At 38.3% G+C, this 230,686-nt stretch carries 185 protein-coding genes, 7 tRNA genes and 9 pseudogenes (2 of these 201 running past the window's edge); 74 read left to right on the top strand and 127 right to left on the bottom strand.

Going from position 1 to position 230,686, the window contains the following annotated elements; translation table 11 throughout:
* On the bottom strand, nucleotides 1–872 hold the 5' portion of the coding sequence (locus tag N824_RS07880) for a TonB-dependent receptor (protein WP_048904557.1). Its footprint begins 2,140 nt before the window's first position; only the first 872 of its 3,012 coding nucleotides appear in the window; it begins with the start codon at nucleotides 870–872; the stop codon falls past the left edge of the window.
* A 205-nt stretch (nucleotides 873–1,077) separates the two neighbouring features.
* Between N824_RS07880 and N824_RS07875 the strand changes: the two genes are divergently transcribed.
* On the top strand, nucleotides 1,078–5,070 hold the full coding sequence (locus N824_RS07875; protein ID WP_235207023.1) for a two-component regulator propeller domain-containing protein: 3,993 nt from the start codon (nucleotides 1,078–1,080) through the stop codon (nucleotides 5,068–5,070).
* A 37-nt stretch (nucleotides 5,071–5,107) separates the two neighbouring features.
* On the opposite strand, the gene N824_RS07870 is transcribed toward N824_RS07875, so the two are convergent.
* From N824_RS07870 to N824_RS07840, 7 genes are read right to left on the bottom strand one after another with little or no spacing between them, the layout of a single operon-like run.
* Nucleotides 5,108–6,364 (bottom strand): YeiH family protein, encoded by a 1,257-nt coding sequence (locus N824_RS07870; protein WP_048904555.1) that lies wholly within the window; start codon nucleotides 6,362–6,364, stop codon nucleotides 5,108–5,110.
* Nucleotides 6,365–6,403: 39 nt separating this feature from the next.
* Nucleotides 6,404–7,837, bottom strand: a complete 1,434-nt coding sequence (locus N824_RS07865) for an NAD(P)/FAD-dependent oxidoreductase (RefSeq protein ID WP_152542016.1) — start codon at nucleotides 7,835–7,837, stop codon at nucleotides 6,404–6,406.
* A gap of 6 nt (nucleotides 7,838–7,843) precedes the next feature.
* On the bottom strand, nucleotides 7,844–8,776 hold the full coding sequence (locus N824_RS07860; RefSeq protein ID WP_048904553.1) for a TIGR01777 family oxidoreductase: 933 nt from the start codon (nucleotides 8,774–8,776) through the stop codon (nucleotides 7,844–7,846).
* Nucleotides 8,777–8,781: 5 nt separating this feature from the next.
* Nucleotides 8,782–10,308: a DoxX family protein gene (locus N824_RS07855; RefSeq protein WP_048904552.1), complete on the bottom strand. Its 1,527-nt coding sequence runs from the start codon at nucleotides 10,306–10,308 to the stop codon at nucleotides 8,782–8,784.
* A gap of 22 nt (nucleotides 10,309–10,330) precedes the next feature.
* On the bottom strand, nucleotides 10,331–11,692 hold the full coding sequence (locus N824_RS07850; protein WP_048904551.1) for a hypothetical protein: 1,362 nt from the start codon (nucleotides 11,690–11,692) through the stop codon (nucleotides 10,331–10,333).
* A gap of 29 nt (nucleotides 11,693–11,721) precedes the next feature.
* Complete coding sequence (locus N824_RS07845; RefSeq protein WP_048904550.1) at nucleotides 11,722–13,047, bottom strand: RagB/SusD family nutrient uptake outer membrane protein; 1,326 nt, start codon at nucleotides 13,045–13,047, stop codon at nucleotides 11,722–11,724.
* A gap of 10 nt (nucleotides 13,048–13,057) precedes the next feature.
* Nucleotides 13,058–16,213 (bottom strand): TonB-dependent receptor, encoded by a 3,156-nt coding sequence (locus N824_RS07840; RefSeq protein ID WP_048904549.1) that lies wholly within the window; start codon nucleotides 16,211–16,213, stop codon nucleotides 13,058–13,060.
* A gap of 403 nt (nucleotides 16,214–16,616) precedes the next feature.
* Here N824_RS07840 and N824_RS07835 point away from each other — a divergent pair, with 403 nt between their 5' ends.
* On the top strand, nucleotides 16,617–17,594 hold the full coding sequence (locus tag N824_RS07835) for a glycoside hydrolase family 43 protein (protein WP_048904548.1): 978 nt from the start codon (nucleotides 16,617–16,619) through the stop codon (nucleotides 17,592–17,594).
* Here N824_RS07835 and N824_RS07830 read toward each other — a convergent pair.
* Nucleotides 17,581–17,937 (bottom strand): helix-turn-helix domain-containing protein, encoded by a 357-nt coding sequence (locus tag N824_RS07830; protein WP_048904547.1) that lies wholly within the window; start codon nucleotides 17,935–17,937, stop codon nucleotides 17,581–17,583. The two genes, N824_RS07835 and N824_RS07830, sit on opposite strands and share 14 nt — an antisense overlap.
* A 111-nt stretch (nucleotides 17,938–18,048) precedes the next feature.
* Between N824_RS07830 and N824_RS07825 the strand changes: the two genes are divergently transcribed.
* Nucleotides 18,049–18,789, top strand: a complete 741-nt coding sequence (locus N824_RS07825; protein ID WP_048904546.1) for an SDR family NAD(P)-dependent oxidoreductase — start codon at nucleotides 18,049–18,051, stop codon at nucleotides 18,787–18,789.
* Nucleotides 18,790–18,833: 44 nt separating this feature from the next.
* Here N824_RS07825 and map read toward each other — a convergent pair whose 3' ends face one another.
* Nucleotides 18,834–19,598, bottom strand: a complete 765-nt coding sequence (map, locus tag N824_RS07820; RefSeq protein WP_048904545.1) for a type I methionyl aminopeptidase — start codon at nucleotides 19,596–19,598, stop codon at nucleotides 18,834–18,836.
* A gap of 211 nt (nucleotides 19,599–19,809) precedes the next feature.
* Here map and N824_RS07815 point away from each other — a divergent pair, with 211 nt between their 5' ends.
* Nucleotides 19,810–20,121: a hypothetical protein gene (locus N824_RS07815; RefSeq protein ID WP_048904544.1), complete on the top strand. Its 312-nt coding sequence runs from the start codon at nucleotides 19,810–19,812 to the stop codon at nucleotides 20,119–20,121.
* 112 nt (nucleotides 20,122–20,233) lie between these two features.
* Entirely contained in the window at nucleotides 20,234–20,941 is a 708-nt protein-coding gene (locus N824_RS07810; protein ID WP_048904543.1) for a hypothetical protein, read from the top strand.
* A gap of 129 nt (nucleotides 20,942–21,070) precedes the next feature.
* On the opposite strand, the pseudogene guaB reads toward N824_RS07810, so the two are convergent.
* The 7 genes and pseudogenes from guaB to N824_RS07775 form a co-directional block, all read right to left on the bottom strand.
* A pseudogene (gene guaB, locus N824_RS07805) lies at nucleotides 21,071–22,540 on the bottom strand (IMP dehydrogenase).
* A gap of 160 nt (nucleotides 22,541–22,700) precedes the next feature.
* Nucleotides 22,701–24,317, bottom strand: a complete 1,617-nt coding sequence (locus N824_RS07800; protein ID WP_048904541.1) for a beta-N-acetylhexosaminidase — start codon at nucleotides 24,315–24,317, stop codon at nucleotides 22,701–22,703.
* A 21-nt stretch (nucleotides 24,318–24,338) separates the two neighbouring features.
* A complete protein-coding gene (locus N824_RS07795; RefSeq protein WP_048904540.1) occupies nucleotides 24,339–25,109 on the bottom strand; it encodes an SDR family oxidoreductase in 771 nt (256 codons plus the stop codon).
* Between the two features lie 12 nt (nucleotides 25,110–25,121).
* Entirely contained in the window at nucleotides 25,122–26,261 is a 1,140-nt protein-coding gene (locus N824_RS07790) for a DUF4861 family protein (RefSeq protein WP_048904738.1), read from the bottom strand.
* Nucleotides 26,262–26,271: 10 nt separating this feature from the next.
* Complete coding sequence (gene kduI / locus N824_RS07785; protein WP_048904539.1) at nucleotides 26,272–27,114, bottom strand: 5-dehydro-4-deoxy-D-glucuronate isomerase; 843 nt, start codon at nucleotides 27,112–27,114, stop codon at nucleotides 26,272–26,274.
* Nucleotides 27,115–27,138: 24 nt separating this feature from the next.
* The gene (locus tag N824_RS07780) at nucleotides 27,139–28,332 is read right to left on the bottom strand and encodes a glycoside hydrolase family 88 protein (RefSeq protein ID WP_048904538.1); all 1,194 of its coding nucleotides are present in this window, start codon (nucleotides 28,330–28,332) and stop codon (nucleotides 27,139–27,141) included.
* 23 nt (nucleotides 28,333–28,355) lie between these two features.
* Nucleotides 28,356–29,390 carry a LacI family DNA-binding transcriptional regulator gene (locus N824_RS07775; protein ID WP_048904537.1) on the bottom strand — a complete coding sequence of 345 codons (1,035 nt, stop codon included), beginning with the start codon at nucleotides 29,388–29,390 and terminating at the stop codon, nucleotides 28,356–28,358.
* 342 nt (nucleotides 29,391–29,732) lie between these two features.
* Here N824_RS07775 and N824_RS07770 point away from each other — a divergent pair, with 342 nt between their 5' ends.
* Genes N824_RS07770 through N824_RS07760 form a run of 3 tightly spaced genes read left to right on the top strand, consistent with a single transcriptional unit; the run spans nucleotide 29,733 to nucleotide 32,452 of the window.
* Nucleotides 29,733–30,473, top strand: a complete 741-nt coding sequence (locus N824_RS07770; protein ID WP_048904536.1) for a (Fe-S)-binding protein — start codon at nucleotides 29,733–29,735, stop codon at nucleotides 30,471–30,473.
* Between the two features lie 22 nt (nucleotides 30,474–30,495).
* Entirely contained in the window at nucleotides 30,496–31,875 is a 1,380-nt protein-coding gene (locus tag N824_RS07765; RefSeq protein WP_048904535.1) for a lactate utilization protein B, read from the top strand.
* Complete coding sequence (locus tag N824_RS07760) at nucleotides 31,868–32,452, top strand: LUD domain-containing protein (RefSeq protein ID WP_048904534.1); 585 nt, start codon at nucleotides 31,868–31,870, stop codon at nucleotides 32,450–32,452. Before N824_RS07765 ends, N824_RS07760 begins: the two co-directional genes overlap by 8 nt.
* 6 nt (nucleotides 32,453–32,458) lie before the next feature.
* Here N824_RS07760 and uxaC read toward each other — a convergent pair whose 3' ends face one another.
* The 4 genes and pseudogenes from uxaC to N824_RS07745 all read right to left on the bottom strand — a co-directional run bounded on the left by uxaC (nucleotide 32,459) and on the right by N824_RS07745 (nucleotide 35,742).
* Nucleotides 32,459–33,868 (bottom strand): glucuronate isomerase, encoded by a 1,410-nt coding sequence (gene uxaC, locus N824_RS07755; protein ID WP_048904533.1) that lies wholly within the window; start codon nucleotides 33,866–33,868, stop codon nucleotides 32,459–32,461.
* 1 nt (nucleotide 33,869) lies between these two features.
* The gene (locus N824_RS37225) at nucleotides 33,870–34,181 is read right to left on the bottom strand and encodes a mannonate dehydratase (RefSeq protein WP_306413882.1); all 312 of its coding nucleotides are present in this window, start codon (nucleotides 34,179–34,181) and stop codon (nucleotides 33,870–33,872) included.
* 16 nt (nucleotides 34,182–34,197) lie between these two features.
* Nucleotides 34,198–35,037, bottom strand: a pseudogene (gene uxuA, locus N824_RS07750) (mannonate dehydratase).
* 162 nt (nucleotides 35,038–35,199) lie between these two features.
* A pseudogene (locus tag N824_RS07745) lies at nucleotides 35,200–35,742 on the bottom strand (5'(3')-deoxyribonucleotidase).
* Nucleotides 35,743–35,846: 104 nt separating this feature from the next.
* On the opposite strand from N824_RS07745, the gene N824_RS07740 reads away from it, so the two are divergent.
* The gene (locus N824_RS07740; RefSeq protein ID WP_048904532.1) at nucleotides 35,847–36,596 is read left to right on the top strand and encodes a DeoR/GlpR family DNA-binding transcription regulator; all 750 of its coding nucleotides are present in this window, start codon (nucleotides 35,847–35,849) and stop codon (nucleotides 36,594–36,596) included.
* Here the strand turns inward: N824_RS07740 and N824_RS07735 are convergent.
* The 3 genes from N824_RS07735 to N824_RS07725 form a co-directional block, all read right to left on the bottom strand.
* Complete coding sequence (locus N824_RS07735) at nucleotides 36,589–39,339, bottom strand: carboxypeptidase-like regulatory domain-containing protein (protein WP_048904531.1); 2,751 nt, start codon at nucleotides 39,337–39,339, stop codon at nucleotides 36,589–36,591. The two genes, N824_RS07740 and N824_RS07735, sit on opposite strands and share 8 nt — an antisense overlap.
* A gap of 95 nt (nucleotides 39,340–39,434) precedes the next feature.
* Nucleotides 39,435–42,164 (bottom strand): hypothetical protein, encoded by a 2,730-nt coding sequence (locus N824_RS07730; RefSeq protein ID WP_048904530.1) that lies wholly within the window; start codon nucleotides 42,162–42,164, stop codon nucleotides 39,435–39,437.
* Nucleotides 42,165–42,255: 91 nt separating this feature from the next.
* The gene (locus tag N824_RS07725; protein WP_048904529.1) at nucleotides 42,256–47,832 is read right to left on the bottom strand and encodes a carboxypeptidase regulatory-like domain-containing protein; all 5,577 of its coding nucleotides are present in this window, start codon (nucleotides 47,830–47,832) and stop codon (nucleotides 42,256–42,258) included.
* Between the two features lie 151 nt (nucleotides 47,833–47,983).
* Between N824_RS07725 and N824_RS07720 the strand changes: the two genes are divergently transcribed.
* Nucleotides 47,984–49,513 (top strand): choice-of-anchor I family protein, encoded by a 1,530-nt coding sequence (locus N824_RS07720; RefSeq protein ID WP_200869833.1) that lies wholly within the window; start codon nucleotides 47,984–47,986, stop codon nucleotides 49,511–49,513.
* Between the two features lie 12 nt (nucleotides 49,514–49,525).
* Here N824_RS07720 and N824_RS07715 read toward each other — a convergent pair whose 3' ends face one another.
* The 3 genes from N824_RS07715 to N824_RS07705 all read right to left on the bottom strand — a co-directional run bounded on the left by N824_RS07715 (nucleotide 49,526) and on the right by N824_RS07705 (nucleotide 51,820).
* Nucleotides 49,526–50,056, bottom strand: coding sequence for a DUF1772 domain-containing protein (locus N824_RS07715; RefSeq protein WP_048904527.1), 531 nt, complete (start codon nucleotides 50,054–50,056; stop codon nucleotides 49,526–49,528).
* A 6-nt stretch (nucleotides 50,057–50,062) separates the two neighbouring features.
* On the bottom strand, nucleotides 50,063–50,914 hold the full coding sequence (locus tag N824_RS07710) for an SDR family oxidoreductase (protein ID WP_048904526.1): 852 nt from the start codon (nucleotides 50,912–50,914) through the stop codon (nucleotides 50,063–50,065).
* Nucleotides 50,915–51,001: 87 nt separating this feature from the next.
* On the bottom strand, nucleotides 51,002–51,820 hold the full coding sequence (locus N824_RS07705) for an AraC family transcriptional regulator (RefSeq protein WP_048904525.1): 819 nt from the start codon (nucleotides 51,818–51,820) through the stop codon (nucleotides 51,002–51,004).
* A gap of 171 nt (nucleotides 51,821–51,991) precedes the next feature.
* Between N824_RS07705 and sufB the strand changes: the two genes are divergently transcribed.
* From sufB to N824_RS07665, 8 genes are all read left to right on the top strand, one after another.
* A complete protein-coding gene (gene sufB / locus N824_RS07700) occupies nucleotides 51,992–53,437 on the top strand; it encodes a Fe-S cluster assembly protein SufB (RefSeq protein WP_048904524.1) in 1,446 nt (481 codons plus the stop codon).
* A gap of 17 nt (nucleotides 53,438–53,454) precedes the next feature.
* Nucleotides 53,455–54,219: a Fe-S cluster assembly ATPase SufC gene (gene sufC, locus N824_RS07695; protein ID WP_048904523.1), complete on the top strand. Its 765-nt coding sequence runs from the start codon at nucleotides 53,455–53,457 to the stop codon at nucleotides 54,217–54,219.
* Between the two features lie 23 nt (nucleotides 54,220–54,242).
* Nucleotides 54,243–55,544 (top strand): Fe-S cluster assembly protein SufD, encoded by a 1,302-nt coding sequence (gene sufD / locus N824_RS07690; RefSeq protein WP_048904522.1) that lies wholly within the window; start codon nucleotides 54,243–54,245, stop codon nucleotides 55,542–55,544.
* Nucleotide 55,545: 1 nt separating this feature from the next.
* Nucleotides 55,546–56,760 (top strand): cysteine desulfurase, encoded by a 1,215-nt coding sequence (locus N824_RS07685; RefSeq protein WP_048904521.1) that lies wholly within the window; start codon nucleotides 55,546–55,548, stop codon nucleotides 56,758–56,760.
* Nucleotides 56,760–57,209, top strand: coding sequence for a SufE family protein (locus N824_RS07680; protein ID WP_048904520.1), 450 nt, complete (start codon nucleotides 56,760–56,762; stop codon nucleotides 57,207–57,209). The genes N824_RS07685 and N824_RS07680 overlap by 1 nt, the downstream gene beginning before the upstream one ends.
* 11 nt (nucleotides 57,210–57,220) lie before the next feature.
* Entirely contained in the window at nucleotides 57,221–57,535 is a 315-nt protein-coding gene (locus tag N824_RS07675; protein WP_048904519.1) for an iron-sulfur cluster assembly protein, read from the top strand.
* Between the two features lie 11 nt (nucleotides 57,536–57,546).
* A complete protein-coding gene (locus tag N824_RS07670) occupies nucleotides 57,547–58,020 on the top strand; it encodes an Rrf2 family transcriptional regulator (protein ID WP_048904518.1) in 474 nt (157 codons plus the stop codon).
* A gap of 98 nt (nucleotides 58,021–58,118) precedes the next feature.
* On the top strand, nucleotides 58,119–58,553 hold the full coding sequence (locus tag N824_RS07665; protein ID WP_048904517.1) for a PepSY-like domain-containing protein: 435 nt from the start codon (nucleotides 58,119–58,121) through the stop codon (nucleotides 58,551–58,553).
* A 45-nt stretch (nucleotides 58,554–58,598) separates the two neighbouring features.
* Here the strand turns inward: N824_RS07665 and N824_RS07660 are convergent, their stop codons facing one another.
* The 3 genes from N824_RS07660 to rnhA form a co-directional block, all read right to left on the bottom strand.
* Complete coding sequence (locus N824_RS07660; RefSeq protein ID WP_048904516.1) at nucleotides 58,599–61,286, bottom strand: PQQ-dependent sugar dehydrogenase; 2,688 nt, start codon at nucleotides 61,284–61,286, stop codon at nucleotides 58,599–58,601.
* Between the two features lie 12 nt (nucleotides 61,287–61,298).
* Entirely contained in the window at nucleotides 61,299–62,180 is an 882-nt protein-coding gene (locus N824_RS07655) for a sugar phosphate isomerase/epimerase (RefSeq protein WP_084498228.1), read from the bottom strand.
* 207 nt (nucleotides 62,181–62,387) lie between these two features.
* On the bottom strand, nucleotides 62,388–62,855 hold the full coding sequence (rnhA, locus tag N824_RS07650; RefSeq protein WP_048904515.1) for a ribonuclease HI: 468 nt from the start codon (nucleotides 62,853–62,855) through the stop codon (nucleotides 62,388–62,390).
* Nucleotides 62,856–63,032: 177 nt separating this feature from the next.
* Here rnhA and N824_RS07645 point away from each other — a divergent pair.
* Nucleotides 63,033–63,109, top strand: a tRNA-His gene (locus N824_RS07645).
* A 159-nt stretch (nucleotides 63,110–63,268) separates the two neighbouring features.
* Here the strand turns inward: N824_RS07645 and N824_RS07640 are convergent.
* The gene (locus N824_RS07640; protein ID WP_048904514.1) at nucleotides 63,269–63,496 is read right to left on the bottom strand and encodes a Fic family protein; all 228 of its coding nucleotides are present in this window, start codon (nucleotides 63,494–63,496) and stop codon (nucleotides 63,269–63,271) included.
* Between N824_RS07640 and N824_RS38250 the strand changes: the two genes are divergently transcribed.
* From N824_RS38250 to N824_RS07630, 4 genes are all read left to right on the top strand, one after another.
* Complete coding sequence (locus N824_RS38250; protein ID WP_373419281.1) at nucleotides 63,465–63,536, top strand: hypothetical protein; 72 nt, start codon at nucleotides 63,465–63,467, stop codon at nucleotides 63,534–63,536. The genes N824_RS07640 and N824_RS38250 overlap by 32 nt on opposite strands.
* 504 nt (nucleotides 63,537–64,040) lie before the next feature.
* On the top strand, nucleotides 64,041–64,184 hold the full coding sequence (locus tag N824_RS31180; protein WP_161662273.1) for a hypothetical protein: 144 nt from the start codon (nucleotides 64,041–64,043) through the stop codon (nucleotides 64,182–64,184).
* 5 nt (nucleotides 64,185–64,189) lie between these two features.
* Nucleotides 64,190–64,834 carry an NAD-dependent epimerase/dehydratase family protein gene (locus N824_RS07635; protein ID WP_048904513.1) on the top strand — a complete coding sequence of 215 codons (645 nt, stop codon included), beginning with the start codon at nucleotides 64,190–64,192 and terminating at the stop codon, nucleotides 64,832–64,834.
* Between the two features lie 480 nt (nucleotides 64,835–65,314).
* Complete coding sequence (locus N824_RS07630) at nucleotides 65,315–66,898, top strand: Na+/H+ antiporter (protein ID WP_048904512.1); 1,584 nt, start codon at nucleotides 65,315–65,317, stop codon at nucleotides 66,896–66,898.
* Between the two features lie 19 nt (nucleotides 66,899–66,917).
* On the opposite strand, the gene N824_RS07625 is transcribed toward N824_RS07630, so the two are convergent.
* Nucleotides 66,918–67,994, bottom strand: a complete 1,077-nt coding sequence (locus N824_RS07625; RefSeq protein WP_084498226.1) for a family 43 glycosylhydrolase — start codon at nucleotides 67,992–67,994, stop codon at nucleotides 66,918–66,920.
* Nucleotides 67,995–68,200: 206 nt separating this feature from the next.
* Between N824_RS07625 and N824_RS07620 the strand changes: the two genes are divergently transcribed.
* On the top strand, nucleotides 68,201–70,603 hold the full coding sequence (locus N824_RS07620) for an ABC transporter permease (protein ID WP_048904511.1): 2,403 nt from the start codon (nucleotides 68,201–68,203) through the stop codon (nucleotides 70,601–70,603).
* Between the two features lie 8 nt (nucleotides 70,604–70,611).
* Here N824_RS07620 and N824_RS07615 read toward each other — a convergent pair whose 3' ends face one another.
* The 3 genes from N824_RS07615 to N824_RS07605 form a co-directional block, all read right to left on the bottom strand.
* Entirely contained in the window at nucleotides 70,612–71,811 is a 1,200-nt protein-coding gene (locus tag N824_RS07615) for a hypothetical protein (protein WP_048904510.1), read from the bottom strand.
* A 67-nt stretch (nucleotides 71,812–71,878) separates the two neighbouring features.
* A complete protein-coding gene (locus N824_RS07610) occupies nucleotides 71,879–72,802 on the bottom strand; it encodes a metallophosphoesterase (RefSeq protein ID WP_048904509.1) in 924 nt (307 codons plus the stop codon).
* A gap of 18 nt (nucleotides 72,803–72,820) precedes the next feature.
* The gene (locus N824_RS07605; RefSeq protein WP_048904508.1) at nucleotides 72,821–73,789 is read right to left on the bottom strand and encodes a metallophosphoesterase; all 969 of its coding nucleotides are present in this window, start codon (nucleotides 73,787–73,789) and stop codon (nucleotides 72,821–72,823) included.
* A gap of 880 nt (nucleotides 73,790–74,669) precedes the next feature.
* On the opposite strand from N824_RS07605, the gene N824_RS34070 reads away from it, so the two are divergent.
* Nucleotides 74,670–74,972: a hypothetical protein gene (locus N824_RS34070; protein ID WP_235207022.1), complete on the top strand. Its 303-nt coding sequence runs from the start codon at nucleotides 74,670–74,672 to the stop codon at nucleotides 74,970–74,972.
* Nucleotides 74,973–75,060: 88 nt separating this feature from the next.
* Nucleotides 75,061–75,651, top strand: coding sequence for a 2OG-Fe(II) oxygenase (locus N824_RS07595; protein WP_048904507.1), 591 nt, complete (start codon nucleotides 75,061–75,063; stop codon nucleotides 75,649–75,651).
* A gap of 2 nt (nucleotides 75,652–75,653) precedes the next feature.
* Here N824_RS07595 and N824_RS07590 read toward each other — a convergent pair whose 3' ends face one another.
* From N824_RS07590 to N824_RS07580, 3 genes are read right to left on the bottom strand one after another with little or no spacing between them, the layout of a single operon-like run.
* On the bottom strand, nucleotides 75,654–77,987 hold the full coding sequence (locus tag N824_RS07590) for a GH92 family glycosyl hydrolase (protein ID WP_235207036.1): 2,334 nt from the start codon (nucleotides 77,985–77,987) through the stop codon (nucleotides 75,654–75,656).
* Between the two features lie 10 nt (nucleotides 77,988–77,997).
* Nucleotides 77,998–79,377: a sugar porter family MFS transporter gene (locus tag N824_RS07585; RefSeq protein WP_048904505.1), complete on the bottom strand. Its 1,380-nt coding sequence runs from the start codon at nucleotides 79,375–79,377 to the stop codon at nucleotides 77,998–78,000.
* 45 nt (nucleotides 79,378–79,422) lie between these two features.
* Entirely contained in the window at nucleotides 79,423–81,213 is a 1,791-nt protein-coding gene (locus tag N824_RS07580) for a class I mannose-6-phosphate isomerase (protein ID WP_235207021.1), read from the bottom strand.
* Between the two features lie 284 nt (nucleotides 81,214–81,497).
* Between N824_RS07580 and N824_RS07575 the strand changes: the two genes are divergently transcribed.
* Nucleotides 81,498–82,229, top strand: a complete 732-nt coding sequence (locus N824_RS07575; RefSeq protein WP_048904503.1) for a GntR family transcriptional regulator — start codon at nucleotides 81,498–81,500, stop codon at nucleotides 82,227–82,229.
* A gap of 2 nt (nucleotides 82,230–82,231) precedes the next feature.
* On the opposite strand, the gene N824_RS07570 is transcribed toward N824_RS07575, so the two are convergent.
* The 6 genes from N824_RS07570 to N824_RS07545 form a co-directional block, all read right to left on the bottom strand.
* The gene (locus N824_RS07570) at nucleotides 82,232–85,375 is read right to left on the bottom strand and encodes a GH92 family glycosyl hydrolase (protein ID WP_052334076.1); all 3,144 of its coding nucleotides are present in this window, start codon (nucleotides 85,373–85,375) and stop codon (nucleotides 82,232–82,234) included.
* Nucleotides 85,376–85,387: 12 nt separating this feature from the next.
* On the bottom strand, nucleotides 85,388–86,692 hold the full coding sequence (locus tag N824_RS07565; protein ID WP_048904502.1) for a hypothetical protein: 1,305 nt from the start codon (nucleotides 86,690–86,692) through the stop codon (nucleotides 85,388–85,390).
* 190 nt (nucleotides 86,693–86,882) lie between these two features.
* Nucleotides 86,883–88,889, bottom strand: coding sequence for a sialate O-acetylesterase (locus N824_RS07560; RefSeq protein WP_048904501.1), 2,007 nt, complete (start codon nucleotides 88,887–88,889; stop codon nucleotides 86,883–86,885).
* 116 nt (nucleotides 88,890–89,005) lie between these two features.
* A complete protein-coding gene (gene fbp / locus N824_RS07555; protein ID WP_048904500.1) occupies nucleotides 89,006–90,091 on the bottom strand; it encodes a class 1 fructose-bisphosphatase in 1,086 nt (361 codons plus the stop codon).
* Between the two features lie 21 nt (nucleotides 90,092–90,112).
* Nucleotides 90,113–90,604 carry a metallophosphoesterase gene (locus tag N824_RS07550; protein ID WP_048904499.1) on the bottom strand — a complete coding sequence of 164 codons (492 nt, stop codon included), beginning with the start codon at nucleotides 90,602–90,604 and terminating at the stop codon, nucleotides 90,113–90,115.
* A 55-nt stretch (nucleotides 90,605–90,659) separates the two neighbouring features.
* Nucleotides 90,660–91,310 (bottom strand): tRNA1(Val) (adenine(37)-N6)-methyltransferase, encoded by a 651-nt coding sequence (locus tag N824_RS07545; protein WP_235207020.1) that lies wholly within the window; start codon nucleotides 91,308–91,310, stop codon nucleotides 90,660–90,662.
* A 132-nt stretch (nucleotides 91,311–91,442) separates the two neighbouring features.
* On the opposite strand from N824_RS07545, the gene purL reads away from it, so the two are divergent.
* The 8 genes from purL (at nucleotide 91,443) to N824_RS07505 (ending at nucleotide 105,148) form a co-directional block, all read left to right on the top strand.
* On the top strand, nucleotides 91,443–95,108 hold the full coding sequence (gene purL / locus N824_RS07540) for a phosphoribosylformylglycinamidine synthase (RefSeq protein WP_048904497.1): 3,666 nt from the start codon (nucleotides 91,443–91,445) through the stop codon (nucleotides 95,106–95,108).
* Nucleotides 95,109–95,225: 117 nt separating this feature from the next.
* Entirely contained in the window at nucleotides 95,226–95,816 is a 591-nt protein-coding gene (locus N824_RS07535) for an RNA polymerase sigma factor (RefSeq protein WP_048904496.1), read from the top strand.
* 90 nt (nucleotides 95,817–95,906) lie between these two features.
* Nucleotides 95,907–97,061 (top strand): FecR family protein, encoded by a 1,155-nt coding sequence (locus N824_RS07530; RefSeq protein WP_052334075.1) that lies wholly within the window; start codon nucleotides 95,907–95,909, stop codon nucleotides 97,059–97,061.
* Nucleotides 97,062–97,173: 112 nt separating this feature from the next.
* Nucleotides 97,174–100,650, top strand: a complete 3,477-nt coding sequence (locus N824_RS07525; RefSeq protein ID WP_084498225.1) for a TonB-dependent receptor — start codon at nucleotides 97,174–97,176, stop codon at nucleotides 100,648–100,650.
* A gap of 28 nt (nucleotides 100,651–100,678) precedes the next feature.
* Complete coding sequence (locus tag N824_RS07520) at nucleotides 100,679–102,247, top strand: RagB/SusD family nutrient uptake outer membrane protein (protein WP_048904495.1); 1,569 nt, start codon at nucleotides 100,679–100,681, stop codon at nucleotides 102,245–102,247.
* A 63-nt stretch (nucleotides 102,248–102,310) separates the two neighbouring features.
* Nucleotides 102,311–103,030 (top strand): DUF1080 domain-containing protein, encoded by a 720-nt coding sequence (locus N824_RS07515; RefSeq protein WP_052334074.1) that lies wholly within the window; start codon nucleotides 102,311–102,313, stop codon nucleotides 103,028–103,030.
* A 30-nt stretch (nucleotides 103,031–103,060) separates the two neighbouring features.
* Nucleotides 103,061–104,428, top strand: a complete 1,368-nt coding sequence (locus N824_RS07510) for a Gfo/Idh/MocA family protein (protein WP_048904494.1) — start codon at nucleotides 103,061–103,063, stop codon at nucleotides 104,426–104,428.
* Nucleotides 104,429–104,440: 12 nt separating this feature from the next.
* Complete coding sequence (locus tag N824_RS07505; protein WP_048904493.1) at nucleotides 104,441–105,148, top strand: DUF1080 domain-containing protein; 708 nt, start codon at nucleotides 104,441–104,443, stop codon at nucleotides 105,146–105,148.
* Between the two features lie 58 nt (nucleotides 105,149–105,206).
* Here N824_RS07505 and N824_RS07500 read toward each other — a convergent pair whose 3' ends face one another.
* A complete protein-coding gene (locus N824_RS07500) occupies nucleotides 105,207–105,764 on the bottom strand; it encodes an acyl-CoA thioesterase (RefSeq protein ID WP_048904492.1) in 558 nt (185 codons plus the stop codon).
* A 126-nt stretch (nucleotides 105,765–105,890) separates the two neighbouring features.
* Complete coding sequence (locus N824_RS07495; protein ID WP_048904491.1) at nucleotides 105,891–106,745, bottom strand: energy transducer TonB; 855 nt, start codon at nucleotides 106,743–106,745, stop codon at nucleotides 105,891–105,893.
* Between the two features lie 448 nt (nucleotides 106,746–107,193).
* Between N824_RS07495 and N824_RS07490 the strand changes: the two genes are divergently transcribed.
* The gene (locus N824_RS07490; protein WP_048904490.1) at nucleotides 107,194–109,380 is read left to right on the top strand and encodes a glutamine synthetase III; all 2,187 of its coding nucleotides are present in this window, start codon (nucleotides 107,194–107,196) and stop codon (nucleotides 109,378–109,380) included.
* Nucleotides 109,381–109,520: 140 nt separating this feature from the next.
* Nucleotides 109,521–110,702 (top strand): AIR synthase related protein, encoded by a 1,182-nt coding sequence (locus N824_RS07485; RefSeq protein ID WP_048904489.1) that lies wholly within the window; start codon nucleotides 109,521–109,523, stop codon nucleotides 110,700–110,702.
* Between the two features lie 81 nt (nucleotides 110,703–110,783).
* Here the strand turns inward: N824_RS07485 and N824_RS07480 are convergent, their stop codons facing one another.
* The 6 genes and pseudogenes from N824_RS07480 to N824_RS07455 all read right to left on the bottom strand — a co-directional run bounded on the left by N824_RS07480 (nucleotide 110,784) and on the right by N824_RS07455 (nucleotide 118,849).
* Nucleotides 110,784–111,479, bottom strand: coding sequence for an SGNH/GDSL hydrolase family protein (locus N824_RS07480; protein WP_200869832.1), 696 nt, complete (start codon nucleotides 111,477–111,479; stop codon nucleotides 110,784–110,786).
* A 26-nt stretch (nucleotides 111,480–111,505) separates the two neighbouring features.
* Nucleotides 111,506–112,744: pseudogene (fucP, locus tag N824_RS07475) on the bottom strand (L-fucose:H+ symporter permease).
* Nucleotides 112,745–112,789: 45 nt separating this feature from the next.
* Nucleotides 112,790–115,063: a GH92 family glycosyl hydrolase gene (locus N824_RS07470; RefSeq protein WP_084498224.1), complete on the bottom strand. Its 2,274-nt coding sequence runs from the start codon at nucleotides 115,061–115,063 to the stop codon at nucleotides 112,790–112,792.
* A gap of 256 nt (nucleotides 115,064–115,319) precedes the next feature.
* Entirely contained in the window at nucleotides 115,320–117,482 is a 2,163-nt protein-coding gene (locus tag N824_RS07465; protein ID WP_048904486.1) for a S46 family peptidase, read from the bottom strand.
* A gap of 47 nt (nucleotides 117,483–117,529) precedes the next feature.
* Entirely contained in the window at nucleotides 117,530–118,321 is a 792-nt protein-coding gene (locus N824_RS07460; RefSeq protein ID WP_048904485.1) for a PhzF family phenazine biosynthesis protein, read from the bottom strand.
* 21 nt (nucleotides 118,322–118,342) lie between these two features.
* Nucleotides 118,343–118,849 carry a GNAT family N-acetyltransferase gene (locus tag N824_RS07455; RefSeq protein ID WP_048904484.1) on the bottom strand — a complete coding sequence of 169 codons (507 nt, stop codon included), beginning with the start codon at nucleotides 118,847–118,849 and terminating at the stop codon, nucleotides 118,343–118,345.
* Between the two features lie 94 nt (nucleotides 118,850–118,943).
* Here N824_RS07455 and N824_RS07450 point away from each other — a divergent pair, with 94 nt between their 5' ends.
* On the top strand, nucleotides 118,944–120,380 hold the full coding sequence (locus N824_RS07450; protein ID WP_048904483.1) for a PLP-dependent aminotransferase family protein: 1,437 nt from the start codon (nucleotides 118,944–118,946) through the stop codon (nucleotides 120,378–120,380).
* 3 nt (nucleotides 120,381–120,383) lie between these two features.
* Here the strand turns inward: N824_RS07450 and N824_RS07445 are convergent, their stop codons facing one another.
* The 8 genes from N824_RS07445 to N824_RS07410 form a co-directional block, all read right to left on the bottom strand.
* Nucleotides 120,384–121,151 (bottom strand): LytTR family DNA-binding domain-containing protein, encoded by a 768-nt coding sequence (locus tag N824_RS07445; RefSeq protein ID WP_048904482.1) that lies wholly within the window; start codon nucleotides 121,149–121,151, stop codon nucleotides 120,384–120,386.
* Nucleotides 121,132–122,235 carry a sensor histidine kinase gene (locus N824_RS07440; protein ID WP_235207019.1) on the bottom strand — a complete coding sequence of 368 codons (1,104 nt, stop codon included), beginning with the start codon at nucleotides 122,233–122,235 and terminating at the stop codon, nucleotides 121,132–121,134. The genes N824_RS07445 and N824_RS07440 overlap by 20 nt, the downstream gene beginning before the upstream one ends.
* A gap of 31 nt (nucleotides 122,236–122,266) precedes the next feature.
* Nucleotides 122,267–123,250 carry an NAD-dependent epimerase/dehydratase family protein gene (locus N824_RS07435; RefSeq protein ID WP_084498222.1) on the bottom strand — a complete coding sequence of 328 codons (984 nt, stop codon included), beginning with the start codon at nucleotides 123,248–123,250 and terminating at the stop codon, nucleotides 122,267–122,269.
* A 14-nt stretch (nucleotides 123,251–123,264) separates the two neighbouring features.
* A complete protein-coding gene (locus tag N824_RS07430) occupies nucleotides 123,265–124,059 on the bottom strand; it encodes an SDR family oxidoreductase (protein WP_048904479.1) in 795 nt (264 codons plus the stop codon).
* Nucleotides 124,046–124,519, bottom strand: coding sequence for a hypothetical protein (locus N824_RS07425; protein WP_048904478.1), 474 nt, complete (start codon nucleotides 124,517–124,519; stop codon nucleotides 124,046–124,048). Before N824_RS07425 ends, N824_RS07430 begins: the two co-directional genes overlap by 14 nt.
* 101 nt (nucleotides 124,520–124,620) lie before the next feature.
* Nucleotides 124,621–125,466: a ThuA domain-containing protein gene (locus N824_RS07420; protein WP_200869831.1), complete on the bottom strand. Its 846-nt coding sequence runs from the start codon at nucleotides 125,464–125,466 to the stop codon at nucleotides 124,621–124,623.
* Nucleotides 125,467–125,564: 98 nt separating this feature from the next.
* Complete coding sequence (locus tag N824_RS07415) at nucleotides 125,565–125,747, bottom strand: hypothetical protein (RefSeq protein ID WP_152542009.1); 183 nt, start codon at nucleotides 125,745–125,747, stop codon at nucleotides 125,565–125,567.
* Between the two features lie 454 nt (nucleotides 125,748–126,201).
* Nucleotides 126,202–129,462 carry a TonB-dependent receptor gene (locus tag N824_RS07410; protein ID WP_161662272.1) on the bottom strand — a complete coding sequence of 1,087 codons (3,261 nt, stop codon included), beginning with the start codon at nucleotides 129,460–129,462 and terminating at the stop codon, nucleotides 126,202–126,204.
* 325 nt (nucleotides 129,463–129,787) lie between these two features.
* Between N824_RS07410 and lpdA the strand changes: the two genes are divergently transcribed.
* From lpdA to N824_RS07395, 3 genes are all read left to right on the top strand, one after another.
* Nucleotides 129,788–131,176 carry a dihydrolipoyl dehydrogenase gene (gene lpdA / locus N824_RS07405; protein ID WP_048904475.1) on the top strand — a complete coding sequence of 463 codons (1,389 nt, stop codon included), beginning with the start codon at nucleotides 129,788–129,790 and terminating at the stop codon, nucleotides 131,174–131,176.
* Nucleotides 131,177–131,243: 67 nt separating this feature from the next.
* Nucleotides 131,244–132,092: an MBL fold metallo-hydrolase gene (locus tag N824_RS07400; protein ID WP_048904474.1), complete on the top strand. Its 849-nt coding sequence runs from the start codon at nucleotides 131,244–131,246 to the stop codon at nucleotides 132,090–132,092.
* 91 nt (nucleotides 132,093–132,183) lie between these two features.
* Complete coding sequence (locus tag N824_RS07395; RefSeq protein WP_048904473.1) at nucleotides 132,184–132,513, top strand: YegP family protein; 330 nt, start codon at nucleotides 132,184–132,186, stop codon at nucleotides 132,511–132,513.
* A gap of 203 nt (nucleotides 132,514–132,716) precedes the next feature.
* Here the strand turns inward: N824_RS07395 and N824_RS07390 are convergent, their stop codons facing one another.
* Nucleotides 132,717–132,920, bottom strand: a complete 204-nt coding sequence (locus N824_RS07390) for a helix-turn-helix transcriptional regulator (RefSeq protein ID WP_048904472.1) — start codon at nucleotides 132,918–132,920, stop codon at nucleotides 132,717–132,719.
* Nucleotides 132,921–133,283: 363 nt separating this feature from the next.
* On the opposite strand from N824_RS07390, the gene N824_RS07385 reads away from it, so the two are divergent.
* A complete protein-coding gene (locus N824_RS07385) occupies nucleotides 133,284–134,144 on the top strand; it encodes an RNA polymerase sigma factor RpoD/SigA (protein ID WP_008242129.1) in 861 nt (286 codons plus the stop codon).
* An 87-nt stretch (nucleotides 134,145–134,231) separates the two neighbouring features.
* Nucleotides 134,232–135,674 (top strand): glyceraldehyde-3-phosphate dehydrogenase, encoded by a 1,443-nt coding sequence (locus N824_RS07380; protein WP_048904471.1) that lies wholly within the window; start codon nucleotides 134,232–134,234, stop codon nucleotides 135,672–135,674.
* Here N824_RS07380 and N824_RS07375 read toward each other — a convergent pair.
* Nucleotides 135,671–135,937 carry a hypothetical protein gene (locus N824_RS07375; protein WP_048904470.1) on the bottom strand — a complete coding sequence of 89 codons (267 nt, stop codon included), beginning with the start codon at nucleotides 135,935–135,937 and terminating at the stop codon, nucleotides 135,671–135,673. The two genes, N824_RS07380 and N824_RS07375, sit on opposite strands and share 4 nt — an antisense overlap.
* A gap of 123 nt (nucleotides 135,938–136,060) precedes the next feature.
* Between N824_RS07375 and N824_RS07370 the strand changes: the two genes are divergently transcribed.
* Nucleotides 136,061–136,993 (top strand): M20/M25/M40 family metallo-hydrolase, encoded by a 933-nt coding sequence (locus N824_RS07370; RefSeq protein ID WP_048904469.1) that lies wholly within the window; start codon nucleotides 136,061–136,063, stop codon nucleotides 136,991–136,993.
* Between the two features lie 7 nt (nucleotides 136,994–137,000).
* On the opposite strand, the gene N824_RS07365 is transcribed toward N824_RS07370, so the two are convergent.
* Genes N824_RS07365 through N824_RS07350 form a run of 4 tightly spaced genes read right to left on the bottom strand, consistent with a single transcriptional unit; the run spans nucleotide 137,001 to nucleotide 140,213 of the window.
* Nucleotides 137,001–138,569: a S41 family peptidase gene (locus N824_RS07365; RefSeq protein WP_048904468.1), complete on the bottom strand. Its 1,569-nt coding sequence runs from the start codon at nucleotides 138,567–138,569 to the stop codon at nucleotides 137,001–137,003.
* Between the two features lie 46 nt (nucleotides 138,570–138,615).
* Complete coding sequence (locus N824_RS07360) at nucleotides 138,616–139,230, bottom strand: HAD hydrolase-like protein (RefSeq protein ID WP_048904467.1); 615 nt, start codon at nucleotides 139,228–139,230, stop codon at nucleotides 138,616–138,618.
* Nucleotides 139,230–139,559, bottom strand: coding sequence for a hypothetical protein (locus tag N824_RS07355; protein WP_048904466.1), 330 nt, complete (start codon nucleotides 139,557–139,559; stop codon nucleotides 139,230–139,232). The genes N824_RS07360 and N824_RS07355 overlap by 1 nt, the downstream gene beginning before the upstream one ends.
* A gap of 3 nt (nucleotides 139,560–139,562) precedes the next feature.
* Nucleotides 139,563–140,213, bottom strand: a complete 651-nt coding sequence (locus N824_RS07350) for an ABC transporter ATP-binding protein (RefSeq protein ID WP_048904465.1) — start codon at nucleotides 140,211–140,213, stop codon at nucleotides 139,563–139,565.
* A 120-nt stretch (nucleotides 140,214–140,333) separates the two neighbouring features.
* Here N824_RS07350 and N824_RS07345 point away from each other — a divergent pair, with 120 nt between their 5' ends.
* The 7 genes from N824_RS07345 to asnS all read left to right on the top strand — a co-directional run bounded on the left by N824_RS07345 (nucleotide 140,334) and on the right by asnS (nucleotide 147,294).
* Nucleotides 140,334–140,963: a hypothetical protein gene (locus N824_RS07345; RefSeq protein ID WP_048904464.1), complete on the top strand. Its 630-nt coding sequence runs from the start codon at nucleotides 140,334–140,336 to the stop codon at nucleotides 140,961–140,963.
* A complete protein-coding gene (locus N824_RS07340; protein ID WP_048904463.1) occupies nucleotides 140,963–141,259 on the top strand; it encodes a transcriptional regulator in 297 nt (98 codons plus the stop codon). The genes N824_RS07345 and N824_RS07340 overlap by 1 nt, the downstream gene beginning before the upstream one ends.
* 52 nt (nucleotides 141,260–141,311) lie before the next feature.
* Nucleotides 141,312–141,614 (top strand): hypothetical protein, encoded by a 303-nt coding sequence (locus N824_RS07335; protein WP_152542007.1) that lies wholly within the window; start codon nucleotides 141,312–141,314, stop codon nucleotides 141,612–141,614.
* Nucleotides 141,615–141,634: 20 nt separating this feature from the next.
* On the top strand, nucleotides 141,635–143,254 hold the full coding sequence (locus N824_RS07330) for a DUF4173 domain-containing protein (protein WP_048904461.1): 1,620 nt from the start codon (nucleotides 141,635–141,637) through the stop codon (nucleotides 143,252–143,254).
* Nucleotides 143,255–143,270: 16 nt separating this feature from the next.
* On the top strand, nucleotides 143,271–144,026 hold the full coding sequence (locus tag N824_RS07325; RefSeq protein WP_048904460.1) for a ferritin-like domain-containing protein: 756 nt from the start codon (nucleotides 143,271–143,273) through the stop codon (nucleotides 144,024–144,026).
* Nucleotides 144,027–144,067: 41 nt separating this feature from the next.
* On the top strand, nucleotides 144,068–145,258 hold the full coding sequence (gene sucC, locus N824_RS07320; RefSeq protein ID WP_048904459.1) for an ADP-forming succinate--CoA ligase subunit beta: 1,191 nt from the start codon (nucleotides 144,068–144,070) through the stop codon (nucleotides 145,256–145,258).
* Between the two features lie 587 nt (nucleotides 145,259–145,845).
* Entirely contained in the window at nucleotides 145,846–147,294 is a 1,449-nt protein-coding gene (gene asnS, locus N824_RS07315; RefSeq protein WP_048904458.1) for an asparagine--tRNA ligase, read from the top strand.
* Nucleotides 147,295–147,346: 52 nt separating this feature from the next.
* Here asnS and N824_RS07310 read toward each other — a convergent pair whose 3' ends face one another.
* The gene (locus N824_RS07310) at nucleotides 147,347–149,011 is read right to left on the bottom strand and encodes an FMN-binding glutamate synthase family protein (RefSeq protein ID WP_048904457.1); all 1,665 of its coding nucleotides are present in this window, start codon (nucleotides 149,009–149,011) and stop codon (nucleotides 147,347–147,349) included.
* Between the two features lie 76 nt (nucleotides 149,012–149,087).
* On the opposite strand from N824_RS07310, the pseudogene N824_RS07305 reads away from it, so the two are divergent.
* Nucleotides 149,088–149,708: pseudogene (locus tag N824_RS07305) on the top strand (L-threonylcarbamoyladenylate synthase).
* Nucleotides 149,709–150,890, top strand: coding sequence for a Na+/H+ antiporter NhaA (gene nhaA, locus N824_RS07300; RefSeq protein ID WP_048904455.1), 1,182 nt, complete (start codon nucleotides 149,709–149,711; stop codon nucleotides 150,888–150,890). It abuts the pseudogene before it with no gap.
* Here the strand turns inward: nhaA and trpA are convergent.
* From trpA to recR, 6 genes and pseudogenes are all read right to left on the bottom strand, one after another.
* Nucleotides 150,880–151,650, bottom strand: a pseudogene (trpA, locus tag N824_RS07295) (tryptophan synthase subunit alpha). The gene nhaA and the pseudogene trpA overlap by 11 nt on opposite strands.
* Nucleotides 151,651–151,653: 3 nt before the next feature.
* A complete protein-coding gene (gene trpB, locus N824_RS07290) occupies nucleotides 151,654–152,835 on the bottom strand; it encodes a tryptophan synthase subunit beta (RefSeq protein ID WP_048904453.1) in 1,182 nt (393 codons plus the stop codon).
* A 32-nt stretch (nucleotides 152,836–152,867) separates the two neighbouring features.
* Nucleotides 152,868–153,497, bottom strand: coding sequence for a phosphoribosylanthranilate isomerase (locus N824_RS07285; RefSeq protein WP_048904452.1), 630 nt, complete (start codon nucleotides 153,495–153,497; stop codon nucleotides 152,868–152,870).
* Nucleotides 153,497–154,486, bottom strand: a complete 990-nt coding sequence (gene trpD / locus N824_RS07280; protein WP_048904451.1) for an anthranilate phosphoribosyltransferase — start codon at nucleotides 154,484–154,486, stop codon at nucleotides 153,497–153,499. Before trpD ends, N824_RS07285 begins: the two co-directional genes overlap by 1 nt.
* A gap of 249 nt (nucleotides 154,487–154,735) precedes the next feature.
* Nucleotides 154,736–155,551, bottom strand: coding sequence for an SDR family oxidoreductase (locus N824_RS07275; RefSeq protein WP_048904450.1), 816 nt, complete (start codon nucleotides 155,549–155,551; stop codon nucleotides 154,736–154,738).
* Between the two features lie 5 nt (nucleotides 155,552–155,556).
* Nucleotides 155,557–156,174: a recombination mediator RecR gene (gene recR / locus N824_RS07270; protein ID WP_048904449.1), complete on the bottom strand. Its 618-nt coding sequence runs from the start codon at nucleotides 156,172–156,174 to the stop codon at nucleotides 155,557–155,559.
* Nucleotides 156,175–156,291: 117 nt separating this feature from the next.
* Between recR and N824_RS07265 the strand changes: the two genes are divergently transcribed.
* Together N824_RS07265 and N824_RS07260 are read left to right on the top strand one after the other, a co-directional pair.
* On the top strand, nucleotides 156,292–157,770 hold the full coding sequence (locus N824_RS07265; protein ID WP_048904448.1) for a sodium:solute symporter: 1,479 nt from the start codon (nucleotides 156,292–156,294) through the stop codon (nucleotides 157,768–157,770).
* A 20-nt stretch (nucleotides 157,771–157,790) separates the two neighbouring features.
* On the top strand, nucleotides 157,791–158,498 hold the full coding sequence (locus N824_RS07260) for a TIGR00730 family Rossman fold protein (protein ID WP_048904447.1): 708 nt from the start codon (nucleotides 157,791–157,793) through the stop codon (nucleotides 158,496–158,498).
* 8 nt (nucleotides 158,499–158,506) lie between these two features.
* Here N824_RS07260 and arsC read toward each other — a convergent pair whose 3' ends face one another.
* The 4 genes from arsC to N824_RS07240 form a co-directional block, all read right to left on the bottom strand.
* A complete protein-coding gene (gene arsC, locus N824_RS07255) occupies nucleotides 158,507–158,848 on the bottom strand; it encodes an arsenate reductase (glutaredoxin) (RefSeq protein WP_048904446.1) in 342 nt (113 codons plus the stop codon).
* 7 nt (nucleotides 158,849–158,855) lie between these two features.
* Nucleotides 158,856–159,446, bottom strand: a complete 591-nt coding sequence (locus N824_RS07250) for a DUF502 domain-containing protein (protein ID WP_084498221.1) — start codon at nucleotides 159,444–159,446, stop codon at nucleotides 158,856–158,858.
* 19 nt (nucleotides 159,447–159,465) lie between these two features.
* Nucleotides 159,466–161,925 (bottom strand): bifunctional UDP-N-acetylmuramoyl-tripeptide:D-alanyl-D-alanine ligase/alanine racemase, encoded by a 2,460-nt coding sequence (locus N824_RS07245; RefSeq protein WP_048904444.1) that lies wholly within the window; start codon nucleotides 161,923–161,925, stop codon nucleotides 159,466–159,468.
* A gap of 73 nt (nucleotides 161,926–161,998) precedes the next feature.
* Nucleotides 161,999–162,685 (bottom strand): ABC transporter substrate-binding protein, encoded by a 687-nt coding sequence (locus tag N824_RS07240; RefSeq protein ID WP_048904443.1) that lies wholly within the window; start codon nucleotides 162,683–162,685, stop codon nucleotides 161,999–162,001.
* 238 nt (nucleotides 162,686–162,923) lie between these two features.
* Here N824_RS07240 and N824_RS07235 point away from each other — a divergent pair, with 238 nt between their 5' ends.
* The 5 genes from N824_RS07235 (at nucleotide 162,924) to N824_RS07215 (ending at nucleotide 163,997) form a co-directional block, all read left to right on the top strand.
* Entirely contained in the window at nucleotides 162,924–163,415 is a 492-nt protein-coding gene (locus tag N824_RS07235; protein ID WP_048904442.1) for a regulatory protein RecX, read from the top strand.
* A gap of 133 nt (nucleotides 163,416–163,548) precedes the next feature.
* Nucleotides 163,549–163,621 (top strand) — tRNA-Gly (locus N824_RS07230).
* Between the two features lie 64 nt (nucleotides 163,622–163,685).
* Nucleotides 163,686–163,770 (top strand) — tRNA-Leu (locus tag N824_RS07225).
* Between the two features lie 21 nt (nucleotides 163,771–163,791).
* Nucleotides 163,792–163,864, top strand: a tRNA-Gly gene (locus N824_RS07220).
* Between the two features lie 48 nt (nucleotides 163,865–163,912).
* Nucleotides 163,913–163,997, top strand: a tRNA-Leu gene (locus N824_RS07215).
* A gap of 52 nt (nucleotides 163,998–164,049) precedes the next feature.
* Here the strand turns inward: N824_RS07215 and gdhA are convergent.
* The 6 genes and pseudogenes from gdhA to N824_RS07190 form a co-directional block, all read right to left on the bottom strand.
* Nucleotides 164,050–165,390: an NADP-specific glutamate dehydrogenase gene (gene gdhA, locus N824_RS07210; RefSeq protein ID WP_048904441.1), complete on the bottom strand. Its 1,341-nt coding sequence runs from the start codon at nucleotides 165,388–165,390 to the stop codon at nucleotides 164,050–164,052.
* 332 nt (nucleotides 165,391–165,722) lie between these two features.
* Nucleotides 165,723–167,600, bottom strand: a complete 1,878-nt coding sequence (locus tag N824_RS07205; protein WP_048904440.1) for a RagB/SusD family nutrient uptake outer membrane protein — start codon at nucleotides 167,598–167,600, stop codon at nucleotides 165,723–165,725.
* Nucleotides 167,601–167,624: 24 nt separating this feature from the next.
* A complete protein-coding gene (locus N824_RS32975) occupies nucleotides 167,625–168,851 on the bottom strand; it encodes a hypothetical protein (RefSeq protein ID WP_200869830.1) in 1,227 nt (408 codons plus the stop codon).
* Nucleotides 168,832–171,135 (bottom strand): annotated as a pseudogene (locus N824_RS32970) (SusC/RagA family TonB-linked outer membrane protein). Before N824_RS32970 ends, N824_RS32975 begins: the two are co-directional and overlap by 20 nt.
* Before the next feature lie 103 nt (nucleotides 171,136–171,238).
* Nucleotides 171,239–172,306: a FecR family protein gene (locus N824_RS07195; protein WP_048904439.1), complete on the bottom strand. Its 1,068-nt coding sequence runs from the start codon at nucleotides 172,304–172,306 to the stop codon at nucleotides 171,239–171,241.
* Between the two features lie 96 nt (nucleotides 172,307–172,402).
* A complete protein-coding gene (locus tag N824_RS07190; protein WP_084498220.1) occupies nucleotides 172,403–172,969 on the bottom strand; it encodes an RNA polymerase sigma factor in 567 nt (188 codons plus the stop codon).
* A gap of 390 nt (nucleotides 172,970–173,359) precedes the next feature.
* Between N824_RS07190 and N824_RS07185 the strand changes: the two genes are divergently transcribed.
* Nucleotides 173,360–174,736, top strand: a complete 1,377-nt coding sequence (locus N824_RS07185; protein ID WP_048904438.1) for an aspartate kinase — start codon at nucleotides 173,360–173,362, stop codon at nucleotides 174,734–174,736.
* A 10-nt stretch (nucleotides 174,737–174,746) separates the two neighbouring features.
* On the opposite strand, the gene N824_RS07180 is transcribed toward N824_RS07185, so the two are convergent.
* The 11 genes from N824_RS07180 to N824_RS32965 all read right to left on the bottom strand — a co-directional run bounded on the left by N824_RS07180 (nucleotide 174,747) and on the right by N824_RS32965 (nucleotide 187,562).
* On the bottom strand, nucleotides 174,747–176,504 hold the full coding sequence (locus N824_RS07180; RefSeq protein WP_048904437.1) for an ATP-binding protein: 1,758 nt from the start codon (nucleotides 176,502–176,504) through the stop codon (nucleotides 174,747–174,749).
* A 25-nt stretch (nucleotides 176,505–176,529) separates the two neighbouring features.
* Nucleotides 176,530–177,660, bottom strand: coding sequence for a universal stress protein (locus N824_RS07175; RefSeq protein ID WP_048904436.1), 1,131 nt, complete (start codon nucleotides 177,658–177,660; stop codon nucleotides 176,530–176,532).
* A 12-nt stretch (nucleotides 177,661–177,672) separates the two neighbouring features.
* Entirely contained in the window at nucleotides 177,673–177,804 is a 132-nt protein-coding gene (locus N824_RS35405) for a hypothetical protein (protein ID WP_255327419.1), read from the bottom strand.
* A gap of 81 nt (nucleotides 177,805–177,885) precedes the next feature.
* On the bottom strand, nucleotides 177,886–178,956 hold the full coding sequence (locus tag N824_RS07170; RefSeq protein ID WP_048904435.1) for a porin: 1,071 nt from the start codon (nucleotides 178,954–178,956) through the stop codon (nucleotides 177,886–177,888).
* Nucleotides 178,957–179,163: 207 nt separating this feature from the next.
* The gene (locus tag N824_RS07165; protein ID WP_048904434.1) at nucleotides 179,164–179,730 is read right to left on the bottom strand and encodes a K(+)-transporting ATPase subunit C; all 567 of its coding nucleotides are present in this window, start codon (nucleotides 179,728–179,730) and stop codon (nucleotides 179,164–179,166) included.
* 75 nt (nucleotides 179,731–179,805) lie between these two features.
* The gene (gene kdpB, locus N824_RS07160; RefSeq protein WP_048904433.1) at nucleotides 179,806–181,836 is read right to left on the bottom strand and encodes a potassium-transporting ATPase subunit KdpB; all 2,031 of its coding nucleotides are present in this window, start codon (nucleotides 181,834–181,836) and stop codon (nucleotides 179,806–179,808) included.
* A gap of 6 nt (nucleotides 181,837–181,842) precedes the next feature.
* A complete protein-coding gene (kdpA, locus tag N824_RS07155; RefSeq protein ID WP_048904432.1) occupies nucleotides 181,843–183,561 on the bottom strand; it encodes a potassium-transporting ATPase subunit KdpA in 1,719 nt (572 codons plus the stop codon).
* 9 nt (nucleotides 183,562–183,570) lie between these two features.
* The gene (locus tag N824_RS28905) at nucleotides 183,571–183,648 is read right to left on the bottom strand and encodes a potassium-transporting ATPase subunit F (RefSeq protein ID WP_084498241.1); all 78 of its coding nucleotides are present in this window, start codon (nucleotides 183,646–183,648) and stop codon (nucleotides 183,571–183,573) included.
* Between the two features lie 291 nt (nucleotides 183,649–183,939).
* Nucleotides 183,940–185,046 (bottom strand): M20/M25/M40 family metallo-hydrolase, encoded by a 1,107-nt coding sequence (locus N824_RS07150; RefSeq protein WP_048904431.1) that lies wholly within the window; start codon nucleotides 185,044–185,046, stop codon nucleotides 183,940–183,942.
* A gap of 198 nt (nucleotides 185,047–185,244) precedes the next feature.
* On the bottom strand, nucleotides 185,245–186,582 hold the full coding sequence (locus tag N824_RS07145) for a sigma-54 dependent transcriptional regulator (protein WP_048904430.1): 1,338 nt from the start codon (nucleotides 186,580–186,582) through the stop codon (nucleotides 185,245–185,247).
* Between the two features lie 20 nt (nucleotides 186,583–186,602).
* A complete protein-coding gene (locus tag N824_RS32965) occupies nucleotides 186,603–187,562 on the bottom strand; it encodes a hypothetical protein (RefSeq protein WP_200869829.1) in 960 nt (319 codons plus the stop codon).
* Nucleotides 187,563–187,813: 251 nt separating this feature from the next.
* Here N824_RS32965 and N824_RS07135 point away from each other — a divergent pair.
* Nucleotides 187,814–187,887: transfer RNA gene (locus N824_RS07135), tRNA-Cys, on the top strand.
* 245 nt (nucleotides 187,888–188,132) lie between these two features.
* Here the strand turns inward: N824_RS07135 and N824_RS07130 are convergent.
* The 6 genes and pseudogenes from N824_RS07130 to N824_RS07105 all read right to left on the bottom strand — a co-directional run bounded on the left by N824_RS07130 (nucleotide 188,133) and on the right by N824_RS07105 (nucleotide 195,507).
* Entirely contained in the window at nucleotides 188,133–188,519 is a 387-nt protein-coding gene (locus tag N824_RS07130) for a VOC family protein (protein ID WP_373419280.1), read from the bottom strand.
* 11 nt (nucleotides 188,520–188,530) lie between these two features.
* Nucleotides 188,531–189,262, bottom strand: a pseudogene (locus N824_RS07125) (WD40/YVTN/BNR-like repeat-containing protein).
* Nucleotides 189,263–189,554: 292 nt separating this feature from the next.
* Complete coding sequence (locus N824_RS07120) at nucleotides 189,555–189,986, bottom strand: DUF2147 domain-containing protein (protein ID WP_048904429.1); 432 nt, start codon at nucleotides 189,984–189,986, stop codon at nucleotides 189,555–189,557.
* Between the two features lie 57 nt (nucleotides 189,987–190,043).
* Entirely contained in the window at nucleotides 190,044–191,474 is a 1,431-nt protein-coding gene (locus N824_RS07115) for an AcvB/VirJ family lysyl-phosphatidylglycerol hydrolase (RefSeq protein ID WP_048904428.1), read from the bottom strand.
* Nucleotides 191,475–191,487: 13 nt separating this feature from the next.
* The gene (locus N824_RS07110) at nucleotides 191,488–194,076 is read right to left on the bottom strand and encodes a phosphatidylglycerol lysyltransferase domain-containing protein (protein WP_048904427.1); all 2,589 of its coding nucleotides are present in this window, start codon (nucleotides 194,074–194,076) and stop codon (nucleotides 191,488–191,490) included.
* Between the two features lie 66 nt (nucleotides 194,077–194,142).
* Complete coding sequence (locus N824_RS07105; RefSeq protein WP_200869828.1) at nucleotides 194,143–195,507, bottom strand: hypothetical protein; 1,365 nt, start codon at nucleotides 195,505–195,507, stop codon at nucleotides 194,143–194,145.
* A 191-nt stretch (nucleotides 195,508–195,698) separates the two neighbouring features.
* Here N824_RS07105 and N824_RS07100 point away from each other — a divergent pair, with 191 nt between their 5' ends.
* The 6 genes from N824_RS07100 to N824_RS07080 all read left to right on the top strand — a co-directional run bounded on the left by N824_RS07100 (nucleotide 195,699) and on the right by N824_RS07080 (nucleotide 201,699).
* Nucleotides 195,699–196,769, top strand: coding sequence for a phosphotriesterase (locus tag N824_RS07100; protein ID WP_048904426.1), 1,071 nt, complete (start codon nucleotides 195,699–195,701; stop codon nucleotides 196,767–196,769).
* 161 nt (nucleotides 196,770–196,930) lie between these two features.
* Nucleotides 196,931–198,091, top strand: a complete 1,161-nt coding sequence (locus N824_RS07095) for a TolC family protein (RefSeq protein WP_235207017.1) — start codon at nucleotides 196,931–196,933, stop codon at nucleotides 198,089–198,091.
* 51 nt (nucleotides 198,092–198,142) lie between these two features.
* Entirely contained in the window at nucleotides 198,143–198,391 is a 249-nt protein-coding gene (locus N824_RS34065; protein ID WP_235207016.1) for a hypothetical protein, read from the top strand.
* Nucleotides 198,391–199,380 (top strand): HlyD family secretion protein, encoded by a 990-nt coding sequence (locus tag N824_RS07090; protein WP_048904425.1) that lies wholly within the window; start codon nucleotides 198,391–198,393, stop codon nucleotides 199,378–199,380. The genes N824_RS34065 and N824_RS07090 overlap by 1 nt, the downstream gene beginning before the upstream one ends.
* Nucleotides 199,380–200,564 (top strand): ABC transporter permease, encoded by a 1,185-nt coding sequence (locus N824_RS07085; RefSeq protein ID WP_048904424.1) that lies wholly within the window; start codon nucleotides 199,380–199,382, stop codon nucleotides 200,562–200,564. Before N824_RS07090 ends, N824_RS07085 begins: the two co-directional genes overlap by 1 nt.
* The gene (locus N824_RS07080) at nucleotides 200,533–201,699 is read left to right on the top strand and encodes an ABC transporter permease (RefSeq protein WP_048904423.1); all 1,167 of its coding nucleotides are present in this window, start codon (nucleotides 200,533–200,535) and stop codon (nucleotides 201,697–201,699) included. The genes N824_RS07085 and N824_RS07080 overlap by 32 nt, the downstream gene beginning before the upstream one ends.
* On the opposite strand, the gene N824_RS07075 is transcribed toward N824_RS07080, so the two are convergent.
* The 12 genes from N824_RS07075 to N824_RS07020 all read right to left on the bottom strand — a co-directional run bounded on the left by N824_RS07075 (nucleotide 201,691) and on the right by N824_RS07020 (nucleotide 212,552).
* The gene (locus N824_RS07075) at nucleotides 201,691–202,092 is read right to left on the bottom strand and encodes a DoxX family protein (RefSeq protein ID WP_048904422.1); all 402 of its coding nucleotides are present in this window, start codon (nucleotides 202,090–202,092) and stop codon (nucleotides 201,691–201,693) included. The genes N824_RS07080 and N824_RS07075 overlap by 9 nt on opposite strands.
* A 42-nt stretch (nucleotides 202,093–202,134) precedes the next feature.
* Complete coding sequence (locus N824_RS07070) at nucleotides 202,135–202,698, bottom strand: DUF3347 domain-containing protein (RefSeq protein WP_052334072.1); 564 nt, start codon at nucleotides 202,696–202,698, stop codon at nucleotides 202,135–202,137.
* Nucleotides 202,699–202,785: 87 nt separating this feature from the next.
* A complete protein-coding gene (locus N824_RS07065) occupies nucleotides 202,786–204,000 on the bottom strand; it encodes an efflux RND transporter periplasmic adaptor subunit (RefSeq protein WP_048904421.1) in 1,215 nt (404 codons plus the stop codon).
* A 3-nt stretch (nucleotides 204,001–204,003) separates the two neighbouring features.
* Nucleotides 204,004–205,239 carry an efflux RND transporter periplasmic adaptor subunit gene (locus N824_RS07060; protein ID WP_048904420.1) on the bottom strand — a complete coding sequence of 412 codons (1,236 nt, stop codon included), beginning with the start codon at nucleotides 205,237–205,239 and terminating at the stop codon, nucleotides 204,004–204,006.
* Nucleotides 205,217–206,488, bottom strand: coding sequence for a TolC family protein (locus N824_RS07055; protein ID WP_235207015.1), 1,272 nt, complete (start codon nucleotides 206,486–206,488; stop codon nucleotides 205,217–205,219). Before N824_RS07055 ends, N824_RS07060 begins: the two co-directional genes overlap by 23 nt.
* The gene (locus N824_RS35400) at nucleotides 206,454–208,391 is read right to left on the bottom strand and encodes an efflux RND transporter permease subunit (RefSeq protein WP_048904418.1); all 1,938 of its coding nucleotides are present in this window, start codon (nucleotides 208,389–208,391) and stop codon (nucleotides 206,454–206,456) included. The genes N824_RS07055 and N824_RS35400 overlap by 35 nt, the downstream gene beginning before the upstream one ends.
* Entirely contained in the window at nucleotides 208,388–209,686 is a 1,299-nt protein-coding gene (locus tag N824_RS35395; protein ID WP_048904417.1) for an efflux RND transporter permease subunit, read from the bottom strand. Before N824_RS35395 ends, N824_RS35400 begins: the two co-directional genes overlap by 4 nt.
* Before the next feature lie 24 nt (nucleotides 209,687–209,710).
* Nucleotides 209,711–210,055 (bottom strand): heavy-metal-associated domain-containing protein, encoded by a 345-nt coding sequence (locus N824_RS07040; protein ID WP_048904416.1) that lies wholly within the window; start codon nucleotides 210,053–210,055, stop codon nucleotides 209,711–209,713.
* A 98-nt stretch (nucleotides 210,056–210,153) separates the two neighbouring features.
* Complete coding sequence (locus N824_RS07035; RefSeq protein ID WP_048904415.1) at nucleotides 210,154–210,552, bottom strand: hypothetical protein; 399 nt, start codon at nucleotides 210,550–210,552, stop codon at nucleotides 210,154–210,156.
* An 84-nt stretch (nucleotides 210,553–210,636) separates the two neighbouring features.
* Nucleotides 210,637–211,503: a dTDP-4-dehydrorhamnose reductase gene (rfbD, locus tag N824_RS07030; protein WP_084498219.1), complete on the bottom strand. Its 867-nt coding sequence runs from the start codon at nucleotides 211,501–211,503 to the stop codon at nucleotides 210,637–210,639.
* A gap of 80 nt (nucleotides 211,504–211,583) precedes the next feature.
* On the bottom strand, nucleotides 211,584–212,129 hold the full coding sequence (locus tag N824_RS07025) for a GNAT family N-acetyltransferase (RefSeq protein ID WP_048904413.1): 546 nt from the start codon (nucleotides 212,127–212,129) through the stop codon (nucleotides 211,584–211,586).
* A gap of 12 nt (nucleotides 212,130–212,141) precedes the next feature.
* A complete protein-coding gene (locus tag N824_RS07020; protein ID WP_048904412.1) occupies nucleotides 212,142–212,552 on the bottom strand; it encodes a DUF1801 domain-containing protein in 411 nt (136 codons plus the stop codon).
* 93 nt (nucleotides 212,553–212,645) lie between these two features.
* Here N824_RS07020 and N824_RS07015 point away from each other — a divergent pair, with 93 nt between their 5' ends.
* The gene (locus tag N824_RS07015; protein ID WP_048904723.1) at nucleotides 212,646–213,125 is read left to right on the top strand and encodes a VOC family protein; all 480 of its coding nucleotides are present in this window, start codon (nucleotides 212,646–212,648) and stop codon (nucleotides 213,123–213,125) included.
* Nucleotides 213,126–213,193: 68 nt separating this feature from the next.
* On the opposite strand, the pseudogene N824_RS07010 reads toward N824_RS07015, so the two are convergent.
* The 4 genes and pseudogenes from N824_RS07010 to N824_RS07000 all read right to left on the bottom strand — a co-directional run bounded on the left by N824_RS07010 (nucleotide 213,194) and on the right by N824_RS07000 (nucleotide 215,190).
* A pseudogene (locus N824_RS07010) lies at nucleotides 213,194–213,652 on the bottom strand (hypothetical protein).
* An 85-nt stretch (nucleotides 213,653–213,737) separates the two neighbouring features.
* Complete coding sequence (locus tag N824_RS31175) at nucleotides 213,738–213,896, bottom strand: hypothetical protein (protein WP_161662271.1); 159 nt, start codon at nucleotides 213,894–213,896, stop codon at nucleotides 213,738–213,740.
* A gap of 122 nt (nucleotides 213,897–214,018) precedes the next feature.
* Nucleotides 214,019–214,381, bottom strand: a complete 363-nt coding sequence (locus tag N824_RS07005) for a VOC family protein (RefSeq protein ID WP_048904410.1) — start codon at nucleotides 214,379–214,381, stop codon at nucleotides 214,019–214,021.
* A gap of 71 nt (nucleotides 214,382–214,452) precedes the next feature.
* Nucleotides 214,453–215,190, bottom strand: a complete 738-nt coding sequence (locus tag N824_RS07000) for a helix-turn-helix transcriptional regulator (protein ID WP_048904409.1) — start codon at nucleotides 215,188–215,190, stop codon at nucleotides 214,453–214,455.
* A 187-nt stretch (nucleotides 215,191–215,377) separates the two neighbouring features.
* Here N824_RS07000 and N824_RS06995 point away from each other — a divergent pair, with 187 nt between their 5' ends.
* Nucleotides 215,378–216,034 carry a dihydrofolate reductase family protein gene (locus N824_RS06995; RefSeq protein WP_200869827.1) on the top strand — a complete coding sequence of 219 codons (657 nt, stop codon included), beginning with the start codon at nucleotides 215,378–215,380 and terminating at the stop codon, nucleotides 216,032–216,034.
* Nucleotides 216,035–216,089: 55 nt separating this feature from the next.
* On the opposite strand, the gene rsgA is transcribed toward N824_RS06995, so the two are convergent.
* Complete coding sequence (rsgA, locus tag N824_RS06990; protein WP_048904408.1) at nucleotides 216,090–217,142, bottom strand: ribosome small subunit-dependent GTPase A; 1,053 nt, start codon at nucleotides 217,140–217,142, stop codon at nucleotides 216,090–216,092.
* 351 nt (nucleotides 217,143–217,493) lie between these two features.
* Between rsgA and N824_RS06985 the strand changes: the two genes are divergently transcribed.
* On the top strand, nucleotides 217,494–218,693 hold the full coding sequence (locus N824_RS06985) for a PQQ-dependent sugar dehydrogenase (RefSeq protein ID WP_048904407.1): 1,200 nt from the start codon (nucleotides 217,494–217,496) through the stop codon (nucleotides 218,691–218,693).
* A 157-nt stretch (nucleotides 218,694–218,850) separates the two neighbouring features.
* Here the strand turns inward: N824_RS06985 and N824_RS06980 are convergent, their stop codons facing one another.
* The 6 genes from N824_RS06980 to N824_RS06960 form a co-directional block, all read right to left on the bottom strand.
* Nucleotides 218,851–220,077: an alpha/beta hydrolase-fold protein gene (locus N824_RS06980; protein ID WP_048904721.1), complete on the bottom strand. Its 1,227-nt coding sequence runs from the start codon at nucleotides 220,075–220,077 to the stop codon at nucleotides 218,851–218,853.
* A 295-nt stretch (nucleotides 220,078–220,372) separates the two neighbouring features.
* The gene (locus N824_RS31170) at nucleotides 220,373–220,537 is read right to left on the bottom strand and encodes a hypothetical protein (protein WP_161662270.1); all 165 of its coding nucleotides are present in this window, start codon (nucleotides 220,535–220,537) and stop codon (nucleotides 220,373–220,375) included.
* A gap of 139 nt (nucleotides 220,538–220,676) precedes the next feature.
* Nucleotides 220,677–220,760, bottom strand: a tRNA-Leu gene (locus N824_RS06975).
* A 20-nt stretch (nucleotides 220,761–220,780) separates the two neighbouring features.
* The gene (locus tag N824_RS06970; protein WP_048904406.1) at nucleotides 220,781–221,545 is read right to left on the bottom strand and encodes an MBL fold metallo-hydrolase; all 765 of its coding nucleotides are present in this window, start codon (nucleotides 221,543–221,545) and stop codon (nucleotides 220,781–220,783) included.
* 59 nt (nucleotides 221,546–221,604) lie between these two features.
* The gene (locus N824_RS06965) at nucleotides 221,605–222,255 is read right to left on the bottom strand and encodes an outer membrane lipoprotein carrier protein LolA (RefSeq protein WP_048904405.1); all 651 of its coding nucleotides are present in this window, start codon (nucleotides 222,253–222,255) and stop codon (nucleotides 221,605–221,607) included.
* Nucleotides 222,256–222,264: 9 nt separating this feature from the next.
* The gene (locus N824_RS06960; RefSeq protein WP_048904404.1) at nucleotides 222,265–224,820 is read right to left on the bottom strand and encodes a DNA translocase FtsK; all 2,556 of its coding nucleotides are present in this window, start codon (nucleotides 224,818–224,820) and stop codon (nucleotides 222,265–222,267) included.
* Nucleotides 224,821–225,179: 359 nt separating this feature from the next.
* On the opposite strand from N824_RS06960, the gene N824_RS06955 reads away from it, so the two are divergent.
* Nucleotides 225,180–225,830 carry an ankyrin repeat domain-containing protein gene (locus N824_RS06955; RefSeq protein WP_048904403.1) on the top strand — a complete coding sequence of 217 codons (651 nt, stop codon included), beginning with the start codon at nucleotides 225,180–225,182 and terminating at the stop codon, nucleotides 225,828–225,830.
* Between the two features lie 19 nt (nucleotides 225,831–225,849).
* Here the strand turns inward: N824_RS06955 and N824_RS06950 are convergent, their stop codons facing one another.
* The 3 genes from N824_RS06950 to pyrF form a co-directional block, all read right to left on the bottom strand.
* A complete protein-coding gene (locus N824_RS06950) occupies nucleotides 225,850–226,071 on the bottom strand; it encodes a PspC domain-containing protein (RefSeq protein ID WP_048904402.1) in 222 nt (73 codons plus the stop codon).
* A gap of 145 nt (nucleotides 226,072–226,216) precedes the next feature.
* Complete coding sequence (locus N824_RS06945; protein ID WP_048904401.1) at nucleotides 226,217–227,122, bottom strand: DMT family transporter; 906 nt, start codon at nucleotides 227,120–227,122, stop codon at nucleotides 226,217–226,219.
* On the bottom strand, nucleotides 227,119–227,949 hold the full coding sequence (pyrF, locus tag N824_RS06940) for an orotidine-5'-phosphate decarboxylase (protein ID WP_048904400.1): 831 nt from the start codon (nucleotides 227,947–227,949) through the stop codon (nucleotides 227,119–227,121). The genes N824_RS06945 and pyrF overlap by 4 nt, the downstream gene beginning before the upstream one ends.
* A 272-nt stretch (nucleotides 227,950–228,221) precedes the next feature.
* Between pyrF and rho the strand changes: the two genes are divergently transcribed.
* Both rho and pssA read left to right on the top strand, forming a co-directional pair.
* A complete protein-coding gene (gene rho, locus N824_RS06935) occupies nucleotides 228,222–229,919 on the top strand; it encodes a transcription termination factor Rho (RefSeq protein WP_048904399.1) in 1,698 nt (565 codons plus the stop codon).
* Nucleotides 229,920–229,922: 3 nt separating this feature from the next.
* A complete protein-coding gene (pssA, locus tag N824_RS06930; protein WP_048904398.1) occupies nucleotides 229,923–230,609 on the top strand; it encodes a CDP-diacylglycerol--serine O-phosphatidyltransferase in 687 nt (228 codons plus the stop codon).
* Here the strand turns inward: pssA and N824_RS06925 are convergent.
* Nucleotides 230,606–230,686 carry the 3' end of a histidine phosphotransferase gene (locus N824_RS06925; protein ID WP_048904397.1) on the bottom strand. The gene runs 297 nt beyond the window's last position, so 81 of the gene's 378 nt are visible here — the last part of the coding sequence; its start codon lies beyond the right edge, outside the window; the stop codon is at nucleotides 230,606–230,608. The two genes, pssA and N824_RS06925, sit on opposite strands and share 4 nt — an antisense overlap.

Genomic DNA, 230,686 nt, shown 5'->3' with positions numbered 1-230,686 from the left:
TGCCAATCTGTATTTGTATTCAGATCCAGCTGTTGGCGGTTTATTTTGGCATTATCATAAGCCATAAAATTTAATCTCGAAAACTCTTCTGTTTCGGCAAGATCATATCTAGGAATAGTTTGCAAACTACTTTTTCCTGAAAATTCTATTTTCATAGGACCATCAAGACCTCTTTTGGTAGTAATGATAATTACGCCATTCGCTGCTCTTGACCCGTAGATGGCTGCCGCAGATGCATCTTTAAGAATTTGTATGGATTCAATATCGGCTGGATTAAAATCGCGGTTGGCACTGGTAACCAAGCCATCAATTACATACAGCGGATTGTTAGCCCCGAAGTTCTTCAATCCTCTGATCTGGATCTGGGCTTCCGATCCCGGTTGTCCACCGCCCCTTACTCTGATACCGGTAGCTAAACCCTGTAATGATTCTGCAACAGTAGTTCCTTGTCTTTTCTGAACATCTGATGCCTTTACAATAGAGATAGCACCTGTGAGGTCCTTCTTTTTCTGCGTTCCATAACCAACAACTACTACCTCACTTAGATCAGAAGCTGATTCAACTAAAGATACATTAACGGTTGATCGGCCGTTAACCAGAACTTCCTGAGTAGTGTAACCAATATAAGAAAACACAAGAACTGCATTTCCGGCATTGGGCACTGAAATGGTATAAACACCATTCTGACTTGTTGTGGTAGATGCAGATGTACCCTTGACCTGCACCCCAACTCCTATTAATGGTCCCGATTTATCTGATACGGTTCCAGTTATGTTGCTCTGAGCAAATACTGCCTGGCAACAGAGGATAAATAATGAACTAAGAATAAAGCAGAGCTTTAACTCTTTGCTAAAGTGTAATTTTTTTTTCATGCTCATTTACAATTTATATTTGGTTGGTTCAATCCATTCCGTAACCGGGTGAATTGTTATGCTAATTGAGGAATTAACATTTGATCTTACTGATCAAACGTTGTTCATTTTGTCTCAATTCTTGGCATATTGGCAGAAATAAGGAATTCATGTTCCTTTTTGGGGGTTTTCGACCTATCTTTATAACAACCAATATAAAATAGCATTGAACAAGTTTTTATTGATATTATCCATACTCATTGGTGGGGTCGTTTCAACATTCGCACAGTCATATACCTTCAGACATTATCAGGTTGAAAACGGCTTGTCTTATAATTCTGTAATCTGCAGTTTACAGGACAGAAAAGGATTTTTATGGTTTGGAACTAAAGATGGTCTAAACAGGTTTGACGGTTATACCTTTAAAATTTTCAGGAATGACCCTGACAATCCTAAAAGCATAGGCAATAACTTTATACACAGCCTGTACGAAGATAAGAATGAGAACATTTGGGTGGGCACGCTGATCGGTCTATACAAATACAATCCACTAAATGAAAGCTTTGACCTTGTTGAAGCTACAAAAAACAGGGATATAAGAGATATTAAGCTAGACAGTAAAGGTAATATCTGGTATATAGCAGGCTTAACGCTTTGCAGGTATAATGAGAAATCTAAAAAGCTAAACATATTTGAGCCAAGGGTACACTCAGGAGCTACATCTTTAAGTATTACTGCAAATGATGAGGTTTGGGTTTCGACAACTGACGGGTTTATTCAGAAATACGACGATAAAAAAAATACGTTTGAAAATTATAATGTATTTATTAATTCTAAACCAACCATCTCGTCCTGGATAGAAAAACTGTATGACACGGGAAAAGGTTTCTTTTTTATTGGGACATCTAACCAGGGTATAAAAACATTTGATGTCAACACCCTTACTTACAAGGATATTTTAGTTACCAACCCTGATCAAACACCAATTTATGCAAGAGATTTTATTGCTAAAGATGACGGTGAATATTGGATAGCTACAGAATCTGGTCTGTTCCTTTACAACATAAAAACAGGCAAATACACCAACCTGCGCAATAAATTTAACGACCCATATTCAATTTCGGATAACGCGGTATATACATTAGCCCGGGATAAAGAAGGAGGAATATGGGCAGGAACATATTTTGGAGGGGTAAACTATTATCCAAATCAATACACGTCGTTCGACAAATTCTTCCCTCAGGGTGGAGGCAACAGTTTAAGCGGATATGCGGTCAGAGAGATTTGTAATGACAAAGAAGGTAATATCTGGATAGGTACTGAAGATGGGGGTCTAAATAAATTGAACCATCGAACAGGTGTTTTTGAGCATTTTAAGCCTACCGGAGATAAGTCAAGCATATCTCACACAAACATTCACGGGTTACTCGTTGTGGATGATGAGCTGTGGATTGGAACTTTTGAGCGCGGACTGGATGTAATGGATATAAAAACATCAAAAGTGATCAGGCATTATCGTGCCGGGCAAGCCCCAAATGAATTAAAAAGCAATTTTATTGAAAGCCTGCTTAAAACCCGGTCGGGTGAAATTCTTGTGGGCACATCATTTGGTTTGTACCGCTACAATAGAGCTGGCAATGATTTCACTTTGTTAAATGAGGTACCGGGCAACCTGCATTATTCAAATTTGATTGAAGATAACCATGGTACAATTTGGGCGAGTTCTTTACGAGATGGCTTATACTTTTATAATCCGACCAACAGAACATCTGGCTATTACAAATACGAAGAAAACAACAGAAAAAGCTTAAGTTCTAATGCCATAAACAGCACGTTTGTAGATGCAAAGGGAGGATTGTGGGTGGCAACCGAAAATGGCTTAAATCAGTTTAACGAGAAGGAAAGAGCCTTTAAGAGGTATAACAGCAAAAGCGGTTTTTTGAGTAATGTATTCTACAAAATTCTGGAAGACAAGAATAATAATCTGTGGATAAGTACCTCTAGAGGCCTGGTATGCTTTAACCCTGCAACCAATCGAATTAAATCATACACGAAGGCAAATGGGCTTCTTAGTGATCAATTTAATTACAGCTCTGCATTTAAAGATACGAATGGCAGGATGTATTTTGGCAGTGTAAAAGGATTGATTAGCTACTTGCCGGATCAGTTCAGGCAGAATAAATTTGTCTCGCCGGTTTATATTACCGGCTTTCAGGTTTATAATAAAGAGATAGAGATTAATAAGAAGAATTCTCCTTTAATCCGCTCCATCAATTTTACAAACGAGATTGAACTGGCTCATGACCAATCGACCTTTAGTATAGACTTTGCCGCTTTGGGGTATACAGCACCCGAAATGACTGAATATACCTTTAAAATGGAAGGGTTGGATAAAAGCTGGACTTATTTAAAAACCAACAGAAAGGTATATTTCACAAACTTGTTTCCGGGCACCTATGTATTCAAGTTAAAGGCAGCAAACAGTAGCGGTGTGTGGAGCAACAAAGTTACCGAGCTAAAGATCATTATAAAACCGCCGATATGGGCCAGTCCGTTTGCCTTTTTATTTTATGCCCTAGTAATTGCAGTGGCGATATATTATGCGATCCGTTATTACCATCAACGCATCAGCAACAAAAATAAACGCAAAATTGAATTGTGGGAATCGAAAAAAGAAAAAGAATTATACCACGCTAAGATTGAATTCTTCACTTATGTTACCCATGAGATTCGCACTCCGCTAACTTTGATTAAAGGACCATTAGAGGAGGTAATGAAAAAAGCCGAAGAGATACCTGCTATTACAGACAACCTGGTGATCATGAAGAAGAATACCAATCGGCTTATTGAGTTAACGGATCAATTACTCGACTTCAGAAAAACAGAGATTAAAGGGTTTAACCTCAATTTTGTAAACATTAATGTAAGTAAGTTATTGGAAGAAAATTGCCTAAGGTATAAGTCTGCGATGGAACAAAAAGGGCTTAGGTTGAGCGTTAACCTACCAGAGAAACCACTTTATGCATATGCAGACCCTGAAGCGTTAAATAAAATACTAAGTAATTTGATTGACAACGCAGTTAAATATGCTTCTGGGCAGATTGCTATTATTTTAAATTCCGATCTGGATAATTTTGATATCCAAGTAAAAAGCGATGGAGATCTTATTCCAATTAACATGCACAAAAAAATCTTTGAGCCATTCTATAGAATGGAAAGCAATAAAAATCAGAGGGGCACAGGAATAGGTTTACCATTAGCGCGCTCACTGGCAGAACTACATGAAGGAACATTGCAGCTCAGAACTGACGATGGTATTTGGAATGTATTTTCTCTTGTTTTACCTAAACATCATGAAAGGGAATTTAAAATAAATGACGACTTATCGGATGAATTACAAGTAGCTAGAGAGGTTCTCCATGAGAATAAAAACATAGAATCGCCGGTTATTTTACTGGTTGAAGACAATATTGAGATCAGGGAATTTATAACAGATAAATTGATTAAAGATTTTCAGGTAATCCAGACTGGCAACGGAGAGGAAGCGTTGGATGTTTTAAAACAAAAAAGTATTCATTTAATTATCAGTGACATTATGATGCCCGTAATGGATGGTTATGAATTGTGTAAGGCCGTTAAAGATAATCTTGAATACACACACATCCCGATTATCCTGTTAACAGCTAAAAACACACTGCAATCTAAAATAGAAGGTCTGGAAGTTGGTGCTGATGCTTATCTGGAAAAACCATTTTCTCCGGATCATTTGCTTACCCAGATTTCAAATCTGCTTGCAAGTCGTGATAAGATTAAGAATTACTTTGCCAGCTCTCCTTTGGTGCATATTAAAAGTATGGCTTACAATAAGGCAGACGAAGCATTTCTTGAAAAATTAAATGAAATTATAAATAAAAACATTGACAATAAATCTCTGGATGTAGATCTGCTGGCAGATGCCATGAACATGAGCAGACCAACACTATACAGAAAGATAAAGGCGATCTCTAATCTTTCGCCACATGAACTGATTAATATAACAAGGCTCAAAAAAGCAGCAGAATTGTTAGTTGAAGGAAACTACAAAATATTAAAAATTGCTTCTATGACAGGGTTTAGCTCGCAAGCGCAATTTGGAAGATGTTTTGTTAAACAGTTTGGAATGACCCCATCTGAATATGCAGGATCAAAACACCTGGTTAGTAGTGAAGGTGTATCATAAATTTATGATACACCTTCAGCAATAATATCCTTCTGTACTACCTAAAAAGTATAAATGCAATAATTAAAGTAATGATAATATTGAAACCTTGAGCAATTAAAAAGGCATAGAAAGGTTTTTTACTGTTTTTACCGAACAGATCTGCAAAGTTGGTTTCTAATCCGATACTGGTAAAGGCCAGTACAAACCAAAGCCCCTGTAAGTTCTTTAAGCTACCTTTAACCTCTGCATTTACCTCCGGTGTAATGAAGAAAGAAAATAATAATGAGGCTGCAATAAAGCCGATTACGAATTTAGGGAAACGCTCCCAAATCACCTTAAGCGTCGGTTTGCTTTCTTTATCTTTTCCGGCAGGATGTTGTGTGTAAGTCCAGTATACTGAAATTGCAAATGCTGCAATCCCTAACAATACGTTCTGCGAGAACTTAACAATAGTACTGATTTTTAGCGCTTCCTCTCCTACCAAAGACCCTGATGCAACTACTGCTCCGGTTGTGTCTATACTACCACCTAACCATGCTCCTGTAACTGCCTGTGGAAAATGAAAGTACGCCGCGATATATGGCATAAAGATCATCATTGGTATTGCTGTAATAAGCACCATAGATATCACATAAGATAGTTTTTTTGAATCCCCTTTAATGGCCCCTGATGTTGCTATTGCTGCTGATACGCCGCAAATAGAAACTGCACTTGAAATCATCATGGTTAGCTCGTCGTCTATCTTCATTTTTTTACACAGCCAAAATGCGAAATACCAAACAGAAAGCACTACGACCAAGGCTTGGATTAAGCCCAGAGAGCCCGCCTTTAATACATCTGAAAAGATTACACTTGTACCTAATAGCACTAATCCTATTTTAACAAATAGCTCAGTAGATAAAGCTGATTTAAACCATTCCGGTAGTTTAAAAAAGTTACTGATTGCTAAACCAATAGCCAGACTAAAAATTACCGCTTCCAGATTTAATGCTTTAACCTGGCTGTTACCTGCAAGCACAAGCGCTATCATGGTTAATACGTATACAGAGGGAAAAGTTAGCACGGCACTTTTAACAGATTTACCTGTTAAAAAAGAACCTAATGCTGCTATGATGATTACCAATATAAATTGCAATCCAATGTACCCCAGGTTTGAAGCAGTTAGTACTGATGAGGTAAGATCAGCAATGCTGGACCAGTTAAATACGGGAACGGGCAATAGCAGTCCGGAAAGTGTTAAAATAATTGTTAGGGCCCCAAGGATAACTACTACCCAATCTTCATGAATGTTTAGTTTTTTAGTTTCTGACATTTGAATTTAGTTTGATTTGTGTATTGTGTTTGTTTTGTTTTAAATTGAGATGGAAAAAATGTCTTTTAAAGCGCGTTTTGCAGCATGATAACCACACATTCCATGTACCCCTCCTCCTGGGGGAGTTGACGAGGAGCACAGATATAGACCCTTTGCAGAAGTTCGATAAGGTGAACTGCGTAAAGCCGGTCTTGTAAAAATCTGTCCAAGGTCAATTACGCCACCGTTAATATCTCCTCCTATATAATTTGGATTGTAAGCCTCCACTTGTGCAGTGTTCATGGTGTGTTTGGCTAATATTCTATCTCTGAAACCAGGGGCAAAGCGCTCTATTTGTTTTTCAATAGTTTCAGTCATATCTGTTAGCGATCCATTTGGCACATGACAGTAAGCCCATGCTGTATGTTTCCCTTCCGGAGCCCTCGATGTATCAAATAAACTTTGCTGCGCAAGTAATACAAAAGGTTTGTCGGCATGTTTGCCCTGCCAGCTAAGCTTTTCAGATAAGGCAATTTCTTCCAATGTATTACCAATATGCACTGTTCCTGCGCGGCGTGCCTCTTTTGCAGTAAAGGGAATAGCTTCATCTAAAGCCCAATCCACTTTAAAAACACCCATTCCATAGCGATATCTTTCTAATTGCCATTTATAAATGGAAGAAAACTTATGACCAGCTATTTGCAGCAATTGCTTAGGTGTTACATCAAATAATACTGTTCTGGAAGAAGGCAATTCGTCTAAAGATTTTATAAAACGTCCGGTTTCGATTTTACCCCCTAAAGCAACAAAATAAGACGACAATGCATTTGCGATTTCTTTAGATCCCCCTACGGGAATAGGCCATCCTTTTAGATGTGCCGCAGCCATTAATACTAGTCCTATTGCCGATGTGGTTAAGTTAGAGAGGGGTTGAAGGGAGTGTGCTGCCATTCCAGCCCATAATCCCCTTGCAGCTTTAGTTTTAAACCTTTTGGCCAGGAAAGTGGCTGATTTAAGTGCATTTAATCCAAATTTAGCCATAGCAATAGGGTGTTTAGGAAAATGCAAAGGCCCCAGAACATCAGCTGCTATATCCGGCCAGTCGTTAACTAGTGGCTTTAATAATTTAAGATAGGCTTGCTCATCATCGCCAAGCAATCTTGCGGTTTCTTCAATAGAACTACCCAGGACGGCCGCCGTACCGTCATCAAATGGATGAGCAGCAGCGAGATCTGGAAATGTATAAAACAATCCATAATCCTGTAGCGGGAGCGTATTAAAAAATGGCGAGCCAATTGCAAGAGGATGAATAGCGGAACAAACATCATGTACAAAGCCAGGCAAGGTAAACTCGGCAGACCTCAATCCGCCTCCTATCTCATTCTTTCCCTCTATAATCAATACCGACAGGCCTTCCTGTTGTAATGCTATGGCAGCTGCTAAACCATTTGGTCCTGAACCAACCACTACTGCATCAAAATCTGGTTTTCCCACTATAATTTATTTCTTACTTAATGATAATTTATTTTCGTTTAACAACCTTATTATTGCATCGTGAAGGTAGGGATATTTGAATTTAAATCCATTCTTTTCCAAAACTGACGATACCACTCTTCTTCCTGAAAGAACAAGTTCTGCCTCTGTGCCGATAAAAACAGCACCTATTTTTATAAATATAGCAGGGTTGGGTAACCCAAATGGAATGTTAATAGACTGTCTGATGGTTTTCATAAATTCTTTATTAGTTACCGGAAAAGGGCTGGCTGCATGAACAATTCCTTTAAAATCAGCGTCTAGGATTGTATATCTTATCAGATCCGTGAAATCCTGCTCGTGTATCCAGGTCATGTATTGGTTACCTTTACCTATTTTGCCGCCTAGTCCAAACTTAGCCATATTCAGGAATGGTTTTAAAATGCCACCATTTTGTTGCAAAACCATCCCTATTCTTAAAAATACTTTTCGTGTTTTTGGAGTATCATATTTAGTAAAAGCTTTCTCCCAGGCCTTGCAGACTTCAGGAGAAAAACCATTTCCTGTAACTGAATCTTCAACTTTCACTTCATCGCCAGAATTTCCAAAAATAGCTGCAGAACCCGCATTAATCCATACCTCAGGTGGTTTGTTCAATTCTCCTATTGCCTTTCCAATATTTAATGTTGCATCCACCCTCGAGTTAATGATTTCCTGTTTATTAACATTTGTGTAACGGCAGTTTACAGATCGCCCTACCAGATTAATTATTGCCTTGCAACCTTCCAGTTCCTGGGTCCAATTGCCTATGTTTTTGGCATCCCAAAGTACATATCTGATATTCTGTTCATCTTTCCTTATCGTTCTGGTCAGCACAACAATTTCATTATCAGGAAAAGCTTTTATTATTGCAGATCCTAAAAAACCTGTTCCACCAGCTATAATTATTTTATTATTCATTGAATTTAAGGTTTATACTCCCTTACCGAACTATATCGGCCTTCAACTAAGGGATACTTTTTATCAGATCTGTCTAAGACTACGTAAATAGAATCTCTAAATTCATTAATTCCATTAAGAATAATTCTATTTGCCGTAGGCCTGCTGTAGTGTAAAACTTGTGTTTCTTCTTTATGATTCTTGTTTTTATTCTGCAAATAAAGGATATGGTTTACTGTATCTGCCTTATAGAAAAAGTACCTGCGTTCACCGGCCATACCACCGACTTCCCATCTTGTTACTCCAAGGTCACGGTTTTTCTTTAGCTTGTCTAATTGATCAGAATCTTGAGTATTTACCTGATTAAGTCTGTTATTCTTTTTATCATTCTTTACTCGGAGTGGAGAATAACCGATCATGCGGTCGGCAATTGCACCACGATTGGTTTTATAGCTTAATGACGACCAACCTTCAAATGTTGCATCCTGCCAGCGTATGGAGTCTTGAGGAGTAAAAGGAACTACCTTGTTATTTAACCTGTATTCTGTTACGTTATAATAGCCTTTTGCTCCCGCTAATCCTGGAGTGCTGGGGATGTTATAATTGTTTCCGTTAAAAAAACCATATGCCCACAAACCAGCTGCAACCGGAACAAACAAGAAATTAAAAGTCCATTTTACACCTGCGGCGAGATTGCGCTGCCATTTTTCAGAGATAACTGGCTGATATCGATAAGGCAGAATATCTTTTTCATTTACCAGCAGGTTCCAGATTTTAGGTAAATCGTACCACACTATAAATATACCAATAATGGCAAAATAAGCCGCGGGAACTGCTACACCAGCGTCATAAGCATGGTTGGCAATACAGATGTTAAACGTTACCACAGCCGCTAGTGCCGCTCCCAAAGGAGAAGTTTTTCTATTTAACAACAACAGTCCGGGAAGGATTTCGGCAAATCCAAGAAATACAGTATACCAGAAAGAAACACCAACGTGCGACCAGTATAACTTCTTCTCTGCCATATCAATAAATGGCGTATTTAGCATCCCAACTGTAGGAAAAACCATTTGCATCGGAAAAGCTTTCTTTAATCCCCATCCAATCATACCATAAGCCAGGCGATAGCGAGCAAGTACCCTTATCCAATAATAAAGCTTACTATATTCTGTGGATTTTTGATCAAGAGCAGTCCAGATCAATCCTCCAACAACAGACCCTGCAAATAGCAGAATCAAGTTAATATAGTTTAGTAGCCCAAACACCCCTTCTTCTGATTCAATAGTTACAATCTGTGGAGGCCAGAATGCGACTATGGCTTGAAAATCATGATAGGTAATCTTTGAAAACTTTAAAGCGAAAAGCTCCTCATAAAACTTTGGATAAGTGGGAATACACAAGAAAAGCATATACAAAAAGCCTATCCGAAATGCTATTTTCTGATAGTTCTTCCATTTACCTGTTTTAGGCGATTCTTTAATTACTTCCTGTTCTTGTTTGTCTACTGCTGCTGTTTCTGCAGGAGCATCCAGGTTTATCTCTAATGTGGACATTTTAATTTCTTTTAAGTGATAACTAGATTTTTACAGGTTTACGGCGACCTTCGAACATCATATACTTCTTATTTATTTTGGCAAGAACCACATGTATCGAATCTCTGTTTTCGTTAATACCCGACAGTACTATTGTTGAATCATTTGGCCGCTCATACTTGAGCTGAAGCTTTTCATTCCGTTGATTTTTGTTCTTATTCTGCAATGAAAGCGTATGGTTTACAGTATCGGCATCATAGTAGAAATAGTGGCGACCTGCATATCCCGCCAGTTCATAGTTTCTATCAATATCTTTTTCATGAACTTCTTCGCCACTCGACAAGTCTATCTTAACCGGGCGATTCACTTTGATCGTTAAAGTCGACCATTTTTCGAAAACCACATCCTGCCATCTGTTAGGGTCAGTTTTAGAGTATGGTATAGTGTCTTTATTTAATACAAACTCCTTTACATTATAATACCCAAATGCTTTACTTAACCCTGGTGTATGAGGTATTTTATAAGGATCATTTGTGTAATTATCATAAGCCTTATATGCAAAGAGTACAACAAAGGCCACAAACGCTATTTTTAATCCTTTCCGTGCATTTCTTAAGCGACTGTCAGTAAATTTTGGGATAAATTTATTGGCATAAGCCGGTGTTTCTTTAATGAGCAGATCATATAGTCTGGGAATGTCGTATACAAATAAGAAAGTTGCTAAGAGCACAATAAAAGTACTTAGCGCCTGCTCACCTATATCATAAAATCCGTTTGCTACCGCCACATTCCCTAAAAAACCGAATATTAGTCCTACACCAAACGTGACAGTCCTCCTGTTAAAAAGCAAGAAGGCAGCAAGTATTTCAACAAAACCCAAAAAAGATTCATACTTAGGTGCTATACCTACCGTTTGGAAATAGATTTTCCAGGCAAAGTAATCTCCATAATTAGTCAGCAGATTACTTAACGAAGGATAAGGCATCTGCAACGGAAAAAATTTGATAAAGCCATAAGTAACCAGTACAAACGCAAGGCGATATCTCACCAATACCCTTAACCAGTAGTATAGCTTGGTATATTCCTTTCTGTTGGCATCTGTTTTACTCCAAATCACAGCGCCTATAGCGGCAATAATTATAAATACTACCCAGTTTGCAAAACCTCCTATACCCCATTCGGCAATTTGATTATCAGAAAAAAATTGAGCTTGATACTTAGTTAACTTAAACAGATCGTGGAAATGCAGGTGAAGCCAATTGATAGAGAATAGTTCTTTGTAAAATTTCCAATCGATCGGAATGATCTGGATCACCAGGAAGATAAAGAAGAACCTAAACAAATTCTTTTCCCAGGGCTTCCACTCCCGTGATTCCTTATTTGTGTTGGTTGTTATTTTGCTCATAACAAATATATTTTAATGATGTTAAAATTTTAATTTCTGCCGTAACCCGGATTCTGAACAAGTGATGGATCAGCAATGATCTCTCCTGCCGGTATTGGAAAAATGTACTTATTAGGATCGTTCAGGTTCAATACCGCAGAAGCTCTACCTGTTCTGACCAAATCAAACCACCTGAAAGGTTCCAGGGCAAACTCTACACGCCTTTCATTTTCTATAGCCAACAAGACTTCATCCTTATTAAGACTTGTGCTTATTTCAGGAACATTAGACCTAACCCTTACCGCATTTATATCTGCAATTGCTCCGCTTAAATCAGGTACTGTTTTAAGTACACGTGCTTCAGCCCTGTTAAGAAATAATTCTGCCGTTCTGATAATGTATCCAGCAGAAGTGTTAGTGGGATAAATACCACCTATAAATTGTCCTGCAGCATTTTTTACGGAAAGGATTTTACGATCGCCACCAACAGCAGGATCGTTCAAAAGATTGTGAATTACTGCTTTTGGTTCAAGTGCCCTGTTACTGGTATTCCATTGAGAATACCCCGCATTAACATCATTTACACTGTAAGAAAGCTCTAATACAGACTCTGAAGTTCCCGCAGCAAGATTAAAAGGTTTAATCAATTTATATCCGGGATTTGCCAAAACAGTATTGATATCAGCTTCGGCCTCAGTATATTTTTTCTGATATAGGTAAAGTCTGGCTCTCAATGCAATTGCTGCAAGCTTGGTTATCCTGTTCCTCACAACAGTAGCAGGCAACAAGGGCTCCGCCTTATTTAAATCTTCAAGCACCTGAGCAAACACTTCAGCCTGAATACTTTGCTTAACGCCAAGTTTATCAGCCACCACATTAGTTGGTGTTAAAAATATCTGCACATTTCCAAACACGCGCGCAAGATCAAAATAAGATAGGGCCCTAATGGTGTAAGCCTCACCCAACAGCTGATTTTTAAGATCATTACCAAGTTTATTATCTGTGACCAAGGGCACTTTTTCAATAATATGATTGGTGCGATTAATGGTATTGTAGAAGTTTCCCCAATAGGTTGATAAGAATGCAATATCTGACCGCAGATCATAATTGATTACATTCAAATCCGTTTGCGCATTGTTTAGTGATTTAATGTCTCCACCTGACTGAAGTATTGTATTCTGGAAAGCGCTTCCATAATTAAGACTTGCCAATCCGCGGTAAGCTCCTCTTACGGCAGCTTCTGCTGATGATCTATCATAGATCGTAGTTTCATCAGGTATGGTATCGTATGGTGAAACTTCTAAATATTTCTTGCAAGAGAGCAGCGATGAACTGATCAGCAATAAAAATAGGAGTGTTTTATTTTTAGTATTCATGATTCTAGTATTAAAATGAGATGTTAGCGCCAAACTGAATTCCTCTTGGTTGCGGTGGTGTAGCTGTATCCAAACCGTCGAGATTCTGACCCGCACTACCCGAACTTTCCGGATCGGCACCTGAATATTTTGTTTTAAGCCAGAGATTCGTTCCCAAAACATACAGCCTTACTTTGCCCAACCTTGCTTTTGAGGTTACTGATGCAGGTAAAGTATAACCTAAAGAAGCCGCTTTAAGTCTGATGAAGGATCCATCTTCCAGATACCTGCTGTTCTGTTCGATGTTATAATTATTACCCACACTGGTAACTCGAGGTGTATTGGTAATGTCTCCTTCTTTTTGCCACCTGTTCAGTTGGCTCTTTAAAATGGATCTGGAGGCATCTCTTGTACCCCCACCTTCCAAAATGTACTTGTTAAAATTGAATACTTTATTGCCATATTGGTAAGTAAACAATACGTTCAGATCAAATCCTTTATAGCTGATATTATTAGAAAAACCTCCAAAGAAATCAGGGATGAGATTACCCATTAGCTGACGATCTGCCGTAGTCACAGTAGTTCCTGTAGTTCCATCGGCGTGTTGAAATATAGCATCTCCGGTTGTAGGATCAACATATAGCTGTTTGTATAACCAGAAACTTCCCAGCGCAGCCCCTTCCTGTGTTCTTCTATACTCTCTGGCTTCAAAGGTGATAGGGCTAACCAGTTTTTCAGCTCGGTTTACATTTCTTGAAATGTTAAAATTTGCTGACCATTCAAAGTCCTTAGATTTTATAATTGTTCCGGTTATTGCCAGCTCAATTCCCTTATTACTTACTTCACCAGCATTAGCCAATGTGCTTGAATACCCTGTTGATTGTGGCACAGGCAAATAAAGCAAAGCATCTGTGGTGTACTTGTAGTAAGCATCAAAATTCAGGAACAGCCTATCCTTAAATAAACCCAGGTCTATTCCTGCGTTGTAGGTCGTGGTTTTCTCCCATTTCAAGTCAGGGTTTTTTAATTGAGCAGGTGCTACACCAGGTTTAGGTCCGCTTGTTAGGTTATCAGGATACGCCGCTGAGCCAGACCATAAACCCAATGCGGCATAGTCGTTAATGCCATTTTGATTTCCTGCGGAACCGGCACTTAGCCTAAGTTTGAATTCAGATATGGTTTCAGAATTTTGTAGAAAGGCCTCCTGTTTGATCCTCCATGAAGCGCCTATACCAGGAAAGAATCCCCAGCGGTTATTGGCACCAAATTTAGATGAACCATCAGCTCTGATTACACCTTCAAGAAAATATTTATTATCAAGACTGTAGTTCAGCCTACCAAAAAATGAAGCAAGTGTAGACTTCGATCTTCTCTGATCAGCTGTCCTCACAGAAGCGGCAGAGATTTGCTGAAAGAAATTATTTGGGAAACCTTGTCCAACTTCCTGAGCGACCTTAACATCGGTACTCTGAATACTATTTCCAATCAAAACAGTAATATTTTGCCTTGAATTAAGTGCTCTTACATAGGATAGGGTTTGTTCATTCTGAATAATCGTGCTGGTACTAAACACCTCTTTTCTATAGCCCAATGGATTAGGGCTGCCACCAATAATTGTTTGATCGTTAAAGAACTCACGTTCATTATAGTTATCATAATCTAAACCGATCGAAGATTTAAACTTAAGACCTGGTAAAATATTAACTTCTATGAACTGATTACCTATATACCGAATACTTGTGGTCGAGATATCGGTAATATCAGTATTTACAAGATTATCAATATTTTCGTAAATCGAACCCCTTGCTGGCGTTCCATCTGCGTTGTATAAAGGCAAATAAGTCGGATGATGCAGCGCAGCAAGTAAATGTCCGGCCTGCTGACCAGCGCCACCTCGAACTTGCTGTCTGAATGTTCTATAAACGCCATTACTTGAACTAAGGGTTACTTTATCATTCAGTTTACTATCAAGATTCAATTTAAAACTTCCCCGCTGGAAATCAGCTGGTTTTAATATTCCTTCCTGATCGGTATAACCGGCACCTATATTATAACGGATCTTCTCACTTCCACCTTGGATGCTAAGGTCATAATTCTTAACCTGTGCAGTTCTGAAGACTCTGCTTAATCGATCATAAGTTTGCTGATCTTCTGGATTACCTCTTCCGGGAACACCATTAATAACATCTGTTACTGGTCTGAATGGGCGATTCTCGTAGGTTTGATTTAGGCTAGGTTTGTCTTTACCCGAGTTTATCCATTGTTCATTAACCAGCATGGCATGCTCGGGACCAGTAGTGAGTTCCCATAATCTATCAGGATCAGCCTTTTGCCAGCCATGTGATATCTCTAAATTATATTTTGTTTTGCCTAAAAGGTACTCTCCCCTTTTAGTGGTTACCAAAATAACTCCGTTGGCTCCACGAGAACCATAAATTGCAATAGCACTTGCATCTTTCAGCACTTCAATACTCTCAATATCCGCGGGATTTATATCTGCCAGAGGCGATGTTTTTTTACCTCCAAGATCAAGGGTTGACAAAGAGTTGTTGTTCACAAATACACCATCAATAACATATAGTGGCTCGTTACTAGCGTTAATAGAAGCAGTTCCCCGTACCTGTACTTTTACACCTTCACCAGGGGAACCAGAGTAAGTTCCTACCTGCACACCTGCTGCCCTGCCTTGTAACTGGGCATCAAAACTGGCTACAGGAATCTGCTTGGTTTCGGCAGCATTTACCTTAACAATAGAACCCACAACACTTTTACGTGTTTGGGCACCGTACCCCACAACAACTACATCATTTAGCTGACTTGCACTCTCTTTTAATTCAACCAGAATTGGACTTCCATTGGCTACAACCTGTTTTTTTTCGTAACCTACATAAGTAATCTCTAAAGTATAAGGAAATTTCTGACCGGTAACAAAATCGAATTTCCCATTTTTATCTGTTTGTACAACGTGTGTAGTACCGGTAATGTGGATACTTACCCCAGGAATTCCAAGCTTTGTTACGGCGTCAATAATTTGGCCTTTAAGAGTAGAATTAATAAGTGGTTGAGTTTGGGAAAAGGAAATAAGTGGCAATAAGATCATTACCGCGATACTGCTCTTCAATAGCAGTGTTTTTTTTAACAAGGAATAAGCGCTATACAAATGCTTACCCTTTTTAAAATTTTGCATAACTTTAAAAAGTTTTAATTAATAAAATTCTATTGGTTGAAACGAGTTGGCATTTCAGTAAGTGATTGGCGTTGCGTACTGAATGCTTTGATAAAGGCAGGATGCTAATCCTGTCTTTATTATTTCTTTATAGCTTGAAATGCTATTGCATGGAACAGCAACAACAGTGAGAAGAAAATCTCAATCGATTTAGACTGCAGAGCGCAATTTCTTTTTTTAAGTGTAAAATTCTTTTCATTGTTTGGTTTTGTTTCTTATCAATTCAAGGCAAATGTAATTGCATTTTTGTTAAAAACAAATAAAATCTATGGATTTAATAGAGTATTAGTGAAAAAAGATATAAAACGATACCTTAGGCTTTAATTAAGTTTAAACAAATTATACTATCCAAACGCATTAAAAAATGAAGAAGTATCAACTTTTGCTTTGCCTTTCGTTCATAGCACTTTCCTTATCCGCACAAAAAAAATCAAAAGAGACTTCTGGAAATCCAATATTTCCAGGCTGGTATGCCGATCCTGAAGGAGCTATATTCGGTAAAGAATACTGGGTTTACCCAACCTTTTCTGCTAAATATGAAGAACAGACATTTATGGACGCCTATAGTTCCAAAGATCTTGTTACCTGGAAAAAACATCCGCACATTCTTGATACCAGCAATGTTAAATGGGCAAAAAAAGCTGTATGGGCACCATCAATAACTAAAAAAGGAAATAAATATTATCTCTTTTTTGGGGCTAATGACATTCAAAATGATAATGAATTAGGTGGTATAGGCGTTGCCGTTTCAGATAAACCGAACGGCCCATTTAAAGATCTTATCGGCAAACCCCTGATCGATAAATTTCATAATGGTGCGCAGCCAATTGATCAATATGTTTTTAAAGATAAAGACGGACAATACTATCTATTTTATGGGGGTTGGTCTCACTGCAACGTTGTAAAATTAAGTGATGACTTTAAAAGCATTGTGCCATTCCCTGATGGAACAACTTATAAAGAGGTAACCCCTAAGGGATATGTTGAGGGGCCTTTTATGTTTATCAAAGATGGAAAATACTATTTCATGTGGTCGGAAGGCGGATGGACCGGTCCAGATTATTCAGTAGCTTACGCCATAGCAGATTCACCTCTTGGTCCGTTTAAACGTATAGATAAAATCTTAAAACAAGATCCATCTATCGCTACAGGTGCGGGTCATCATTCAATAATCAAGAATCCAAAAACTGGCGATTACTACATTATATACCACCGTCGTCCATTAGGTGAAACCAATGGTAATCATAGGGTTACCTGCATAGACAAAATGGAATTTGATGAAAACGGATTGATCAAACCTATTAAAATCACTTTCGAAGGTGTAGGTGCTAATCCCCTGTAGGACGGTTAGCATCACCCCAGTCGGACAATAACCGGAGAACCGGCTCAAGCCTCAATCCTAATTCTGTAAGCTTATACTCTACCCTGGGCGGAACCTCAGGGTAGATCATTCTATTTACCAAACCATCGTTTTCCAGTTCCCTAAGCTGTAAAATCAATATCCGCTCAGAAACATTAGGCATTGATTTACGAAGTTTGCTATACCTTAAGCTTCCATAATTTAACAGACGCCACAATATAGTGGGCTTCCACCGGCCGCCAATTAAATCTAAAGTATAGGCCATACCACAACTAGCATTTATCTGCACCTCATTTTCAAGATTTGTAGAGCTTTCTTTTCTCATTACTTACATTTATGTTAGTACTATACAATTTTATCAGTACATACAATTGTAAAAGTACAAATATACCTTTGTAATAAGTATTAATATTAAAATTTATTACAGAAAACGGATATGGAACATTTGAAAAACAAAGTAGCAGTAGTAACCGGCGGAAGTCGTGGTATAGGAGCTGCGATTGTAAAAAGACTTGCAAAAGAAGGTGCAACTGTGGCTTTCACTTATGTAAATGGGAAAGAAAAGGCAGACGCATTAGTTAATGAGCTAACGGAAATAGGTTTAAAAGTTCTGGCAATTAAAGCAGATAACGCTATTGAAGGAGAAATTACTGCCGCAATACAAAAGGCTATAGCAACTTTTGGAAAACTGGATATACTGGTTAACAGCGCCGGTGTTTACATTGGGAAACCATTTGAAGAACATACCCTCGCTGATTATGATATCACTATGGCAGTAAACGTAAAAGCTGTAGTGGAGGCCTGTCTAATTGCTGCGAAAAAGATGGAAAATGCGGGCAGGATCATAACCATAGGAAGTAATATGGCTGATAAAGTACCTSCCRYTYWRGGCACATTATATGCAATGAGCAAATCTGCGCTAAGCGGACTTACAAAAGGCCTGTCACGCGACTTGGGGCACAGAGAAATTACGGTTAATCTGGTACAACCGGGCCCTATAAATACAGATATGAACCCTGAGACCTCAGAACATGCAGACTTTCAGCGAAGCCTAATGGCAATACAAAAATATGGCAAACCAGAGCATATCGCCGATGTGGTAGCTTATTTAGCAAACCCTAACAGTGGCTATACCACAGGTTCAATAATTACAATTGATGCAGGAACCACCAGCTAATTACTTCATACAGCGCCACCGCTTTGGTGTGCGCTGAATGTTAATTATTCCCAGATGTTATTTACGGCAGTAAGGATAACCGGCTTACCATCTGTAACCATTATGGTATGTTCATGTTGCGCTACATAGCCACCTTTATTACCAACCAATGTCCATCCATCCTTTTCCTGGTCAGCATAAGTTGAAGCAGTGGCAATAAATGTTTCAATAGCTACAATAGAATTCTTTCTGAAGCGCGTAGTATTAAATCTATCATAGCAGTTCAAGATCTCATGCGGTTCTTCGTGTAAACTTCTGCCTACCCCATGTCCGGCGAGGTTTTTAATCACCTTATATCCAGATTTACGAGCTTCTGTTTCAATCAATCTACCGATATCTGCAATCTTTACTCCCCCTTTTATCTGATTTATGGCTTTGCGCAATATTTGTTTTGAAGCATCTACAAGCGGCTGAAGCTCATTTATATCTTCGCCTAAAATAAATGAACCACCATTATCAGCCCAAAAACCATTTAACTCAGCAGATACATCAATATTAATAATGTCGCCTTCTTTAAAAACTTTATTTTCTGTAGGAATGCCATGAGCAATCTCATTATTCACGCTTATGCACGTCCATCCAGGGAAGTCATAAGTCAGCTTAGGTGCCGATTTTGCGCCTAAGCTACTTAAAATTGCTCCTCCAAAATCGTCCAATTCTTTAGCGGTCATACCTGGAGCAGCATGTTCCCTCATTTGTTTAAGGGTTTCTGCTACCGCATTACTGATCTGCTGCATTCCTGAAAGTTCTTCGTCTGATGTAATTGACATGGTCTTTTTTTATACAAAGATAGAAATATTTAAACTTACCTGCTTCCTTGCTCAACAATCTGTAGAGGAACTCCACAGCTTTCCGAAACCGCCAATAAAATAAACCACTGAAAATCAGACCGGTGCCAAAAAACATATACTTAGGCACTATTATGTAGCATAGTCTAAACATAATTAACAAGAATATTAATTGAAATTTAAAATAAGTATTATGAAAAAGATCATTTTATCAGCAGCATTTTTAGCAGTAGCAGGATTAACAACAGTAAAAGCAAGCGACATTAAAAACTCAGTAGAAGTTGCTGTAAGACAAGATAGTACTACAAAAACTCCAGTAGAATTAAAAGACCTGCCTGAGCCGGTTCAAAAAACGTTACAAGCTGAACCAGCAAAAGAATGGACTCCAACTGCAGCATTTCTTGTTGTTAACGCAGACAAATCTGAGTATTACTTGATCAATGTTAAAAAAGGAGAAGAAACAGGATCTCTTAAGATCGACAAAGACGGTAAAGTGGTTCAATAAATCACGATACATATATAGCTAATACATACAAAAGCCGGAGGATTCCGGCTTTTGTACTTTTATTAAACCTATATTTAGAATAAATCATTGTATTTAATCGTTGTATAGAAATATGAGAATAGGACTTATTACGCTTTTATTATTTTGCTGCGCTGCTACGTATGCTCAATCTTTTAAGTATCCGGTGCTTATCCCTCAAGGAAAAACCATAAAATCGCTCATTCCAGCTCAATGGAAGGTTATAGATTCTGTTTATGGAGATTTAAACAATGATAAAGTTGAAGATCTGGCCTTGATATATGAGTTTTATGCTGCTGTTAAAGAAAACAGGGCATATGGAGATAATACAACAGAACTTATCACCGAAATCCAAAGACCCAGAATGCTGGCAGTCTATTTTAAATCGGGCAGAAATTACAAACTAGTAACCCAAAACAACAATTTTATTTTAAGATCGGAAGAAGGTGGCTCGATGGGTGACCCATTACGACCATTGGTTATCGCAGATAATGTACTCAACCTCGCTTTTGAAGGGGGCGCAAATTGGAGATGGAAACTTAATTACAGCTTTAAATATCAGGATAAAGATTGGCAGCTTACCAAGGCAAGCAATTACTCTTATCATAGCGGATCTGGTGACATGAATAGTAAAAAGTATGATTTTGTAAACAAGAAACGCATTATTACTATTGGTAAAATCAATAATAAGGATTCAGGAAACGAGATCATTGAACAGAATTTAACATTTAAAACGTTGCGTACTTTTTCGAGCTTCAAAAAACCCTGGACCTGGGAATTGGGACCTGATGAGTTTTTATAAACTCCTATCACATGTCAGACTCGGTTCGGACTCTGTTAGACTATAGTCAAAGTTAAGTCTGTTTTAACACAAAAAAGGGCCTGAATCAGTGTTGATTCGGGCCCTTTTTTGTGTTATTTAATCAAATTATTAACGCGAATAATTTGGAGCTTCTTTAGTGATTGAAATATCATGAGGATGACTCTCTCTCATTCCCGCGGCTGTAATGCGTACAAATTTGGCTTTCTGTAAATCTTCAATAGTTGCAGCACCACAGTAGTGCATACCTGCTCTTAAGCCACCTACATATTGATAAATCACCTCGGCCAACGTTCCTTTATAAGGTACGCGACCAACAATACCTTCCGGTACCAATTTGGTAACTACATCTTCCTCATCCTGAAAATAACGGTCTTTTGATCCCTGTTGCATTGCTTCAACAGAGCCCATACCACGGTAAGATTTAAACTTACGTCCTTCGTAAATGATGGTTTCACCTGGCGACTCCTCTACCCCAGCGAATAAAGATCCTGCCATAATAGAGCTAGCTCCGGCTGCGATAGCTTTCACAATATCTCCTGTTTGTTTGATACCGCCATCAGCAATTACAGGAATCCCTGTGCCAATTAATGCCTGGGCACATTCAAAAACTGCATATAACTGTGGTACACCAACACCAGCAATGATTCTGGTAGTACAGATAGAACCTGGACCAATACCAACTTTTACTGCATCAGCTCCGGCAGCTGCCAAAGCTCTTGCAGCTTCTGCTGTAGCGATATTACCTGCAATAACCTGTAAGTCGGKKWWSKWAKSYKYMMWGGCMTTAAYYRKMWCRRKRAYRCCTKTANAKTGNCYGWKRGCAGTATCAACTGTAACTACGTCAACTCCTGCTTGGACCAATGCAGCAACACGATCAATGTTATCAGCAGCTACACCTACTGCAGCACCTACACGCAACCTGCCGCGTTCGTCTTTACAAGCTTTAGGATAGTTTTTATATTTTTGAATGTCCTTAAAAGTGATTAACCCCGCTAGTTTGCCTTCTTTATCAATTACAGGAAGTTTTTCAATTTTATAATCCTGTAAAATTTCCTCTGCCTGTAAAAGGGTGGTACCTTCTGCGGCAGTGATCAGATTTTCGCTGGTCATCACTTCAGAAACTTTACGTTGCATATCTTTTTGAAAGCGCAAATCTCTATTTGTAATTATACCAACCAATTTACCCTCTGAATCTATAACAGGAATTCCACCTATTTTAAATTCTTTCATGATCTGGAAAGCATCGGCAACTTTAGCATCTTTACTTAAAGTAACTGGATCCTGGATCATTCCGCTTTCTGAGCGTTTTACTTTTCTTACCTCCTCTGCCTGACGCTCGATGCTCATGTTTTTGTGAAGCATACCGATACCACCAGCCTGGGCAATGGCAATAGCCAATCCAGATTCAGTTACAGTATCCATTGCAGCAGAAACTACAGGAACATTAATACGTATTTTTTTTGTAAGGAAACTCCCTGTATCCACGTCACGTGGCAGAACTTCAGAGTAAGCTGGTACTAATAATACGTCATCGTATGTTAGACCTTCGGCGATAAATTTATTGGGATCGAGTTGCATAGCAAATAATTTATGAGTTACTATTTGCCGGGCAAAAATACGATTATTATTGATACTACGCAACAGTTTTGCAAATATTGGGCTTAGGCCCTAAAAGTTTACAATTAAATTAAATAGCGTCAGAAAATAATATTGAGCAAGTGTTTAAGGTCGGAACCACTTACAATCCAGTATCAAAGCGCTTAACCCCAGCCCCTATTCTAACGGGTTCAGGATTCTTTGCAGGATTAAATGGATCATAATAATAAATTGATGCTTGCTGAAACAGCGGCATATGCTTTTTTAAACGCTGCATAAATGCTTGGAAATCCTTTGCGTTTTTACTCCATGCAGCTTCTGCAAGTGCAGTTATTCGCGGAAACAACAGGTAATCTAATCGTTGATCGCTTTGAATCGTCTCCGTCCATAGATCAGCTTGTATACCCAAGATCTGTTTTTTACTTACTGAACCGTCTAAGTAATTATCCTGGGAAAAGGAGTAAACGCTTTCTAATGCATTGTATAATTTATTGCTCCATTTGCGACCGTAATTATGGGTACTATCTTGAACAAAGTCAAAATAAAACGGCAATCTCGGGCACAACACGGTTTCATAACCCTTTTTAAGAGATAGATTTAGCATATCAGGTTTATCATGTCTCCACCAGAAGATAATTGTCTTGTCTTTAGGAAGATCAACTTCCGCCATCTCATCCCACACAAGTAATTTCGCATTCATACTGTATACCGAATCTGCCATACGTTTCATGAAGTATTTTTCTACTTCTTTAACATTTGCCAGTCCTTTACTTTGCATTAGCGTTTTAATATCCGCATTTGTAGACCATTGCTGATTGCCATAGCTTACCTCATCGCCGCCAAGGTGAATCATCCCTGAAGGAAATAATGCATTGGTTTCGCGCAGGATATTTGAAAGGTATTGATAAGTAACTTCTTTACCAGGATTGAACGTGAATTCAGGATGTCCCTCAGATCCACCCCCGCTAAATTCAGGATATGCCCTATTCGCTGCAGAAGCATGTCCTGGCATATCTATCTCCGGAATAACAGTGATAAATCTCTGTGCTGCATAAGCTACTATCTCTTTCACCTGTTCTTGCGTGTAATACTGTGAGGGTAAAGTTCCATTCAAAAAATCACCAATACCACCAATCAAGGCGAGTCCCGGATATCTTTTAATTTCAATACGCCATGCAGGCTCGTCGGTAAGGTGCCAGTGGAAACGATTCAATTTATAGAAAGCCATCCAATCCAGAATAGATTTAACTTTTGCTACACCAAAGAAATGTCTTGATTCATCAAGCATCAAACCTCGCCATTCGTATAAAGGACTATCCTGTATCTTGCATCCTTCTAATGAAAGTGAACCTTTTAAATTTTTCGATTGTCTGGCAATCTGCAGCAACGACACAACGCCATAGAAAGCCCCTTCAGCATCGCTTGCAGATATTTCAACTCCTTTTGAACTGATTTCCAGAGTGTATAGGTCTGAGCTTTTTTTCGACGTAAGCAGTAATTTTACACCAGATTCTTTCGATGCTTTGTAAACACTTAAAGGTAGTCCCTGCTCTTTCAATAATTCCTGCTGAAGATAATGAGCGACTGGTATTAAAAGCTTAGATTCTGCGACTATAGGACTATGCTGAGTGAGCACAAAAGAGCCATCGGTTTTAGCAAACTTTACTGGTTGAGGAATAATCGGACATATTTCCTGAGCATTTGTGATTTGATAAGCAATCAGCAAACTACAAACCAGTATTAATTTTCTTAAATTCATTTACTCAATTATTTTATACCATTATCTGCCCATCCATCCGCCATCTACTGTCATCACGGTGCCGTGCATATAAGAAGAAGCCTCTGTAGCCAGAAAAACTATCGGACCTTTAAAATCTTCCGGTTCACCCCATCGCCCTGCAGGAATGCGTTCCATAATAGAGCGACTACGGTTCTCGTCGGCTCTCAGTGCAGTTGTATTATCAGTTGAAATATATCCCGGTGCTATTGCATTTACATTTACCCCTTTAGCTGCCCATTCATTAGCAAAAGCTTTTGTTAACTGGCCAATTGCCCCTTTACTGGCTGCATAACCAGGTACGGTAATGCCACCTTGAAACGTTAGCAGAGAAGCTGTAAAAATTACCTTTCCATGTCCACGCAAAACCATTTCTTTTCCAATTTCCCTGGTAAGGATAAAAGGAGCTGATTGATTTACAGCGATCACTTCATCCCAGTACTCATCAGGATGTTCAGATATAGGCTTTCTTAAAATTGTTCCTGCATTATTTACAAGAATATCTATTATCGGATGATCTCTTTTTACCTGATCAATAAATAGTTTAAGTGAATTACGGCTGCTAAAATCGCATTGATATGCATAAAATTTCCTACCAAGTAAGTTTATAGATTTTTCTATATCACTTCCAGATAGCTCTAAATTGGCGGATACGCCAATAATATCTGCTCCTGCTTCTGCAAGGGCCTCTGCCATAGCCTTACCTATGCCTCTTTTACAGCCTGTTACTAAAGCCGTTTTTCCTTTTAAATTAAATAAATCAAGTATCGCCATTTTATATATTTCTTATTGCACTTTTACAACTAATGGTTGGTTTAATTTCTGACTAAAAGTATCCAGATGTTTAAACCATTCATTTGCTGTTGTAATTTCATTCCCCTTACTCCATGCAGACCCATTATAGTAAACAACCGGCTCTTTGCCTTTAACTAAGGTATGGGTTAGCAAATGAACCTTATCAGTGTTCATTTTCACCTTTCCACCAGGGATAATCGTTGCTACCCCTGTAATTCCATCTGCACCATGCTCTGGCTCCCAATAACCCATTATGCCCTGTTTTTCATCCATTAGGATAACCCCCGGCTCGGCTCTTTTAACTATCCCTATTACTGCAGGAAGATCTGCTCCGTCTGAATAAGAGTAATTCGCTTGTATACGGTTAAAGTGAGAGCCAGCATCCAGAGATATTGTTTTCACTACTTTTACCAGTTTGCCTGCCACATCCCACTCATCATAACCTAACTGGAATGAGGTACGCAATGGGCCATTATCCAATACTTTCCAGTTATGATAATTTTTAGAATAGTAAACTGAGTCATTAACGTACGGAGCTATATCGCCTGCGCCTAAAGTTAATCCTACACTATAATAATCCATTCCATCACCATGATCTGTATGGTAATCACCAGTTTTGTACCAGTCATTAATTACCAGCTTACTTGATCTTTTAACCCAAATATCTATTCCAAAAGCATTGTCCTTTCTGGTCTCTAATGCTTTACCGTACATACGGTTGGCGACTTTATCGTTCTCCCATGCAAAGTCATCATAGCGTTCAGGGACATAGCGACCGTAGGTCTTTCTAGTTGCAGCAGCAGGTTTGCCTGCTACTATAAGGAGTTTAGCATTCCCTTTTGCCTTAACGTTAATTTGTACCAGTAAATTCTGTATAGCCACTTCTCCTTTGTGCTCCAACTGAAAAGGAATTTCTTTTTTGGTAGCCGCATCTAATACTTTGAAATTCGCAGTATCGATACCCGGATATTTTGTGATAATGGTAGCCCAGTTAATGGACAATACCTCACCTACCCGTTCTATATCAGATGAATTATTCACTATAATAATTGTTTTCACCACATTTGTTTGTGCCTGCACAAAGAACGATGCTCCGGGCAGTAGCAATAAGAAAGCTAATACTTTTTTCATAATCTCTTTATTATTTAAGCTCATTAATTGCACAATGATCCATATCTCCATAGTCAAGATTCTCACCTGCCATACCCCAGATAAACGTATAGTTGCTTGTACCCGCTCCTGAATGTATAGACCAGTTAGGCGAAATCACAGCCTGCTCATTTTGCATCCAGATGTGCCTGGTTTCCTGTGGTTCGCCCATAAAATGACAAACACTTTGGCCTTGTAGAACTTCAAAGTAGAAATAAACCTCCATCCTACGGTCATGAGTATGTGCCGGCATGGTGTTCCAAACGCTTCCACTCTTTAGCTCAGTCATGCCCATTTGTAGTTGACAAGTAGGCAAAACACTATTTACCAATAGTTTATTTATAATCCGGTGATTTGCCGTTTCAGGACTCCCAAGCTCAACAATTTCCGCCTCGGCTTTTGAAACCTTTTTACTTGGATATTTATGATGAGCAGGTGCAGAATTAACATAAAATTTTGCAGGCTTCTTTTTATCGGCGGATGCAAATGTTACATTTTTAGTCTCCTTACCAATATAAAGCGCTTCTTTAAAACCCAGATCATAATTAACTCCGTCGGCTACAACGGTACCATTGCCACCTACGTTAATAATGCCAAGTTCTCTTCTTTCTAAAAAGTATTCGGCTTTTAAACTATCAGGATTTGAAAGTTGTATAATTTCATTTACGGGCATTATTCCTCCGGCTATATAGCGGTCGTAATGAGACAAAGTAAGATGTATATGGTCCGCCTCGAATATCTCGGGGATTAAAAAATTTTTACGCAGATCCGCGGTAGCCATTTGCTTTGTTTCATTTGGACTTAGAGCGTATCGGCTTTCAAAATGTGTTTGCATGTTTTATCTTTTTTATTAATATTTTTATAAATACCAGTTTTTATAGCGATGTAAAGCCTCTAAAAAATAGTAGTCAGCATAGGTTAACGGAACATCAACCTCCGATTTATGAGGTATTGAGCCTACGCTGTGTTTTAACAAAAACCCACCATTCTCTCCCAATTTTGCACGATAGGTATCAGAAGCCAATGTTTTTAAAGCTGTTTCAGCGGCACTCACATATTGTTTAACTTCCTTTTTATCTGAATACTGGGCGAGCTCCAATAATGCGGAAGCCATAACCGCACCAGCAGAGGCATCACGAAGCGCATTAGGTATCCCAGGAGCATCATAATCCCAGTAAGGAATCATATCTGCAGGCATATTGCGATCATTTAACATGAATTTGGCAATATTTTTTGCCTGGTTTAAATACTGTTTGTTTTTAGTAAAACGATACATCATGGTGTATCCATATAAGCCCCACGCTTGTCCTCTACTCCATGCAGATGAGTCTGCAGCTCCCTGTGCGGTTATTTTTTGCAAAATCTTACCTGTTTTCATGTCATAATCAATAACATGATAGGAGCTAAAATCTGGCCTGAAATGATTTTTAATGGTGGAATTTGCATGCGTAACTGCAATCTCTTTGTATTTTTTATCACCTCCATGGTCACTTACCCAGCTTAGCAATTCAAGGTTCATCATGTTATCTATAATAACAGGACCAGCCATTTTTTTGCTGGAATTCCAGGATTGGATCACACCGGCTTCGGGATGGAAGCGTGTTGACAAAGATTCTGCGGCCGTATCTATTGTCTTCTTATACGAAGGATCTTTCAGGATTCGGTAAGCATTACCAAAACTGCAATACATCATGAAACCCAAATCATGATTACCGGTGTAATGCTTTTCTTTTTCTAAAATAGAAAGACGTTCTTTAGCTTCCTTCAGAATGTCGGCATCCTTTGTATACTCATAAATATAAAGTAGCGTACCAGGAAAAAACCCGCTACACCACCATTTGGTATCACTTGTTTCTACTTTACCTGTATTTTCGTAATAGGTTTTAGGCATTACATCTGCAGGCACATTTTTGGCAAGCACCTTATATTGCTGATCAGCAAATTTAAATTGCTCATCAATCAATTGGCTCATTTTTCCATCCTTACTCTGGGCGCTTAGCATGCCATTATTTATCAGTAAAAAACAGATTACAACAAATAGTTTTCTCATCATCAATGTTATTTAATATTTAGTTTTTAGGTTGTCATTCTTCTAATCAGCTGAACAGGTATCGTTATTGGTACTGTTCTTTCATCAATTATATTGGTATTATTCTTCAAAGAATTTATTAGCGTTTCAACTATCTTTCTACCCACTTCATCCGGAAACTGTTCTATAGTAGTGATTGCAGGAGTAATTATTGATGTTCTGGGATCATTTGAGTAACCTATAATTTTTAATTCACCGGGAACATCAATTCCCTTTTCTCTTGCAAATTCGAGCGCTGCTATTGCGCTCGTATCGTTATCCGTAAATAAGCCATCGGGCACAACATCTCCTTCAAACATTTTTCGCATAGCTTCTCTAGCATTTGCATGGGTCAATTCCTGATGAAACACCCAATTTTCATTCACAGGAAGCTTATGCTGTTCAATTGCTTTTAAAAACCCGGCCGATCGGTCCTGATATAAATTTGAAGTTAAAGGCCCCGAAATATGAGCAATCTTTTTACAGCCAGTTTCAATGAGGTGTGAAGTTGCGATGTATCCTCCCCTAAAATCATCACCTTTTATTATTGTTGCCTTTTGTTCATTTAAGGGTACTCGATCGTAAAAAACTACTGGTGTCCCATTTTGCAGAAACTTATCGAAATGGCTAAAATCTGTGGTACCCAGCGTACATGCTGCAATTAAAGCATCAACTCTTGAGGACAAAAGTATCTCTGTAAGTTCCTTTTCCATATCCAATGAGTCATTAGACTGGCATATGATCAGATTATATCCATACTTCTGTAAACCATTTTGAATAGTGGTAATGACCTCTGCATGAAAAAACATTGAAATCCTCGGCACAATAAGTCCAATCGTATGCGTTTTATTGCTGCGCAAGCCTGAAGCCATATTATTACGCCTGTAACCCAGCTGAGCAGCCATTTTTAGCACATCATTTTTTGTTTTTTCCTTTACGTGTGGATGATCATTTAGCGCACGGGAAATTGTTGCAGGCGAAAGCTTCAGCGCTTCCGCAATATCCAGAATTGTATTTTGCTGTACCTTTTTTGGGTTGGCCATTTTAATATTATATAAGGCTAGTGATTTAACCTAATCCATATACCAAGTTAATCAATATTACAATTATATGAAAACGTTTTCATAAATTCCAACAAATTAATCCGGCACAGTTTAAACATTATAAAAATACATAAGTAGTTCACGTAATTCAGGTTAAATTAAGGTATACCAACTTTTTTGTTACAAAAAACTGTTGAACGAATATCATTATATGAAATCGTTTCCGTTCTAAATAGCAAACTAATCTGCATAATATTCTTAATAACATTATATTTACCGCTGAGCACTGTATATTTGCTTGAACGCACAACCTAAACCAAATAAGATCAGATACTTTTAGCCATGACTGTTGGACTTTTTATTCCGTGTTATATTGACCAGTTCTACCCAAACGCCGCTATTGCAACCTTAACTTTACTGAAGAAACTAGGAGTTGACGTGGTTTATCCCACAAAGCAAACCTGTTGCGGTCAGCCTATGGCCAATTCGGGCTTTGAACATCTCACACAAGGATGCAATGATTTATTTATAGAAAACTTTTCTGAATTTGATTACGTGGTATCCCCTTCCGGGAGCTGTGTACTCCATATTAAGGATCATCTTCATGCCGATAAAGCCGAAGACAAGGCCCTTGGAATCAGAAAAAAGATCTATGAGTTAACTGAGTTCCTCACTGATGTACTTAAAGTTGAGAAATTAACTGCAAGCTTCCCTCATAAAGTTGGTGTACACCAAAGTTGTCACGGGCAGCGTGGATTAATGCTTGCACAAATGAGTGAACTCGTTGAGGCTCCTTTCTCTAAACCACTGCACCTGCTAAATATGGTTCAAGGTCTGGAACTGATTAACCTGAAGCGACCTGATGAGTGCTGTGGTTTTGGTGGTACTTTTTGTGTTGCCGAAGAAGCCGTATCTGTAAAAATGGGTAAAGACAGGGTTGCAGATCATCTTAACGGTGGTGCCGAATATATTACCGCAGCAGATATGTCTTGCCTGATGCATATGGAAGGCATCTTACGCAGACAGAACAGCAATGTGAAAGTAATACACATTGCCGAGATATTAAACGCACAGGAATTTTAAACCTACAACCAGCAATAATAAAATGAGTACAGGAGCAAAAGATCACGCTCAATTATCCGACATCTTTAATAAAGATGAAGCGCGTGTAGACTGGCATGATGAAACGCTTTGGTTTGTGAGGGCCAAGCGGGATAAGGCTGCGAATAGTCTACCCGAATGGGAAGCCTTGCGCGAAACCGCATCACAAATAAAAGACAATGTGCTATCAAACTTGCATGATTATCTTTTGCAGTTTGAGGCCAATGCTGAAAAGAATGGCATAAAAGTTCACTGGGCTGCCAATGGCGAAGAACACAATAAAATAGTGCATTCCATTTTAAAGGAAAGCGGCGTAAACCGCATTGTTAAAAGCAAATCAATGCTTACCGAGGAATGCCATCTAAATGATTATCTCCATAAAAACGACATAGAGGTTATAGATACTGACTTAGGAGAACGTATTGTACAATTGGCTGAAGAGCCACCCAGCCACATCGTGCTTCCTTGTATTCATAAGAAAAAGGAAGAAATAGGAGATTTGTTCCACAAGCACCTTGGCACGCCTGAAGGTGCCTCTGATCCGGTATTTTTGACTGCCGCAGCAAGGGATCATTTACGTGAAAAGTTTATTACCAGAAAGGCTGCTATCACCGGAGTAAATTTTGCAATAGCTGAAACGGGCGAGTTTGTTGTATGTACAAATGAAGGAAATGCCGATATGGGTGCACATCTTGCTGATGTACATATTGCTTGCATGGGAATTGAGAAAATAGTACCCTTACGCAAGCATCTTTCGGTATTTCTAAGGATACTTACCAGAAGTGCGACCGGACAACCCATCACCACCTACTCTAGTCATTTTAAAAAGCCAAGACCCGGGCAAACCATGCACATCGTTTTGGTAGACAATGGCAGGACTACACAACTTGGCAGAGAAGATTTCCGCAACTCACTTAAGTGTATCCGCTGTGCAGCATGTATGAATACCTGTCCGGTTTATCGCAGAAGCGGCGGACACAGTTATCACACTGCAATCGCAGGGCCTATTGGTTCCATATTGGCTCCAAACCTGGACATGAAAAACTATGCCGACCTTCCATTCGCTTCCACCCTTTGTGGCTCGTGCAGCAATGTGTGTCCGGTAAAAATAAATATTCATGAACAGCTTTATAAATGGCGTCAGGTAATTGTTAAAGAAGGTTATGCAGATCCAAAAAAGGCAATGGCCATGAAAGCAATGGATTTTACATTATCAAATCCATCAATATATAAATTCGCCGGAAAAGCAGGTCGCTGGGTTTTAAAACATGCTCCCTTCACCGTAAACAACAAACTTAATCTTTGGTATAAACACAGAGAAATGCCTGAGTCTCCAAAACAATCATTTGGAGAATGGTATAAACAAAATAATAAAAATGACTAGCAGAGAAGAAATACTGGCTAAAATAAAAACCAATCAGCCAGGTGCCAGGCCTTTACCGGCAGACCTTACTACCGTGCCAGGTGGGATGGAAAGCATAATGCAATTTAAAACGGTACTATCTGCCATAGGTGGGGCAATAGTTGAAGTTGCAAATTTTGAAGAAATCACAAAATACATTCAACAGGAATTTAAAGATAAAAAAAGACTCATATCTACTTTACCTGAACTTGGTTCAGTAACGGAATCAGGATGGGAAAATAAAGATCCGCATAGCTATGAAGACGTTGATCTGGCTGTAATTAAGGCTCATTTTGGTGTTGCCGAAAACGCAGCGCTATGGATTACTGAAGATTTGATGCAGCAAAGGGTTGTTCCTTTTATTTGTCAGCAATTAGCTGTTGTGGTAAACAAGGTTGACATTGTTGCTACCATGCATGATGCCTATAATAAAATAGGTGACGCCGAATATGGATTCGGATCCTTTATTGCTGGCCCATCAAAAACTGCAGATATTGAACAATCTTTAGTACTTGGAGCCCATGGCCCTAAAACTATGACTGTATTTTTATTAGGCTAGGATATCCTAGCCTAATTTAAAATATTCTTTGGCGTTGTAATAGCAGATATCGCTGATGATCTGCCCGATCCATTTCTCGTCATTAGGTAATATTCCATTCTCCATTTCTGCTCCAAACAGGTTACACAATATTCTTCTGAAGTATTCATGTCGTGAATACGAAAGGAAGCTACGCGAGTCAGTAAGCATACCTACGAAATTGCTCACCATCCCCATATTAGACAATGCATTTAATTGTTTTTCCATGCCATCTTTCTGATCCAGGAACCACCAGCCAGAACCAAATTGCATTTTACCTTTCATCCTTCCATCGGCAAAATTACCGGTCATAGCTGCAAAAACCTCGTTATCTGCAGGATTTAGATTATAAATAATGGTTTTAGTAAGCTGATCAGTTACACTCAGATTGCCTAAAAATCCCGATAGTCTTTCAGCATGTCTAAAGTCGCCAATAGAGTCATATCCCGTATCAGCGCCTAATTTATTGAACATTCCAAGGTTATTATTTCTAATTGCGCCCAGGTGAAACTGCTGTACCCAGTCCTTTTCATGATATAGTTTGCTCAATTCCGTTAAAACATAGCCGGCAAAAGCATCAGGATGAGAAAACACAGCGTCATCGGTTTTTAAGAAACTGATAAATTCTTTTTTCTCCCCATCAGTTAAGTTATATGTTGCAGGCAAAGTAGCTAATCCATGGTCAGAAACACTACAATTATGCGCAGCAAAATAATCAACACGCTGTCTTAAAGCCGCCAACAATCCCTCAACATCTGTTATAACAATTCCCGAAACAACTGAAAGCTGTTTTACGTAATCCTTAAATTGACCTGCCTTATCAATCAACAAAGCTTTATCTGGCCTGAATGAAGGTTTTACTTTTACTGAAAAATCACTCTCACCTAATTGTTTATGATATTTAAGATCATCGCAAGGATCATCTGTAGTACCAACCATTTCAACTTTAAAATGGTTTAACAATCCTTGTGTAGAAAACTCATCTTTTGTAAGCAACGCATTACAGTCTTCATAAATTCTTTTACCCGAATCAGCATTTAGAAAGGAATTGATGCCAAAAGGATTTTTAAGTTCCATATGCGTCCAATGAAACAAGGGATTTCTAACTGTTGCAGGCACTACCCTTGCCCAGGCCATAAATTTATCCTGATCTGCAGCACTTCCTGTAATCAGCTCTTCGCTAACACCCAATGCACGCATACCTCTCCATTTATAGTGGTCACCTTTCAGCCAGATCTCAGTCAGATTAGCAAATTTCTTATTCTCTGCTATTTCCTGCGGTGGCAGGTGATTATGATAATCAATTATAGGTAGGTTTTTTGCATAATCATTAAAAAGTATTTTCGCATTTTTGCTGCTCAACAAAAAATCTTCAGGTATTACTGCTCCTTCTATCATGTTATTTATCTAAAAACTGGTTTATTATTCCGAACTCTAATCCTCTCAATTCAGCCAGGCCTTTTAATCTGCCGATAGCTGAATAACCTGGGTTAGTTTTTTTCTTAAGGTCATCAAGCATCTGGTGACCGTGATCGGGTCGCATTGGAATGCTAACCTGTCTTTTCTGTTGTATTAAGATGATTTGTTTTACAACATTAAACATATCTACATCACCCTCCAAATGGTTGTCCTCGTAAAAATCACCCGCTTCATTTCTTTTTGTACTCCTTAAATGAATAAAATGAATTCTTTCTCCGAATGCAGCTAACATTTCAGGCAGGTTATTATCAGCTCTTACACCAAAAGAACCTGTACAGAAGCAAAGNTMMGWTMKKWARWGMGGGAACGGCATTAAATAATTTCTGAACCTGCTCGGCCGTACTAACAACTCTTGGCAAACCAAAAATAGGATAAGGTGGATCATCAGGATGAATAGCCAGTTTTATTCCTGCAGCATCAGCAACCGGAACAATTTCTGAAAGGAAATGAATAAGGTTTTGAGAAAGTCCGCCTTCATCAATTCCTTTATACTTATCTAAAGCGTCCTGAAACTGTTTTAAGGTAAAACTCTCTTCACTTCCAGGCAAGCCTGCAATAATATTTCTTTGCAACATTAACCGTTCCTCTGCAGACATTTGCTCGAAACGGAGTCTACCCTTTTCAAGTTCCTGATAGGTGTAATCATCAACTGCATTTGGCCTGTTCAGCATATATACATCAAATGCCACAAGTGCTGCTTTTTCGAATTTTAAAGCTTTGGCGCCATTTTCAAGTTCAAATGCAAGGTTGGTTCTTGTCCAATCCAGCACAGGCATAAAATTGTAGGTAACAACCGATATACCACAAGAAGCCAGATTCTTTAAGGAAGCTTTATAATTGGATATATAATTTTCAAAGCCTCTATTCTGAGTTTTTATAGATTCATGAACGGGTACACTTTCTACCACATCCCAGTCAAGACCAGCTGTTTCAATTAGATTTTTATGTTTTAAGATCTCTTCAACCGTCCAAATTTCGCCATTTGGAATATGATGAAGTGCACTAACAACTCCTGTGCAGCCAGCTTGCCTGATGTCTGATAAGCTTACCGGATCTTTAGGACCAAACCACCGCATGGTTTGTGTCATTCTGTGTATTTTACTGCCTTGGCTCATATTATATTTAGTTTCCTGATACCGTAATTTACTTTTGCAGTAATAGATGGTATAAAAACTAAATATATACGTTGTTTACAAGATTAAATGCATACTAAACTGCATTTATTATCGAAAACGTTTGCGACAGGTTTATTATSCCKRYACNWYSYTCNTTCNCGAWCNWKWSCWTNTRCNTCNKYCSAKWYAKMRACYCWTTNNTSATNWRWYTKGTANAACATTATGTGCAGCAGTAAACATAATCGTTTTGCCCTTAAAATAATCAAGGTTTTTGCAATGGTCATCTATCATGTAATCTGTATTAATAATACTTTTATCGCCACAAAAAACTATGTTTCTCCAACTAATAAACGGAAAGTATTCTTGCAACCATTCTTGCTTTTCAGATAAACATTGAGGAAATTCCATTGCTGCTGAAACAACGTATACCTCGTAAGTTTCCATGAGTTCTTTTACCGCCTCAATTGCGCCGGGCATTACAGGTATTGTACTGAAAAATCCAGGCGTATAAACAAACCTTTTTACCGCTGTCTTATCGGGAAACCCTTCCGATTCAAGTACTCCCAGCATGTCTTCACGATTAACTTTAACACCATAATCCCTCTCATACCAGTTTATGAAATGGGTCTCTGTATCGGCGAGCACACCATCCATATCAATTGCTATTGTTTTTTTCATATTTTATTTATTTTTATCTTGTAATAAGTTGCAACAAAAATACAATATTTTGCAACATATTGCAATTTAATTTTCTTATTATTGCACAATATTGCAAACAAACTATGATAAAGGCAGAAAGATTACAGCATATAATAGATCACATTACCAAAGAAGGCAAAGTTCTTTTAGGAGATTTAAGTAAACTATTAAATGTTTCTGAAGACACGGTAAGAAGAGATATTAAGGAATTATCTGATGAAGGTTTGCTTAAAGCAGTTCGTGGAGGAGCAATCTTACACTCTCCTATTCCAAGACATTATAGAGAAAGAGAGAATTACGACGTTGGCCATAAAGAGATAATTGCAGCCAAAGCCCTAAAATTCATTAAGGATGGCCAGGTAATTATATTCGATGCCGGAACATCAGCTTTAGCTGTTGCAACCAGTTTACCTAAGGAAATTAACATTACCGTAGTAACCAATAATTTCCCTGTAGCCAATATCTTGGAAGACCACCCAAATGCAGAGGTGATTTTTGTCGGCGGACGATTAAATAAATCCTCTTTCTCTACAATGGGGCATGATGCCATACAAGCCATTAAAAATGTTCGTGCTGATATTTGTTTTCTGGGTATCTGCAGTATCGACCTAAACATTGGGGTTACAGGGTTAAATTACGAAGATAGTCAGATGAAGAAAGCAATGGTTGAAACATCTAAACATATCATTGCACTTTCAACATTTGAGAAATTGGACACAGCTGAAAATTACTACATCTGCGCAACAAATGAGTTAGATACAATCATAACAGATATAGATCCAAAGGAAGGCAACCTACAGCGATATAAGGATGCTGGTATTGAAATTATTTAACCTGATAGCGATAAACCTGTCTTCCAAGTAAACCATCTGCGTTGATCCCTTCTACAGTTACTCGGTAAGCTCCTTTGTTATCTGAATTGAAATAACTAAGCCTGGCTTTACCTTCCTTATCAGTAACCGTTGCAGGGCTCCAATAGATAGTACTTCTTAAATCCGCAAGAGGACTATTAATTTCAGGATGATCATATTTAGGCACGTAGAACTCTTTTACAGAAGCAAACCCTTTTGGTGCATAATAAACCACCGACGGATCATATTTTTGACGAAAATTACCACTTTTAGTATAAATTGCCATTACTGGCGGAGGCTTTAATCCAAACCTCCCACCAAGTAACCTCGCCCTCATCGCATAACTATCATATACGAAATATACCTTACTGATATTTGATCCATCTCCTAATAGCAGCTCCTGAAAATCACAACTTTCAAGAATCCATCCATCAATAGTTACAGCATAAACTCCATCTCCCGATAAGGTACGGGCTACCCACATAGGCCCACAGTCTTCCGCCATGATCTGATCAAAACGCACACTTTTGTTGTTGTTCATTTTCTCCAAACAGTCTTTAAACGTTCCACAGTTTTGCCTGGAATCCGGTCTAAAAACCTGATCAGCCTGGTTTTCATGTATGGTATTACCAAATTTAGGCAACTTACTGGCCTCAATCCGAACTTCTTTCAAATGCTGACCACGTCCCATTCTCCCATGTTTTTGCATGTCTAAATCTTGCTTTACACTATTTTCAATAGAGGCCATAAGCGCCTTGGGAATATCGGAATTGATGTCACCAATATTTATATTAGGGGTGGCATCTTGTTCAACAAACTTATCAATTTGTATTTCTAATCTTTTACCATTATTTGCTGTCCTACCCTGGATTGTAAAATCAATTCCTTCGGTAATAAGAAGATTGCTAAACTTAAATTTCCCTTTGCCGTCAGAAATAGTGTCTAAGACCAAGCCCAGCTTGTTATTAATTAATGTAACCTTACCATCAGCAACCGGTTTATTGTTCAATGTCATTAACTTTCCCGTAATGTTTGTCACCAGCTTTTCAGCTTTATAAACTGGCGGCACTTGCTTATTAGAAATCAGGTCTTTCCAAACAAACCTTCTATACCCCTGAGTAAGCATTAAAATATCAAGATTAGCTCTTGTTTCATCTGTTGGGTTATGAAAATAATAATTAGGTTTCTCTATATAACCTTTTATATCAGAGCTCAACAACAATTGAGAGAATATAGAGTTCTCAGTCGTTTCATCTGAAGGAACTACATCTTCATTAATTACTGATACCGAAAAATTCCCTACTAAAGGATTCCCGGAAGCATCTTGAGCATTCAGTTCTATTTCTACTTTCTCTCTTAACGAGTATTCCTTCTTGGAACTGTTAACTTTTAAGTCCATATGATCATTCTTTTGTACAAAGACGATCCTTTCATTTAACGGATCCCCAGATTCAGAAAAGAGCGCAAATTGTACAATACCAGATGGGAATCCTTTTGAAGGAATTGGAACGGAAGTAAGAGCCTTGTTAATGTGAATATCAACAGCATATTGAAGATCACCTTCGGATTGCGCAACTAAACTAACAACCTGATCTCCTTTTTTCAAAATCGAACTGCCGGCCCCTATCCTTACTAAAATGGTATCTCCTCCTGTATTATGATACACAGAAAGCACATAACCTTCATTAGCAGCATTAGGCAATTTTAACGTATTTACTGATCCGTCAGGATAAGTTATTTTTGCCTGATAGGTTTTGCCCTGTTCCGATTTCAAATTAAAATAACCCATACCCAAATGTTTCGTTTCCAACCTAGAAACCTCTTTATTTTCATTATCAATTATCACCCCTTGAACAGATACGCCTAAACCATTAGCTCCAACCGCTTTAACTCCAACCTTTGTCCATATATCGTTTACAAGATTCCCCCCCTCGGGAAAAAATTGAACATCTGTTTGCTGAGAAGCTCTTTTAATAGGAAATGATTTAGGGACATTCTCTCCATCAGCGATGGTAATCCTCGTCAAAATATAAGCGCTACCGGCCTTTTCTGATTTAGAACTTGGCAGGCTTATGCTCAGTTCTCCCGACTCATTGGTTTTGCCTCCGCCGGTTGCTATTGATTTATAACCTTCTTTTAATTCGTATCTAACGGCCTTATCTGCATACGGACTCCCCTTTTGATCGGTATATTTTATCAATGCCGTTACTTTAGTTTGCGCTCCATCCTTAGCGTAGATATAATCTATTTTTGCAAAAACCGTATTTGCTGCAGAGTTACCCACACTAAAGGTTTTATCATAGAAATACTCCGGTCCGGCATTACGCATCCATTGGGTATAGGCTCTTAAGCGATAATTCCCTTCGCGGATAGCGGTATCCGAGAGCACGATACTACCTTTAGCCATCCCTGCCATAAGCGGCAGTTTAAGCGATTGTGCAATTGAATCACCTTCATTTATCAGCTCCACATAAACAGCTCCACTAAGTGCTGATAGCTGGTGTTTGCTACCAATAGTCACATACGTTTTAAACCATATCGTATCTCCAACAGTATAATAAGGCTTATCAGTATGCAGGTAAACCTTTTCCTGAGGATTATTCTCAGCCCAACTTTGGAGAGAGGCTAAAAGCTTCTCAATAGGATCCTCATCCCGGCCTGTAAAAGCCACAATGCCAATAAATGCTATTGAACAAAATAGAAAAATCGAGCGTTTCAATTTCATAGTTGTCTTAGTAAATGATTAAATACGTGTAATCAAATACAAAGACAACTATGACGTCTCCATTGAGGACACCCATTCAAGAAAAATAATACTTATTATTTAACTTCGTATCTATAAACCTGTCTACCTAGCAACCCATCTCCATTAATACCTTCAATAACTACACGGTAAACACCTTTTGTATCTGCATTAAAAAAGCTAATCTTTCCTTTACCATTTGATCCGACTAAGACACCAGGATTCCAATACACCGTACTTCTTAAATCTGTTATACGACTGTCACTATCATAAACCGGAGCATAAAATTCCTTTACAGGGTTAAAACCTCTTGGCGCATAACTTACGACTTCAGGAGTATATCCCGAACGCAATACTCCAATCCCTCTTTTCGTTGCTAAAAATAAGCTAGGTCCTCCGGTCATACTCATTATGGCAGCATTGGTACGAGCAACATCAACCCTATCAATATCCAATGGGTCCAAATAAAACAGATCCTGAACCTCGCAATCATTAATTTGTCTACCATCAAGGAATACTTTCATCCTTTCATTTCTTGAAAACGGCATCGTAACTGGTCCGCAATCGGCCTCGGCCGATCTAAATTCAACATTGGTGACCGTAGCTCTTAACCACTCCAAAAGTGTCCCAAATGCCTGCACATTACTCGGCCTGTAAGTAAAATCTGCGTGTCCATCTAATACAAGGTCATAGCCAAATTGCCTTTTACGCTTTTTCGCACTAATTATAACCTCATTAAGTTGTTGGGCCCGACCCATTTGGCCATTCCTCACCATTTCCGCATCTTGTTTTTTACTATTCTCAAGAGAGGCCATCAATGACTTGCCCAGGTCAGTATCCAGATCGGCAACATTCATATTTGGTGTTCTATCCTGATCACGAATTTTATCGACCTTTATTTCTACGTTTTTGCCACCTTTTGCATTTCTGCCTTGCACGGTGAAACTGATTTCATTAGTAATTAAGAGATCACTAAATTTATAATACCCCTCTGCGTTGGTCACTGTATCAATTACCACCCCTAATTTATTATTTATCAATGTTATCTTTCCGCCGGCAATGGGCTTCTCTCCCAAACTTAATAACCTTCCAGTAACATTAGTGGTTAATTTCTCCGCTTTAAAAGCAGGCTGAAATGGCTTCCCCGCGGTTATATCTTTCCATACAAACCTCCTGTAACCCTGTGTAAGCATTAAAAGGTCAAGATTTGATTTGGTCTCTTCAGTGGGGTTATTAAAATAATAACTTGGTTTCTCTATGTAGCCCTTAATATCTGAGCTCAACAATATTTGAGAAAATATAGTATTTTCTTTGGCCTCATCAACTGGAACAGCATCTTCACTAACTACAGATACCGAAAAATTGCCCGAAATTGGAGCCCCATTTGCACCGGCAGCACTTACGTCTATTTCAACCTTCTCCTTTGCTGCATAAACTTTTTTAGGTGTGGATAATTTAAGATCCATCTGATCATTGTTCTGGATAAAAATAATCCTCTCATTCATCGGATCTCCGGTCGAAGAAAACAACGTAAACTGAGTAATTCCAGATGGTAAATCTTTTGCTGGTATAGATAAAGATGTTTGTGCCTTACTTATCGGCATACTGCTCGCATAACTTACACTACCGCCCGATTGAGCAATCAAACTAACGGTTTGGCTACCCTTTTCAATTACAGAAGCATTAGCTATAATACGCACAAGAACAGTATCTGTTTCAGTATTGTTATAAACAGAAAGAACATATCCGCTTTCCAGAACGGAAGGCAACTTAACAGACTTTTCTGATCCATCGGGATACGTAACTTTTGCCTGATAAAGTTTACCCTTTTCAGGCATTAACCTAAACTGGCCCATTCCAAGATGTGTTGCTTCAAATGTTTCTACTTCTTTGCCGTCATTATCAATTATAACTCCTTTAACCGGAACACCTAATCCATCGGTTCCCGTTGCCTTAAATGCAACCCTTGTACGAACACCACTTACTAAAGGCCCACTTTCCGGAAAAAACTGAACATCAGTTTGTGTCGATATGCTTTTGATTGCAAACTCTTTTATCACAATTTCCTTTTCCCTGGTCTGAAGCTTGGCTGTTAGGTGCTTATCTTGTAATTTACCGGATTTACCACCTTGTAATTTTATCTTTAGCTGGCCAGAATTATCGGTTTCTTTATTGCCACTAAATACCTTTTCATAGCCATTTTCCAAAAGTGCATAATCAACCTTCCTGTTACTTAAGGCCTCTCCTTTATCATTCGAATAGGTTAACACAGCAGTCACGACGTCTTTCGATCCATCTTTGGTATATTCATAATTGATTTTACAGAAAACAGTATTTGCAACTGAATTACCAACTCTCAGTATCTTGTCATAAAAAAATGCGGGATCCGAATTACGCATCCATTGTGTGTAGGCTCTTATCCGATAATTGCCGTCATGTGAGCTGCTGTCAGGCAATACAAAACTACCTTTAGTCATTCCGGCAATAAGTGGTAGCTTTAATGATTTTGCAAGTGAATCTGCCTCGTTATAAAGATCAACATATACCGCACCACTAAGGGCCGAAAGCTGGTGTTTACTACCAATGGTAACATAGGCTTTAAACCAAATGGTGTCACCCACCATGTAATAAGGTTTATCGGTGTGAAGGTATACCTTTTCTTGTGGCTGAGTTTCTGTCCATTTTTGGAGTGAAGCAACTAGTTTCTCTACGGGATCGTTGTCCTTTTGCGTAAAAGAAAAAGCAGCGGCAACTAACAGCACTGAAAAAATAGGAATAGCAATTTTAAGAGCGTTTTTAAATTTCATACAGTTTAATTTGTTTGGTTGGTTGGAATTTCATAAATATAAAAAAATATCGTGAAGAGAATATTTATTAGGTGTAAAAATTATGAGATAATCATTTGCTAACTGGCTTGGGTAATAATAGTTTATATCGACTGCTCCCAATAATTCCGTTCATATTACTTCCTTCAATGGTAATTGTATAAGATCCAGGAATATCGGCGGTATAAAAAGAGACTTTTGCTTTTCCCTGGGCATCGGTCATAACATTTGGCTCCCAATGTATCGTAGCTCGAAGATCAGGATTCATCTGTGATGGATTAGCAGTAACATACTTTGGTCTGTAAAATTCCTGAGGATACATAATTGGCAGAGGTCGGTAATAAGCAACGTCAGGTTTATTAATTTTATGCCAGCCTACCCCACTGTAAGTTGTTAGTTCAATCAATGCGGATTCAAGAGTCCTTTGTGAGGTATATGGCTGTACTCCACCATTACGACCAAAATTCTCCGCAAACGATTTCATGTCCCTTCCTGCTCCAGGAACAACTTTCCCTATAAATCCATTTGCTTGAGGATAGCTAAAAGTATATTTCCTACTATACATTACTTCTAACCCACGAAAAGTTGCAATTTTCAATTCTTCTAAATCTTCTCTAATATCATCGACCGTCGGATTGGGCATATCTCCAGAAAACCATGGCAATTCTCTTCCATCCACCCAAATGTCTACATCATAATGATTCATCTTCATCTTCGCAAAACCATCTTCAACAACCAATCGAAATCCGGGAACCTTTTGCTTAAGTAACTGATACAAACTCATCACCGCTGATTCTTTGATATCTTTCTCATCAAAAATCAAATCAGCTTTACCCGGCCCATTCCGATTAAAGGATCCTTTAATTATCTTTCTATCAATAATTTTCACCTCATTTAATGGAATACCATTTACACTTAACCGTTCCTCCTTTAACAGAATAGCTTTATTTTTAACGTAGTTCAATTGCGTCGTATCCGTGTTTACATACCAGGGCATCATCTTATTTCGAAACATTTGATGTGTCGGTGGGAACTTTTGACGATCTAATTCTACTTCTCCAAAATTCATGGTCCTACCCTTTGGGGTTCTCGCCTGAATAAAAAATGATCCGGAATCAATTTGCGGTAAAGCCGAGAACATAAATTCACCTCTCTGATCAGTTATTGTGGTATTAATAAAGGCTGGTTTTTGTGAAGATATAAGTATTTGAGCTCCTGGAATAGCTTTCTTAGATATGCTTTTGACCCTGCCTGTTACTCTAAAATCCTTCTCAGCAGCAAATTTAGGCAACGATGATTCATTAAATACATCGTCCCATTTATATCCTGTCCATCCCTGGGTAAGCATAAGATTATCAAGTGCTGTCCAGGTTTGCTTATCCCTTTTATTTAAGTAATATCCTGGGGTTTCTACTGTACCTTTTAACCCTGCATTTAACAACAGGCTAACTTCAATATCATGATTACCTAAACTGTCTGCTCTAACCTGCGAATCATCGGTTACCGATAAAGAAAAACTTCCCACTACAGGATTCCCATTTACATCTTTCACCTCTATAGATAATCCAACACTATCTCTTTGCAAAAAGGACATTTTATTAGGTAATACATTAATCTTAGCCTGATCCTGATGATCAATAAATACCACACGTTCATTCAAAGGCTGCTTTTCTTTTAACAATGTAAACCGTGCAATACCTGTAGCAAATTTACCTTTATCTATAATCAGCTTTGGTTTCTTAAAATCTACCTGTTCCGCGTAACAAACTATTCCTCTGGAAGTCCCTACTAAATAATAAGTACTGTCAGGATTAATGGCACCTGGAGTAGCCATTAAATCGACTACCAGAGAGTCACTTTCCTTATCATTAATCACGTGTAAACCAGTTCCTGCAGGTTTCACCAAAGGTAGCGGATAGCTTTTATCCATTTCCATCGGTCTATTTAATCTTGCTGAATATATTTCACCCTCCTTAGGCACAAATTCAAAGGCCCCCATTCCATTAACCATACTCGCAATTGAGGCAATGGTATTCCCTTTACTATCATACACCTCACCTTCAAAGCTCACTCCTTTCCCATCTTCGGCAAGTGCTTTAAAGCCAACAAGTGATTTTAGCCCCGCTACAAGCGCTCCACCCTCAGGTAGAAATTGCAGATCAATATTTTGCTCTCGCTTAATATTCAACGGGACCATTAGAACCTGATTTCCGTCATTTTTAGTCAGGCTATTGATTTCTATCCTTATATTCTTGCCATCTGCCTTTTCCTTCAGGTTGAACATAAAAGCCAGATCACCTTCATTAGTAGTTCTTAATTGATCCTTAAAGAGCAGCTTATCCGCCTCCATCACTCTAATCCCTACATCATGCAACCCAACAGCAACTTTATCTGTACGCATCAGGTTAATATTTACTTTAACCTGATCCCTATCTGCAACTTTATTAACAGCTGCCTGGGATTTCACCAGCCAGGTATTTTGACTAGGCTTACCTAAATAGAAACGCTTATTGAATAAATACTCATCTCCAAAATTCTGCATCCAATTGGTATAAGCCCTTAAAGTATACCCCCCCTCATGAAAAATCTTTGCAGGTAGCGGAATCTGTCCCCAGCCCAAACCTTCCTTGATAGGGATACTTATTCTTCTAACCACCTCAGCACTGTCATCATTAAGCTCAACATATAGTAAGCCACTTTTTTCTGAACCCGACAAATAGGAAGGATCAAACAAATAAGCCTTAAACCAAATTGTGTCACCAAGATTATAATAAGGCTTATCTGTATGCAAGTAAGCCTTTTCCTCAGGTAGTTTCTGATGAAAATTCTGTAATGCAGAAACTATACCTTTTGTGCTCTGCGATGGTGGTTGCTGAGCCTGAAATTCATCACCCTCAACCTTATACCTGTAAACTTGTCTGCCCAACTCTCCCGCAGCATTAATCCCTTCAATAATCACTTTATAATTCCCTGGTCCATCAGCATTAAAAAAGTCAAAAGTGGCTTTCCCGGCATCAAAAGTTCTTACACTTGGATTCCAATAGATAGTTGAACGAAAATCTGGAACCTGATCGTTTATACCCGGGCGATCATACCTTGGTGAATAAAATTCGCGTGCTTTATTAAAACCTCTTGGTAAAAAATTAACCATGCTTGGATCATATTTGGTTTTCATTGATTTAAAGGTGGTAATTAACAAAGAAGCTCCATTCAGGTATGATTTTAAGGCAGCATTCTGCCTAACAACCTCAATTTTAGCAACATCTTTAGCGTCCAGGGAGTTCCCCTCAAATATATCCGCTGCTTCACTAAAACTAAGTTTTCGACCATTCAGGATAACCTGCATAGGCATCCAAACCGGAGGGATCAAATCTGTATTTAGATAGTGAGGGTAAAAAATATTCCTTTCGTACTCTGTTTTATACTCTCTAAATTGAATCCCGTTTAGTCTTCCTTCAATACAATCCCTAAAACTTGCACATATTTGTGGATTTTCGATGATATAGGTCTGATCTGCATGTCCTTCAGGAATTACCATCGCACCTTGGGGCGAATAACTTTCGACCCTGTTTTTTCTTGCATTGATTTTCACTTCCCGTAACCGCTGCACCCGGTCTAGCTTACCCATTTTAACCAATATCTCTTCCTGCTTTCTACCATTTTCCAAATAGGCTTTAGTAGTACCCGTAATGTCTGTATTTACATCCGGCAGGTTCTTGTTTTTACTTAATTTTTGCAAGGGAATACTGTCAAGAATAATTTCTACTTTATTTTTATTCTTTGCTGTTCGTCCCTGTATACTAAATTTCACACTATCGGTTAACACAACCTGATCAAATTTGAACCTTCCGGCCGTATCAGTGGTTGTGCTTTCCAATATGCCAGCCCTCATAGACATTAAGGTTACTTTCCCTTTACTTACAGGTTTATTGGCAAGGGACACCACCTTTCCGGAGATCACAGTTCCCAATTTCTCTGCAATAAACTTCGGTTTAACCGACAAGCCACTTGAAACTTCTTTCCAGGTAAACCGTCTGTAGCCTTGCGTTAACATTAAATTATCCAATGCCTTATTAACAGACTCATTTTCCGCAGAAAAATAATAATTGGGTTGCTCTACGTATCCTTTAATGTCTGAAGTAAGCAATGTTGAAGACAGTATTGTATGTTCATTACTTTCATCCAGAGGCACTTTATCTTCGTTAACCACTGTAACCGAGAAACTTCCTGCCACCGGCTTACCCTTTGAATTAAAAGATTGTAGCCCAACACTCACATTTTCTCTCGATTTATAGCTCCGCTTTGCCGTGCTTATTTCCAGCTTCATCTGGTCCTTGTTCTTTATAAAGGCAACTCGCTCGTTTAGCGGTTCTCCAGTTTCATTAAATAAAGTGAACTGAGCTATTCCTGTCGGAAAATCTTTTTTCAATAACCAAATGGAGGTCATGGGTTTGGTGATACTAAGTGGTGTAGCATAAATTGTCTCCCCCCCTGTCTGTGCAATAAGGCTAACATTTACTGGTGTGGCCGCTACGGGCGACAAGTTAACTCTCACCAGTATGCTATCCCTATTTGGTTGATAAACCGCAAGTACAAAACCAGTATTTTCTGCTTTAGGTAAAGCAATAGTGCTTTCTGAACCATCAGGATACTTTACTTTTGCAGTGTAGGTTTTTCCCTCTTCGGGTTTTAATTTAAAGGTCCCCATCCCGGCACGTTCACTTTCAAAATCAGCAACATCATTGCCTTGCTCATCTATTATGCTTCCCATAATAAGAATACCCTTTCCATCCATCCCCAAGGCTTTAAAACCTATTCTGGAAGCAACTCCGTTTATCAGCATCCCTCCTTCTGGAAAAAACTGAACATCACTTTGTAAAAAGCCGGCCTTTATAGCGAAGTTTTTTGTAATCTTTAATTTACTATCCGCCTCTATCGTAGTCTGTATATAAGCCCGTCGTAAGTTCTCAGGCTTATCATTCTTGATATCTATATAAATATTCCCATTAGCATCGGTCTTTGCATTTTTTGCTATTATAGCTTCGCCATTTGCTACAACCCTATAGCTAACCACTCTGGCCGAAATCGCTTTCCCGTCATCATCACTATAATTCAACTGAGCAGTTATTGCTGGTTTGTTATCAATAACCTTATACTTATAATCTATTTTAGAAGTAATCTCATTGCTATACGGACTGCCCACAATAAAAGTGCGGTCGTAGAAATAGTCTTCGCCTGCATTTCGCATCCATTGTGTATAAGCTCTTATCCGATAATTCCCTTCTTTAAGTTCTTCACTTAAATCAAAATTACCCATTGCCATGCCCGCTGTAACAGGTAGCTTTAAAGATTTTTCTATTGAATCTCTTTCATTTATCAGCTCCACATATACTGCTCCGCTTAAAGCGGATAGCTGGTGCCTGCTGCCCACTGTTACATAGGCTTTAAACCAAATGGTGTCGCCTAATGCATAATACGGCTTATCGGTATGTAAATACACTTTTTCTTGTGGATTAGTTTCTACCCATTTTTCTAATGTGGCTACTAATCTCTCAATAGGGTCCTGCCCTTTTGGTGCAAAAGCCAGGAAAGTTAGAACTGATAACAACAGTGCAATTCTAAGGAGTCTGATGAATCTTTGATTTTCCATTGTTTAATGTGATTGCGTAATTAAAAACAAAGACATTTCAGAACAATCAAATAGGGACAACACCTAAAATTATTTTAACAATAACATAATCTTATCCTTAGATAATAGTAATATTCCAACAATACATTCGCTGCTTAAACATATGCAATACATGAAAAGAACGCTACTATTTAGTTTCCTTGTAATTGGTTTACTCAGCTGTAAAAAAGAGAAGCCATCAATAGACCAGGAGGTTGTTTTAAATGAAGACCCGGCCACTTACGCTGAGATTGGATCTCTTGATATAGGAGAACTGGGTGCAGCTGAAATCTCTGCATTTGACCCTGCAACAAACAAACTCTTTGTTGTAAAAAATGAAAATGAAGGCGAGCCAAATCAGGTTAATCGAATTGAGGTTGTTGATTTTGCAAATCCATCAAGTATGAAATCCACTGGCTTTATAAGTGTTACCCCGTACGGAGGCGCAGTTAACAGTGTTGCAGTATACGACGGCAAATTAGCTGCAGCTATCCAGGCTACTAATAAGCAAGCAAACGGTAAGGTTGTTGTCTTTAAAACAAGCGACCACAGTAAAATCAGTGAAATAAATGTAGGTGCTTTGCCAGATATGGTTACTTTTTCTCCTGACGGGAAATACATTTTAACCGCTAATGAAGGAGAACCTAATACCGATTATACAAGTGATCCGGCAGGTACAATCTCAATAATATCTGTTAATGACAATTATGCGGTAACTACAATCGACTTCTCGTCTATGATAGGTCAACAAGCTGCATTAACAGCCAAAGGGTTCAGAATCTTTGGCCCTGGCAAAAACTTCGTAAATGATATTGAGCCCGAATATATTACAGTTTCTGACGATTCAAAAACTGCCTGGGTTACTTTACAAGAGAACAATGCAATAGCTAAAATCGATATCGCTTCAAAAACCATCACTAATATATTCCCGCTTGGTTTTAAAGATTACAATACTGACGGTAACGAGATAGATCCCAGCGACAAAGACAGTGGCTTTGCTCCGGCAAAATGGCCTGTAAAAGGCATCTATATGCCCGATGCTATTGCGGTACTTGAACAAAACGGAACTCCCTACTTATTTACTGCCAACGAAGGTGATGCAAGAGAATACGATGCCTTCTCAGAAATAAAAAGGGTAAAAGATATTGTGCTTGATCCTACAGCTTTCCCAAATGCTGCTGAACTAAGAAAAGATGGTAAACTTGGTCGTTTAAACATTACAACAACCCTGGGAGATGCTAATGGCGATGGAGTTTTCGATGCATTATATTCATTAGGATCCCGTTCGTTTAGTGTTTGGAATGGTAATAATGGAAGTCAGATTTTCGACAGTAAAAACGAGTTGGATGCTAAATGCGCCACTAACAACACTTATGATGATGGCAGAAGCGACGACAAAAGTGTTGAGCCCGAAGGAATAACCATTGGGACCGTTGGAACCAAAAAAGTTGCCTTTGTAGGTATGGAAAGAGCCGATGCGGTTGCGGTATATGATGTAACCAATCCGGTTAAACCAGTTTTCTTGCAAATTTTAAAATGTGGCGATGCTCCAGAAGGAGTACTATTTATCTCTGCAAAGAATAGCCCTACCAAAAAAAGCTTATTGGTGGTAAGTAGTGAAAACGACGGTGTAATTAAAGTATATACGCCAAAAACGATATAACCATTCTCATTATTAGTTGCTTGTTTGCGCCCCATCGGGGTACAAACAAGCAACTATTACCAATACAATGGCTGCAGTAGCGGCAACTGTCCTGATGGTATTCAAAGCGTTCCATGTGGCCTCGAAGCCACTCCTTTGCAACCTCATGGCTTCCGCACTTGCTGATTTCAGGTCAAAAGCATCCAATGCATTATTAAGTGGTACATTACCAAAAATAGTAACGCCAAAAGTGCCTATAATGTAACACAAAGCCGCAGCAACCAATAACCAGCATTTAAGCTGAACAGGCTGACCATAATGCAGGTATGCGCTTAATGGCAATAGCACCAACGCTCCAAAAAATCCGGCAAAGAATACCGGATTTAATATCGCTCTGTTAATTTCCTGCATTGCAGTTAAATACCCTTCATCCGAAAGTTTTGCCAAACCCAGATTCACTGAACAAGACCAGGCATAAAACAATCCGGCCATCAGCGCAGTTGCGGTGCCCGCAAGCACCAATACTATATTTGTTAACGAGATCATACGATTTAACTTTTCCATAAATTACTAAAGATTTCTTAAATATTCCTCAAGCTCAAATGGTTTGCGCTTCAATAGATCCTCTAGCGTACCGTCTACGTATGAAAACTCATCAGCTTTAATGCTATCCGCCAAACTCAACTGCCAGCCTATCTGATCATCAGGCATTTGAAATTTATCCAGTTCTTCGGCTAAAACTACGTTAGGGATATTCACATAAGAAACTTCTACTCCCTTTTCCGCTGTTAAAATTGTAGCAAGGTCTTTAAACGTATAAGCCTTTGAACCCGTTATTTCATAGCGCCTATTTTCATGGCCATTGCTTGCAAGCACATTACTTAGCGCCTCAGCAATATCCATACGCAATACAAAACTTACTGCTCCATTACCTGCCGGATAGTAAATATTGCCATGCTCCAGCGCCTCGCCAATAAATATTGGGATGGTTTCCATATACAGACTATTGCCAAAAAAGGTATGCGGTATTCCTGAATCCAAAATAGCCTTTTCTGTTGCCAAACATTGTTGCGTTGCCATAAAGTGCGCATCCAATTTTGGCTTTACAGCACCTGTATAAACAATATGCTGCACGCCCTGCTGTTTTGCGGCCGTAACCACATTAGCTTCCTCTTTAACACCCTGCTCGCCTATGCTTATTGCAGATATTTGCAATAGCTTATCTACTCCCTTTAATGCTTTATTTAACGATTCAAGATCACCATAATCGGCAATGCGAATTTGAATACCTGAATTTTTTAGATCCTCCATTTTCTTTGGATCTCTTACTATCGCCACAATTTGCTCTGGCTTAATCTTTTTCAATAAAAAACCTATAGTTGCTTTACCAAGGTTTCCGTTTGCTCCGGTTATTGCTATCATAATTTCTTTTTTTACCAAAATTATGAGCTATACAAAACCATGAATAGAACAAAACCGACACTAAATATTATTTAAATAAAAAATGGGTTATTTAATGAGCTCAGGAAAATTCTCAACCAGCTCGTTTGATTGTTTTTGATATTGCTCCGGACTAAATCCTGTAAATTCTTTAAAAGAACGGATAAAATGAGATTGATCGGCGTAGCCATTTTCAAAAGCTACATCTGTAAGAATATTATATTTATTATTTCTCAGCTGACTTAAAGATGCCTGAAAACGACATACTCTGGAAAATAATTTCGGACTAATACCAATATGCTGGTTAAACCTGCGTTCAAAACTTCTTTCAGATAATCTTAAATCCTGTTGTAATTCCTTTAAGGTAATATTACCATTTGAACTGATCATTTTAGATACGGCATGCTGTGTTAAATCATCAGGAACATTCCTGTTTTTAGTAATCAAATTAATCAGATAGCCTGAGATGAGTTCTATTTGATGAGCCTGAGAGGAGGAATTCAAAAGTCTTTCTGCTAAGTTGTAATCCGTCTTTTTTGATGTCAGATCTACATCTAAACAAGTATTTGTAATTTCAACGGCACTAAACCCAAATATAGATTTTACTGCATCCGGATAAAAGTAGACCCCAATAGTATTGAATTTTCCTGCCGTACGGATTTCCGTGTGTTTAGTCGTTTGTCCGTATAAAAACACTTCCGGCAATTTGTAATCATGAGATTCCGAAAAGGTACCCTCTTCTGCCTGTCCAAAAATCATTCCCGGACAACCGTCTGGAAGTGCAACAAATGTCGTAGGTGCACAGCCATTACTCCCGCCTTCTAAAATCCAGAAGTAGCGAACATATCTTTTAAGATAATCAGGCGGCTGTACCAGTTTGCAATTCATTCTATTGTTTGACTCAGCTGTTGGTATAAAATTACAAATAATTTGTAAAGTCATAATTCTAAATCTGTTTTTCAATTATTACATTACGCTGTTTATACTATTTTGTACAAATAGTAAATACCCCGTATCTTTGATATATATTAATATTTCAACAAATTAATATAGGCTATCATGAAAGAAAAACCAGATACTCTGGAACAGGCCGTATTAACCGAATACAAATACGGATTTGTAACAGACATAGATACAGACGTAATTGCCAAGGGCCTTAGCGAAAACACCATCCGACTGATCTCAAATAAAAAGAATGAACCGGAATGGATGCTGGACTGGCGACTTAAAGCTTATAACCACTGGTTAAAGCTAGAGGAACCAAAATGGTCAAATGTTAAGTACCCTATAATCAATTATCAGGATATAATATATTATGCGGCTCCTAAGCCTAAAAAGCAGCTAAACAGCCTTGATGAGGCCGATCCGGAATTGCTGGCTACATTTGAGAAGCTTGGCATTTCCCTGAACGAACAAAAACGACTTACAGGAGTTGCTGTAGATGTGGTAATGGATAGCGTTTCTATTGCTACCTCATTTAAAGAACAACTTTCGGAAATCGGGGTTATCTTTTGCTCAATCAGCGAAGCCATACAGCTACATCCCGAATTGGTGAAAAAATACCTTGGATCGGTAGTACCTATGACGGATAACTATTTCGCAGCGTTAAATTCTGCGGTATTTACCGATGGCTCGTTCTGTTATATCCCCAAAGGAGTCCGTTGCCCAATGGAACTTTCAACCTATTTCCGCATCAATACAGAAAATGCGGGTCAGTTTGAGCGTACCCTAATTGTTGCCGAAGATGAAAGCTATGTAAGTTATCTCGAGGGCTGCACCGCACCAATGCGTGATGAAAATCAGTTGCACGCAGCGGTAGTAGAACTGGTAGCTCATGCAAAGGCAGAAATCAAGTACTCAACCGTACAAAACTGGTATCCTGGCGACAAAAATGGCCTAGGCGGCATATACAACTTCGTAACTAAACGTGGCATGTGTAAGGGCGATCATTCTAAAATCTCCTGGACACAGGTCGAAACAGGCTCAGCAATTACCTGGAAATATCCTAGTGTAATCCTAAAAGGAGATCACTCTATAGGTGAGTTTTATTCGGTGGCATTTACAAACAACCATCAACAGGCCGACACGGGTACAAAAATGATTCACCTTGGTAAAAATACAAGGAGCAGGATCGTGTCTAAAGGAATCTCTGCCGGACATAGTCAAAACAGCTACAGAGGATTGGTTAGAGCCAGCAAACAAGCCACCAATGCACGTAATTATTCGCAGTGCGATTCTTTACTGCTGGGCGATAAATGTGGGGCACATACGTTCCCTTATATAGAAGTTAAAAATAAAACGGCAATTGTAGAGCATGAAGCAACTACTTCAAAAATTGGAGAAGATCAGCTCTTTTATTGCAAACAAAGAGGCATTGATGCAGAAACCGCAGTGGCTCTTATTGTAAATGGCTTTGCCAAAGAAGTAATGAATCAGCTGCCAATGGAATTTGCCGTTGAAGCACAGAAACTACTGGCCATCAGCATGGAAGGCAGTGTAGGTTAAAAAAAATTATAAGAATTATGCTATCAGTAAAGAATATACACGCAAACATCGACGGAAGAGAAATTTTAAAAGGAATTAACCTCGATATTAAACCAGGGGAAGTACATGCTATTATGGGCCCAAATGGCTCCGGAAAAAGCACCCTTGCCTCTGTACTTGCCGGCAGAGAAGAATATGAAGTTACAGAAGGTGCCGTTTCTTTTTTAGGCAAAGATTTGTTGGAACTATCAACCGAGGACAGGGCTCGCGAAGGTCTGTTCCTTGCCTTTCAATATCCGGTAGAAATACCAGGTGTAAGTACCACCAACTTTATAAAAGCTGCTGTAAATGAAAAGCGTAAATACCTTGGTCAGGAACCTCTTGATGCTGTTGCCTTTTTAAAGATGATGAAAGAAAAGATGGCTTTGGTTGAAATAGATCAGCGTTTATTGAGCCGTTCTATCAATGAAGGTTTCTCTGGTGGAGAGAAAAAACGTAACGAGGTATTCCAGATGGCTATGCTTGAACCCAAACTCGCAATCATGGACGAGACGGATTCAGGCCTGGACATTGATGCACTTCGTATAGTAGCAAATGGAATAAACAAACTCAGAAGTCCCGATCGTGCAATATTGCTAATCACCCACTATCAGCGTTTACTTGACTATATTCAGCCAGATTATGTACATGTACTGTACAATGGCCGCATTGTTAAATCGGGCACTAAAGAACTGGCGCTTGAACTGGAAGAAAAAGGATACGACTTCATTACCGATGAAGTTGATTTAGCTGCCAATCAATAGCAGTCCATTTAAAAGACTTTACAATGAACAATATAACTTATTTTAAAGATCAGTTTGAACAGCTGCAGGAAGCAAATCCTAAAGGCACAATTGCCGATTTGAGGCAGAATGGATTTGATGCATTCACTAAAGATGGCGTTCCAACATATCGTAATGAAGACTGGAAATATACAAACGTAAGTAGCCTGTTCGACAAAGAATATCAAATAGCAGAAAACTCCGCAATTACTTTAACGGATGTGAACGCTGTCAGACTACCAGGCTACAAACAAGCAAATGAGCTAGTGTTTGTAAACGGACACTTTATAGCTGACCTTTCTACCATCCGTTCCAGCACTACAGATCTTATCGTACTGCCACTTGAGGAAGCCGCTAAGGGCGAATATAAGGAAATAGTCGCTACACACTTAAACCAAAGCAGTAATTACTTAAACGATGGCATTCATGCCTTAAATACCTCTTTTATTAATGGTGCTGTTTTTGTTCATGTCCTAAAAGGCAAAGAACCAGAGCATCCTGTTTATTGCTATCATATTTTAGATGCCAGGCAACATCCGGCCCTTGCGCAACCGAGGAGTCTGGTCTTGGCTGACGAAAATAGCAGACTACAAATAACCGAAAGCTATACTACTCTTGGTGCGTCAGACAGTTTTAACAACCAGGTAATGGAAGTAGTGGTTAAAGAGAATGCTTATGTAGAGTATTATAAGATTCAAAATGATACCGCAAATGCCAGCCAGGTAAGCAGCACTCATATCAGACAGATTGGACGAAGCTATGTACACACGGTAACCGTTACGCTAAATGGAGGCATAGTACGTAACAATATGAATCTGGTGCTTGACGCCGCCGGTAATGAAACTCATCTTTATGGTTTGTACCTGTTAAAAGGCAAAAGCCATGCTGATAACCATACGCTGATAGACAATTTAAAACCAAATTGCTTTAGCAATCAACTATATAAAGGAATTGCCGATGATACCTCTACGGCCGTTTTTAATGGCCGGATTATGGTTCAACCAGATGCACAAAAAACCAATGCTTACCAGAGCAATAAGAACATCCTGCTATCAGAAAATGCAACCATAAATACTAAACCGCAACTTGAGATTTTTGCAGATGATGTTAAATGCTCACATGGCTGCACCATAGGTCAGCTAGATGAAGAAGCAATGTTTTATCTGAGGGCAAGAGGCATTCCAAAAGAAAGCGCTGAAGTGCTTTTACTACAAGCTTTTGCTGCTGATATCGTTGACCAGATCAAGCCGGAACTTTTACGTTCTTACGTATCTAAACTTATCTATGAACATTTAGCAATTCAATAACATGGCCATTTTAGATCTCAGAAAGCAGTTCCCAATACTTAACCGAATGGTTAAGGGCAAACCTTTGGTGTATTTTGACAATGCTGCCACTTCTCAAAAACCGCAAGTGGTTATTGATGCGCTTACGCATTATTACACGCATTACAATGCCAATATACACAGAGGTATCCACACCCTTGCAGAAGAAGCCACCGTGGCGTATGAGGCCACCCGTCGTACTGCACAGGAGTTTATAGGTGCAGCGTACGAAGAAGAAATCATCTTTACCAGAGGCACTACGGAAGGAATTAACCTGGTTGCATATGCCTGGGGCCGACAAAACATAAAAACGGGTGATGAGATCATTATTTCTGGCATGGAGCACCATTCTAACATCGTTCCATGGCAAATACTTTGCGAAGAAAAAGGTGCTGTTTTAAAAGTCATTCCTGTTGATGATCATGGCGAGCTTGTAATGGATGCCTACAAAACTTTGCTTAACATCAAAACTAAGTTGGTTTCTGTTGTTCATGTTTCGAACTCATTAGGTACAGTTAACCCGATTAAAGAGATCATTGACGCAGCACATCAGGTTGGGGCTAAAGTGTTGATAGATGGTGCACAGTCAGCTGTACATCTTGACATCAATGTACAGGAAATGGATTGCGATTTTTTCGCTTTCTCTGGTCATAAAGTATATGGACCGACAGGTGTTGGTGTGCTCTACGGCAAGAAAGAGTTGCTCGAAAGGATGCCTGTATTTCAAGGTGGCGGCGAGATGATCAAGGAAGTTACCTTCGAAAAAACTACCTATAATGATCTGCCTTATAAATATGAGGCAGGTACACCAAACATAGCCGATACCATTGCATTAAAAGCAGCACTCGATTTTATTAAAGAAACCGGAAAAGCTACTATAAGAGCCCATGAAGAAGAATTACTTACTTATGCTACAGCTCAACTCCAAGCCATTCCGGGTCTTACTATTATTGGCAATGCCAAAGAAAAGGTAAGCCTGATATCTTTTATCATTGAAGATGTACACCCTCAGGATGTTGGCGTTTTGCTCGACAATCAAGGAATTGCAGTTAGAACAGGGCATCATTGCACACAGCCGTTAATGGCGCGCTTTGGCATTCCGGGCACCATAAGAGCATCCTTTGCGCTTTACAACCAAAAAGAAGAAATAGATGTACTCGTTACAGGTTTACATAAAACCATAAAAATGCTTTCATAATGAATATTAAGCCGATACATGAAATAGAAAAAGAGATAATTGAGGACTTTGCATTGTTTGATTCATGGGAAGACAAGTACGAGTACATTATTGATATGGGCAAAAAGTTGCCTGTTCTTGAGGATGAGCATAAGCTTGATGAAAACAAAATAAAAGGATGTCAGAGTACCGTATGGCTGGTGGCTTCCTATAATGAAGGCCGTGTGTTTTTTAAGGCCGATAGTGATGCTGTAATTGTAAAAGGTTTGATCAGTATGCTTATAAAGGTGCTATCTGGCCATACTCCTACTGAAATTATTGACGCCCGATTGGATTTTATAAGAGAGATCGGCATGATGACCCATTTGGCACAGACCCGTTCTAACGGTTTGCTGTCAATGATAAAACAAATGAAAAATTACGCTATCGCCTTTCAGGCGATTGGCAGTGAAGAAACTGATCATAAATAAATTAGGAGATCATGGATAAAGAAGAATTAAAGCAGAAAGTGATCGATTGTTTACAAACCATTTACGATCCTGAAATTCCTGTAAGCATTTATGAACTGGGGCTTATCTATGAAACAGAGATATTGCCTCCGTTAAACAACGTACAGATTGTGATGACGCTTACCGCTCCCGGGTGTCCCGCTGCACAATCTATCCCTTTAGAGGTAGAGCAAAAGGTAAAGGAAATTGAAGGCGTAAATGAGGTTGCTGTAATTGTAACCTGGGAACCTGCCTGGAACAGAGACATGATGTCGGAAACAGCACGGTTCGAATTAGGAATGATGTAATATAAGACACAATGAAAATTACTGCTCAGGAAGAATATGGCCTAAGGATCCTACTCCACATAGCCCGACATGCTGATAAAGAAGGAGCAAGCATTCCTATGATTAGCGATGCAGAGGGACTTTCTGCAGCCTATGTTGCCAAGCTTACCCGCACACTTCGCCTTGCTGGTTACATAAACAGTACACCAGGTAATAAGGGGGGATATATTTTAGCTAAGCCTGCCGAAGATATAAATATTAACCAGGTTATGAAGGTACTTGGCGGTTCTCTATACAGCAATAAGTTTTGCGAAGACTACTCGGGATCATTAAAGCTATGCACCAACTCTGTAGATTGTTCTGTGCGTTCTTTATGGCAAATGATTCAGCTATCTGTTGATCAGTTGCTGGATCATATTTCCCTTAAGGAATTGATTAGTACAGAGCAGGAATCTAACCTTCAGATCATCAATAAAATAAATACCTTAAGAACGGCCAAACTATAACTAGCATCTTCCCATAGGATTTGAATAACTTTTTTTCATTTTTTCAGGAGATTTTCCTTTTTCCTTTGTTATAATTAAAAACACTAATTCAACTTATTATGAAAAAGATACTACTGTTTGCGGTTTGCATACTTATTTCTGGCTTCTCCTACGCTCAGGATATAACCGCTAGTGAGGTTCCTCCTGCTGTATTAAACGCTTTTAACAAGTCGTTTCCTAAAGCTACAAGAGTAGAATGGGAAAGAAAAGGTGACCTATATAACGTCGAATTTGACATAGCCAGAAGAGATCATGAACTCTGGTTAACTGGTAACGGAGGCATTATTAAACATAAAAAAGAACTTCGTTCCTCAGAATTACCGGCAGTGGTATTAAATACCCTTAAACAAAACTACAAAGGCTTCAGAATTGGGGATGTAGACCGTTATGAAGAGGGTAAAAAATTCTTTTATAAAGTTGAATTGAAGAAATTACTCGAGGAACAAAAAGTTGTTGTTGACCAGAGTGGTAAAATATCAAATAAGATATATTAGATGACGGCAGCTTTAAAAGCATGCCGTCATCTAATATATTAAGCTCTAAAGGTTCTTCATACTAATCGCCTTTAAGCGAGCAGAAGGTTCGGTAAATACAAAATAAACATTGTATTTACCTTTAAGCGCTTCAATATCTGCGATGGTATTTAAGCCACCGCTTTCTTTCGAAGATGATTGCCCGACAAGTTTTCCTTCCGGTGAATCGATACGAATCTCAATTTTACCTGCCGACACATTTTCTGCACCGACAAATTCAATCTTTTTAATGTCCGTTAAATCAACTTTATTGAGTTGCAGATAAGCTCCTTTGCTTTTAGCCGTTGCAACAGATTTGTTGTCGTTAAAGCTAATTTCACTAGCGTTATCCGTATTGTTAACAAGCACATAGGGATGGCGTAATACAACTATATCTTCTCCAAATTGCGCTGGAGCAAGTTTAGTTCCATGGTCTTTATAAGCTGCTCTAAAAATAAAGCTTCCTTTATTAGGCTGATCTGGTTGAACATTTGTAGTGTAAGATCCTGTTACCGGAAGTGATTTCTGCGTAGTTTTCTTTTCACTAAAGCTCAATACATATTTAATGATCGAGTTCACTTCACTAGTAGGCATAGATGAGTGCGCTGGCATCATTGCATCACCCCATACACCCGAGCCACCATCAATAACCTTTTTAGTAAGCTTTCCTTCTGCAGTTTTATCTCCTTTATACTTTAAAGCCACTTCCGTAAATGATGGACCTAAAGATTTAGTATCTACAGCGTGACAAGCATTACAATCACTTTTTTTGATTAAAGCTTTTGCTTTAGCGTATTGTGCAGAAACATCGAATTGATTCTGATTTTGCGCTACAACCGTTAAGTCATATCCCTCAGACAAGTAATTGATGGCTACAGAAACCTGCGAAGCCGGTATTCTTTTATCAGCAAGACTTCCATCCTCCTTATCTGTAACACTAACCGCATAATTGATTATGCTGGCAGGGAAATAGAAACTAGAATTTCCTTTTGTAAAGTTAAACTTAACTACAGGGGTTGCATTTCCGGCTACTAATTCAACCGATTTACTATTTTTTGCACCATGCGGATCTGTAACAGTAAGTGTAGCTTTGTAAGCACCAGCTGCTGCCAGTTGCACTTCGGGATTGGCCGTTTTAAATGTTTGTTTTAACACTCCGCCTTTGCTAATTTTCCATTCGTACTTTAAAACGTCACCATCACTATCAGTTGTACCTGCCGAAGACAATTTCACTTTTAAAGGTAAAGCACCGGCAGTTTTATTTGCAGTTACTTGTACCTGAGGTTTACGGTTACCACCATTGAACTCAATTTTGATTAACTCAGCTTCCGGATTATCTTTAAAGTATCCATTTCCATATTCAAGCACATATAAACTACCATCAGGGCCAAATTTCATATCAATTGGACCTCTTAAAGTAAGCTCAGGCAAGAAACGCTCCATAGATTTATACATGCCATTTTCGTCAAAAGTTACCGCTAATATCCAGCCACGTACCCAGTCGGTAATTAACCATTTACCTTCATAATATGCAGGAAACAAATATTTAGCATTGGCAAAATCAGACTTGTGAAATACCGGACCACCAACTGCACTTCTGCCACCACTACCCATCACCGGAAACTCTTCGCTAGCCGCATAAGGATACCAGATCATAGCTGATACTGTTGGAGGTAATTCTTTTAATCCCGTATTATTCGGGGAATTATTTATTGGCTTCTGCACATCATACAGCTCGCCGGATTTCTTAGTCGCAAAATCATAATAACGATATGCCTGGTTATTTCCTATAAAATAAGGCCAGCCATAGTTACCCGACTTTTTAGCCACATTAAATTCATCATAAGATCTTGGGCCTCTCGACTCTGAAGAGTTTGAACCATCCGGACCAACTTCACCCCAATATAACCAGCCAGTATGACTATCGATAGTTAATCTCCAGGGGTTTCTATTACCCATGGTATAAATTTCAGGGCGGGTATTTGCTGTTCCCTTAGGAAACAGGTTGCCTTCTGGAATGGTATATGTACCATTCGGTTCAGGATGGATACGTAAAATTTTACCCCTTAAATCGTTGGTATTACCAGACGATTTCTGAGCATCACGCGGAGCCTCTCCCGGACGTTCGTCAATTGGTGTAAAACCGTCCGAAGATCTTGAAAAAGTATTATCACCAGTACTTAAGTACAAGTTTTTATCCTTATCGAATAACATACCACCCCCTACGTGGCAGCATTCTTCACGTTGAACCACCACATCTAATACTTTCTTTTCTGTAGTCATGTTCAGTTTACCGCCAGCCCATGTAAATCTGGAAAGCCTGTTTACCGATACATCTTTTGGAGAATAGTAAATGTAAATCCATTTATTTTTAGCATAATCAGGATCAAGGATAACACCCTGCAATCCGTCTTCACCTTCAGAACGCTCGCCTTTTTTACTTACATACTCTCTGCTAACAGCAAAATCTGCTATTACATCCATTTTATTAGTTGCAGGATCATATATTTTTAATTTTCCTTTACGCTCTGCATACAAAACCTTTCCTCCATCCAGAATTTGGAATTGCATAGGTTCTTCTAATTTTTGTTGAAGCACAACTTTGGTAAACCTGTTATCATCAGGTTTTTCCGTCGATTGTGCTTTTACTATATATGAAGAAACCAATAACAGCGATAATGCTGTTATTGGTTTCAATAATGATAATTTTATCATGTTTGGGGTTAATTACAATTTAGATACAAGGTTACGGAAGTTAACTACACTAGCAGCAACATCAGCGCTGTTGCTTTCCCAGTTGTATTCATATTCAGCTGAGATAGCTCCTTTAAAGTTTTGTCTCTTTAACTCTGCGATAACTGCAGGGATGTTAGAAACACCTTCTCCCCAATGTACATCATGTCCACCTTTGCCTTTTTCATGAAGATCTTTCATATGCGAGTGCAATACGTGTCCGTCAAGTTTCTTCAAGCACTCAACAGGATCTAATCCTGAACGTACCCAGTGGCCTATATCAGCGCATGCGCCTAAGCGTTTGCTTTTTCCTTTAATAGCGTTTAACACGATATCAGGATTCCAGTAATGAGATGGGTTTGGGTGATTGTGGATAGCAACATTGATCTGATATTTATCGCATAGATCAGATACCAACTGCAAATCTTTCTCATTAGGTTCTGAAGTAATGGTATGAATGCCCATCGCTTTACAGAATTCGAATAATTTAACCCATTCAGCTTCACTGTTCGCACCTGTTACACCAAATGCAACAACTTTTACGTTGTTTTCTTTAAGCTTTGCTAAAACAGCTTGTCTTTTCGCGTCATCCATATCAGGTCCCATTGTTCCTTCTATACCGCCACCTATTTTCTGACCTGGGAAAGCCTCTACATATCTTAAGTTACAGCTATCGATCTTTTTAATTGCCTCAGCAAATGTGAATAATCTGAAAGTATAAGCTTGTGAACCAAGCTCCCAGCCCAATTTTACTTCCGGATTTTTAGCAGAAGCATTAGATGCTCCTGTCTTTACACTTTTACAGGCAGCAAGACAAGCCAATAAAACAACAGCAAATTGTAGTTTTAAAGCAAATCTATTTTTTAATAAATTCATGTTTGGTTAATTAAAGTTTGAAAATTATCTAGGTTACATTTGTTATTCTATCTCTCCAAAATCTTATTCTGTAAAAAGACGCCAACAATATAGTTATTCTTGAAGTTTTTCCTTTTACTAATGAATCGAAATATTTTGGTTACTAAAAATCGCTTTTTAAATAAGCGTTAAAAATGGACTTTATAAGTTAAATCATGGATAATATGATCAGGCAGACTTACTTTTCTCTATTTCAAACTCGGTATCAACGCCCAAAGCACTTCTGTTTTTAGAGGCGGCAACAGCAAGTTCATCACAGCGTTCATTTTCGGGATGGTTATTATGACCCTTTATCCAAACGAATTTAACATGGTGTAGCTTATAAACGTTAAGAAACCGCATCCAAAGGTCTTTATTCTTTTTGCCTTTAAATCCTGTTTTAACCCAACCAAATACCCACTTCTTTTCTACAGAATCTATCACGTATTTTGAATCGGAAAATATGGTGATTTCTTGCCCCGGATTTTTAAGTGCGTTTAAGCCAACTATAACCGCCAGCAATTCCATTCTGTTGTTCGTAGTTAAACGGAATCCCGCACTCAGTTCCTTATAGTGAGAACCTGAGCGTAAAATCACTCCGTATCCACCTGGCCCTGGGTTTCCGCTAGCTGCTCCGTCGGTATAAAGTTCAATCATATGTTAGGCAAATCTAGCTTTTTAAGCCATAAAAGCAATTTTTAGGATACTTTTTAAATTTCCACAAGAATTTAATCGACTGAGATTTAAACGATTAAAAAAAAGATCTATTCTAACTGAAAAAAGATTTGAATAAAATATTTTAAATCGTACTTTTGTAGCGTTGAAAAACACATGGTGGTTTTAGCTCAGTTGGTTAGAGCATCGGTTTGTGGTACCGAGGGTCGTGGGTTCGAGCCCCATATTCCACCCCAGTTTTGAAAGCAGCTCTGAAAAGAGCTGCTTTTTTTGTTTATGGGTTCGAGTCCCTTCTTCCGCACGCTATCTATTGGTTCAATCGGTGTCTTTTATAAAACTTCAAAACATCATGTATATAATCTTTGCATGATAAGAGTCTCATATATAAAAATTTTTTATGAAGAAATTGGCCAAATTGAGAAGTGTACAGGACTATCTAAAAGCCCATGCAGGCACAAATAAAGAACATTAATAATTCTTCCAGTCCTGCCGTTACCATCATAAAATGGGTGTATGCTTTCAAACTGGTAATGTTGAACTGCCAGCTTAACAGCTTCCAAATACCTTAATGGATTAGAAAAGATCGGAATATTGCATTCTAAAAAAGTATGGAAGGAAACCATATATATCAATATCGAGCTATTTGAACTTTTGAAAAAATAATTATTAGAGATGTTGTGACGTCCCTAGTAGTGATAAAATTTTGCTTCGAAAAAGTCATTTTCGTGGACTAAAATATAGGCTAGCTTTTTAACCGCTTTCCGAGCTCATCCATTTCGTCCATTTTTCTTTTCAAATCGGCTATCCTCTTTAAATCAGCTACAAAACGTGATGAAATTTGTACCATAAATGACCCATCTTTAAAAGCAGTTCTGAAAAGAGCTGCTTTTTTTATTTAGAGTGCTTATTTGTAATTAGTTACGAGATCGCTACTCAGGAGAAAAGCTTTTTGATGTCAAAAATATAAGTTTACGACCATCCGTTTAACAGAATATGTGTTTACTGCTCTAGTAATTTGGAATTTGAATCGGTAAAGAAGATATTTAAACTATTTTATAAGCATTTTTCAGACCATGTTGAAAGAATGAAGGAAATTCATGGTCGATTTGAAAAGAAATATTTTCAAATCAATCGTTCATTAAACTATAAAGAGTCTCATATTAAAAGATGTTGATAGTTCCGCATTTAGGCCTGATAAAAGAGGCCAGCAATGAAAAAGCAAAAGCATTGTTAGGCTGGCAGCCAAGAAGTAATGAAGAAGCTGTTGTAGCCACTACTAAAAGTTTAATAAATTTGAATGTAGTAAAATAAAAGAAATGAAAGTAATCATAACAGGTGCGACAGGAATGGTAGGCGAAGGCGTTTTATTTGAATGCCTAGACAATCCGGTGGTAAGCGAAGTGCTTATTATCGGACGAAAACATTATGATAAAAGTCACCCAAAGCTGAAAGAGCTGATTGTAAAAGATTTTTCTGAAATCAACAATTATTCCGATTTATTAAAACATTACGATGGATGCTTTTTTTGTGCTGGCGTAAGTTCTGTTGGAGAGAACGAGGAAAGTTTTACCAAAAAGACTTACGATTTTGCCGTGCCGTTTGCCACAAAGCTATCGCAGATTAATCCGGAAATAACCTTTGTTTATGTGTCTGGAAACCGCACTGATAGTACAGAAAAAGGCAAAGTAATGTGGGCAAGAGTAAAAGGAAGAACAGAAAATGCATTGATGAAACTGCCCTTTAAAGGTCAATACAATTTTCGCCCGGCAATAATGACGGCGACTAAAGGACAAAAAAATGTAAAGACCATATACAAAATATTAGGTCCCTTGATTGCACCATTTTTTTCCGCAAAAATATTAAAACTTACACAGGTCGGACGAGCAATGATCAAGGCGGTGTCAAAAGGCTATCCTACCCAAATTTTAGAAGTAGATGATATCATAAAATTAGCAGAGTGAAAATTTCTGAAATAAAATCCTGCTTTATTGGTCCTGCGCGCTCACCCGAGCAATTCATTGCAAAGCATTTCTTTTTGTTTTTAGCAAAAGGGACGATGAACGCGGCTATGATGGCAACAAACATTATATTGAAGACCGATGAAAGTTGTTTGGTAACAATTCCGAGTGAAATTAAGGGCTAAAAGAGAGCTCAGCCACTAAAAGTATTCATCGCATATTGCCATTTTTTTTGTTCTATTACAATTGGATCAAGGTGATCTAATCAAAAACCACCTTGATTTTTGATTAGTATTTAAATGTTTTCTCTTTAAAAGTCCTCGTTTATTTTTTGAGTTTAAAGAGGCTTGGGTGCGCATAGTAGACGCATATCTAGATGAATTTATAACTCAAATTCAGAAATTCAGTCAGAGTATATCTCAATTCCGAAGGAGAATTGATAACTTGATGCATTAAGAAACTGAACAACCTTAAACACCAGTCATGCATACCATCTTACCTTTCTTTTTAGCCATGATAGCCGCTATTGTGTTATTGAATATGTGGGCTAATAAACTAAAGATCGCATATCCTATACTATTGGTGGTAGCGGGGCTATTGATAAGCTTTATACCCGGATTGCCTGTAGTGAGAATTAATCCGGACCTTATCTTTTTCATATTTCTTCCACCACTACTTTGGGAGGCAGCCTGGTCCATTTCGTTCAAAGAGATGAAAAAATGGTGGCGCATTATTGGCAGCTTTGCGTTTCTGGTGGTGTTTTTTACAGCTCTTTCGGTAGCATTAATCACTAATCATCTTATCCCGGGCTTTACTATTGCGCTTGGTTTTTTATTAGGTGGCATTGTATCACCACCTGATGCAGTAAGTACAGGAGCGATTACAAAATTTGTAAAAATCCCTAAGTCTACTTCGGCTATTTTAGAAGGAGAAAGTCTGTTAAATGATGCCTCTTCGCTAATTATCTTCCGCTTTGCGCTGGTTGCGGTAGGTACTGGCCAATTCATCTGGCAAGAGGCGGCGCTAAGCTTTTTGTGGATGGTGATCGGCGGTATTGGAATTGGCCTGTCATTGGGCTGGTTATTCGTCCAGGCACATAAACGTCTACCTACTGATGCACCTTCTGACATAGTCTTTACACTTATTGAACCTTATTTTATATACTGGATTGCAGAACAAGTCCACAGCTCGGGTGTGATGGCTGTGGTAAGCGGGGGTCTGTTCATGTCAGCCAGAAGAATGATCTTTTTAAACAGTTCCAGCCGTATTAAGGGGTATAGCGTATGGGAGAGCTTTGTGTTCATCCTGAATGGTATTGTTTTTCTGGTCATTGGACTGGAACTTCCCGAAATCGTAGATGGTCTGCATTCAAAAGGCATTCCTTTACGCACTGCCATTGGCTACGGATTACTAGTAACCGCAATATTGATCGCTGCAAGAATATTAAGCTCCTATGCCGCATTGGTAGCCACAATTATTTTTCGTCCTAGCGTAAGGCCTCACGCAACTTCGGTAAGAAGACGTTGGCTGATGCCATTGTTGCTGGGCTGGACAGGAATGCGGGGTGTAGTTTCACTGGCTGCTGCTTTAGCTATTCCAGCAGCACAAGATAATGGTGCAGACTTTCCATATAGAAACCTGATCTTGTTCATCACTTTTGTAGTGATATTGCTTACGCTTCTGGTACAAGGGCTTACCCTCCCATATTTGATAAACCGCACCAATCTTTTCGGTTCAATATTTAACGAAGAAGGGGAAGAATTGGCCAGAAAAAAAATGAAACAGGGACTAAAACAACATGTATATCAGTTCCTTAAAAATAAATACGACAACGAGCTAATTGGCCACGCCGGTATGGAGAAATTCCTTAAGCAATGGGAAGAAAGAGCAAAGTCTGCAGATGATAGCTGGATGAACGAAAAGATGAAAGCAATTTTTGTAGAAGTACTCGAAAGCCAACGTCAGTACCTTGGCGAACTCAATAAAGACCCCAAGGTTGATGAAGAGATCATCCGCCAGCAATTGTATCAAATTGATTTGGAAGAAGAGCGATTAAAGATAATATAATAAGATCAGAAGATCAATCTCAAAATGCGCTCGACCTATCTGGTAATTGTTCAATCTTTACTTCCCCAGAAGGTCGCTTCACCTCCCCCCTGCCATTAGGAATGCCAAACACCGGATTTCCATCCTTTCCAAAAGTAAATCGCTGCAGATATACCTCTCTGTTATCCCAACCCCCATCCAAAGCGGCTTTAGAATGGTAGTAAATCCAATATTCACGGTCATCAGGCGAAGTGGTCATGCTTGCATGCCCTAGTCCATGAACGGTAGACGTACCTTGAAAAACAGGTTTTGAAGATTTTATCCATGATAAAGGGTTCAGCGGATCTTTGCCTCTCGTTAATCGAAGCTGTCCCAATTTATAGTGTTCAGTCCATGAGCCTCGGGTAGAGTATATAACAAACACATCATCATTGTGTTTCAATATTTGAGGCCCTTCCTGCAACACGATATTATCACCCCTTTCCCAGCTGAGTTCGGGCTTAGACAATAACACACGTTTCCCAAGCGTCCATGGATTTTTCATTTCTGCGATATAGAGATTCTGATCTACATCATGATGATCATGAAGTGTTTCCCAGCCAGACCAAACAGCGTACTTCTTACCTCTTAACTCCAAAACAGTCATGTCTATAGCCCAGCAATTATCTTTCTTTTGATTGGGATCATCACCTGTGTACAACCTTTCCTTATCTGTATAAGGTCCAAACGGGCTATCGCTTTCCAGCACACCGGCCCGTTGTGCATAGTAAGGAGCTCCCTTATGCACAGAGCCTGCATAATAAATGTACCATTTACCATCAATATGATGAATTTCCGGTGCCCAAAGGTTATAGCTGTTCCATTTGCCTTCAGGGGGAGTCCATACTAGCTCTTTCTTTTCGAATTTTGTCAGATATCTTGATTCTGTAACGGCAAACCCGCCCTTTTCATTGAAAATCGTATAGTATTTACCATCATGTTTTGTAATGTATGGATCAGCTCCCTTACGAAGCGGGTTCATAAACATTTCGGAGACCTTATCCTTCTCGGTCTGTTGCGCGTTTAGGTTCAAAGAAAATGCAGTTAGCAGAAAAATGATCGAAAAGACTTTGGTCATAGTGGAAATACTTTGGCTAAATATACAAAAAGATGCCTCCATCATTTCATCAACTAAAAGTAACAGTATTGTTCACTTAAGAACACGTCTGTTCGCTTATGAACAGGAAAGGCAAAAAAACATTACACAATCAACTAACAATCAACACATTAAATAAAAATAATAAATTGGCACATGCTTCGCTATTGACAGGAAAATGATTGAAGATGTTTTATATCAATATTAAAATTGCTTTACGAAATCTTTGGAAACACAGAGGTTATACCTTCATAAATACGGTTGGCCTGTCCATAGGTATGACTTGTGCACTGATCATATTCCTTTTTATACGGCAATATCTGAGTGCCGATAATTTCCATCCAAATGCCGACAGGATCTTTAGGGTCGTTTCCCTCGGTAACGGTACAGAAGGAAAAGTCCCTATGATGGGTGTTCCTGTACCAATGGCTGGCGCATTACGCACAGATTTCCCTCAATTAGAGAAAGTAGCAAACCTTGTTCAGGGTTATCATCTGGTCGAGGTTGTAGGAGAAGATAGATCGACAAAGCAATACTATAGAGAGTATGGAACCGCATTTTATACCGACCCAGCCATTTTTGATATCTTTAATTTCCCCTGGGCATTGGGTGAACCCGCTTCATTAAACGCGCCAAATCATATCGCACTTACACAAAGTACGGCAACACAATACTTTGGCAACTGGCAAAATGCTATGGGTAAAAAACTTAAGCTTAGCGGTGATGAGACTTTTTATGAGGTAACCGGAATTATAAAAGATCTGCCAAAAAATACTGATTTCCCTATCCATCTTGTCATCTCTTATCAGAACTTTGGAAATGCCACAAGTATGCGCTGGAACTCGGTAAACATGGGTCATAATTGCTATGTGATGGTAAAACCTAATACTGATATTAAACAATTGCAAGTTCAGCTGGATGGATATACCAAAAAATATTACGATGCAAAAGATCCGCTTTCGAACACACATCTGTTTCAACCTTTTTCTGATGTACATCTAGATAACAAGTTTGGTAATTTTTCGCCAAGGCGATACACCCCATTGCAGATTAATTCTTTGAGGATATTAGGATCACTAATCTTACTAATTGCCTGCATCAATTTCATTAACATGGCAACTGCACAGGCAATTGGCCGTTCAAAAGAGGTAGGAATCCGTAAAGTCCTAGGCAGCAATCGCAAACAACTTCTGTTTCGTTTTTTAGCTGAAACTTTTGTTATCACGTTTGTAGCCATCACAATAGCTTGTATTGTTACTGAGATTGCACTGCCAGTGGTAGGAAATTTTCTAGGTCAGCAGATTCCATTCAATATCGTTCAATACCCAGTTATCCTCGCCTTTATCCTTATCCTTTGGCTGGCAGTTAGTTTCCTGGCAGGTCTGTACCCTGCAGTTTTCGTATCCGGATACAACCCAATAAACGCACTAAAGAATAAAATCGCCCAGGGAAATAAGGGCATTTGGAGCCTAAGAAGTGTCCTCTTAATTTTTCAATTTACAGTAACACTGATTTTCATTATCGGAACTCTTGTAGTACTTAAGCAGATCGATTACTTTAAAAATAAATCACTTGGATTTAATAACAATGCCATTTTACAGGTCGATGTGCCGACAGATTCCGTTAGCAAAACCAGGTTTGATACTTTTAAACAAAAGTTACTGCAACGTAGTGGAGTAGAAATGGTAACCTATGCCTATACGCCTCCAAGCACCGCTTCCAATAACTTTACCAGTTTCTACTTCAATAATTCTTCTCAGAAAACAGATTTCCTGCTTTGCAATAAACCGGCTGACGAAGATTACTTCAAAATATTTGGTTTGAAAATGATTGCAGGAAAACCATTGTCTAAAAGCGATACGGTAAATGGCTATATATTAAACGAAACATTGCTGCACAAACTTCATCTTAAAGATCCCAAAGATGCATTAGGAAAATATATCCAGCTAAACAGAAGGCCGTTAGCCCAAATAATCGGAGTGGTAAAAGACTTTAACAATCTCAGTCTGCATGGAGATATCTCTCCAGTCATATTTTATACAAGCAAAGAAGAGTATGCAAGTGCATTTGTAAAGCTTAATCCCCTTCATATGCAGGAAACGGTTAAAGAAATAGGGGAAGATTTCAAATCAACATTTCCTGATCAGTTTTATGAGCCAAGCTATTATGATGAATATATCGCCAACTATTACATCGTTGAGGAAAAAACAGCCGTTTTATTGAGCTTTTTTACATCAGTGGCTATATTTATTTCTTGCTTTGGCTTGTTCGCCCTCATCTCATTTGTAGCTATTCAGCGCACCAAAGAGATGGCAATCAGAAAAGTATTGGGCGCTACTACAATTGAACTCATTAGCGTTCTCAATCAGTCCTTCATGAAAATGATCGTCATAGCCAATCTTATTGCCTGGCCTTTAGCCTATATCTTGTTAAATCGCTGGCTACAGGGATTTGCCTATAAAATAGACCTGCCGATGTTACCGTTTATACTTGCGGCACTGGGTTCAATTGGAATCATAGTACTCACTGTTGCACTAAGGACCTATAAAATGACTACTGCTAACCCTGTAGAAGCGCTAAAATATGACTAGGATAGATTTCACCACTTTATCTTCCTTTTATTTATGTTTATTAACTTTTGAGTTTTATTAAATGACAGGGTAAAATCTGGGTTATTTATGCTTACAGAAGAAATTGCTTTGTCAGAATTAACCAGCAATGAAAGGTCATACCATGATATATTCTTATTAAGAATCGTAGCGTAATCCATGGTTATGGTAAGGGTTTTGCCTGCAATCGTTTCCTTTTTTGTTATGTGATCCTTAATATACTGGTATTCTAAAAACTCTCTCAAGCTACAAAATATAGCCACATCCTTAGCTTTTAAAACGATATTATCAATCCACTGATTAAAATTCTGCACGGCTTTAGGGTCTTTGATTCCGTGAGTACCTATCTCAAAAAAATCAAAAGCATTGCTTGCAAACAATGAATTAGCCAACTCCCACTGAGCACCATTATTTGACCAATCATCACTAAATGCTCTTCTTATAGCTAAATAATTAAATGGTTTTATATCACTTAACTTGTTCTTAGGGTTATACTTTCCGATTTGCACGAAATCATCAAATGTCCCTTGCGATGTACCACCAATATAACCATAAGCAGACGCCGCTTTATGAAACCCCACATAGTTACTTGGCACAACAAGTGTGTTCATTTTATACCTCTCATTTAACAATATCATTTCATCCAGGTCACGGACATTTTTCACACGATCCTTACCATTATTAAAGTTTCCATCTTCGTTGTGGTAATAAGAATGGTTCATTATGTCCATACCCTTTTGTATCAATGGTAATCGTTGTGCATATGTAGCCGCAAAATCAGTGTATAGCCCAATTTCCTTATTATTATACTGATTTTTGCCATTCACGGCTAAGCCTAAACTATAATTCTTTTTGTTGCCGCAACCATCAGTGTAAAAGGTATTTGATAGTTTTTCATAAGCATTTGTAACGGTTAAGGCAGCATCATCAAACTCCATAAGTATTGCCTTACTTTTATTATATTTCAGTTTGGGAAAATTTGCACTGGCAGAAGTTGGATTGTCAGTAAACACAACTTTTATTTCGATTTTTCCATTAAAAGCAGGAGTTACTGCACCTTCAGGAATTGAAGGCGGGAGTATTTCCTCTTTAACAGGGGCTTTCTCAGAAACGATCGGAACTTTGTTATTACAACTGAAAACTAAAAATGAGCATATTGCAAATAGACCGAAGGCTGATACTTTTCCCATAACATATTTTCACAAAAATACATCTTTTTATCTATTTAAATGTCATAGATAGCTGTATCATTCCAGCTTAAACCGCTTCATACTTAATGTATTCATGCTCAAAACTTCCATCCTCATAAAGATTTAAAAGAGAATAGCCGGGAACTGTTTGTTTATAGGCACTTTTACCATCATCACCCGGTTCCCACCAAAAACCACTTGTAGCACCATTACACAAATAGGCTACATCATTGTACCAAACCTTGTCAAGCAAATGAATATGTCCACTTAAGCAAAGTTTAATGTTCTTATTTTTGTTAAAAACGTCTATAAATTTCATAATATCCAGATGATTGTAGCTGCCGCTAACTTTAAACGGCCCTCTAAAATCTGGTTTATTATCTACAATGCCTGTACAACTCAATAAAGGATAATGCGACATGATCAGTGTAGGCTTATCCTGACTGTTCTTCTGTACATCCTGTACAAACCAATTCCATTGCTCATCATCGAGCATTCCCGGATTTGTAGGGTGGTTACTATCCAGCATAATAAAATGCCAGCCATTGTTATCAAAGCTGTAATAATTATGCTCCATTTGCAGCATCTTTAATACCCCAGCTTTACCTCCCAACTCATCATCTTTACCCTGCCACCACATGTCATGATTTCCCAGTACATGGTGCATAGGAATACCTTTAACAACCTGAACACTTTCATTCCAGCAAGCCCATTGCTGCTCTACCCTATCTTTGGTAATGTTGTCGTAATCCGCAGCATAGATAGAATCACCCCCATTAAGAATAAGGTCAACCTTGTCTTTTTTGATCATTTCCAGACATTTCTTAAAACGGGCAACTGCATTATGTTCCGGTCTGATATGTACATCAGTTATGTGTGCAATTTTTAAAGCCTTCTTTATTGGAGCTGCAACTGATGCCTGTGCAACACTGCTCAATGCAATTGTTCCTGCTGTAACTCCAAGTGATTTAATTAAATCTCTTCTTTTCATTTATGTGTTTGAATTTATTTACCCCAATTTCCTGTCGGATATATATGGAACAATCGGATAAATGTAAGTCTCCATTTTTACGCCTAGTTTTTCAGGAGAAGAACCCACAAAAACAGACTTTCTACCTTTTATCCTAATTCTACCATTATGCTCTATTTCAATCATCGCCCATAGCGGATCTTTATAGGGTGCTGTATATTTGATATTAGGCTTAGCCTTATCAATTTCTGCAGAGTACCTTACCTCTTTGTAATTATCACCCAACCAACTGTAAGATGCACTATTGATCTGTACGTAATGAATATCGTTAATATGATTGTAATAGTCCTGATGGTGGTGTCCACTGATCACCAGAATAACCTTTTGTCTGCCGGCTTTTTCATTAGCTTGTTCAAAGGTGTAACGGAGTAAAGTTCCATTCTCTAATCCTCCGGAATCGTTGTCTATTCCCTGGTGGCAAAAGATAACAGTCGGAAAAGAAGATGCATCCAAATCCTTTTTTAGCCATTCCAGTTGTGTCTGAGAAATATATCTTGCATATCCTTTTGGACGATCGGGACTTTCATTATGCTCATTGCCATCAAGTACTACGAAATGAAAGCCATTTTTGTCAAACGAGTAATACTTTGATTTTGCCTTCCAGAATTCAACCACATGATCGCGTGTATATCCCCCATCATTGTCGTGATTACCAATAACATGAAATTTATCACCTTTAAATTGATTCCAAACATCCAGCAATGGCGTATTGGCTTCCTTAGGTACGCAAAAATCGCCTCCTTGTATGATAAAATCAGGTGATTCAGTATTCATTTCTTTAATGAAGGCCGACAAGCGTTCAATACCATCATGCATAATATCATGATGAAGATCTGTGATCATTCCAATCCTGATTTTTTTATCTGCCGGATTTAATTCAGGATATCTTGCAAAAAGCAAGGTGCCACCTGCAAGACCAGTTGTTTTTAAAAATTCTTTTCTATCCATTTCTTATTTTGTAAATTAGAACTCATACCTCAAGGCGCATTAAATATACAAATACTAAATAAATGTTTAATATTTGTATCCTTATTAATATATAAATAATATAAAAACAACATATTGCTTATAACTGCGCCTCACATAATTCACACATTCTACACATATTGTTCACAAAAAGGTACCTGTTTGTGAGCTCGGTATGAAGGAGGCGTGAATAATATGTGAAGAAACACTAATCTTGTGAAGAACMRTTYRRMWKAANTYATRANTTMAGKTAAWWRNTTMTTYNACCMGAWTAACCTTATTATTGCTATTTTTAATAACATCATTTCTAAAGTTTCACCATGTCAAACAGAAGAATTTTCCTTAAAGGTGGCCTTGCAAGTATACTGTTAGCAGGCCTTTCAAAAAGTGTTTCGGCCTTAACGCCAAAACCCCAAACCAATTTACCTTTGGGTGCAAAAGCAAAACTTCGCTTTGCAATCGCATCAGATGGCCATTACGGACAGCCTGGAACAAACTACAAGAAAGACCATGAAAATATCGTCCAATGGATTAACGAAGCCCATGATATTAGTCCACTCGATTTTGTAATCTTTAATGGAGATCTCGTTCATGACCGTCCCGAGTTACTTACTGAAGTAAAGGAAACCTATTTTAGCAAACTCAAAGTTCCATTTTACGCTWTCCCNNCRSKAMKCWCKWCCKWKCTKAKSYAKMRCYCTKNAWATNTGTKTKYSSYWRTKRSSMYMRTWATTCCTTTAAAAAAAATGACGTTGGTTTTATCCTGGCGAATACCTCAGATACGAAAGGTAAATACATATGCCCTGACAATAATTTTATAAAACGAGAGCTGGAAAAGTTTAAAGACTTAAAGACAGTACTGGTGGTTTTACACATACCTCCGCATTTCTGGGTACCAGAAAGTCCATTTGTTGATTGTCCTGAAACCATAACCCTTCTACATAGCTACAATAATGTTAAGGCGGTTTTTCATGGACACGATCATAGTTTGGATGCTGTGTTTTACACCAATAAATTACCACATTTTTTTGATGCACACTACGGGGGCAACTGGGGCACACAATATAAGGGTTATAGAATTGTTGAGGTTGATGAAGTTGACAAAATAACTACGTATCAGGTTAATGCAAGTAAGAACCCGGTACTCAATGAAACCAAGTTTTAGCGTTACTGAAATTGCAATGGTGCTTTTTAACAGTTAAAAAGACTACCTTCACCAACCTGCGGTTTTACTCCCGTATTAAACCGCTATTTTGGAACACACATTTAATTGCCTGATCGATTCTTTTATAGACCAACACGTAGGCATTGCCGACCACTTTTTAAGTGAGAGCCTTGCTGCCGATTTGAAGGAAAACCTGATTTCTCTTTACAGTAACAAAATGCTCCTTTCGGCCGGAACAGGAAACGACAAGGTAATAAGACATAACTCTGAAGTGCGTGGCGACCGTATATATTGGCTAGACCGCAACCATGATACTCCTTGCGAAAATGCCTTTTTTATCCTAATGGACAAGTTCGTAAAGTATTTAAATGAAACCTGTTATACCGGAATTACCGGGTACGAGTTTCATTATACCTTATATGAAAAAGGTAGTTTTTATAAAAAGCATCTTGATCAGTTCCAAAATAACGACAGCAGAAAATATTCAATGATAATCTATTTAAACACAAACTGGATACTAGCCGATGGGGGTGAATTGTGTATCCACCACGATGACCATTTGCAAAACATATCTCCTGAAAACAGAAAGGGCGTATTTTTTAAAAGCGATGAGCTTATGCACGAGGTTTTGCTCACCCATCAACCTAGAATGAGCATCACCGGATGGTTAAAGATTTGAAATTACTGATCTGAGGGAGGCGGAACATCTACCCCCCATTGCTGATTAGGCTTCGCTCCCATTATTAATATCATTTTCCCACCCTGCATCAATTCATCTCTGTATAGCCAGCAGTTGTTTAGTATTTTACCGTTAAATGTGGCCGATTGCACATAAACATTCTCTGCTGAAGTATTTCTCGCTTCTATAATCAACTGTTTTCTATTACCCAGCGTAATTGTTGCCTTTTCAAAAAGAGGACTCCCCAATTCAATTATAGGTCGGAGGTCGGTAAGTCCTTTCACATCAAACAATCCTAACGCTGCCATTACATACCATGACCCTAACTGCCCCTGGTCCTCATCTTGTCCATAGCCATAGCCATGAATGGTTTCTGTACCGTAAAACTCATCACAGATCGCCCTTGTCCATTTTTGGGTAAGCCAGGGCTTACCAGAGAAGTTAAACAACCAGCTGACATGTAAATTAGGCTGATTACCATGATTATAAATTGATTTCACCCCGGAAAAGGCATCAATCTCTTTACCCCCTCCAAAACTGTTTTTTTGTGCAACAGTAAAAACACTATCTAACCGATTGTTAAATTCAGTTTTTCCCATTTGAGCAATTAAGCCCGCAGGATTATGAGGTATATAAAAAGTATACTGAATGGCATTACCTTCTTGAAAGCCTCTCCATGGCTGGTAAGGATCGAATTTATCTATAAATGAACCATCTGCCCTTTTAGGATGGATCAATTTATTTTCAGGATTAAAAAGCAATTTCCAACCATCAGATCTTTTAATCAGATTCTGATAATCTTCTTTTTTACCTAAAGCTTTAGCCATTTGCGCGGCAGCAAAAGCACTAAAACTATATTCAAGCGTATGTGATGCAGAAAAATTTGAACCCAGTGAATCCGTTTCTCCCTCGGCATACGGTACAAACCCACGCTCAATAAATTGCTTGGTATCCATTTTTCCTGAACCTTCGTTTCTGTTTACCCATTCCAGCTCATTTGCTTTTACAGCTTTATAAGCCAAGTCTACATCGTAATCTCTGATTCCTAAATTATATGCACCCGCGATGGTAAGCCCTATAAAATTTGTTCCTACACCGGATGCAAACTGGCCATTTGCAATTCCATCGCCAAACCAACCTCTGTGCTTATAAACTTCTAAATGTGTTTGTACAAAATCTTTATATCTATCCGGATAAGAAAGGGCCCACAGCTGTGTAAGATTCCAAAAGGCGCCCCAAATGGCATCTGTGTTATAAAAATTATATTTGGGTTTCCCTTTTTCATCAAGGGGTAATTGTCCAATTGTTCCACCGTATTGAGGGAATGTTCCCCTCACATCACTTGCTGTTCCCCGGCCCAATAAACCGTGAAACAGCCCGGTATAAAACTTTACTTTATTGTTTTTATCAGTTCCTTCAACATAAATTTTACCCAGTTCCCGCTCCCATACTGTTTGAGCTCTTGCCTTAGCCTGGTCAAATGAAAGACTTGTTGCTTCTGCTTCAAAGTTTCTTTTAGCATTTTCTGTTGAGGTATAAGACAAACCTACTTTCATCTCCACAACAGCTCCTTCGGTCGTTTTATATTCCAAAAACAAACCTGCCCCCTTACCTTTTGCAGATGCGCTGTTCTCAGAAATACCTTCGGTATTAAAAGAACCTGTCTTTACTGGCTTCTGACTTGTTTCTCCCCAAAAATACATGGTGATCTGACCTTTGGGATCGTAAGTTTTAATGTATTTTGGATATGTGGTTACAGAACCTTCAAAATGAGTATCATCGATCATGCGTACAAAAGCATCTCTTACCTCATCACTTTCGCCCTGCTTATTCCCGATATCCAGAATAACCCTCGACTGATCATTTTTAGGAAAAGTATAACGATGAAAACCAACATGTTCTGTTGCTGTAAGTTCAGCAGTAATGTTGTAATCATCTAACAGAACTTTGTAGTAACCAGGCTCTGCTATTTCATTTTTATGATCAAAATGAGAGCGATAACCATCCTCACGACCGTCTAAATCACCGGGCTTCACTTTTAAAGGTCCGTTTGTAGGCATAAACGAGACACCCCCAATTTGCCATTCATGAAAATGAACGAATCCTTCTATAGAGCGATGTCTGGTATCATAACCGACAGCTTCCCATCCCGATTTATTGCCATAATGACCATTTGTTGATGGGGCCAGTTTTGCCATCCCATGAGGTAAAGCAGCCGGTGTAAAGAAGAACCAGCGACTATGTGCTGTACCGATACCAGAATCCACATACTTTAATACACTCTCCTTCTTTACCTTACAGGAAGATAGTACAGCGACCGCTAAAAAAGCAGCTATTATGATATTACTATTTCTTCTTATCCCAAAATGATTCTATTTCTTCTAATGATTTACCCTTGGTTTCGGGCAATAACTTGTAAACAACAAAAAAGGCGATGAAACAGAAAAAGGCAAATACCCAGAAGGTTGCGGGTGTTCCGGCCTGTTTTAACAATATTGGTGTAACCTGACCCATTATGGTATCGGCAACCCACATCACCATTATGCTTACACCCAAAGCTTTACCTCTGATATTTGTAGGAAATATTTCAGAAGCCACTACAAACTTTAAAGGGCCTATAGAGAACGCAAAACAAGCCAAAAAGAGTGTGACGCTAATAATTAAGAATATACTTGAAGTAAGGCCTAGATAAAACAGAAAACCTGTAACAAACAAACTTACTGTTGCCCCAATTGTACCGATTAAATAAAGTGGCCTCCTGCCCCAATCATCAACTTTCCATATCGCAATAAAAGTAAATACGAGATTGGCTACCCCGAATATGATCTGTCCTAAAAAAGAATTACTTAAAGCAATCCCTGCATCATTTAGTATGGATGGCCCATAATAAATGATGGCATTTATACCGCTTAACTGAGAAAACAAAGGCAGCAAAATACCTAACAGCATGGCTTTCCTTAATTTAGGGGAAAACAATTCTTTATAAGAGCCGTTATCCTCATTTTTTTCTCCGGTTAGGGCTACTTCAACCGCTTCCTCTTTACCGTTATTTATGCTTTTTAAAATGGCTAAGCCTTCCAGATTTCTGCCTTTTTTTATTAACCATCGCGGACTTTCGGGGACAAAAAACAAACCAACCAAAAACAGTGTGGCCAGCACTCCACCTATACTAAACATGCCGCGCCATATTTCTTTAATGTATATCAGGTCAATTAGCCCTGAAGTAGCGGTATGATGTTCCGAATAATTTAACAGCACTGAATTGGTTATATAGGCCATCAAAATCCCTACGGTAATTGCCAACTGATAAAAAGTAACCAGTCTGCCTCTAATAGCCGCAGGAGATATTTCTGAAAGATACAAGGGAACTACAATGGATGCAATACCAACACCTATACCGCCTAATAACCTTGATGCAATTAACCAGTCAAGAGATGTCACCAAAGAACAGCCAATGGCAGAGAAAAGGAATAAAACGGCAGAAATAAAGAGTAGTTTTTTACGTCCGAGTCTATCACTCAAATCTCCTGAAAATGCAACCCCCACAATACAGCCGACAAGGGCTGAAGAAACAAACCACCCTTCCTGTAATGGAGTTAAGTCAAATTGTTTCTCTACAAAGGGCAATACTCCAGATATTACCGCCATATCAAAGCCAAAAAGCAAACCTCCTAAAGATGCAACAAGGGTAATTAAGCCCAAATAAGTTTTATAATTATTATTCATACTTGCTCGGTTTATAAATGGTTAGGTATTTGGTTAGGTTATTCTTTACAATTCAATATCATGTTTAAGGAAAGCTTTAATCACTTTTGCTCTTCCTTTTCCATGATTTATCAGCTTATATTTTTGGGTTGCAGCTGGAATAATAAAGGTCTCGGCATAGTGAAATTTATTGGTCTCATTCTCTTCAATCTCCACAGAAATGGAAGTGCCTTCAACAAGCATCAATACATGACATCTATCTTCAGTATCAATAGTCAGTTCAGTATCAAACTCAATGCGATGCACATCATAAAAATGATCCTTATGCGTTGGTAAATGCAGTATTTCCCAATCATCGCCTCTATCAAATAAAACTTGCTTAGCAATTAGCTCTTTTGGTACTTTCTCTCCTTTTCTTTCAAACCTAAGGTTATTAAAGGCATGCTCTATATTAATCGGCCTAGGTTCTCCGTTAAGATCCAGAGATAGCCAGTCGTACATTTTAAACGTAAAGATGTACGGGGTAGCGCTAATCTCAAGCACCATATTATTTACACCAGAACTATGAACAGTACCATTAGGAATCAAATATAGTTCGTGCTTGCGCGAGGGAAAGCTACGTACATATCTCTCTACTAAAATCTCTTGTTTTTTAAGTTGGCTAAGTTCCAATGCTTTTCTGAATTCCTGTGGATCTATATTTTCCTGGAAACCCAGGTAAACCTTTGCACCTGGCGCGCAATCCAGAATATAGTAGGTTTCATCCTGAGTAATGGTTTCTCCGAATTTTTCTCTGATATATGATTTTGATGGGTGACACTGAATGGATAGATTACCTCCTTTAAAAGTGTCCAGAAAATCAAAACGAATAGGAAAATAGCTACCAAACTGTTCAGCATGTTCTCCTAATATGGCTTTATACTCAATCGTCATTAACATATCAAAGGGTATTTCCAGCAAGTTTCCATCACTCTCCAATACAATACCATTTTCTGGGGTAATTAACTCAAATGACCATGCATAATTGACCTCGTTGGTATTTAAGCCCTGCAGATGTTTCTTCATCCATTGCCCTCCCCACGATCCGCTTTCAAACCAGGGGCGCGCACGCAAGACAGCGTGGCTAAGTTTATGTAACCCTTCAACCAGGTCTTTTTTAAACAACCAGTTTGGCCTACCTACTCTTTGCCCATCTGCAACTATAGCGATCTTTTCAAGTAATTCGGCCTTATATTCGTTTAGCACTACCCAATCTACAAAGTAGAAGCGTTTATACATTTTAAACGCCTTGTCTGTGATGTTACTTCCAAGATTTCCGAGGGATCCTGCCCGCATACGGTATTGTATTTCGTTTTTAGGGATATCAAAATACACTACTGGAGCATCCCAATTCAGTAAACCGGCACCGATACCAATTACAATATTGATATCTGCCTGATCATCTTTTTCAAGTGCTAAAAACTCATCAATTTTAAAGAAATCCTTAAGATTAAGGGTAGTTTTAAATCCCCAGACATCTTCAGCGCCGCCTAAAAATGGTTTAACCATTTCCTCTACTTCGGCTTCACTTTTAAAATAATCTGCTGTAAAATGCCATTTTACAGAAAAACCGTTCTCTTCAAGTTTTTTCTGTACCTCTTGCTGGATGTCGGTAAAAAACACTCCTCCATACCCATCAATGAGTACATTTTTCTGCTCAATGATCCATGCCACTAAACTTCCGAAGCCACTATATATTTTACCTTTCCCTAATTTGTGATAAGGTATTGAATTATAATTATTGTCTTCTCTGGGACTCTCATATATGTGTTGCTGCAACAACGGTTGCATACTATTTCTCCATTTATACTCGCTCATACTTTTGCCAGTTTGAATTTTTTCATTTTCTGTAGCCTCAGAAGCTTCAATCATAATTTCAACTACCCTTTATTTATTAACAACCAAACCCATGTACAAACATAAAAAACCAACAAAAACAGCTTAATACCACCATAAAAGCCGAATACCGGTAAATCACATCCAATACAAGAACCAAATATGTACAAACATAGTGATTTAATAATCCATTGCAAATATATTTTCATAATATTGCAATAGAGAAAAACAGACATAAAGGGCAACCTTAAAGCCGTATATAAACTATGAAATTAGCACTCAACCATAAAAGTCCCATTCCTCTGCATATACAAGCAGAAGAGTTGTTGCGTAAAATGATAGCAGACCCTCAATTTCAAAACGGCAAATTATTGCCCAATGAAATTGATCTTGCCAATCAGCTGGCCATTTCCCGCACCACGCTTCGTCAGGCGTTGAACAAACTGGTATATGAAGGATTGTTAATCCGTAAAAAGGGAGTTGGAACAAAAGTAGCAGATGCCATGATCAGTTCTAAATCTGCAAACTGGCTAAGTTTCTCTCAGGAAATGAAAGCCAGAGGCATTCCGATCAAGAACTTTGAATTGCATGTAAGCTGGATTTATCCTGAAGAAATAATTGCCAATTTCTTCAACATCAAAACCGACCAAAAAATATTAAAACTTGAACGTTTAAGAGGCAAGCCTGAAGGCCCTTTTGTATATTTTGTTTCCTATTTTCACCCCCGCACAGGATTAACAGGTGAGGAAGATTTCAAAAGACCTCTCTACGATATATTGCAGGCCGATTACAACATCATTTCAGAATTATCAAAAGAAGAGATCAGTGCAAAAGCAGCTGATAAGTTCATTGCCTCAAAGCTCGAAACAGAACCTGGGAGTCCTATCTTATTCCGTAAACGCTTTGTCTTTGATCAGGCAGATCGTCCTATAGAATACAACCTGGGATACTATAAGGCGGATAGCTTTGTTTATACCGTAGAGAGCAGAAGAAGCTAAAATTATAGGCCCCAATTCTTATTGGGGCTTGCTCCCATATTTAGTACTAACTTACCACCCTTAAGCAGTTCTGATGCTGGAAATTTAAATGAGTTTAATGCTTTACCATTAAGTATTGCACTTTGCACATATTTATTGGATCTGGATACATTTGGCGCTTCAATACTAAAGGTTTTGCCTCTGCCGTATTGCTCACCCAAATCGATGGTTACTTTAGAAAAAAGCGGACTTCCAATTTCATATATAGGATCAGTGCTGCAGCCACCATCAGTCTGGAAAAGCCCCATAGATACCATAATAAACCAGGCACTCATCTGGCCCTGATCTTCATCTCCAAGATAAGCATTAGATACATCAAACCCATAATAACGATCTATGATAGAGCGACTCCAATATTGTGTAAGCCAGGGTTTCTTAACCCAATTAAAAAGAAAAGCAAAATGCATAGACTGCTGATTACCCTGAATTACCGGGTAATCCCAGTATTGATCGCCCGGTGCATTAAAGCGTAATTTATAGCTTTCTTTAAAACCCCATTCCAGACGATCTACAAACTTATCTTCTCCAATTTCCTTAGCCAAACCAGGCACATCCTGAGGCACAAAATAGGTTAACTGCCAGGCATTCCCTTCTACATACTGCTCATTGGCCCCTGACTTAAAAGGATCAAAATCAGGAAACCAAGAGCCATCTGACTTACGTAAACGTGCATAACCTGTTTCCTTATCTATTGCATTTTTCCAATAGTTTGCCCGCAGCGTAAACTCATCTGCTGCTTCCTTTTTACCCAGCGCTTTTGCAAATTGCGATACCGTCCAGTCGTCATAAGCATATTCGAGTGTATTAGAGAACCTTCCCTGATCGTATGGCACATATTTATGTTTTAAATAAGGTAAAAGATCTCTGTTTCCTGCAAACCCCAATCCAACTTTTTGGGCAGGTGTAGTCTGCATTTTATACACAGCTTCAAAAGCTTTTTGAGCATCAAAATCTCGAATACCCATTTGATATGCACCAACTATTAAAGGAATTTCATGTTCGGCAACCATTACAGGCACATAGTTCATTCCTGCGGGACCTTTTGCCAGCCAGCCATTGGCATCATACATTGCCAATTGTGATTTAACCCACCTGGACGACCACTCCGGAGTAACAAGATTCCAAAACTGATTAAGGTTCCAAAATGTATTCCAAAAAGCATCACAGCCTAAAGCCAACGCATTTGGATCCCTAAGTTGCTGAATCTTTTGTGTAGCGTCAACCCACTTACCATCCAAATCACTCCAGGTGTTACGACTGGCCAATGCCCGATACATATTGCTATAAAACCTTACTTTTTCACGTCTGTCGTTGGTAGTAATCGCTAAACGCCCCATCAGCTTATTCCATGCATCCCGTTGTCCGTTGCGAACTTTATCGAAACTCCAGCCATAAGGTTCCGTAACTTCTTTTAATAGATTTTGAGAGGCATTTTCAATGTTTACAAGTGATATACCTGTACGTGTTTGCACGACCTGGTTCTTTCTAGTATCAAATTCTACATACGCCCCTGCATCTTTAACAGTGCCTGCATTTAAAATATCCTTTTCACTCAGCTCATCGTTTAACCAGGTACCGAATTTTTTAATTGGCTGATCAAATTCAATCACAAAGTGAATCTTATAATCCTGATTAACATCGCCAGACCAGGCATTAGGTGTAAATTGCCTTGTAAAACCTTCAATCCTATAATCGCTTACTTTTCTTAATGAAACATCCTTTAATTGATAAGTATATTCAGCGGGGATCTGGAGGTCGATCATTACCCTCGAATTCTCGGCTTTAGGATAGGTATACCGTTGAAAGCCACATCTGGTTGTAGCCGTTAGCTCAGCCTTAATGTTATAGTCGGTAAGCATCACTTTGTAATAGCCTAAAAGAGCTTCCTCTGTTGATTTATCAATTTGAGATCGGTAACCGTCTCCAGCTTTACGCTCATCTCCAACTTTAATTTTTAGAGACCCATTAACAGGCAACATGCCCAGGCCAGCCATAGTCCATTCATGAATGTGACTAAAGACCCCAACACTTTCAAAAGAAGGATCATAGCCTGCCGTCCATCCTGCATTTTGATTATCAGGGCTCAATTTAACCATACTAAATGGCATCCATGGACCAGGGGCAATCATCCAGCGCGAATGAGCAGTACCCATTCTGGTATTTACATAATCAGCAGAAGTAAATTGTTGTTGTTTCGATCGCTTAACTGTCCCTTTTTCCAACAATGTTCCATTGCTAAAAATCTCGTATCTGCTTTCTTTTGGAGTAGTTACAGCAGGCATCGGCACCTCAAATTGATACCTGGAACTATCCAGTTTCTCTTTAAACAAAAGTTTCCCATCCAGTTTAACACTAAGTTCAGGGCTTCCTGAAAGGTGCTGTGCATCAACAAGCAATGGCTGAACCTGTTTGCCATTTTGTGTTAATTCATAATCAGCAGCTTTTACATCTCTTAAAAAAATAGATTTGTTTTTAACCAAGCCTACACTTTGCGGACCTTCCAACCTAACTTGATCAAATACCATCCAGGAGCTATCCAGTGTAGTAAGCACAATCTCGTTTCCTCCTTTACGGAGCAATTCAGATTGAACTGGGATTTCTATTTTATATTCTTTTGCATCCTTCAGCACACCTTCAATAACTCCATCTGGTTTGTACTTTGGCAACTGTTTTACAAATGCTTTACCATTGATAATCACTTTAAGCAGCGGCGGAGAATCACCTTGATAGCCCAGTAAATCAATAACAAAATTCCATTCTCCCTGCACAGGTAAGCTGGTAAGTCCGAACAATATGTTTGCAGTATGAGTTCTCAAGCCAGAGGTACTGCCTGTACCTCCCCAACCATCGTTTGGCCCAGGCAAAACATATGGCCAATCCTTTTCAGGTTTTGAAAACCCAATAAGAAAAAACCTGTCTTCCCATCCAAAATCATGATCTAAAAAATGCTTATATCCTGAAGGAGCCAGTGCCATATCTCCATCCTTATTATCCGAAGATCCTATCTCCCAGATCACTTTCTTCTGGGCACACAATGGTACTACCGCGAAGCTCAAAAGCATCGCTAACAATAATACCTTTAAATTGTCGCGGTAATTACTCATCATTTCCTGTTAAAATTATTTTTTAGTCTTCTGTTCAAGTTCCGTAATTGCACTCCACAAGACTCCTGCTTCTCCTCTAAAACTAGATGAGCCCTGAGGCTTATTGTCTGGCGTATACCATTCATAAAAGCCTTTGTTTTTTATTACACGATCCAACATGGGCTCCATGGCTTCACAAGCTTCCTCAAGAAGATCGTAACGGATAAGTTGAGACACCATTCTGCCACCAAACCAGGTCCAGTCTCCACCATTCTGGTACGAATAAGGCCCCATACCAGTATTTTTAAAAAATCCTTTTGGATATACTGGGTATATCGTTAAACCTATTGTTGCTGCGTTGGCTTTCTTCACATTTTCCTGCATTTTTTTGTAAGCAGCCCTTACTTCCTCTTTACTTAAAAGGCCGGCCTCTATGGCAATTGCAGTTCCTCCGTGATAATAAATCTCCGATTCATTAAATGATGCTGGAAATGGTGAACCATTTAAATATATATGTGGTACAAATTTCTGTTGGTTTTTATCCCAAAGATGTTTACGAACATTTGCAGTTAAGCTTCTTTTAATGTCTTTCCAATATTTTTGTGATTTTGGCGATAAATCTGCCATACCTAGAAAATCATTGATGGCAATTATGAACATTGCATTATCATAAATATCTATGGTTCTGTGCGAGTTAGAATCCAATACCACACCCCAGCTATGTTCTGGCTGCACATCTCCCCAATCTACAGTCGTTGCGCCCCATACCAATCCGTATTTTTTTTCGAAGCGTTGGGTAAGCAGAAACTCCATAGCTTGTTCCAGGTGTTTTTGTACAGATGCCCCGGCAACGGTATCCTTCAAAATGGCTTTATCACCAGTACCTCTTATATACTTAGCAATGGCTTGTACAAGAGAAGTCTCCTGATCGGTCTCTACCGTATTTTTATGCCCCGCATAACCTGGAGCAAGTGCCGAATGATAAAAATCATATGAAACACCCCCTTTTTTTATAGGAATATAGCCGTCTAAAATTCCGCCGTCGGGTTGTTGAAATTGAAAGAAAGTAATCAGGTGTTTTTTTATCAGATCCTTATCATTCACTTTACAGGCAACAGTCAAAAAAGTATTAAGATCTCTTATCCATACCTCACCATAACCATCTCCGGCTGTAAAGCCTTTCTTTATTAAGGTCTCCGCCATTTCCTTTACGGTATCAGCAGAAGGTTTAATAGATTCAGTTCTTTTAGAAACACTGGTGGATAAAACACTTTGTCCCTTCGTGCTTTTACTTAGAGCAAAAGCACTTAAACAAGCTATCATTAGTATTCTTATTCTCATATATAGTATTTATTGGGCGTTTAGGATTCGCTACAAGTAATGATTTACGCTATTTGTACATACATAGTTACATATTAATTTTATGCAATCAAATTTTTCACTGCTAAATTTCAATTTATGGGTAAAAAATATCCCCCAGACCACATTTTTGAATGTAACCTGGGGGATTCAAACAATTTCAGTTATCGCTTTACTTTTTTCCAAACGTAGTATCAGGCCAGTTATCAGTTCTGAATGGCGAAGCCGGAAGCCCCGCGCCATTAACGAAATTACACTGTGGGTTATCAGCCCAGGCATATCTCACTGAAATAGGATTAGGCACTTCGGCACTACTAACAACAACCTGATTTCCTTTTATTACAGCTTTGGCCCAATGAAATTTCTGATCTGAACCGGCCACAGAAAAGCCCTTTAATTCTGCTCCGTCACTAGCTTTTAAACCGCCATCAGTAGATCCAAAGGTCAATGCTATTGTACTACCCTCAACTTTCTGGGATTGGTATACTGGGCCGCTATAAGGAATTTTAACTCCATAATCTTTAGCAAGTGCTATAAATGCTAACCGCTTACCAACATCCTGTTTGTTTTTTGGATGAATATCTACAGCGTCACCGATGTCAATAGAAACAGCCATACCGGTATTTGGAAGTGAAAGTGTTTCACGCTGCGCATCTCTTAACTCTGCCCATTCAGAAGGCTTTGGTTCCCTTACGGCCTGCATAAAATTAGCGAGCTGAACAAAGTAAAATGGAAAGCTAGGTTGATTCCAGCTTTTTCTCCAATCTTTAATCATTGCAGGAAAAAGTTTACGATATTGATTTGCCCGGCCGGCATTACTTTCTCCCTGGTACCAAATAGCTCCTTTAATCGGGAATTGCAAATAGGGATTGATCATCGCATTATACAGTACCGTTACTCTGTTAGGGCCATCATTTGAAGCAGGCATAGGCGCTACGTCTTTTAAATTTACCCCTACCTTGTATTGCCAATCTCCATCAAGCGATAAACGCTCTCCATTTGCAGAGACCAGTGATAATACATTTTTATCGCCGTAAAGGCCACCATCTCCGGCACCATCAAACACCCTTACTACCAGAGCAAATGTTCCTGCTTTTACTTTATTTGCAGCGATAGTATAAGTACGTGGCACATTAAATCCTTCTGTTTGACCTATTTTTTCTCCATTAAAAAAAGTAACATCATTATCATCTATAGTACCCAAATTAACCTTTAAGTCTTTGCCCGCCCATGATTGAGGGATGGTTATATTTTTTCTAAACCAAACAACACCATCAAAACCAGGCATTCCACTCTTCTCCCATAACGAAGGCATAGTCATGTTTTTCCATGATGAAACGTCAAGTGAAGCATCCAACCATGCAGGTTTACCCTGAACTATACCGGCATCTTTATTTAATACCAGCTTTTGCCAGGCTTCCAATTTCTGTTTAAAGCTAGAGACGTCTTTATCTTTGCTGGAGGTTTCAATTTTGTTAACTGCTTCTACAAAATCTGGTATCGTTTTAAGTGTACCCGCACTAGTCCACGCCTCCGCAATAGTTCCGCCCCACGAAGTATTTATCAATCCAATAGGGACACCTGTTCTTTTATTGATCTCGCGGGCAAAAAAGTAGGCAACTGACGAAAAGTTCGCAACGTATTTAGGTGTACATGCTTGCCATCCATCATTATATACCTTAGCATCTTTTAACGGCGAATTGCTGGTTACCTGAACAGTGTGCAACAATCTGATGTTCGGATAATTTGCATCATTTATTTCCTGTTCATAATTATTGACTTTCCCCCATCCGGCTAATGGCATTTCCATGTTAGATTGCCCTGAGCAAATCCAAACATCACCAATAAGCACATTGCTTAACTTAGTAACGTCTCCATCAGAAATACTAACACTATATGGCCCGCCAAAAGAAGGAGTGGGCAACACAACTTTAAACTTTCCATCACTACCCGCTTTAGCAGTATAAGTTTTATTATTCCAGGTAGCGGTAACTTTTACAGTTTTTCCTGCATCGGTATTTCCCCAGATAGCAACATTGGTTTTTTGTTGAAAAACCATGTTATCACTAAATACAGAAGGCAAAGTTACCTTTGCCTGTACTACAGCGCTTAAAAATAATGAGGCAAGCAATAAGCTGCCTTTAAAGAATTTAACGGAATTGAGGTTCAAGATGTTCATTTGTTTAATTTGGTTACATAATGCAATACCAGATCGTTATAAACTATTAGAACCGGATACCGCCATGCACAAACATATTAAATATTAATATATTTTCATTAAACAAAAGGCATCTATTAATCTATGCCGCCAACTACTCCCATTTGCTCCAGTTTAGCCTCAGTACCAGAAACATAACGGGAATCTGATTTTTTCTCAGACGAGAATTCCAACATTAATGACTCTGCAACATGAACCATATGTTCTGACCCTATAAATATAGCTGTGCGCTGATGTAATTCTGTTGGTTCTATTTCCAATATCCTGTTAAAACCATCCGAAGCAACTCCTCCTGCTTGTTCAACTATAAAAGCCATTGGGTTACATTCATACAATAACCGCAATTTCCCGTTAGGAGATCGGGCGGTGGTAGGATAAATATATATGCCTCCCTTTATTAAATTCCGATGAATGTCGCCTACCATCGATCCAATATACCTCGATGTATACGGCCTATTGGTGGCCGCATCTTCAACCTGTACATATTTTAGATATTTTTTTACCCCTTCCGGAAAATGCACATAGTTTCCTTCATTTAAGGAATAAATATTCCCATTTGGGGGTATCTTCATATTTGGATGGGATAAGCAAAACTCTCCGATGGAAGGATCCAAGGTAAAACCGTTCACCCCCTTACCTGTAGTATACACCAACATGGTAGAGGATCCATAAATCACGTAACCGGCGGCCACCTGCTCGGTCCCTTTTTGCAAAACATCCTGTAAAGTAGCCTCTCCGTTTGTAGATTTTCTTCTGTAAATCGAGAAAATAGTACCTACAGCAACATTACAATCAATATTAGAAGAACCATCGAGCGGGTCAATACACACTATGTATTTGGCATTTTTAGATACTGGCGAATCAATTTTCACAAACTCATCCTCTTCTTCAGTTGCAACAATACAACATTCACCACCACTGGTCAGCGCACTTATAAATTGCGTATTAGCATATACATCAAGCTTCTGTTGACCTTCACCCTGAATATTCATGGTTCCGGCTGCTCCCAGTATATCAACCAGACCTGCTTTGTTCACCTCCCGGTTAACTATTTTGGAGGCAATACCAATATCCCGCAGCAATCTTGAAAGCTCTCCTTTTGCATAAGGGAAATCGGCCTGTTTTTCTATTATAAATTGACCCAGTGTTTTTATACCTGACATATACTTAGTGTATTTAATACGTTATCTAACGCCTATTTCTATGGCCTCTAAGTTATGTATTTTTTCTTCTGAAACAGAAAATCTAATTAAAGTTTTAATCTTGTGCCAGCCCGAATTCCCTGCTGCACCGGGATTTATATGTAAACAATCGATTTTCTTGTCGTACATAACCTTTAAAATATGTGAATGCCCGGTAATAAATAATTTCGGAGGCTTAGTGTATATTTCACCCTTTACCTGTGGAGCATATTTCCCCGGATAACCACCAATATGTGTTATCCATACATCAAGGTCTTCACAATTGAAACGCAAGTGTTCAGGGTAAAGGGCTCTAATCTCTTTACCATCAATATTTCCGTAAACGCCACGCAATGGTTTAAAGGCAGCAAGCTCTTCGGCTACATTGGGCCCAAAATCTCCCGCATGCCATATTTCATCGCAATCGGCAAAGTGTTTGAAAACCGCTGGATCCAAAAATCCATGTGTATCAGAAATCAGGCCTATCTTAGTCAAAGTATATGTTCTTAATATGTATCAAACAAAGCTATGTATAATGATATTTATCCAACTAAAAAGCCAGCAAGAAATCTTTAAGTAATCTCTTATACGCTTCGGTATATATTTTTTCAGATTCGTAAATGAAGAAATCACTAATCTTTGGCGCAACCACTTTCCGCTGGAGGCAAATAATATGACGGAAAACCGGCTTACTTTCATCAGAACAAACATTTATTCTTTCGCCAAGCACCAGATTAAATGCTGCTGCCCGCTCAACCACAAACTCCGCTTGCTTAACCGGGAGTATTAACCAAATACATCCTTCATCAGTTAATAGCTCCGAAGTTTTCATTAACAGCAACTCAAAAAAGTCCTGATCAGCATGCCTTGCAATCCCTTTTCTTTGTTCCGGATTTTTAAGGTCGTTAACAAAATAAGGGGGATTGGAAACAATCAAGTCATATTTAATATCAGTATTATACGCTGCAATAGCACAATGGTAGGCTTTAACTCTTGCAGAAAAATTAGAATTACTAAAATTAGCAGCCGCTGCTAATGCTGCCGATTCATCTATTTCTACAGCATCAACAAGTGCATCCGGAAAACGCTGTGCCAACATTAAAGCAATAACACCCGTACCGGTTCCAATATCGAGTATTTGTTTAGTGTCATTTTTTTGAACAACGGCACCTAATAACACTCCGTCAGTATTAATTTTCATGGCACAACCCGATTGGTTTACCTCAAACTGCTTAAATTTAAAAATACTTCCCATACGCTTCTGCGAATATATTACATTCTACCTTCGCGGTTTTAAAATTTTAACGCTAAATTTGCGGCTCAAAACACTACAATGATTTATTTCTTCTCCAATCAATCCAATACAGTTTTCGCTTTACAAACCGCGCAAAACTTATCCGATACTGATATTACAAAATTAGAATGGCTGTTTGGCGGTGCAAAATTAAAGCAAGAAACCGTATTAACAGATTTTTTTGTCGGACCTCGAGCAGCAATGATAACTCCATGGAGTACAAATGCGGTAGAGATTACACAGAATATGGCCATCGAAGGAATCATCAGGATTGAAGAATTTCATAAAGTAGAAGAAGGTTTTTCTGATTTCGACCCAATGCTATCTCAAAAATACCAGGAGCTTAATCAGGATATATATACCATTAATATACAACCCGAACCTATTATTGAGGTTGGCGATATTGCGGCCTATAATAAACAGGAAGGTTTATCACTAAGTGATGAAGAAGTAGCGTATCTGAATGGTCTTTCTAAAACACTCGGAAGAGCACTTACAGATTCAGAAGTATTTGGTTTTTCTCAGGTAAATTCAGAACACTGTCGCCATAAAATCTTCAACGGGAAATTCGTTATCGATGGTGTAGAACAGCCAACATCTCTTTTCAAGCTGATCCGCAAAACATCAGAAGAAAACCCTAATGATATTGTTTCTGCATATAAAGACAATGTTGCCTTTATTAAAGGTCCGGTAGTTCAGCAGTTTGCACCTAAACGTGCTGATGAGCCCGACTATTATGCAATCAGCGATTTTGAATCCGTAATTTCTGTAAAAGCAGAAACACATAACTTCCCAACAACTGTAGAACCATTTAATGGTGCAGCAACCGGATCAGGTGGCGAAATTAGAGACAGACTTGCAGGTGGACAAGGCTCACTGCCTTTGGCTGGTACTGCAGTTTATATGACTGCCTTATCAAGATTGGAAGAAAATCGCCCTTGGGAAAAAGGTGTTGAAGAAAGAAAATGGCTATACCAAACTCCAATGGACATCCTGATCAAAGCTTCTAATGGAGCAACTGATTTTGGAAATAAATTTGGCCAACCGCTAATCACCGGTTCCGTGCTTACATTCGAACATGAAGAAGGCGGACGTAAACTTGGTTTCGATAAAGTGATCATGCTTGCTGGTGGTGTTGGTTATGGTAAGGCCAGCCAGGCAAAAAAGCAAAAACCTTCTGAAGGTGATAAAATTGTTGTTCTTGGAGGAGAAAATTATAGAATTGGTATGGGTGGTGCTGCAGTATCATCTGCGGATACTGGCGCCCTTGGAAGTGGAATTGAATTAAATGCCATTCAGAGATCTAATCCTGAAATGCAAAAAAGGGCAGCCAACGCTGTACGTGGCATGGTTGAGAGCGATCATAACAGCATCGTATCGATACATGATCATGGTGCCGGTGGTCACTTAAACTGCCTTTCTGAACTGGTTGAAGAAACCGGTGGAAAAATAGATCTTGATAAATTACCTGTCGGTGATCCTACCCTTTCAGCTAAAGAGATTATTGGTAACGAATCTCAGGAGCGTATGGGTCTGGTAATCGGACAAGAACATATAGAAACACTTCAAAAAATTGCAGATCGTGAGCGCTCTCCAATGTACACTGTAGGTACAGTTACAGGCGATCACCGCTTTACATTTGAATCGGCAACTACCGGAGCTAAACCTATGGACCTTGAACTAAAAGACATGTTTGGCAGTTCTCCAAAGGTGATCATGGAAGACAAAACCATTGATAGAAAATACGAGCCGGTTACTTATGATAAAGCACAGTTAAATGTTTATCTGGAACAAGTGTTACAGCTTGAAGCAGTTGCCTCTAAAGACTGGTTAACCAACAAGGTTGACCGTTGTGTGGGTGGCCGCGTTGCCAAACAACAATGTGCCGGACCACTACAATTGCCACTTAACAACTGCGGTGTTATGGCGTTAGATTTTCAGGGAAAAGAAGGCATTGCAACGTCAGTAGGCCACGCTCCCCTATCTGCGTTAATTGATCCGGCAGCCGGAAGTCGTATTGCTATTGCGGAATCTCTTTCTAATATTCTGTGGGCACCATTAAAAGATGGGCTTAAAAGCGTTTCCCTTTCAGCCAACTGGATGTGGGCATGTAAAAACGAAGGTGAAGATGCCAGATTATACGAAGCCGTAAAAGCTTGTTCTGATTTTGCAATCAGCTTAGGAATCAATATCCCAACCGGTAAAGATTCCCTGTCGATGAAACAAAAATATAAGGGAGATGAAGTGATTGCACCTGGTACTGTGATTATCTCCGCAGCAGGAAATTGCAACGACATCACTAAAGTTGTTGAGCCTGTTTTACAAAAAGATGGCGGTTCAATTTACTACATCAACCTATCTAACGACAGCTATAAACTTGGCGGTTCTTCATTTGCGCAAGTCTTAAACAGAATTGGCAATGAAACACCTGATGTTAAAAATGCAGATCAACTTAAAAATGCTTTTAATACACTTCAGCAATTAATAAAAGCTGACAAAATACAAGCAGGACATGATATAGGTAGCGGTGGTTTAATAACTACTTTACTGGAACTTTGCTTTGCAGATCGTGATCTTGGTGCATCGTTAGATCTTTCTTCTTTAGGCGAGCAAGATATTATTAAGTTACTTTTTGCCGAAAACATAGGTATTGTATTCCAGGCAAGTGAGGATGTTGAGGCTACCCTTTCTGCAAATGGTGTTGCTTATCACAAAATTGGTGAAGTTACCTCAACCGCCAGCTTACAAGTAAAAAACAATTCAGATACTTTATCTTTTGACATTGATCACTTACGTGATGTATGGTTCAAAACTTCTTATCTGCTAGATAAAAGACAAAGTGGACCTGTAAAAGCAAAAGAACGCTTTGACAACTACAAAAACCACGTACTTAAATACAACTTCCCTGCTCAGTTTGACGGAAAGAAACCGGTTATTGACGCTTCAAAACCAAGACCAAAAGCAGCTGTTATTCGTGAAAAAGGAAGCAACTCTGAACGTGAACTTGCTAACGCCATGTACCTTGCAGGGTTTGACGTAAAAGATGTTCACATGACCGACCTTATTGCAGGCAGAGAGACTTTAGAAGACATACAGTTCATTGGCGCGGTTGGTGGCTTCTCTAACTCCGATGTTTTAGGATCAGCCAAAGGATGGGCAGGCGCTTTTATGTACAACGAAAAGGCTAAAATTGCACTAGAAAACTTCTTTAGCAGACCAGATACATTATCTGTAGGAATCTGTAATGGCTGTCAGCTATTTGTTGAGCTTGGCTTAATCAATAAAGACCATGCAGAAAAACCAAAAATGCTGCATAACGAAAGTGGTAAACACGAAAGTATATTCACCTCATTAACCCTACAAGAAAACAATTCAGTTATGCTTTCTACATTGGCAGGAACTACATTGGGTGTATGGGTTTCACATGGTGAAGGCAGGTTCCAATTGCCTTACTCGGAAGATAAATATCAGATCATAGCAAAGTATGCTTATGAAACTTATCCTGCAAGTCCGAACGGTTCAGATTATAACACGGCAATGATGTGCGATGAGTCTGGTCGTCACCTGGTAATGATGCCACACATTGAGCGTTCATTATTCCAATGGCATTGGGCAAATTACCCTAAAGAACGTAAAGATGAAGTTACACCTTGGATGGAAGCCTTTGTAAACGCCCGTAAGTGGGTTGAAACGCATAAGGGGTAAGAGCTCAGCCTCTTCCATTATTGCATTTGTCTAAAATTTAATTAGATTTGGTTACAACAGATGTGGAGCAATAGCTTGCATCCTTCTTAACCAAATCTAATTCATGTTTAGATAACCATGTTATCCTACCAATCTTATACTGACAATGAATTGGTTCTTTTATTCAAAAAGGATGACCACGCCGCCTTCACAGAAATATATATTCGCTATTCCTCTGCCTTATATAATAGTGCCTACAAAATACTGCAAGACAGAGATGAGGTTAAAGATTTAGTTCAGGAAGTATTTACCACACTCTGGAACAGGAGATCGGATTTCACATTACATACAAATCTTGCCGGATACTTGTATGTGGCAGTCCGTAACAAAGCACTGAAGACTATTTCCCACCAGCAAGTTAAATCAAAATACTCTGCACTCTTACAACAGAACAATACAACTGAAACGCAGATAGTTACAGACTATGTGATTAGAGAAAAACAACTTGTAGAAATCATTGATAGCCATATCAATGAGCTTCCTGCCAAAATGCGGCAGATATTGAATATGAGCCGAAAATCTTACCTCACTCATAAAGAGATAGCCAATGAGCTAGACCTTTCTGAGAGTACAGTAAAAAAACAGGTAAACAATGCCCTAAAAATTTTAAGACTTAAACTAGAGGCCTTTCTTGTGCTGTTTACATTACTAATATTAATGCTTCTTTAAGCTACCCAAATAAATTTTCATTTTTTTCTACACCCTGGACATTCCTTAAAGGTCTTTAGATTAATAAGGACAATTATACGATCCGTCAGCATGGAAAAAAAGAAAATAGAAGAGCTATTGAATAGATATCAGACAGGACAATGCACTGATGAAGAAATAGCCTGGATAGAATCTGTTTATAATAAAATTCAAAAAGAAGCTAAAGTCGAATTGACAGACGATATCATAAAAAAAGATCTTTATGATATTTACCATGCTTTACCGCAACCACATAAAACAAAAACTACATACCAATGGCAGCGGGTTGCAGCCGCTGTAATCCTAGTATTGTCAACATCTGCTGCCTTATATTTCTATTTTAAAAAGCCTGCCCCAGGTAATTATGTAGTACAGGTTCCAGCAAAAACCGATCAAAAGGATTTCGCGCCTGGTATCAATAAAACCTTTTTGACTTTAACAGATGGTTCTAAAATATATCTGGAAACTGCACCAATTGGAAAAGTAGCTGATCAGGGAGGTATGAGAATTACCAAAATCAAAGAAGGCGTAATTTCATACTCCCGAATTTCTAATCAAACCAACCTGATAAATCCCAAAAACATAAATACCATAACAACTTCAAAAGGCGGGCAATATCAAATTATCCTTCCTGATGGTTCACATGTTTGGCTAAATGCACTTTCATCCTTAAAATTCCCTACGTCCTTCAATGGAAAAAAAAGAGAAGTTGAGTTAAAAGGAGAAGGATACTTTGAGGTTGCAAAAAATAAAGTCAGCCCATTTAAAGTATTAACCCAGGATCAGGAAGTGGAAGTACTTGGAACTCATTTCAACATCAACAGTTATGAAGACGAGCCTACAACTGAAACAACGCTACTGGAAGGAAGCGTCAGGATCTTGCAGCTTAAAAGCAACAAATCAGCGCTACTTAAACCAGGCCAGCAATCTAACTTAAAAGGCAATGGCATAATACAAGTTAATCGCGTTAAAACAGAAAACGTTATCGCCTGGAAAAACGGATTATTCCAATTTCAAAATTCCGACATCAAGAATGTGGTCCGTCAACTGGCACGCTGGTACGATGTTGACTTCGAGTTTAAGGGGCCTATACCCGATATCAAACTTTGGGGTGAAATTCATCGAAATACAAACGCACTAAATGCTTTAGAAATCCTGAGCTATTTCGATCTGAAGTATACCATTGTAAATGCACAAAACAGAAAGAAAATAATTATAACCAAATAGAAATTTTAAATAATCAATGAAAAGGTTTAACATATAAAAACCTTTAATTATCCCTTTTCCGAAAATCGGAACCTCAGTTTTTTACTACTAACCAAGTATTAACTTAATCCAAATGAAGCAAAACCAATATGAAACGGTATTTACTATACCACTACTTAAATTTTCAGTAAATTTTAGTGCTATCTTAACAATTCTCTTTCTTTTACTCACTTGTTTGCAAGTATCTGCAAAACCAGTACAAAGAATTACTATATCCAAAAAGAACTCACCAATAGTACAGATTTTTGAGGCTATTAAACAACAATCGGGATATTCCGTAGTGTACAACAGCGACGATCTAAAAGAAAGAAACGTCAGTTTAAATGTAAAAAATTCTACAGTTGAAGAGACAATGAAAGAATGTCTCAAAGACAGCGCGTTTGCATTTAAAATTGTAAATAAAAACATCCTTATCAAAAAGAAGGAAGGGAGATCCGGACCTCCTCCTTCTACAACTAAATCCCGGGCTAAAGAAATAAAAGGAAGAGTTGTAGATAAACAGAATATCTCCATCCCCGGCGTAAGTATCAAATTAAAAGGAACCTCCATAGGAACCGTTACGAATGGAGAAGGGCTGTACGCCATTTCAATACCAGACAACACTGGTACGCTTGTCTTTAGCATGGTGGGTTATACAACTAAGGAAGTAACCATTGGCAGTGACCAAACCATAAACGTAACCCTGTTAGAAGAAACTTCGGCACTTAACGAGGTAGTTGTTATAGGCTATGGTACCCAGAAAAAATCAGATGTTACTACCGCAGTATCATCTGTATCAGCAGAAAGCATAAAAGAGCGGCCGGCTTTAAACTTTGGCGAGGCCATTGCTGGTCAAATGGCTGGAGTTCAGGTTCAGCAAACTGGTGGTGCCCCGGGTGGAGAGGGACTAGCCATAAGAGTTAGAGGAGTTGGCTCAATTACTCAATCCAATGACCCTTTATATGTTGTGGATGGCTATCCGATGGAAGGCAATGCCTTCAGGTTATTGAATACCTCGGATATTGAGAGTATCCAGGTTTTAAAAGATGCTTCGTCTACAGCCATTTATGGTTCAAGAGGTGCAAACGGTGTAGTTATAGTAACCACCAAGAAGGGCAAAGTTGGCCCGCCAACAATAAATGCCAACACTTTTATAGGGTTTCAGGAACTGGGTAAAGAAATGGAGATGATGAACAGAGATCAATACGTCCAGTGGTTTATTGATGGTAGAAACCAGGCTTGGTTAGATGCACAAGTTATCACATCAGATCCAAATCAACAACCCCACTCAATTACCGACCCCAACTCACGTCGTAGCCTGTACTCTGGCGCAAGTACTCAATATATGATACCTGATGGTACGGGAGGATATAAATACAACTTTATGGACCCAGCCTCTGTAGCACAAATGCCCGACAACAATTGGCAAGATCTTTTATACAGAAAAGCTTTAACTCAAAAAAGTGAACTATCGGTTTCTGGAGGAACGGAACATACCCAATATATGTTTTCTGGAAGTTATGCCAAGCAGGAAGGTATCGTTCTAGGCACAAACTACGACCGTTTTAACTTTCGCTCGGCTATTAACTCTAAGGTCACTAAGAATCTGAGCCTTGGTATGAATATGTTGGCCTTCTCAGCAAAAGGCAGGGAGCAGGAAAGCGGCAAATACTCTCCGGTAATGTTTGCATTGCAATTGCCTCCAATTTTTCCCGTAAGAAATGATGATGGAACATACGGTTCAATGGTTAGAAATCCGGAAATTCTTGCCGGTGATGTTGCCAGCCCAATCGGTGTGGCTGAGCAGGTTCAAAATTCCAGAAATCGATACGGTTGGCTAGGTACTGTTTTTGCTGAATGGGAAATCATTAAAGATCTAAAATATAAGATCAATATTAATGGAGGAATTCAGGACAACCAGCAAAAGATTTTTGAAGCTTCTTTTATAGATTTTGACGCTTCTAAAGGCCCACGTCCGGCTAAAGGTATAAATCAGCGTGCATCAGATTATGACTGGGTAATTGAAAACACCTTAAATTACTCACGCACCTTTTCTGATAAGCATGTATTATCTGCCCTTGTAGGTTATACTACTCAAAAACACAATCTGAAGAATATGTACGGTGAAGCCCGTGGTTTTGCCAACGACCAGATTACCACACTCAATGCAGGCACGATGTATGCCTTATCTAGTGATGAGTCAGAATATTCAATGATCTCTTACCTGGGTAGGATCAACTATGCATACCACAATAAGTATTTGTTTACAGCCACCTTTCGGGGTGATGGTTCTTCCCGTTTTGGTATGAACAAAAAATGGGGAACCTTCCCTTCTCTCTCTGCAGGATGGAAAGTTTCTGAAGAGAAATTTATGGAGAACATTAAAGCCATAAGCGACCTTAAGATTCGTGCAGGTTTCGGTATTTCAGGTAACAACAGAATTGGCGATTACTCCGCTATTGGCCTTTTAACATCAGGCTTCTATCCAACCGGAGGAACACTTCAAAATACTACCAACCCAAGTACAATGTCGAACGTTGATCTTGGATGGGAAAAAACAAGACAATATAACCTTGGATTTGAACTTGGGTTAATAAACGACAGGATAAGAATTGAAGGTGATTTTTACGACAGCCAGTCTATTGATCTCTTGCTAAATGTCCCGGTACCAGTAATCACAGGATATTCTACCCAGATTCAGAACATTGGAAAAGTGCAAAACAGAGGTATGGAATTTTTGGTTACTACCAGAAACCTTCTAGGTGACTTTAAGTGGAATACTAACTTTAATATTTCATTTAATAAAAATAAAGTTTTGGAAGTTGGGGCAGATAACCGTCCTATTTATGGTAGCGCTCCTAACGCAAATAATGCATTCATTACAACTGTTGGCTCTCCTATTGCAAGTTTTTATGGCTACAAATATGAAGGCGTATTCCTTACCCAGGATGAACTAAACAAATATCCGCACCTAAGTGCAGATAAAATAGGTGATGGCAGATACGCTGATATCAATAAGGATGGTATTTTAGATCAAAATGATAAAACGATTTTGGGCAACAATAATCCCGATTTTACCACCGGCCTAACCAATAACTTTTCATATAAGAATTTCTCTTTAGGAGTTCAGTTTACGGCATCATATGGAGCAGAATTATTTAGTTTCTATAAAAGAATGGTTGGAATATATCATGGCGACAGAAATGGGATGATAGAACAAATTGGCAGATGGAGATCTGCTGACGAACCCGGAGATGGAATTCACTTTAAAGCAACAAGAACTCCTTCGGGCTGGCAAAGGGACCCTTCGTCGGCATGGGTTCAGGACGCATCATATTTAAGGCTTAGGAATGTAAATTTTGCCTATAATTTCAGTGAAGATTTTACCCAAAAAATTAAAGTAAAGGCTTTAAGTGTATACGTAACCGGAAGCAATTTATTTACAATAACCAATTATTCAGGATATGATCCGGAAACGAGCAGCGAAGGCGCCGGACTTACTAAAGGTGGTGATTACCTGGGCTATCCAACTGCAAGGACATTTATCCTTGGACTTAATTTGACATTTTAACATTCATTAATGCTTATATTTTAAATATATGAAAAAGATAAATTTATTATTCATTGCAGTCTTCTTTCTGGCATCATGCAGTGATGACTTTATTGACCTGAATCCGAAATCAAATTTAAATGCAAATTCATTCTATAAAACACAACAGGATATCAATCAGGCAACCCTTTCTGCTTATGGTAACCTGCGCTCGCTATACAATTCAACATACGTAAGGCTTGGCGAAATCCGTTCAGACAACACTACCTATTCCTGGCTGTCGGGAAACCCTGCAAACGAAAAAGGTATAGATGAATTTGCCTCTCCTTTACTTCCTGAGAACAACTTTATAACAGACATGTGGGATGACAGTTATAAAACAATACTAAGATGCAACATTGTTCTTGGCCGCAGCGACGCAGCTACCTTCACTGATGAAAAATTAAGAAGTCAGTATAAAGCAGAAGCCAGTTTCTTAAGAGCGCTCGTTTATTTCTGGCTCAATAGGGCATTTGGTGGACCAGCTTTAAATGGCCAGCTTTTAGGGGTAATCAAAGCAGATAAAGAGCTAACTCAAACTGAAGCATATGCACTTGGGCGTGCACCATTGCAAGAAATGTATGATTTCATCATTGCAGACCTAAAATATGCTGAAGCTAATCTTCCTCAGTCATACGGAGGCACAGACAAAGGTAGAGTAACCAAGGCCGGAGCCTCAGCTTTGCTGGGTAAAGTGTATTTAACCATGGCAGGCTATCCGCTTAATAAGGGTGGTGAGTATTACAATCTTGCCAGTCAAAAACTTGCAGAAGTAGTAAATAATTCTGCGTATTTCTTAGTTCCAAGCTACAAAGACCTATTTGATGTTTCTAAAAAGAATAGTACGGAATCCCTTTTTGAAGTTCAATACATGAAAGGCGCACCAAATGGAGCAACAGGCAGTCCATGGAATAACAATTTTGCTCCAAGGTTTTCAGACAAAGAGGTTGTTTTGGTGGGCGACAAGGGTGGAGAGAACTCTCCTACCCAATACATGTCAAATGCTTATGAAACGGGAGATCCCAGGAAATTTGTATCCATGCGAGATGGCTGGATCAATGCTAAAACCGGAGCCTTACAAACTGAGAAATACGTGCGTAAATATTATGATGTTTCAACTAGCGGTTCAGACAATGGCAACAATTGGATAGAATTACGATTGGGAGATGTGTATTTACTTTATGCTGAGGCACTGGTTCGTGGCGGCGGCGACAAAGGAATTGCCTTAACTTATCTAAACAAAATTCGTGAACGGGCAAGAAAAACTCCTGGCGACCCGAACATTCAGCCCGCACCAAATTTATTACACGATTATCAATTGAGTGAATTCGGCGGCGATCAGGCATTCCTTTTAGCTATTGAAAACGAGCGTCGTGTTGAACTGGCTTTTGAGAATCATCGTTGGTTTGACCTTGTAAGAACAGGACGAGCCAAAGATGTGATGATTGCAGAACAACAGTTTGATGGCTACAATAGCTTTACCTGGAGCGATAATGCATTAACTTATCCAATTCCAATGACAGTGATGCAATCTAATCCACAAAAAATAATACAAAACAAAGGATATACCCAGATGTAACATGTTTATACATGTTGCATTAATCAACTATCGTTAACAATTGTTTCGTTAAATTTATTTATTATGAACTCAAAAAAAATCACTGTTTTACTTGTGATGTTCCTTTTTACAGGGATGTCATACGCTCAGAACAAAGACAATTTCCTTACCAAACAGGAAATTAAACAAGGCTGGAAACTTCTTTTTGATGGTCAAAGCCTTAATGGATGGACATCGGTTGGAAAGGATACGCCACCAGCAACAGGATGGAAAATAGAAAATGGAGTTTTATCAGCGAAGAAGGAAGGAGAGAAAGGAGGTGGTGATCTTATTACAAAAGATGAATATACTGATTTTGATCTCTCTGTAGACTTTAAGCTTTCTGAAGGAGGAAATAGTGGAATAAAATATTTCTTCACTAAGTATACTAAAGGCGGTTGGCTGGGATTAGAATACCAGATATTAGATAATGTAAAACACCCCGATGCAAAATTGGGAAGGAATGGCAACCGTTTACAGGCTGGTTTGTATGATATGTTACCTTTAGATGTACCACAGGAGAATAAAACCGGCGAGTGGAACCGCGCAAGAATCGTAGCCAAAGGCACTAAAGTAACTCATTATTTAAATGGAAAAAAGACGCTTTCTTTTGACCGCAGCAGTGATTCCTACAAAGAGGCCTGGAAGCTAAGTAAGTTTAAAGATTCCGATCCACCGTTTGGCCAGGTAAAAAAAGGGCATATTTTACTTCAAGACCATGGCGATGAAGTTTCATTCAAAAATGTTAAAATCAGAGTTTTATAGAATTCCAAAACAATCAACCAAAAACCAATTATGAGCAACAATTCAAGAAGAGATTTCATAAAAAAAATAGGTATCGGAACAGCAGCTTTATCTGTTGGAAACAGCGTATTCGGCGGAACTGCCTCTGGGTTTAGTGCCAAAAGCTATAGAAATATTATCGGAGCAAATGACAGAATAAACATCGCAACTATCGGCGTTAATAGTCGCGGGAATAGCATGGGAGGTACAATTACCAAACAAAAAAACACGCAAATAGTTACCGTTTGTGATGTAGATTCAAGAGCCATTCCTAAGGCAATAAACACTATTGTAAAAGCAGGTCAAACAACTCCGCCAAAATCTGAAAAAGACCTACGCAAGGTTCTGGAAGATAAATCTGTTGATGCAATATACACAGCAACTCCTGATCATTGGCATGCACCATTAACCATTATGGCCTGTCAGGCCGGAAAACATGTATATGTTGAAAAGCCATTAAGCCATAATCCAAGAGAAGGTGAAATTGCAGTAGCAGCAGCCAGAAAATACAATAGAATAGTACAAATGGGCGCACAACGTCGCTCTGCCCCTACGCTAACCAAAGGGGTCCAGCTACTCCACGAAGGGATAATTGGACGCGTATATATGGCAAAAACATGGTATACGAACACGAGGAAAGAAACCTTTTTAAAGCCAGGAAATGTACCCGACTGGTTAGATTATGATTTATGGCAGGGACCAGCACCACGCGTTAAATATAAAGATGGCTTAATCCATTACAATTGGCACTGGTTCTGGAACTGGGGAACCGGTGAAGCGTTAAATAATGGAACGCACGAGGTGGATGTAGCCCGTTGGGGTCTGGGAGTAGATTTTCCAACCCGCGTTAGCTCTTCTGGCGGAAGGTATCATTTTAATGACGACTGGGAAACCCCAGACACGCAGGTAGTAACAATAGATTATCCTGGTAAAGTTACCTTGCTTTGGGAAAACAGAAGCTGTAACGGAAGAAAAGTTGAAGGACAAGAAAGAGGAATTATCTTTTATGGTGAAAAAGGAAGCCTGGATACCGGAGATGATGCTTATAAAATATATGATCTTCAAGGAAAGCTAATTCAGGATGTGACACCAAAATCCGGCGGAGAATCTTTAGAGGGAAGAAATACAGCGAGCCCAAGTTTAGGGATGGATAGTTTGCATATGGCAGATTTTCTTGACGCGATTAGAAATAACAGGCGTCCGAACTGCGATGTTGAACTCGGTTACAAAAGCTGTGTAGCCATGCAATTAGGCAATATATCATGGAGAGTTGGTCGCGACTTAAAAATTGATCCTAAAAACGGTCACATTGTTGGCGACAAAGAAGCTCAGAAACTGTGGGGCCGTTCATATGAAAAGGGATGGGAACCTAAAATTTAAAAATCAACCTTTATGAATATATCCAGGTCATGCTTCAATATTATATTACTGCAGGGAATTTGCATTTTTGGTGCCTTTGCTCAATCTCCTAATACCTTAACCAAACAGGAGAAAGCATTAGGATGGAGTTTGCTTTTTGATGGAAAAACATTTAACGGATGGAAAAAAATAGCTGATGGAGGATGGGAAATTAAAAACGGAGAGCTGCTTGCTGTAAAACCCGAAAACGGGAAGCAAATGGACATTATAACCAATAACCAATTCGACAACTTTGAGCTTTCCTTTGAATTTAAAATTTCTAAGGAGACAAACAGTGGGGTTAAATATCTGGTAACTAACGATTACGAAGCACAAAAAGGCACTTTCTTGGGACTTGAATATCAAATATTAGATGAAGTGAACTTTAAATATCCAGAGCGCGGTGAACTTCGCTCACTGGCATCATTATATGATCTAATATCAGCTGATAAGAAACCGCCTGTATCACTTCAACACTGGAACACCGCCAGGATCGTTGTAAATAACAACCATATTCAGCATTGGTTAAATGGGCTCAAAGTTGTGGAATATGACAGGAGCACCGAATCTTTTAAATCCTTAATAGAGAAAAGTAAATATAGGTCCCTTAAAAATTTCGGAAAATCGAAAAAGGGACATATTCTTTTGCAAAATGAAGGTTCGCCTATTGCTTTTCGTAGTATAAAGATCAAAAGTATTTAAGCAAAGAATTTAACACGAATACACCGTTAGCATCATAAAGAGCTAACGGTGTATTTATTTAATCGGTCGCAACAGCCACTTTACACCTTTCATTTTTAAGCGTAATTAAACAATTCTCATTATTATAGTTTTCTTTTAGGCTGGCCTCATTCCTCTTATATTCGCTTTTAAGATTTTTTCTGTTCAATCCTTGTGCAAATCGTCTAACATCTTCTTCACTTTTCAATATCAATCCTGGCACTTGTTTCGGTTTGTGATTATCTCCTATGGCTACCATAGTAAAATAGCTGGTATTGGTATGCTTAATTGTGTGCGTTTTCAAATTTTCTGAAACAACCTTTATTCCTATTATCATGGAAGTGTTACCAACATAATTTACTGATGCCATTAAAGAAACCAGTTCTCCAACTTCAACTGGTGCCAAAAAATCCACAACGTCAATCGAAGCTGTTATACAATAGCCATCAGAATGCTTTGCCGCGCACACATAGGCAACTTTATCCATTAAACTTAAAATAATTCCTCCATGTATTTTTCCTCCAAAATTGGAATAAGAAGGAATCATAAGTTCAGTAAGTGTGGTTTGAGAGTATTCTACAGGTTTAAAATCTAACATAAACGGATCTTTTTATATGCAATTTAGTTTTTTATCATAAAATAGCATCAAAAAAGGGGATGTAAACTTAATTACACCCCCTCACCCCTATCCTTTACACTGAGAGCGAACCGAATATTTTTGAAATTATCTATTTATGGTAAACGAAAGCGGCATATTATACCTAACTCTAACATTTTGATCATTTTGTCGGCCTGGTTTCCATTTTGGCGACTTGCTAATTACCCTTACCGCTTCTTCATCACATCCATATCCTATACCTTTTAAAACAGTAACGTTTGATACAGAACCGTCTTTCTCTATTACAAAGCTGATAAAAACCTTACCCTGTGCATCAACTTCCTGCGCCGCATTCGGGTATCTTAAATTCCTTTGTATAAATTTAGCCCAGGCTTTCATTCCCCCTTCAAATTCAGGGTAGGCCTGTATGTCTCCTATTTCATGAATTCCTGTATCTTCCTTCTCACCATTTCCTACACCATTACCTGTAGCTATTCCATTACCATTGCCCTCTACAGGAACAGCGCCAAGTGAAGTCTCTACTCCCGACTGCGTAACAAGCCCTACTGCAGCATGATCTATTTGTTCTAAAGTTGGTGGGTCGGTAATCAATGGCCTGTCTACAACAATTGGATTTGAAACGGGCTTTACGGTTTTAATTTTTTCTTTCATCGGCTCCGTTTTGGGCATTTCTATCTTTTCCTGAAGTTTTGGTTTCTCCATAGGTTGATCAGCAATAATTATAATACGCTCAGGCTTCAAGGGTTCACTTACCACATTAGCATTTTTATTAATAAAATGTTTATAAATCATTGGGCCGGCAAAAAACAGAACAAAAAGCGGAGCAGCGATAAATAAAGCGCGTGCTGTAGTACCTGATGATTGAGATCTTAGTGCATAGGCACCATAGTTTTTATTTCTGTTTCTAAATACAAGGTCGAGCCACTCTGCCTTGTGTAAATTGGATGAGATGTTAAACATGATTTTAAGTATTAGTTTTAAATAGGATGTAAAACACCCATATATTCCATAACACCTTAAAAAAAACTTAAATCGCAATTCTTTTTAACTAAAACAGAGAAAAACGCTCTTTCTGATAAAAATCATAAAAAACATGGATTTTATAGATTTTTATGGATTTTACAACAAAAACCAGAAAATTTTCAAGCAAAAAACACCAAAAACGAAAAAATAATGTCAAAAAATATAAAAATAAATGAACAAACAGTATATTTACCCTCCGAGAGGCCGACTTAACCTTCCATTCAAACAAGCCACCTCTTTAACTTATTTTTCTTTTTAAAAACTGATTTTCATCCAAAAAGCGTAAATTTTATGTTAAAATTTGCTAACATTTGCATTTTTACAAACAATTTGATGGAAATTATTAATTAAATATCCTATTTTTGATAAAATTTTAAACAAATAAATGAAAAGCTTAAGAACAATTGCATTAAAAGAAGCGCAGACAAGAATTTCACCAGAGGTAAAGTCACCTTCGACTAAAATTTCTGATTTTTTTGGCGTTAATGTTTTTGACAAAAGAAAAATGAAAGATTTCTTGTCAAAAGAGGTTTATCAGAAATTAGTTGCATCCATTGAATCGGGCGAACTAATTAATCATGAAGATGCCAACCACATCGCAACGGCTATGAAAGGCTGGGCAATGGCTAAAGGCGCTACTCACTATACCCACTGGTTTCAACCATTAACAGGTACTACAGCTGAGAAACATGATTCATTTTTTGAGCCTAGCAGCGATGGCGCAATTGAGAATTTCGCAGGTAGCGCGCTAGTTCAACAAGAACCAGATGCATCAAGCTTCCCTAATGGTGGTATCCGTAATACTTTCGAAGCGCGCGGATATACTGCATGGGATCCTTCTTCTCCAGCATTCATTATGGAAAGCAAAGCTGGTAAAACACTTTGTATCCCAACTGTATTTGTTTCTTATACCGGTGAAGCGTTAGATTACAAAGCTCCTTTATTAAAAGCACTTGCTGCTATGGATAAAGCTGCTGTTGACGTTTGTCAGTATTTCGATAAGAGCATCACTAAAGTAAATGCATCTCTAGGTATTGAACAAGAATATTTCCTTGTTGACCTTGCATTATATAATGCTCGTCCGGATTTAGCATTAACTGGCCGTACTTTGTTCGGTCATATGTCTGCAAAGGGACAGCAATTAGAAGATCATTATTTCGGATCTATCCCTGAGCGTGTATTCACTTACATGGTGGATTTCGAAAATGAAGCTTTAAAATTAGGTATTCCTTTGAAAACCCGTCATAATGAGGTTGCTCCTTCTCAATTTGAGTGTGCTCCTATTTATGAAGAAATCAACCTTGCAATTGATCATAACCAATTGTTAATGGACTTAATGGAAAAAGTTGCTTTAAGACATAACTTTAAAGTTCTTTTACATGAAAAACCATATGCTGGTATCAATGGATCAGGTAAACACAACAACTGGTCATTAATTACTGACACTGGTAAAAACCTGTTATCTCCAGGAAAAACTCCAAAAAACAACTTGATGTTCTTAACATTCTTTGTTAACACCATTAAAGCTGTTCACGAGCATGCTGATTTATTGAGAGCTAGTATTGCTTCAGTAAGCAACGATCACCGTTTAGGTGCTAACGAAGCTCCTCCTGCAATCATCTCTATCTTCCTTGGTTCTCAATTAGCTGAGGTATTAGACGAGATCGAATCATCAAGAAGCATCATTAAAAAAGTTAAAAATGAAGATTCATTATGGTTAGGTATCCCTAAGATCCCTCAGATCTTGTTAGACAATACTGACCGTAACCGTACTTCTCCTTTTGCCTTTACAGGTAATAAATTTGAGTTAAGAGCTGTAGGTTCTTCTGCTAACTCTTCTGCTCCTATGACTGTGTTAAACACAATTGTAGCCGATCAATTGATCAAATTCAAAACTGAAGTTGATAAACTGATCAAAAAAGGTGAGAAAAAAGATGTTGCGTTGTTAACTATTCTTAAAAAATACATCAAAGAATCTAAAGATATCCGTTTTGAAGGAAATGGTTACAGCGATGAGTGGGCTGAAGAAGCTGCTAAACGTGGTTTATCAAACATCAAAACTACTCCAATTGCTTTAGATGCTTATGTAAGTGAAAAATCTACTGAGTTATTTACTAAACTCAACATCTTTAATGAGCGTGAGTTACACGCCCGTCATGAGATCTTGTTAGAAAGCTATTACAAAAAACTTCAAATCGAAGCTAGAGTAATGGGTGAAGTAACTAACAGTATGATCATACCAGCTGCAATTGCTTACCAAAATTCATTAATCGAAAATGCTAAAGGATTAAAAGAACTTGGCTTATCAGGTGATGCATTAGCAACTCCGCTTTCTATCATCAACAAAGTATCTGAGCACTTAAATATCGTTAAAACCAGCATAGACGCAATGCTTGAGCAACGTAAAAAAGTAAATGCAATTGAAGATTCACGTGAGAAAGCGATCAGTTACGATGAGAAAGTAAAATCTTACTTCGATACTATTCGTTACCATACAGATAAATTAGAACAAATTGTAGATGACAGCGTTTGGCCTTTACCTAAGTTCAGGGAATTATTGTTTATAAAATAAACCAAACTCCTAATAACCAACTATTTTTTAGTTTTATAACCTCTGCTTTAATTAGTGGGGGTTATTTTTTTATTAGTTGGTATGTTTTTTTTCTACATTAAAGTTTTAACATTAAGGGGTTTCCCTATCTTTGCAACAACATGAGTGATAACAGGTACAACCAGCGTGGCGTTTCTGCCTCGAAAGAAGATGTGCACCAAGCCATCAAAAACATAGATAAAGGTATTTTTCCGCAGGCTTTCTGTAAGATCATCCCTGATATTTTAGGCAACGACGAGGCTTTTTGCAACATAATGCATGCTGATGGTGCAGGTACAAAATCTTCGTTGGCTTATGTTTACTGGAAAGAAACCGGTGATATTTCTGTTTGGAAAGGCATTGCTCAGGATGCAATCATTATGAATATTGATGATTTGATCTGTGTTGGCGCTACCGACAATATTTTATTGTCATCAACAATTGGCCGTAATAAAAACCTGATCCCTGGTGAAGTAATTGCTGCCATTATTAATGGCACTGAAGAGATTCTAGCGGAGCTTAGGTCTCAGGGCATCTCAATTTACTCAACAGGCGGTGAAACTGCTGATGTAGGTGATCTGGTACGTACAATCATTGTTGATTCAACAGTTACATGTCGTATTGAACGTGAAAAAATCATCAGCAACGACAAAATACAGGCAGGTGATGTAATCGTTGGCCTATCTTCATATGGACAAGCCAGCTATGAAACAGAATATAATGGCGGTATGGGATCTAACGGACTTACCTCTGCCCGTCATGATGTATTCGATAAATCTGTAGCAAACAGTTACCCTGAAAGTTTTGACCCTGCTGTTCCTTTTGATCTGGTATTTTCCGGTGGAAAGAAATTAACCGATCCGGTTAAAATTGATGAGCAAACGGAAGTAACTGCCGGCAAACTGGTATTATCACCTACACGCACTTATGCTCCTGTCATAAAAAAGGTATTAGAAAGCCACAGGTCTCAAATTCATGGTATCGTTCATTGCAGCGGCGGCGCTCAAACTAAAGTGCTTCACTTTGTTAATAACGATGTTCACATTATAAAAGATAATTTATTCCCTATTCCTCCCCTGTTCCGTTTAATACAGGAGCAGTCTGGTACAGATTGGAAAGAAATGTATAAGGTATTTAATATGGGCCATCGCATGGAATTATATGTTCCGGCTGAAATAGCAGAAGATATCATTGCCATCTCTGAAAGCTTTAATATTGATGCTCAAATTATTGGTCGCGTAGAGGGTTCCACTCAAAAACAAGTAACAATTGTTTCAGAAAATGGCGAGTTTGTTTATAATTAACATATAAGCTGAGTAACAGACTAAAAAAGGGTGTATCATGACACACCCTTTTTTAGTACATAACGAATCGTCAGCAATGTTTTATTTCTTTTGTTTCAGCGCTTTTGCAATAGCTTGCTCAACAAGCGGCTCCATAATAGCGTAACCAGCTTTATTAGGATGAATACCATCTTCAGCTAAGCTTTTCGGCAAGCCATTTCTTTCATCTTTCATCGCAGAGAAATAATCTACATAAATGAACCCATTTTTTTCAGCATAAGCTTTAATCCATTTATTCAATGCAATTACTTTATCAGCAGGTTCCACTCCCGGTTTCCATGGGAAGGCGAAAGCAGGTAACACAGAAGAAAGTACCACCTTAATCTTATTTGCTCGTGCAATTTCGGTCATAGCGGTGATGTTGTCTTCAATCATTTCCAGCGTCGATGGACCTGTATTACCAGCAATATCATTGATTCCGCAGAGCATCACAACTACTTTAGGTTTTAGCGCAACCACATCCTGATGAAACCTAATAAGCATCTGTGGTGTAGTCTGCCCACTAATCCCACGACCAATATAAGGTTTGCTGGAGAAAAATTCAGGCCGATTGTTCTTCCACCCCTCAGTAATAGAATTACCCATAAAAACAACTCTATTTTCATTTTTAGCGGGTGCACTGAGTTTCGAATTCTCTTCCTGGTACCTTTTTAGATTAGCCCAGTCCTGTGCCTGAGAAAATTGAATGGAGAGTAAAATGGCCGGAATGATCAGCCATTTTTTAGAAATTATTTTCATACTATTCATTTGGTTAAAGTTATTTTCTAGTGTTTTACCTTATAGAATTTATAAGCAAACATAAAGATCACAATATAACAGATTATTGGTGTATAATATGCATGTGCTATTCCGGCGCTGTCGGCTACCGCTCCCATTATAAAAGGGAAAAATGCGCCTCCAACAACTCCCATTGATATAAATGAAGAAGCCTGTTGTGTACGTGCACCGAGATTTTTAAGCCCAAGACTAAAAATAGTAGGAAACATGATACTAAAGAAAAAGTTGATCATAAGAAGCGCAGCAAAGGATACCCATCCAAAGCTTTGAGCAACTATAACACACATTAGAATATTACCTATGGCAAATATTGCAAGCAGCTTATTAGGTGCGATTATTCGCATTAAAAAAGTACCCAAAATGCGACCTGTAAGCATCATCCCCATAAACACTACCATATAATACCCTGCTTCAGAATCGGTAAAGCCCATTTTTTCGTGTCCGTAATTAATAAAGAATGCCCATGTTCCAGCTTGCGCTGCAACATTAAAAAATTGTGCTATTACTGCCCAAACGAAATGCTTATGATCAAATAGCTTCTTATCAGGAGCAGTATCAACATTTACGGCATTCTCATCTACTGCAGTAACATGTGGGTCTATTAAAKRAGRTMKKWWRASMRWMGWAAACGCAATTGCAACAAGTAGAATAACAGTTCCAATAACAGCATATAATATTTTTACTGAGGTAAGATCTGTACTACCCTCAACATTATTACTCAGTAAAAAATAACTTCCTATTGCGGGACCCAACATAGTTCCAACCGCATTAAATGTTTGGGCAAAATTGATACGAAGATCACTTGTCCGTTGGTCTCCTAAGGAAGCAACAAACGGATGGGCAACTGTTTCTAATGTTGATAAACCGCAGCCCACAATGAATAATGCAATACCAAAGAAGGCAAAGGAAGAAATATTAGCTGCAGGCACAAACAAGAAAGCTCCTGCTGCGAAAAGAGATAATCCTAAAAGCACTCCTTTCTTATATCCAAAACGTTTCATAAACAATCCTGCAGGTATCCCCATCACCGCATATGCACCAAATACTGCAAACTGCACAAAGGCAGACTGGAACTTGGAAAGACTCATCGTATGCTGAAAATGTTTATTCAACACATCAGCCATTGTAATTGCAATACCCCAGAACATAAAAAGGGAGGTTACAAATATTATTGTCACCAAGAATTTCTTCTCAGTAAAGGCTGCTTTAACTTTTAATTCGCTCATAATTTTGTTATAAATGGTTAATTTATTATTGGTTTAGGTTGTCTGTTATTTAGTTTGTCCTACTCCCCAGGTTTTGTTTGGCTTAGGTCCCATTTCAAGTTCCAATTTGCCTCCCGCAACTAACTGCTCATGAGTAAACCATGGTGTATTTAGCACTTGTCCGTTGAACTTAGCACTTTGAATATATTTATTTACAACTGAGCAGTTGTTTGCTACCAGCTGAAATTTCTTTCCGTTAGAAAGATCTATTGTAACATTCTGGAATACCGGACTTCCGATTGTATATGCCGGAATGCCTGGCGTAACAGGATAAAATCCCATCGACGAGAACACCACAAAAGCTGTCATACCACCACCATCTTCATCACCAGGAATACYGAATACATTATCTTTAAACCAAGTATCCAAAAGGAATCTGATGCGTTTTTGCGTTTTCCATGGAGAAGCTGTGTAATTAAATAAATAAGGAATGTGGAAGCTTGGCTCATTACCCATAGAGAACTGGCCAACCATACCGGTTGCATCCGGGAACTTAGCCCAGTTCTCATATTTACTTCTGCCAAGCGGCTCTCTATAAAGCTGATCTAATTTATTCTCGAAGCTTTTTGCACCACCAAACAATCCTATAAGGCCTTTAACATCTTGTTGCACTTGCCATAAATAAGTCCAGCCATTATTCTCATCATAATAGTCTCTGCCACCCATACCACCATCAAACTTAGGATCTATATCTACCCAGTTGCCATCTTTGTCTTTTGGTAAAAACATCTGAGTTTTGCTGTCCCATAAGTTCTTATAATTACTACTTCTTGCAATAAATTTGGTGTAATCCTGATCCTTCCCTAGCTCTTTCGCCATTTGCGCAACAGCCCAGTCATCATAGCTATGCCCTAAGGTTACTGCTACAGCCTGACGTTTTTCCCAACTATGCACATTAGCAACAGTTTCTTTTTCATCCTTTTTTAGGGATGGAAAATATCCTTTTTCATAGTAAAAATCTTCGAGTTCACCTTTTGGACCATTTTTCCATGGCAGCATTGTTGCTTCATTCGCATTTTTAAGCATCCCCTCATAAGCTTTATTAACATCAAAGCTTTTTATTCCTTTACGGTAAGCATCAAGAAAGGTAATTGATGAGTGAAATCCATTCATACACGGATTATCGCCAAACAACAACGGAAATGTAGGTACCCATCCACTCTGCGTATACATGTTCACATATGAGTTCATCATGTCGCCTTCCTGTTCAGGGTTAAGGATTGTGCGAAGCGGGTGATGTGCAAGATAAGTGTCCCAGGACCAATCGTCTACATAAAACGGACGTGTAGTCTTGTGAACCTGCTTGTCATAACCACTATAATATTGGCCATCCTCGGTAATATCTACCATGCGCTCATAGCAACGATATAAAGCGGTATAGAATGAACGTTTTTGGGCTTCGGTACCACCTACTGTTTTAATCTGGTTAATTACCTTCGACCACGCTTCTTCTCCCTTTTTAACTTGCTGCTCAAATGTTGAGTTTTTCAACTCATTGTCGAAATTCTTCTTTGCCTGTTCTGCACTGATATAAGAAATAGCGTATTTAAACTCAATATTTTTTGGTGCATTTTTCGGAAAACTGATCCATGCCTTTAAGTCTTTTTCATCTACCGAACTGGATACCACAGCTTTACCATCTTTCAAACCACCCAATACAACATCTGTATTAAAAGCGCCATACATGTATACTTTAATATTTCCATTGTAAGTCTCTATACCACTTATTTCTTTCTTTGAAATTGACTTATATTCATGATCCCCACCATTGTATACACTAAGTAACAGTCCCTTTTCGCCGCTTTCAGGATATTCAAATCTGAATACACCTGTCTTTTTTCCCGGGGTAAACTCAACTTTTACTTCTTCATCAATCAACCAGGTAGTATAATACCAGGGACGGTTTATCTCCAGATCATGATCGTAAGTCATCTTTTTGTTCCAATCAGATGCCTCTATAACCTTTACAGTTGGTTTGATAGCAAAAACCTGCCCCATTCTGTGCGAAACAACATTTAAAGGAAAACTGGAAATCTGGTCCGACATATAATCAGATCTTTGAGCAAACATCCTTATCATTTGATTAGGAAGTTGTACGGTGGGTCTGGTAGGTTCTAAAAGTTGACCTACGTTACCAATTATCGGATCCACATATTTTAGGTTACCAGTTCCCTCATACTGGTTCGTCTGGGCCGTGGCAATACCCTGTCCAAAAAGCAAAGCTGCCGAAAAAGCAATCTTGAGTTTGGACGTAATTGTTCTATTAAAGATTAAGGACATAATACTGATTAGTTTATAAGTTTGGTTCTTTAGTTTTCACAATATGTGCAATGCTAAAGATATAAAACTCATTCCATAAAAAACAGCATTATTTATGTTACTAAACCCTTATAGCAAACGAATAAACCGCAATTAAAAAAGACCGACTGCAAATACAGACCGGCCCTTTATCAATATCACCAATAGCAGATTGTCTTTAAAACTACCGTTGCTTTCTGCTCCCTCCTATCCTCTTTCCCAGAAAAAATGATTCCTCTTATTTTTTCAAATCTAATTCTTCAATCAAATTCTTCGCACCACCAAGCACATCAATACACCATAATACATAGCGTACATCCACACATATGGTACGTTTAAACTGCTTATCAAAAGCGATATCTCCACTCATGGCTTCCCAGTTACCATCAAATGCTAAACCGATCAATTCACCATTACCATTAATAACAGGCGACCCAGAATTACCTCCGGTGATGTCGTTATTGGTAATAAAACCAACGGTTAAAGTTCCGTCATTGCCATACTGACCAAAGTTCTTTTTGTTATAGTTTTCGATCAGGTTAGCTGGCAAATCAAACTCACTGTCACCAGGAATATATTTTTGCATAACTCCCTCAATGGTAGTTGTGGTCTTATATACAATACCATCTTTTGGAGAATAGTCCTGCACGTTACCATAGCTAAGGCGCATGGTCGAATTTGCATCCGGGTACATTATTTTCCCTGCATTTTTCTCTAAAATCGCTTTCAGATACAGGTTATCCAATTCCTCTTTTTTACTTTCAAAATCAGCAACTACCGATCCAAAGTTGGCCTTAACATAGTCTGCCGGATAAAGGTTTACGGCATATTTATACCCAGGGTCATTTTTAATGGCATCAAGAGAAGGATTAGAGGCCATAAATGCCTTTAATTTCTCTGGCTTAATAAAATTACTATTCTCCCAAAGGTAATCTGCATACTTCTGGAAAGTAGCTTCCGGAGTTCCTGCCCAATATTTCTCAGCAATTTCACTAAAGAACTTAGGCTGTGATTTTACTGGAACATCATTATAAAAAGACGCAAGAATTTGTGCAAAAATCTTCTTGTCTGCAGTTTCGTTATAGGTTTCCTGATAAGTTCCAACAGCTTTATCAACACCTCCTTTTACCTGAGTTGCAAAAGCATCATCGCCTTTCTTTTGATCCATAGCATTCCATGCTCTGCCAATTGAAATGGCATTTGGAACCCATGCAGATGCTAAAAAGCCCTCATTAATATAAGTACGTTGAACAGCTATCGGATCAATGCTTTTATAGATTTGATCATACTGTTCCATTAAACCGGCAAATTCAGTTTTCTGAGCAGCCCATTCAGTAAATGCTTTTTCCTCTTTTCTTTTAGATTCGGAAACTTTTAAGCGCTTTAACTGCTCAGTCTGGCCGATATAATATTTCCAATAGTTTGCAATATTAGCATATTTAGAAGACAGCTTTAAGCGTGTTTCAACACTTTTATCCATTTCCGCTCTCCATGCTTTCAAACGAATATCACGAAGCTTAACGATGGTAGGACTTACTTTTTCGGTAGCCAGATCAACTCCATAAGAAGTTAAGTACCTATCTGTACGACCAGGGTATCCATAAACAATTGAAAAATCACCATTCTTTACCCCTTTAATAGATACCGGCAAGAATTTCTTTGGTTTGAAAGGAACATTTTCTGCCGAATATTTTGCAGGAGCATTATTTTTAGCGGAATATACTCTGAAAACAGAAAAGTCCCCTGTTTGACGAGGCCATTCCCAATTGTCAGTATCACCACCATATTTACCAATATTTTGTGGTGGTGCACCTACTAAACGAACATCATCAAAACGTTCATAAACAAAAAGGATGAACTGATTAGATTTATAAAAATCCTTTACATTGGCCTCTATTGTTGGACCAGTAACCGACGCTTTCGAAATGGCATTAAATACCTCAAGCATTTTAGAAGCTTTCTCTGCTCCTTTTAAACCTTTTGTTGCTTCATTAACCTGAGGGGTTACATCTTCCATTCTTTGAAGAAAACGCACAAACAAACCATCAATTGGTTTCTCTTCGCCATAATTTTTGGCGTAAAACCCGTTATCAAGGATATTGTTTTGAGCAGTTGAGTTCGATGCAATGGCATCATAACCACAGTGGTGATTGGTAAAGATCAAACCTTTATCAGATACGATCTCACCTGTACAGAAACCACCAAAATGAACAATGGCGTCCTTTAAACTCGATCCATTTGCATTATACAGGTCTTTTGCAGTCAATTTAAAGCCCTGCTTCTTCATTTGCTCATAGTTTTTACCTATCAGCATAGGGATCCACATCCCTTCATCCGCTTTTACAGTGTTTACAAAGGAAAATACCATTGCACACAACAGCAGATATACTGTTTTCTTCATGATGAAATAATTAGTTAGTTATGCTGTAAAGTTAATGAATAACTGGGTTAATCTATAAAGAAAAAACCCGCTGAGTAAGTTTTAGCCGTTCCGCTAATCAATACCCTATCTCCTGCATTTACACATTGAAGTTTACCTATTCTGTCTGACAATTGCAGGGCACTCATCTCTGTTTTCGCCAATTTTTCTGCCCAATAAGGAATTAATGAGCAATGCGCTGATCCGGTAACCGGATCTTCGAATATACTTGCCTGAGGAACAAAGAAACGAGATACAAAATCTACTTTATCACCTTTTGCGGTTACAATTATTCCCCCTGGCTCAAGGTTAATTTTGTCCAGAATCTCTCTATCGGGTACTAAATCCCTAATATCCTGCTCACTGTCATAAACCAGCATGTAGTCTCTTGACTTAAGTACTTCTTTGGGCTGTTTACTTAAGGATTTAGAAATGATTTCAGGTAACGCTGCCGGCTCGGGCTTTCTTGACGGAAAATTTAAAGTGTACTGCTCATCAACTATTGTAACCTCCAATGGTCCGCTTTTAGAATTGAAGATGATCTTGTCGTTCGGATAATTCAGTATTGTCTTTAAAACATGGGTGCTAGCCAGCGTTGCATGGCCACACAAATCCATCTCATGTTCCGGGGTAAACCACCTTAAACTGAAAGCCTCTCCATCTGGCACAAAAAAGGCAGTTTCAGGAACGGCATTTTCTTTAGTAATCTTTAAAAGAAGACTATCTGGTAGCCACGACTCAAGAGGAACCACGCATGCAGGATTGCCACCAAAAAGCTGATCGGTAAATGCATCAATCTGATAAAGTTCTATTTTTTTCATCTTCTATATTTAGGTTTAGATTTACAATTTAATTTCGAACAGGTTAAGACTCCCGCCCCTGTAATGAACCGGTAATTCCTCTTCAAACCCTATTAATGTAATTCCCTTATCAGCAAAACCACAGTTAAAATAGTAGTTATTCAACTTGTCGTTACCACTTGTAGTATCCATTCTTATAAATTCCTTACCTGTTTCTTTTGCATGACCTTTAGCCCATTCTACAATCTGCTTTACAAAAGAACTACCCCTAAACGCCGGATTGGTCGCAATGCGATGAATGTAAATAGATGGATCAGCATTTCTCTCTTTCCAGATCAGCCGATCATCATAGTTTATTACAAAAACACATGCTATCTCGCCATCCGCCATAATCTTGTACTGCCTCTTTTCTTCAATCTCTTTCTTAACAAGCGATCTTTCAAAGCCTTTCCAATAATTAATGGTTTGTTTCTTTTGATACTCAGTAGCATCATCATAAATTTTAAAAATAGAATCTAAGTCCTCCTGGGTGCTGTGTAAAATGGTCATATCGGTACTATTAAAATAATAACACAAAATTCAACAATATAATTACACCAACACAGATACAATTTTATTAAATTTGACCAATACAGTTTAAACTATGGAATTAAAGCAAGCCCACAGATCAGAGCCTTACTTATACCTTCAAATAGCCGCGCGCATTGAAAAACAAATTATGAATGAGGTGTTAAAGGCAGGTGATAAGCTCCCGTCCGTCAGAATGCTCTGCAGAGAACTGGGTCATAATATGAGTACCGTTACACAGGCTTATTATGAATTGGAAAGCAGATCGCTTATTGAAACAAGACCAAGATCAGGGTATTATGTTTGCGTACCTCCTAAAAAACGTTTAGCTGTACCGGAAACAAGTAATCCCTCCACCGGGCCAGGCCTCCATAGCCAGGATGATCTGATTATGCGGGTTCATCAAGATAGTACAAATCCAAAAATAACACTGCTTTCGTTGGGGGTACCCCATAAAAGCCTCCTCCCTATTGCAAAATTAAACAAGGGGATGATACAAGCCATGAGAACCCTTGATAGCAGCGGTACAGCTTACGACCATGCGCAAGGAAATGATAAGCTCAGACGAGAAGTTGCCAAATGGTCTCTTTCATGGGGTGGCGATCTGGATGATACAGATATTATAACTACCGCCGGCTGTATGAATGCCCTTGCTTATTGTTTGTTGGCCTTAACTAAACCCGGTGATACTATAGCCATTGAAAGCCCTGCTTATTTTGGCATCCTTCAACTTACGCAAACCTTGGGGTTAAATGTTCTGGAGCTGCCTACAAACGCAACTACAGGAATAGAACTTGAGGCCTTAAAAAAAGCACTTGCAACAAACAAAATCAAGGTTTGCCTGCTGGTTAGCAACTTTAATAACCCTTGTGGCTCTTCTATGCCTGCCGAGCATAAAAAAGAGGTGGTTAAATTACTGGAGCACTTTAACGTGCCTTTAATTGAAGATGATCTTTATGGCGACCTTTATTTTGGGACCAACCGCCCCACTACCTGCAAAACATACGACGAGAGTGGTTTGGTTCTTTATTGCAATTCCGTATCAAAAACACTTGCCCCAGGCTACAGAGTAGGCTGGGTTGCACCCGGAAAGTTTAAAGATCAGGTAATGAGGCTAAAATTAAGCCACGCGCTTTCTTCTACAACAATCACATCAGAAGTAGTTGCAGATTTCCTAAAGAATGGACGATATGAGAACCATCTAAGAAAAATACGCCAGGTACTTTATAACAACAGCCTGAAATACAGTAGCGCAATAGCCAACTATTTCCCTGAAAGCACACGGGTAAGCAGGCCAGAAGGCGGATACTTTTTATGGGTGGAACTAGACAAAGACGTGAATACGCTAGACTTATATGAACGTGCCATAAAACACAACATAAGTATTGCCCCAGGCAGAATGTTTAGTTTAAAACAACAGTTTGATAACTGTTTAAGATTAAGCTTTGGACTTCAATGGAGCGACGAAGTAGAAAAGAAAATCAAGCTGTTGGGATTATTAATTAATAAGTAGAAATCAGGAAGAAATGGTTTGGCCCTCCAACCAGGCCTTAAAACCGTTTACCCTTTCCCTGCTTATAATTGCCTCAACATCAACAGCGGGCGATAGCTGCAAAATAAATCTGCTATTATAATAGGTAGTAATTTTTTTTATCGCATCTATATGAATAATCAGTTTCCTATTGATCCTGAAAAACAGATTCTTATCAAGTAGTTTCTCAATCTGATCTAAAGAATAATCCAACGGGATCTTTTGATCAGTCATTGTAGTGGCCCAGGTTAACCCATCAGCAAAGTGAATATGGGCAATATCCTTAGCCTTCACATAAATAAGCTGATTGTTAATTTTACCTATAAAACGCGTGTTCTCGCGCTTAGAAAACTCTTCTGCAATTTTAGAAATGTTAACTCCGGAGTTTGCCGGAAGCTTAAAATATTCATACTTCTCTATTGCCCGCTTAAGGTCTTTTACATCAATTGGCTTCATCAAATAATCAACACTATAAACCTTAAATGCCTGTAAAGCAAAACTGTCGTACGCCGTTGTAAAAACAATAGGAATTTGAACATCCCTCCTTTCAAAAAGTTCAAAGCAATTACCATCCGACAGCTGAATGTCCATAAATATCAAATCAGCAGTATTATCCTGATTATCGAACCATTTAATCCCATCCTCTACAGATTCGATAATGGCTACTACATCAATCACAGGCAAACATTTTTGCAGCAGCTGAATCAACCTTTCGGCATTATGCCTTTCATCCTCAAATATTATAATCTTCATAACTATGTATTATTGGTACACGTACTGTAAATGTATTATCTGTTTCGGTTATGGTAATTCTTTTATCACTAGTTAACTCATACCTTTTACTGATGTTATCCAAACCAACGCCAATAGAATTCTGAACACTTGCGCGTTTTCTCAAATCGTTTGCAATAATAAGATATTCACCTTCATCTTTAATACAAATGCGCAGAGGGTCATTGGCCGAAAAACGGTTGTGTTTAACTGCATTTTCGACCAGCATCTGTAAAGTTGCCGGTGGTACCATACCAGTGCCCTGCACCGCTTCACTAATATTTATATGAAACTCTATACTGTTCTGATGCCTTATCCTGATCAGGAAAGAATAAGATTCTAAAAACTCCAGCTCTGTTTTAATGGTTACCAGATTTTCAAATTTCTTATCCAGTATGTACCTGTAACTCTTAGCCAATTGTGTAATATACTCGGCCGATAAATCCGGACTTTTATACACCAGATTGGTAAGCACACTTAGTGAGTTAAAGAAAAAATGAGGATCTATCTGGCTCTTCAGCACATCGTACTTAGCCTGAATATTCTCACGCATAAGCCGTTCTGCATTCAATTGCGATTCCTTCCAGTTCTTGTAATAAAGAACCACGCCATTGTAAGCAAGTATTAAAAGGTAGAAGATGAAAGTACCAAAATTCAGATCATAGCTAAAAGCCACAAAATGGTCCCAGGCTTCATATTGTTTAAATAATACAATATCAAATACAGAATAGCATAGCCCAAACAAATAAGCTATAAGCAGACCATACAACAAAAGGCTTATGCACAACAACAGTAGTTTGGAAGAAACACTTTTATTAAAAACATTCCTTTCTATATATTTCGAGAGCCTGGCTGCACCCTCCCATGAAATTAAGCCAAAAATGATATACATTAAACTAAAAACCTGCCCCCTTAACAAGAAGGAACCAACCTCGTGCGGAAACGTAAGATCAAAAGATTTAAATATCAGGCTAAAAACGTACAGCACTAAGACCCTTAAGCCGTATTTAAAATATTTGTTTTGAAAAATCTGTTCAATTTTGGCCGGATTCATCCTTATCAGCATTATTAAAAAACCAATCAACATAGTAATAAGCTCAACAGTAATTATTTTCTTTGAACCATGTTAATGCACTACCTATGGCCTTATCTATTGGCGTGTATTTTACCAATAGCTCCCGTTCAGATTTTTTGCCCGAATAGTAGTTGTATAAACACAACATATAGGCCGAAGAATACGTCAGCTTACCCGATGTTTTGCTAAATACTCCAACCAATGTACCCATTATTCCTATCATTTTTAAAATGAATCGAGGTATACGTACCATGGCAGGGTCCTGTCCGGCTACCTCATTCAGTAATTTAAAGAACTCTTTATAAGTCAAATTTTCTCCGGCTAACAAGTAGCAATCGCCTATTTTCCCTATCTCCAATGCATTTGCAATACCTGTGCATACATCATTAATATGTACAAAATTTTTACCCCCTGGTGGATAAAAAACCAACCGTTTATTTATACCATGCAGTATGATTTTGCCCGAACTGGGTTTTACATCAAATTGCCCGATCATAAATGTTGGATTTACAATTATTGCCTGAAGGTTTTTACGTTCAACCTGTTCCAAAACATATTGCTGAGCAATGTATTTACTGTTGATATAGCCTGAATTAACATGGAGCAGTGTAAAGGAGTTCAATTCATTTGCAGGCTTAATTTTATTACCCGGTCCGATAGTGTTTGCAGTACTAATGTGGATGAGCTTTTTAACATTATATTCCAGGCAAGCATTAACTACATTTATAGTCCCTCTAATATTAATTAATTCATACTCTTTAAAAGTTATCGCCCATTGTTGGGTTATAGATGCCGTATGCACTACATAATCGCAGCCCTTTACAGCCATAAATACCTCTTCCTGATTACTGATATCCCCATGATAGATTTCGCATGGCACATCAGAAATTACGGTAGCATCCGAACTGCCTCTCATCATCAGCTTAACCTCGTAACCTCTCCTGAACAGTTCACGTGCAACATTAGAGCCTAAAAAGCCATTACCACCGGTTATTAAAACTTTCATTATTCTTTTGGATATTATTTAATTGCAATTTCTTTTTTGACTGCGCGCGATACGATTCTAAGCTTCATCTCCAGGGGTAAAATCCCCATTAGTCTATGATTTATCTTATTCCATAAACCCGGAATAATTACCGCTTTATTAAACATGGTTTGTTTTAGTGCAATGCGAACAATTTCGGCCGTAGTTAACAAACCAATCCGTCCCTTTGTGCCCTGCCCCATTATTCTTATGGATACCCCTGAATTTGTCATTATCGGCCCCGGATAAACCACACTAACCGACAAATTGGTATCGTGCAGTTCCTCTCTTAACCCCAAAGAAAATGAAGAAATAAATGCTTTCGACGCAGGATATACTGTTTTATAAGCTATTGGTGTAAAAGCAGCCATACTGGAAATATTCATGATATGGCTTTTTTGATGTTTTAACAAATGAGGCAATAGCATTTGAGTAATGGAAACCATACTTCTAATGTTAACCTGCAAAATTCTATCCATCGCTTCTAAAGAGCTTTCTGTTATGGAAGCTGTACCACCAATTCCGGCATTGTTAATTAAAAAGTCGACCTCAAAATTTTCTATAATGTAATTCAACCTTTCTATGAGCAATATGCTGTCGGTAATATCAAATTCAAATACTTTAGCCTCTATTTGATATTCAAGTGCGAGGTTTTCGGCAATGGAGGTCATATTGCTTCCCGGAAGGGCAACCATAATAATATTCATTCCCATAGCGGCACATTGAATAGAAAACTCTTTCCCTAAACCTGAACTGGCGCCGGTAATTAATGTATATCTAATGCTTTTCATAGCTATGTTTTTTATTTATCATGCAGTCAAAACTTTTAATGAATTGTTTAATGTTCACGCATAAAAATTCCTGCTCTATATAATTATTAAGCACTATATACTCCTGCTCATTTGCAGGCGAGATTGTTTTTCCGATAATATATTCAAGGAGAAGCATATTGATTTCGTCCAGCTCATCCGTTACCACATAGCCAGATAATAACCTTAATAAACGACTGATCATTAGCAGCTCTATCCATGAACTTTTAAAGCCGTCAGAAACAGTCAGGTTACTTTGAATTGCTTTTTCAATATTCTCTAAAAAATCTACCAACAGATTAGAAACATTGGTATCCTTTAGTTCATAATCAACTATTACCACCGTTATTTTACGCACAGTTTTGTGCATCGAAATCAAATCCGAAGTATCACCAAGAATCCTGACACTTACACCATTTTCAAAAAGACATCCTGTTAACATATCACTATTTGCTTGTTACTTATCTGTACAAAGCTGTAGATCTGTTGAATAGGAAAAGACAAATAATTGATGAAGCGTAGATATTTCGCCTTGAGTTGTACTTATTTATTGCCGAGCCAAAGTAAGCTATTAATGATTAATCTATTTTGAACTTCATTATCAAATGTTAATGACAATTCTTTGTTATGCGGCGGATGTTCATAATCGATATCGTTATGCCCCATATTCATATATATCATTTTATATTGCTTATTTGTCCACACTACAGGATAATAACCGTCATGCCATATTTCATGAGGCTTAGGCCCTGTACCCAAAGGAAAACTGCTGCTATCAATTGATAATATGATTTTAATATTTGGGTTCTTCGTTAAGTCGTTTGTCCACCTGTACCACTCATTTGGGCTCGACTTAAAAGTTTGGGGCAGGGTCTTTGTTGCCGGATGTTTTTTATCTTCGACCCTAAGAACAGCTGAGGTTGGTCGCCAGGTATTGCTTCCATAAGATCCGGAGCCAAGAAATTCATTATGGTACCAATCCCAGTTTTGAGGAAAGTCGGATGGAGTTAGCGCGAAAGCCGAGAAGTGAAAGCCCATCCATGCTCCTCCGTGTTTCATGTAATTTTCAAATGCTTGTCGATGTGTGGGTTTATCAGGTCGTGTATCTAGAAAAATAACTACCTGATATTTGGAAAGGAAGTTTGCGTTTAAATTGTCCCAGTTACTGGTAGAATCATAAGTAAAGTTATGCTGTAGTCCCTTTTTTGGGAACCATTTATTGGCTTCATGAACAAAGCTTATGTGGGCCTGATCGTTTTTAGCAGTATAAAATGCAATCACTTTAAATTTAACATGGTTGTTTTGTGCATTAGCAGCGGAAAAAAGAAAGCAAAACACGCCGCACACAAGCACGCATTTTAGCAGGACTTTGGTAAGTATTCGATTCACAGTCTGGAAACGTTCGTTCTTTCCTTTATTGAAAAGAATTGGCTTATAAATCCAAATTACTAATTTTAATTACAAATAACTATTAGCGTATAATATCCCTAATTGCTTTCTTCAATTTTCTCGAAGAACTGTTTTAATTCGTCAAAAAATATTAGCGTTTTAAGGCGCTCTTCCGTTTCAACCTGAACAGCGGCATGGCCTGCCCATCCACTATACAACTTATCTAGCATCTCATGGATTTCTTCAAAAGAATGTTCATTCAAAAATTCTTTTGTATTCATTTGTAATTTTTCTGATTCTGTAATTTCTAAAGACATTATAGCTCCTCCTAATAATTTACGGATCCCAAGTGTAACTTATTTGTTGTATAACGTAAAAAAAAAGACAAATGGTATGGCTAAATGTCATTTGATTGAAATTTAACTATTAGCCCAAAGTATCTGTTATCTAAAAGCAAAAATTTAAATCATCTGTAAATCATGATGTCAAATATTCTTAGCTTATTTTTTGTTAACGTTCCTGTTTAGTTTGAATAAAATCTTGACAAAATATTAATAGATTAATTATCAGTTTTTTCAACAGATACAAGTATGGTAATTATAAAAAATTGAATTCTAGGTATATTAAATCAGTTCTGAAGGATAATCTACACTCCAACGGGGTTGGGATATAAACTGTTGTTAAACAAAAAAGGCTCCTAAAAACTGGAGCCTTTTTTGTTTATGTTTATAATTCTTAGTTAAAAGAATAACGTACACCAACTTGTACCTGATATCTAGAAGCGATAGAAGTATTGTCTCTAAATGTTTTTGATAAAGTTTTATCAACAGTATATTGTGGTACTCCAGCAGTTGTAGAACGAAGTTGCATGAAATTGTTTAGGTTAGGTACTTTTGTAAGTCCCCAATCTTTATTAAGCAAGTTTCCGAAGTTTACAAAGTCAACAGAGATTTGGAAACGGCTTTTATTTTCTTCTTGCCATTTTGTAAAGAAATCCTGAGTAATTCTTAAGTCAAAACGATTGGTCCATGCATATTCTGCACCGTTACGTTCAGCATACTGTCCTCTTCTTGTACTTAAATATTTATCCTGGCTGATGTAGGCATCTAGCCTTGCCCATTGTGAGTCGGCACTTTCAGCAGCAAAGGTTACATTTCCTCTACTATCTTTAACATCTGTAGTTACAAAATTGATATCGTTTTTATCTTTAGGAACATACATCAAATCGTTACCAGTTCCATTATCATTGTTCAGGTTACCCGATACGATATAAGAAAAACGTGTATCTCCAAAACTATCTCCGTATGGAGAACCTTCATAAATAACACCGACTGAAGTTGGTAATTTAGGAGCTATTTCGAAATTGAAATTCACTGCTGCAACAATCCTGTTTTTAACAACATAACTGCTGTAAGCAAGAATTGGGTTGTTAGGATCGTTAACAATTTGGTTTCCTGTAAAAGCTGAGTTAGCTTGTGAACCTGGTGTAGATGTTACATCGCGTGCGTCGCTATATGTATAGGCAATCATAGCATCTACATATCTGCCAAAGCGTTTCTGCAATTGAGCAGTTAAGTTATAAGCATATCCTTTGTTCGTATTGTCTAACACAATAGCATTAGTAAGGAAGTTATTTATTCTGTTGGCGCTTGAACCAGGGAAAATATCACGGGTATCTCCTGTGCCTGTTAATTTACCTGTTGGGTTAACTAAGTTGGCATCACGGTGATAAATCTCATTTATAGATTTAGTGTAAATACCTTCTAAAGTTGCAAGAATACCTCCAGGGAGTTTAAAATCAGCGGCTAAATTTGAACGCCATACTTGCGGAATTTTGAAATCAGAAGCTGTAGCGTTAATAGCATAGCTCGCTGGAATTCCGGCGTTTGAAGGGATATAAGCTGAAACATTTGAGGTAAATGGACGGTTAGTTGGATTGTTTGTAAACTCATTTCCGAATAAAAGTCCTGTTTGACCAGCCTGGTTAACCAGGTAAACACCCGGCATACCACCTGTAAATATTCCAGATCCACCTCTAAGCTGGAAAGTCTGGTCGCCATTAACATCCCAGTTGAAACCAACACGAGGAGAGATCAAAATCTGTGTTTTAGGTAGTTTACCTACATCAAGTTTTTCACCATCGCGGAATGTAGCACTTACTATAGCCGGATTAGAGGTAATTTCTGAAGTGTAAATTGGAATATCTGCACGTACACCATAAGTTAATTTAAAGTTATCTCTAACAAACCATTCATCTTGTACATAAACAGCTATTGGTGCCATAGATAGCTTAGCTATTGGTCTCGGATCGCCATTAGCTGAATATGTTAATTGGTATAAGCTAGGATTGACAGAGTTGTTACCACCTGCGGCAGCTAAGAAATCAGCAACTGATTTATAACGAAACTGACCATAGACAAACTGCGCAAATCCATTACCATATTTTAAATATTGACCTGAAGCTCCGATTGTGATGTTATGGCTTCCTGCATAGATGTTAAAGTTATCTGTAAATGAATAAACATCCTGATCTAATGTATTTAAACCACTAAATGGCTCAGATCCCAATGAAATGTAGTTAGAACCTGCTCCGTTTTCAATATCAACAACAGGGAAAGGACTTCCATAGATTTCACGATAATCGCGGAAAGCAGAATAACTTACTTGTAAATTGTTCGAGAATCTATTTCCAAATTTAGAGTTTAACTCAGCTGCGATTGATTTGGTATTATTAAAGAAACGATAACGCATGTTTGAGAAAATCGTTGAATTAATGGTAGGACCACGACCACTATTTGAATTTGACGAACTAGGATCAATATCTTTAAATGATTTCAAATAATTATAACGGATAGTTAACTTATTATTTTCATTAATATTCCAATCCAAACGGGCTGTTAAATTATCAGCTTGCTGATCGCTTGAATAGCCTTCGTAAACACCCGGATCATATCCCCATTTAGAGATAAGCAAACTTTTAACAGCATCAAGATCCGATGCCTTAACTTTTGTTACATTACTTCCACCTTGTCCTCTGTCAGCACTTAAAGTTGTTCCCGGAAAAGCTCTTCTTGTGATCTCTCCGTTTATGAAAAAGAATAGTTTGTCTTTTACAATAGGACCTCCGATACGGGCACCAAATATTTTGTTTGTAAAAGCACTTGCTGCAGTTTTAGGAATTTCAGCATCTCCTACTTTATATCCCTGCAAGTTTTGATCTTTGTAGAAAGTATAAACTGATCCAGAGAAATTGTTAGTTCCGCTTTTTGTTACAGCATTTACACTACCTCCGGTAAAACCACCTTGCTTTACATCGTAAGGGGCAATGTTGATCGTGATTTGATCTAACGCATCCAGGGAGATAGGTTGAGCACCTGTTCCTCCTCCTGGCATTGCGGTTAGACCGAATGAGTTATTAAACTGAGAACCATCGATAGTAAAAGAGTTAAACTTGTTGTTACGGCCAGCGAATGAAAACCCATCTCCTTGTGAATTTGATTGAGGAGTAAGTTTGGTTAGATCCGTTACACTTCTGTTAAAGGTAGGTAACTTTTCTAATTGCTCACGAGACACACTTGTTTGTGCTCCTGTACGTGAATTGTTGATGGTTTTGTTTTGATTAGAAACAATGGTGACCTCTGCAAGTGATTGTGATGATTCCTGCAATTTAAAGTCGACCTTAAAGTTCTGCCCTAATCCTAAATTAATGTTTGAATTTTTTGAAGCAGTGTAACCGACCATTGTGGCAGTTACGGTGTAAGGCCCGCCAACATTAATGTTAGCAAAGTTATAACGCCCATCATTTCTGGTAATGGTTTTATAAACAGTTCCTGTTGGACCATGGACTGCTACTACGGTTGCACCTGGCAGTGCCCCTTTGTCATCTGTAACAGTACCGTTCATAGCAGATGTAGTTACTTGTGCATTCACTGCAGAAATAGACCCCACAAATGCCAAAACGATTACTACGATTTTAAATAGTAAAGATTTCTTCATATTGTTTTGTTTTTTTATGAATAACATCAAAAATTGATGATAGCGGCAAATTTAAATATTAATTTAATGCTCACTTTAATTTTCATGTTAAATAATTATTAATAAAGTCAAAACTTTTCAACATTTAACACAGGGGTTAAATATATAACCAACAGTTTATCAGTCAATTGTTTTTATCCGTCGCACTGTCTTTTGTTTTATTAAGGTCATATGTTAACATTCTGTTGAGGTAAATCATTTACTCAAAAATCTTAAAGGAAGTATTAACGAACATTTTTTTTTATTTTTGGGCGTTTACTAAAGTTAAATTCCTTTATAATAAGATATGAACTACGATGTAATTGTAATAGGCAGCGGTCCCGGAGGATACGTAGCTGCAATCAGAGCTTCTCAGTTAGGTTTGAAAACTGCAGTTGTAGAGCGCGAATCCTTAGGCGGGATATGCCTTAATTGGGGCTGTATACCTACTAAAGCATTACTAAAAAGTGCCCAGGTGTTTGAATACATTAACCACGCTTCAGAATATGGTATTAAAACCGCTGAAGCTGAGGCTGATTTTGCAGCAGTCATTAAGCGTAGCCGTGGCGTTGCTGATGGTATGAGCAAAGGGGTTCAGTTCTTAATGAAAAAGAACAAAATTGATGTAATAATGGGTTCAGGTAAAGTTAAACCTGGAAATAAAGTTGAAGTTAAAGCTGCTGATGGTTCTCAAAAAGAATATACTGCAACTAACATTATATTAGCTACAGGCGGAAGATCAAGAGAATTACCTAACTTAAAACAAGATGGTAAAAAAGTAATTGGCTACAGACAAGCTATGGTTTTACCTGAGCAACCAAAATCTATGGTTGTTGTTGGTTCTGGTGCAATAGGTGTTGAATTTGCTTATTTCTACGCTACTTTAGGTACTAAGGTTACCGTTGTCGAGTTTATGGACAATGTTGTTCCTGTTGAAGACGAAGATGTGTCTAAACAATTATTACGCAGCTTTAAAAAAGCAGGTATCGAGGTCATGACCTCTTCAAGTGTTGAATCTGTTGACACCAGTGGTGCTGGTTGCAAAGTACAGGTTAAAACGGCATCAGGTATGCAAACGCTTGAATGTGATATCGTTCTTTCTGCAGCTGGTGTGGTTGCAAACATCGAAAACTTAGGTTTAGAAGAAACCGGCATCAAAACTGAAAAAGGTAAAGTGGTTGTAGATGAATTCTACAATACCTCTGTAAAAGGTTATTACGCTATTGGAGATATCGTTGGCGGACAAGCGCTGGCCCACGTTGCTTCGGCAGAAGGTATTATCTGTGTAGAAAAAATTGCCGGTCACAAACCTGAGCCATTAGACTACAACAATATCCCTGGATGTACTTATTGCAGTCCTGAAATTGCTTCGGTGGGTTACACTGAAAAAGCTGCCAAAGCTGCAGGATATGAATTGAAAATCGGAAAATTCCCATTCTCTGCTTCAGGCAAGGCAAGTGCTGCCGGTGCTAAAGATGGTTTTGTTAAATTAATATTTGATGCTAAATACGGAGAATTGTTAGGCGCTCACATGATTGGTGCGAACGTTACAGAAATGATTGCTGAAATTGTTGTTGCCCGTAAATTGGAGACAACTGGTCATGAAATGATTAAATCTGTTCACCCTCACCCTACTATGAGTGAAGCAATTATGGAAGCTGCTGCCGATGCATATGGAGAAGTAATCCATTTATAGGAATAATTTTTGCATTAACATATTTCGAAAAAGGCCGCAATGCGGCCTTTTTCATTAATTTTAAAATATGAATCTACATACTATAAATACGGGCTTATTTAAACTTGATGGAGGTGCCATGTTTGGTGTGGTACCTAAATCCATCTGGCAAAAAACGACACCACCTGATGTGAATAACATGTGCACCTGGGCAATGAGGTGTTTGTTAATTGAAGACGGTGATAGATTAATATTAATAGATAATGGCATTGGCGATAAACAGGATGAAAAATTTTTAGGCCATTACTATTTGCATGGTGATGATACCTTAGACAAGTCTTTGGCTGCAAAAGGTTTTTCAAGAGACGATATAACGGATGTTTTTTTAACACACCTTCATTTTGATCATTGTGGCGGTTCAATAATGCGTGTTGGCGACAAACTTAGACCAGCATTCAAAAATGCATTCTATTGGAGCAACCAAAAACACTGGGACTGGGCTGTAAATCCAAATGAAAGAGAAAAGGCTTCTTTTTTAAAAGAAAATATTTTACCTATTCAGGACAGTGGTCAACTTAGGTTTATTGAAGATGCTGATGGAGTTCAATTTCATGATGGCATCAACATTCGATTTGCGTACGGGCATACTGACGCAATGATGTTACCCCAAATCAAATATAAGAACAAGACGATTGTTTATATGGCGGACCTGCTTCCTTCTGTTGGACACATCCCCCTACCTTATGTTATGGCATACGACATGTTCCCACTACAAACGTTAAAGGAAAAGAAGTCTTTTTTACAGGAAGCAACAGAAAATGGCTATATCCTTTATCTGGAACATGATGCCGTGAATGAATGCTGTACTTTACAGCAGACAGAAAAAGGCATAAGGCTAGATCAGACTTTTGATTTAAAAAGCATCACTAATCCCTAAACAAAAAAATAATAATTGTTTGGTTTTGTTTAGTTTTTTATAAATTGGATTACTAAAACAGTCTACTTTAAAAACAAATTAAAAAAAGATTATGGGCAAATTTGAAATCACAACAAGAAAGAATGGAGAATTCCAATTCAATTTAAAGGCAGGAAATGGCCAGGTAATTTTAACTAGCGAAGGATATTCAAGTAAAAGCGGATGCACCAACGGAATTGAGTCTGTAAAGAAAAACTCTCAGGATGATGGTAAATACGAGAGAAAAACATCATCCAATGGCAAACCATACTTTAATTTAAAAGCAACCAACGGACAAATTATTGGTAACAGTGAAATATACGAAAGTGTTGCAAGCAGAGATAACGGCATTGAATCGGTTAAAAAAAATGCCCCTGATGCGGAAATTTCAGATTTGACTTAAATATCTATTATATAACTTTTTGCAGGAGCCTGATTGATTTCAATGTTGATCAGGCTCTTGTCTAATACATTTTGCTAAAGCGATCGTCATTCTACTTCGTCATCCTGAAGAACCTAGGATGTCTTGCTTATGTAAATTTGCTCAGAAGCTATTTTGTGACCAAGAGAGATCCCTTATGGTCGAGACGGCGGGCTTCTACAAGATCACCTACGAAACTCCAGTATATCGCCTGGCTGGCAGTTTAGAACATTGCATATCGCATCCATAGTTTCCAATCTGATTGCTTTTGCCTTTCCCGTTTTTAATATAGAAAGGTTAGACATTGTTACCCCTACTCTCATGCTAAGCTCTGTTAAAGACATCTTCCTTTTAGCAAGCATTACGTCTAAGTTTATAATTATTGGCATAATATGATTTAATTATGAGTCACTAATCAATGGAATTAATATTCCCCTATTTTCCCCATTTTTAAAGATGCTAATTATGTTTTATTTCCTGACATCACAAAGACAAACATTTATTTTGGCTTTAGATGGCGTTAATTTTTATTATAAAACACAATATTAATATTGAAAATCAATAATAACACGATGTTTTACAATATAACGACATTCATACTGACAAAAGTATTTTGGAATAATTTTTGCTGCTAAATTATTGTATAATTAATACGTGTAAAGTGTAACGTTTTCAGTAATTTATGTTTTCTAATTGCCTTAAAATTCTTACTTTTGCACGTTCAAACACATAAAGAGTACCAAAGCATATAAATGAGACAACTCAAAATCACGCAATCGATTACCAATCGCGAAAGTCAATCTCTAGACAAATACCTTCACGAAATTGGTAAAGTGGATTTAATTACCGCGGAAGAAGAAGTAATATTAGCAAGAAAAATACGTGAGGGCGATCAGGCTGCGTTAGAACGTTTAACTAAAACCAATTTGCGCTTCGTGGTTTCGGTAGCAAAACAATATCAAAACCAGGGTTTAACTTTAGGAGATTTAATTAACGAAGGAAATCTAGGCTTAATTAAGGCTGCCAAGCGTTTTGATGAGACAAAAGGTTTTAAATTTATCTCATATGCTGTTTGGTGGATTCGTCAGTCTATTTTGCAGGCAATTGCTGAGCAAAGTCGTATAGTACGTTTACCCCTTAACCAGGTTGGATCTTTAAGTAAAATTAGCAAAGCCTTCTCAAAATTAGAGCAGGAATATGAGCGCGAGCCATCTCCGGAAGAATTGGCGGATATACTGGAAACAACTGTTGATAAGATTTCTGACACGTTAAGTAACTCAGGAAGACACGTATCCATGGATGCTCCATTTGTTCAGGGTGAAGAAAATACACTACTAGATGTGTTGGAAAACCATGAACCAAATACAGATAGCAGTCTTATAAACGAATCGCTTTCGGAAGAAATTAAACGTTCATTGTCTACTTTAACAGAAAGAGAACGTGAAATTATTGTTCTTTTCTTTGGATTGAGTACAAATCATCCCCTATCTCTTGAAGAGATTGGAGAGAAGTTCAATTTAACCCGTGAACGTGTACGTCAGATAAAAGATAAAGCACTTCAGCGTTTGCGTCATACGTCACGTAGCAAAATCTTAAAATCTTATTTAGGATAAGAGATTAAAAAATATTTTAAAGTAAAAAAGATCGGGTATGTACCCGATCTTTTTTACTTTTGTGACGTTCTAACCAAATTTAACGGCATGCTAAATAAGTACCAATCGGAGTTTCAAAGCTGGATTGAAAAGGAAAAAAAGGCAATTCAATTAATCAATATTGTAGGACAGCTATGGTTCGATAAATCAATTGAACTGGTACTATTCAGAAAACCTTTGTTTGACATAGGTAGCAGTGCGATACTTTCCTACCATCAATACGCCAAGGAAGTTAGTGGGAAAGACATTAACATTTATGAAACACTGGAATTAGCTAAAACAATAGCAAATAGCAACCTTGCCCCTTCCAGGATTGACATAGGAAGATTAGCTACCGAATGGCTTGAGGATAATAACACCAATATCCAGGATTTCGTAATTGACAAGCTCAACAAACACATCGGTAAAGATAAGATCAACTTAAAACCTAAGGATGTAATATTGTTTGGATTTGGCCGTATTGGGCGCATAGCTGCAAGAGAATTAGTTTTGCAGGCCGGAAAAGGAGAACAATTACGGCTGCGTGCAATCGTAACCCGAGGTCATAGCGACGAAGAGCTCATTAAAAGAGCAGAACTAATGCGCACTGATTCTGTTCATGGCCCATTTAACGGTACTATAATTGAAGATTTTGAAAATCATGCACTTATTATAAATGGACAAACCATTTATTTCGTTGAAGCTGAACAGCCGCAAGACATAGATTATACTGTTTATGGAATTCAGGATGCCCTGCTAATTGACAATACAGGAATTTTTCGTGAACGGGAAGACTTAAGCAGGCACTTACAAGCTAAAGGAATAGCAAAGGTATTACTTACTGCTCCGGCAAAGGGTAATGTACCCAATATTGTAGCAGGGATTAATGATTTAGAGATTGATTTTGCAAAGGAAACCATCTTTTCTAACGCATCGTGCACTACTAATGCCATAGTCCCTGTATTAAAATTAATAGATGATTGTTTTGGAATTGAAAAGGGACATATAGAAACAATACATTCCTACACAAACGATCAAAATCTACTGGATAATTACCATAAAAAATATCGGCGAGGTCGTGCCGCAGCATTAAATCTCGTAATTACCGAAACAGGGGCAGATAGAGCTGTAGCTAAAGTACTTCCTCATTTAGGAGGAAAACTAACAGGAAATGCGGTACGTGTTCCTACACCCAACGTATCCTTAGCCATATTAAATCTGTCACTAAACAAAGTATCATCAAAAGAAGAAATCGGCGAGATATTGAAACAGGCCTCCCTTTTTGGGAATCTGTCCGAACAAATCGAATATTCAATTTCCAATGAATTAGTAAGCACAGACCTCATAGGCAATAGTCATTCGGCTATTATAGATGGACCTGCAACAATTATGGCCAAAGACAACAAATCTGTAGTAATATATGTGTGGTATGACAATGAATATGGTTATACCAGACAGGTTATCCGTCTCGCCAAAAAAGTTGCAGGCGTCGTTAGGCTAACTTATTACTAGAAATCTATATCAATAAGGCTGCTTAGTGGGATATGAACTCCGCTCTTTAATTGAAGGTATCTCTCAGTAACAGACCAAACGGTAGTACTAACTGTTTTTGGTCCTTCTGTAGTGTTAAATGTAATATCCGCTTTTGATTTAAATTCGTTCCCCAGTCGTTGTGCGGAGTTTAACTTATCTCTTAATTCTTCTGTGTGATTCTGATCGGCTGAAACGATTTTACTGATATCTATTGATTCTTTTTCTATTAATTCCCCTAACATAGTATTATGACTTATTCTTACTTAAATATGCATTTAATCTATTTAAATAACAATAGGACATGAAAAGAGTTACAAATATCATTCTATATCTTTACTTTAGTATTATATACCAATCGTAACAAAATGAAACTCTACCCTTTACTATTCCTTAGTTTATTATTAAGCTGTAGTTCTGTAAAAAAAACAGATGCCCAAGCTGGAAGTCAGCTACTTAAAGATGTAGAAGTATTATCTTCCGATGCGTATGAAGGGAGAAAAACGGGAACAAAAGGCGGCGAAATGGCACGAGTTTATATAGTGTCCCGATTTAAAGAAATTGGTTTAAAAACTTTACCAACATTTTCTGGCTATGAGATGCCATTTACCTTTACGGGCAAAAAAGGAACCACCACTGAAGGTAAAAATCTGCTGGCATATGTAGAAGGGAAGAGTAAAAATGTAATAGTTATATCTGCCCATTATGATCATATCGGAATTATAAACAATGAAATTTACAATGGCGCCGATGATAATGCTTCGGGAATTGCTACGTTATTGAAGCTCGCCTCACATTATATAAAGAATAAACCCGACCATACTTTAATTTTTGCTGCATTTGATGCGGAAGAAGCAGGTTTACAGGGCGCCAAAGCCTTTATAAAAAATCCGCCCGTTCAACTTGAGAATATCAAACTCAATATAAACATGGATATGGTGAGCCACAACGACAAAGGTGAGCTTTATGCTTGTGGCACCTTTAAATACCCTCAGTTAAAACCATCTGTTTTTAGCAAGAATTCTAAAATAAAAATAATCTTAGGTCATGATGACCCAAAACTGGGTAGCAACGACTGGACAAATCAAAGTGATCACTCGGCTTTTAATGACAAAGACATACCCTTTATTTATTTCGGAGTGGAAGATCACAAGGACTATCATAAAGCTACTGACGAGTTTAAAAACATCAATCCTGCATTTTTCACCAATGCAAGTGAGGCAATCCTTGAAATAACCCAAAGGCTGGACCATCAGCTTTATTTGAAATCAGTAATTAACGAAAAGAAAACAATAAATTAAGTGAGGGTTATTTTCGGTTTTCAATCATCCCAACAAACTCACCACTTGATTTACCTCCAAGTGCATGTAAACGTGTTGATTTAGTTCTATCTGCAGTGGCACCTACTTTTCCCTGGCTGGCAACTGCTGTGTTTGGAACCAAAAGTTTAATGGCCTCTGCAGTACAATCGTCGTTAGGATTACCAAAATCGTACATCACACCTCCCAATGCAAACTCATACCCCTCTACATCTGGATCTAATCCAGCATAATAGCCCCCGACACCCGCAGAGTTTTTAGTTTCAAACATTGAGAAGTAAACGTCGTACTTGTTCTCCAGGGTTATAGGGAAAAAACCAACCGGCTTACCATAAGTAGTATCTCCTACCAATTTAACCGTCATGTGTGGCTTAAGACTGTTTATTACAAGTTCGCTAGCAGAAGCTGTGCCCTTCGAAACAATAAACACCACATTTTTCACGCTATTCAAGTTTCCCTTCTTTTGAAATGTTGTTGTATTACCACTTACAGAATAATCATCATCAAAATATGTCCCAACGGCCTGCCCATCATCATTAACAGCGGGCTGATTCTTTAATATCGTAGCTTTTTTGTTCTGCATTGTGGAATTATAATGCTCCGTGAACATCACACCCGAAGTACCGGCAGGCGCAATAAGATTAATAAGGTGTTGTGCTGTACTTATGTAACCACCACCATTATATCGTAAGTCAACAATAAGATCGGTTACTCCTTTAGCAGCGAAATTATTGAACACTGTGGTTAGTGCACTTTCAGAATTTTCTTTATTTGAGAACCTTGCATAGGCCAAATAACCTAACTTTTTACTGTTGGCTGTAAAAACAGTGTCTTTATATATAGGACTGCTCTTATATACGCTCTTATTAAGTGTTTTAGTGAAACTTACACTTCCCTTTTTTCCTGCAAGGGTTACCGTGGCTCCTTCAATTGCACTTTGGATTTCATCTATTTCTCCATTAAAATTAGTTCCATAGGTAACCCCGTTTATAGATGTAATTTCATCACCTCTTTTAAAACCAGCTTTAGATGCGGGAGAGTTTGAATAAACGGCAGTAACATAAATTGAATAATGAAAATTATCTGGCCCAAAATACCCGAATCTTATTCCTACATCGTTTCCGTTTCCTTCCAAGTCAACTGACAACTTTGTACCAGGTATACTTGCAGTAGGGTTTTTATCGGCTTTATCGAAAATATAGGAATACTTAGGGTCTGGTTCATTACTTATATAATCGGGAGATTTTGACGCCTTAACTATATTAAATAAGTTAGCCTCGTACTTTTCGAGGTTTGTTCCGCCGTTAGCACTATATTGTCGCGGCTCAAACGCATCGTATGTAGGTAAGGATTCATTCCAGAAATAAACTTCCTTAGCATATAGAAATAAGGAATCATTTGTCAGATCTACCCTATTTGTTGTAGGAGTTTGTTTGGTATTTTGCGTATCCTGCGGTTCTGGATCAGGTGTAGTTTTATTTTTTTTACATGCACTAAATACCATGCAAATCCCCAACACCGAACCAATTACGTAATTTTTTACAAGGCTATTTTTCATTTAAATAATTTTATCACCAACACCCGGTTCGGAGGTATAAACGTAATCAAGATACTAATAGTTTATCAACATTCAAATAATCAACCCCTGCATTTATAGCACATTCTTCATCTAGTTTAAGCTTACCAACCATCAGTACAGCTTCTTTCTTTAAATTATGCTTATCCAAAATCAATTGAATCCCGTCTGGAGAAGGCTTAAAGGCCGTTTCGGCAGCAAAATAAACAGTAAGATAGCTTTCTAATCCCTGCCATTCCATTTGCTTAATCTTATTCAGCTGCACCATAGGATCGCCATTGGTGAATATAAATATTTGCTTACGTTCAACAGTGATCTCCTGCAGCAAGCTAAGCATATCATTAAACATCAATAGCTTTAAGGGCAAGCGTGCGCTTAAGAAAAGCAAATCAAAATTCACTTTATACTTTAACGGTATATCAAGTTGGGCTGCTGTTTTCTCGAAAATATCCTCGCTACCTGTTGCAAAGTATGTTTGCTGCATACTTTTAAGAATTTCATCAGCGCTCGTTTGCTCTGCATATTCTATAAATTGAGCGAATAAATAATAAACCTGTAGCAAGTAATCCTTCTGGGGATAAAGGACATCATCCAGTTCAAAAACAAATGCTTGCTTGTTTTTTAAATAATGTTCAAATGCCATTAAATATTAGTTAAGTGGATGATCTGATCTTTTTCGGGCATTAGCACATGAATATTAAACTCCTCAAAAAGCACCTTCGACTTTAATATATCGGCAATCTCAAATTCATGTAAAGGTAAAACCGCATCTACCCCCTCGTTGAGGCAATGATTTAACAAATTATGGGCTATAATTTCATCATTTCGCGCTCCTAAAGAAATAAAATAGTATCGTGCAGATGGAAAAGAAGGCATATCCCCATAATCAGCCAGTACAATATTATCATCTGCAAAAGTTTTAATCAGTTTTAGCGACTGAGCAGATTTCCCTCCCGTTATTAATATCTTCAAAATTTAAATAATTAAACCGTCTTTCATTGTAACCACCCTATCGCTAATCTTAGCCAGATCTTCATTATGTGTAACAATCACAAAAGTCTGTTTAAAATTATCTCTAAGGGTAATAAAGAATTGATGTAGTGAGTTAGCGTTTGCCGAATCCAAATTACCGGATGGCTCATCAGCAAGAATAATTGCCGGATTATTTATCAGTGCTCTTGCTACAGCAATACGCTGTTGTTCGCCGCCAGATAACTGATTAGGCTTATGATCTGCCCTATCCTTTAAACCCAAAAGCTCAAGGAGCTCAGTTGCCCTTGCCATTGCTTGTTTTGTAGGCACCTTAGCTATAAATGCAGGGATACAGATGTTCTCAAGAGCAGTAAACTCAGGTAAAAGATGATGGAACTGAAAAACAAAACCGATATTCTTATTTCTAAAAACACTTAGTAGTTCGCCTGATAGCCTGTTAACTTTAGAACCATTCAGTTCTACCGTACCAGCGTCGGGCTTGTCCAGTGTGCCCAAAATATGGAGCAAGGTACTTTTTCCCGCACCCGAAGCACCTATAATACTTACAATTTCGCCTTTTTTGACCTCAAAATCTACTCCTTTTAATATCGGTAGATTTCCATAAGCTTTTTTTATACCTGTGGCTTTTAGCATAAATGCAAACTTACAAAAACATAGCACAAGGTTAAACAAATATGATGCAACAAAAAATCCTAAATTTTTCTTGGAAGTTCAGATTTATCGCTTAACTTTGAAAAACAAAGTACTTTTAAAATGAGTAACAAGGAAGAACAGCTAAATGCATTGAACGACATCAAAAAAATGATGGATCGTTCATCAAGATTTATTTCTTTAAGTGGGTTATCAGGAGTTTTTGCTGGTTTTACTGCACTGGTGGGTGCTTACCTTGCTCATTTAGAAATAGTAAATAGTGTAAATGGCACTTATGAATATGGTTTTACACAGGATGATCTGGAAGCCAATTTAATTAAAATTGGCCTGGGAGTACTTGTTGTTGCGCTAATAGGCGGTTTCCTCCTTACACTTAGACAAACCAGAAGAAAGAAACTACCATTCTGGGACCGAACCTCTAAAAATTTATTGATCAACTTAGCAATTCCACTAATCGCCGGGGGTTTATTTATCATTGGACTTCTTCTGGCCCATCCTGGCACTTATGGCTTAATAGCACCTTCTTGTTTGTTATTTTATGGCCTGGCTTTGATTAATGCAAGTAAGTATACTTATACAGACATTCGCTTTCTCGGTTTCTGCGAAGTTCTACTAGGATTGGTTGCGATGTTTAATATTGGATACGGACTCTACTTCTGGGCCTTTGGTTTTGGTGTGCTTCATATTTTTTATGGTTTGCTAATGTATTTTAAGTACGAAAGGACTAAATAATGAAGAACCCGATAGGAGCCCTTAACAAGATATTTGATAGTCGGATAAGACTTGGTGTGATGTCAATTCTGATTGTAAATGATAGCATTAGTTTTAATGAACTGAAACAAATGCTGGAACTTACAGACGGCAACCTCGCCTCCCACCTTAACACTTTGGAACAAGCGGAATACTTAAAAGTTCAAAAATCATTTATTGGAAAAAAAACTAATACTACATATATGCTTACAGATCTGGGTAGACAAGCATTTAAAACTCACTTGGATGCGTTAGAAAAGATGATTAAAAATCTTTAATTTTTTTTACCCAGTTACTTTGAAATACAAAGCACTTTTAAAATTAAAAAAAATGAAAACAATGTCAATTAATCAAATTACCACCATTGCCAAAGAATGCACTAAATATTCATTTGTTGCAGGATCGGCACTCTTCTTATTTTATTGCCTCACAAAATTCAGTCCCTTAGTTCCAGTAGGCCTCTTATACATCATGCTTGCTTTAGTGATCAACTTAATTGTATTTCTGAGTTTATTGATTACAATAATCGTTCACCCTGAGCATTGCCTTACACTATTAAAAACAGCAGTTGTTATGCTATTTAACCTCCCTGTAGCTTTTGCATACATGTGGATAGTTACAAATCAGCTTTAATCTAAAAAATCTACACTCACATGAAACAGCGGATAGACCTACAGCTCCTTGCAGCAATTGGTGGCGGCATTCTTTTTAACTTTCTTTTCTGGATGGAGAAACAAGCCCTCAACCTCCTTATTTACACCCTTTTCTTAATCCTCATAACACTGCTGGATCAGGAAAAGCGTAAAACCAAAAAACTCTACATAATTGCAGGCAGTCATCTTCTGGCTGCAATAATGGTAGTTGTCAATCAATCAGATCTGAATATCATCACCTGGTATGTCAGTTTTGCGGTCATGGTAGGCTTAATCCATTTTCCTCTATTAAAGAATATTTTTACCGTATTACTAGCTGCATTTTTACAGATTATTACGGCTCCGATAAATCTTTTAAAAAAAATAATGGCCATTCACTTTAGGAGCCTTTCTTTTAAGCCTGTCTTAAGAATCGTAAAATACATTATTATCCCTTTTTTCGCCATCATGCTGTTTAGCATGCTTTATAGTGAGGCTAATAGTGTTTTTGCCAATTACCTCAATTGGATTACTTCTGGTATAACCACATTTATAAACAACATAGTCATCTTCCTATTTCCAGAATTAAGTTTTGAACGCTTCATGCATATTGTTCTTGGGATTGTGTTGAGTGCAGGAGCTTTTATCAGTTTAAAAAGGCTTGAACTTGAAAAAATTGAAGCTGGCTTTGGTGAGCAGTTAGTAAGAGAACACAGGAATAAAACAAGTAACTCTATTGGCTATATGTTTATCGAAGTTTTTGCCGAAGGTTTGTTGAAACGGATGATGGCTTTAAAAACTGAGAATATCATCGGTATCATTTCATTTACTGCCTTAAACCTTCTTTTGCTTTCATTAAACACCATTGACATAACTACATTATGGCTGGGTAAAAATATTGCATCGAATGGGGCTAAATATTCAGATGCACTTCATGATGGCACAAATGTTTTAATACTAAGTATTGTAATAGCTATGATGATTATTATCTATTTTTTTAGGGGAAATCTAAATTTCTACAGTAAAAGCAAAACAATCAGATTACTGGCCTATTTATGGATATTCCAAAATATATTTCTGGTATGTTCTGTCTTACTTAGAGATTACCAGTATGTAAGCGCTCTTGGATTAACCTACAAACGCATTGGTGTATTCGTTTTCTTATTGCTTTGCACAACAGGTCTTGTTACTGTTTACATCAAGGTCGCTCAACAAAAAACCTTCTTTTATCTGTGCAAAATAAATGGTTTTATTTGGTATATATTACTGCTTGTTTTTGGATTTGTAAACTGGGATGTTTTTATCGTGGGTTACAATATCCGCAACAGAGACACTATAACACTGGATCTTGACCATTTAACGGAAATGTCTGACAAGACCCTTCCTCTTTTGAATACGAACAAGTTTCTACTCAGAAAGTATTTACACTCATCCAATTATGCTTATAAACGAGGCAGCGACACAACGAATATCTCTAACAAATCAATAGCCCCAACCGATACTGAGCAAATTCAGGCTTTCGAAACTGACTTGAATCAACGAAACAATGCATTCAAAACAAAATACAACGAGACATCCTGGCTTTCATGGAACTACCGTGACTGGCAAACAATGCAATTTTTAATTAAAAACCATTTGTAATCTTAAAACCTGGTGTATGCACAACTCATCGTATTGGATAAACTATTTTAGCCAAAACCTAAAGAACCAAAGAATTGACTGGAGCATCAGTCCGAATTTAACCCATCTAGAAAAAACCAACATTTTAAGCTCGTTACAGGCCTGGCAACTAGGAGAAACATCTGAAGGGACAAATCTGGTAAATGCCGCGACAAAACATGCAAAAAAGCTGAATGATCCTTATTATACGGATGCCATTAAGCTGTTTATTAAAGAAGAGCAAAAGCATGGTCATAATTTGGGCCGTTATATTGACCTAATTGGTGAACGAAGAATAAAAAAGGATTGGGGTGACAGCTTATTTAGAAAAATAAGGGGATTAAATACAGACATGGAGTTTTGGACCATAGCGGTAATTACTGTAGAAAGCGCGGCCCAGATATTTTACCAATGTTTAAAGGATGCGACCGACTGCAAATTGCTTAAACAAATAAGTACAGATATTTTAATCGACGAAGCAGCTCATATCACTTTTCAAATTGAGAGATTAAGTTTGATATATAGGGATAAGAGCCTTTTTATGAGAATTATTACCTATTATTTCTATGCTGCTTTCTATTTTTCTACAGCTATGGTAGTTTGGCTGGCACACAGAAGATTATTTAATGCAGGTCGGGTAGACTTTAGCAGCTATTGGATCAAGATGAAACTCAAATTTAAAAAGACGATTAAAAAACTGAAACCCGAAAGTGAAAATATAAACGCTGAAAATACCTTTAGCCATTTGTTATAAAGCATTTGAAATTGTAGATTTGAACAAATTTTTTCAGCATAATGAATATCCACGAATATCAAGGTAAAGAAATACTTAAAAGTTTTGGAGTAGCCGTACAAGAAGGTGTAGTAGCCGACACGGTAGAGCAGGCTGTAGAAGCTGCTAAAAAAATGAAAACTGACTACAATTCTGACTGGGTTGTAATTAAAGCTCAGATCCACGCTGGTGGTAGAGGTAAAGGCGGCGGTGTAAAGCTTGCTAAAAACCTTGATGAGGTTAAGGAAAGAGCTTCTGCTATCTTAGGCATGCAGCTAATAACTCCACAAACTGGTCCGGAAGGAAAGAAAGTTAACAAAATTTTAGTTGCTCAGGATGTTTACTATCCAGGTGCATCTGAAACCAAAGAATTCTATATCAGCGTATTGTTAAACCGCGCTAACGGAAGAAACATAATTATGTATTCTACTGAGGGTGGGATGGATATCGAAGAAGTTGCTGAGCATACTCCTCATTTGATCTTCAAAGAAGAAATTGACCCTAAAGTTGGCCTTCAAGGATTTCAAGCTCGTAAAATAGCTTTCAACCTTGGCCTAAGCGGTCAGGCGTTTAAAGAAATGGTGAAATTTGTTACCGCACTTTACAAAGCTTACGACAGCACTGACTCTTCAATGTTTGAAATCAACCCCGTTCTAAAAACATCTGACGATAAAATTATTGCAGTTGATGCGAAAGTAGATTTAGACGAGAATGCTTTATTCCGTCATCCAGATTACGCGGCAATGCGTGATAAATTAGAAGAAGATCCTACTGATGTTGAAGCAAGCGAATCAAACCTTAACTACGTTAAACTTGATGGAAACGTAGGTTGTATGGTTAATGGAGCGGGCTTAGCAATGGCTACTATGGATATCATCAAAATTGCAGGTGGAGAACCGGCTAACTTTTTAGATGTTGGTGGTACTGCAAATGCACAAACGGTTAAAGCTGGTTTTAACATTATCCTTAAAGACCCGAATGTGAAAGCAATTTTAATTAACATATTTGGCGGTATTGTTCGTTGTGATCGTGTTGCCCAAGGTGTTATAGATGCTTACAAGGAAATTGGAGATGTACCTGTTCCTATCATTTGCCGTTTACAAGGAACAAATGCTATTGAAGCTAAGCAATTAATTGATGACTCAGGATTAAAAGTTTTCTCTGCCATAGCATTAAAAGATGCAGCTGATTTAGTTACAAAAGTATTAGCTTAATCTATAGCTATTCAAATAAATCTTTATTAAAAGAAAAAGCCAATTGTTAACTCAATTGGCTTTTTTCATTTACAAAAAAATAAACAGGCTTGATTTCTGTTAAAAACACACAAAAAAATAGAATTCTACTTTTAAAATAAGAAGAGGCATACAATCATCCAATTGTATGCCTCTCTAACCAAATATAAATTAAACGAGCATTACAAATATAGAGCTTTAAATTTAAAAACAATAAAAAATTGATTTTATTTAAATAATAATCTAAAAATACCTCATAAAAACAAAATAAAACACAACAAAACACACAAACAACTAAAAAAATACAATAAAAAACCAATCAAAACATAAAATATAAAAAAAACATTCAAATAAATACACATAAATATCACACAAACAATAAAAAATAAAAGAAACACAAATAAAAATTAAAAAATATCACGAAAAAACTTTATAAAATATTAAAATCACCTAAAACAAACCAAAAAATAAAATAAAAACAAACCACAATGACTCTAATAAGCTGCTAAAATATTCCCTCCCATTTATTAAAGGAAATCCTTATTTTTGACGCTCTCCACAAGAAAATCATGATTAAAAGAGAAAAAGTAAAAAGTTTGTTAGAAACAAACGAATTCGACAGAGAAGTTACGGTTATGGGATGGGTGCGAACATTTCGCAACAACCAGTTTATTGCAATAAATGATGGCTCCTGTATGGGGAACATCCAAGTCGTAGTTGATTTTAATAATACACCGGAAGAACTTTTAAAGCGTATTACTACAGGAGCTGCAATTGCTGTAAAAGGAAAAATTGTAGAATCATTAGGAAAAGGTCAAAGGGTAGATATTAAAGCTGAAACTATAGAAATATTAGGTGATAGTGATCCTGAAAAATTCCCTCTTCAACCTAAAAAACATAGCTTGGAGTTTCTGCGTGAAATTGCCCACCTGCGTTTCCGCACCAATACTTTCAACGCAGTCTTTAAATTACGTCATGCATTAGCCTTTGCTATCCATCAATTTTATAATGAAAGAGGTTTTGTATATATGCATACACCCGTTATCACTGCCTCAGATGCAGAAGGTGCAGGTGAAATGTTTAAAGTTACCACTCTTGATTTCGACAACACACCTCGTACAGATGACGGGAAAGTAGATTATTCACAGGATTTCTTTGCGCGCGCGACCAATCTGACCGTATCTGGTCAACTCGAAGGTGAACTTGCTGCGATGGCCTTTGGACAGATATACACATTCGGCCCTACTTTTAGAGCAGAAAACTCCAACACAACACGTCACCTTGCTGAATTTTGGATGGTTGAACCTGAAATTGCCTTCGCTGATCTTGAAGACAACATGCAGCTTGCCGAAGACATGCTAAAATATGTGATCAGCTACGCCCTTGAACACTGCAAGGAAGAGATTGACTTCCTAAATAACCGTTTACTTGAAGAAGAAAAAACAAAACCTCAGAATGAGCGCAGTGAGTTATCTTTAATAGAAAAGCTAAACTTCTGCCTAAACAATGATTTTGAGCGCCTAACATACACAGAAGCTATTGCGATTTTAAAATCTTCTAAGCCTAATCAGAAAAAGCAGTTTAAATATCTTATTGATGAGTGGGGAGCAGATTTACAATCGGAGCATGAGCGCTTCCTTGTTGAAAAGCATTTTAAAAAACCAGTTATCTTAACTGATTATCCAGCCGACATTAAGTCGTTCTATATGCGTCAAAACGAACCTGATGCCCAAGGCAGAAAAACAGTAGCCGCAATGGACATCCTGTTCCCAGGCATTGGCGAAATCATAGGAGGATCTCAAAGAGAGGAGCGCCTTGATAAGCTAACCCAAAGAATGGAAGACCTTAGTATCCCACTAGAAGAAATGTGGTGGTATCTGGACACCAGACGCTTTGGATCGGCACCACATTCTGGTTTTGGATTAGGATTTGAACGACTGATATTATTCGTAAGTGGAATGACAAACATCAGAGATGTAATTGCTTTCCCTCGTTTCCCAAAAAACGCAGAGTTTTAATACAACCATAAAATTAACAAAAGAGGTGTGTTTACACCTCTTTTTATATTTATTACCTATTCTGATTTTGATTCAAATCATCTGCAAACGAGTTTGCATGTGTATAGTCAACCAATGAAACTTTATAATCAGAAGGCACAAAGCTGCTAGATACACTTAACGCCATGCCCAGTTCGAACCTTATTGGATAAGGTGATTGCAATAGGCTTCCTTCAGGGATGTATGGGAAACTTTCCATATACGATTGCATTACATTCGGCGCAATCCTCCTGTTGATATATGCTCTGGTTAATTGATGAGGATGATGTAAACCCGCAGCACCCAATAACTCTACAGCGCTACCAACGGTAAGCTTATGGAAATTATAAACCCTTACTGTTTTATCTCCCACTACAAGACCTTTCATTAGACTTGGGTCTTGTGTTGCCACGCCTGTAGGACAAGTGTTACTGTTGCACTCTAAGGCCTGTATACAGCCCAAAGCAAACATCATTCCTCTTGCCGAATTACATAGATCAGCACCAAGCGCTATATTCTTTACTAAATCAAATCCCGATGCTACTTTACCCGACGCAATAATTTTAATGTGTTTTTTCAGGTTAAAACCTACCAAAACATCGTAAACAAACGCAACACCTTCTCTTAATGGCATACCCACAGCATTAGAAAATTCCTGTGGAGAAGCCCCTGTACCACCTTCGCCCCCATCAACAGTAATAAAATCCACGTAAGTACCTGTTTCAATCATTGCTTTACAAATGGCAAAGAATTCACTTCTTCTTCCAATACAGAGTTTAATACCAACCGGTTTACCGCCAGAAAGCTCCCTCAGTTTCTTTACAAAGTCCATTAATTCTATCGGTGTCTTAAAAGCAGCGTGAGCTGGAGGCGAGATCACATCAAACCCCTCTTTTACCAACCTTATCCTTGCAATTTCAGGGGTAACCTTTTTGGCTGGCAATATACCTCCATGTCCAGGTTTAGCGCCCTGAGAAAGCTTAATCTCAATCATCTTTACCTGATCTGTACTTGCCCTTTCAGCAAAGGCTTCATAGTTAAATGTACCATCGTGATGACGACAGCCAAAATAACCAGTACCAATTTGCCAGATTAAATCCCCTCCGGGGTTAGCATGGTAATCACTTATACCACCTTCACCCGTATTATGAGCAAAGTTACCCATCTTGGCTCCGCCATTTAAAGCCAGAATAGCATTCTGACTTAATGAACCGAAACTCATGGCAGATATATTATATATACTTGCAGAATACGGTTTTAAACACTCCGGACCCCCTACTAACACACGAGGATCTTCATTAAGCTCGGTATGACTAATTGCCGAAATACTATGACTTAACCATTCATAACCATTTTCATATACATCTAGTTGTGTTCCAAAAGGAATTGTATCATTCTCTCTTTTTGCACGTTGATAGATCAATGAGCGACTAAGTCTGCTAAATGGCTTACCATTGGTATCACTCTCTACAAAGTATTGATACACCTTCGGCCTTAAATCCTCCATAAAGTACCTTAATCTACCTACTACCGGATAGTTTCTAACTATACTGTGTTTTGGTTGATACAGGTCATAAATACCTAACAAAACAACTGGTCCTGTAAAAATGAATAACCACCATAAAGGTGGATAAGTAAGGCCCAACATTACAGTGAGTGCCACCAAAAACGCCGCAATTGCGATAAATGCTTTTCTCATATCCCTTAATTTAATAAAAACATGCCAATAGAACAATTATAATCTGATTTCGAATCAATATTTTGTAAATTTACACATGCTTATTAAAATCTATCCTGAAAACCCAAATCCCAAGGCGATTGAGCAAGTTGTTGAAGTATTGAAAAAGGGAGGAATTATCATCTATCCAACCGATACCGTTTATGGAATGGGTTGTGATATTACCAATCATAAAGCCATTGAAAAAATTTGCCGTTTAAGAGGCATAAAGCCTGAAAAGGCTAATTTCTCTTTCATCTGCTCAGATTTAAGGCATATTTCTGATTACATAAAACCTATTGACACCACCACATTCAGGTTACTAAAAAAGGCTTTACCTGGCCCTTTTACATTTATACTTAATGCAAATGGAAATGTACCAAAACTACTAAGCTCCAACAAAAAAACTGTTGGTATAAGGGTACCTGACAATGATATTGCAAGAGAAATTGTTTTMCAGSKTKKMWWTYCMMTKMYSKCTACCTCTATTTATGATGACGATGAAGTAATCGAATACTCTACAGATCCCGAACTGATCCACGAAAAATATGAAGACACTATAGACATCGTAATTGATGGTGGATATGGAGACAATGAACCGTCTACTGTTGTAGACTGTACGTCTGGAGATTTTGAAATCATCCGTCAGGGAAAAGGAAACCTGGAAAACTACCTATAAATGGCTAAAATAATAAACCTACAAGCATTTAAAGATTTTTTACGATCAGGACAAATTGGCGGCATACTTCTTATGGTATGTGTTGCAATCTCTCTATTTATTGCAAACTCCAGCTATAAAGACGGTTTTTCTGCATTACTAGCTACAGATTTTGGCTTTACATTTGGCTCTGGCTCTTATGTATTCACTGTTTCTGCATGGATAAATGATGCGCTAATGGCTGTATTTTTTCTTCTTGTGGGTTTAGAGATCAAGAGAGAGCTTATAGAAGGCGAACTTTCATCTATTAAAAAGGCTTCGTTGCCTGTAGTTGCTGCCCTTGGAGGTATGTTAGTGCCTGCATTTATTTATTTCATTTTAAATAAAGATACCGCTACTGCATCTGGATGGGGAATTCCAATGGCTACCGACATTGCCTTTGCCTTAGCTATCATATCCATGCTCGGCAAAAGTGTTCCGGCCTCATTAAAAATATTTCTAGCTGCCCTGGCCATTGTTGATGACCTTGGCGCTATACTGGTTATTGCCATTTTTTATACAAATGAGGTACATTTCCATTACCTACTGATGGCCGGAGGTGTACTTGCACTATTACTTGTGTTTAACTTCTTTAAGGTAAAACCGCTTTATTTTTATCTTATACCCGGAGTGTTTTTATGGTACTTTATTCATCACTCTGGCATACATGCAACAATTGCAGGCGTGTTACTTGCCCTTACGATTCCAACAAATTCAAACGACACAGAATCGCCTTTAGAAAAGCTTGAACATTTATTAAACGGACCTGTAAATTACTTTATCATGCCAATCTTTGCATTGGCCAATACCAACATCACTTTTCAAAAAGAAATGCTTGGTGGGTTGATATCTCCTCTAGGGCTTGGAATTATAACAGGCCTCTTTGCAGGCAAAACAATAGGTGTTGCATTATTCTCCTGGCTTGCAGTAAAATTGAAACTAGGAACACTTCCATCACAAGCAGGCTGGAAACACATTATTGGTTTAGGCATGTTGGCTGGTATAGGATTTACCATGTCCATATTTATATCCCTGCTTTCATTTAGCGATGAAATGCATGTAACCGAAGCAAAATTTGCCATTCTTTGTGCTTCGGTTATTGCAGGATTAATTGGTTTTGTTTTCCTGAAATCCATTAAAGGAAAAGCACCAGTTAAGGCTTAAATTCTTTCATGAATTGTTGAACACTGCCTATAACATTATCAGCAGACAAACTTTTCACAAAGGCGGTACCTATAATTGCTCCGTTAGCATATTTACAAGCCTTATCAAAGGTTTCTTTACTACTTATACCGAAACCTATCATGGYKRSGYTYTTMMGWTYTWAKSWRGYANRKWYTTRANAWWGTNTGYTTNNGNAGYAKCWKAWRSMTKYASGTWWWWKSSTRWSKWTSCCGNWKKWWSWWAKTAAGTAAATAAATCCATTACTCAAACCGTCGATTTTACGGATCCTTTCTTCAGAAGTTTGAGGCGTAACCAGAAATATATTGCTTAAACCATATTTAGCAAAAACCGGCTCATATAGCTCCTCATGTTCAACCATTGGGAGATCCGGAACTATGCAACCATCCACACCTACCTCTGCACATGCTTTGCAGAAATTCTCTACACCAAATTGAAGCATTGGATTTACATATCCCATTAGTAAAACCGGGATAGTTACCCTTTTACGTAAATCCTTAAGCTGCTCAAACAACAATCTTAAATCCATACCATTATCAAGTGCTTGTTTACTGCTTGCCTGTATTACCGGACCATCAGCAACAGGATCAGAATACGGGAACCCTATTTCTAATAAGTCTGCACCTGAACGCTCTAACTCTTCTGCAATTGCCACTGTATCTCCAAGATTAGGATAACCGGCTGTATAGTAAATTGATAGTATATTTTTCTTTTCCTGAAATAACTTTTTAATTCTATTCATTTTTTATAATCCAAAATATTTCATGTAAGTATCCATATCCTTGTCACCGCGGCCCGACAAGCAAACCACTACATTCTCCCCACCTTTAAAATTCATTTTCTCCAGATAAGCCAGCGCATGAGCACTCTCTATTGCTGGGATAATACCTTCCATTTGAGTAAGTAATAAACCAGCCTCCAAAGATTCATCATCAGTTATGGAAACATACTGACCACGACCAGTTTTAAACAAATGTGCATGCTGAGGACCAATGCCGGGGTAATCTAACCCTGCCGACACAGAATGAGGTTCTACAACCTGACCATCTTCCGTTTGCATCAGAATACTTCTGCTTCCATGCAACACGCCTTCTTTACCCAGGGTAGTTGTAGCTGCCGAAAACCCGCTGTCCACTCCTTTACCTGCTGCCTCTACAGCTATCAGTTTTACCTTTTCATCGTCAATAAAATGGTAGAACATTCCCATGGCATTACTACCACCACCAACACAGGCCAATACATAATCTGGCTGGTCATTACCAGTTTGTTCTATCAATTGTTTCTTAGTCTCTTCTGAAATGATAGATTGAAAAAGTGCCACCATATCCGGATATGGATGTGGCCCAACAACAGAGCCTATTATATAATGCGTATCTACCGGATTATTGATCCAATCGCGCATGGCTTCATTAGTAGCATCTTTCAATGTTTTACTCCCTGAAGTTGCAGGAACCACTTTAGCACCCAGCATTTTCATTCTGGCAACATTGGGAGCTTGTCTTTGAATATCAATCTCTCCCATATACACTACGCATTCTAATCCGCGTAATGCACACACTGTAGCCGTAGCCACGCCATGTTGCCCGGCACCAGTTTCGGCAATGATCCGCTTCTTACCTAAACGTTCTGCAAGCAATATTTGCCCAATGGTATTGTTGATCTTATGTGCGCCTGTATGATTCAGGTCCTCACGCTTCAGAAAAATATTGGCATTATATTTTTGCGATAACCGTTTAGCTAAATATAGCGGCGAGGGCCTGCCAACATAATCTTTAAGTAACTGATGAAATTCCTTTTGAAAGTCTTTATCCTCAATAATTTTAAGATAATTCTGTCGTAATTCTTCTACATTCGGATATAGCATTTCCGGAATATAAGCTCCGCCAAAATCTCCGTAGTATCCTTTTTCATTTACAAAATAGTTCATAGTCTTGTTCTTAAATCCTTAATCGAGTAAACTCAATAGGACAACATATTTTTAAAGTCAATCAATTTATCTATATCCTTTAGCCCAGGCTCCAACTCAAATTTGCTATTAATATCAATAGCGTAAAAACGCACATCTTTTATTCTGTTTATTTCATCAATACTTTCCAAATCAATTCCGCCGCTTAAAAAGTACGGTTTATCTAACACATATTTTTTAAGCAATTCCCAATTAAAAGTTCTTCCGGAACCTCCATGATCAGGAGTTTGGGTATCAAACAAAAAGTAATCAACTGAGTCAGCATATGCTTCCAACTGTTCAAAATCAAATTGTTCATCAATTCCAAACGCCTTTATTACTTCTACATCTAACAATGCTTTTAGCTGACTGCAATAATCTGCAGATTCACTTCCGTGTAATTGAACAGCATGCAGTCCATATTCAAGAACCCGTTCAACTACTATTCTAAGTTCTTCATTTACAAAAACGCCAGTTCTTTTGATATTAGAAGGCAGATCTTTAACAAACTGAGCTGAAAGGTCTGCAATAAATCTTTTTGAGCCATTATAGAAAATAAATCCCATATAATCAGGCTGCAAGTCTGCCACCATTTCAATGTTTGATGGCACCTTCATTCCACATACTTTCAGTCTCTTATCCATTACCTTGATATTAAGTTTTTAAAACTATTCAGAGCATTCTTACTCATTAAAGAAGCCTCTGCTTCATAAAAACAATCTGCAAAAGATTTAGTGTTATCTATTGTCTGAATAGCAAGTGCAGCATTGCAAAGCACAACATTTCGTTGAGCATCGGTACATTCATCGTTAAGCACACTCATAAAAATCTTTGCCGATGATTCAACCGTATCCCCTCCTTTTATTTCCTGCTCATCAATCTGTGCAAATCCAAGATCAGCAACAGTTACCAGCGATTCTCCATTTTTACTAAAAGTTTTAAAATCGCAAGTCAGCGAAACCTCATCAAAACCGTCTACCGCATGCAGGATCGTATAGTTTTTATCAGTATCCTGATATAAATAAGCATATAACCTTGCTAGTTCCAGACTAAACACGCCTACAATTTGATTTTTTGGTTGTGCCGGATTAACCATTGGTCCAAGCATATTGAAAAAGGTTTTAACACCTAATTCTTTACGTATAGGCGCAACAATTTTCATCGCCGGATTAAACAACGGAGCATGAATAAAGCATATTCCTGCTGTATCCAAACTGCGTTTTAAAATATCCTGTTCGTTAGTAAATGTATAACCCAGGTATTCCATAACATTTGAAGAACCACAGCCGGATGACACCCCATAGTTGCCGTGTTTGGCTACTTTGTGACCTGCTCCAGCCACAATAAACGAAGCAAGTGTAGATATGTTGAAGGTATCTTTGCCATCACCTCCTGTTCCACAAAGATCCACAAGCTCATAATCTGAAAAATTCAGCTTCAGGCAAAGATCAAGCATAGCATCGCGAAAGCCCTGAAGCTCAGCAACAGTAATGTTCCGCATCCCATAAGCCGTAATAAAAGCAGCAATCTGCGAAGTATTAAATTCGCCTAAGGCAATAGAAGTAAGTATCTTTTGTGCCTCTGCTCTGCTAAAGGTTTTGTTTTCAAATAGGTGGTTAAGTATTTTCTTCATGTTATTTCCTTCTTAAAGAAGTTTTTCAAAATGTCGTAAAACAAAAAAGGTTGCCTTAAGCAACCCTCAAAATATTTTTATATAAAATAAAACGTTCAAAACGGGGTTACACTACGCTATTGCGTTGTGCCACCACCAGTTGTTAAGTCCGTTTGTAAGTATCATTAAAGCAAATATGGAATTGTTTTTGCAAAGCAGCAAATCTTTTATCAAAAAAAATAAAATTTATTACTTCATTGCAAGAGGACTTTACTTAATGAGCGCGTTCTTTTCCTTGGTAAAATGATTAAAAACCAGGTTATCTGCCAATGCAGGCAATAACTTATTAATCCACACGGTGAGTTTACCCTGCCCTGTCATAATCAAAGTGCGCTTTCTGGCTGCAATGCCATCAACTATACGAGTGGCCACTTCTTCAGCTGTCATCATTTTACCTTCTTCCATGCTTGTTTCACCATGAGATGCACCATCTTTAGCCAATGCTGTAACCCGAATATTAGAAGCCGTAAAACCAGGGCAAGCCACCATCACATGAACACCGGTTTTAAGCAATTCGGTGCGCAATGACTCCATAAAACCATTCATAGCGAACTTGGAAGCGGAATAACCTGTACGACCTGGCAAACCACGATATCCTGCAATTGATGATACCCCTACTACACTGCCTTGTGTTTTTAAAATCTCCGGCAGCGCATATTTAGTACAATAAACTGTACCCCAGAAATTCACATCCATCAGGTTTTTTAATACAGATAAGTCCAGATCATTGAACAATGCCCGCATAGATAAGCCTGCGTTATTAACCAATACATCTATCTTGCTGAAAGTGACTAAAGCCTGTTTAACAAGCACTTCACATTCTTCTTCCTTACTCACATCTGCCTGCACCGCGATAGCTCTTATATCATACCTTGCTTCCAGATCAGCGGTAATTTCGCAAAGTGTAACATATTGCCGGGCACCAAGAACCAGGTTAGCACCGCGTTTAGCAAACTCTTCAGCACATGCTTTTCCAATACCAGATGATGCACCCGTAATTATGACTACTTTATTCTTAAAATCCATTCTAATTATTTAATTAATGAGTTTTCATAAGGCACCCTGGTAATAATAGACCTTCCCAGTGTAATCTCATCAGCATACTCCAGCTCACCCCCAAAGGCAATCCCCCTGGCAATTGTAGTAATTGGTATTTGAAAATCTTTAAGCCGCTTATACAAATAAAAGAGTGTAGTATCACCTTCCATGGTAGCGCTAAGCGCCAGTATGATTTCTTTTACGGGCGTTGTAGCCACCCGCTGCACCAAAGAATCAATAAACAGGTCAGATGGTCCTACCCCATCCATCGGAGATATCAATCCGCCAAGCACATGATAAACGCCAAAATATTGAGAAGTATTTTCCACAGCCATAACATCTCGGGTATCTTCCACTACACAGATCACTTCCTTTTCGCGCTTAGCTGCCGAGCATATTTCGCAAATATGGTTGTCAGAAATATTATGACAAATGCCGCAGTGCTTAATTTCTTTTCTAAGCCTTACAATCGCATTTCCAAAATGTTCCACTTCCTCCTGCTCTTTATTCAATAAATGCAGAACCAACCTTAAAGCTGTCTTTTGTCCAACGCCAGGTAACTTCGAAAATTCGTTAACAGCGTCCTCAAGCAATTTAGAAGAAAAGTTCATCTTACAAACTTAGATAAATTGTGAATGTAAATTTATATTTATCTCCTGATATTTAATTTTTATAAGTAGAAACTCATGAGGGTTTCTTACATTTAGAATCTTAACTAATCATAAAAAATGAGTCCAATTATACTTTTGTCTTTTCTGCTCGGTTACTTTGCACTGCTAATAGGTGTATCCTATTTTACATCCCGAAACAACTCCGACAACGCTTCATTTTTTATAGCAAACAGAAATTCAAAATGGTACCTGGTGGCATTTGGAATGATTGGAACAGCGCTTTCCGGGGTTACTTTCATTTCCGTTCCCGGAGCGGTAGGTAAGAGCGAGTTTGGCTATTTCCAGTTTATCCTGGGTAATGCTGTCGGTTTTGTCATTATCGCCACTGTACTTTTGCCTTTGTATTACAGGTTAAATATCATTTCTATATATACCTATCTTGAAAGACGTTTGGGCTTTTGGAGTTATAAGAGTGGGGCCGTTATCTTTTTAGTTTCGCGTACTATTGGCTCATCTTTCAGACTCTACCTTGTGGCTATCGTATTGCAAAAATTCATATTTGATGCCTGGAATGTCCCTTTTTGGCTTACCATCGTCATCTGCCTGGTCCTTATCTGGCTTTATACACACAAAGGGGGATTAAAAACCATTATCATTACCGATACATTACAGACGGTATTCTTACTCTTATCTGTGGTGCTATCTATCATTTTTATAGCCAAGTCTTTAAACCTTGATATTGCCGGCACTTTTGAGGCGGTAAAAAACAGCAGTTATTCAAAAATCTTCTTCTGGGAAGATTTTATGGGCAGTAAAACGCACTTTATTAAACAATTCCTTGGAGGTATTTTTGTAACCATTGCCATGACAGGACTTGATCAGGACCTGATGCAAAAGAACCTGAGCATGAAAACAATAGGTGAAGCTCAAAAAAACATGTTCACCTTTACTGCGGTTTTTGTTGTCATGAACATTTTCTTTTTAAGTGTAGGTGCTTTACTGTACCTGTTTGCAGCAAAAAATGGAATTGATGTGGCAGCATTAAAAACGCCAGATCACCTTTACCCTGAAATTGCTTTAAATTACCTGAATGTCATTCCCGGCATTATTTTCATGCTCGGATTAACCGCTGCAACATTTGCGACAACAGATTCAGCATTGACTGCTTTAACCACATCGTTTTGCGTAGATTTCTTACATTTCGATAAAAAGGCTGATCAAAATGACCCAAAACTTGTAAGCAAAAGACATTACGTGCATGTTGGCTTTTCTATATTAATGGTTCTTGTAATCATGATTTTCAAGCTCATTAATGATGATTCCGTTGTGAACGCCATATTTAAAGCAGCCGGATATACTTACGGGCCACTGGTAGGGTTATTCGGTTTTGGTATGTTAACTAAAAAAGCTGTAACAGATAAGCTTGTACCTTATATTTGTATTGTCTCGCCAATACTATGCTATATAATAGATATAAATTCACTAAACTGGTTTAATTACGCCCTGGGCTTTGAACTTATCATATTAAATGGCCTGATTACATTTATACTTCTTTGGATAACTGGGAAACAAACTACAACCCAGACCAAATTTTAAATATTATAATACCTATTAGAATGACAAGTGAAGAGAAAATAAGAAGCGCATTTGAAAACAAGAACTGGCAGGAAATAAAAGTTACCGACTCCTGGCAGATTTTTAAAATAATGGCCGAATTTGTTGACGGCTTTGAAAAGTTGGCTAAAATAGGCCCCTGCGTAACCATTTTTGGATCGGCAAGAACTGCTGAAACAAATAAGTACTACCAAATAGCGGTTGAGTGTGGCAAATTGTTAACAGACCGTGGTTACGGTGTTGTTACTGGCGGCGGACCCGGCATTATGGAAGCGGGAAATAAAGGTGCACATACAAATGGCGGTAAATCGGTTGGTTTAAACATCGAATTACCTTTTGAACAATTCCACAATAAGTACATCGACCATAACAAACTCCTGGAATTTGATTACTTCTTTGTAAGAAAGGTAATGTTCATGAAATACTCGCAAGGTTTTATTGTTTTACCAGGCGGTATGGGCACCATGGATGAGCTTTTTGAAGCGATTACACTTATACAAACAGGTAAAATTGCAAGATTCCCTATCGTACTTGTTGGTAAGGATTACTGGAGTGGATTAGTTGACTGGATAACCAGCACCATGCTAAACAAGGAACATAACATCCACGCGGAGGATTTAAACCTGTTCAGGCTAGTGGATACCGCTGAAGAGGCTACCGAACATATTTTCAGATTCTATGAGAAGTATGTGCTAAAACCAAACTTCTAGGCAGGCTTTTAAAAAAGATCATAAATTTTTTCTGGTGTTCTTGCTATAACAGCAAGATCATCAGAAACTAATATTGGACGTTCTATCAATATTGGATTTTCAACCATTGCTGCGATCCATTCTTCTTCTGAAAGATCCCTCCCTTTATACTTCTCTTTATAAACAGTTTCTGATTTACGCACTAGCTCATGAGGGGCAATTCCTAATTTAGCAATAATAACGCGCAATTCATCCACAGTAGGGACTGTTTCCAGGTAATTGATCACTTCAAATTCCTTTCCGCTATCTTCCAAAATAGTTAACGCACACCTACTTTTACTGCATCTATTATTATGATAAATTTTGATCATATTTTTTTTAGAAATGGCTGACTCCGCCAGACACCACCAACTTCATGGCATCTGCTGCACTCATATTTAACGACTTAATCTTTTCGTTTTTAACAACGTAAACCTGGCCGGCAAAAGAGTAAGAGAATGGGAAATAAACAATTGCCTCTCCAGGAAGTCCTATAGATTTAAGATCTGCCTGGGTAAGAAAACCTATCCTCTTTAAATCTCCTTCAACCTCTACAAGCACCGGGTGATTAAACTTCTTCTCATCCCCTACAAATGCTTCAGTAAGATCTTTAATAGATGAGTAAATAAATTTTACCACAGGAAGCCTGTCTAAAGCTTTCTGAAACCAGTTATACATTGGTTCAGTGACAAAGTTAGTTACAAAAATTCCGGCAACCAGGATAATGGAAATTACCAATGCCAGCCCTAATCCGGGAATATTTCTGCTTGCTCCTGTTCTTGGGTCTACACCCAGAATATTGTTTACATTTAACCAGCTATCTACCGTAGTAACAGCCCAAATCACAATAAAAATACTTAGTGCAATAGGCAGCACAATCAACAACCCTTTAATAAGGTAATTTAACAACGCCCTACCAATTCTATTCATGATGCAAACTTAGATAAAACTACTCATAAAAATACACTCGTTTTACCCTTTGAGATACATTTGTTAATATTTCGTAGGGTATGGTATCTATTTGTTTTGCTAACTCAGAGATGGTAAGCTTTCCGTTAAAAACGATCACCTCATCGCCAGTTTTCACGTCTAAACCAGTTACGTCCAACATGCACATATCCATGCATATCACACCAACAGTAGCAACAGCCTGACCGTTAATCAGCATTTTACCAACACCATTTCCAAATTTACGGTTATATCCATCAGCATAACCAATTTTAACTGTTGCTATCATGCCCCCATTGGGCAGAGCACCCCTTCTGCTATAGCCAACCGTTTCGTTAGCCTTTATAGGCTTTACCTGAGTTACTGTAGTTTTTAAGACAGCTACAGTTTGTAGTCCTTTATTATGGGATAAACCTCCATCAAAACCATACAGTCCAATTCCTAACCTAACCATATCCAATTGAGCTTCGGGGTGACGGGAAATCCCCGATGTATTAGAAATATGTCGGATAAATGAATAGCCTATTCCCTCCTTAATCTTATCAGCCGCAGTAGTAAACCTTTCCAATTGATGCGCTGTAAATTCATCATGTTTGGGGTCATCACTGCCAACCAGGTGAGAGAATACGGAAATCACCTTTACTTTTTCGGTTTCATTTAATTGTTGTAACAGATCTGTCAATTCCGATTCTTCAAAACCTAGCCTGTGCATTCCTGTTTCTATTTTCAGATGAATAGGATAATTTTTAACATTTTCATTTAAAAAGCTGATAAAGCTTTTTAAAATGTCAAGATTATAAATCTCCGGCTCTAACTTATGCTTAACTATTGCGTCGAAAGCAGAAGGTTCAGGACTCATTACCATAATAGGCATAGAAATACCCGCTTTTCTAAGCGCTACTCCCTCATCTGTATAAGCTACAGCAAGGTAATCGACCTTATGGTATTGTAACAAGTTGGCAATTTCAAAACTACCACTACCGTAAGAAAAAGCTTTAACCATGGCCATAACTTTAACACCAGGCTTTATTTTATTTCTATAGAACTGCAGATTGCCTGCCAGCCCATTTAAATCGATCTCCAGAACCGTATCATGTATCTTTTGGGTAATCAGTTTACTGATCCTAGCAAACTCGAACCTGCGTGCTCCTTTAACTAAAATAGTTTCATTGCTAAAATGAAGAGAGGGGAAGTTCTCGATAAAAGCTAATGTGCTTTCAAAAAAGGAAGTTTCCATATCAAATAGCCGTGCAGCAGCAGAAATATGGGGTCCAACCCCTATCAGCCTATTTACATTCTTTTGCTTAAGCAGGGCGGATATCTCTGCATACAGGTCCTCATCACTTTTCCCGGTTTCATAAAGATCAGAAAGTATGAGGGTCTTTTTAGGATGCTGGTTCTGCAGGTTTAAAAAATCAAGTGCAATGGCCAATGAGGAAATATCGGCACTATAAGAATCATCAATAACCGAACATTGATTGATTCCATTTTTCAGTTCCAAACGCATGCTAACCAACGTCAGCTTTTCTAACAAAGCATCTGTTTGCTGAGGTGTATAATCCAATGCAAGTAAGGTGGCCCAGCAAATAACCCCGTTCTCAAGAGAAGCTTTATCGCTAAATGGAATTAAGCACTCTATTTCTTCGCCTTTAAACTTTGCTCTTATATAATTTCTGCCATCTATTGGCTCTATAAATAAAATCTGTAGATCTGCCTTTTGTTTAAAACTCCAGGAGAATTTTGATTTGCCTGGTAAGTCATCTAAACTTAATCCCTCAGTATATTCTGGAGAATAAATAAACAATTCTGCGTTTTTAAAAAGCTTTAATTTTTCGAGTAGCTTTTCTTTAACAGATGAAAAACCCTCTGCATGTGCTTCCCCAACATTGGTTAAAATACCTATTGTTGGTTGTATAATTTGGGCAAGGCTATCCATTTCACCAGATTTGGAAATGCCAGCTTCAAATATCCCCATGGTATGGTTTTCTTCAATTTCCCATACAGAAAGGGGAACACCAATTTGAGAATTAAAGCTTTTAGGGCTTCGAACTATATTAAAATCCGCTGCAAGCAATTGATACAACCACTCTTTAACTATAGTTTTACCATTGCTTCCGGTAATCGCAATTGTTTTTAGCGTATGATGTTCACGATTGTATTTTGCCAAAGTCTGAAGCGCGGCTAATACATCAGCCACCAACAGGACATTAGCATCAGGAAAGCTTTTAATGTAATTCTCATCACTGATTACAAAATTCTTAATCCCATTTGCATAAGCATCTTTAAGGTATTCATGTCCATTTCTTTTTGCATTCAAAGCAAAAAACAAAGACTCATCCGGATCAATTACACTTCGGCTATCAATTACCAATTTGGTAATTATAGTCTGGTCATTGACTAGGTATGATTTTGCACTTAAAATGCCGGCAATAAGAGAAATGGAATAATTGGGATTGCTCATGCCTCAAAATTAAACTTTTTTAAAGAAATGAATGAGGGCTCGTCCTAAAAGTATGGCCTTTATATGAGTATTTCTAAAACTGAATATCAGTGAACCATTTTTTATAAATTGTCTGATAGGTTCCATTCTCCTTTAAAAGCCCCAGAACTTCGTTAAACTGATCACGAAGTTGAGTATCCCCTTTTTTCATGGCTATTGCATATTGAGAATCCGTTTTAGGCAGGTACATACCTACTTTTAATTTTTTGTTTTTTTGTAAAAAGCCACCTGCAATTGGTGAATCGTCGATAAGCAAGTCTATTTTTCCTGCTTGCAACTTTCTGTACAATTCTTTGTTTGTTTCGGCATGCACCATATTGTTGCCAGGGAAATTCACATGAACATATCGCTCTGCCTCGGTTGCTTCTCTGATGCCGATAGTTTTATTTCTAAGGTCATTTATGTCCTTTATGTTATCATCATTGTTAACTACAGCACATAATCTAAAATGCAAATAGGGATTACTGAATTCAAGAATATGCCTGCGCGAAGGGGTAACAGTTACTGCGGAGCAGATAAGATCCAGTTCTCCTTTAAACAACTTTTCGAGAATGGTTGCCCATAATGAGACTTCGTACTCTACCTCCAAATCAAGATGTTCGGTTATGGCCTTCATTAAGTCGACTTCGAAACCTTCAAACTTTTCAGAATTGTAATCTGAATGCATAGGAAATGGAGCTGCAGAATCTAATCCGACTTTCAATATTTTTTTTGGTTCCATAGAAGGAGAGTTAACTAAATGACATCCGAACGAAGCTAAAATACGCCTTTTCGACAATAATCTAACAAAAAAACCCAAAAACAAACAAAATGTTTGACATAATTATCGCTTTTTATTCATTTACAACACATTAAAACTAGGCTGAATCAAAATTTGATTAAAAACACTACACTTAAATAAGAAATTCTTGTTTAAACATAAATCACACTAATGACAAGCACATTTTGTAATATTGTAAATGCTCGATTCATCAAAAAAACAAACAGTAAAGTTAGATAAGAAAGCAGCTTTGGCAAAAGCTGAGCATTATTGTGCCTATCAGGAAAGATCTCAACAAGAAATCAGAAACAAACTTTATGAATGGGGGCTTTGGAAAAACGAGATTGAAGAAATCATTTCAGAACTTATACAAACAAACTTTTTAAACGAAGAACGCTTTACCATGGCTTACGTTTCTGGCAAATTCAAGATAAAGAAATGGGGAAAGATGAAAATCAAACAGGGCCTTAAATTAAAGGGGGTTACTGAAAAGATGATTTTGAACGCGCTGAAAACCATAGATTATGATGAATATTTAGAAACTATACTCGTTTTAGCGAACAAAAAATTACCTTCCATTAAAGAAAAAGACGATTACAAGAGGAAATATAAGCTTACTTCCTACTTAATGGGAAAGGGTTTTGAAAGCGATTTAATCTCGGAAGTACTAAAGACCAATGGCTTAGCTTAACCGCAGCATTTTTTATAAAAAATAACTTGACGGTAATACAAAAGTATTTATATTTGCAATCCCAAACGGAAACAAGGTTGTTAATTATTGTTTTAAAAAGGGAATCATTGGATAATGATTTAATGAAACCAATGCGAAAGTAGCTCAGTTGGTAGAGCACGACCTTGCCAAGGTCGGGGTCGCGAGTTCGAATCTCGTCTTTCGCTCTAAAAACCTTTAAAGGTTTTTAAGTAACAGTCATCATTTCAACAGATATTGAAATAAGACTATGCTCAGATGGTGGAACTGGTAGACACGCAGGACTTAAAATCCTGTGACCTTAAAAGTCGTGCGGGTTCGATTCCCGCTCTGAGTACAATAAAACAACAATACCAACGCGAAAGTAGCTCAGTTGGTAGAGCACGACCTTGCCAAGGTCGGGGTCGCGAGTTCGAATCTCGTCTTTCGCTCAAAATGCCTTCAGTAGAAGGCATTTAATTTTAAAAGGTTATTCACCTGCTCAGATGGTGGAACTGGTAGACACGCAGGACTTAAAATCCTGTGACCTTAAAAGTCGTGCGGGTTCGATTCCCGCTCTGAGTACAAAGCCTCTTTACGAATGTAAAGAGGCTTTTTTGTTTAATCATGCAGCATATTATACAATACCCTGCGCTATCATAGCATCCGCAACCTTGACAAAGCCAGCTATATTTGCTCCTTTACCATAATTAACATATCCATCATCCTCTTTGCCATATTTAACACAATTCTGATGAATCTGAGCTATAATTACTTTTAGTTTAATATCAATTTTTTCGCGATCCCATGAATAACGAAGTGAGTTCTGGGACATTTCAAGCCCTGAAACAGCAACACCACCGGCATTTGCAGCTTTACCAGGCGCATACAAGATCTTAGCTTTTTCGAACACATGGATAGCATCTGGTGTAGATGGCATATTTGCACCTTCTGCAACACAAAGACAACCATTTTCCACCAGAATCTTAGCATCGTTCTCATTCACCTCGTTTTGAGTAGCATTAGGAAAAGCTACATCACATTTTATTCCCCATGGTTTCTCTCCGGCAAAGAATTGGCAGTTAAATTTATCTGCGTACTCTTTAATTCTTCCTCTACGGCCGTTTTTTAACTCCATAATGTATTTAAGCTTTTCTGTGTCTATTCCATCGGGATCGTACACAAAACCTTCCGAATCTGACAGCGTCAATACCTTTGCCCCTACCTCTATACATTTCTCCGCTGTATATTGAGCAACGTTTCCAGAACCTGAAATGACAACGTTTTTTCCTTTTAATGAATCACCTTTCAGCTTCAGCATCTCTTCAACGAAGTATACTACACCATATCCGGTTGCTTCAGGGCGAATTAAACTTCCTCCCCACTCAAACCCTTTTCCTGTTAAAACCCCTGTAAATTCACCTCTGATACGTTTATACTGTCCAAACAGAAATCCTATTTCTCTTGCCCCTACACCAATATCTCCGGCAGGAACATCGATATCAGCACCAACATGGCGATATAATTCGGTCATAAAGCTTTGGCAGAATTTCATCACCTCAGCATCAGATTTCCCTTTAGGATCAAAATCTGAACCTCCTTTACCACCACCCATAGGCAAACCGGTAAGGCTGTTTTTAAATACTTGTTCAAATGCAAGGAACTTAAGTACACTTAAGGTTACAGATGGATGAAAGCGCAAACCTCCTTTATAAGGACCAATTGCACTGTTCATTTGAACCCTAAACCCACGATTAATTTCAACTTCACCTTTATCGTTCAACCAAGGCACTCTAAAAATAATAACCCTTTCTGGCTCCGCAATTCTTTCTAAAATCTTGTTTATTTTATACTTAGAATTATTTTCACTAAAGGGTATTATTGATTCTGCTACTTCATATACTGCCTGCAAAAATTCCGGTTCATGTGCGTTCCGAAATTCTATTTTACTCATAAATGTCTTGATCGATGAATCCATTGATAGTTTAAATGTTAAAAAAATGATGAATATGGCTTAAACATGAAAAACATGTTAAGCCTGGAAGTCGTACGTAAGCGGAAAATTCTTTATAGAAAAGTACAATCAAAATTGAATTATTGATCGTGTTATAACATGCTGCAATTTCCTTTATTATTTGATTCCTCGTTAAAAATATGTTTTTTTCAACTAAGGTTCCAAAAATTTTATATTCTTGCCGTTAATGTTACAGAAATAGTCAACGAAGAGAGCGTAAAAGTGCTGATCTGGGATAAAATCAAAAAAAGGGGCTGCTCAAGATGAACAGCCCCCCTACGATATTGAGTGCGTTATTAGTAACCTGGATTTTGTTTCAACTCACTATTTCTGTTGATCTCGTCACGACTAAATGGTCTAAAATAAATTTTATCTTCCCATTTGCGATTTTCTTGTGCGGTCTCTACAGTTGGAGTGTATGTATAATCATAAACTGAGGTATCATAATGATAAGGCTCAGACATTGTTTTACCAGCTTTGAAAGTACCAGAAACCTTAATATAAGTCGCTTTCCTACCCAAGGTTGCAGGTGCTATCATCCATCTGCGGGTATCATGGTAACGCTGTTCTTCGTATACCATTTCAATTCTGCGTTCATGACGATAAATTTCGGTTAACACTTCTTTCGAACTACCGGCAATTGCAGGCATTCCTGAACGGAAGCGAATACGATTTAACCACAATACAGCCGGAGCAAAATCGCCTAACTCTATACTGGCTTCAATATAATTCATTACCGCCTCAGTATATCTGAAGAACGGCCATGGCACAAATTGAGGCATAGAGGCATCTACAATATTCGGATCCGGATCTATAAATTTATGTGTATAATAGCCGGTCCAGCTTCCGTTCCAGTTTTCAATGGAACTACCTCTTGTATCGAGCCCTTTAAAACGGATCTTTTTCCCGTCCTCCATAAGGTCGTATTCGCCGGTTTGTATCTGGTTAGCAGGATCTACTGATCCTGAAACTTTATCTCTTGGTTTCCAACCAGCACCATCATATAAAACAGTTGCGTAGAAACGTGGATCACGATTTTGATAAGGAGCAGATTGCTGCGCAGTATTGGTCCAGCTAAATTTTGTTCCATCAATCATCTCATAATCATCAACAAGCAAGCCTAWKSKRRKRTTACCGGCCCAATTATGATAGCCATTTGGTCCATTTGCTCTTCCATAGCGCAAGTCACTGCGATCTATAAAGTATCTGGCAAAAATTAATTCAGAAGCAGCAGCGATATCTATGCCCGGCGCTTTACTACCACCACCCATAGCTATGCTTTTATAGTTATTACGTCCTTCAGCAACGGATACTTTTGCATCCAGGTTCAACTTATACCCTGTTCCGGCATCCATCACAGCTTTTGCTGCATCTTGTGCTGCTTTCCAGCGTGCATTGCGATCGCCAGTCAGATACCCTAAAAATTCTGGGTTAGCATAGCCTGAAATCACTGTAGATTTTGATTTTGCAGTAGGAACATCATGCAGATCACTTGCGGCATATAACAAAACGCGTGATTTCAACGCCAAAGCAGCCAAAGAATTAGTTTGTCCTTTGACCATTGTTTGATCTTTTAATAGATTAAAAGACTCCTCACAATCTTTAATAATGAAGTTTACACACTCTTCATAAGTGGCTCTTTTTACTTTATAATCATCATTAAGTCCATAGCTTTTTGTAATAAGTGGCACAGCACCATAATATCGCAACAGCTGCTGATAAAAATAGGCCCTTAAAAAATAAGCCTGTCCCAACAACTTCGACTTTACAGCTTCATCAGTAATTGCATTATCGGTACCTGTTAACTTCTCTACCGTGATATTACAGGCACGGATACGATTATACATCTGATCATAGCCCCAGGTTGCATGAACCCAACCTAGTGTTGTTGGATTTATGGTACTTGCATTAACAAGATCGATTCCTCTGTTTGGATGCGTAAAAAGTGACTCGTCTGAAACTGACGACAACATCTGCTCATCAAATCCTCCCACATTTAACCCATTGTATATCTCGGTAACAAAGGCTTGCGCCAACGCAGGATCTTTCCATACCAGATCAGCATTAATTGCTGTTGGTGGATCTACTGCAAGAAAATCCTTTTTACAACCTGATCCGAACAGCGTTATAAGAGCGATGGAAAATATGTATGTATTTCTATTTATAGGTTTCATATAAAATATTTTAATTCTTTGAACTTAAAAAGTGGCTTTAATTCCTGTATTGATAACCCTTGCCTGAGGATAATATTGGGCACTAGAGTTTGTTGATTCAGGATCCCAAATTTTAATTTTATCCAGAGTTACAAGATTTAGCCCATTTACATATACCCTAAGCGCTGTTAACCCGATTCGTTTTACCAATTCCGGAGCAAACGTATAGCCCAGCTCAACATTTTTTAACCTTATATAATTGTTGCTACGCATCCAATAAGTATTGCGTGCTGCATTGTTAAAATCGGTATAATAGGTTTTACCACGGTTCGATAACCTAGGAAATTCACTACTCGGATTTTCGATGCTCCAACGGTTTTTGTATGACCATTCAAGGAAGTTCCCTATGTCACCAGATTCTGTTAATCCTACAATCTGCAGGCCTCCTGAAGCTCCCTGAATTAAAGCCGAAAGATCAAACCCTTTATAAGCCAGATTCAAATTAAAACCACCTGTAAAAGTAGGTGTGTTGGTTTTGTCCATTCTAATCTGATCATCACCATTGATTTTACCGTCGCCATTGATGTCTTTAAACTTCATATCACCTGGTAATAGATTACCTGTAAAGGCACTATAATCGATGGCGTTAGCACTAATTTCGGCCTGATCTCTAAAAACCCCATCATATTGGTATACAAGCTCTGTTCCTGTAGGCATTCCAGTTGATCGTTGCCACTCTGGCGCGCCTGGAGTTTCATCCCAGAATATGATCTTGTTTTTAGAATATCCTCCGTTGACACTTACACCGTAATTAAGCTCACCTACATTGTCGTTATAGCTCAATTTAAATTCGAAACCTTTATTGTTTACTTTTCCAAGATTCACAGGAGGTAGTTTATCGGTGATACCTGAACTGCCAGGTATAGAGTTACCTCTTGCAATAAGAATTTTTGTACGCTTGTTATAAAAGGCATCAAACTCAAAGCTTAGTTTATTATCTAAGAACGATGCGTCCAAACCTACGTTGGAGTTGTTGGCTACTTCCCATCCGAAATCTAAATTAGGAACTCGGTTTTCAACCAATGTTTGGCTTAACTGATCGTTGATCACATAACTCCCAAAACCCATTGTGCTCAGGTATTGATATTCGGCAAGTGCATCACCGAAGTATGCCTCTGCCCCCATCTGACCCCATGAAGCCCTGATTTTCAAATTATTAACAAATCTTACGTTATCTTTAAAGAAAGGCTCTTCAGATACTCTCCAACCCAATGAAAATCCNAKSKWAGMWNCCAAAACGTTTGTCTTCAGGGAAGATGTAAGAACCATCTGCTCTCCACAAGAATTCAGCAAGATATTTTTCTTTATAATTATAACCAACTCTTCCAAAATAACTCAAACGAGCTCTTTTATATAAATTATTTGGGTCACCTGGATTGCTGATCGATTGTTCTTTATCGCTACCAGCTAACAGTTCCTGCAAAGCAGTAGAAATAAAGTACCTTCTAAAGGCAGAAAAACCATCATTGTCAACCTTTTCTCTGGTTACACCAGCCATTAAACCAATAGTGTGATCTCCTATTTTTTTATCATAATTGATCATTCCCATTAAGTTCGTTGCCAATTGTGCTCCAGCGGTTTCAGTTAAACTAGGATCTGTACGCTCAGAGCGTACGGAACCAGTAAGCACAGGTGTTACACCATCTGCTTCAAAAGATTTTTTGTCCCAATAATAAAGCGTCCAAGGCGTCTGCCATCTTTTTTGTCTGCCTGCAAATTTATCAATAGAGGCAGTTCCTGTTACTTTTAAACCATCAACCCATGGAATTCTGATTTCTACTTTACCGGTGGTTTGTAAGTAATCTCTGCGATCTCTGTTATAACCTGTAAGATCTGTAGTTGTCACATATGGGTTATATCCATACTCAATATCAGGTCCTGGTAAACCATTTGGCCAAACCTCTATTTCTGTTGGTTTTCCGCGCATCAGCATCCTGAACACATCCGACGCACCTACAGTAGGGAAATTACGAACTTCCTCTCTACCGGTAACACCTAATGTTGCAGTTACATATTTATTGATGTTCGCTTCGAGGTTGATCCTCAGATCGTACTGCTGATATCCTGTTGCAGATTTTTTATAGTAACCATCCTGATCTAAATATCCCAAAGACACAAGGTATTTGATGTTATCTCCTCCTCCATTAATTTGTAAATTGTGTTTTTGTTGTGGAGACCAGTTTTTAAGTGTGGTATTAAACCAATCAGTATTCGGGTACCTTAAAGGGTCTGAACCATCACGTAGCTTCTGCATTTCATCAGGGCGATAAGCTGCACTGATTGTACTATTGTTATCAGTTCGTTTGTACGATCCTGTTTCCTTAAATGCCTGCCAGGCTGCACTCCATTGGTCCTGAGGCAAGTCGGCGCCAAATATGTTTAGTTCATTCAAGATTTCAGCATACTGGGATGAATTTGACATTTTAGGTGTTCTGGTTGGCTGTTGCAAGCCATAGCCATAATCATAAGATAATTGTGGTTTTCCAGATTTACCTTGTTTAGTGGTTATAAGGATTACACCATTTGCCGCCCTCGATCCATAAATTGCAGCAGAAGCATCTTTTAGTACCGATACACTTTCTACATCATTTGGATTTAGGCGTTCTAAACCACCTGCCCTGTTTGGCACTCCATCGATAACGATTAAGGCATTGTTATTTCCTAAGGAATTAACCCCACGAATGCGGATAGATGATCCATCATAACCGGGCTCACCACTTGCCTGAACAGCAGTTACACCTGGCAAACGACCAGCTAATGAATTAGAAAGGTTTACTGTTGGTGTTTTTGCCAGCTCGGCTCCTTTGACTGAGGTTACAGCTCCGGAAACGACAGCTTTTTTCTGTGTTCCATAACCTACAACCACAATTTCAGAAAGTGCCTGCGCACTTTCTACCAGCTTCACATTAATTGTTTCTTGTTTATTAACCGGAATTTCCTGAGTCTGATATCCCATATAAGAGAATACCAATGTACCATTGTCAGGCACCCTGATGCTATATTTTCCTGTTGCATCAGTAGTTGAGCCCGCCGTACCTTCTTTTAATTTAACACTTACTCCGGGGATGCCAGCTCCATTGGCATCTGTAACCAGACCTTTCACCAAAATATCGGCCGCTGAAGCATTTCTTAATCTTATCACTACCAGATTATCTTCCAATTCCTGGAACTCCAGATTAGTGTTTTTCAAAATTAACATCAGGGCGTCAGAAACAAATATCTGATTCTTTACCAGTGTAACATCTTTACTACCAGAAAGGTCGTCCTCGCTATATAGAAAGCGTATATTTCCTTTCTTCTCAAGCACATTGAGCGCTTCCTTTAATTTGACTCTATGCAGCTCTAAATCAACTTTTGTACCTTGGGAGAAGGTGGCGGCTGATACCTGCAAACATAAGACAAACGATGAAACGAAGATCCAGTTTAGCATCATTATTAGTTTTTTGTTGGGAAAGTTGGCACATAGAACTTTATTGCACAGTTCTTTTTTTTTCATAGATTTGTGAATTTCAAAGTTAAAAATCTGTAATAGTAGCATTTAGCTACTCATGAAGGTTTAGGGGGAGAGAAATGTTAGCCGCATTTAGCTCCCTTTTTTGTTAGTAAATGATCACGTCATGTTCTTTAAGTTTAAAGTTAAATGGTTTGATTAATTGCATTGCTTTCAGGGTTTCTTCGATTGTTTCATTTTTAAATACACCTGTAAAGCGATAAGATTTTGCTTGCTCGGTTTCAAAGTTGATCTGCACATTGAACCAGCGTTCCAGCTTTGGTTTCAGATCTTCTAACGATTCATTCTGAAACACAAGCTGGCTATCACGCCATGAAGTTTCTTCGATATATTCGTTATTACCAATTCGGACCGGTACCACATGTTGTATCGTTAACGTTATGTCCTTTGGCACATCTGTCGAGGCATTAGACTTAACATGAATAACTTTTTTATCTTCAACCAATGCAAATTTTTCTGACGGACTTAAAAGGATCTTTTGTTCCGATCTGTCGTTTACTGAAAGTTCAATAGAACCGCGGATCAAGGTTGCCTCCGATTTTTTATCAATGGGATAAGCTTTTATGTTAAATGCCGTTCCCAAAACTTTTACACAAATTTTATCAGTACGTACAATAAAGGGATGAGATTTATGGTGAGCTACATCAAAAAAGGCCTCACCTACCAGGTAAACAATACGCTTCTTCTTTTGATTAATATTGCTCTCATATGAAAGCTTACTGTCAGAATTAAGCCAAACTATTGTACCATCAGGAAGCTTAATTTTTTTTCGGATGCCTTTCCCTGCAACAATCTGAGTGTCAGGAGAAAATTTATCGGACCTATTGTAATAAAGGAGAGCAGCAGAAACAATAACCAGTAATATGGCAGCAATGCCAATAAGATTTTTATATCTTTTGAAACCGGTTATTTTTTGTGTTTCTTCTTTATGTCCAAACTCATCACGAAATTTAAGCCTATGTAACAGATACGCCTGATCGACATCGGGCAAATCGGTTTGTCCTTCTGAACTCAACCAGAGTTGCTCTAAAAATTCTTCATAGTAAACGGAATCGGGATATCCTGTTATGAGGTCATTCAGCTCTTCCAATTCGCTTTTCGTGGCTTCACCAGCTAATTTACGAGCTAACAGTTCTATAATTCTGTTTTTATACATACAGATAATCCGGGTAAGTTTATATTGGTTTGTATGTATAGGACAAACCTTTTTAGCAAACTCCCTAGTCTTCCGTAAAAAAAAATAAAAGTTTTTTTACATGAGGTTAAATTCGGCTTTTAAAACAGTACTCATTTTTTTAATTGCCGTTACCAGATGTGCATCTACTGTTTTAGGGGAAATATTTAAAATCGATGCCGTTTCCTTATAACTTAACCCATCTTCTTTGATTAACTTAAATACCAATTTGCACTGAGAAGGAAGTTTTTCGGTTGCAACCTCGAGCTTTCTTTTCAATTCATCATTAATCAATATTTGCTCTGGGTTCAGGTTGTCAAGAATAATTTCGAATTCAATATCATCAAGAGAGACCCACTCCTGCTTTGAATGTTTGTTCAGCACATTTAAAGATAAATTACGGGCGATTACAAAAGCGTAAACTTTTATGTTCCTTACCTCCGATAGTTTTTCTCTGTTTCGCCAAAGGGTAATCATAACATCACTAGCCACTTCCTCTGCAAGTTCTCTTGACTTTAGTAAACAAAAGCAAAAACGATACAAAGAAGGAAACAAAGATTTGAAAAGCTTCTCGTATGCATTCTCATTATTATACAAAGCAATATGACTTATCAGACTATTTAGGTCGGGTAAATGTTTAGGCATAGGGTCTATATTTGATTAATTCAAATGTATGAATTAAACCATATCATCCAAATCCTAAAGCAATTCTCTTGAAATTTAACTGAATATAGATAATTATCAGTTATTTCTAAGCGCTTTAAGCTATAATATACTAAAATGAAAAAATGCCACCCACTTTGAAAGGCTCTTGTTAATCTTGATTTTAATTTAAAAAAATAAAAAACAGCTAAAACAATGTCTTACTGATGTTTAGAATCAATCCGATCTTTTAGGCCCCTGTTTTGTAACTCTATTCGCATCTTAGATTCTCCAGGTAAGCCCAATCTCGTTCGGATTTTCACTTCTAATAGATTAGGCTTGCTAGAGAACGGAAAAAATCCTGTAATTTTAAACTGAAAGTAAAGATCATACATGTTAACAGTAGAAAAAATTGGGGGGACTTCGATGAGTGCCCTTACAGATGTTATTAATAACATTGTCTTATTTGAACGAAGCGACAAGGCATTATACAACAGGGTTTTTGTAGTCTCTGCATTTTCCGGTGTTACCGACATGTTGCTGGAGAACAAAAAAACAGGGAAACCAGGTGTTTATCATCGCATTGCCAAATATCAGGATTTCCATAGGCCGTTGAAGAATCTGATTGTTCAGTTAAAATCAATCAACAAAAAGTATAAAAGCATAGGCCTTGATTTAACTCTTGCCGATCAGTTTATAGAAAATCATATTACCGAGGCACAAAAATATCTGGAGAATTTAGCAAACATCCTAGCCTCAGGTTATGTGAGTAAGGCAGGTATTTTACAGGCAGCACGCGAGATACTCGCTTCAATTGGAGAAAGCCACTCTGCCTTTAATTTTACCAATATCTTAAATAACATGGGCATTAATGCTATTCTTATAGATTTGAGTGGCTTTAATGACCATAGGGCGTTTACCATTGACCAACGAATAAAGCATGCCTTTAAAAATATCGACTTAGAAAACACGGTGTGTATAGTTACAGGATATGCTAAAGGAACAGAAGGTATCATGCGTGAATTTGACCGGGGATATTCTGAAGTAACTTTTAGCAAAATCGCCGAATTTTTAAAACCCCAGGAAGCTATTATTCATAAAGAATATCACTTATCCACCGCAGATCCTGCTTTAGTTGGAATAGAAAACTGTACCCCGGTTGGCTACACCAATTATGACATTGCAGATCAATTGGCAGATGTAGGCATGGAGGCTATCCATCCCAAGGCTTCAAAACCTCTGGAAATTAACGGCATTCACCTGCGTATAAAAAATACGTTTGAACCTGCCCATCCCGGCACATTGATCACCAGAAGTTTTGTTTGCGAGCATAAACGTGTGGAGGTAATTACAGGAACGGACAAATTGCTATTGATTGATGTTTATGATCCATTAATGGTAGGTAGCGTAGGTAGTGATCTGCATATCATGCAGGTTTTCTATAAACACAACATTAGTTATACCTTTAAAGCAACCAGTGCCAACAGCATATCCATTGCAATTTGGGAAAGAGATTTTGTTAAAAAACTAATTAGTGATCTGGAAGATGACTTCGAAAAGGTAACTATTGAGGAAGTTGCTATGGTGTGCTTGTTAGGGTCAAATATAGACCAGCCAGGTTTATTGGCAAAAAGTGCCTACGCTCTAACCGAAAAAGGGATAAACATTAAGAGCGCAGGCTTTGCATTAAGAAAAGTAAACATTCAATTTTTAGTTGCACGTGAACACTTTAAAACGGCCATCATTGCACTTAACTCTGCAATGAATTAGTAAGGCATCTTTATACTGCTATTGGTAGCTGAAAGCAAAATCGGCTTCCTTCTCCAATAGCACTTTCTACCCAAATCTTTCCGCTTTCCGCTTCTATGAAATCCTTAGATATAGCCAGTCCTAAACCAGATCCTGATTTATTATTTCCGTCAGTAGGAACCTGAAAATAGCGATCAAACAACCTTTTTTGGTACTGCTCATCAATCCCTTTTCCGAAATCCCTCACAGAAAATTCTATATTTCCGTCCTTTTCAATTACCTGAATAACCACTTTAGATTTCTCTGAACTGTACCTCAAAGCATTAGACAAAAAATTAACCAGTACCCATGCCGTTTTTTCAGTATCCACAAATACTTTTGCCAAATTATTTTTGCTTATCAACTCCAATTCAATCGACTTTTGCTCTGCCTGAAACCTTACAGCATCCATAGCATAAATGGCTATCTTACGTGGATCAGATTTCACAAAATTTAATTGCAGATTACCTGTTTCTACCTGAGCAAGATCAAGTAGCTCCGTTGTAATCTTTAATAATCGTCCGCAATCCTCCTTGATATGTTGAACAAGTTCCTTCTGCTCGGCATTCATTGTACCAACACGCTCATCATCCATTAATTTTAAACTCATCTTAATAGATGATATCGGTGTTTTTAATTCATGAGATACAGTAGCAATAAAATTTGTTTTGGCTTCGTCTAATTCTTTGAACTGCGTTATGTTTTTTAGCATATATACTTCACCGGCGGTTCTTCTTGTCTCGGTAATTATCTGTTCATCCTGATCCTCATACGCTACCGGAACTGTGATCTCCCTACGCTCCAGCTGGAAATAGGACTCTTTATTATCAGCATAGATCTTCATAGGTTTATCGATACTATCGATTTGCAATATTCTATTTAAAAGATCATTTCTTTTCATCAGCTCTAAAGCATTTAATCCGACAATATCTTTTTCACTCAGGTTCAACAACTGTCCGGCTACCTTGTTCAAAAACAAGATCTCTTTTTTCTCATTCAGACCAATAATTGCGTCCTGCATTTGTTCAATAATGGCCTCTATCCTTAGTTTTTCAGACTGTATTTTGGCCAGATTACTGTTTTCCCATTTGTTAAGCTGAGCAGCCATAGCGTTAAACTCTGTTGCCAGCTCTGAAAACTCATCAGTTCCATTGAATTCCAAACGCTGTTTATAATTTTTTCTACTGATCTCTTTAATAGCTTCAGAGAATTCCTTTAAGGGGTTGGCTACAAAACCTGGGAAGTTTACGACAAAGGAAAACAAGATTAAAAAGCACATTGAGGCAGCAAAGATCAGATAAGTCGCCGCCTTTTCTACACCTCTTTGGGCAGCAGCATTTTTTCTCACAATAGCATTCATATTCACCTCGTCAATGATCCTCAACTGCAATCTGGCATTATTTAATGCCAACTGCTTGGCCGATATATCTTTTGCAGGGTCTATAATAACCTTATAGGCAGCAGCAAGTTTAAGTACAGACTGGTGCTCTCCCTTTTCAGTAATGTTATTTCTTTCTTTTGCCAAATGAACTCCAAACTGTTGTGCCTCTTTCTGCGAAAGTGGTATGACACTTTCATCAAGTATCTTTCGCATTTCACCAGAAAAATTTAAGCTTTCATAGTTGTCTTTTAAGATTACTTTGGAGCTTACAGAAATTTTATTCATATAGTAGAGCGAGATCGCTCCGAAGAATATCACGACCACGAATAAGAACCCGAATCCGAGGCGTAGTTTAGTTTTTATCTTCATGGTTTATAATATTAAATTGTTAACGTCATGATAGTATAACAAGATCAGTTTCAGTAGCAGAAATACTTCGCAAAAGCTGGTTAAAAACAGCAGTTCTCATAATGATCTGAAATAAATTTAAGTGTGGCTTGCCTATACATATTGTGGTAATCTCTTTTTCTTCCGCAACTTTCAATATGGCACTGGTGATATGATTGTTTTTAACTTTTATCACTTCTGCACCTAGCTCAGTTGCCATTTTAAAATTGTTAATCAGATGCCGTTGTACGTCCAATTTAATCCGATCGCCACTTTCATTGTCGTTTTGTACATATAACACTATCCATGGTGAACGGTAATAGGAAGCAAGTCTTGCGGTTTTTCTGATCACTATTTTAGCTGTTGTACTATTAGTTGATATACAAGCTAAAAAACGCTCGGGCCGAAGCTTGATTTGCTTAGGAATTTCAATATTGATTTTCCGTTCCAGGTGATGGGCAACTTCTTTTAAAGCAAGTTCACGAAGCTGGAGTATACGCTCTGGTTGAAAAAAATTCCCTAGGGCGCGTTCGATCTTGCTTTTATCATAAATTTTCCCTGCTTTTAACCGTTCTATCAATTCATCTGCAGTTAGGTCTATGTTAACAATCTCATCCGCTGTCTCTAAAATCTTATCTGGTATTCTCTCTGTGATCGGGATCCCGGTAATGGTTTCAATATCCTCATTCATACTTTCAAGATGTTGAATATTTACGGCAGAGATCACACTAATTCCCGCTTCAAGAATATCAGCAACGTCCTGCCAACGCTTGCCATTTTTACTACCTTCAACATTGGTGTGCGCTAATTCATCAACAATAACAACCTCTGGGTGTGTGTTAATAATTGCATTTACGTCCATCTCCTCCAGCTCTTTACCCCTATAAAAGAGTTTCCTTCTGGGAATAATTGGGATTCCGTCTAATAATGCATGTGTTTCAGCTCTGTTATGGGTTTCTATATAGCCAATCCGAATATCGATACCATTCTTTAATAAAGCATGGGCTTCCTGCAACATTCTATATGTTTTACCCACGCCTGCACTCATCCCAATATATACCTTAAATTTCCCTCTTCTGGACTTCTTTACCAGATCAAGAAATTTCCTTACTGAGTCTGCTTTATTATCTTCTTCCATGGTTCAATAAAATTACCATTTAATAATGATGTAGTCATTACTCATCAAATACCATAATCCACCAATAATTAACCCAATACCAAAACACAGAATCAGTTTACCAAAGGGATTGCTCACAAAACCCCGAAATGTCCATTTTTTCATAGTAAATATTTGATTTTAACAACTACGGAACCCGCCTGGTTTTAGGTGAATTCCGCAGTTCTAAACTATATTGATCTAAGTCTAAAAAGCAACAGCAATACTTGCTGTAACGGCAGCATTGTTGTCCACAGCATTCAAATTACGTACAAATATTTTGTCTTTACTGCTATACATTTTACCTTCCAGTCTGATTACTGCATTACTCACAGGAGCGTAATCCACATTAAGTGAATATCCAGTTGTTTTAAACCCATTAGGTGTTCCAGTAGCGATAAAAACACCGTTCTTATCCTGGTAATATTCTCCCCTTGCGGCAACGGCCCAGTTGCTGTTGATCTTGTATTGTGCAATGGCAACAGGCGAAAGAACTTCATATTTGTCACTGCTTCCTTTTGTTTTCTGCTGTGTTCCGTAATCAAAGCCAAGAGTCAATCCAAACTGATCAGTTACCTGGAATATCCCATAAACATTATGATAGAACCGTGTTACCCGTATCGAGTCGGCACCTTCTGTTCCCAGATAATTGCTATAGTTGATCGTAATTTTATCCGTTGGTTTCCATGTCAATTGTACACCACCGGCTGGCTGGCTATTTCCGTTCTGACGGGTAATTCTTTGCCATCCGTTCAAATAAAATACAGCAGCAGTAAACTTTCCGTCACTTGTAACATAGGTAATTTTTGCACCCGATTCATAATAAGGTGTATTTTCTGATGAGATGTTTCTTGTTAATACCCAACAATCTTTAGAGACAGCACTTTCAAAGCCAATATGTGAAGAGAAAATTCCGGCATCCAGCCATAAATTTGCCGTTTTGGAAAGTTTCACCCCAGCATTTGCTTCATAGATGTTCTTTAATACCCCGGGTTCTGCCGCTAAATTTGCATTGGCATAACTTCCTGCCATTACAGCTACATTTGCCCTGATGGTTCCATTATCATAATTTCCTTTAATGAAACCCAGGTTTAAATTCATTTCGTTATGGCGGTTATGAGAATAGATAAATCCAGGTCTGTTGTTATCTGTCGGTTTATTAAAATCGTAACCGAAATAAGTTTCCAGATAACCACTCACTTTGATCTTAGGTTCTTCCTGTCCGTATGCTAAAGATCCCGTAGTTAATGCTGCTGCTAATATTAAAAGTTTTTTCATTTTTTATTCTTGTTTTTAAGCTTGATGAAGCTATCCCGGTTTATTTGTGAGACGCAATGGGCGATGATCCGAGATGGCTCTGTTACATTGTTTTTGTCATAATTTGGATTAAAATTCAGGACATAACTTCCCCCGCAGCTACCTGATCCAGGGTTTGGCAAACGCATTATGGATCAGGTAGCAGTTTGGAAAGGAGAGTCGTAGGATTTATTTTTTTAGCTCATCCAGGGCAAGGTTAAGCTTAAGTACATTTACCGATGAAGGACCAAACAGTCCTAACAATGGTCCCTGAGTATTTTTAACTACCAGTTCAGCTACTGTCTTTTCATCTATTTTACGATAAGCTGCAATTCTTTTGATCTGGATAATGGCACCCTGTTCGGAAATGTTTGGATCTAAACCACTACCTGAAGCAGTGACCATATCGGCTGGAATATCGGCCTTTTTCAAAGATGGGTTGTATTTTAGCAAAGTGTCGATTCTGCTGGAAACCTCTTTTAGGTAATCAGGATTTGAAGGCCCTTTATTGGACCCGGCAGAACCTGCTGCATTATAACCAACCGCTGAAGGTCTTCCCCAGAAATATTCAGGTTTGGTAAAAGACTGGCCAATTAAGGCATAGCCCACAACTTTGCCGTTTTTGCTGATCTTTTCGCCTCCGCCATTTCCTTTTGAAAAGCCACCGGCAAAAGCAACAATCAGCGGATAGATAACGCACAGTAATACCATAAGTACTAGTGTTAAGCGTAAGGATTGTATGATATATTTTTTCATGATTTTTTGATTCTTATTTAATGATATTCAAGTTGCTGTATGAAATCATACAGCGGTTTTCATGATTTCTATTTTTTAAACAAATAAGCCTACTACAATATCAATAAGTTTGATACCTATAAAAGGAGCTATCACACCGCCCAGTCCATAGATCAGTAGATTTCTACGCAACAATGCACTTGCACCGATTGGTTTATATTCAACACCTTTTAAGGCTAGAGGGATCAGGATCGGAATAATGATTGCATTGAAAATTACAGCTGATAAAATCGCACTCTCCGGACTATGCAGCCCCATAATATTTAAACTCTGTAATGCAGGGATCGAAGCAATAAACAATGCAGGTACGATCGCAAAGTACTTCGCGACATCATTTGCAATAGAGAAGGTAGTAAGTGTTCCACGGGTGATCAGCAATTGTTTACCGATTTCCACAATCTCTATAAGCTTTGTTGGATCATTATCCAGATCCACCATGTTACCTGCTTCTTTAGCTGCCTGCGTACCGCTGTTCATGGCCACACCAACATCTGCTTGTGCAAGTGCAGGGGCATCATTGGTCCCGTCACCCATCATGGCTACCAGTTTACCTAAAGCTTGTTCTTCTTTAATATAATTCATTTTATCCTCAGGTTTAGCCTCAGCAATAAAATCATCTACACCAGCTTTCTCTGCTATGAATTTTGCGGTAAGCGGATTGTCTCCGGTAACCATTACTGTTTTTACACCCATTTTGCGCAGGCGCTCAAAACGCTCACTAATGCCTGGTTTAATGATATCCTGTAATTCAATTACTCCAAGTGCTTTTTCATTTTCAGAAACAACAAGCGGAGTTCCACCATTATTGGCAATAATTTTCACCTGCTCTTCAATGTCTATTGGAAATGGATTTCCAGCCTTTAAAACAATGTTACGGATAGAATCAAATGCGCCTTTACGGATTCTTTTTCCATCTGGGGTGTCCAAACCACTTGATCTGGTTTCAGCAGTAAATTTGATGAATTTGGATCCTTCAGGTGCAGTAAGTAGTTTATGATCTTGCAATACTGCGAGCTCTATGATAGATTTACCTTCAGGGGTTTCATCTGCAAGAGAACTTAACATACAGGCATCAATGAATTGCTTCTTATCCATCCCCGAAGTAGGGTAGAAATTAGTTGCCTTACGGTTACCGATAGTAATGGTACCTGTTTTGTCCAGTAATAAAACGTCAATATCGCCTGCTGTTTCCACGGCTTTACCTGATTTGGTAATTACGTTGGCGCGCAATGCCCTGTCCATCCCGGCAATACCAATTGCAGACAGCAGTCCACCGATAGTGGTCGGAATCAAACAAACAAACAATGAGATCAATGCAGCAATAGTAATTGGGGTATTTGCATAATCAGCAAATGGCTTTAAGGTAACGCAAACAATAATGAACACCAGGGTAAAGCTGGCAAGCAATATGGTCAATGCAATCTCATTCGGTGTTTTTTGTCTAGATGCACCTTCAACAAGGGCAATCATTTTATCCAGAAAACTTTCGCCTGGCTGGGTATTTACCTGAACTTTGATGTGGTCTGAAAGCACTTTTGTACCCCCGGTAACAGAGGATTTATCGCCACCCGATTCACGGATTACCGGAGCTGACTCACCTGTAATAGCAGATTCATCAATGGTAGCAATACCTTCAATAATCTCTCCATCGGTTGGAATGGTATCTCCTGACTCGCAGAAAAATACGTCTCCTTTTTTTAATTGGTTTGATGAACGGATCTCGATCTTTCCATTTGCCAGAATTACTTTAGCGGGTGTTTCTTCACGAGTTTTCCTTAAACTATCAGCTTGTGCTTTTCCTCTGGCTTCGGCAATGGCTTCAGCAAAATTTGCAAAAAGAACAGTAAGCAGTAATATTAAAAAGATAAAAAAATTATATAGTGGTGATCCCTGGCCTGCATTACTCATGGAGTATATAGTTACGTAAGCCATGATTACGGTACCGATCTCTACGGTAAACATGACCGGATTGCGAACCATTACTCTGGGGTCAAGTTTGATGAAGGACTGTTTCAGTGCAGTTTGCACCAATGCAGGTTCAAATAATTTATTAGATGAGTGTTTCATTATAATCTATTTAAGCATGGTAAAGTATTCTGCCAATGGGCCTAAAGCCAGGGCAGGGAAGTAAGAAAGTGCATTCAGTACAATGATCACTGCAAAAGTCATCAGACTGAAAGTCAAAGTATCTGTTTTCAAGGTACCAGCAGACTCCGGGATGTATTTTTTAGAACCCAGTAAACCTGCAATGGCAACAGGGCCTATAATCGGTAGGAAACGGCCAAGGAATAGTACAAAGCCACTAGCTACGTTCCAGAAAACATTATTGTCACCAAGACCTTCAAAACCAGAACCGTTATTCGCATTGGATGAGGTCATTTCGTACAGCATCTCCGAGAAACCGTGAAAGCCTGGATTGTTTAACCAGTTCTTAGGTTGTACTGCCCATGCAGCTTCACCATGATTGGTAAATACATAACTGGCTATTGCAGTTCCTGCCAATATTAGAAAGGGACTTAGCAATGTGATCAATGCGGCAATCTTAACCTCTCTTGCCTCTACCTTATGTCCAAGGAACTCCGGTGTTCTTCCTACCATCAATCCCGAAATAAATACAGCAATGATCAGGTAGATAAAATAATTCAGCACGCCTACACCGCAACCTCCATAAAAGGAGTTGATCATCATGCCCAGTAATTGCCATACACCTGTTAATGGCATGGTACTGTCATGCATCCCGTTAACCGAACCGGTAGATATAATAGTGGTCACTGTGCTCCAATAGCCGGTTATGGCCGGACCAAAACGAACTTCCTTGCCCTCCATGGCCCCGGTAGCCTGCGAAATGCCCATTTTTGCAATGGCAGGATTTCCTCCAAGCTCAGAGCTAACTGTTGGGATCAAAAGCAGCAGCATGCCAATCGTCATGACCCCAAAGATCATCCAGGCAAGTCTTTTACGTCTGATGAAAATACCAAATGCGATCACCATTGCAATAGGAATAATTACCTGTGCAACCAATTCAACTGTATTGGTAATGTAATTCGGATTTTCCAAAGGATGGGTAGAGTTTGCTCCAAACCATCCACCACCATTAGTACCTAAGTGTTTGATGGCAATAAAAGCAGCGGCAGGACCTCTTGAAACATTTACAGTATCTCCCTGAACAGAAATAAACTGATCTTTAGCCTCATAGCTTGTTGGTGAACCGTTAAAGGCAAGAATAGTTGCCATTACTAATGACAACGGCAGTAATAACCTCGTAATAGATTTTACAAAGAACTCCCAGAAGTTACCAAGTTTAGTACTTGTTTTATCCCTGAAAGCTTTAAAGAAAACTACCGCAGCAGCTAGGCCTGTAGCCGCACTCACAAACTGAAGAAACATCATTACAAAATGCTGAGTAAGATAAGTTACACCCGATTCTCCTGAATAGTGTTGCAGGTTACAGTTTACTACGAAACTGATGATTGTATTAAAGGAAAGATCCGGTGTCATTCCTGGGTTTCCGTCAGGATTCAATGGAAGCTTGTCCTGATACATCAAAACAAAGAAGCCATAAACAAGCCATACAAGATTGATGGTTAACAGCGCTTTCATGTGCTGCTTCCAATTCATTTCTTCTTTGGGGTTAATACCAGAAAGCTTATAGATTGCGGATTCAATAGGTTTTAAAAAGTCTGTCCAAACTTTTTCTCCGGCAAATACCTTTGCCAGGTACTTGCCTAGCGGAATAGCGATGACCAGTGTAAGCAGGTAGGTCGCAACAATTCCAAGTAATTCTGTGTTCATAATGTACAATTAAAATTTTTCAGGTTTAATCAACACGTAAATCATATAGATAAATACGGCGATTGCGATAATAAATAATGCAGTCATAATTTTAGATTTTTTCGAACCAGTCGATTGATTTGTAAACTACCCAGCAGAGGATCAGCAGGGCTAAAAAAAGCAGGATTGTAAGCATGATATTTTTATTTTGTGAGAAGCATAAGCCAATTCATATACCACACTTAAACACAAACACATAAAATACTGGTTTACAGCAATATAAAACATAAAAATATTTTAACACCTTATTATTCAACATAAAAACCCTTCCATAATGGAAGGGTTTTTATCAAAATGAAAAGTCTATTCTTGTATCATTTTATAATTAGAATGGCCTTTTCATGCGGGGGTGTATAATTGCTTATCCAGGCTAGAATCATTAACAAGATATGGGAATATAGATTCTAAGAGATTGATATAAATTGTAATCCCATCACTTATTTCTGCGAGATAAATGTATTCATCAGCAGAATGAGAACGGGCAGAATCTCCAGGCCCCATTTTAACAGATGGCATTTCAAGCCAGCCTTGATCAGAGCTGGTTGGAGAGATATATGTTTTCCTGCCAATAGCAATACCGGTTCTTACAAGGGGGTGCAGCAGATCAATTGCTGATGGTGTGAGTACGTTAGGGCGAAGCGTGGTATCACAAAAGGTATGATTTTTAATTGTATTGAGTATTTCCTTCTCTGTATAACTATGATCAAATCTGATATCAACAGTAAAGCTGCATTCGCCCGGAACAATGTTATGCTGTATCCCCGCATTGATCTGGGTAACGGTCATTTTCACTGGATTTGGCAGATTAGATTCAATAGGAAAAACATAGCTTGAAAACCAATGAATGTCCTTCAATGCTTTATAAATGGCATTATCTCCTTCTTCTCTTGCGGCGTGCCCTGGTCTACCAGTTGAAACGCAGTCCAATACCATCGAGCCTTTTTCAGCAATCGCCATCTGCATATTCGTAGGCTCTCCCACAATTGCAAATGAAATGGGCATTAAATCATCCAGAATAGATTTAATCCCTTTCCTGCCAGAATTCTCTTCTTCTGCAGTTGCGGCCAGACATAGATTGAAAGGAAGGTCTTTCCTTTCATAGAAAAAAAGGAAAGCGGAAATGAGGGAAACCAAGGGCCCGCCTGCATCATTACTGCCCAAGCCATATAGCCTTCCATCTTTAATCAGTGGTACAAAAGGATCGTTAGTGTATTGATCATTCGGTTTCACCGTATCATGATGGGAATTCAATAAAATAATGGGCTTTGAAGGATCAAAGTATTTATTGTAACACCAGATGTTATTGTATTTACGGATAGTAAATACTTCATGGTCATTTAAGAAGGATTCAATACAATCTGCGGTTAGCTTTTCCTCGGTACTAAATGAAGGGATTTTAATTAGTTTTTCCAGTAGTTCAACGGCCTGGTCATATAATTTGTTCATATTGACGGTATTTATGATTAAATGTTGAACACGGCAATTCAAAAGGAATGCCCTAGTCATAAATCATCAATAAAATGCTTCCAATTCGTTTAAATAAGCAATAAAATATTTTTTGGGCCTTATATGAATAGAATTTACCCTATCAAAATGGTATGATTAATTTCATTTTGAAGAAGTGACTTAGGTTCTGGGGAGCCTCTAAATTTTATATTCTTCAATTTTTCGATATAAAGTAGTCAGTCCTATACCCAATAAACGGGCAGTCTCTGTCTTGTTTCCTTTGGTATAAGTTAATACTTTAATAATATGCTGTTTTTCAACCAGCTCCATTTTCATAGGATCTGTCTCCCCTATCTGTTGTTCTAAAGCATGAAACTCGTAAGGTAACAGATTTGCAGTAACTGAGTTCCCATCGGCGAGAATAACCACACGCTCAATTACGTTTTTTAGCTCTCTGATATTCCCTTTCCAATTATGCTTAAGAAGCAGTTCAGCAAAATCATCCCCCATTACAAGTTCCTGCTTGTTTACTTTATTCGCAAACTCTTTTAAGTAATGTTTGGCGATTAATAAGATATCTGATTTGCGTTGAGATAAAGGCGGAAGTTCAATGGAAAATACCGAAAGTCGGTAATAAAGATCTAACCTGAACTTCCCACTTTCTGCTTCCGTTTTTAAATCTCTGTTGGTGGCAGCAATAATGCGGACATTCACTTTACTGGTTTGGGTATCTCCTACCTTTATAAAGGTCTGATTTTCCAATACACGAAGCAATTTTGCTTGCAAATCCAGGTTCATCTCACCAATTTCATCCAGAAACAAAGTTCCTTCATTGGCTTCTTCCAACAAACCTTTTTTATCTCTTACAGCTCCAGTAAACGCACCTTCTTTATGACCAAACAATTCACTTTCTAAAAGTTCATGATTAAATCCGCTGCAGTTTACTGCAACGAAAGGTTTCATTTTCCTTAAACTTTCATAATGTATTGCTTGTGCAAACACCTCTTTTCCTGTACCTGTCTCTCCAAGCAAAAGAACAGTTGTATCTGTACCGGCAACCTTTTCTGACAGCGCTATTGCTTCTTTAATAGCCTTAGACTGCCCTAATATGGCAGTAAAATCATACTTTCTGGCTACCTTATTTTCCAGTTCACTAATCCTAAACTGGAGTTTGGCTTTATCTAATGCCTTATAAACAAGGGGGATGATTTTATCATTATCATCCCCTTTAGTGATGTAATCAAAAGCGCCATTGCGCATCGCCATTACACCATCTTGTATTGTCCCAAAAGCAGTCAGATTGATCACTTCGGTATATGGTTTTATTTTCTTGATCTCTTTTACCAGTTCAACTCCATTAATATCAGGAAGTTTTACATCACTAATCACTACATATACATCCTGAGCAGCCAGAATTTTCAGGCCCTCTTTTCCTGTATTTGCCTGAAAAACCTTAAAGCCTTCCAGTTCAATGATGCGCGCCAGCAGGCTACAGATCTTTTTCTCGTCGTCTATTATTAAAACGGTGTTTTGCATCGCTGATAATTTCAACAATATTAACAATTATTCAAGACAAGTTGCTGTTCGTAGACCGTATCATCTATAATAGAAACGTTAAAAACATCCTGCCTTACCGTAAATCTACATCTTGTATGGTTTCTAATTGTATTTATAATCTCCTTTTCAGTATAACTATGATCATAAACAATGTTTACCGTGAATCGGCATTCTTTTGAATTACAATTTTGCCGAGCATCCATATTTACATTAGTAACAGTCATTTTTACAGGGTCTGGTAAATTGGATTCGATTGGAAAGGTATATTCTGAAAACCATAAAATATCTGTTAAAGCACTGCAAATGGCATTGGTTCCTTCTGCGCCAACGGCCAGGCTTAATTTCGGGCAAGCAATACAATCAAGAGTAATTTCACACTTTTCGCTGGCTGGTGTTAACGCATAGGAATTAAAATTTTGCTTATGAGGATCAAATAGCATAGCCGTACATAAGCAATTGCATCTTTTTTTACCCTCGAGAATATTATAGTTAACGCAGCTTTTACAGCCCTCCCAAAAATGTTCATCGTGTGTGATTTGGTCGAAGGTTACTGGCTCAAAACCTAATTGAGCATTCATTTTCATAATTGCAGCTCCCGATGTAATGCTGAATATCTTCGCCTCAGGATATATTCTTCTCGAAATTTTAAATATCCGGTCTTTGATGGCCTTTGCTACTCCTGCATTTCTGAACGTCGGGGCAACAATTAAACCGGAGTTAGAAACAAAAGAGTTGTTTTCCCAAACCTCAAAATAAGAGAACCCAACCCATTCTCCACGCCCGGTTACCGCAATAACTGCTTTACCTTCTTTTATCTTTTGGGCAACAGATTCGGGACTACGCTTTGCGATCCCAGATCCCCGGGCAATTGCCGAAGATTCAGTTTCTTTAACTATTTCATCAACATGTTTTATATCAGCGACGGTAGCGATACGAACAAATATCATTTGATTTTCCATTTTTTTAAAAGATTAATGAACGGCTTTATCAAATGAGATGCCTATGTGAAATTGAGATGCAAGAAATGCCCTCTAAAGCTAAATAAAGTCGTCTATAACTTATCTCTTGCCCTCTATCCTACAAAAAGAGTCTTCCAATATGGTATGGTTTATTCCATTTTGGGTAGGCAAAACGATAAAAAAATAAAGTTTCAAAAAAAAATATAAATAAAGTCTACAATTTTACTAGACTTTATTTATATTTGTCCCATAGTCATGTGGCCGAGTGGTTAGGTGAGGGTCTGCAAAACCTTTGACGGCGGTTCGAATCCGCCCTTGACGTCCAGTTCAATTTCTACATTGTCTGAATCATTAGATGTTTGGTTAGATCTAAGTTTTGTTTAAAAAGCAGCCAGGTTGGATGACCTGGCTTTGCTATTTAATAGCAAAAACGTATTCCAGATCAGACGAAAAATTACTGCAAAAAGAAACGGGGATACAGCAATCCGCCGTATCCCCGCTATCTAAATTAACGCTCTCATATACATAGACGCCTAAATATTCTATTTATTGTATTAGAGGTAAAAAAAATTATTTTTCATAAAATTCAATCGGGAGCTGGTCAGGATCAGAAATAAAAGTAAAACGCTTACCGGTAAACTCGTCAACACGAATCGGTTCCGCTTCTACACCCTTACTATCAAGCATGCCTACTACCTTATCCAGATCATCAACTTCAAAAGCAAGATGTCTTAATCCTGCAGCTTCTGGTCTTGACGGACGTTTAACCGGATCGGGGAAAGAGAAAAGTTCTATGATATAAGTTCCATTCAATTCCAGATCTAACTTATACGACAACCTCTCTGCTCTATATACTTCTCTAATTATTGTAAGTCCTAAAACATCAGTGTAAAATGCTTTAGAAGCCTCATAGTCACTGCATATTATTGCAATGTGATGGACTTTATTTATCATCATCTAATTTCGAATTATTTTGCCCCAATAGTAAGCTTATAGATCTCTCCCTTGTTTCCCGCTAAAAGAATAAGCTTACCTTTTTTCGCTTTTTGAACCACGTTGAAACTTGAAGAGGAAATATTATGCCAATTCAGTCCCCCATCTTTAGATACATCAGTGCCAGATGTGCCCGTTGCCAGTAATACCTTTGAATTTACATAGGTAACCCCTGAACGGAAACCGCTTACAGGTTTTAAAGGTTTCTTCCAGCTCTGTCCCCCATCATTGGTCAACAACACATTGTTGGTATTCTCTTTATCTTTTAAATAATTCCCACMAACTACAMCCCCTTTGWTMNNAKCAAAAARSGNGWTRKAGWNTGGYSSGGTACTACTTTCTCCCTGTAAAATAGGACATTTAAAAACCTTCCAGGTGTACCCATAATTGTTCGAAAAGTAAATATTAGATACCGCACCACCTGTAGCAATCCACACTTTACCCTTACCCATTGTTTTAATAGTAGATCCACTGGCAGCAAAGCTGGCTTCACCCGGGGCCATATTTGTTTTCAAATTATCTGAAACATCGATCCATGATGCGCCACCATCCCTTGTTCTAAGCAGCTGCATCTTATTTTTGATCGGATCGCCAAACGTCATTCCTGTTTGGCCATCCCAAAAGTCCATGCCGTCCAGAAAAATCGCAGAATCAACATTCTTGTAATGCTCAGTCCATGTTTTACCGCCATCTTTTGTGCGTAAAATAAACGCTGGGGCACCCGCATTTACAAYKACGKYYNNCKATCCKNATCAAAGSCTTCAATATCTCTGAAATCGAGCGTTTCATACCCAGCAGGCATTATCCACTGCCAGGTTGCACCTCCGTCAATAGTTTTCCCAATACTGCCATTACTGCCACTTACCCAGGCAACATGATCAGAAACAATAGACATGCCCCTTAAGCTTGTATTTGTACCTCCTGTTAAGGGCGTTAATTCATAGGTTTGCCCATACCCTAATAAGGGCAAAAAAATCAGGCACCAGATTAGCTTTTTCATTATTTAACTCTTTTCCAAACTTCAGATCTGCCAATCAAAGAGATACCTACATATCCTCTCATGTTTAGCTGACCATTGTCTTTAAGTGTCATATTGCAGCTATAGGTTTTACCGGACTTAGGATCGTATATAGTCCCATCAGTCCATTTACTACCTGCAAAAACAAAATCCTTAAGTATTTCCAATCCTAGTATTGGTCTTGATTTCAAGCCTGCATCAGGGTTTTTCAAATCCGTTTTAACAATTCCTTTATCATCTTTTGTTTCTTTGAGCCAAACTATTTTACCAAAGTATTTATCTCCTTTTTTGGCGATTTCTACGTGAGCCTCGCCGGTTGAATTAATCCATTTTCCAAGGATGGCATCCTTGTTTTGTGTAAAGCCAGAGAAAGATATTGCAGTGAAAAGCAACAGCAGCGAAAAATATTTCATAATCATAAGTTAGTGTTTTTTAAAGTTAACAAATCAGCCAGTGAATAAGAAAAAAACTTACTCCGCTAACTCCCTTAAGAGAACAGAAGAAATGGCCGCATAATCATCATTAAAATGATGAGTGCCGGGAATGGTGGTTACCCTGATGCCATTTTTCTCAAATTTATCCTTAACATCAGCATCTTCATCTGTCCCAAAAATACATATGGGTTTTAATGATTTGATCTTTTTCATTTCAGCAATTACATCATATTTATCATTCGAACTTCCAATGCTAAGCATGTCTGCTATATGAATTTCAAAATCGGCGGTTACATCAGGAGAAAGTGAGAAAACTGCTTTTAAATCGCTTTTCAAACCAGCCGATAATCTGCTGGCAAGAAACGGAACAACCGAAGCGCCAAAAGAGTATCCCGCAAGCACAAATTTTTCCTTTCCAAGCTCCTGTTTGTAGTAGGCAATAGCCTTGATTAAATCTGCAGTTACGCCCTCTGGTGTTTTAGCATTCCAAAAATATTTTTGTGCATCAAGCCCAATTACCGATAGTCCTTTTGACGCCATTGATTCGGCTAGCGATTGATCAAAACTGGTCCATCCACCATCACCAGAGATCATAAAAACCAACGGCAGATTATTCTTTTTACCAGATGGAACCAGTGTTAGTGGCATTTCACCGGAATAGGCTTTTGGTTGTGTAGTTTTAAAGAAATCATAGGCAGATTTTTGCTCATTAAAGGCTGGGGCAGCCAATACTTTTTTATATGCCACATTAAAATCAGGAAGCCAGTTATTAGCGATGGAAAATCCGTGTCCCACTTTTGTCAATGTTACAAGTTCAGTCATTGGCATACCCTTTAAAAAAGCTGCAGTAGCATCAAATGGACAAGTCTGATCTTTCACTCCATTTAATACAATAAACGGTGCGGTTAGGGTTTTTGTAGCCTCCAGATAATAAGAAACACCTGGCTTTAAAACATGCTGGGTGAGTCCGGCCCCCTTACACAGGGGTTTTTTAATATTAATATCCGGGCAAAAGCCTAAAGCGATAGCTCCCTTAAATGTATTAGCAGGAGCTTGCGCCAATATTCCGTATACCAATACAGCCCCATATGAATAGCCGAGAAGCACTGGCTTATGATAGTTGGTTAATTTGTATTTCTTTTGGATAAAAAGACTCAGTTCTTCGAAATCCGCTGCCGGATACAAGCATTGAGCAGATACTTTTGATAAATAATTACCATAACGTTTGCCATCAATACCTAACACCAATGCTCCCTGATTGGCAATATTCTTTGCCATATTAATAACCCCATTCTTCCAGCCGCCGTCTCCTGAAACGAATAAGGCAACAGAGGTTGGTGTGCCGGTGGGATGATATACGGTAATTAAACCAAACTTCTTATAGGTTACAGAGTCAATTTCGCCGGCTACACTCTTTGTTATCCACAAGCAGATTAGCATAAAACATAAGGCAACGCATCTTTTCATATACTCTAATTAATTAAGGTTTAATTACTTTAGTCAATACATTTGGAACCTGCAAAAGGTCATAATCCTGATCATATATCAAATACTTATTGTGCCATACCGGCGAGAACTTCTCTTTTGATGCGCGCAGTCCCTTATAATGAGAGAATGACCGGATCTTTTCATAAGCAAATCTCATGGATCGCTCGGTAAAATTATGCGGTGTTGTAAGGCCCGACAAAGGGGCAAAACCCAGGTTAACTGCACTATAATTCTGTTCCTTAAGGTGATTGAATAAGGCTACCATAATAAAATCAATAATACCGTTAGGCGCATCGGCAGTTTTTCTGATTAAATCATAAGTTCCTTCGCCCTTTACATAATCAGGTATTACATTTAGAAAGGCAACGATCTTTTCTTCTGTATTTTCTACTGTGATGATTGTTTGATTTTTCAATTCATCCCATATAAATATGCCTTGCGAAAACACTATTTCTTCTCGTTCTGTTTCTTTAAGCCATTCGTCGGATACAGATTTTAGCTTTTGAAGCAAGCCATCTTTTATAGGACCATTATAAATCTTTGTATGGAATCCCTGATCCGAAACCTTTTTTAGCGCATTCCTGATAGACTTTCGGCTTCCCCCTTCTAAAGAAAAAGTGGTCAGATCAACCACGCCCTCCTGCCCCAGGAAAAGCCGCTTTTTCCCCAACGAAACAAAATCATGCAGGCTTTCTTCCGACACCCTGTAATAAAGGCTTTTCATCCCGCTTTCGATACAATATCTGTCGAACGATTTGATAAATCCCTGTCTGTTCTCTGGCGGGGTAACCGGAAGCTCCAATACCACAGCAAAATTACCAGCTATCCGATAGGCAATAAATCCTTCAAATTCATCTGTAGTGTAAATCAGTTTATCTCTATAAGTTTTGAAATAATCAATTGCTGAATTACCATATTTTTCCAAATCAGCTTTAGCCGCTTCAAATTCCTCTTCGGAAGTGTCCATTTTCAAAATATATGGCCTGATCAGTGTATAAATTAAGAAGGCTATAGACAGGAATCCACTGATGTTGATTGAAAAAAGGAAGCCTCTGGCGAACGCATCTTGTGGCACCAAATCTGAGCTACCAACTAATAAAAAATTCTGTAAAGTGTACCTGATGGATTGCAGCCAGCTAAAGTCGATATCAAAATGTTTTTGATCAAGGAAATAGAATCCAATAACACCATAAAGCAAAACGGCCAGGATACTTAATAAGGTGGTTTGAATGCCAATAAACCTTAACCTGGAATTGTGTTTTATGTAATACTCTTTTCTTGATCCTATTAAAATAACCAGCACAATTATCGAAAACCCCGCCTCTTCATAATCTATTGCTTTAGTTAAGTGCCCTACCAACGAAAGTATACACAAGGTAACCGCAAAGTACCATGCCATACGCAATCCTTTAAGCATAAATGCGGCTGTAACCAGCAGAAACAATCCGGCAACTAGCACAAAGTAATTGGACACCCTAATCGCTTCTATAGGAAGAAAATCTTTAAGAAATGCAAGCCTCGAGTGGATTGCAGGAGTAAGTACAGAAACAATATTAATGACACCCAACAGCAACAGTAGCAAGGCAGGTACAATTCTCATTAATAGTTTATTAATTTTAAGGAGGAAGCTTAAGGCGCCAAGAACCAGAGGAATCCAAAATTCCATAAAGCGGTACAGTAATGTAATTGAAACCGCAGCTGCATTTGAATAACCTAGTCTGATCAAAATGAAAGCCATGGAGGCTTCTACCGCACCAAGCCCCCTTAAAAAAGGAGAGATAATCAAGAACACAACAGCAACTACGTAGCTAATGGTAGCGAAAATTAAAGACGGATTCATGTCTAATGCAACCATCGCAATATAGATGTGAACAATGCCAACAACTTCTATCAGCATACTGTAAAAGAATGTTGAAAGAAAATGTTTACGTTCAATCTTATTGTTCCTAAACTCCGCAGCAAATACTTCAACGGTAGGAAGATATTTAACAATGAGCTTATAAACTACTCCTTTTTTTATAACCGACCTGTACAACAAATAAACACCAGCAATTAACAGCAGGGCTGCTAACAAGCCAAACCATTCGCCCTGACCTAAGGTTCCTTCTAAAACGCCATAAACAAATACAGGTATAGCAATTACCAGTACAGATAAAATGCCCACAAAGCCATATATCGACGAAGCAAAATTAATTTGCGATCGGCTTACCCCTTTCCTTTCTATTGGTGTGCTAAAAAAGGCCAACGATGAGACCCCTCCTGCTGGCAAAAAGACACTCACAAAGTTTCGCTTTAAAAAAAGAATGGTTCCATCTGCTATTGATATTTTGCTCGATACCGCAGCAAATGACGATCGGTACATCATTCCATGAATAAATACGTAAACTATGCTCAATAACATCCCTGCGCCTAACCACCACCATTTTGCTGTTATTAACAACTGCCTAACGTGATGTATTTCGCCGCGTTCCTGCTTAATAAACCAAATAGCGAGACCAATAAAAAAAAGAGTAAAGATATAACTGGAAATGATCTTTCCGTTCTCGCGGATAAAAGGCACAAAAAATTTGAAGCGCTTCATTAATTGGGATAATTAGAGTAGCAAAGAAAGTTTTTTTACTTTATAAATATAAGAAAAACATCTGTTTTATATTTCAATAACAAAAGGATGATCACTCGTTGTAAGCTTAATTGAACTTATGTTCTTTAAAACCTGAACTGCCTCTGTGCCTTTTGTAGGATCGTAAACATTTACCAAAGGATAGGTCTTGTTTAGTTTTATTTCTACTTCTTCAGCGCCTTTTGCTTTTTCTCCCCAAATTACCAATTCAAACCTGCCATTACTTTTTTGAAGCAGCAGCGCATGCACAGTTTCAGGTTGATCAATAATCTGGAAAGCTAATTTCCCTGTGCTAAACTTCAATGGTTTATCGGCAAGAATTGTAGTTAAGTTGTGTAAATATATCGCTGATTTCCTTGGGCTATAATCGGGTTTATAAAAACCGAAAGTTTGATTACCTGCCTCATCTACCCTGTCTCGCAATAAATAAACAGCAGTATAACTCCAATTCCTTTTGAATTGCGACAGGTATAAGTTCAGGTAAAGTCGGGCTTGCTTCTCCTCGGTTATTTCATCAGTAAGTGTTACCCCTGTTTCAGTTGTAACCCGTGGTAATGTTAAAAGTTCATTTTCGGTATATCCCTGATGTTTTCCTCTCCAGGTTTTCCCATAATTGCCATAGAGTCCATCAACTTTACACAGTGGCCCCGGATCGGCGGCATTCCATGTTTGGTTATCGTATAATCCCGGATGGGAAGGATGTGAGAAATAATTATGACATGTTGCAAAATCAGCATATTTAGTTCCATCAGGCATTACCGTACCGGCCCCTTTTGGTATGTTAAGAAATTGCAATCCTACATTATCAGTTTGTGCACCATTTTCACAAACATCCCATACCGGATACTTTTTTAATGTCTCGTCACTTTTAACTGCGGCATATAAATCCTTTTGTAATTGAGCAACCGGCAGCCAGGTTAAGTTCTTTCCTCCCTCTGTCCCTTTATATTTAAATCCCCAGTTATTTGGTTCGTTAGAACCTTCAAAAGCCAGCAGGGCTCCCACTGCATCGAGCTTTCTGGCGCCCGCTAATAATCTTTTAATGTCAGTCCCGCCACTTAACAGGCCGTAACTAAATCTAACACCTGTCTCTTTATGAAGTATAATAAAATCTGCCTCTGGAATATCTCCTTCATAACCTGCACGAATCCATCTGATGCCTGTATACCTCATTAGTTCGATGGTCTTATCCAAAGATTCTCCCCGCTTCGAAATTGCTGAGTTTACGCCAATGCTATTTAGGAAATCAACAGCTTTAACAGCCGTTTGAGCAGTTATTGGATTTTGGGTTGAAGACGTTTTTGCACCTATTAAGGGCACAAATAATGCTATACCAAAAAAAACCATTGTTAATTTCAGTAAAAGCCAGGAAATCGTCTTTTGTTTGGTCATTAAAACAAATTAATAATATCTTAAATAAAGTAAAAGGGATGCTTAACAGCTTAATAAAGATGCAATAAAACCAGATACAATTCAAATTGCATCATAATTTACTTCGAAGAGGTGTCGATACCTGAGCCATAGGTAAAGCATAGACATACTAAATACTAATAAAAATACCGGTAATTAAATTATTTTTGTATATGGAGCGACGTCAGTTTATATCTCTTTCTTGTTTTGCAGGTTTTATCAGTTTATATCCAAATTTTCTAACGCTTGCTGCTGAATCATCCGGAGCAGAAAAAGGCGCTGTAATGACTGTGAATGGCAAAATTGAGACAAACTCAATGGGTCTTACCTTGTCCCATGAACACATTGTTACCGATTTTAAAGGTGCAGAACCCGATACGCGTCCAGAATATGATAATGAAATAACTGCAAACCTATTGCTCCCTTATTTAAAAGCGGCCAAAAAATCTGGCGTCAATACCATTATTGAGTGTACTCCTGCACATATCGGCAGAAATGTAAAATTACTAAGATTACTTTCAAAAGCCAGCGGCATTAATATTATCACAAATACAGGTTATTACGCCGCAGTGGGACAGAAATACCTACCCAGGCATGCCTTTACTGAAACCAGTGAAGAATTAGCTGCCAGATGGTTAAAAGAATGGGAGAATGGAATTGATGGAACGGATGTCCGTCCTGGTTTTATAAAACTAGGAGTAGATAGCGCACCACTGAAACCTATTGAAGAAAAACTAATTAAAGCCGCAGCAATTGTCCATCTAAAAAGCGGTTTAAAAATAGCCATACATACAGGAAATGGCGCCGCTGCGCGCCAGGAAGTCGAAATCCTTATTAAATCGGGGGTAAGTCCAGAAGCGCTAATATGGGTACATGCTCAAAATGACACAACAGGATTTTTCCATGTTGAACTGGCCAAAAAAGGTTGCTGGATTAGTTTAGATGGCATCAATGAGGACAGAGACTCCATTGTTCAATATCGAAATCATATTTACAGATTAAAAGGCGAAGGCTTGTTACATAAAGTATTGATTTCACATGATGATGGTTTTGCGGTTACAGAAGAAGGTGGCAAAGCTGCTTTCAACGCTTTTAAAAATGGCAACTTAACTCCTTATAGTACCATCTTTGGCGTGTTAAAACCGTCCTTATTTGAATTGGGGATTACCCGGGAGGAGGTTAAAATGATGACAGTCGGTAATCCAGCAAATGCTTTCCAGACAAAGGTTTGCCGTCAGGGTTAAACTTTAACCCCCAATTATCATTATCAAGTTTCATTAATCGAAAATTTAACGTAAATTTTTAAAACTTTATTAGCCTGGAGAGAGTTGATAGGATAAGATCAGCTTTATTCACACCTAAGCCATGTAAAGTTTAAAATTATAGTACTCATTAACGTGTATCGATGAGAAACAAACCAGCAAACCATCTTAAATGGTATTTACTACTTAAGATATTGGCAGTTTTTGTGGTTACAGCAAACGGCCAAACGACCTCTCTTGAAGCATGTTTTAATCTGGCCCGCGATCATAACATGACCCTCAGACAAGCAAAATCTGCGCTGTTATCCAGTCAGTATAATTTGCAGGCCGCGAAGAAAAGCTACTTACCCAAAGTAGACCTGCTGTCCAGCTATACATACCTTAGCAGCCCATTAACGGTAAATCTACAAACCGTAAAAGATGGTATTGTAGAAGGTTCTTCAAAGCAAAGTGTTAATGCTGCAAATGACGTATTTAAAGAAGTAACAGGTAATGATTTGTCGCAAGCCGCTCAAGACCGGATATATAATGCATCCAAAAATATTATCGGGAGCATTTATCCCGACTATAATCCGAGTTTAAGTAAGCAGTCTTATTTTGTAGCCGGCTTAGGTGTAAGACAACCCATTTTCCTGGGAAACAAACTCGATGCTGCGGGTAACCTGGCTCAATCCCTTGTAAATTCTGCAGACATCAATGTTGATCTGGTAAATAAAGAAGTCGATTTTTTAATTGCAGCCCAGTATTTGCGCATTTTATATTTAAATACCCTGTTCAATAAGCAGCAGGTAATGGTAGATGCGCTAACCAAAAACAACAATTATGCCCAGGAACTGGTGAAAAACCAAATCCTTGCACCTTATCAGAAAAGCTGGACAAATGTGATACTAACACAGGCAGAAAGCCATTTCAATAACATCAAGCTGGAACAGCAAAATGCCTATATAGAACTTAACAAGCTACTTGGTGTCCCGTTAGACTCCGCCATAATAATTACAGATACGTTGAAGTATGCAGTCATTGAGCCGTTTAAACCTGAGGGCGATTTTTGGGAATCCAATCCCGTCTATAAAATGGCTGGCAGTAAGATCTCATACGCTAAAACAGCCGAAAAGATCAGCAATTCATTTTCTTTACCTAACATTTTTGCTATTGGAAATTATAATTTATATCAAAAAGACCTGCCCCTGCTGATGCCCGACTGGTTTGTTGGTGTAGAATTACAATGGACTCTTTTTAATGGGCAAACAAGAAAAAGAACCCTGGCAGCCAGACAACTGATAGAAGAAGCAAAACTTGCATAGAAGAACGCAAGTCTGGGAATACAAGTTTTATCTACCGTTGCCAGAAACAAGGTGAAATCACTTCAAAATGAGGTAGCATCTTTAGATAAAGCAAGAAAAGATGCCCATACCACCAGCCGCCTGATTACAGAACGAATGAGAAACCAGCTCTCCTCTCCAAAAGACGTAAATGATGCTTTATTAATAGAAACAGAAATTGAGAAAGGCTACCATACCGCAGTATTTGGGTACTATTTAGCCGCGGCAGAATATTTCAACAGTCTAGGTAAACCCCAGCAAATAACGCAATACATTAAGTGATGAAAAACATTCTAAAAAACTATTGGGCACTGCTCATTCCTATTTTGGTAGTAATTATTGCTTTACTTTTCTTCTTATCCCGAAACAAAGAAGATGAGGACAACTTTGTTGGGATGGTTGACGCCTCGAGTGTTGATGTAGCGGCAGAATTTCCAGGCAGATTGGATTCTCTGCTTGTTGAGCAGGGAGACACAGTAAAAAGCGGACAGCTAGTTGCCATCTTACGTTCAAACGAAATAGATGCCATTAAAGCGCAGGCGCTTTCGGCTATTGATGCGGCTAAAGGTCAACAGGAGTTATTAACACACGGCGCCAGACCAGAGCTAATTGAAGCAACCTCTAAGCTTTATCAGATCAGCCAGGAACAGTACAATCTTTTTAACACCACCTATCAGCGCATGGAACGTTTGTATAATGCTGAGGTGATATCAGGGCAAGAGAAAGATGTTTTCTATTTCAAATATCAGGCGGCTAAGAAAGAAATGGAAACTGCTGAGTTGAACTTAAAAATGCTGAAAGAAGGAACAAGACCCGAGCTGCTTAAAACTGCTGATGCCATTGTAAAACAGGCAGAACAGGCCTATGAGCTCACAAAGGCCCTTGGTGACAACACCAAGGTTTATGCCCCTGCAGATGGAGTTATTTCGAGTCTGGTTACCCATCAGGGTGAGGTCGTATCCATAGGCTATCCCATGATGACCATTGAAAAAAAGAATTCCACACTTTTGCGGTTCAACATCAGACAGGACAAAGCCAATTTACTGAAATTAGGAGCAGTTGCCTCAGTAAAAGTACCGGGATGCGAACCCGAAACCTTCCCTGTAAAAGTAACCTCAATATCGCCGACACTGGAATTTGCAAATTGGGTACCATCAAAAGATAAAGGGCAGTTTGAACTTAGAACCTTTACCATAGAACTTAAGCCCGAAAACCAGTCGCAGGTAAAAGGGTTACGTTCTGGCATGACTGCATCATTAATTCTGCCTTAATGAATCGTTTTGGCCATATCATTATTAGGGAATGGAAACGGATTCTCAGCTTAAAGGTGTTTTACCTGGTTATGCTGGTTGTTCCTGTGCTTCTGTTTTCATTTTACGGGGTGATTTACCAAAAAGAAGAAGCTAAACACTTGTCATTTGCCGTATGGGATGACGACCAAAGTCCCGTTAGCCGGCAACTTACTTTTTTACTTGAACAAAGGGAAGCGTTAAACATTACAAGAAGGGTTAGCAGTGAGGCCGAGGTGGAAAGACTAATACAGCAGGGCAAAATACTGGGAGCCATACATTTTCCTGTAAACATGCAGAAAGACATTTACAGCAGACACCCGGTTAATGTAACGCTGTACACTAACGCGGCTTCTCTGGTACCCGCTAAAATGGTGTACAAAGCCGTAGCTGAAGTTGTAATTACAGGGAGTTCAGGTGTAATTTTAAAGAAGCTGATAAAAACAGGGATGAAAGCCGATCAGGCTATGGCACTTGCCAATCCCATTAAACTGAATTCTTACCAGCTCTATAATGCAAGTTACAACTATCAGGAGTATCTGGTACCTGGATTAATCACCGTGGGCATGCAAATGATACTGATCATAAGCAGTATGCTGGCCTTGAATTATGAGTGGAAAACGGAAACCATGCAGGAGCTGTATACCTTATCAAAGGGTTCGGCCTTAACCGCAATTACAGCTAAAACCATTGCCCACCTTGTAGTAAGCTGGGTTAATTTTATATTTATTGCTTTTGTGATATTTCCCTTTTTCGATATTGGAGTTTCGGCTGCTACCGGCAAGTTCTTTGTCATTTATACATTACTTTCGCTGGCATGCATTGGAATCGGGATCTTTATTTCGGCTTTATTTAAAGATGTAATGTTATCTGGAGACACCGCTTTATTTTATACCTCTCCCGCCTTTGTCTTTAGTGGATTTACCTTTCCAAGATGGGCCATGCCATGGTACGATCAATATTACGCTACCATTATGCCTTACACACCATTTCTGGATGCTTTTTTTAAAGTTTATTACATGAATTTACCGTTACATTATGCACAGGCAGATTTAAATAAGCTTTTATTGTTTTGCGCGGTGATGTTCCCAACTGCAATTCTATTATTTCAACGTCAGTTTAATACCAGTACAGATGAAAAAGCAATCGGGACAGTCCATAATTAAGCTTTTTTTAAGAGAGGCGGCCCTTGTAGCAAAGGACCATAGCTTGCTCCTGACCCTATTGATTGCGCCATTGCTTTATGCGTTTTTTTATGGAAGCATCTACATTAATAAAGAAGAGCAAAATGTAAAGCTTGCTGTTGTTGACGATGATCATTCAAGGTTATCAAGGTTGCTCCAACAAAATATCGATAACTCTCCTATTGTTGAATTAATTCATTTCCCTAATCTGGAAGAAGCCAAAGAGCAAATGTACCGTGGAAACTGTCAGGGATATTTTTATATTCCAAAAGGTACAGAATCAAATTTACTAACCTTAAAGCAGAGCAATGTGGTACTTGCCGTAAATGCAGCCCGGTTCCTGCCCTCAAGCGACATTTTAATGAACGTTCAGCAAATATGCCTTACCATTGGAGCAGGTGTACGCTTACAATATTTCCAAAAAAGCGAAGGTATGAGCTCCACAATAGCCATGCAAAATGTAATGCCCGTGAATTTAGATTACAGGCCGATGTTTAACGAAAGATCAAGCTATGGTGCATTTCTGCTTCCTGGATTATTGGCCTTGATTTTACAACAAACCTTACTGATAGGTTTATCTGAAAGTGTGGCCGGAGAGCGGCAACATTTACGTATTGGCGAGTGGCTAAAGGGAGGGATATCTATAGGCATGTGGGGAAAAGGATTATTTTACCTGTTTCTATTTTCTGCTTATGCCTTTTTCTTTCTGAATGTAAACTACAGCCTGCTTAATTTGCCTATGCGCGGCAATGGTTTCGAATTGGGTATTTTATTGATCCTCTTTATTCTTACCCTTATTCCCATGGCTCAATTTATAGGATCTCTGTTTAAATCACAATTGCTCTGCCTGCAAATGATGGCCTTTTCTACCTATCCGATTTTTCTGATCACAGGGTACTCCTGGCCGTTCGAATCCTTACCCTTAACTGTTCAATGGCTTTCCAAACTATTACCTACAACACCTTTTATTCAAATCTATTCATCAATAGTACAATCAGGCGCCAGCTTATGGGCCAACCCCTTAGCATTAATACATTTGATTTTGCTTTGGTGTTTTTACAGTGTTATAACCTACATCAGATTGACGATGTTAAAAAAGAATCACTTATCAGCTTAACTTGCTTTTTGAATCCTCAGCCGCAATTACAATAAAACAAACGATCAATATTGCACTGTATTCAATTCCTCCCGATCCATGTTCACCAACAAACCAGCCATTTTCTGCATGAATGATTACAATGCCAATAGCCAGCATTACAATAAATCCTATTGAAATCCATTTTCTGAAATATCCGGCAAGGAGCAATAGTCCACCTATTATTTCAAATGCAGTAATTCCCCAAACAAAAGCGGTTCCATACACAAAGCCCCTACCATTTAGAAAGCCCCCAAACCGTTCAATAGTTCCACCAGTTATACGAACAACGGCATGTGCAAGAAACAACAAACAAGTAAATACCCGTAAGAGCACCAGACTTTGATTCAAAGAGATAAAAGGAAATGATTTCATTTTGATGATTGGTTTCTATAAATATATAGAAACCAATCTCAATTATTTTATAGTTTCTTTCACTTCACCACAGGCAAGCATGTTTTCACCAAAATAAGGGTTCTTAATCTCTTTTTGGTTACTTAACCATGAGGCTCCTTTGTCATTTAAAGCCATCGGGCAATAATCTACATATACTTCTCCGGAACTTAAACCAGAGGCTTTTACTCTTTCTATAAAATTTGTACTTAATTCAGCATATGCAATTCTCTGGGCATCAACATCAGCAGCTGACCCTATTTTTGCTACTGATGAGGCTAAAGAAGCACCATTAGCTAAATCTTTAGCGCCAAGTTCAATTGCGTTGGCTGCCACTTTTGCCTCAGCTACGTCGCCTTTAACAAGTGCATTGGTTAAATGAACATAATGCTGATAAACCGCATTCAGTTTATCGTCTTTTAAACTTACCGCAGCAACACTCTTTTCTGTAGTTTCGGCATGTCCTTCGCCTGCCGCATGACTATGGCCTTCGTGTGCATTTGATTCTGCTGTTTTTTGTGGATTACTGCATGCAGCAAATAAGGTTACTGCTGCCAAAGTAATTACGAAATTAGTTATTGTTCTCATCTTCTTCTTTTTTAATGATTAATAAATTAAGTTTTATTCAATTTTTTATTTGTCATAACGGCTTTGGTTCCCCATGCTGGCAAGAATCTAATGATGGCCAACAGGGTTTTTACCTTTTTTAAGGATATATTCGCTATATAAAAGATAAGCCCCTGTTACTACCACCTGATCTCCATTTTTCAAGCCTTCTGAAATTTCTACTTCATTGTTATTCTCCTGTCCTGTTTTTACCGATCTGGGCTCAAAGCTGTCTTTACCATTTTTAATCCAAACGTGCATGCCTTTACCATCTCTTATAACCGCATCAACCGGCAAAGTCAATACATTACGCTTACTTGCTGATGGTAAAAAAACATTTGCCTGCAGGCCTGGCTGCCATTGATTTTGAGGATTAGCAATACTTCCCCTGATCTGCGTAAGCTGGGTTCCGGATTGAAGTGACGGGGTAATAAAACTAATGGTCATTTCCTGCGGCTGATCTTCCCACCCGGCAATAACAACCTTAACTTTCTGACCCATTTTTATATCTTTTGCCTCGTTTGGATAAACGTCGGCCTCAACCCATAACTGGTCATATCCTTCCAATCTTAAAATCGGATTCCCTTCTGCTACATACTGACCCTGAGTTACTGATAACTCAGCAACTACCCCACCCCTTGGTGCATAGAAAACCACATATGGATCTTTCTTTTGAGTTTTAACAAGCTGTTGTATCTGACTTTCAGATTGCCCGTACAACAGTAGTTTCTGTTTTGCAGCGGCTACAATCTGGCGTTCTATTTTATCTCCCTGGAATTCTTTCTCCTGTGCTATTGCCATCAGGTATTCCTGCTGAAGTGTGGCCAATTGCTCTGAATAAAGTTTGTACAAAGGCTGTCCTTTACCGATCTTAGCACCGGTTTCCCTTACATACAACTGCTCTATTCTACCGGCAATTCTGCTCGAGATATAACTGCTTTGCTCTGGGTTAACAGTAAGCCTTCCATTAAGCTGTTTTGCTCCTGAAAGATTACCTTCACCAATCAATACAGTGGTAATATTTGCTAGAGCTTGTCGCTTTTCATCTATTTTCAGCGCCTTTGCATTACTGTTTTTTTCAAATGGAACCAGATCCATTCCACAGATTGGGCAAGTACCCATCTCATTTTTTATCACCTGCGGGTGCATGGGACAAGTAAATGTTTGCTGTTTTGCAGCAGTCATTTTACCTTTTGAGTTATCCTCACTACTGCATGCAGCAACAAATATTGATGGAACCAACGCCAGCAAGGCAATCTTTTTTATAAATAATTTCCGTTCCATAACTTAATTTCCTTTGTTTTCAGTCATTTTTATGAAGCTTTCGCTATCTACCAGATAAGCTGCTTTTTTACTTACCTCCCAGCTGCCGATGTCTTCTTTAACCTGTATCATTCCAGCAATGGTAATCCCCGACTTTACAATTTTAGGGACAACAACATTACCTTCCTTTTTAAAAACCACTGTTTTATTACCCAGTGCTATCGCAGCAGATTCCGGCAGCCACCATGAGGCATGAAGCAATACAGGAATTCTGGCAGTAAGCAGTTCACCTACCCTAAAGTTTGGCTTATTAAGGTAAGCGCGGGCAATGGTAAAATTTACCCTATCCTTAAAAACAGGCTGTATCATACCTATGCTAGCATTCTGAATAGTACTTTTATCAGCAGTTTTATAGAATAAAAAATGATCTCCCTTTTTTATAAGCGATGCCAGCGCAGGCTTTAAGGAGAATTCAGCGATCAGCTGATTAGCGTTATAGATGGTAAAAAGCGATTGTCCGGCACTCACATATTGTCCGGCACGTAATAATACAGGAGAATTTACTGGCACAGTGCTTACAGGATTAGCCGCAGATGAGCTTCCTCCGCCTCCCATGTTGTCCATTCCATCTCCACCAGATGATGGTGTAGCTAGACTTGATGCAGCAACTGGTGCTGCAGATTTTTCAAGTATATACCCATCAGCATTGCTATACACTGGAATACGGTAGTTTACCTTTCCTGTTTTTATCAGTTGATCAATACTTGCAGCACTCATCCCCAACAACATCAATCGCTGTTTTGCCCCCTGTAGCATCGTCTGATCAGTCCCTGTACCTTTCAGGAATAGCAATTCCTGTTGCGCGGCAGCCAGATCCGGAGAATAAACCTCCATTATCAATTGCCCTTTTTTAACAGGTTGGTAATTGTATTTGATCAGCAAACGTTCTATTCTTCCACTCACTCTGCTGGCAATGCTGTTCTGATTTCTCGTATCGTAATTGACGATACCTTGTGCCTCTTCCGTAAATATTTTGGTGCCGTATTCAGCCTTAATTACAGGGAGCGTAGATACCACCTGCTCATTTGAGGGTTTCAGCAAGTGAGAGAGGTTACTGTCAATTCTTACCACACCAGGATCATCATGATTCATGTGCTTATTGTCTTTACCTCTGTTACAAGAGCTAATTATCAACGCGCCGATCAGGACCATTGCAACCCATCCGTAGGTATGCCGCTTAGCGATATAATTCTTTCTCATAATCGGCTATCATTAAATAAAGTTTCAATTTCTCATCCAAAACACTGGTTTGCATCATAGTAAGTGCCTCCCATGAATCAATTACCTCAGGCAGTTCCATTTTATTTTCACGGTAATTCAAAAAATTAACATCCAGTGATTTTTGCAGTGTCGGAATAATCTTGCTTTCCATGGCATCAATACGCTTTTGCATGGATTGGATTTCGAATTGCATACCATACAGCATCCCTTGGGTTTCCTGTAACATGGCAGCCTTTTCTTTATCCATCGCCTGCACTTCATATTCCATTCCTTTTACTTCAGATTTATACATTTTTGAAGACCATGGAGCAATAGGAATACTAACCATCCCCATTACACTAAAAGCCTTCGGCATCATCTTGGTTAAAGGCGACATGTGATCGAACCGCAGCTTAAAATCGGGTCTGCTTTGCTTTTTCATTGCCTCAATATTTAGCTGCATAGATTGGATATTGTAATCCATTTTCTTAATATCATTTCTGGCCAATGCCAAACTCCCGGTATCAATAGCATTTGCCGGTACAAACTTTGGCTGATAATTAGTATCAATAGCTATATCCGCATTTCCCGGCTGGTTCATTAAACTATTTAACCACGCCCTGGATTTAGCAATATCGCCTTCCTGCATGCGGATCATATTTTTGTTTTCTTCCAGTTTTGCGGTGGTTTTATACACGCTACCTAATTTCGATTGATTAAAAGGATACCTGATCTCTTCAATCTTCTTCATGGTTTGCATGATTTTTTCATTCTTTTTCAGCACTTCTATTTTTTGTACTGAAACCAGCCAACCGAAATACAACCGCTTTGCCTGTGTTTTATATTCATTTAAGGTAATGCCACGGGTTTCATTCTCGGCCTTCCCCTTCGATTCGATATAACGCTTGGTGGCATTTAATTTAGACAGGTTTGGAATGTCCTGTTCCAACTGTATCATTATTGATCCTTTATCCCTATCGTCCATAAGTTCCTGACCGGGATAAGGGGTCATAAATGTACCTACACCAATCATAGGTGCCATCCAGGCAGTTGCCGCCTTAGCGGTATGCTTATAGCTCTCGGCCTTTAAACCATACGACTGCAGTAACAGGTTATTTTTATCTATACGGTGCAAAATCGTATCCAATGAAAGCACCTCTGTTTGTTGTGCTGTTGTATAAAGTGGCAGCAGCAACAATATCCATGTTAATTTTTTAATGATGTACATCGTGAACCTCCAGTTTTCCATATTTCCTCAATTCATACTCTTTGGACATTAAAAAGATAAGTGGTGTAACCAACAGAATGTGTGTAGAAGAGGTTAGTACCCCACCTATCATTGGCAGCACTATTGGTTGCATTACATCTACCCCAACACCACTGGCCCATAACACCGGTACCAATCCAAATAGCGACACACAAACTGTCATAAGCTTTGGTCTTAATCTTTTGGCTGCACCATGAATTACATATTCTCTAAGGTCCTCCTTGGTAATGGTCTCGCTCGAATTGCCTTTTAATTTGATCAGTTGTTGCATCCCATCATTGAGGTAAATTACCATCACAATCCCCGTTTCAACAGCAATCCCAAACAGAGCTATAAAACCAACGGCTACGCCAACAGACAAATTAACTCCCCAGAAATAAATCATGTAAGCTCCCCCGATTAAGGCAAAAGGAACCGTGATGAGGCTTAAAAAGGCCTCTCTGATAGAGCGAAATGCAAAATACAGAGAGAAGAAAATGATTACCAAAACCACCGGAGCTATCCACATCAGTGTTTGCTTGCCCCTGATCAGGTTTTCATACTGGCCACTCCATTCCAGAAAATATCCTTCGGGAAGAACCCCCTTCTCTTTATTCAGCTTCTCCATTGCATCCTTAACCGTACTGCCCAAATCTCTATCACGAACGTTAAACATTACAGCACCACGAAGAATAGCATTATCGGAGCTGATCATTGGCGGACCATCTTCAAACTTCACATCGGCAACTGCCGATAAAGGAACTTCACCAAAAGAAGCTGATTGAATAGGGATTCTTTTAATGCGTTCTACACTGTTACGGTATTCCTGAGCAAGGCGTACGCTTATAGAAAAACGCTGTCTGCCTTCAATGGTATTGCCAATAGTTGCTCCACCCAGTGCACTTTCAACAACCTGATTAACGTCGTCTACGTTCAGGCCATACCTGGCCAACTCTTCTCTTTTTACATCAATAGACAGGTATTTACCACCTGTAATGGGCTCTACAAATAAATCGCTTACCCCAGGGGTACCTACTAATGCCGCTTTTACTTTTTCTGACACCGAAGCAATAGTATCCAGATTTTGTCCGAATACTTTTATTCCTACATCGGTACGGATACCGGTAGCCAGCATATTGATTCTGTTAATGATCGGTTGTGTCCACCCGTTTACCACACCCGGAATTTGAAGCTTGGCATCCAACTCCGTCACAATATCTTTTTTAGTGATGCCCTTTCTCCATTCGCTTTTCGGTTTCAAAGTAATGATCGTTTCGATCATACTAATCGGTGAATTATCTGTAGCGGTATTTGCCCTTCCTGCTTTTCCAAGAACCTTATCTACTTCCGGTACCGACTTAATAATCTTATCCTGTACCTGTAATATCCGCTTTGCTTCTGCATTTGAAACATCAGGCAAGGTTACCGGCATAAACAAAATACTTTGCTCATCTAATGGCGGTATGAACTCCGTTCCTAAATTTTTAAGCAAAGGAATTGTAATTAGCAAAGCGATGATATTAATGGCAATAGTTGTTTTTCTCCATTTCAATACCGTTCTGATAATTGGCTCATACACCTTTTCTAAAACTCTATTTACCGGGTTTGCATGGTCAGGTCTGAATTTCCCTTTCATAAAGAAAGAGATCAGTACAGGAGCCAGCGTAATCACCAAAAAAGCATCAACAATCATGATAAATGTTTTGGTGTAAGCCAGCGGATGAAACAATTTACCCTCCTGTCCGGTTAGCATAAATACCGGTAAAAAAGAGGTTATAATAATTACCGTAGCAAAGAACACACCTCTGGATACCTGCTTGCTGGATTTAGTGATTACCGCGAGGCGATCTTCTTCGCTAATCCAATCCGGAGATTTGCGAAACATATTTTTAAACCAGTTCATCATGATGCTGTCGTTTTATTTTGATCCTTTTCCCACTGTTCATATCGCTCTGCCAAATGCTTATAAGCATTTTCACTCATGATAATTCCATTGTCTACAATTACCCCAATGGCCAGTGCAATACCGGTTAGCGACATAATGTTGGACGAAATATCAAAGGCATTGAGCAGGATAAAACTTGCGGCAATAGTAATAGGAATTTGTATAATGATACTTAGTGCACTGCGCCAATGAAAGAGGAATACAAACACGATTAGGGATACTACGATCATCTCTTCGATCAAAGTGTTCTTGATAGAGTCTACAGATTCTTTAATCAGTTCACCTCTATCATACACAATATCAAATTTTACACCCTTAGGCAAGCCTTTTGATACTTCCTTCATTTTTGCTTTTACCCGATCAATTACCTCCGCAGCATTTTCGCCATAACGCATTACGACAATACCGCCTGCACGCTCGCCCTTGCCATCCTGATCAAATATGCCTAATCTGGTTTCTCCAGTCATTTGAACCGTAGCCAGATCAGAGACCTTTATTGGTGTACCGTTCTGATTCTTTACCGGGATATTCGAAATTTCTTCAATGGATTTGAGGTAGCCCGATGTTTTAATGATATAGCCCATGTCGCTCATCTCAAACTTTCGTCCGCCCGACTCGTTATTGTTACTCCTAACTGCGGCTATTACCTGAGGCACAGTAAGTTTATAATACAGTAATTTGTTTGGGTCTATCGAGATTTGATATTGTTTCTGAAAGCCACCAAATGAGGCTATTTCACTAACTCCCGGGACGGTTTGCAAAGCGAACTTTACGTACCAATCCTGTATTGCCCGCTGCTCGCCCAAATCCATTTCCGGAGCATCTAAGGTATACCATAATACGTGGCCCACTCCTGTTCCATCAGGACCAAGTTGCGGAGATACACCTTCTGGCAAAGTTCGGGATATGGTACTGATCCGTTCTAAAACCCGCTCTCTGGCCCAATAAACATCAACATCATCTTCAAAAATCACATAGATAAAGCTCATCCCAAACATGGAAGAACCTCTTACATACTTAATTTTAGGAATCCCCTGCAAATTGGTTACCAACGGGTAAGTCACCTGATCTTCAATTAACTGTGGCGATCTGCCCATCCACTCTGTAAATACGATGACCTGATTTTCTGAAAGATCAGGAATCGCATCTATTGGGTTTTTTTGTACGGAGAAAACGCCCCATATGAATAACCCTGCGGAAAGTACCAGCACAATCAATCTATTGCGCATCGACCATTCTATAATTTTATGTACCATTTATAATAACCCTCTTTCTTTTAGTTATTTTTTGTCTGTACTCTTTCTATCGTATTGGCAGCATGAAGGTAGTTTGCTATAATTTTCTTGTTTGGCTGTAACCTTTTGCGTGTCGTGCCCTGCAGCTGCAACTTTTTGTAGAATGCTTTCAGTTGTAATTTTGGTACTATCGTAGCTTACCGTTAATATTTTAGATTTTACATCCCACACAGCTGTATTAACACCGTCAATTTTAAGGGCAGTTTCAATACGTTTTTTACACATTCCACAGTTTCCTGATACGTTAATTTTTTCGGTTTTTGATTGTGCAAATACAGCACTACCAAGGATAGTCAGGCCGACTACCAAAAGAGATCTTAATGAGTTCATCTTAATAAGTTTTAAAGAAAATGATATAAAAATTTGGGGCTACAGTAATGCTGCAACCAGGGCACGAGTGTGCCAGGCATTAAAAAAGAAAGAGGGTATTATATTCTGTAGGTACAGTTTTTTAGGTAGACCGGAACTTGCTGTCTATTAGGAGGTGCATTGCTTAATGCTTCCCTTATAATTTTAACAGGCACCAGGGCCTGATAATTAACAAATAATTCGGGTAATAGAATGGCTGCAGATGGCTGATCAAATTTATAAACCGCTTGATTTACTTTTTGAGAACTCTCAACCTTAACTTCATGCTTAACATCTTTACAGCATGATTTCTTTTTAGATTCTGCCAAAGGCATTTTACAGAAATCACATAATTTGCCAGATTGTTTTGCCATGCTCCAGCTTACCAGCTTGTCCATGCAATAATGGAAATGCACAGCTGCCCCACTGGAAACACCCAGATAGAAAATGGCGAGTATGGTAAGCAGTGTTCTTTTCATTACGGATCAAAGATTGGAAAAAGAACGGAAAAATATTTATATAATTCCGTTCTTTTTTTATATCACGGTTTCTTTAGCACATGCTTAGGCTTTATCCAGTACAGATAATTGCTCAATACACTTAATCAAACTGTCTCTCCAATAAGGTACTTCGATTCCAAAAGTTGCTTTGATCTTCGTTTTATCCATTACAGAGAACTTAGGTCGGCTAGCTCTTGTTGGATAAGCAGAAGTAGGAATCGGACTAACCTTTACCCGTGTATTACTGATGTCAAAAATACCTTTTGCAAAATCAAACCACGAAATTGATCCTTCATTGCTATAATGATACACCCCATATTCCGTTTTGCCAGAGTCAATAACATCTAAAATTGCACCGGCCAAATCAATGGCATAAGTTGGCGAGCCAATCTGATCAGCAATTATATTTAACTCATCGCGGTCCGCTCCTAGTTTCAACATTGTTTTCACAAAATTATTTGCATACTCAGAATATAGCCAGCTTGTACGAATAATGTAATGTTCGTTAAGATTATCTATAATATCCGTTTCTCCCTCAAGCTTAGTCAAACCATAAATATTAATTGGTTTTGCTAAATCATCTTCCTTTAGCAATTCGGGAATGGCTCCTTCAAAAACAAAGTCTGTTGAAACGTGAACTAGTTTAGCACCAAATTCTTTACAAAGCAAGGCGATGTTTAATGCTCCCTGCTTATTAATTAATCTGCACAGATCTACATCATCTTCAGCCTTATCAACAGCAGTATAGGCAGCGCAATTGATTACATATGCTGGTTTTTTTTCTGCAAACAAAGCGTTAAGTTTCTCAACATTAAGGATGTTCGCGGCACTTTCGTCCGGGAAGTCTAATGTGTCGATATTTCTATTTGAGGCAACTGCCTTAAGGCATTGTCCTAGTTGTCCTGATGCTCCTAATACTAGTGTTTTCAATATAAAACTGAGTTATGGGGTTAGCTATTACTTTTTTCAAAAATAGCATTATAATGGAAAACTTGTGCTTAAATCATTTATTAGGAATCCATATTCCATTCCTCATGAAGCACAGAATATAAAACCAGGTCTAAGAATTTCCCATTCACCTTTTCTGACTGTCTTAAAATCCCTTCTTTCTGAAAACCCAGTTTGCGGGGAATTGCCTGACTTTTCAAATTCAAAGTTGCTGCTTTAATCTCAATACGATGTAATGCCAGGTCCTTAAAACCATAATCAATTAATGCCTTACAAGACCGGACCATAATACCCTTGCCCTGTGCATTTTCAGCCAGCCAGTAGCCAATTGCTGCACTTTGATTAAAAGCATTCAAATAATGCAAGCCAATTCTGCCTGCTGGCCGATCATCAAGCATAATCACAAAGCTTACTTCAAGGCCCTGTTCATAAAGCTGCTCACATTTCCTGATGTAAGTTATAAGGTCTCCTACAGATTGCATGTTGGGCACCCAAGGTAAAAACTCAGATAGTTGCGCCCGACTGCTGTTTATGGCTTCCAATAAGCCTTCTGCATGCTTCACAGCTGTTTGTTCCAGTCTGATATTTTGGTCAATTGTTATTACCATTTCTTCCACCTCTTATTTATTTTTCATATATGCCACCGATTGATCTATCATCTTGGTTAATACTTGTATATTAACATCAGCCAGTTTTTTAATATAAATACAGCCTTTGCCTGTTTTATGCTTACCCAACTGCAGTAGCAAGTTTTCTTTATCTTCAAAATCACGAGCCATATACAAAACAATTGCTGTACTTCGCGGAGAAAATCCGATTAATGGGGCATCTCCCTCATGACCGCTGGCATATTTGTAATGATAGCTACCAAAGCCTACAATTGAGGTCCCCCACATGTTGGGTTCATATCCTGTCTGTTTTTCCATCAATGCAGCGATCAGATAGCAATCTTTTCGCTTTAAAGGGTCTGCCACTTTTTCCAGGAAATCACGAACATCCAGGTCTGTGGCAACAGTTTTATTCTTAGCCATAAGATGAAATTAATAAATATTATGAAAACCATGTGAACTTTAAATTTGTTTCCATACCAGATCATCATTGGAATTGTTTTAAATCAAAAAAATATGAAAAAGATAAGACCCTGTTTGTGGCTGAACCATAATGTTAAAGAAGCAATTGACTTTTACACCTCAGTGTTTAAAAACTCAAAAGTACTTAATACCAGTTATTACCCCAAAGATGCACCTGGTTTTGGCGGTGAAATACTGGCTGTAGACATGGAAATAGAAGATCAACAGTTTATATTGTTAAATGGGGGTCCACAGTTCAAATTTAACGAGTCAGTCTCTTTTTCTATTGAGGCCAATACACAGGAAGAAATTGATTACTACTGGAAAAGCCTTGTAGCTGGAGGTGGTGAAACATCACAATGTGGATGGTTAAAAGATAAATTTGGTTTGTCGTGGCAGATATCGCCGGCGATATTGGGGGAATTATTACAAGATAAAGATGTAGAGAAGGCCCAACGTGTAATGCAGGTTATGATGAAGATGACCAAGATCATCATCAAAGATGTGGAAGACGCCGCAAAACACCATTTATAAATATGATCTATCTTGATTGTATTGCCATTGAAAAATAGGCTATAACAAGAAAATTGCAGTTAGAAAATTTATGGTATCAATCCACCTTCTTCGATAGTGATCAGTCTGCGGAACTTTGCAGGCGTATTGACCGGCGCGTCGGCAGGGTAACTCGTATAATTCAGATTAAGGATGTCACCAGCAATACTAAAGGTGGCGTTTTCATARMKWRKRTMRGWMGTAGGGGTACGTTGAACTGGTTTTCCTGGTTCCTGCTCCAGCTTTTCAGTAGTGGTTATCTTTAATTTGTCGCCCTGGACCTGGTAAGTTCCGATGAACCGGATGCTACTTCCATCGTTAAGGACAATAGTCAGAAAAAAGCTATTGTCTTTTGTAAAATTAAGTGATCGCTGTAGTCCGTTCAGGTCCATTTCCTCCCAGTTTCCCTTTATAAGATTTTCAGGGTCTACATTCCTGTCTTTTTTACAGGAGAAGAAGCTAACGGAAAATAAAAGTAATACTGAAATTGCGGTGGTAAGGTTTTTCATAATCAATTTGCTGGCTTGTATGAATGTTTACGAATACATTAGCCAAAACGCTACAGTATTAATTTAATCCTCATTAACTGTCACGCTACTCATTAGCCTCAATGTCATGATCAAGTAAGGCATTTTTATACCCAAGGGAATAATTAATGGCGCCCCAAGCGGTTAGCATGGTAATAATATCTTCTTCTTTTAATGGGCCTGTAATTTGATTTTTACAAAACTCCAGGTATTCTGTTTCAGTCATAATCTTTACAGTTCTCTATACAAATTAAAATAAAAAAACCTCCCAAATGGGAAGTTTTCCTTCGTACTCACAAATGTACTATTATCGAGGAAATTTAAAGAGTTAGTGTGCTAATATTTCCTTTATTCAGACCAAACCGCCAGTTCATTACCATCAGGATCGATGAAATGAAAGCGTCTGCCACCTGGAAAACTAAAAATATCCTGCGCTATTGTACCACCGGCCTTAATGATTTTATTCTTGGTCGTTTCAATTTCCTCAGAATAAAGGATAACTAATATACTTCCTTTTACAGGGTTTCCCGAAGTAAAGCCACCATCAATATAGTCGCCTTCAAAAGCCGTGTAATTTGGCCCAAAGTCGGTAAAGGTCCAATTGAAACATTCTGTGTAAAATTTTTTGACGAGTTGAATATCATTAGAGAGGAACTCTATGTATTGGATTTGTTCGTGCTTAAGTTTGTTCTGTCCTGATGTGTTAGCCATAATGTCTGTAGATTATAGATGCAAATGTAGTTGACAATACTAGTCCGTACTTTGGAAAAATACGACAAAATTTATAGCTCGTTAGGTGTAACTCCCGTATAACTCTTTATGKCATTGGCTAAATGGGCATGATCGTAATAACCATGTTCAAAGGCAATCTCCAACATACTTTTTTTGGATGATTTTTTCTGGATAGCAGCATGCACAAATTGAAAGCGGGTTATATTAATAAATTCTTTTGGACTGATCCCGACGTGGTGTTTAAAATGACGTTCCAGCTGTCTTGTAGTAGTAAAATGCCGATTTGCCAATTCAACCACACTGATAATGCCTTTGTATTTTTTAATGTCCGCTATAACAGGCATCAGCATAGATGTTGGATGTGGCTTAAGCTTTTCGATAAAAAACTGATTAAGATAACCAATGGAACCGGTAATAACCTGATTGAAGTCGGGCGAAAGTTTTTTTTCAAATGCTATAGTACTGTCGGTTGCCTCGTGCAGTGAGCTGAATTTATAGAAAGCAGAAAAGGCAGAGGGTTTGAAACGTATTCCCAAAAGTTTTGTTTCCGTTTTCAACTCAGTTATTTTGAAATGTCTCATAGTGCCTACCAAACAGATTTCTCCATTTTTTATATTGAACCGTCCATTGTCAGTCTTACAATCATCGCCCAAGTTTAAGATGATATCAACACAACCGTCAGGTAAGATTTTTTCGGATACCGAGTTTCTTTGGTCGTTTGTTGTCGTCCAAAACGCATCAATATAATCAGCTAACGCTGAATGTGGCTTAGTCTCCTTATAGTTCATCACTTCATTGGTTAATCAAATTTGGGGAAAATATCTTAAAAAATTAGTAACGATAGGGACACTAGTCGCATTCTGCCCTTATTTAGTCGTATATACCCCATCAAAAATTAATTTTTCTAGCGAAATTTACATTATTAAAAGAGTAAGGCGGGTACATAAAAACCAATACCTTAAAATCCAATTGAAAATGAATACAAATATGAGTAAAGTAAAAGTTGCATGTTTTTCTATTTCGCTAGATGGATTTGGTGCAGGCACCAAACAAGATCTAACTGATCCTTTGGGACTAAGAGGTGAGGAACTTCACAACTGGATTTTTCCAACAAAAATGTTTCGGAAGATGGGAGGTAAAAATGACGGAATCGAAGGTACAGATAATGAATTCGTGGAAAAGTCGTTCGAGAACATGGGCGCCTGGATACTGGGGCGAAATATGTTCGGACCCGTTCGTGGAGCATGGCCAGATGATGAATGGAAGGGCTGGTGGGGCGAAGAACCACCTTATCATGTTCCGGTATTTGTTTTAACGCATCATGCTAGAAAACCTCTGATCATGAAAGGAGGAACAACGTTTTATTTTATTACCGATGGCATCGAATCAGCACTGGAAGAAGCTAAAAAAGCGGCGAACGGAAAAGACATTCGCATTGGTGGCGGGGTTTCAACAATAAGGCAATACTTACAAGCAGGCCATATTGATGAATTACATTTAGCCATTTCACCTGTCTTCTTAGGTTCAGGAGAACATTTATTTTCGGGAATGGACATGGCAGGGCTTGGCTACAATCAGATACAAAGAGTGGCCGGAGAGAATGCTACACACATTGTCATAAAGAAAGGATAGCTAGTTACAGGTAGTCCACTATTAAGTGGACTACCTGTACTGAATAATAGGAAGATCAACGTTTTTTTATTCTCTTAGCTTCATCTGAAACTCTGGCAAAATACTTATCTCTTTTGCGCTTTTCATAATCGGAAGTAGAAAAATGCCAAGATTCTTTTCGCAATTTGAGGTAACTGCTATATACTTCAAATTCTAAAAAACCGCTATTTACAGCATCGATAACTGCACAGCCAGGTTCACCGACATGCGCGCAATTTTCAAAACGACAGGATTCTGCAAAATCAGAAACATCGAATATATCTGCCAGTGCCTCAGGATTGTCCGAGGCTAAACCAAATTCTCTTACGCCTGGTGTATCTATTAAAATGCCATTATCATCCATTAGAACCATTTCTCTTCGGGTTGAGGTATGCCGCCCTTTGCCTGAGGACTTGCTTATTTCAGATGTAAAAAATACTGTCCGTTCACATAATGCGTTGATTAAGGAACTTTTTCCAACCCCTGATGACCCTACAAATACAATCGATTCTCCTTGCCTGATAAATTTTCGCACAGGAAGTATTGTTTCGGGAGAAAGAATACTTGTGAAAATTATTGGCATTTGGCGAGCAATATGCTTCAGCGATTCATCCACTTGATGGCGACTAAACTCCAAATCAGATTTAGTGAGTATCAATATCGGTTGAATATTTTCTTCTAATACCTGAACCATAAAACGCTCCGTTCGACGAACACTGAAATTGGCATCAAGGCTTTGTACAATAAACGCCTTATCAACATGGGATGCAATAGCTTGCCTGTCGGATATTGTACCGCTCTTTTTCCGATACAGCGTATGTTTACGCGGTAAAATATCAACGATTATTCCTTTATTATCGTCAAAAGGTTGAAAAATAATCCAATCGCCTGTACACGGAAGTTCAAATAACGATCTTCCATAAAGCAAATTACCGGTTAGTTCGCACAACAGCAGACCACCTTCGGTAATGACCTCATAATTGGTTTTGTTTACTGCAGAAACACGACCATGAAAAAGATGTTTGTATTGTGATGTTTGTTTGAGTTGGAACAGGGTGTCGTTCCAACCATATAATGATAAGTTATTCACTACTTATAATTTAAAATGATGAAATAAAATTGCTTAATTATCTATCATCCGAATGGTTTGCCCCATACAAATCACCTTTGGTAATACAGAAACTACCAAGCAGGCAACTTTAGAAACAAGACACCCGGAATCAGGCAATCATTCCAATCGCTAAACTATAATATGTGAATAGTTGTCTTTGCATAAGACACGAAGGTACAAAAAAACTAAATTAATGACTTCATTCTAATTATAAGGCTAAAAACTTTATAATTTTAAGGCGCCCTCTTATAACTACTGTAAAAAACACGTTGTATTCAAACATTAAGCTCATAAGATTGTAACTTACCTGACATTAATCCAAATCGCATTATGTTTTCAAAAATTTATAAACCATTAGCCCTGGGCGTCGCCCTTCTATCGTTAAATGCATCCAGCATGGCGCAAACCGGCAAGCCGGTGGAAAAAAACAAGGCCAATAGCGACTATAAACCTGCGTTCACAGGGCAAACCCGTATTGGTAGCGTTAAAACCAAAACTCCGTATACTGTTAAAGTCATCAGCAGCGAGCTAAAGGGCCCCTGGGGTATGCATGCTTTACCCGACGGCCGTTTACTGATAAGCAGTAAGCCGGGAACCATGCAAATATTGACAACTGCCGGTAAAATTGATAAAACCATTACTGGTTTCCCCGAAGTACAATTTCAAGGACAGGGTGGTTTGCTGGATGTGAACATTGATCCTGATTTTACCAAAAACCGCATGGTCTACTGGACCTACGCGCAACCGGGCGAGGGGGCTACCCTTGCTGTAGCTAAAGGTAAATTATCGGCCGATGAAACAAAGCTGGAAAACGTGACTGTGATATTCGAAGCCAGCCCGCGTTTTAAAGGTGCCGGCCAGTTTGGTTCACGTTTGGTATTTGATAAACAAGGCAATATTTTCATCAGCTCTGGTGACCGTCAATCTAACGATATCCGTGCGAAAGCGCAGGATCTAAGTGCGACCACCGGTAAAATTATCCATATTACTAAAGATGGCAAACCTGTTGCCAGTAACCCGTTTATAGGCCAGGCCAATGCTAAGCCAGAGGTATATGCCTATGGCTTTCGTAATCCTGATGGCCTGTCCATTAACCCAGCTAACGGCGACCTCTGGGAGACAGAATTTGGCCCCCGAGGTGGCGATGAGATCAACTTAATTAAACCAGGCGGCAACTACGGTTGGCCTTACGTGACTTACGGCATTGAATACAGCGGTGAAAAGGTCTATGATGGTATACAACAGAAAGAAGGTACGGTGCAACCGGTATACTATTGGGATCCCGTTATCTCGCCAGGCTGCATGATGTTTTACACTGGTAACATTGCTGAGTGGAAAAATAACCTCTTTATAGGGGCACTAAGTGGGCAACACATCATTCGTTTGGTCATAAAAAACAACAAAGTTGTAGGTGAAGAACGTTTGCTTTCAGATAAAAACGAACGTTGGCGCTGCATAGCCACCGGTAAGGATGGTGCTATTTACGCAGCAACAGACAGCGGTAAATTATACAAGTTGGCTAAGCAATAACTGTATCAACATCACTCATACAAAAAATTGCAGCATTGAGCACTGAGGTTAAACCCTACGACATTTAAATAAAACGCCTGTAAATAAAATTTACAGGCGTTTTATTATTATTCCAGCACTCCAAAATATATCATTAATCAAGGTTTTAAAGATTATTTTACTCCAATAATTTATTTAATTTTTTCCGAGACTCTGGATTTTCTTGTATGGACAAAGACTTTTTGAAATATTCAATCGCTTTTGATTTATCGTCAATTGCCAGAAAATAGTCGCCATAAGAATCGTAGACATTATAACTGTCAGGATAATTGTCAACATTTATTTTAAACAGTCCTCTAGCTTTGGCGTATTGCTTTCGCTGCAAAAGTTCATAGCCCAGGCCGTTTATCATATTTTCAGGTGGGGAAACCTTATAACCAAACAGTTTTGAAACTTCCTGATAATGTTTATCGAATTTATTTACTAAATCTACCGAAGGATCTGTAAAGTCTTTAAAAGAGAGCTTAAAACGATACTTGTTAAAAATAAAGCGAAAGGCATCATATTCCGCGATTAAGGGCACAGATCCGTGGTCATCATTGCTATAATATTTACTTTCATACCTTAATCCGTTTTGCTTTTGACCTTTAATATATTTATCCAAATCAAGAATTGAACGGATATGCCTGGCACCACCAGATGTGTCGCTTTGGACCTTAGTGATATCCATGCCATCGTCCATGGTATTTGCAATTCCTAAATACAAAGTAGTACCTGAAAAGTTTTTCTCTAACAGAGATTTCTTAGTTGCATTTAAAAATTTCATTTTATCCCACCACATGCTGGGGTCTATGCAGATGTAGGCGTTGAACAATTTTGTATGGTTTATTACAACGTTCATCACTGTTAGACCTCCAAATGAATGTCCGGTTAATATTTTGTAAGGTTGCGTTGGGTATAAGGAATCAATACGTGGCATCAATTCCTTTTCAATAAATGAAACAAAGTGTTCGCCACCCCCTGATGTTTTTGAAAATACACTGTCGATAAAAGGCGGGTCAGCATCTACATGTGTTGGAGTCAGGTCTCTTGTTCTGTCCGTATTTGGAATACCAACTACAATCATTTCGGGGCAAATAGTATTACCATTTACCTGACTGAGTTGCTGAATCATACCTACTACTGAATAAAAATGGGCATCACCATCTAATAAATATAATACCGGGTATCGTTGTTTAGAGTCAGCTTGCCAGCTACTTGGCACATATATCCAGATTTTTCTTTGTTCATTCAGAATTTTCGATTGAATGCTATCAATTGTTCCAATAGTCACTTTATTATCCTTTTGAGCCAAGGCATAAAGTGAAAAAAATGCTGTAAGAATTGAGAGAATTAATTTTTTCATTGCCGAAGTGTGGTTTGCCATTATTGAATATCGTACAACTTTATTAAATTCAAGGTAACGAATTTCCATTGAAATATAATGACATCATTGAAAACAATAATCGGCAGGTGATTTTGTTAATTACTCCTGATTTATGCGATATAATTGATCATATTTCAAGTTTAAAAACAATCCTTGAGATGGTAATATCGGTGGCTAATAGTTCAAACGTGGTCTAAACTAAAGAGGTTGCAGATATTAACCTGCAACCTCTTTAATAATTTCTCAGTATCTCTTCATCAAAGATGTCCACGAATTATTTACTGATAAATGGTTTATGTGATATAGAAGCCTTGCTCATGGTCTGTTGTATTTTATACAAACGCGTAGCCATTTCAAAACGTTCTTTATAGCTTCGTTTCAGACCTTCTTTTAAAAGTTCCAATTCGGCCTGATCAAATGTTTGTTTACTTTTGTCCATGAAATGTTGACCTTAAAACTATATCAAATTTACATAAAATGCTTGTCATTAACAAGAGGGGCTGCAGACATTAATCTACAGCCCCTTTAATAATTTTCCTAAGAAACTTTAACGCTAACTAACACAGTGTTAAAAAATGTACCCGAGAGCAGATTCGAACTGCCACGCCGTTGCCAGCACCAGCCCCTCAAGCTGGCGCGTCTACCAATTTCGCCACCCGGGTATCTTGTTGCAAATATATATTTATTCGCAATATAATGTTAACCCATCATAGGCTAATTTAATATTATTGGGCAATTCTTTTTCAACAACCTCATGAAGGCCCATATTATGGCTTATATGTGTAAAATACGTCTCCTCTGCCCCTATCTTCTGTGCAAAGGCAATCGCTTCATCTAATGTAAAATGAGATATATGCTGTTCCTTCTGCAAAGCATTTACCACTAGTATCTTAGCACCTTCTATTTTAGCAATTGTTTCTTCGGAAATGGTTTTTGCATCTGTGATATAAACGAAATCATTTATCCTGAATCCCAATATCGGAAGCTTATAATGCATTATATCCAGAGGTACTACGGTTGTCTCGCCAACAGGAAAAGCTTCGTCAGCTATGGTATTTAAATCAATTTGTGGTAAACCCGGGTAATGGGCTTCAGCAAAAATGTAAGAAAATTCCTTTTTTAAAGCATGCTGAACACGTTCTGTTGCATATATCTCGATATTCTTTTTCAGCAGATAATTAAATGGCCTGATGTCGTCTAAACCTGCAACGTGATCTTTGTGCTCATGGGTAAACAAAATAGCATCCAGATCTTTGACATTTGCCCTAAGCATTTGGTATCTAAAATCCGGTCCGCTATCGATAACAATGGTCCTATCGCCTGTTTCTATCAGCACGGATACCCTTAAACGCTTATCTTTATGATCGGCTGACCGACAAACTATGCAATTACATGCGATAACAGGAATACCCTGCGAAGTACCTGTTCCTAAAATCGTGATCTTCAAAATAGAGGAGTTACTGTCATAACACCAAACTTAGAAAAAATTGTTAAAAAAATACAATCTTACCTCAAGTCAACCACCTCTACACCCGGATACTTCTTAGCATCAAAAGCAAATGTAGATTCGGGGACCTTAACATTAGGTACAAAAGATTTTATAGAATAAGCGTACTTGCTTCCATTCTTATCAAAGATCAGCACATTAGAAATCTGCTTCGCTGCCTTATCAATACTTAAACGGATCTTAAAAAAAGATTTCTTAGTATCTATAGGAGATAAGTCAATCATTTGATAAACCTTTCCACCAACCTTACTATCCCCTGTATACAAATATTTATACCCCTTTTCATAAAGTGTAAAAATCTTTGCAGGGTTTATCACATCATCACTATTGTCAACATTTGTAAGTTGTACTTCTTTATCATCTTTTAAGTAAGTCCACTGGCTTTTTCCATCACTTATTAAATCCTGGCTAGTCATGGCAACCTTGTATTTATTGGCACTGGCCTTTGCATACAATGTACCTTGCTGAGTTTCTTTAATTTTTGCTTGTTGATTATCTACTGTAAAAGTGAAATCGGCTTTAACAACATCGTACAAACGATATTTTTTGCTTACCTCTGCTAATATGGCTTTTGCCTTGGCATCGGTTTGAGCGTAAGAGGAGAAGGCAACTCCCAACACAAACATCAACAACACTATCTTCTTCATCATGTTCTTTAATTATTTATTTAGCTCATTCAAGAACTGTTCCAAAGCATAATCATCGGGGATTAAAACTTCTCTTGCCTTACTTCCTTCAAATGGACCAACCACTCCTGCAGCCTCCAGTTGATCTATTATGCGGCCTGCTCTATTATAGCCAAGCTTTAATTTTCTTTGAATTAAAGATGTAGAACCCTGCTGATGCATAACAATTAGTCTGGCGGCATCTTCGAACATAGAATCTCTGTCGTTCGGATCAAAATCAAGCTTAGCTGATTCTGCTGCTTCATCAATATATTCTGGCAGCTGATAAGCTTCCGGATAACCGCGCTGAACACCAATAAATTCAGAGATCCTATCAACCTCAGGTGTATCAACAAATGCGCACTGTAACCTGATCAGGTCATTTCCTGTAGACAATAGCATGTCCCCCCTACCAATTAACTGATCTGCACCACCACTATCCAAAATAGTTCTTGAATCTATTTTAGACAATACCCTGAAAGCCAAACGTGCCGGGAAGTTGGCCTTAATAGTACCTGTAATAATATTTACTGAAGGACGCTGCGTTGCAAGCACAAGGTGAATACCAACCGCACGTGCAAGTTGTGCCAATCGGGCAATAGGCGTCTCTACTTCTTTACCTGCAGTCATCATCAAGTCTGCAAACTCATCAACAATCAGCACTATATATGGCAAGAATCTGTGCGAGTTATTCGGATTTAATTTCCTTTTAATGAACTTCTCATTGTATTCCTTCAAATTCCGAACCTGCGCATCTTTTAACAGATCATAACGCTGGTCCATTTCAATACAAAGAGAATTTAAGGTATTAATTACCTTTTTGGTATCCGTGATAATGGCATCAGCCTCACCAGGCAGCTTTGCCAAAAAGTGACGCTCAATTTTATTAAATAAGGTTAACTCGACCTTTTTTGGATCGACCAATACAAACTTAAGTTGCGAAGGGTGCTTTTTATAAAGTAACGACACCAAAATAGAGTTAATACCTACCGATTTACCCTGCCCGGTAGCCCCGGCAACAAGCAAGTGAGGCATTTTGGAAAGGTCAGCGATATAAACCTCATTAGAGATGGTTTTACCAAGTGCAATAGGTAAATCCATTGTAGTTTGCTGAAACTTTTCTGTAGCAAGAATACTTCTCATCGAAACCATTTCCGGGTGCATATTAGGCACCTCAATTCCAATTGTACCTTTACCGGGCATTGGTGCAATAATACGTATTCCTAAAGCAGCCAAACTTAAGGCAATATCATCCTCAAGATTTTTGATCTTCGAAATACGGACACCGGGTGCCGGGATAATTTCATAAAGCGTAACCGTTGGTCCAATTGTAGCCTTAATCTTATCAATTTCTATGTTATAATGATTTAAGGTTTCAACAATCTTATTCTTATTGGCTTCCAACTCATCTGCATTAACAGATATTTTATTAGAACCATAGTTTTCCAATAAGTCCAGATGAGGATATTTATAACTGGCCAGATCCAATGTAGGATCATAATTGCCAAATTGCTCGACAAGCTCTTCCGATTTCTTATCTTCTTCTGTTTTTTCAATAGTTAATTCCGGCTCAGCCTTAGGAACCTCCAGAATAGGAGATTTAGGTCGCTCATCAACTGAAGGCGAAAGCACAATTGGCGGATGCATAACGTTTACCGCCTGAGTAAATACCGGTAGTTTTTCCTCTTCAACTTCCCTTTCCTCAAATCTCGATGGAGTAACTACAATGTTCTGCTCTTTTTTGCGCTGATTCCCTAGCTTATCATTGAGTGTAAATTCAACCGGTTCAGAGGGCATTTCGTTTTCGAGCTCAATATTATCGGGCGTTTCAGGAACAATTCCGCCATCCTGTTTACGCAGTGGAAGTTTAAAATCTATGTTATAGGCAATTATTAAAATAGTTAACCCTAAAAAGGCAATGAGCACCCCTACTCCTGCGGTCCCAATCTGGGCGGTAAGCAGTTTATTAGTCCAATAGCCAAACTCACCTTCCAGAAAATGAGGGGCATTGGAAAAGAAAGCATGACAAAACCCAAAGGTTAAAGAAATAAACAGCAAAAAGAAAAGGCTATAACCTAATGTTTTTTCAAGGGCGAATATTTTCACCTTAAAAAGCAATCTGTATCCAATAACAAAGAATACAAATACAAAAAGAAAAGAGGCCACACCAAACCATTCGTAAATAAATTGATGAGACAACAACGCGCCTATTTTGCCAAGCCAGTTCTGCACCACAGGAGGTATATTTACCTGCTGTAGTTCCTCGTAAGTTTTAAACAAATTACTCCAACCACCATTAGCATCAATTACATAGCTATGATCTTCTTGCCAGGTAAATAAGTACGAAGTAAAAGCAATAAGAAAGTATAATGAAAGAATGACAAAAAACAAGCCTATGATCTTAACCGCCCGCCCATTCTGAAAATCCAGACGGGGCAATATTTCTGATCTCTCCCTGAATTTCTTTGTGCCTTGTGATCTGGAGCCTTGCTTATCAGCTTGATCATTTTTAAAAGAATTGGACTTAAATTGGTTTCCCCTTACCGACATTTTTCTTACGAATATTAATAATCAACAAACTTAAATAATATTATTGCCATCTATGCTAAGATATTACAAATACCGCTAAACATCGTCTAATTCAACAAATTTATTCAATGTAAAAACGTTTATTTCTTCAAAAACTTTTGCACAATATGCATCTTCTTAAAATAAATTCCTCAGGCATTTTAAACCTTCTCAATTAATTAAAGTCATAGATACAAAGCGTTTAAGTTTTGATTTTTTAGATATAGTTTTGTTTTAGGGTAATCCCGTTTAGTGTTTCACTAGGCGGGATTCTTTTTTAGATAAAACATTTTTAGCTAAGTTTGTTAATTTTATTAAGCATTTTTAATTTAAATTTAACAATGGACATTGCTCATCTTGAAAGTTTAATCGAAGCCGATAAGAAACAAGAGATATCAGATCTTTTAACCAAACAGCCGCAGCTTGCCAGTCAAAAAACAAGCCACGGGATATCTCCCGCATTATTGGCATGCTATTACAGAAAACCTGGAATTGCTTTATTAATTGCAAGTTTTGTGGCAAATCTCACCATATTTGAAGCCTGTGCATTGGGTAAATATGAGCTTACTACAAAATTGATTGCTCAAAACCCGGATTCGGTAAATTCTTTATCAGCAGATGGCTTTACGCCTTTGGGTCTGGCTACTTATTTTGCCAATGAGGAGATATGCAAGTTCCTTATAGCAAGCGGGGCAGATGTAAATATTCCCGCAAACAATGGCTTTAATGTATATCCTATCCATTCGGCAGTAGCTATTAAAAGCTATAACCTCACCAAGATGCTGATCGATGCAGGGGCAATAATAAATGTAAAACAACAAGCGGGTTTCACACCTTTGCATGCGGCTGCCCAACAGGGAGACATTGAAATAATTATTCTCTTGCTAGAGCATAATGCTGAAGTAAACAGCAGAATGGAAGGAGGCAAATTACCCGCTGACCTGGCTGAGGAAAAGGGTTTTTCTGAAATTGCAGAAATTCTGCGGGTTTAGTTTTAAAAAGTTAAAGTCGTTATACATCCCATATACGCAGGCGGATCCTTTTGATATAGTGTCTTACATCAAGAACAAGTGCTGCCAGAATATAAAATACAATAGGAAAACCTACCGCTAAAAAAGAAGAGTAGATAAAGAACAGCCGGATTTTACTAATCGACATATTTAAACGCTCTGCAAGGTAGGTACACACCCCGAAACTTTGCTTTTCAAAAAAGGTAACAATGCGCTGGAACATATTATTTTTTTAAAATTTTAATTCCTATACCACAATTTAAGCATTTTTTTTGAGTACAGTAATATTTATTTAGTTGTAACAACGCTTGAGACATAAAAGCATTGTGTGCTTTTCCCCGGAATCTAAATATTTAGTGATTATTATATTATTCTGCCAGCTTATTTTGCTTTTTATAATTTGTGATGAACACGCCCAGGATAATCAGGATTGTAGCAATAATGATATCAAACGTAACAATTTCATCAAGGATCAACCAACCTAAAAACAATGCAATAACGGTATTGAAATAAGAAAGTACAGATACTTCGGTAGCGGTAACTTTCTTTAAAGCATAATGATAACAGAAATACCCAACTACAGAGCCAAAAATTGCCAGATAACCCACCGCCATTAAACTCTTTAAACTCCATGAGGCTATATGCGTATCGCCAGAGAAAACAAAAGCTAGCCCAAGCTGAATTATCGCGGAGAATACAAATTGATAGAACAGATCTAGAAAAATGGTATCTGTTTTAAGGGTATATTTTTTAGTGTAAATAGTTCCAGATGCCCAGCCCGTAACCGCAAAACATAAAAACATAATACCTGTTTTATAGTTAGGATCTAACAGATCGCCTAAGCCCGCTCTAAAAATAAAAGCTACTCCCAAAAAGCCAATAATTACGCCCACAAAACCCTTTAAACTGGGTCTTTGCAAACCGAATATTACGCTTCCCAAAAACACAACCAGAGGGCTTAGCGCGTTAATCAGCGATGTTAATCCACTAGGTATCGTTTCTTCTGCTACAGTGGTCATTCCGTTAGCAACAACAATCATTAAAACAGATACCAGCAACTGCCTTCTCAAATACGGCCAGTTTTTCCATTTCAATTCATTTTTGCTCAGCAGTATCCCCATCAAAATCAAGGATGCAAATCCCTGTCTTATTGCGGCTACAAACCAAGCAGGAATGGTTTCTACGGCAACACGGATTCCAAGGTATGTTGTCCCCCAAACGACAGCGACGCCTATTAACGCAAATATTAGTTTGAAGTCCGTTTTAGCGGTCATATCAATTTCGCAGACAATAAGATCTGCTCCATCTCTTTTTGTACGCTTAAAGCTTCTTCCCTTGCTTTTTCAGCAAAGTCTTCGCCTTTGCTTGCATATATGATAGCTCTTGCAGAATTTACGAGTAAACCACATTCTTTATTTAGGCCATAATTACAAACATCGGCAAGGCTGCCGCCCTGTGCACCAATACCCGGAACCAATAAGAAATTATCGGGAGCCAATCTTCTTATATTTTCGAACTCAGAACCCCTTGTAGCACCTACAACATACATTAACTGTTCGCTACTTGCCCACTGAGAGGAAATCCGAATCACTTCTTCATACAATTTACCATCTGGTGTTTCATGTAGTTGAAAGTCGCTATGACCTGCATTTGATGTTAAAGCCAAAAGGATTACCCATTTATCTTTATATTCCAGAAACGGACCAACAGAATCCTTTCCCATATAAGGAGCAACGGTTATAGCATCAAAACTCATGTCAGACTTGGCTTCATTAAAAAAAGCATCGGCATACATGGCCGAAGTGTTCCCGATATCTCCTCTTTTTGCATCTGCAATTGTAAAAATATCCTTAGGAATGTATTGCCATGTTTTAATCAAAGTTTCCCAACCCTTTAATCCCATCGACTCATAAAAAGCAGTGTTAGGTTTGTAAGCTACACACAGATCTTTAGTTGCATCAATTATCTGCTTATTAAATTCAAACACGGGGTTTTCGTATTTTAATAAGTGTTTTGGGAGATTTTCCAGAACCGGATCAAGGCCAACACATAAAAAAGATTTCTTACTTTTGATTTGTTCAAATAACTGCTTCTTATTCATCAGAGGGTAAATTTTGTGTGCAAAGATGCCAAATTTAACAGTGATTTAATGCCTATTTAAAAACTTTTGAATGAAATTATTTTAAACAATTTTAAGTTTTTCTTGGAGATTAGTTTACAAATACATACAATTGCAACATAATTCTCTAAAAGTTTATCTGATCATTCCAGAAAATCCAATAAAATTTTGTCTTCTACTATCTTTTATAGCCGTATTTTCTGCTCTGTTCAATTGGTAAATTCTATTTTTAAAAATTTCTCTACACCCATATAATGTTTAATAAAACAGAATTAAATGAAAAACTCACAGCCGAATTGCGTGAGATTGCAAAAACTCAAGGCATACTAAATGCGGATGAGTTACGTAAGGCTGAACTGGTTGAAATTATTGCACAAATAACAGAACAAGAAGCAGACGCTCCTGCAGCTGAGGTGACTGAGGTAGCAGCACCAGCTAAAGTCAGTAAAGCGAAAACTGTAAAAGATACTGGTACTGCTGAAAAACCAACCCGTAAAAGAATCCGAATCCCTGCAAAGGAAGAAGAAGGCCCAACAACCAAACCTTTCAATAGGGCATCGTTGTTTGATCCACTTCCTGGCTCGGAACAAAGATATGCTGAAGAAGCCATTGAAGAAGTGACCATACCGGATGCTGAGCCTCAGATTGAAGCCATTGAAGCACCTTCAGAAGTTACAGAAACTGCTCAGCCAGCCCCTGTAGCTGCACCTATTCAAAATGTCCCTTCAGGTGAAAACAAAAAAGGCAATAAACCTCCAAGAGACGAGAACAGACCTAAAGGACCTAACGCTGGCGGTCATCAAAAACAAAACGAGAATAGTTATTCAAATCTTGATTTTGATAATACCATCACTAACGAAGGTGTTCTGGAAATTATGCCTGATGGCTATGGCTTCCTTAGATCTGCTGATTATAACTACCTTTCCTCTCCCGATGACATTTATGTATCTCAGTCGCAAATCAAACTATTTGGTTTAAAAACAGGTGATACGGTAAAAGGAAGTATCCGCCCTCCAAAAGAAGGCGAAAAGTATTTCCCTTTGGTAAGAGTAGAAACTATTAACGGACGCTTACCGGCTGATGTTAGGGATCGTGTTCCATTTGACTACCTTACTCCTTTGTTTCCAACTGAAAGGCTAAATCTCTTCACAGAAACCAACAACTACTCTACCAGAATCATTGACTTGTTTACGCCAATAGGTAAAGGACAACGTGGTTTAATTGTGGCACAGCCTAAAACAGGTAAAACCAATTTACTTAAAGAGGTAGCCAATGCAATTGCTAAAAATCACCCAGAGGTTTATCTGATCATATTACTGATAGATGAGCGCCCGGAAGAGGTAACTGATATGGCAAGAAGTGTAAGAGCTGAAGTTATCGCATCTACTTTTGATGAGCCTGCAGAACGTCACGTTAAAATTGCCAACATCGTTCTGGAAAAGGCAAAACGTCTTGTAGAATGTGGCCATGATGTAGTAATCTTGCTAGACTCTATTACCAGGTTAGCCAGAGCGTACAACACAACTGCCCCTGCCTCAGGTAAAATCCTTTCTGGTGGTGTTGATGCTAATGCATTACACAAACCGAAACGTTTCTTTGGTGCTGCACGTAACATAGAAAAAGGTGGCTCTTTAACCATCCTTGCAACAGCATTAACAGATACCGGCTCTAAAATGGATGAGGTGATCTTCGAAGAATTTAAAGGTACCGGTAACATGGAGCTACAGTTAGATCGTAAACTATCTAACAAACGTATCTTCCCTGCTATCGATATTACTGCTTCGAGCACACGTAGAGATGACCTGTTACATGACAGAGACACTTTACAACGCGTATGGATCTTACGTAACCACCTGGCTGATATGAATGCGCAGGAAGCTATGGAATTTGTACAGGCACAAATAAAAGGCACAAAATCGAACGAAGAGTTTTTAATTTCGATGAATAGCTAATAAATGATAAAGAAGCATATCCCTAATGCAATTACCTGTGCAAATCTGTTCTCAGGTTGCATCGGAATAGTTTATGCTTTTAACGGAGCTCTGGAGACAGCAGCATATTTTGTGCTGCTGTCCGGAATCTTTGATTTCTTTGATGGCTTTGCTGCCAGATTACTAAACGTAAAATCAAACATCGGAAAGGATCTGGATTCTTTGGCCGACATGGTGAGCTTCGGTTTCCTGCCGGGGGTAGTAATGTATCAATTGCTTTCGCAAAGCGACTACGCATCACCTTACCTACCTTATCTGGCCTTTATTATTACAATATTCTCTGCATTAAGATTAGCTAAATTCAATAACGACACCAGGCAAACTGAAGATTTCATTGGTTTAAATACTCCAATGAATACTTTGTTTATAGTCTCCCTGCCATTTATTCAAAAAGACTATCCCTCGGTTATCAATTCTACCTTGCTTCTTATTGGATTAACAGCACTGTTGAGCTGGCTGCTGGTTAGTGAGATTAGAATCTTCTCTTTAAAATTCGGTTCAACAAGCTGGGCTCAGAATAAAATAAAGTATATTTTTCTGATCATATCAGCATTGCTGCTGCCTTTTCTAAAATTTGCAGCGGTTCCTTTTATACTAATTTTGTATATCGGATTATCAATTTTACATTTCAGGCGTATTCCAGCAGCTTAAAGATCTTTCTCAAGATCTGCTTTTGCACGATCTAACTGCTTATATAAGATCGGCACAAACTCAGCAATTTCAGCAAA

The sequence above is a fragment of the Pedobacter sp. V48 genome, assembly GCF_000523515.1.
GTDB lineage: Bacteria > Bacteroidota > Bacteroidia > Sphingobacteriales > Sphingobacteriaceae > Pedobacter.
Note: the sequence above shows the minus strand (reverse complement) of the source record. Positions and strands in the feature narration are given on the sequence as shown.

Bases quoted from the DNA above. Each gene is read 5' to 3' on its own strand.
- fbp (WP_048904500.1), bottom strand. From the start codon at position 90,091: ATGTCAGGTATAAAAACACTGGGTCAATTTATAATAGAAAAACAGGCC.
- N824_RS37225 (WP_306413882.1), bottom strand. From the start codon at position 34,181: ATGTTAGCTGCATTCGGAGAAAGAATTCATTTTATTCATTTAAGGAGT.
- N824_RS07375 (WP_048904470.1), bottom strand. From the start codon at position 135,937: ATGTTAGGGGAATTAATAGAAAAAGAATCAATAGATATCAGTAAAATC.
- N824_RS07545 (WP_235207020.1), bottom strand. From the start codon at position 91,310: ATGAAAATTAATACTGACGGAGTGTTATTAGGTGCCGTTGTTCAAAAA.
- N824_RS07620 (WP_048904511.1), top strand. From the start codon at position 68,201: ATGTTTTATATCAATATTAAAATTGCTTTACGAAATCTTTGGAAACAC.
- N824_RS07530 (WP_052334075.1), top strand. From the start codon at position 95,907: ATGGAAAAAAAGAAAATAGAAGAGCTATTGAATAGATATCAGACAGGA.
- N824_RS07670 (WP_048904518.1), top strand. From the start codon at position 57,547: ATGAAAATTACTGCTCAGGAAGAATATGGCCTAAGGATCCTACTCCAC.
- N824_RS07675 (WP_048904519.1), top strand. From the start codon at position 57,221: ATGGATAAAGAAGAATTAAAGCAGAAAGTGATCGATTGTTTACAAACC.
- uxaC (WP_048904533.1), bottom strand. From the start codon at position 33,868: ATGATAGAAGGAGCAGTAATACCTGAAGATTTTTTGTTGAGCAGCAAA.
- N824_RS06960 (WP_048904404.1), bottom strand. From the start codon at position 224,820: ATGTCGGTAAGGGGAAACCAATTTAAGTCCAATTCTTTTAAAAATGAT.
- N824_RS07625 (WP_084498226.1), bottom strand. From the start codon at position 67,994: ATGACCAAAGTCTTTTCGATCATTTTTCTGCTAACTGCATTTTCTTTG.
- pyrF (WP_048904400.1), bottom strand. From the start codon at position 227,949: ATGAATAAGAAGCAGTTATTTGAACAAATCAAAAGTAAGAAATCTTTT.
- N824_RS07465 (WP_048904486.1), bottom strand. From the start codon at position 117,482: ATGAAGAAAACAGTATATCTGCTGTTGTGTGCAATGGTATTTTCCTTT.
- N824_RS07705 (WP_048904525.1), bottom strand. From the start codon at position 51,820: ATGAATTGCAAACTGGTACAGCCGCCTGATTATCTTAAAAGATATGTT.
- sufD (WP_048904522.1), top strand. From the start codon at position 54,243: ATGAACAATATAACTTATTTTAAAGATCAGTTTGAACAGCTGCAGGAA.
- N824_RS07680 (WP_048904520.1), top strand. From the start codon at position 56,760: ATGAATATTAAGCCGATACATGAAATAGAAAAAGAGATAATTGAGGAC.
- N824_RS07260 (WP_048904447.1), top strand. From the start codon at position 157,791: ATGACAAGTGAAGAGAAAATAAGAAGCGCATTTGAAAACAAGAACTGG.
- N824_RS07380 (WP_048904471.1), top strand. From the start codon at position 134,232: ATGCTAAATAAGTACCAATCGGAGTTTCAAAGCTGGATTGAAAAGGAA.
- N824_RS07850 (WP_048904551.1), bottom strand. From the start codon at position 11,692: ATGAGCAAAATAACAACCAACACAAATAAGGAATCACGGGAGTGGAAG.
- N824_RS07040 (WP_048904416.1), bottom strand. From the start codon at position 210,055: ATGAACTCATTAAGATCTCTTTTGGTAGTCGGCCTGACTATCCTTGGT.
- gdhA (WP_048904441.1), bottom strand. From the start codon at position 165,390: ATGGATTCATCGATCAAGACATTTATGAGTAAAATAGAATTTCGGAAC.
- N824_RS07795 (WP_048904540.1), bottom strand. From the start codon at position 25,109: ATGGCGATACTTGATTTATTTAATTTAAAAGGAAAAACGGCTTTAGTA.
- N824_RS07450 (WP_048904483.1), top strand. From the start codon at position 118,944: ATGGAATTAAAGCAAGCCCACAGATCAGAGCCTTACTTATACCTTCAA.
- N824_RS07845 (WP_048904550.1), bottom strand. From the start codon at position 13,047: ATGAATACTAAAAATAAAACACTCCTATTTTTATTGCTGATCAGTTCA.
- N824_RS07430 (WP_048904479.1), bottom strand. From the start codon at position 124,059: ATGAAAAGCATTAGATATACATTAATTACCGGCGCCAGTTCAGGTTTA.
- N824_RS07775 (WP_048904537.1), bottom strand. From the start codon at position 29,390: ATGGCCAACCCAAAAAAGGTACAGCAAAATACAATTCTGGATATTGCG.
- pssA (WP_048904398.1), top strand. From the start codon at position 229,923: ATGATAAAGAAGCATATCCCTAATGCAATTACCTGTGCAAATCTGTTC.
- N824_RS32965 (WP_200869829.1), bottom strand. From the start codon at position 187,562: ATGGAAAATCAAATGATATTTGTTCGTATCGCTACCGTCGCTGATATA.
- N824_RS07195 (WP_048904439.1), bottom strand. From the start codon at position 172,306: ATGTATAAAAACAGAATTATAGAACTGTTAGCTCGTAAATTAGCTGGT.
- trpD (WP_048904451.1), bottom strand. From the start codon at position 154,486: ATGAAGAAAATACTTAACCACCTATTTGAAAACAAAACCTTTAGCAGA.
- N824_RS07560 (WP_048904501.1), bottom strand. From the start codon at position 88,889: ATGAACATCTTGAACCTCAATTCCGTTAAATTCTTTAAAGGCAGCTTA.
- sufC (WP_048904523.1), top strand. From the start codon at position 53,455: ATGCTATCAGTAAAGAATATACACGCAAACATCGACGGAAGAGAAATT.
- N824_RS07395 (WP_048904473.1), top strand. From the start codon at position 132,184: ATGGGCAAATTTGAAATCACAACAAGAAAGAATGGAGAATTCCAATTC.
- N824_RS07085 (WP_048904424.1), top strand. From the start codon at position 199,380: ATGAATCGTTTTGGCCATATCATTATTAGGGAATGGAAACGGATTCTC.
- N824_RS07310 (WP_048904457.1), bottom strand. From the start codon at position 149,011: ATGAGAAAAGCATTTATCGCAATTGCGGCGTTTTTGGTGGCACTCACT.
- N824_RS07145 (WP_048904430.1), bottom strand. From the start codon at position 186,582: ATGCAAAACACCGTTTTAATAATAGACGACGAGAAAAAGATCTGTAGC.
- N824_RS07500 (WP_048904492.1), bottom strand. From the start codon at position 105,764: ATGTTAGATTTTAAACCTGTAGAATACTCTCAAACCACACTTACTGAA.
- N824_RS07345 (WP_048904464.1), top strand. From the start codon at position 140,334: ATGAGTAACAAGGAAGAACAGCTAAATGCATTGAACGACATCAAAAAA.
- N824_RS07390 (WP_048904472.1), bottom strand. From the start codon at position 132,920: ATGCCAATAATTATAAACTTAGACGTAATGCTTGCTAAAAGGAAGATG.
- lpdA (WP_048904475.1), top strand. From the start codon at position 129,788: ATGAACTACGATGTAATTGTAATAGGCAGCGGTCCCGGAGGATACGTA.
- N824_RS07460 (WP_048904485.1), bottom strand. From the start codon at position 118,321: ATGAAAAAAATAGAACTTTATCAGATTGATGCATTTACCGATCAGCTT.
- N824_RS07490 (WP_048904490.1), top strand. From the start codon at position 107,194: ATGAAAAGCTTAAGAACAATTGCATTAAAAGAAGCGCAGACAAGAATT.
- N824_RS07445 (WP_048904482.1), bottom strand. From the start codon at position 121,151: ATGAAGATTATAATATTTGAGGATGAAAGGCATAATGCCGAAAGGTTG.
- trpB (WP_048904453.1), bottom strand. From the start codon at position 152,835: ATGAACTATTTTGTAAATGAAAAAGGATACTACGGAGATTTTGGCGGA.
- N824_RS07815 (WP_048904544.1), top strand. From the start codon at position 19,810: ATGAAAAAGATCATTTTATCAGCAGCATTTTTAGCAGTAGCAGGATTA.
- N824_RS35395 (WP_048904417.1), bottom strand. From the start codon at position 209,686: ATGGTACATAAAATTATAGAATGGTCGATGCGCAATAGATTGATTGTG.
- sucC (WP_048904459.1), top strand. From the start codon at position 144,068: ATGAATATCCACGAATATCAAGGTAAAGAAATACTTAAAAGTTTTGGA.
- N824_RS31180 (WP_161662273.1), top strand. From the start codon at position 64,041: ATGTTGATAGTTCCGCATTTAGGCCTGATAAAAGAGGCCAGCAATGAA.
- N824_RS07585 (WP_048904505.1), bottom strand. From the start codon at position 79,377: ATGAATAATAATTATAAAACTTATTTGGGCTTAATTACCCTTGTTGCA.
- N824_RS07455 (WP_048904484.1), bottom strand. From the start codon at position 118,849: ATGACCATTTTACACAGCACCCAGGAGGACTTAGATTCTATTTTTAAA.
- N824_RS07335 (WP_152542007.1), top strand. From the start codon at position 141,312: ATGAAAACAATGTCAATTAATCAAATTACCACCATTGCCAAAGAATGC.
- N824_RS07685 (WP_048904521.1), top strand. From the start codon at position 55,546: ATGGCCATTTTAGATCTCAGAAAGCAGTTCCCAATACTTAACCGAATG.
- map (WP_048904545.1), bottom strand. From the start codon at position 19,598: ATGTCAATTACATCAGACGAAGAACTTTCAGGAATGCAGCAGATCAGT.
- N824_RS06980 (WP_048904721.1), bottom strand. From the start codon at position 220,077: ATGAAAAAATTAATTCTCTCAATTCTTACAGCATTTTTTTCACTTTAT.
- N824_RS07055 (WP_235207015.1), bottom strand. From the start codon at position 206,488: ATGGAAAACTGGAGGTTCACGATGTACATCATTAAAAAATTAACATGG.
- N824_RS07115 (WP_048904428.1), bottom strand. From the start codon at position 191,474: ATGAAAAGATGCGTTGCCTTATGTTTTATGCTAATCTGCTTGTGGATA.
- N824_RS07565 (WP_048904502.1), bottom strand. From the start codon at position 86,692: ATGAGAATAAGAATACTAATGATAGCTTGTTTAAGTGCTTTTGCTCTA.
- N824_RS28905 (WP_084498241.1), bottom strand. From the start codon at position 183,648: ATGACTGCATTATTTATTATCGCAATCGCCGTATTTATCTATATGATT.
- N824_RS07855 (WP_048904552.1), bottom strand. From the start codon at position 10,308: ATGTCCACATTAGAGATAAACCTGGATGCTCCTGCAGAAACAGCAGCA.
- N824_RS31175 (WP_161662271.1), bottom strand. From the start codon at position 213,896: ATGACTGAAACAGAATACCTGGAGTTTTGTAAAAATCAAATTACAGGC.
- N824_RS07635 (WP_048904513.1), top strand. From the start codon at position 64,190: ATGAAAGTAATCATAACAGGTGCGACAGGAATGGTAGGCGAAGGCGTT.
- kduI (WP_048904539.1), bottom strand. From the start codon at position 27,114: ATGCAAACACATTTTGAAAGCCGATACGCTCTAAGTCCAAATGAAACA.
- N824_RS07525 (WP_084498225.1), top strand. From the start codon at position 97,174: ATGAAGCAAAACCAATATGAAACGGTATTTACTATACCACTACTTAAA.
- N824_RS07655 (WP_084498228.1), bottom strand. From the start codon at position 62,180: ATGAATTTATTAAAAAATAGATTTGCTTTAAAACTACAATTTGCTGTT.
- N824_RS07165 (WP_048904434.1), bottom strand. From the start codon at position 179,730: ATGAAAAAATATATCATACAATCCTTACGCTTAACACTAGTACTTATG.
- N824_RS07175 (WP_048904436.1), bottom strand. From the start codon at position 177,660: ATGGAAGAAGATAATAAAGCAGACTCAGTAAGGAAATTTCTTGATCTG.
- N824_RS07660 (WP_048904516.1), bottom strand. From the start codon at position 61,286: ATGATAAAATTATCATTATTGAAACCAATAACAGCATTATCGCTGTTA.
- N824_RS06955 (WP_048904403.1), top strand. From the start codon at position 225,180: ATGGACATTGCTCATCTTGAAAGTTTAATCGAAGCCGATAAGAAACAA.
- N824_RS07100 (WP_048904426.1), top strand. From the start codon at position 195,699: ATGGAGCGACGTCAGTTTATATCTCTTTCTTGTTTTGCAGGTTTTATC.
- N824_RS07425 (WP_048904478.1), bottom strand. From the start codon at position 124,519: ATGTTAACAGGATGTCTTTTTGAAAATGGTGTAAGTGTCAGGATTCTT.
- N824_RS07505 (WP_048904493.1), top strand. From the start codon at position 104,441: ATGAATATATCCAGGTCATGCTTCAATATTATATTACTGCAGGGAATT.
- kdpB (WP_048904433.1), bottom strand. From the start codon at position 181,836: ATGAAACACTCATCTAATAAATTATTTGAACCTGCATTGGTGCAAACT.
- N824_RS07715 (WP_048904527.1), bottom strand. From the start codon at position 50,056: ATGGAAAAGTTAAATCGTATGATCTCGTTAACAAATATAGTATTGGTG.
- N824_RS07615 (WP_048904510.1), bottom strand. From the start codon at position 71,811: ATGGGAAAAGTATCAGCCTTCGGTCTATTTGCAATATGCTCATTTTTA.
- N824_RS07520 (WP_048904495.1), top strand. From the start codon at position 100,679: ATGAAAAAGATAAATTTATTATTCATTGCAGTCTTCTTTCTGGCATCA.
- N824_RS07235 (WP_048904442.1), top strand. From the start codon at position 162,924: ATGCTCGATTCATCAAAAAAACAAACAGTAAAGTTAGATAAGAAAGCA.
- N824_RS07080 (WP_048904423.1), top strand. From the start codon at position 200,533: ATGAAAAAGCAATCGGGACAGTCCATAATTAAGCTTTTTTTAAGAGAG.
- N824_RS07095 (WP_235207017.1), top strand. From the start codon at position 196,931: ATGAGAAACAAACCAGCAAACCATCTTAAATGGTATTTACTACTTAAG.
- N824_RS07365 (WP_048904468.1), bottom strand. From the start codon at position 138,569: ATGAAAAATAGCCTTGTAAAAAATTACGTAATTGGTTCGGTGTTGGGG.
- N824_RS07610 (WP_048904509.1), bottom strand. From the start codon at position 72,802: ATGAAAAGAAGAGATTTAATTAAATCACTTGGAGTTACAGCAGGAACA.
- N824_RS06995 (WP_200869827.1), top strand. From the start codon at position 215,378: ATGAATACAAATATGAGTAAAGTAAAAGTTGCATGTTTTTCTATTTCG.
- N824_RS07485 (WP_048904489.1), top strand. From the start codon at position 109,521: ATGAGTGATAACAGGTACAACCAGCGTGGCGTTTCTGCCTCGAAAGAA.
- N824_RS07065 (WP_048904421.1), bottom strand. From the start codon at position 204,000: ATGGAACGGAAATTATTTATAAAAAAGATTGCCTTGCTGGCGTTGGTT.
- nhaA (WP_048904455.1), top strand. From the start codon at position 149,709: ATGGCTAAAATAATAAACCTACAAGCATTTAAAGATTTTTTACGATCA.
- N824_RS07330 (WP_048904461.1), top strand. From the start codon at position 141,635: ATGAAACAGCGGATAGACCTACAGCTCCTTGCAGCAATTGGTGGCGGC.
- N824_RS07440 (WP_235207019.1), bottom strand. From the start codon at position 122,235: ATGCTGATAAGGATGAATCCGGCCAAAATTGAACAGATTTTTCAAAAC.
- rnhA (WP_048904515.1), bottom strand. From the start codon at position 62,855: ATGATTGAACTTTATACCGACGGAGCAGCTAGCGGAAACCCAGGGCCA.
- N824_RS07035 (WP_048904415.1), bottom strand. From the start codon at position 210,552: ATGAAAAGAACACTGCTTACCATACTCGCCATTTTCTATCTGGGTGTT.
- N824_RS07730 (WP_048904530.1), bottom strand. From the start codon at position 42,164: ATGAAATTTAAAAACGCTCTTAAAATTGCTATTCCTATTTTTTCAGTG.
- N824_RS07580 (WP_235207021.1), bottom strand. From the start codon at position 81,213: ATGAGCGAGTATAAATGGAGAAATAGTATGCAACCGTTGTTGCAGCAA.
- N824_RS07605 (WP_048904508.1), bottom strand. From the start codon at position 73,789: ATGGATAGAAAAGAATTTTTAAAAACAACTGGTCTTGCAGGTGGCACC.
- N824_RS07780 (WP_048904538.1), bottom strand. From the start codon at position 28,332: ATGATGAGAAAACTATTTGTTGTAATCTGTTTTTTACTGATAAATAAT.
- N824_RS07710 (WP_048904526.1), bottom strand. From the start codon at position 50,914: ATGATAGCAATAACCGGAGCAAACGGAAACCTTGGTAAAGCAACTATA.
- N824_RS07185 (WP_048904438.1), top strand. From the start codon at position 173,360: ATGTTAACAGTAGAAAAAATTGGGGGGACTTCGATGAGTGCCCTTACA.
- N824_RS07105 (WP_200869828.1), bottom strand. From the start codon at position 195,507: ATGACCAAACAAAAGACGATTTCCTGGCTTTTACTGAAATTAACAATG.
- N824_RS07835 (WP_048904548.1), top strand. From the start codon at position 16,617: ATGAAGAAGTATCAACTTTTGCTTTGCCTTTCGTTCATAGCACTTTCC.
- recR (WP_048904449.1), bottom strand. From the start codon at position 156,174: ATGAACTTTTCTTCTAAATTGCTTGAGGACGCTGTTAACGAATTTTCG.
- N824_RS07265 (WP_048904448.1), top strand. From the start codon at position 156,292: ATGAGTCCAATTATACTTTTGTCTTTTCTGCTCGGTTACTTTGCACTG.
- N824_RS07170 (WP_048904435.1), bottom strand. From the start codon at position 178,956: ATGAAAAAACTTTTAATATTAGCAGCAGCATTAACTACGGGATCTTTA.
- N824_RS07415 (WP_152542009.1), bottom strand. From the start codon at position 125,747: ATGAATACAAAAGAATTTTTGAATGAACATTCTTTTGAAGAAATCCAT.
- N824_RS07060 (WP_048904420.1), bottom strand. From the start codon at position 205,239: ATGAGAAAGAATTATATCGCTAAGCGGCATACCTACGGATGGGTTGCA.
- N824_RS07515 (WP_052334074.1), top strand. From the start codon at position 102,311: ATGAACTCAAAAAAAATCACTGTTTTACTTGTGATGTTCCTTTTTACA.
- N824_RS07510 (WP_048904494.1), top strand. From the start codon at position 103,061: ATGAGCAACAATTCAAGAAGAGATTTCATAAAAAAAATAGGTATCGGA.
- N824_RS07840 (WP_048904549.1), bottom strand. From the start codon at position 16,213: ATGCAAAATTTTAAAAAGGGTAAGCATTTGTATAGCGCTTATTCCTTG.
- N824_RS07630 (WP_048904512.1), top strand. From the start codon at position 65,315: ATGCATACCATCTTACCTTTCTTTTTAGCCATGATAGCCGCTATTGTG.
- N824_RS07350 (WP_048904465.1), bottom strand. From the start codon at position 140,213: ATGCTAAAAGCCACAGGTATAAAAAAAGCTTATGGAAATCTACCGATA.
- N824_RS35400 (WP_048904418.1), bottom strand. From the start codon at position 208,391: ATGATGAACTGGTTTAAAAATATGTTTCGCAAATCTCCGGATTGGATT.
- N824_RS07790 (WP_048904738.1), bottom strand. From the start codon at position 26,261: ATGAAAAAAGTATTAGCTTTCTTATTGCTACTGCCCGGAGCATCGTTC.
- N824_RS06945 (WP_048904401.1), bottom strand. From the start codon at position 227,122: ATGACCGCTAAAACGGACTTCAAACTAATATTTGCGTTAATAGGCGTC.
- N824_RS07180 (WP_048904437.1), bottom strand. From the start codon at position 176,504: ATGAAGATAAAAACTAAACTACGCCTCGGATTCGGGTTCTTATTCGTG.
- N824_RS07250 (WP_084498221.1), bottom strand. From the start codon at position 159,446: ATGAATAGAATTGGTAGGGCGTTGTTAAATTACCTTATTAAAGGGTTG.
- N824_RS07830 (WP_048904547.1), bottom strand. From the start codon at position 17,937: ATGAGAAAAGAAAGCTCTACAAATCTTGAAAATGAGGTGCAGATAAAT.
- N824_RS07005 (WP_048904410.1), bottom strand. From the start codon at position 214,381: ATGGCTAACACATCAGGACAGAACAAACTTAAGCACGAACAAATCCAA.
- N824_RS07190 (WP_084498220.1), bottom strand. From the start codon at position 172,969: ATGCCTAAACATTTACCCGACCTAAATAGTCTGATAAGTCATATTGCT.
- N824_RS07130 (WP_373419280.1), bottom strand. From the start codon at position 188,519: ATGATGATAAATAAAGTCCATCACATTGCAATAATATGCAGTGACTAT.
- N824_RS07150 (WP_048904431.1), bottom strand. From the start codon at position 185,046: ATGAACAAATTATATGACCAGGCCGTTGAACTACTGGAAAAACTAATT.
- N824_RS07020 (WP_048904412.1), bottom strand. From the start codon at position 212,552: ATGGCTAAGAATAAAACTGTTGCCACAGACCTGGATGTTCGTGATTTC.
- N824_RS07480 (WP_200869832.1), bottom strand. From the start codon at position 111,479: ATGAAAATAATTTCTAAAAAATGGCTGATCATTCCGGCCATTTTACTC.
- kdpA (WP_048904432.1), bottom strand. From the start codon at position 183,561: ATGAACACAGAATTACTTGGAATTGTTGCGACCTACCTGCTTACACTG.
- arsC (WP_048904446.1), bottom strand. From the start codon at position 158,848: ATGATCAAAATTTATCATAATAATAGATGCAGTAAAAGTAGGTGTGCG.
- N824_RS07400 (WP_048904474.1), top strand. From the start codon at position 131,244: ATGAATCTACATACTATAAATACGGGCTTATTTAAACTTGATGGAGGT.
- N824_RS07015 (WP_048904723.1), top strand. From the start codon at position 212,646: ATGAAAAAGATAAGACCCTGTTTGTGGCTGAACCATAATGTTAAAGAA.
- N824_RS07025 (WP_048904413.1), bottom strand. From the start codon at position 212,129: ATGGTAATAACAATTGACCAAAATATCAGACTGGAACAAACAGCTGTG.
- N824_RS07740 (WP_048904532.1), top strand. From the start codon at position 35,847: ATGATAAAGGCAGAAAGATTACAGCATATAATAGATCACATTACCAAA.
- N824_RS07090 (WP_048904425.1), top strand. From the start codon at position 198,391: ATGAAAAACATTCTAAAAAACTATTGGGCACTGCTCATTCCTATTTTG.
- sufB (WP_048904524.1), top strand. From the start codon at position 51,992: ATGAAAGAAAAACCAGATACTCTGGAACAGGCCGTATTAACCGAATAC.
- N824_RS06985 (WP_048904407.1), top strand. From the start codon at position 217,494: ATGTTTTCAAAAATTTATAAACCATTAGCCCTGGGCGTCGCCCTTCTA.
- N824_RS07760 (WP_048904534.1), top strand. From the start codon at position 31,868: ATGACTAGCAGAGAAGAAATACTGGCTAAAATAAAAACCAATCAGCCA.
- N824_RS07640 (WP_048904514.1), bottom strand. From the start codon at position 63,496: ATGGTTTCCTTCCATACTTTTTTAGAATGCAATATTCCGATCTTTTCT.
- N824_RS07275 (WP_048904450.1), bottom strand. From the start codon at position 155,551: ATGGATTTTAAGAATAAAGTAGTCATAATTACGGGTGCATCATCTGGT.
- N824_RS07435 (WP_084498222.1), bottom strand. From the start codon at position 123,250: ATGAAAGTTTTAATAACCGGTGGTAATGGCTTTTTAGGCTCTAATGTT.
- N824_RS07765 (WP_048904535.1), top strand. From the start codon at position 30,496: ATGAGTACAGGAGCAAAAGATCACGCTCAATTATCCGACATCTTTAAT.
- N824_RS07735 (WP_048904531.1), bottom strand. From the start codon at position 39,339: ATGAAATTGAAACGCTCGATTTTTCTATTTTGTTCAATAGCATTTATT.
- N824_RS07340 (WP_048904463.1), top strand. From the start codon at position 140,963: ATGAAGAACCCGATAGGAGCCCTTAACAAGATATTTGATAGTCGGATA.
- N824_RS07120 (WP_048904429.1), bottom strand. From the start codon at position 189,986: ATGAAATATTTTTCGCTGCTGTTGCTTTTCACTGCAATATCTTTCTCT.
- N824_RS07495 (WP_048904491.1), bottom strand. From the start codon at position 106,745: ATGTTTAACATCTCATCCAATTTACACAAGGCAGAGTGGCTCGACCTT.
- N824_RS07720 (WP_200869833.1), top strand. From the start codon at position 47,984: ATGAAAAGAACGCTACTATTTAGTTTCCTTGTAATTGGTTTACTCAGC.
- N824_RS07070 (WP_052334072.1), bottom strand. From the start codon at position 202,698: ATGAGAACAATAACTAATTTCGTAATTACTTTGGCAGCAGTAACCTTA.
- N824_RS35405 (WP_255327419.1), bottom strand. From the start codon at position 177,804: ATGAAAAAATGGACATTTCGGGGTTTTGTGAGCAATCCCTTTGGTAAA.
- N824_RS07285 (WP_048904452.1), bottom strand. From the start codon at position 153,497: ATGGATAAGAGACTGAAAGTATGTGGAATGAAGGTGCCATCAAACATT.
- N824_RS07360 (WP_048904467.1), bottom strand. From the start codon at position 139,230: ATGGCATTTGAACATTATTTAAAAAACAAGCAAGCATTTGTTTTTGAA.
- asnS (WP_048904458.1), top strand. From the start codon at position 145,846: ATGATTAAAAGAGAAAAAGTAAAAAGTTTGTTAGAAACAAACGAATTC.
- N824_RS07370 (WP_048904469.1), top strand. From the start codon at position 136,061: ATGAAACTCTACCCTTTACTATTCCTTAGTTTATTATTAAGCTGTAGT.
- N824_RS07770 (WP_048904536.1), top strand. From the start codon at position 29,733: ATGACTGTTGGACTTTTTATTCCGTGTTATATTGACCAGTTCTACCCA.
- N824_RS07860 (WP_048904553.1), bottom strand. From the start codon at position 8,776: ATGAATAATAAAATAATTATAGCTGGTGGAACAGGTTTTTTAGGATCT.
- N824_RS07535 (WP_048904496.1), top strand. From the start codon at position 95,226: ATGTTATCCTACCAATCTTATACTGACAATGAATTGGTTCTTTTATTC.
- N824_RS07110 (WP_048904427.1), bottom strand. From the start codon at position 194,076: ATGAAGCGCTTCAAATTTTTTGTGCCTTTTATCCGCGAGAACGGAAAG.
- N824_RS06965 (WP_048904405.1), bottom strand. From the start codon at position 222,255: ATGATGAAGAAGATAGTGTTGTTGATGTTTGTGTTGGGAGTTGCCTTC.
- N824_RS07870 (WP_048904555.1), bottom strand. From the start codon at position 6,364: ATGTCAGAAACTAAAAAACTAAACATTCATGAAGATTGGGTAGTAGTT.
- N824_RS07075 (WP_048904422.1), bottom strand. From the start codon at position 202,092: ATGAAATCATTTCCTTTTATCTCTTTGAATCAAAGTCTGGTGCTCTTA.
- N824_RS07725 (WP_048904529.1), bottom strand. From the start codon at position 47,832: ATGGAAAATCAAAGATTCATCAGACTCCTTAGAATTGCACTGTTGTTA.
- N824_RS06950 (WP_048904402.1), bottom strand. From the start codon at position 226,071: ATGTTCCAGCGCATTGTTACCTTTTTTGAAAAGCAAAGTTTCGGGGTG.
- N824_RS07575 (WP_048904503.1), top strand. From the start codon at position 81,498: ATGAAATTAGCACTCAACCATAAAAGTCCCATTCCTCTGCATATACAA.
- N824_RS07325 (WP_048904460.1), top strand. From the start codon at position 143,271: ATGCACAACTCATCGTATTGGATAAACTATTTTAGCCAAAACCTAAAG.
- N824_RS31170 (WP_161662270.1), bottom strand. From the start codon at position 220,537: ATGGACAAAAGTAAACAAACATTTGATCAGGCCGAATTGGAACTTTTA.
- N824_RS07240 (WP_048904443.1), bottom strand. From the start codon at position 162,685: ATGGAACCAAAAAAAATATTGAAAGTCGGATTAGATTCTGCAGCTCCA.
- purL (WP_048904497.1), top strand. From the start codon at position 91,443: ATGATTTATTTCTTCTCCAATCAATCCAATACAGTTTTCGCTTTACAA.
- N824_RS07810 (WP_048904543.1), top strand. From the start codon at position 20,234: ATGAGAATAGGACTTATTACGCTTTTATTATTTTGCTGCGCTGCTACG.
- rho (WP_048904399.1), top strand. From the start codon at position 228,222: ATGTTTAATAAAACAGAATTAAATGAAAAACTCACAGCCGAATTGCGT.
- N824_RS07800 (WP_048904541.1), bottom strand. From the start codon at position 24,317: ATGAATTTAAGAAAATTAATACTGGTTTGTAGTTTGCTGATTGCTTAT.
- N824_RS07385 (WP_008242129.1), top strand. From the start codon at position 133,284: ATGAGACAACTCAAAATCACGCAATCGATTACCAATCGCGAAAGTCAA.
- N824_RS07570 (WP_052334076.1), bottom strand. From the start codon at position 85,375: ATGATGAGTAATTACCGCGACAATTTAAAGGTATTATTGTTAGCGATG.
- N824_RS07410 (WP_161662272.1), bottom strand. From the start codon at position 129,462: ATGAAGAAATCTTTACTATTTAAAATCGTAGTAATCGTTTTGGCATTT.
- N824_RS07245 (WP_048904444.1), bottom strand. From the start codon at position 161,925: ATGAGCAATCCCAATTATTCCATTTCTCTTATTGCCGGCATTTTAAGT.
- N824_RS07665 (WP_048904517.1), top strand. From the start codon at position 58,119: ATGAAAAAGATACTACTGTTTGCGGTTTGCATACTTATTTCTGGCTTC.